Source organism: Rhizobium sp. NLR8a, assembly GCF_019685235.1.
Classification (GTDB): Bacteria; Pseudomonadota; Alphaproteobacteria; order Rhizobiales; family Rhizobiaceae; genus Rhizobium.
In genome coordinates, this window is the sequence record NZ_JABDWI010000007.1 from 1 (window position 1) to 221,281 (window position 221,281).

Here is a 221,281-nt window from a genome sequence, read left to right on the forward strand (position 1 = left end):
TGCAGATCGGCCATCTGCTCGACCGCAAGCCGAGCCAGCTGTCGGGCGGCCAGCGCCAGCGCGTCGCCATGGGCCGGGCGCTGGTGCGCGATCCCAAGCTCTTCCTGTTCGACGAACCGCTCTCCAATCTCGACGCCAAGCTGCGCGTCGACATGCGCATCGAGATCAAGCGACTGCATCAGGCGACCGGCAAGACCATCGTCTACGTCACCCACGACCAGATCGAGGCAATGACGCTGGCGACCCGCATCGCCGTGATGAAGGACGGCATCGTCCAGCAGTTCGGCACGCCGGCCGAGATCTACAACAATCCCGCCAACATGTTCGTCGCCGACTTCATGGGTTCACCAGCGATGAACCTGGTCAAGGCCTCGGTCGAAAACGGCGCCGGTGGGCTCGCCGTCTCGCTCGAGCGGCCGAACGCCGCTCCGCTCAGGCTTCCCGTCGCAACGACCGGCAACGGTCTTTCCTCCTATGCCGGCCGGCAGGTGATCTTCGGCATCCGCCCCGAGGCGCTGACCGACCCCGACGGCGCCGACCGCAATGCCCGCTCGCTCACCGAAGGCGACTGCCTGATCGAGGTCGTCGAACCCGCCGGCTCCGACACCTTCGCCGTCACCAAGCTCGGCGGCAAGGAAGTGGTCGCCCGACTGCGCGCCGATGCCGGCATCGCACCCGGCCAGCACACACGCCTCGCCTTCAATCTCGACAAGGCTGTGTTCTTCGACCCGGACAGTCAGGCCCGCATCGCGTGATTGGCAAGGTGTTGACATGAGCGGTTCACCAGACATCGTCATCATCGGCTCGGGCGTCGGCGGCGCCACCGTCGCTGCCGGCCTGGCTGTATCTGGTGCGCAGATATTGGTCCTCGAGGCCGGCGAGCATATCGCCGATCTTCCAGTCAATCGCGACCAGCGCGCCATCTTCCAGCGTGGGCATTTCCGGCCGAAGGAAACCTGGTACGAGGCGGACGGCAGGGGCTTCAACCCCGGCAACTATTACAATGTCGGCGGCAATTCGAAATTCTACGGCGCCGTCTTGTCGCGCTATCGCAAGGAAGATTTCGGGGTCATCGAACATCGGGAAGGCGTTTCGCCCGCCTGGCCCTTTCCCTATGAAGAGCTGGAGCCATGGTATTCGCAGGCGGAGCTGATGTATCAGGTCCGCGGCACTCTTGGCGAAGATCCGACCGAACCGCATCACTCGGTTGCCTACGGATTCCCGCCCGTGCCCGACGAGGCGCCGATCGCCGAAGTCAGGGCACGCCTCAAGGCGAAAGGCCTGCATCCGTTTTCGCTGCCGCTCGGTCTGGATCTCCAGGCCTGGCTCTCCAAGGCACGTACGCCCTGGGATGCACATCCGCATTCACGAGACGGCAAGATGGATGCCGAGACCGCAGCCCTCGCGGTGGCGCTGAAACACGAGAACGTGCGGCTTGAGACCAATGCGCGGGTGATACGGCTCGACACAGGGGCGGGGAACCGGATCGACCGGGTCACCTATGTCAAGGACGGACAGACGCTGACCGTCTCGCCCAGGATCGTCATCCTTTCCGCCGGTGCGGTGCAGTCATCCGTGCTTTTGCTGCGTTCGAAAAACGACCGCTTCCCGAGGGGGCTCGCCAATTCTTCCGATCAGGTGGGCCGCAACTTCATGAACCACAACGCCTCGGCTGTGATAGCAGTCTCGCCGCGCTTCAGGAACACCGCCGTCTACCAGAAGACCTTCGCCTTCAACGACTTCTATCTCTCGGACGGGGAGGGCGGACCGCCGCTCGGCAATGTGCAGTTGCTGGGGCGTATTTCCGAAAAGGTCCTTAAGGGCTCTTTGCCGCAGGCGCCGGAATGGCTTCTGCGTTTCATGACGGACCATGCCATCGACTTCTATGCGATGAGCGAGGACGTTCCGAATCCCGAAAGCCGCGTGATGGTCGATGGCGATCGGATCGTCCTCAAATGGCAGAGGACCAACTGGGACGCGCATCTTGCGCTGGTCGCCAAGCTGAAGGCGATCCTGCGGTCGATCGGTTTTCCGATCGTGTTGTCCAGACCCTTCGACAAACGCACGCCGTCCCATCAGTGCGGAACGATCCGCATCGGAAACGACCCGGCAACGGCGCCACTGGATCCATACTGCCGGTCCTACGATCACGGCAATCTTTTCGTCGTCGACGCCGGGTTTCTGCCCACATCGGCTGCGGTCAATCCGGCGCTCACCGTCGCCAGCCAAGCGCTCAGAGTTGCCCATCACATCGCGTCGACAGACTTGCAGACACAGGCAGATCCGTTGGCGCGCGCCGGCTTCAAATAGGACAGTAAAATGGGATTCGACTATATCATCACCGGTGCCGGCCCTGCGGGCTGTGTTCTTGCGAGCCGCCTCAGCGAAGATCCCGATGTCAAGGTACTGCTTCTGGAGGCGGGCGGAGGTGACTGGAATCCTCTTTTCCACATGCCCGCCGGCTTTGCCAAGATGACCAAGGGCGTCGCCAGCTGGGGATGGGAAACCGTTCCCCAGAAGCACATGAAGGGCAGGGTGCTCCGCTATACCCAGGCAAAGATCATCGGCGGCGGCTCGTCGATCAATGCGCAGCTCTACACCCGCGGAAACGCGGCCGATTATGATCTCTGGGCCAGTGAAGATGGCTGCGCGGGCTGGGACTACCGTTCGATCCTGCCCTATTTCAAACGTGCGGAGGACAATCAGCGTTTCGCCGACGATTACCACGCCTATGGCGGTCCGCTGGGTGTCTCGATGCCGGCTGCACCCTTGCCGATCTGCGACGCCTATATCCGCGCGGGACAGGAGCTTGGAATACCCTACAATCACGACTTCAACGGCCGCCAGCAGGCCGGCGTCGGATTTTACCAGCTCACCCAGCGCAATCGCCGCCGGTCGTCGGCGTCGTTTGCCTATCTCTCGCCGATCAGGAACCGGAAGAATCTGACGATCCGCACGGGCGCGCGTGTCGTCCGTATCCTGCTGGAGGCAGGCCGCGCGGTCGGCGTTGAGATCGCCACCGGACACGGCCTGGAGGTCGTGCGCGCTGAACGCGAAGTCCTGGTCTCGTCAGGCGCGATCGGATCGCCGAAGCTCCTGTTGCAGTCCGGCATAGGGCCGGCCGATCATTTGACTGCGGTGGGCGTCAAGCCCCTCCATGATCTGCCTGGCGTTGGCGGCAATCTTCAGGACCATCTCGATCTGTTCGTTATCGCCGAATGCACCGGCGATCACACCTATGACGGCGTCGCGAAGCTGCACCGTACGCTTTGGGCGGGGATACAATATGTCCTGTTCCGCACCGGTCCGGTCGCCTCGTCGCTCTTCGAGACCGGCGGCTTCTGGTATGCCGATCCTAACGCACGGTCTCCCGATATTCAGTTCCACCTCGGCCTGGGTTCCGGCATCGAAGCAGGCGTGGAGCGGCTCAAAAATGCCGGGGTCACGCTCAACTCGGCCTATCTGCATCCGCGCTCGCGAGGGACGGTGCGTCTCTCATCCGCCGATCCCGCTGTGGCTCCTTTGATCGATCCCAATTACTGGTCTGATCCCCATGACAGGAAGATGTCACTGGAGGGGCTCAAGATCGCCCGCGAAATCATGCAGCAGGCGGCGCTGAAACCCTATGTCATGGCCGAAAGGCTGCCGGGACCGAAGGTCATGACCGACGAGCAGCTTTTCGACTATGGCTGCGCCAGTGCCAAGACCGACCATCATCCGGTGGGCACCTGCAAGATGGGAACAGGGCCTGACGCTGTTGTCGGGCTCGATCTCAAGGTGCACGGCCTCGAAGGCCTGAGGGTCTGCGATTCCTCCGTCATGCCGCGCGTGCCGTCCTGCAACACCAACGCGCCGACGATCATGGTCGGCGAAAAGGGATCGGACCTCATCCGGGGCCTGCCTGCGCTGCCGTCGGCGATCTTTGCCTATGAACGCAATGATACCAGGCCGCGGGCCCGCGCCGAAATACGCTAAGGAGTAACGACAATGTCTGTAGTGAAAGTTGCAGTGCTTGGCGCCTCTGGCTGGATGGGGAAGGTCCACACGATGGCCTATCAGACCTTTCCGCATTTCTTCGGCGTGTCGGATGGAACGGCGCGGATCGTTGCGCTTGTCGACAGCAACCCTGACGTAGCGCAGGATATTGGCAACAGGGCGCCGGGGGCCAGGATCTACCAGGATTGGAAGCTGGCGGTTGCCGATCCCGAAGTCGATCTCGTCGATATCTGCCTGCCCGACCATCTGCACTATCCGGTGGCCAAGGCGGCCCTGCTGGCCGGCAAACATGTCTATTGCGAGAAGCCGCTGGCAAATACCGCTAACGAAGCGCTGGAGCTGGCCGAGATCGCCAGAGAAAAGGGTGTCATTACCCGTGTCGGACACGCCTTTCCCCGAAACCCCGTTCATGATCTGGCGAAAGAGATCATCGAATCCGGTGAAATCGGCGAGGTCAAGCTGTTTCGCGGCTGCCAGCACGTCGACATGTATGGGGATCCCACAGCACCGTTCATGTGGCGCGCCGATGGCAAGCTCGCGCCGACCGGGATCGTCGGCGATACCGGTTCGCACATCTTCAGCTTTATGGATTTCCTTGTCGGCCGCGTCAGCTCTCTGATCGCCGACAATCTCATCGTCACCCCGCGCCGGCCGATCGTCGAGGGGCTTGCCTATGGGGAGCAGGTGAAACTGTCGGGCAACGAGGCCTGGGCCGATATCACCAATCCCGACGCGACGAACCTGCTGTGCCGGTTCGAAAACGGCGCCGCCGGCATCGTCGACTTCAGCCGCGTCGCCACCGGCCGCAAATTCATGCAGACCTACGAAGTCTACGGAACGAAAGGCAGCATCGCCTATACCTATGACGAGATAAACCGGTTGCGTTTTTACTCCAACGACGACAGCACCGGACGCCGGGGCTTTCGCGAGATCGACGTCGGGCCTGAGAACCCCACCTTCAGGGCCTTCCTTCCGCTGCCGAATTTCGGCATAGGCTACAATGAAAGCAAGATCATCGAGGTGGCCGAAGTCATAAGATCGATCGTCGCAAACAAGCCGATGTGGCCGACATTCGATGCCGGCCACCACATCTGCCAGATTGTCGACGCCTGCATGGAGTCCTCCCGGCAGAGACGCTGGGTGGATATCCCGCTCAATTGATTGTGACGCGCCGATGACCATAGATGTTCCGCAGGAAATTCTTGACGCACTGACCGATGTCGATATGCCGCGGCTTCCGCCGGAGCCGCCTGCTTCCGGTCGAGCCCGCCTGGCTGGCATCGACGTACCGATCTACCGAGCCGGCTGCGTCGTCGTCGGATCTGGCGCTGCGGGTTTGCGTGCGGCGGTGGAAATGAAGCGGCGCGGCGTCGATGTCGTCATTATCAGCCAAAGCGCTTGGGGCGGAACCTCGGCCTGCTCTGGCTCCGACAAGCAAACCCTCCACACCGCGAACACGGCCGACCAGGGCGACAATTACCGGGCGATGGCCCGCGCCATCGGCAGCGGCGGCGCGATGGACGAGGACACGGCCTATGTCGAAGCGGTCGGCTCGTCACGGATGATGGCATCGCTGCAGTACTTGGGGCTGCCGCTGCCCCAGGATCCGCTCGGCGGAACGCTGAGATATCAGACCGACCATGACGAGGTCGGACGCGCCACCAGCTGCGGCCCGCGCACCTCGCGCTTGATGGTCAAGGTGCTGGCGGAGGAGGCGATCCGACTGGGCGTGCCGTTCTACAACCAGACCACCGCGGTCAAGATCCTCATGGAAGGCGAGGGGGCTGAGCGTAACGTCACCGGCACGCTCGTCATGCGCGCCGGGGACCGTAGGCAGGAAAACCCGCTCGGCATCGCTTTGTTCGTGAGTGACGTGATCGTGCTCGCAGCCGGCGGCCCAGGCGAACTTTATCGCGACAGCGTTTATCCCAACGGCTGCTTCGGCTCCCTCGGACTGGCGCTGGAAGCGGGCGTGGAACTCGTCAACCTGACCGAAAGCCAGTTCGGCATTGGAACGCGCAGGGAGGGATTCCCGTGGAATCTGTCCGGAACATATGTCCAGGCGATTCCGCACATTTATTCGGTCGACGGCGAAGGCGCCGAACACCATTTCCTGGCGGGATATTATCGAAGTACCCAGGAGCTGGCGTCAAACATCTTCCGTAAGGGCTATCAATGGCCGTTCCACGCGACCCGCCTGCTTGATTTCGGCTCGAGCCTGGTCGATCTCGCCATTTACCGTGAGACCGCAGCGGGTCGGCGCGTCTTTATGGATTTCAATCGTAATCCTCTGCCCGTTCCCGGCGACCTGCCATTCAGCCTGGAACGGCTGGACGAGGACGTCCGTCTCTATCTCGGCAAGGCTGGCGCCGATCAGGAAATGCCGATCGATCGGTTGAAGCACATGAACCCGCTCGCGATCGAGCTCTATCGCCGCTACAAGATCGATATTGCCGCAGAGCCGCTGGAGTTCGCGGTCAACAACCAGCACATGAACGGCGGGATCATGGTCGATAGCTGGGGCCGCACCAATCTTAGGGGCTGCTACGCGGTCGGGGAAGCGGCAGGGACACATGGGGTAACACGGCCCGGTGGAGCGGCGCTGAATGCCGGACAGGTCTTCGGCACCAGGGTGGCCGAACACATCGGCGCCGGCGGCGGGGCGAAGCGGGCTGCCGCAGGACCGGTACCGGAAGCCGCGGAGGCGGGCATCGCCGATCTCCTCTCCGCGCTGCGGACTGAAAGCCCGCTCACCGTCAAAGCGGTCCGCTCGGCGGTGCAGGCGCGCATGAGCGAGAAGGCGGGCATCATCTGCGATCAAAGGAGCGTCCGCCAGGCCTTGGTCGAAGCGCGGGCGCTGAACGCCAAAGTCCGCGCCAACGGCCTCGCCCACGACCGCGCGGCCGAAGCGGTCCGAGGTGTGCAATGGCGGCACATGGCGCTCGCCTCGGAAGCGGTGCTGAGCGCGCTCGACTTCTTCATTGGCAGGGGCGGCGGCAGTCGGGGTGCACGCGCGATCTGCGATGCGGAGGGCGAATTCCTTCCGCAGGCGAGCGCCGGTCCACTGGAGGACTATCGTTTCCGCAAGGAAAGCGAAGCGCATCGCCAGGAGCAGATCGTCGTTAGGCTCGACGGCGATGAGATCAGGCTTTCAACCCGTCCGAACCGCAATTTGGACGAAGGCGCCAGATCCTTTTTCGAACGCGACTGGCCCGCCTGGTTGACGGGCCGCATCTATGATCTGGACGGCGGCGAATGAGGCGATGCTGTAATCGTATCAATCAGGATTGGCGACCGCTGGCGGAACCCGGATGCGCTCCGTATCGTCGGAGTCTTCGGCAACGGCTTCCTCGCTTTTGCGCACATGCCGTGGTGGATCTTTTCCTTCGACCGGTTTCGGCGACAATTGATCGTCGGCCCGGATTTCATCGGTATTGAGATAGTTCTTGCTCTCGCCCATGACGATCACTTCCGGTTGGAGAATTGCGGGGCAGGAATGCGACCCTTCTGATCGACGCGGCTTGTCTCAGGGTCGGAGCCGGGGACGCCGTCGCCCGCCTCGCGGCTGATGCCCATGCTGACGGGAGGCTTGCGCTGGTCGTCGATATTGGCTTCGGGCAACTCGCCGTCCCGAGTATCCTCGTTCAACGATTTCGGCGGAAGCTTGACGGAATCGGAAATGGGCTTCGTGCGCATCGGACAATCTCCTTTGCAGGCAAACTCCGGCAGGCATCGCAGGTTCCCCGATATTCTGCGATCGATGGCATTGCCGCTCACCCGGCTTCAGCTGCGGCAATATCGAGCTCGATCATGACGGGTGCGTGGTCGCTCGTATGCTCCCACCCCCGCGGCTTGCGCCGGACGGTCGCAGATCGAAGCCACGGCGCCACCGTCGGGCTGAGCAGAAAGTGGTCGATCCGAAGCCCCGCGTCACGCTCAAAACTGTTCCGCCAGTATTTCCAGAAGGTGTAGATGCGCTCGTCCGGATGCAGATGCCTGATGGCATCCGTCCAACCCTGGGAGACGAGCCGGGCATAGGCTTTGCGGACTTCGGGCCTGAAAAGCGCATCGTCTCGCCAGCGCTCCGGCTTGTAGACGTCGATCTCCGTCGGCATGACGTTGAAATCGCCGGCAAGGATGGAAGGCACCTCGATTTCGAGCAGTTCGGCGGCATAGGCGTGCAGGCGACGGAACCAGCGAAGCTTGTATTCGAACTTGGCGCTCGGAAAGGGGTTGCCGTTCGGCAGATACAGGCATCCGATCAGCATGCCCTCGATGACGGCTTCGATATACCGGCTGTGGGTGTCATCAGGATCGCCCGGAAGACCGCGCCGTGTCAGGATCGGTGTCGTGTCCTTTGCCAGGATCGCGACACCGTTCCAGGATCGCTGCCCGTGCCAGACCGCGCCGTAGCCGGCCCGTTCGAGCTCTTTTCGCGGAAACCTGGCGTCGTCGGTTTTCAGTTCCTGAAGGCAGGCGACATCGGGACTATCCTCCTTCAGCCAGCGCAGCAGGTTGGTCAGTCGCCCGTTGATCCCGTTGACATTGTAGGTTGCGATTTTCATGAGAGCTCATGCGAAGCGGTGCTGGCAAGATCGGGAAGCTGGCGCAATCTAACAGGTTCACTTGTCGCGCGTCACCGGTCTACTTCAAACGCATGTCAGCGCTGCAAAGCCGCAGCATGATTTTGCGCGGCATGCTTCAGAAGCGCTCCTGAGTTTCCTCCTCCGGTAGTCCGCGCCCGCAGTTGGCCCAGTCAAGCCGGCTCTCCACGCCGTAATGACCTGCCGGGCGAATCCTGTCGGGGCGATCGAGCGAGCCGACCGTCACGCGGATCAGTTCGTCGCCGTCATACTGAAGGAAGAGCGGCGTTCCGCATTTGCCGCAAAAGCCGCGTGTCGCAATGGGTGAGGATCGGTATACGGCAGGGGAAGCTTTTATCCAGACGAGATCTTCAACCTTGGCCTGGACAAGAACCGCGAAAGGACCTCCGGTCGCTTTCTTGCACATGTCGCAATGGCAGTATCCCGAATGCGGCGGATCGCCGGCGAATTCGTAACGGCAGGATCCGCACAGGCAGCCGCCGGTCCATTGGCTCGCCATCGTGGTCCTCTCAGCGCGTCGCGCCGAAGACGAAGGCGATGCCGGCGACGATCGCTGCAGCCGTCAGGGGCTGCCGGCGGATCCGATCCTCGATGTCCTGGACGAAACTCCTAGCTTCCGCCTTTGCCAGACGGGCTGTTCCGGACGCCAGCTCCGAGGCGGACTCCGCCATCCGACCGGCTTCTTTCTGAAGCGCGCGCAGTTCCTCGCGGTCGGCATCGAATCTGTCCGAGGCGCGGGCAATTTGGCCGGTGGAGCGTAGGGCTTGATCGACCAGCGGATAGTCTTGGTCAAGCGCGGTCGGATCAGGCTCCCGCTTCACCCGCTCAGCCGCCTCGACATCGCTGCGACCGGCGGGGATGGAGGTATGAGTGGCGGAAACAGGATCAGACGCGGGAAACGTGTCTTCGATCGCTTTGTCCAGTTCACCCTTTCGGGACTGTTTTCGCTGCTCTGCCTGCTCTTTTCGCAGGGACTGGACGGCGGGTGAATCATTCGGGTTCGGCATCGCGGTGTCCTCTGTTGCACTTTGATAATCAAAGCGATGACGAGGAAAGAAGTTCCAGAAAAATGCGTCTGCGCCTCATCCAGCAACACCACGGCGACAATGTCGACAATATACGCGCCGAGTCAGTATTTGTGATGACATCGCTTGGGGGCGCATCCACTGCATGCCGGACCAAAGTCCTGCCTTTTCTTAGTACCTAGGTCCGGTTGCATTTAGGCTTCGGAAAAGCGAAAATCCTCAAGGCCTTCCATAAGCGTAGGAACGGCGAAAAACGGATGAACAAGGGAATGGCGTTGACTATCTCGAAACGGGATTTTCTGAGATTGGGCGGCAGCGCGGCTGTGGCCTTGGTAGTTGCCGCATCGCCTGTGACAATCAATCTCGATGGCTCGCTTCGCGTTCTGTCGGTGAAACACGCAGAGGCAAAAGACGGCAATAACGGGAACGGCAACGGCGGCGGAAGCGGCAACGGCGGAGGCAGTGGCAACGGGGGAGGCAGTGGCAACGGGGGAGGCAGTGGCAACGGGGGAGGCAGTGGCAATGGGGGCGGAAACGGCGGTTCCGGCAGCAGCGCAGGTGGAAGCTCCAACAGCAACGCCCGATCCTCTTCCTCATCAGCCTCGTCGCCGACAGGATCGAAGGCCAGAGCGACCGAAGGCACCGATGGGTCGATCAACGTTCGACACGCGAACGGCATCACCGAAAGCCTTCGCAGTGGCCGATATATCATGAAGGACTCGAAGGGCAGGACGATCATAAGCAGGCAGGCGACGGCTGGCGACGCAAACCGGCTGAGCAATTTCCTTCGCTGAGGCAGAATGCGGAAAACGGCGCGGTAGGGATCGCAGATCGACCAGGCGCTATCGCCGTTCGCGCCATTGCAGGGCCGCTTCGGTCCTGTTCGAAGCGCCGAGCTTGCTCAGGATCTGTGTCATATGGTGCTTCACGGTCTTTTCCTGCAGGTTGAGGCGCAGGCCGATATGCTTGTTTGACAGACCCTGGGCGACGAGATCCATCACCTCGCGCTCCCTTGGCGTCAGACTGTTCTTGTCGGAGTTTCCGTTTTGCAGCGAATTTTCCATCGCCTTCGCCGACATCGTCGGCGAGACATATCGCGATCCGCTGAGGACGGTTTTAATCGCTTCCGCGAGACCGCGGGAGCCGACACCTTTGAGAACGTAGCCCATCGCGCCCTGCTGCAGGGCTCCGAGCAGCGTGTCCACCTCCTCCGACACCGTCAACATCAGCACTTTCGTCGACGGGCTCAGCGCCAGGACATCGCCGATCGCAGCCAATCCGCCGCCGGGCATCGAAACATCTAGAAGCATCACATCGGGGCGGTTGTTCGAGGCGATCATGGCGGCGTCTTCGCTGCTGGCGCCTTCGCCAATGACCACGAAGTCGCTCATCTCCGACAAGCTGCGCGTTACGCCCTCGCGAAAAAGCGGGTGGTCGTCCACGACCCCGACGGTGATTGGTGTCATCTCTAGTCTCCAGCTTCCATAGGCTCGAAGGTCATGGTCACGGTCGTTCCCCCTTCGCCCGTCTCGATATCGAAAGATCCCCCCAGGCTGTCGATGCGTTCGCGCAGCCCCACCAGGCCGAGGCTTGTCGGCCTCACCTCCGTCGGGTCGAAACCATCGCCACGATCACTGACCGCCACACAAACATGACCATTGTGCGACACGGCTTTCACGGTCTGCTGAACGCCCCCGCCATGGCGATAGGCGTTGTTCAAGGCTTCCTGAACGAAGCGATAGATACAGATCTTTACGGCAGCGGCGAGTTCGGGTCCATCCTCGTCAATGATCGTTTCGACAACGGTTTCCGTCTTGTGCCGATGCGCTTCGACGACCCGCAGCACGATCTCGGTGATCGACGACTTTTCGATCTGCGGGAGCACCAGGCCACTGCAGATATTGCGGATTTCCGTCATGGCTTCGGCGAGGCTCGAGCGTATCCAGGCAAGTTCTTTTTCCCGTGCTTCGGGTTCGGTGGATGCGTTGATCAATAAGTCGCTGTCCAGCCGCAGTGAAGCATAGGCAATGTGCTGTGCCGGACCGTCGTGAAGATCGGCGCCGATGCTGCGCAGATATGTTTCGTTCAGCGCCGCCACGCGCTGCGAGGCGCGCTGCAGCCGCCGCTGCAACCCGCGATTTTCCGCCAGCAGCGCAGACAATTCCTTGACCCGTTCCTTGAGATCCCTGCGCTGTGCTTCTATCGTGCGGCTTCCCCGAAACACCAGGGCGGAGAGAACGAGGAAAAAGATGCCTGTGAGAGCGGCGACGGCCCCCCAACTCTGCAGCCTCGCGTGCGCCAGACTGTCGCCGAGGCCTTCTGCCGTCTCGTAGAATTCGAGCACAGCGACCGCCTGGCCGGACCACGGCTGGAGAACCGGATTGTAGATTTCCATCAGCGGCTTGCCGATCGCGCGCTCGGTACCGCTTTCCGGGTCATCGGCAATCTCGTAGCGCGCAACGAGCGAGCCGGCGAATGCCTTCTGCAGCTTGGCGTTCAGGGGAAACTTCTGGCCCACCAGTTCCTTGTTGTTCGAGTAGAGGATGGTGCCGTCGTTTCGCCACAGCCTGAAAGAGACAAGGCGCCTGCCAAGCGCCCCCTGGCCGAGCGTTTCGTCGAGAGCCTGAGCGCTGCCTTCGTCCAGCAGAGATTCCGTTTGCATGTCGGGAAGCAGCGGCGCCACCACACTGTCGACGTAAAGCGCCGTCGCCGCGCCGGAATTATGAATGACGGCTTCCTCGATCAGATGGGTAACAAGAATGCCCACCAGAAACATGGCGGCGACCGAGACCAAGCCACCCGCGATGAAAAATTGCGAGGCGAGTGAGCGGGCATTCCAGCGGCGAAGCCAATTCATTTTGATACCGGCATGAGACTTTGCCGACTAACCTACCGCGTCTTTAGAGTTTTTCCAGACGGGATCAGGGCAGATTCCTGGTATCGAAGATCTCTGCGCCTCTGATGCTCTCGGTCAATTGGAGGCTATCGCCTGACATAGCTGCGCCGAAGACATAGAGAAGGCCGGCCAGAACGATGACGAGGGCGATGACGGAGATGTTCCAAGCGTCATTGGCATGGGATCTGTTCCTCTGGGGCATGTGCGGATCTCCTTACGTATCGTTCAAACGACGCGGTCAGGCGGTCGTTCCTCTACGGGGACTTCGGTCGAAGGGGCCTGGGACCAAGGTCCGTCCCCGTGGACAACAGCGGGTTCAGCCATATTTCAGTTCTGATGGAGTTGGGTTTGGAGGCTTATGGTGACAACTTCTGCGAACATCGAAGGCGGCGCAGACGCCGCATTTGTCGCGTCACCCACACCGTTCGGGGCAGGCGTCGCCGACCTTTACCAGGCCCTTCTCGTACCGATTCTTTTCGAGCCCTACGCGTCGGAGATGGCAATCGTCGCCGAACGGTCGAAGCCGGTCAGCGTGCTCGAAGTCGCGGCGGGGACTGGCGCTTTGACCCGCGCTCTGCGGGCGAAGCTCGATCCGACGGCCGAGATCGTTGCCACCGATTTCAGCCAGGCGATGATCGATGTCGGCGCACCATCTCTGACGATGTCGCGAACGCATTGGATGCACGCGGATGCGCAGGATCTGCCGTTCGCCCATTTGATGTTCGATCTCGTCGCGTGCCAGTTCGGTGTCATGTTCTTTCCTGACAAGCCGAAGGCTTATCGCGAGGCGAAGAGAGTGTTGCGGAGCGGAGGCCATTTCCTGTTTTCGACGTGGGATTCGCTTGCTGCCAACGATTTCGCACGATGTGTGGACGAATGTCTGGCAGGCATCTTCCCGCCGGATCCTCCAGATTTCCTGAGGCGCCTGCCATATTCGTATTTCGACCCTGACTCGATCAAGGCTGAAGTGTCATCGGCGGGCTTCGAGGCCGTTTCCTGCGAACGGCTCGAACTGACCTCTGCCGCGGCCACAGCACATGATGTCGCGACCGCTTTCTGCCGGGGCACGCCGCTCAGCGGAGAAATTGAATCGCGGGCACCGGAGCGCATGTCGGAGATTGTTGATGAGGTGGCCGAGCGGGTGGCGTCCCGCCATGGCGCCCGTCCTTGCGGCAGCATGAGCGCCCTGGTCGTCTCCGGCCGGACCCCTTAACCCCTTCCGGCATCCTCTTGCGCGCGGATAGCCGGTGCCGGGGCTCATACGGACAAGCATTGCCCTGGCGCCTGGATTGAACTGACGGTCGCCGATTAGGGGATGAGGCTGTCGTTGGGGTGGGGAGGGGCATGGATCGCGCCGATGACGTGCTGTTCGATCTCGACACAGGTTTCGTCATATTCCCGCACCAGCTTCAAATTGAACCGTCGTCTTCTAAGCCGATCACGCGCTTCGACTGCCATCTGATAGGCCTCGAAAAGCTCGAGCTGCCACGGGTCCCGTGCCTGCATGATCAGCGTCCGCATTTGCGGCAGACGCATGGCCAGGCGCCTGCGTCCAGCTTCCCGGCGGTTGGATCGTGTCATCTCCTTCGGCCTCCTGCCCAAGCCGGCGATGCGATGGCGTTCGGCTCGAGAATAGCGCCGCCAACGAATATTGAAATCCAGACCAAGGGCCGGGATGCCTCAGACCGAGGTCCGGGGCGTGGAACGACCTCGTTGCCAGCAAGTTGGTTTGGCAGCGGCAAGCAGGCCGCATTGAAAGGCAAGGAGGAAAAGATGCTCTTCAAGCTTATTGCAGGCGCGGCAACAGCCATGACCCTGATGTCAGGTGTCGCATTCGCCCAGTCCTCGACCGTGAATGGTGCGGCTGGTGGCGCAATCACCGGAGCCATCGTCGGTGGTCCCGCCGGTGCTGCCATCGGCGGCGTTGCCGGCGCAGTCGTCGGCACGGCGATCGATCCGCCGCCTGAGAAGGTCGTCACCTATGTCCGCGAGGCTCCGGCACCGTCGGCACGCGTCGTTGTGAAGGAAAAGGTGGTCGTCGGCCAGCCACTACCGGAAACGGTCGTGGTGACCCCCGTTCCGGACGATCCGACATATGCCTACGCGGTGGTCAATGACGAGCGTGTCATTGTCGAACCCTCGTCCCGCAAGGTGATTCAGGTGATCAAGTGACGTGATTGTTCACGTGGCCCTGCCGCGTCTTCCTTTCGCACATCAGCTTTGAGGTTGGCCGCACGATGGACGGCAGCGTCGTCGTGCGGCCGCACAGATCGAGGAGAGGGAACATGATCTATTCCGAAGAGAAATCCGCTGGTCTCGCCGTGCCGCTGATCGCCATCCTCTTGGCGATCGCCGGCATTATCGCCGTGCTGGTCGCCACCGGCGGTCACAGCAGCGCCGGGCCGCGTGTCTGGGTCCCCCAGGCACAACAGCAGGGAGCGAGCTGATGAATGCCATTGCGACCGTCGCCTTCGGCATCGTCAGCTCGGTTGGCGCCTGCATGGCAGCGGCCTCCGTTGCCTCGCATGTGGTGGCGGATTCCGGACCGCCCGCGCTCACGGACCTTGCCGCCCCCGATCTATGGACGACGAGTCCGGTGAAGGTCGATCCACGTCGGCAGCATTATGAGCGAATTCCGCCGGTCTATTCCAGCTATGTCACCGAGGCTCCGGCGACCGTCGCGCCAAGTATGGCTTCGCAACCCGCTCGTCCGTCGACAGAACTGCAGGCACCGCAGCCAAAATTCGCCGCCGAGCACCTTGCCTGGTGCGCCAAGCGCTACCGTTCCTTCGATCCTGTGACCAACAGCTACCGATCCTATAAGGGCGAGATCCGCAAATGCTCCTCACCGTTCCAGCAGAATATCGCCGCAAGCCCTGAAGACGGCCGCACGAAAGTCAATGCGCAGGCGGCAGCCCGATGTGCCGCCCGATACAGATCGTATCGGCCGGAAGACAACACCTATCAGCCATGGGATGGTCCACGCCGCAATTGCGACATGTCGGATCTGGTCGCGACGAGCAATTAACCATGGAGGGGCAGCGCGTACAAAATGGAACCGTGCCGCCTAGCCAGACTAAAGTCCGTGTTGTAATCGCACCGGTTGTGATATCCGGTTGCATTTGAGGGGGCGGAGAGCGGGGATGGCGACGACGCTGATAGCAGAAATCCACCAAGCGCAGACAAGGCTTCCGTTCTTGAGCAGGGCGGAGCGCGGAGCCCTTATCGTTCGCATTCTTCGCGAGTTGAAGATACTTCGTCGCGATATTCTCGGAAATGTGCCGCCCGATCGCTGCGTTTGGATCGATAAACTGATCGCGTCGGTTTCTTCGACGGTATCGGAAATCGTCACGATGCCGGACGCCGAGTTCAACCGTGTCTTGAACGAGTTCGAAAAGCTCATGGCGACGCTGCATAACATTTCGCACCCGCAGAAGCCGTCGAAGACGGTTCACTAGCGTCGTTAAGGCGACGCACGGCCCGAGGAAACCGATCCTGGCGCGGGAGCGTTCTCCCCCTATGATCGAAACAAAATCGCCCGCTGACCGGGACGAGAAGTCGCTCGGTGACCATGAGCCGAAGCCAGGTGCAGAGGTTTCCTTTCCTTACGACAGAATAACGGTCGACCAGTTCCGGAACCGTTTCCCTCGTGCCCGCTGGAACGACGTGCGAAAAGCCTGGTTCGTTCCCGGCCGAACCGCGTCCCGTCGCATCGGTCGATGGCTTGCCGAGCTGGAGGCCGAAGCCGACGCGCATGCGGATGCGAAGGGGCGCGATGCCTTCGCCTTCGATCCCATCGACAGTCCATATCTGGAACTCGGCAAGGCCGGCTTTCGAATCCGCACGCCTTATTCAAAAACTGTCGTCGATGAGCTGCGCGAGGTGCCGTTCTCGTTATGGGACGGCGATCTTCGAATATGGCACGTGCCCTTTCGATCCTATGAGGAACTGCGACGCAGATGGCCCGACATCGAAGCGGCGGCTCGCAGAAACGAACCGGAGGAGAGGCGACGGCGTGCCGAGGAGCGGAAGGGAACCGAAGGGGAGGTGCGCAGCAGGCTTCGCGCAGCGGAACGCAAGCGACGCCGTTACCCCCTTGCGGCCGACGACCTGCCGCCGACAGGACGTCCGGTGGCGACCGCGTATGGGATCGTTGTTTTTACTTATATCACCGGCGAACTGGTCGATCCGGCTCTGGTCGCGGACTTCTATCCCGGTGTCACCGAGGATCATCTCTGGGGAGTTTGGCGGGTGCCGACATTCGACGAACTTGTCCGTACCTGGCCTGCGAAAACGTCTCCCCGTCGAAATGCCGAATGGTGGCGGCCGACGATCGAAGAACTGAGGCCCGCCCGGCACGCCGCAAGATCACGCGAAGCCAGGAAGCAAGCGAAGGCGCAGTGACCGGAGTCTCGCGGACTTGTAGATGCTGCGTCGACAACGCCGGCCCGACGTGGGAACAAATTCCCACGTCGGCCATTTGTTGTCCATGAAAACAGCCCTGCCGATGTCGCTGCTCGCTCTGGCCCTCTCCGTTGGCGGCGCCGTCGCGCGGGAGCTTCGTCCCGAAGCGATCAATGCCGCTTCCCTTGCCGACATCGGGAAAGGAAAGCTGTCGCCGTCAGATCCGGATCCGGCGATCGTCCGCCTCCAGGTCCTGCTCGACCGTGCCGGCTCCTCTCCCGGCGTGATCGATGGTCTCTCCGGCGAGAACGTCGACAAGGCTGTGGCCGGGTTCGAGGCGATGAACAAGCTTCCTGTCGACGGCAGGCCGGATCCGGATGTCGCCTCCCGCTTGGAAGACAATTCGGCCATCATCGAAAGCTATGTCGTCTCGCCGGAGGACGCCACGGGGCTCGTTGACAGAATTCCTGAGGATTACGGCGAGAAGGCAAAGATGCAGAGCCTCGGCTATACCAGCGTTGCGGAGAAGCTGTCCGAGCGCTTCCACATGGATCTCGATCTCTTGAACGCGCTCAACCCGGGTTCGCAGTTCGCGCCCGGCGACAAGGTGTGGGTCGTTAATCCGGGCCCTCCCAGGCAAGGCAAGGTCAAAAGCATCGAGGCTGACAAGAAGGCAGGGCAGGTGCTGGCCTATGGCGAGGATGGATCGCTGCTTGCCGTCTATCCCGCGACCATCGGCAGCGAGGACAATCCGGCGCCCTCAGGAAAGCACAAGGTCAAGGGTGTCGCGCGAATGCCAGTGTACCGATATGATCCGAAGCGCAACTTCAAGCAGGGGAAGAACGACAAGGTTCTAACAATCCCGAAGGGACCGAACGGTCCGGTCGGCAGCGTTTGGATCGATTTGACGGAGCCGACCTATGGCATACACGGGACGCCGGAGCCGAAGCTCATCGACAAGATCGGCTCGCATGGCTGCGTACGGCTGACGAATTGGGACGCCGAAGAGCTGGCCGGCATGGTCAAGCCGGGCGTCCGCGTCGAATTCGTCAATCGCAGCTCCGCCGATCCGAAGTGAAACGCAGGATCTGACGACTACTCACACGCTACCGCCGCGTCAGGATTACGAAGCCTTGGCTTCGAAAGCCGGGGCGAAATCTCCCAGCGATTTCGCCTTGAGGATCGCGCCGCCGATATCCTGCTCCACGATCGACTCGAGATCGGCAAAGCTGTCGATGACATAGTAGATCGGCTGGAGGATATCGATGCGGTAGGGCGTCCGGAGCACGCTCATCAAATCGAACGGCCGGAATTCGCACGCCGTGCCTTCCGTTGCCGCCTTCGCTTCGCTCGGCGAGGAGACGATACCGGCGCCGAAGCATCGGCGTCCTTGCGGTGTGTTGATCAGGCCGAATTCGACGGTGAACCAGAAAATCCGGAACAGATGCCATGAATAGCCCTTGCCGAGGTGCATGGCAGTTTCGCCAAAATGCCGGACGAAATTGGCATAGCTCTGGTTGGTCAGCAGCGGGCAATGGCCGAACACTTCGTGGAACAGATCCGGTTCCTCAATATAATCGATATGCTCGCGGCGGCGCAGGAAGGTCGCCAGCGGGAACTTGCCCTGCGACAGAAGTTCATAGAAGCGCGAAGGCGGAATGAGCGCCGGCACGCCTTCGACGCCGAAACCGGTGGTCTCATTCAGGCGTCTGTTCACATCGAGGAGCTGAGGCACTTTCTCCGGTCTGAGCCCCAGCAATTTGACGCCGTCCAGATATTCCTGGCAAGCCTTGTCGGCCAAGAGCTTCATCTGACGCCGGTAGAGTTCGCCCCAGATTGCATCTTCTTCGGGGGTGTAGTCATAGAGGCCGTCCGGGCCGGGCAGTTTGGCGGTGTAGCTGCTTTCCTTGGTCATTGGCTGATCCTCCCGGGAATGGCGATATTTCTGCCATTATGCTCCGTGTTTGACGGATTTTCTTTTCTTTCATGCCGGTTATCGCCATAGTGGTGGGCGATATTTTCGAATGCGACGGCTAAAATGAAAGAAACTGGGAATTTCCGCCGCAAGCTTCTGCAGCTGATCCAGGCCGACGGCACCCTGTCGCTGGCGGACCTGGCTGAAAAGGCCGGCATGTCGCAGAGTTCGGCCTGGCGGAAGATCCAGGAACTCGAAGCCGACGGCGTCATCCGTAAGCGCGTGACGTTGCTCGATCCCGGCAAACTCGATCTCAAGCTCTGCGTGATTGCCCACGTCACGCTGGAGGATCACCATGAGGAGGCGGTGGCTTCTTTCGCTTCAGTGGTGCTGGAGCGGCCGGAGATCATGGAGTGCTACGCCTTGTCGGGCGCCTTCGATTACATGCTGAAGATAAGGGCGAGGGACGTCGAAAGCTACGAAGCCTTCATGACCCGCTATCTCATGCGCAATCCGCATGTGCGAACCGTCGTATCGAGCTTCGTGTTGCGCGAGCTGAAATTCTCCACCGAACTGCCGCTCTGAGCACGGCGACGAAATCATCGCGCGCTGTCGCCATGCCGGCTGCCCGGCGTCATCACCGGATAGCCTTCGAACGTTTTCAGCGTGTCGAGCACGATTGAGGTTTTCACGTGCTGCACGGATTCGTGCGGCAGCAGAACGTCGTTGACGAACTTCGACAGATCGGCGAGCCCACGGGTCGCCACCTTGAGGTGATAGTCCATTTCGCCGGTCAGCGCATAGGCTTCGAGAACCTCGGGCAGGCCGTTGATCAGTTGCGAAAATCGGCGGGCATTGTCTCGGTTGTGGGTCGCAAGCGTGACGGAAATGACCACCAGCATATCGAGCCCCAGCTTCTCCCGATCGAGGTGGGCACGGTAGCTGCGAATATATCCCTCGGCTTCCAGTCTGGTGCGCCGGCGTGAGCATTGCGACGGTGAAAGCGCGATCCGCTCACCTAGCTCGTTATTCGTGAGCCTGCCATCCTTTTGAAGTTCCAAGAGGAGGCGCATATCCAATTTGTCGAGGGGCTCATCCATTGCGCAAAATCTCCATAATGCTCACAGGTCGTGCATAATTTGTTCCTCCTGCATCAAGAACGCAAGAACTTTGCGCGTGTTTTGAGCCATAGTTTGCATAGAAAATGCAGTCTCCTCTGGAGGAAAAGAAAATGGGTCCGTTCCCGCATGATGCACCTCCGTCGGAAATCACCGCCGACAATCCGGCCGGCACCGACGGCTTCGAATTTGTCGAATTCGCCCACCCCGAGCCTGAGAAGCTCAGCGAGCTCTTCACGCGCATGGGTTATGTAGCGGTTGCCAGGCATAAGACGAAAAACATTACCGTCTGGCGCCAGGGCGACATCAATTATGTCCTCAATGCCGAGCCCGGCAGCCATGCGGCCCGTTTCGTCGCAAAGCATGGTCCCTGCGCTCCATCGATGGCCTGGCGCGTGGTCGATGCCAGGCACGCCTTCGATCACGCCGTGTCGAATGGCGCCGTTCCCTATGAAGGAAATGACAAAGTGCTCGACGTTCCCGCGATTGTCGGCATTGGCGGCTCGCTGCTCTATTTCGTCGAGACCTATGGGGCAAAGGGATCGGCTTACGAGGCTGAGTTCGATTGGCTTGGCGAGCCCAATCCGAATCCCACCGGGATTGGCTTTTATTATCTCGACCATCTCACCCACAACGTCTTCCGCGGCAACATGGACAAGTGGTGGGATTTCTACCGCAATCTGTTCAACTTCAAGCAGATCCACTTCTTCGATATTGATGGGCGCATCACCGGCCTCGTCAGCCGCGCCATCACCTCGCCCTGCGGCAAGATCCGCATACCGTTGAATGAATCGAAGGACGACACCAGCCAGATCGAGGAATATCTGAAGAAGTACCGGGGCGAGGGCATTCAGCACATCGCCGTCGGAACGGAGGATATATACGAAGCGACCGACCGGCTTGCTGATAACGGCCTGCGCTTCATGCCGGGGCCTCCCGAGACCTATTACGATATGTCCTATGAGCGTGTGAACGGCCATAGGGAGCCGATCGACCGCATGAAGAAGCACGGCATTCTGATCGACGGCGAAGGCGTGGTGAACGGCGGCATGACGAAAATCCTGCTGCAGATCTTTTCCAAGACGGTGATCGGCCCGATCTTCTTCGAATTCATCCAGCGCAAGGGTGATGAGGGCTTCGGCGAAGGCAACTTCCGTGCGCTTTTCGAGTCGATCGAAGCCGATCAGATCAAGCGTGGTGTCATCGGCACGGCAGCGGAGTAAACTCTACGGCGCAGTAGAGTTTTCGGGGAGGAGTTGAGCATGGACCAGACATCGATCCAGGCCGCCGATGCGGAAGCGGCGACGGCAAACAGGCTGAAATATATGCCGGGTTTCGGCAACGACTTCGAGACGGAGTCGCTGCCCGGCGCTTTGCCGCAGGGCCAGAACAGCCCGCAGAAATGCAATTACGGCCTTTATGCCGAACAGCTTTCCGGCTCGCCCTTCACCGCGCCGCGCGGGACGAATGAACGGTCCTGGCTGTACCGCATTCGCCCGAGCGTGCGTCACAGCCGCCGCTTCTCGAACGCCTCCTATCCGCTCTGGAAAACCGCGCCTTGCCTGGACGAACATTCGCTGCCGCTCGGCCAGCTTCGCTGGGATCCCATCCCCGCGCCTGAGGAGAAGCTGACCTTTCTGGAGGGAGTGCGGACGATGACTACGGCAGGCGATGCCGTGACTCAGGTCGGCATGTCGGCGCATGCCTATGTTTTCAACGAAGACATGGTCGACGATTATTTCTTCAACGCTGACGGCGAACTGATGATCGTGCCGCAGCTCGGCGCCATCAGAGTGTTCACCGAAATGGGCATCATGGACGTCGAGCCGCTGGAGATATGCCTCGTCCCCCGCGGCATGATGTTCAAGGTCACGACAGTCGGCGAGCAGACGGTCTGGCGTGGCTATATCTGCGAGAACTACGGCGCGAAATTCACATTGCCGGACCGCGGGCCGATCGGCGCCAATTGTCTGGCAAACCCGCGCGACTTCAAGACGCCGGTCGCCGCCTTTGAGGACAAGGAAACACCCTGCCGCGTCCATGTGAAATGGTGCGGCAAATTCTATGTCACCGAGATCGGCCACTCGCCGCTTGATGTGGTCGCCTGGCACGGCAATTACGCACCTTACAAATATGACTTGCGAACGTTTTCGCCGGTGGGCGCGATCAGCTTCGATCATCCCGATCCGTCGATCTTTTCGGTGCTGACTGCGCCGACCGAAGATGCGGGTACGGCGAATGTCGATTTCGTGATATTTCCGCCGCGTTGGCTGGTCGCCGAGCACACCTTCCGGCCGCCCTGGTACCACCGCAACATCATGAGCGAGTTCATGGGCCTGATCCATGGTCAGTATGACGCCAAGGAGGAGGGCTTCGTGCCGGGCGGCATCAGCCTGCACAACATGATGCTGCCCCATGGGCCGGATGCGCTCGCCTTCGACAAGGCGTCCAACAGCGAACTCAAACCGGTGAAGCTCGATCACACAATGGCCTTCATGTTCGAGACCCGCTACCCGCAGCAGCTGACGAAATACGCAGCCGAGCTCGAAACGCTGCAGGAGGATTACCTCGAATGCTGGGATGGCCTGGAACGCAAGTTCGATGGGACCCCGGGCATCAAATGAAGATCCGCCCCTCCGGCACTGGAACTGCGACATGAAACTTGCGACCTTGAAGGACTCCACCAGGGACGGCCGCCTCGTCGTCGTTTCCCGCGATCTGACCCGCTGTTCAGAGGTCGGCCACATCGCCCGCACCCTGCAGGCGGCGCTCGACGACTGGGAGCATGTCGCTCCGAGACTTCGGCTGGTTGCCGAAGGCATCGAGACGGGGGCTCAGCCGACCATCCGCTTTCACGAACACGACGCCGCATCGCCTTTGCCGCGCGCCTATCAATGGGCCGACGGCTCGGCCTACGTCAACCACGTCGAACTGGTGCGCAAGGCGCGCGGCGCCGAAATGCCGGCAAGCTTCTGGACCGATCCGCTGATGTATCAAGGCGGCTCGGATGGTTTCCTCGCGCCGCGCGATCCGATCCTCGTGGCGGATGAGGCCTACGGGATCGACATGGAGGGCGAGGTTGCCGTTATCACCGGCGATGTTGCTATGGGAGCCAGCCCCGAGGCTGCGCGCGGCGCCATCCAGCTGCTGATGCTCGTCAACGACGTGTCGCTGCGCGGCCTGATCCCGGAGGAGCTTGCCAAGGGCTTCGGTTTCTTCCAGTCCAAGCCCGCTTCGGCATTTTCTCCGGTTGCGGTGACGCCGGACGAGCTTGGGGACGTCTGGGATGGCGGCAAGCTGCATCTGCCGCTGCTCGTAAGCTTGAATGGCAAGCCGTTCGGCAAGGCGAATGCCGGCGTCGACATGACATTCGACTTCGGCCAGCTGATTGCCCATGCCGCCAAAACCCGCCACCTCGTGGCCGGTACGATCATCGGCTCCGGCACGATCTCCAACAAGCTCGACGGCGGCCCCGGCAAGCCGGTGGGCGTGGGAGGAGATGGATACTCCTGCATTGCCGAATTGAGAATGATCGAGGCCATCGAGAGCGGATCGCCGAAGACCCCCTTCATGAGGTTCGGCGACCAGGTCCGCATCGAGATGAAGGATCATGCCGGCCATTCGATCTTCGGGGCAATCGAGCAGATGGTGGGAAGATACGAGCCCGGGGGATGAACGAGATCATTCTCTACGACTACTGGCGATCATCGGCGAGTTATCGCGTGCGGATCGCGCTCAATCTTCTGGGCCTCGACTATCAGACGGTGCCGATCAACTTGCTCGACGGTGCGCACAAGATGCCGGACTACCTCGCGCTCAACCCGCAGGGGCTCGTGCCGACACTGGTGATCGATGGGAAAACGCTGACACAGTCGCTGGCCATCATCGAATATCTGGCCGAGTCTCGGCCGGAATACGGATTGCTGCCATCGGATAGCTTCGATCGCCACAGAGTGCGCGCCCTCGCATATGCGATGGCCATGGACATCCATCCGATCTGCAACCTCCATGTCGTCTCGCATCTTCTGACGCTGACCGACAAGGCCGAGGCTCGCGAGGAATGGATGAAGCATTTCATCGGCGATGGACTTCGCAAGCTGGAGATCATGCTCGGCGAATCCGATGGCGCGTTCAGCTTTGGCGGCAGGCCGTCGATCGCCGATCTCTGCCTTGTTCCCCAAGTCTACAATGCCCGCCGCTGGGGCGTTGATATGACTGCTTTCAGACGCATCAGCGATATCGACGCCAGATGCGCTGAACTCCCCGCCTTTCAGGCAGCGCATCCGGACCGCGTGAAACCGTAGGAACTACGCGTCCCGCCACGATGAAAATATCGCAGCCTGGCCCAACCGCTTGCCCGTCTCATCGATAAGCTGCCAGACAGTGAAATTTTCGACCCAGAAACGGCGGCCCGATTTCGCGACCCTGAGGCCGCGGCCGTTATTGACGAAACCATCGCGCGTGACGGCATCGAGCAGCCGCTGGCGCTCGGCGCGATCAGGCTGCTCGGCCGATAGTCGCGACGGCAGCATGATGAATTCGTCCCAGTTATATTCGAAGCAGTTCTGCGCAGTCCTGTTTGCATAGATGAAGCGCGGGTCGGGCAGCGTATTATGCGCGAGGACCACGAAAGGCGCTTGGCTGTAAAGCCAGTCCGGCCCTTGCCCATCCTCCACAAGACGGCGGCCGACAATGCGCTGGTAGCTGCCGGCAAGAAGGGCGAAGAAATCGGGATCATTCCTCAGGTCAAGGGCGTGGTTGTCATAGGAAGAAGTCACGAACTGCCTCACTGGTCAAATGCCTCGGTCCAGGCGACATAGCCGATATCAATTGCACGCGTCTATGATGTCTGGTGAACTGCGATCCTTTTCGGCGAGGGCCGGCATTTACCTTGTCTCATCACTTCTGATTGTGACGCTTGCCAGAAGATCGCCCTTGTGCATTGATCTGAGCTGCTGGGGCAGCTGTCAACATTCTCTGCGAAGCTATTGTTCTTCGGACCGTTATTGGTTTTGGCCGGTCGCGGATGAGGCTGGGGTGGAGCAGGTAATTTTCATCGTCCGGCTATACAGACATGCGCAAGCCATGCTGCGAATGACGACAGGAGAAGTACGGGTGCTCGAGGGCTGGGGAAGAATGCGGAAATTCGTCTCGTTGATATCGATGCTGCTGGCGTTCGTCGCCATAGCCGGGGAGGGGCATGCGGCCATTTCCTACCAACGTCTGGAGACCGCGCCGGGAGAGCGCGCCCTGACGATAAAAGGCGTGTTCGAGGGTTCCGACGATGCGATGACGCTTGTCGACGAATATACGCAGTACCAGCCGAGCTATGTCACCTTTGACTCGCCCGGCGGAAACGTGGTCGCAGCGATCAGGTTCGGCCGGGCCCTCCGCCTCCTGAATGCAAAAACGATACAGATCAGAGCCGCCGAGTGCGCGTCGGCTTGCGCCTTCGCCTTCGTCGGTGGCGTTGAAAGATTTGCCGAGCCGGGCTCTATCGGCGTGCATCGGGTTTCCCTGTCCGACGATGTTGCCATCGACAACAAGTTGGCCGTCTCGACTGTTCAAGCACTGACCGGCGAGATCATCGGCTATCTCACCGAGATGGGGGTAAGCCCCAATCTGCTGCAGCTCAGCCTGTCGATCGACAGCACCGATATACGGTATCTCACCGCTGCGGAAATGCGGGACTGGAACATCAACACGCCCGAGGATATGCCCTCGGCACAGGAAAGCGCGCCGCCCCCGCCGGGCGCCGCACCGCAGGAGAGCGCAACACCCGCCGACATGCCGTCAGACCCGAGCGATTCCGAGGAAATGACCGCCTCCGAACCCGGCGACCTGACCACGGAGGCGGTTGATTTCGTCAACCGATACAATGACGAATGGTCGAAAGACAGTGCTTCGGCGTTGGCCTTTATGAAGGGCGTCTATGCCGACGAGGTTTCCTTCTTCGGAAACTCGGTCGACAAAGATGCCGTCCTGGAGGAGAAGGCAGCCTTCGCCCAACGCTGGCCGGAGCGCATCTACAGCGTCAAGCCGGGCTCCGTGACGGCCAGCTGTGCCGGAAAATGCGAAATGTCGGGAATTGTCGAGTGGTTTGCCGGAAACAGAGACACGGGTAAGACGTCCTCCGGAATGGCCGAATTCTCTTTCGTGTGGAACACTGCCTCTCTGCAGATCGAGGCCGAGACCGGAAAGGTGCTCGCCACGGACAAGGGGGCAAAGGCGCCGGATCGGTTGATCCATCAGTGGACAGGACTGGACGACATCTGCCGCACGAGTGTCGATCGCAAGGGACCCGATACGCTGCGGGCATGCAAACGGCGCGACGAACTCGGTTCGCTGCTCAATCGCGCCGACTGGTGCTATGGCTATAAGGATGAAGCCGAAATAAACTGGGAGTGGCACAAATGCGATGCCAACTCCCGGAGGTATACGAGTAAGTAGCGCGCAGGCCCAAAGACGAGCGACCGCTGGTTCGCCCGGAGGAGGAAATGTTGGGAAACTCAGATTCCTGAGTGAGGCTGAGCATGTCGGAAGACGCGCATGCCCCATCGAATGCCGTCTTGTCGGGATCCGTTGACCCCGAGAAGCCCGCTGAGCGTTATAAACTCGGCCTCTGCCTTTCGGGCGGCGGCTATCGGGCCGTGCTTTTCCATGCGGGTTCGCTTGCGAGGCTCAACGAGGCCGGTCTTCTGGCGAAGCTCGGTATGATCTCGTCGGTGTCGGGCGGATCCATCGCTTCCGGCCTGCTCGCCTACATCTGGCCCCGGCTGATCTTCGAGAACGACATCGCCGTCAACTTCAGGACCGAATATCTGGATCACGTTCTGGCCTTCAGTCAGCTATTCGCTGATGGGCCGAGCTTCCTGAAGGGCGTGTTCAATCCCTTTTCGAGCGCGGCGGACGAAGCCGCGAAACTCTACGAGCGACATCTGTTCCATGGAAAATCGCCAAGCCTGCGCGAGCTTCCAAGCTCGCCCTGGTTCGTATTTTGCGCCAGCAATCTCAGCACCGGTTCGCTTTTCCGGATGTCGAACCGCTATATCGCGGATTACAGGATCGGCTTGTCGTTCCACCCGACACTTTCGCTCGCAACCGCGGTTGCCGCTTCAGCTGCATTTCCGCCCGTGTTGTCACCGCTGCGATTGGACCTGTCGCAATTTTCATGGGAGAGGGAAAAACTCGACGACACCGTCGGCGAACCGGTTGCTCCGGGCCGGGCAATATTGAGCGACGGCGGCGTCTACGACAATCACGGCATCGAACCGGCGCTGAAACGCTGCGACTGCCTGCTTGTCAGCGACGCCGGTGCGCCTTGGCGTTCCTCGAGCCGCGGTTACTGGAACTATCTCTCCCAGCTGAAACGCGTTCTCGATACGACGGACAATCAGGTGAGGTCGTTGCGGCGACGAGACTTGATCGGCGGCTTCAAGGCTGCAACACAGGCCGATAGGCTTGGCCTCGATGATCTTGCGAAATCGGCGCTGCGTGCAAGAACCCATGGCGTTTATTGGTCGATCGACAGCAAGGACGCCGAACTCAAGCCATACGCCTCTTACACACTGCCGCCATCCTCGGTCGTTCCCTCCGAGGTTGGCACCTACCTCCATTTCCTCGGCGCCAGAGAGACGGAGCATCTGACGAATTGGGGGCACTACGTGTGTGACGCGATGCTCAACCGGTTCTACCAATCGCCACCGACTCCATCGTCCGGCCCTCCATTGGCAGCCGGGACCGTGACGCCGACTTGGGCGGCGAGGGCGAGCAAGCGCCTGTTCAACATTCTGCCCTTTTGACAATGGCCTGAGGTACCGGCCAAGGAGAGCCCGAAGGCGGAACTCTGACCGGGTGAGGGAAGCGGCTGCCCGGCGTGTAGCATCCGCCATATAGGGAAGAGATACCCGCAATGGATTACCTTGTGGAATCGATCCCAATTGGTTGACGAGAACGGCTTCTCCGGCCAGGTCGGCGCTGTCGAACCATTCTGCCGTGGACGGCCCGTTCGGACCGGCGCGGGCAGAATCGGAACCGTGCACCATGTCCACTAAATTCAAATCGGAAAGTGGCCTTGTTATCCCAAGGATCTCGGCGTTACGAACCGCTCGAGATAACCGGTGCCCGCCGCAATCTCGTCCCATCCGTCGAGATCGAGGTCAATGACGGCGAGTCCTGCCGTCGGGAACTTCTCCCGCATGCATCTCACGGCATCGGCATCGCCGTCCGGCGCGATCAGCGAGGCCGCATTCTCCATGCCGGGATTGTGGCCGACGATGAGCAGCGTGCGGATGCCAGGTTCGACGGCCCGGATCACATCGAGCATGCGCTCGGCCGGCACCTCGTAGATATCCGCCGCCTCGTGTTCGACCTTTTTCAAAATGGCCCCGCGGACGAGCTTCCAGGTTTCCTGCGCCCGGCGGGCCGGCGAGACGAGGGCGAGATCGGGGATCAGTTTTTCGCGCACCATATAGGCGCCGATGACGGATGCCGCCTTGCGCCCGCGATCCGCCAATGGCCGTTCACGGTCGGCCACACCGTCGGGCCAGGCGGATTTGGCATGGCGCAGAAGGATGAGGCGGTGTTTCGGCAGCATGGGGTTCAGCTTCATTTTATCGCGAGGCCGATGTCGTCGGTTAGAGCTTCGTTGCGTGTTGACTCCTGGAGCATGAAGGGCCTCCGATACAACAGGGAGGTCAGTCGTTTCGTCCCACCTTTGCGAAACTTGAGCATCCCGCGGGTTTCGGCGTGACGGTGTGCGATCGAGCCTGGAACGCGTCTTGTCCGAAATCGAATTAAGCTCGACCTCGCTGACGAAACTCTGGACGTCGCCCTGAGTTCCGATGCCAGGAGAACCGCAGCAGGTCTTCGAGCAGGCGTCAACCCTTTTCGAAACCCCAGATTGCAGGCTTATGCAGGCAGGCTATTTGCTGCGAATTCGCAAAACGGGCCACCGTCCGGGCACTTTAAGTGCCCAGACGGGCTGGCCATTGCTTCTGTCGGAAATGGCCAATTTCAGAGGCTTTTGGCCAGAACTAGCTTCGATTTCTCAACAGACACTTAAGAACTGCAAGCCTGCTCAGCTGCACCCGCTCGTCGCGCCGCACGTGTCGCACTTCTCGCACGTCCCATTCCGCACCATCGTGAAGTTCTGGCACTCCGAGCACATGTTGCCGGTATAGCCCTGCATAATTGAGCGCTGGCGGCGTTCGGCTTCCACCTTCTTGGCTTCGGTCTTCGCCGTCGCTGCGTCAGCTGCCGCCTTGTCGGAGAAGAGGGCGGTGGCGTCGCTGGTGATTTCCTCGCTTATCTCTTCGGCGATCTCCTCGGCCAATTCCTTGGCGCGTTCCTCGTAGTCGCGCTTGAAGGCGACGATTTCGGAGGTGGAGACGGCAACTGTCGGCTCCAGCTTGCGGGCCGCGGCACCTGCAAAGGCGGTCACGGTGCCGGTGGAGGCGGCGCGGGCAGGGGCTGCGGTGGCAGCACCCTTGGGTTCGCCCGCCTGGCGTTCGCCGCCGGTGCCGGAGACCAGCGTCGGCTTGTAGCCGCGGGTCCAGCCGGTGGAGAGCAGGTTGGTCTTGCCTTCCTGGATGCCCTTGCCAAGCGCCGTGTTCGAGAAGTCGGACGTGTCGACATGGGCGAGATCATGGCGGCCGAGATAGGAGACGGCGAGTTCGCGGAACACATAGTCGAGGATCGAGGTGGCGTTCTTGATCGCATCGTTACCGATGACCATCCCGGCCGGCTCGAACTTGGTGAAGGTGAAGGCCTCGACATATTCCTCGAGCGGCACGCCATATTGCAGACCGAGCGAGATGGCGATGGCGAAGTTGTTCATCATCGCACGGAAAGCAGCCCCTTCCTTGTGCATGTCGATGAAGATCTCGCCGAGGCGGCCGTCGCCGAATTCGCCGGTTCTGAGATAGACCTTGTGTCCGCCGACGGCGGCCTTCTGGGTATAGCCCTGGCGGCGGTTCGGCAGCTTCTCGCGTTCGCGCGAAACCCGTTCGATCACTCGCTCGATGATCTTCTCGGTGACCGTCACAGCCTGGGCGGCGACGGGCGCCTGCAGCAGTTCCTCCAGCGCATCCTCGTCGTCCTCGTCTTCGATCAGCGAGGCATTGAGCGGCTGCGACAGCTTGGAGCCGTCGCGATAGAGGGCGTTGGCCTTGAGGCCTAGCTTCCAGGACAGCATATAGGCGTTCTTGCAATCCTCGACGGTCGCCTCGTTCGGCATGTTGATCGTCTTGGAAATCGCGCCGGAGATGAAGGGCTGGGCAGCCGCCATCATACGGATATGGCTTTCGACGGAGAGATAGCGTTTGCCGATCTTGCCGCAGGGATTGGCGCAATCGAAGACCGGCAAATGCTCGGCCTTGAGGAAGGGCGCGCCTTCCAGCGTCATCGCGCCGCAGACATGGATGTTGGCGGCTTCGATGTCCTTCTTCGAGAAGCCCATATGGTCGAGCAGGTTGAAGCTCATGTCGGCGAGCTGCTCGTCGGAAACCTTCAATGTCTCCTTGAGGAAGTCGGCGCCGAGCGTCCACTGGTTGAAGACGAACTTGATGTCAAAGGCGCTCTTCAGCGCGGCATTGACGGCTTCCACCTTCTCGTCGGTCAGGCCCTTGGCCTTCAGCGTCGACGGGTTGATCGCCGGCGCCTGGTTCAGGTTGCCGTGGCCGACGGCATAGGCTTCGATCTCGGCGATCTGGCTTTCGGAATAACCGAGCGTGCGAAGCGCTTCCGGCACGGCGCGGTTGATGATCTTGAAGTAGCCGCCGCCGGCGAGCTTCTTGAACTTGACGAGGGCGAAGTCAGGCTCGATGCCGGTGGTGTCGCAATCCATGACGAGGCCGATCGTGCCTGTCGGCGCAATGACCGAGACCTGTGCATTGCGGTAGCCATGCTTTTCGCCGAGTTCGAGCGCCTTGTCCCAGGCCGATTTGGCATGGACTACAAGATCCTGGTCGGGGTTTTCCGAATGGATCAGCGCAACCGGATCGATCGATAGCGCCTCATAGCCGGAGGTTTCGCCATAAGCGGCGCGGCGATGATTGCGAATGACCCTGAGCATGCTCTCGCGGTTCGGCGCGAAATTCGGAAAGGGGCCGAGCTCGCCGGCGATTTCGGCCGAGGTCGCATAGCAGATGCCGGTCATGATTGCGGTCAGCGAACCGGCGATGGCACGGGCTTCAGCGGAGTCGTAGGGAATGCCCGACGACATCAGCAGGCCGCCGATATTGGCGTAGCCGAGGCCGAGCGTGCGGTATTCGTAGGAGAGTTCGGCAATGCGCTTCGACGGGAACTGCGCCATCATCACCGAGATTTCGAGCACGACGGTCCACAGGCGAACTGCATGTTCATAGTCGCCGATATTGATGCGCTTGGTGGCCTTGTCCTTGAACTGCAAGAGGTTCAGCGAGGCGAGGTTGCAGGCCGTGTCGTCGAGGAACATGTATTCCGAGCACGGGTTCGAGCCGCGGATCGGGCCGCCGGCCGGCGAGGTGTGCCAGTCGTTCATGGTCGTGTTAAAGTGGATGCCCGGATCGGCCGAAGCCCAGGCGGCATAGGAAATCGTTTCCCAGAGGTCGCGCGCCTTCAGCGTCTTCATCACCCGGCCGTCCTTACGGGCGGTCAGCTTCCATTCGCCGTCATCCTCGACCGCACGCAGGAAGTCGTCCTTGATCGAAACGGAGTTGTTGGAGTTCTGGCCGGATACCGTGAGGTAGGCTTCCGAATCCCAATCCGTGTCGTAGGTCTTGAATTCGAGATCCTTGTAGCCCTGGCGGGCGAACTGGATGACGCGCTGGACGTAGTTTTCCGGAACCTGGTCCTTCTTGGCGGCGCGGATTTCGCGCTTGAGGGCAGGGTTCTTGGCCGGATCGAAGCAATCGCCATTATCGCCGCCTTCGCAGTTGAAGCAGGCCTTCATGATCGCCTTCAGGTGCCTGGCGACGATCTTCGAGCCAGTGACGAGAGCGGCGACCTTCTGCTCTTCCTTGACCTTCCAGTTGATGTATTCCTCGATATCGGGATGGTCGATGTCGACGACCACCATCTTGGCGGCGCGGCGCGTCGTGCCGCCCGATTTGATGGCGCCGGCGGCGCGGTCGCCGATCTTCAGGAAGCTCATCAGGCCGGAGGAGCGGCCGCCGCCGGAAAGCTTTTCGCCTTCGCCGCGCAGCATCGAGAAGTTGGAGCCGGTGCCGGAGCCGTATTTGAAGAGGCGGGCTTCACGCACCCAAAGGTCCATGATGCCGCCTTCGTTGACGAGGTCGTCTTCGACCGACTGGATGAAGCAGGCATGCGGCTGCGGATGTTCGTAGGCCGACTTGGACTTGGTCAGCTTGCCGGTGAAGGGGTCGACGTAGAAGTGACCCTGGCCAGGGCCGTCGATGCCATAGGCCCAGTGCAGGCCGGTGTTGAACCACTGCGGCGAGTTCGGGGCGACGCGCTGGGTGGCGAGCATATAGGCGAGCTCGTCCTTGAAGGCGGCAGCATCTTCTTCCGAAGAGAAATAGCCGCCCTTCCAGCCCCAATAGGTCCAGGTGCCGGCGAGACGGTCGAAGACCTGGCGCGCATCGATTTCGGAACCGGTTTGCTCCTCCTTGGGCAGGGTCTTCAGCGCGGCATCATCGGGAACGGAGCGCCACAGGAAGGAAGGAACGTCGTTTTCCTCGACCTTCTTCAGACGAGTGGGAACGCCGGCCTTGCGGAAATATTTCTGCGCCAGAACATCGGTCGCGACCTGGGAGAACTGCGCGGGAACGTCGATATTCTCGAGGCGGAAGACGATCGACCCATCCGGGTTCTTGATCTCGCTCGTCGCCTTGCGGAATTCGATATCCGCATAGGCGCCTTGGCCGGCCTTCGTGAAACGACGTTCGATGCGCATAGTCTTGACCTCGCGTTGGCGCCCGTCCCCTGGGCGCAAATTTCCTATCCGGCGGCACATTGTCGTCGTGCAGCCAGTCTCGTTTCCGTATTGTCACAGGGGTGTCATCCGGAGATGGCTTTCCTGTATCTTGTGGTGATGGTGGCTGCAAACACTAAATATAGTATTAACAACTTATTATCGCCAGTCCCGATGTCACTTTTTTTGGAGGCTGAAAACTGCGCAGAGATTCCCTCGGGCCTGAACCGGTTCCGGCGCATGCCCTCAATCTGCGTCTTGTTTTTCAAAGGGAACCGGGCTCGTAACCTCCGGTCCTGTCGCCGCCGCAACATCACGAACAATAAAGTTTGAAACAGCTGATTCCGTCAAGGGCTGGTTTTTAATTGAATGGTAACCACAACATCTTGTGGATGCGCCTGTGGAGATTGGGGAAAGTCGGGGAGTGCTGAAAATACAAGGACTTGCGGGTGTCGCCGGCTAAGGAAAATCTCGTAGCGGCAAAAAAGCGTCCTGCGGCAAATCTTGTGATGGCATTTCCGGCACAAATGCGCATGCCGATTCGCTGAGCCGGCGAGCGCTGTCGAAGTGCGCCGAGAATGCCGGCGCACTCCGGATAGCGGCGGTTAGCGCGCGCCCTTGGCGATCGGTTCCTGATAAGTGAAGCCCATGTCCCAGGGGAAATAGATCCAGGTGTCCTGGCTGACCTCGGTGATGAAGGTGTCGACGGTCGGCACGCCCTTCGGCTTGGCATAGACGCAGGCGAAATGCGCCTTCGGCAGCATGGTGCGCACCTGTGCGGCTGTTTTGCCGGTATCCGTCAGATCGTCGACCACGAGCACGCCTTCGCCGCCGTTTTCGGTAAGCTCCGGCGCAATTCCCTTGAGGAGCACCATGTCGCCCTGGTTCACATAGTCGTGGTAGGAGGCGATGCAGACGGTCTCGATCAGCCGGATGTTCAGTTCGCGCGAGATGATTGCGGCCGGAACGAGGCCGCCGCGGGTGATGCAGACGATCGCCTTGAAGGCCTGATCGAGGCCGGCAAGCCGCCAGGCAAGTGCGCGCGCATCGCGGTGGAACTGATCCCAGGAAACGGGAAAGGCTTTATCGGGAAGGGACATAGGGCTGCTCCGCGGCATGATTGAGAGGACACGCCGTTTGTCGGCGACCGGACGGCTTCAGCGGCAAAACGCAAATCGCGCAGCCGGAACTGCGCGAGATCGCGAGCTGCCGCGCGAGATCGCACGTGCTACTGCGCGAGGCGTGGCCGGGGCTGGAAGCCTTCATCGGTGGCAGCAATTAGCGGGATTTGGCGGTAAAACGCAAGAGCAGCCGCTCATCGCGACAACAGCGTCAGCGCCGTCATCGATTGCAGCAGGCTCTTCGTCGTGCCGCCGAAGATCGCCTGCCAGAGCCGGGAATGGGTATATGCGCCCATGACGAGAAGGTCGATGCTGCTGTCCGACAGCCGGTTTTCGATGACATGCGAGGTATTCCTGTCGACGCTGTGGCCCGTCGCAAGCGTCGTCTTCACGCCATGGCGGGCAAGTGCAGCGGCGATCTCGGCGCCTGATGTGAGCGGCGACTGCAGGGCGGTATCGGCCGGGTCGACCGAAAAAATCTCCACCTCCTCCGCCGCTTTCAGGAAGGGCAGCGCATCGAAGGTCGCGCGCGCCGCCTCCTTCGAGCCATTCCAGGCGATCAGCACGCGCTTGATCGGCCTCGGCTGGCAGATAACGTAAGGGATCATCAGCACCGGTCGCCCGGTTTCGAAGAGGAAGCTGTCGACGTCGACATGGCTGTCGGAGGGATTGTCCGGGTCGGCCTGCGATGCGATCAGAAGATCGGCGCTGCGGGCGCTTTCGATCAGCGGTGCGGAACCGTAACCGGTGGAGGTGGCAAAGCTGCGCCATTCCGAGGAGGCGCCGGCGGCCTGCGCTTTCGCCTGAAAGATGCGCTCGACGGCGACCGTTTCACCATGCGCCATATCCTGCAGCGCCTGCACCGCGACGGGATCGGGAATTTCCATCGGCGCCACCAGCGGCACGGCCGAGATGGTTTCGGCATGCAGGCCGATCACGTGAGCACCGCTTTCTGCGGCAATCGCAAAGGCGAAATCGGCAACGACGGCGCTATTGTCTGCCGTATCGAGAATGGCGAGGATGGTTTTGTAGGACATATCAATTCTCCTTGCGCTGAAATGACGTGCGCGAGGGACGGAATGCACCGGACCGTTCTCCCGTTCCTTGACGGGAATCAAGTCCAGTCCCTCAAGCCTCGGCAGAATGGTTTTTTGCGATCGCCTTGTTCCGGCCGATGGCGTCGATCATCGCATGCACCTCGGCGCCGGCTGCATCGATTGCCGGTTGCGAGCGGCCGCGCACGACGATCTCGGTCGAGAATTTCTGGCCGAGATAACGTGGGTAGGAACCGATGCTGGTGTCCGGATGCGCTTTCTGGATCGCGGCAAGCGGGGTGCCGATATCACCCTCGCCGTAAGGGCAGGCGATGGCGAGCGAGAGCAGCGGCGTGCCGGTGCGAAGCGTCGGCAGCACATTGTCGACCATGGCCTGAAAGACCTGCGGCACGCCGGCCATGACATAGACATTGCCGATGATGAAGCCCGGCGCCGTCGACACCGGATTGGGGATATGAACGGCACCCCGCGGCATGCGCGCCATGCGCTGGCGCGCCTCGGTGAAGTCCATCTCGCGGCGACGGTACATATCGGCCAGCAGGGTCATTGCCGCTTCGTCATATTCGCAGGGCAGGCCGAAAGCCTTGGCGATTGCATCGGCGGTGATGTCGTCATGCGTCGGCCCGATCCCGCCCGAGGTGAAGACGTAATCATATCGAGGGCGAAGCGCATTCAGCGCCTCGACGATCGCCTCCTCGTCGTCGGCGACGATGCGCACTTCCTTGAGATCGATGCCTGACAGGGTGAGCAGATCGGCGAGGTGGCCGATATTCTTGTCCTTGGTGCGGCCGGAAAGGAGTTCGTCGCCGATGGCGAGCATGGCGGCGGTGACGACGGTGTCATGGCTCATGGGATGTTCCGTGATGTGAGGCTGGTCAATAGGTAGCGCCCTCGGGCCGCTTTGCAAACACTCGCGCGTGATGCGGAAAAGTGTGAGCGGTTTTCCGACGATATCATGCTCTTTGGCACCGACCGATGCGTCTCTTTCGCGCTGAAATGCCTGCTCATTCATTCCGGGGCGCTGCCGGCAGAGCTGATCTTATTTTTACGCCCCACGGCTCTTCCCATAGTCGGTGACGCGAGATATTGAAAACGCCGCAAGCGGGCGTGGCGAAACTGGTAGACGCAAGGGACTTAAAATCCCTCGGCCTTAGGCTATACGGGTTCGATCCCCGTCGCCCGCACCAGCCTACGCTCTGTGAGCTTCGGCTCGGCGAGCCGAAGAGAGCAGCCAAGCGAAGGCTGTCGCGCCGTAGTTCCGTCGGGAACGAAGGCGGACTGGTTCGATAATGCCCCGGTTCGCTGCAACAATCTTTATAATCCTGTTTGAATATGCCTGTATATTGCGCGCAAAAAAGCGCGTTGTTGCTTGACAATGACATTTTCGGTGCAAGGATTGCGCCGCGGCGAGTAAGTGTTGTCTTGTGGGAGTAAGACGATGGTTTACGATTGGAGCGGGACCAGGGTTCGGCGCGTCCGGATCTTCAAGACGAGCGTCGCATTTGTTCTTGCAACTGCTGTGGCTGCGATACCGCTGTTTTTCTGGGCAATGGATTTGCCGGGTTTCTGATTCGCAATAATCAGCGTTCTGTGAAAGGCAGGCCGCTTGGAGCTCTGCTCTCGCGCCATCTGTTGATCACCCAGCCGGCAACGAGGCCGAGGGCGGCGCCCATGGCCTTGATGCCGGCGTCATGCAGGCGCGGATGGCGGGTCGGCGCGAAATACTGCAGATATTCGATGGCGACCGCCCCAACGATCAGCAGCACGGCCACCAGTTTCCACTGCTTCGGATAGGCGAGAGCAAAGGAGAGGCCGAGCAGAACATAGGCGGTGCCGCGGTCCGCATCGACCGTCGTCACCGTATTCGGTCTCAGCCCGATCGGCGAAACCGTGACAAACAGGATGAGGGCGAGCAGCAGCCAGGCGAGCGGTCTTGCGAATTTGAAGATCATCATCGCTCCATATAAGTGGCAGGCCTTTTCATTGACAGTTAAAATCAGTTCATCTGCCGCCGATTTTGCGATTGGCTTAAGAAAGGCTCTATGGGCTGGGCCGGCCGATCAGTGAACCCTTTCCTTTGGCCGCCGGCCTGTGCCATAGCGGCGGTGACCAATCATGAGAACGGACCACGCCCGTGACGAGACTTGAAGTCGAAAGCGCCGAAGAGGCAATGCGCAGCCTCTTTCCGGCAACGCCGCTGCAGCTCAATGACCATCTCTCGGCCCGCTACGGCGCCGACATATGGCTGAAGCGCGAGGATCTGTCGCCGGTGCGCTCCTACAAGATCCGCGGCGCCTTCAACTTCTTCCGCAAGGCGATCGGGCAGGGGGCGGCCGGCAAGACCTTCGTCTGCGCCTCGGCCGGCAACCACGCCCAGGGCTTTGCCTATGTCTGCCGTCATTTCGGCGTGCCGGGCGTCGTCTTCATGCCGGTGACGACGCCGCAGCAGAAAATCGACAAGACTCGCATGTTCGGCGCTGAATTCATCACCATCCGGCTGTTCGGCGACTTTTTCGACCAGTGCTATCAGGCGGCGCGCGAGCATGTCGAGGCGGTCGGCGGCGTCATGGTGCCGCCCTTCGACCATGCCGATATCATCGAGGGGCAGGCGACGGTCGCTGCCGAGATCATGCAGCAGCTGCCCGAGGGAACGGTGCCTGACATGGTGATTCTGCCGGTCGGCGGCGGCGGACTGGCCGCCGGCATCACCGGTTATCTCGACGGCATCGTGCAGAAATCGGCCTTCGTCTTCGCCGAACCGGCCGGCGCGCCGAGCCTCAGGCGCAGCATTGAGGCAGGCAAGGTGACGACGCTTGCCAAGGTCGACAACTTTGTCGACGGCGCAGCGGTCGCCCGCATCGGCGACCTGAATTTCGCCGCCCTTCGTGATTTCCCGGCAAGCCAAGTGCAACTGATGTCGGAAAACGCCATCTGCGTCACCATCCAGGAGATGCTGAACGTGGAGGGCGTCGTACTGGAGCCGGCCGGCGCCCTGTCGCTGACGGCGGTCGCTGCGATGGACGCCCAGGCAATCCGCGGCAAGAGCATCGTCGCCGTTGTCTCCGGCGGCAATTTCGATTTCGAGCGCCTGCCTGACGTAAAGGAAAGAGCCATGCGTTACGCAGGGCTGAAGAAATACTTCATCCTGCGGCTCGCCCAGCGCCCCGGGGCGCTCAGGGATTTTCTCAATCTGCTCGGCCCCGACGACGATATCGCCCGCTTCGAATATCTGAAAAAATCGGCGCGCAACTTCGGCTCGATCCTGATCGGCATCGAAACCAAGGCGCCTGAGAACTTCGCCCGGCTGATTGCGAATTTCGAAGCTTCCGGCATGGGTTACGAGGATATCACCGAGAACGAGATCCTCGCTAACTTGATCATTTGACTTGGCGATCGCAAGGCCGCCGTGCTAGAGACGCGTCATGGCTTCATTCTTTTCAAATCTCTTTTCGATGTTCTCCGGCGGGGCTAAACCAGCCTCGCAGGCGGCAGGCCCGTCCGGCGAGCCGCAGCTTTACGGCGATTGCACGATTTATGCGGAGCCGCGCAAGGAAGGCAGCCAGTATCGTCTGGCCGGCCGCATCGAAAAGAAGGTCGGCGACGAGGTGCTGGTGCGCAATTTCATCCGTGCCGATATGTTTTCCTCCTCCGACGATGCGATCGAATGCACGGTGCGCAAGGCGCAGCAGATTATCGATCAGCATGGTTCGTCACTCTTCAGCGATGGCGAGAAGATCCGTCAGGTCTGAAACCCGAATCCCGGCCGGGGGAGTTTTCTTGCTTTTCAAGTTGTGGTTCTGATCCCGGTCATGTGATCTTGCACACGCAATCTTAAAGGATTGCGGCGAAAGCTATCGCTTGCAGGATTTGCAGGGCCGCTCTTGTGCTTCAATTTTTCAGACGATCGATCAAGGGATCCGCTGCCGTTATCGCAGCGCCCGCCCGGCCGCGAAGGCGCCTCCCGGACGCCGCGGTGCCGTGATGGAGACTATCAACCTCGCGCTCTTCGTCGTCGAAGCCATTGCCTATTTCGTGCTGATGGTGACGCTTCTGCATTTCCGCCATCGGCTCGGCCTCGGGGTTTTTTTGACGGCGCTCGGCGTCATGCATTTCATGGAGACCTACCTAGCGGCGGTCTTTTACGTCTCGCTGCCGTTCGGCGACGTGTCCCCGGGGTCTTCGGTCTTCTTCTCCGGCAAGCTGATGATGATCCTGATGCTGTATCTGTGGGAGGATGCCGCGACGGTGCGCCAGCCGATCTACGGCTTGTTTCTCGGCAATCTGCTGACCGTCGGCATCGCCTGGGTGCTGCAGTTGCACCAGCCGCTGCAGCTGTCGTCGAACCACACGCCCGATGTCGATTTCCTGAAGGAGATGGGTTGGCTGATGATCTGGGGCACGGCACTGCTCTACGTCGATTCGCTCGGCATCATTCTGCTCTATGAAAAACTCGGCGATTTCTTCCGCAGGCGTGTCGTTCTGCGTTTCATGATCTCCGGCTTTGTGCTGCTGACTTTCGACCAGGTTGGCTTCTTTGCCGCGCTTCACTATTTCCTCGACGTTCCGGTCGCCGTATTCTGGGGTGGCTGGAAGGCGAAAATGCTCTCCGTCTGCCTCTATGGGGCGATGTTTGCCGTCTATGAATATCGAATCCGCCGCCTTGGCGCCGACGCCGCCGCGCGCTCCATCAGCGACGTCTTTGGTGATCTCACCTTTCGCGAGCGCTATAACGATCTTCTGGAGCGCACCGGCCGCGATATGCTCACCGGCGTTTATGACCGCACGCGCATGGAACTCGAAGCGCCGCTGATGCTGCGGGAGGCCCTGAGGCAGGGGCTGTTTGCCACCGTCCTCATTATCGACGCCGATCACTTCAAGGATGTCAACGACGGTCATGGCCATCTTCAGGGCGACGAGGTGCTGAAGGCGATCGCCGCCCGGCTCGGCACGACACTGCGATCAAGCGACCGCATCTTCCGCTTCGGCGGCGAGGAATTCGTCGCCGTCTGCCCCGGCACAAGCCACGAAGAAGGGCTGCTCCTTGCCGACCGCCTGCGCTGGACGATCGAGACCAGCGTCAAAACACCGGATAACAAGCCGGTGACGGTCAGCATCGGCGTTGCCACAGCTGACGAGGACGGCATCAGCTTTACGACGGTGCTCACCGCCGCCGACGGCAGGCTCTACGCGGCAAAGAAAAGCGGCCGCAACTGCGTCGTCGGCCGCTCCGGTATGATGCAACCGAGTTAGAGCCTTTCCTGATTAGATTGAATCATTCTGTTGATCCAAACGGAGTGGGATGGTCGACCGGCCGGCGCGCGTCGTAGCCAGGCTCTACGGCCAGGCCGGCCGGTCGATCAGTTGGTCCGTTTCGGCCAACAATCCCGCAGATGCGCAGGGAGCGGGGGCTGGGCAGGTGTTGCCAACCCCCACTTCAGTCAGGCGGCGCGGAAGATCTTGGCCCCGGAGGGTGCGCTCGTCATGCCGCCGTCGACGGTGATCTCGATGCCGGTGACATTGGCGGAATCGTCCGATGCCAGATAGAGCGCCGCCTTGGCGATTTCGTCGGCTTCGCTCATGCGGCCGAGCGGGCTCAGGCCGCCCATGCGAGCCTCGAGCGCCGACATCGCATCTTCTGTGGGTGCCATCGGCGACCAGATCGGTGTCTTCGTGCCGCCAGGAGTCACCTGGTTGACACGGATGCCGCGCGGCGCGAGTTCCGACGCCATATTGCGCGTCATCGCGCGCACCGCAGCCTTGGTGGCCGCATAGGCCGACCAGCCGGGAGCGCCGAGCACGGCATGCACCGAGCCGTTGAGAATGACCGAGCCGCTGTCGTTGAGATGCGGCAGGGCCGATTGCACGGTGAAGAACACTGCCGTCAGATTGGTGCTGATGATCCGATTGAACTGCTCCGGCGAGGTGTCACCGAGCGGTGTTGCGCCGCCGATGCCGGCATTGGCGAAGACGATGTCGAACTTGCCGACCTTTGCGGCAGCCTCCGCAAAAGCCTTCTCGGTGGCGGCGGCATCGGTGACATCGACCTTCAGCGCCAGCACGCCGGCCCCAAGCGCCTTTTCGGCGGCGGCAAGCGTTTCCGGGTTGCGGCCGGTGATCACCACCTTGGCACCCTCATCGATGAACACCTTGGCGGTTGCAAGACCGATACCGCTGTTGCCCCCGGTGATGAGGGCGACCTTGTTTCTTAGACGCATGATGCATGCTCCTCTTGGAAATGACAACGATCTGGATTATGATCGTTAGCTACAAGGATTATGATTGTAATCCATGTAAGTCAAGACGTAATACGGGGAGAATCCGATGGGACGTTCGCAACTGGAAAAACAGAAGACGCACGAGAAGATCGTCGAGACCGCTTCGAAGCGGCTGCGCGAGGAGGGGCTTGACGGTATCGGCGTCGCCGACCTGATGAAGGAAGCCGGGCTGACTGTCGGCGGCTTCTACAAGCACTTCGCCTCCCGCGACGATCTCGTCGCCGAGGCAGTCCAGTTCGCCTTCGATTCATGGGGACGCGGGCTTGAGGCCGAAGGAGTGAACCCGGCAGAGATGACCGCGGCGGATATCGCCGATCGTTATGTCAGCGCCTATCATCGCGACAACCCCGGCGATGGCTGCCCTTTTGCCGCACTGACCTCGGATCTGTCCCGCAGCGGCGAGAAGGCGCGGCGCATTGCGACGGAGCGGCTCGAACGCAATTTCGAGGCTTTGGCGAGCAAGGCCACGGGAGCAAATGAAGCGGAAAGACGGCGAAAGGCAATCATGGCTTTCGCGATGATGGCAGGCGGCGTCGGCCTTGCCAGGGTTTCCTCGGATGAGGCTCTTTCGGGCGAAATCCTGGAGACGATCCGGGATTTCGTCGCCGATATCGACAAATGACGAACGGCCGGCAGGTGCCGGCCGTTCGATGGAGGCTTCGAAAGCCGATCATGCGGCGAGTGCGATTTCCTCGACGCGCGACTTGGCGGCGCCGATGGCCTTTTCAGCGGCTTCCGGGCCAAAAGCCAGGCCTTCGACATAGATGGTTTCGATATCGGTGATACCGAGGAAGCCGAGAACCGATTTCAGGTAAGGCACGGCATGGTTCAGGGGAGCAGCCGGTCCCTGCGAATAGACGCCGCCGGAAGCAAGTACCACATAGACCTTCTTACCGGTTACGAGGCCGACCGGGCCGCTTTCCGTATACTTGAAGGTCACGCCGGCGCGGGCGACATTGTCGATCCAGGTCTTCAGCGACGAATAGATGTTGAAGTTGATCAGGCCGGTGCTGATGACGATCGTGTCGGCGGCAAACAGTTCGGCGACCAGTTCGTCGGAGGTCTTGATGGCTGCGATCTCTTCGGCGGTGCGGGCTTCCGCCGGCTTGCGGATCGCGCCGGTGAAGAGGTCGTCGATATGCGGCAGCGGGGTGGCGGCAAGGTCGCGGCGGACGACGACGCTGCCCGGTTTCTGGTTTTTCAGCTTCTCGGCGAGATCGGCGGCGATCGGCGTCGAGAGCGATTCGGCACGCGGGCTGGACGTCAGAAGAAGAATGGACGACATGGATCATTTCCTTTCGAATTGAACGGAACGGCTCGTTGCTGGGAGGTGAGCCGCGGTGTCGAACAGGAAAATAAGTCTGGCCTGCTATCGAAAAAACGGAGATAATGTCGATCGAAACTATCGATGGAATGGATGGAAGATGCTTCCGAACCCGACTCTGGACCAATTGCAGGTGTTTCTGACCGTTGCCGAGACCGGCAGCTTTTCGGCCGCTTCGCGCGCGCTGAATCGCGCACAGTCGGTCGTCAGCTATACGATCGCCAATCTCGAGGCACAGCTCGAGATGCCGCTTTTCGAGCGCTCCGGGGCGCGCCAGCCGAAGCTGACGGAAGCGGGCAAGGCGATGCTGGAGGATGCGCGACGAATTCTCGGCGACCTGCAGGTCATGCGGGCGCGCGTCAAGAGCCTGAAGGAAGGACTCGAAGCGGAGGTATCCGTGGCCATCAGCGTCATGGTGCCGTCGAAGGCTGTGGTGGATGTCCTCCACGAATTCCGTGAGATGTTCCCGTCCGTTTCCATGAACCTCAACGTCGGCGAACTCGGAATGGTCATGGATCTCGTTCTGAGCGGCAAGGCGACGATCGGAATTGGCGGAGCAGTCCTGAAGCAGGACGATTCGGTCGTCACGGAGCGGATCGGTCACTCCTTCATGATGCCCGTCGCCGCGCGCAACCACCCGCTGGCCGAACTCGATCGGCCGCTGACCCTCGGTGATGTCCGCGAGGAGGTGCAACTCGTCGTCACCGATGCGTCGGGTCGGACGAAGGGGCGCGATTTCAACGTCCTGTCCTACAAGACATGGCGCGTCAGCGATATCGCCACGAAGCATCAGCTCATCAAGAGCGGCCTCGGCTGGGGCGGCCTTCCAGCGTCCCTGATCCATGACGATCTCCTGAGCGGCACGCTCGTCCATCTCGATCTGGATGCTTATGAGCAGGGGGAGTACGCCATCTATTCGATGCGCCGGCTCGCCAATCCGCCGGGGCCGGCGGCCACCTGGATGATCGATGCCTTCCGCTCGCGGCTTACGCGTTGCCCGAGCCAGGCGGACTTGCACGCCCGGATTGCCGAATTGCGGGAACCTGTCGTGCCGCTCGCGGCCGAATGAGGCAGGCGCGGTTCCCGCGCCTTCCTCCAGATTCTGCCCTTAGAGAACCAGCCGGAACTTCGAGAAGCCGTCGGCACCGTCGCCGGCATCCTCGATCTTGACGCTCTTGACCGCGGCTAGGAACTGTTTTGCCTTGGGACCGCTTTCGAAGGTGACGGTCGTTCCCGGTAGCGGCTTGAAGGTCCAGTTCGCATCGGCCGACGGATTGATCGTACCCTGGTCGTGGACATAGCGGACGATGACGTCGCGATTGGTATCAGGTGCCTGGAAGATCACCTTGTCCGCTGCAATCTCGGGGAAACTGCCGCCGCCGCCGGCGCGGTAATTGTTGGTGACGACGACGAACTTCTGAGCCGGATCGATCGGCTTGCCATCGAAGGCGAGATTCTGGATGCGATTGGAGTCCGGATTGATCGTCTTGCCGGATGAATCATACTTCGGCGGCTGCGACAGGTCGATCTGGTAGGTGACCCCGTCGATGACGTCGAAATTATAGGACGGGAAGTCGTTGTTGAGCAGAGCCGCATCCTTCGAGCCGGCTTCGATGTGATTGAACATGCCGGCAGACATTTCGAGCCAGTTCTTCACCTGCGCGCCGGTGATGGCGACAGCCTGCACCGTGTTCGGATAGAGGTAGAGGTCGGCGACGTTCTTGATGGCGATATCGCCGGCCGGAACGTCGGTATAATAATCCGCGCCGCCTCGACCGCCGGCCTTGAAGGGAGCCGCGGCCGAAAGCACCGGCAGATCCTTGAATTCAGTGTCGGCGAGCATCTGCTTGATGTACCAGGTCTGGGCCTGGCTGACGACCTGCACGGAAGGATCGTCGGCGACGAGCGCGAAATAGGAATAGAGCGGCGCGGAGGTCTTGCCGACGGGCGTGCGGACGTAGGCGAGCGTCGCCGCATGCTCTGATTTGGCCGCCTCGACCACCTCTTTCTTGTCGGCGTAATCGGCGACGACTTTCTTCTTGTCGTCGCGATGATAGATCGGCCGTGCTTCCGAGGTGAAATCGACGATCTTCCAGCTGTTGCCGTCCTTTTCGAGCAGCAGGTCGATAAGGCCGAGATGCGAGCCCCAGAAGCCTGCCATCACGGCGGGCTTGCCATGCAGTGTGCCCTTGACCGGGTCGGCATTGGCGACGCCGTCCCAGCTCTTCGGGCCGGGGAAGACGAGATGCTGGTGACCGGTGAAGATCGCGTCGATCCCGTCGACGGCGGCCAGATGCAGTGAGGCGTTTTCCATCTTTTCGGACGGCGCGCTGCCGTCGATGCCGGAATGGGAAAGCGCGATGACGATATCGGCGCCGGCTTCCTTCATCGCGGGGACCCAGGCCTTGGCGGCCTCGACGATGTCGCGCGTCTGCGCCTTGCCTTCAAGGTTCTTGATGTCCCAGAGCATGATCTGCGGCGGTACGAAACCGATGAAGCCGATCTTGACCGGGCTTTCCTTGCCGGCACCGTCCTTGATCTGCTTTTCCACGATGACGTAAGGCTTGAAGAAGAGGTCGTCCCGCTTGGGGTCCGAGGCGAGCTGGCCTTTGGTCAGGTTGGCGCAGACGAAGGGGAAGTTGGCGCCCGACAGCACCTTGAACATGAAGTCGAGGCCGTAGTTGAACTCGTGATTCCCGAGCGTGCCGACGGTATAGCCGAGCGTGTTCATCGCCTTGATCACGGGATGGACGTCGCCGTCCTTCATGCCGTGCTGATAGGCCATGTAGTCGCCCATCGGATTGCCCTGCAGCACATCGCCATTGTCGATCAGCAGCGAGTTGACGGCTTCCGCACGGATATTGTCGATGATCGTCCCGGTGCGCGCCAGACCCATCGTGTCGTTCGGCTTGTCGGCATAATAGTCATAGGGGAAGACGTTGACGTGAATGTCCGTCGTTTCCATCAGCCGGAGATGCGCCTGGTTGGCGCTGGCACGCGCACTGAATGGGTGCAGCAGCACCAGGGCGGAGGTGGCGGCAAGGCCGCCAAGCAGGGAACGGCGGCTCATCAGGCCGACATCGAAAATGGAAGACATGGAAGCTCTCCTTTAAAGATCATGCATCGTCCGGCCCCTCAGCATTAGGACGATTTGGCGAGGAGTACACTGCGAAAATGACAGGACGGAAACAATCCGTGGCAAAGGCGAAATGGTTTTAAAACGCAACCTATAGCGAGATCTTCCGACTGAAGCCCTCGGGCGCGGCGCGAGCAGCGTCGTCACTGCAAAGGGTCAAAGATTTCGGGCGCACCGCGGCCGGTGTGGTCGACAAAACGCAGGTGACTTACGGCGGCGATGTGCCTCGGCGCAAAGACGGTGCGGCCTTACGATTTCAGCGTCGACGTCGCCAAATGAGGTGGGCGGTCGCCGCTGGTCGCGGCTCTAAGCTGACGAACCGCCAGCACCGGCCGTATTTCCTTATGGAAAAAGCGGAAATAGGAAGAGACCTGTGCCCGCGAATTCGAATTCACATCGAACTGCACGCCGATGCGGCCATTGTGCTTCCAGCGGATGATGCCTTCGAGCAGTCCGATATTTTCGGCTTCGATGCGCACCTTGCTGCCGGAAGCGGCATGGAGTGGCGTCTTCGTCTCCAGGGCGGCGCCGGTCACCGACAGGTTGAGAATGCGGACATCCACTTCGCTGTTCAGATATTTGACGCTGCCGAAGACACGGCAGTTTTGCCGGTCCGCCTTTCGCGCGGTGATTTTCAAGTTTCGGGTCATGCTGTCTCCCTCGGATACAGTCGGAGAGCATAGCGCCCGAAAATTGAAATGGTTTTAGTGGCTTGGCTAAAATTGCAATGAAACGGTTGGCGTTACTGCAGGTCGCCAAGATGCGTGCAGCGATTCTGGAAAGCCAATGGTGTAAGACCCGCTAGCGCAGGTCGCCTGACTCCAATGCGACGCCGCGGGCGTTGGCCGTTCTGCGCGCCACCACATGTTCGCGCCAGACCGTGAAGATGCCGGCTCCAACCACGATTGCCGAGCCGACGATCGTGTTGAGACTGAGCGTCTCGCCATAGATCGTCACGCCGATGATCGAAGCGTAGACGAGGGACAGATAGGTCAGCGGCTGAACGGCGGCGGCATCGAGACTATCGTAGGCGCGGATCAGGAAATAATGGCTGGAAATGCTGGTCATACAGACCAGCGCCATCCAGCCCCAGTCGCCCGATGACATCCAGCTCCAGTAGAACGGCCCGATCAGCGTCATCGCGACGGCGCCGACGACACCGGTATAGAAAAAGCTGGTCGTCGAAGAATCGTCGCGGCTGACGAGGCGTGTGGCGATGACGTAGAAGGCGAAATTGAAACAGGAGGCGACGGCGAGAAGCAGCTTCACGTCGAAAAAATCGCCTTCCGGTTTCAGGATCAGCAGCACTCCAAAAAGCCCGGCGCCGATTGCCGCCCATCGCCGCCATCCGACTCGCTCGCCGAGGATCGGCATTGCCAGCAGTGCGATGAGGATCGGCGTCGCCGAAAAGATCGCCTGTGAACGGGCAAGGCCGATCACGGCAAAACAGGTGATGGCCAGAACCACCTGGACCGCGAGCAGCACACCGCGCGCCACCTGCAGGACGGGGCGTTTGGTACGGGCCGTCGCCTTGAGACCGCCGCGCATCTTCGAAGCGAGAATGACTGTGAAAAGCCCGAAGGCCCAGTAGCGGATCATCGTCACGAAGATCGGGGGATAGGTGGAAGCCAGGTGTTTGGAGATGGCGTCCTGCAGCGAAAAGATGGTCAGCGCCAGCAGGGCGAAAATGTAACCGTGTGTCTTCGATTTCATGACAGGGCCAATAAGCGGGAGACGCCCGCGCGTGGCGAAAGTCTGGTCAGGCATTCGGGAAATAAGCAAGGCCTCAAAACCCTACATTCGGCCTGTCGATGATTTCTCTGAGCGCGAAACTCGAATTGATCTTGACTACATGGGGGAGGGCCGACAGCCAGTCGCGATGGATACGCTCATAGTCTTCGAGGTCGCGGGCAGCGACCCTGAGGATGTAGTCATATTCGCCCGACATCAGGTAGCAGACGAGCACGTTGGGACAGAGCTTCACCGCCGACTCGAACTCCGCCAACGTCTTGGCGAACTGGCCTGAGAGTGAAATATGCACGATGGCGATCATCTTGTAGTCGAGCGCCTTGTGCGAAAGCCGCGCATGGTAGCCGTCAATGACGCCGCTTCTTTCAAGAATGTCGAGCCGGCGCGAACAGGCCGAGGGGGAAAGTCCGATCCGCTCGGCGAGCTCGGCATTGGTGATGCGGGCATTGGCCTGCAAAACCTTCAGAATCGCAAGATCGATGGTGTCAAGGTTGACCATTCGAAGAACCTTCGAAAATAAGAGTTAGTGACGCAATAATCACCGAAAAATCGCATCTGCGCAAACCGTCTTTGCAAGGACATTTCGCAGCCTTGATGGTTGGATCGGTCGCAGAGGAGATCCGCGACCGCGGAGACAGAAGGAGAGGAACGCGAAATGCGTGTCGGTTGCCCGAAGGAAATCAAGAATCATGAATATCGCGTCGGCCTGACGCCTGCTTCGGTGCGCGAATATGTGGCTCATGGCCACGAGGTCTGGGTGGAAACCAAGGCGGGTGCCGGCATCGGTGCAGATGATGCCGCCTATGCCGCGGCCGGCGCGAAGATTGCCGCCTCCGCCAAGGATATTTTCGAAAAGTGCGACATGATCGTCAAAGTCAAGGAGCCGCAGCCCTCGGAATGGGAGCAGCTTCGCGATGGTCAGTTGCTCTACACCTATCTGCATCTGGCGCCCGATCCCGATCAGACCAAAGGTCTTCTCGCCTCCGGCGTCACCGCCATCGCCTATGAGACGGTGACCGACGAGCGCGGCGGCCTGCCGCTGCTGGCGCCGATGTCCGAAGTCGCCGGGCGCCTGTCTATCCAGGCGGGAGCGACAGCCTTGCAGAAGGCCAATGGCGGTCTCGGTGTCCTGCTCGGCGGCGTGCCCGGCGTGCTGCCGGCCAAGGTCGCAGTCATCGGCGGCGGCGTAGTCGGCCTGCATGCCGCCAGAATGGCCGCCGGACTCGGCGCCGATGTCAGCATCCTCGATAAATCCCTGCCGCGCCTGCGTCAGCTCGATGACATTTTCGCCGGCCGTGTCCACACCCGTTATTCCAGCATTCAGGCGCTCGAGGAGGAGGTCTTCTCGGCCGATCTCATCATCGGCGCTGTGCTGATCCCGGGTGCTGCCGCTCCGAAGCTCGTTACCCGTGAGATGCTGTCCGGCATGAAGAAGGGCGCCGTCATTGTCGACGTCGCCATCGACCAGGGCGGCTGCTTCGAAACCTCGCATGCGACGACGCATTCCGATCCGACTTATGAGGTCGAGGGCGTGGTGCATTATTGCGTCGCCAACATGCCCGGCGCAGTACCGGTCACGTCGGCGCATGCGCTGAACAACGCCACGCTGGTCCACGGGCTTGCGCTTGCCGACCGCGGCCTGCGCGCCATCACCGAAGATAAGCACCTGAGGAACGGCCTCAACGTGCACAAGGGCCGCATCACCAACAAGCCGGTCGCGGAGGCGCTCGGTTACGAAGCCTTCGCGCCGGAAGGCGTGCTCAACGTCGCGTAAGCTGTCTGGCCCAAGGTCACGTAAAGGCGCCGGTCTCTATCAGGGCCGGCGCCTTTACCTTGTCGATCCGACACTGGAAGCAATTGTTTCGTGCCGAACGCACATGGACATAGGCTATGTCGGCTCGTGCCAGCAGTGTCTCGGCATAGGCCGGAATTTGGTCGAAATCGGTCACCGCGCCGGTGCCGTAGACGATGCGATCATTCGTACTGTAGCCGCGGACGATGAAATTGGGGCTCATCGTCAGCATCGGCGGTTGGACCTCCTCGGCGGCGTAGCGTCGGCAGACTTGTTTATGCAGGAAGACCGGCCCGGTTTCGGCATAGGGCTGCAGCGCCGGAAAGGGCCGGTAGGCGAAAACCAGCAGTTCCTCGCCTTCTTCGATATTCTGCAGGCAATGGCGGCAGGGGTTGCCGTCACCGTCTGATATCATCGTCTCGGGCAGGTTGTCATAGGCATCACGGCCACCGTTCCAGAGGGCATCGGCATCGGCGGTCGGCATAGCGGCAAAACGAATGACGGTCATGACAAATCTCCTTTGTGATTGCCATGAAATTGCACCTGGACGAGCGTGCAAACCACCCGTTTCTTGCACGCAGACAGCCCTTGGACGAGCAAATCAAACCTTCAGCTTTTCCGCGCAAGCTCCAGCAGTTCCTTGTCACTCAGCGGCCGCACAATGCCGGTGCCTGTGGACACAGGGGAGAAGCCGTACATCTGATAGAGCTGCAGTGCGCGCGGATGGTCGAGATTATTGGTGGTCGTGGTGACGCGCTTCGGATCGAGCGCCCAGATCGCATAGAGCGCCTGCAGCAGAAACCATTTGCCGATGCCAAGCCCGAGCGCATGTTCGATCAGGCCGAAATGGCTAAGTTCGATCGTCTCCTCGTCCTCGCAGAAATACTCGTAGAATCCAGCCGGCGCGCCATTCACGTAGAGGACGCTGATATTGTTGCGCTTGTCGTTCAGCGTTTCGGTGAGTTGCTCATCGCTCATGCGCAGCCGGTCCACCCATTGCCAGCGCGCCCCCACCTGTCGGTAGAGATAGCGGTAGAAGGGCAGTGGTATGCCTGGCGCACGCATGATCGCCGTCTGGATATTGACGGGCACCGGCATGCTGGCCTTCGGCGCCGCTGTCATTTCAAGACGGGTGATATGAGCTTTGAGCGAAGCGGGCGTCTTTCCCATGGCGGTTCAGGCTTTGACCGGCGTCGGTGGACCGGTGACAACAGGGGTATCGTCACGGCTGCCCCATTCGCTCCATGAACCATCATAAAGCTTATTGTCGTGATGGCCGAGGGATTCCAGCGCCAGCGTGATGATCGCGGCCGTTATTCCCGAGCCGCAGGAGGTGACGACCGGCTTAGAGAGATCAATCCCGGCCTTTTCGATCGTCTGCCTGAGTTCGGGTAGCGACTTGAACCGATCCTGGTTGGCGAAGACACCGGAGGGCAGGCTTCGGGCGCCGGGCATATGGCCGGAGCGCATGCCGGCACGCGGCTCGGGTTCGGTAGCGGCGAAGCGGCCGGCGCTACGGGCGTCGGCGATCTGCATCGCACCGCTCGAGACGATGTCACGCATGGTATCCAGCGTCACGACGCGGCTCTCGTCGAAGTCAGGCGTAAACGTCGTCGGGGCATAGCTGGGGGCCGCTGTTTCGAGCGGACGGCCCTCGGCCTTCCAGCCGTCGAGACCGCCGTCGAGGACGAAGACGTTCTTGGTGCCCATCACCCGGAACAGCCACCAGACGCGGGGCGAGGCAAACACGCCGATACCGTCATAGACGACGATGCGATGATTCTCGCTGATGCCGAGCTTGCCGACTTCGGCGGCGAAGTAATCGGGCGAGGGGATGGTGTGGGGCAAAGACGTCGAGTGGTCGGCGATCTTGTCCTGATCGAAGCGGATGGCCCCGGGAATATGGCCGGCCGCATATTCGGCATCGGCGTCGCGCTTCTGCGCCGGCAGGTAGAAGGAGGCGTCCAGCACGCGCAGATCCGGCTTGCCGAGCTCGGCCTGCAGCCAGTCGGCCGAGACGACGAAACGGCTCTTGCTCTCAGTCATTATGGTCTCCCCTTGTCAGGCTTCTTCGCCGGGCGTGCCGAATCGGATTCGGAAGCGGCGGTTCTCCTTGCCCTTCTTTTCGATCTTGGCGATATGGATCTGACCGACTTCCTGCGTCTCCGAGACATGTGTGCCGCCGCAGGGCTGGCTGTCAATCGAGGAGTTCTCGCCGATACAGACCAGACTGACCCGGCCGAGCCCCATCGGCGGGCGCACGTTCTTTGATTTGACGATGTCTGGGTTGGCCGCAAGCTCGTCGTCGGTAATCCATTGCAAGTAGACCGGATGGTTCTGGCCGACGAGTTCCATCAGCTTGGCCGTGACCTCGTCCTTGTCGATCGTCTCGCTCATGTCGAAGTCGACGCGGCTTTCTTCCTCGCCGACCGCGGCCCCGGTGATCGGATAGGAGCAGATGACCGACAGCAGGTGGCAGGCCGTGTGCATGCGCATCAGCCGGTAGCGGCGCGGCCAGTCGACATGCAGCACCAGCGTCTCGCCAACCTCCGGCCGCGGCTCGTTCTCGAGCGGCACGTGGATGATGACGTCCTTGCCGGCGCCGTGTTTCGTCTGGCCGAGTGCGATCTTGGTGCCGTCGGCGCGTTCAAGCTGGCCAGTGTCACCGGGCTGGCCACCCGAAGTGGCATAAAAGCAGGTCTGGTTGAGCTCGATGCCCCCGTCGTCGTGAACGGCGGTGACGACCGCCTCGCATGTCGAGAGATAGAAGTCGTCACGATAGAGGGCATTGACGGGCATCGGTCTCACACGGGTTCGTAGGGAACGTGTATGTCGGAAGACCGAGCCATCCAGCCCGGAACGGGCAGTCCTTTCGACCTCAGGAAATCCGGATTGAAAAGCTTCGACTGGTAGCGGTTGCCGTAGTCGCAGAGGATTGTCACCACCGTGTGACCGGGGCCGAGGTCCCGGGCGAGATTGACGGCGCCGGCAACATTGATCGCCGTCGAGCCGCCGAGGCACAGGCCCTCGTTTTCGACGAGATCGAAAAGATAGGGAAGTGCTTCGGCATCGGAGACCCGATAGGAAAAGTCCGGCATGAAGCCCTCGAGATTGGCGGTGATGCGGCCCTGGCCGATGCCCTCGGTGATCGATGAACCTTCGGATTTCAGCGTGCCGTTCTTGTAGAATTCGTAGAGAGCGGCGCCATCGGGATCGGCGATGCCGATCTTGACGTCGGCCTTGAAGGCCTTGAGGCCGGCAGCGACACCTGCCAGCGTGCCGCCGGAACCGACGGAGCAGATAAAGCCGTCGATTTTGCCGTCGGTATCCTTCCAGATTTCCGGCGCGGTCGTTTCGACATGCGCCTGCCGGTTGGCGACGTTGTCGAACTGGTTCGCCCAGATCGCGCCGTTCGGTTCGCTCTTTGCCATTTGCTCGGCAAGGCGCCCGGACACTCTCACGTAGTTGTTCGGGTTCTTGTAGGGAACGGCCGGCACTTCGACGAGTTCGGCGCCGAGCAGCTTCAGCGCGTCCTTCTTTTCCTGGCTCTGCGTTTCCGGGATGACGATGACGGTGCGGTAGCCGAGCGCCTTGGCGACCAGCGTCAGCCCGATGCCGGTATTGCCGGCCGTGCCTTCGACGATGACGCCGCCGGGCCGAAGCAGCCCCTTCCGCTCCGCATCGCGGATAATGTAGAGCGCGGCACGGTCCTTCACCGACTGGCCGGGGTTCAGGAACTCCGCCTTGCCGAGAATGGTGCAGCCGGTTGCCGCGGAGGCACCCTTGAGTTTGATCAGCGGCGTGCTGCCGATGGCTTCGAGGACGGAGGGATGGAAGGTCATGGAATCTGCCTCTTTCGAACTCTTACTTTAGGAACGGTCTTTTCCCTTCACAAGGCTGTGTTGGCAAGAAATGCTATTCCATGCCCCTGACGGCCACGATAAAATTTAGCTTTCTTGCCCGAAATGGCCCGCGAGCGCGATCCCACCGTGTCGCGGTGATCCGAAGATTGACTTTCCCCGTACGGATGAGGACAAAGCGACAACGGAACACGGGCAGCGGGGCGTGGCCGAAAACCGAATGGATTACAAGCAGATCGACACGATCGACGCATTGATGGCGCATTATGTCGCCGGCTCCTTGCCCGAGCCGGCACGCGTGCTCGTACACTCCCACCTGGAAATGAAACCTGACAATCGCAACTTGGTGAAGGCACTCGAGCTGCTGGCCGGAGAGGCGCTGGAAAACACGACGGAAGCCGCCATTGCCGACCGCAAGCAGCACCTTGCGGCAATCTTCTCCACCGCTTCTTCCGATTCTGAGCCAGAGGCAGCCAGGAGACCGGCAACTGCGCTGTTTCCCCGTGGGCTGCGCGACCTTGTCGGCTTCGAAGTCGAGGAGGTCGCCTGGCGCAGGCGGCTGCCCGGATTTAAAGAATACTCGCTCAACATGGACGGCTGCGAGGTCCGTCTGATGTGGATTCGCCCTGGACGCGCCTTTCCGGCGCACACGCATAAAGGCGTGGAACTGATCCTCGTTCTCGACGGGGCTTTCAACGATGAGCGCGGCCATTTCGGCCCCGGCGACATCTCGATTGCCGATGAAACTGTCGATCACCGGCCGGTTGCCGAAAGGGACAGGCCTTGCATTGCCTTGGCTGTTTCGGATGGACCGATCCGGCTGACCGGGTCCTTTCGTCAGATGATCGGCGACCTGATCGGCTGAAAGCAGCCACAATGGTGTGATAAAGCCGTAAATCCGGGAGGCGCAAAGAACTTCCGGGCCTGTTTTCGTGCTGGTCAGGCAGAGCCGGAGGAGCATGTCATGCGTGATTTCATCGCCCGTCCCGAACATGGAATCGTCTGGATCTCGGGCGCGAGCTCGGGTATCGGCCGGGCGCTTGCGCTGAAGCTTGCCGGCGAAGGATACAAGGTCGCGGTCACCGCCAGAAGCCACGAAAAGCTGGTCGAGCTGCAGGCCGAAGCCAGCGGCCTTTCCGGCAACATTATCGTCCTCGACGGTGATGTCACCGATGCTGAGGACATGGAACATGTCCTGGCCTCGATCGAATATGAGCATGGCACGCTGGCCATGGCCATCCTCAATGCCGGTATCCATCTGCCTGTTCACGCCGAAGACCTGAACCGCGCCGATTTCGAAATGAGCTTTGCGGTCAATCTTTCCGGCGTCGTCAACTGTCTGTTGCCGACGATCCGCCATATGAAAGCGAAAGGGCAGGGACAGATCGCCATCGTCTCTTCCGCCACAGGCTATGGGGGCCTGCCGACGGGGGCTGCCTATGGCGCCACCAAGGCGGCGTTGATCAACATGGCCGAAAGCCTGAAATTCGATCTCGACAAGATGGGCATCCGCATCCAGCTCATCAGCCCTGGCTTCGTTGACACGCCGTCAGTGGGGAAGAGCGCATTTCCCATGTCAGCGGCGCTGGTGTCGCCCGAGGAGGCTGCCCGCCAGATTGCTGCCGGGCTGAAATCGGAGGCTTTCGAGATCGCTTTCCCCAGGCGCTTCACGACGATGCTGAAGCTGGCGCGTCTGCTGCCTTATGGCGCTTATTTCCCGCTGATGAACCATCTGACTGGCTGGCGGCAGCGGCCACCGCTCGATGATCACCATCCGGTGATGCCGCACCCTGCGGAATGATCAATGGCGCAATAAGACGGGTGGTCGGAACGCGCGGATCAAAAGGTCTGATGCGGAAGAAGTCTTTATTCGCCGCGACATGAAAAGGCCGGCATAAACCGGCCTTTTCCGATGTGGTGGGCTTTTGCGCGACATGTTTCAAAACGGGCGATTGCCTGCTCAGTTGTCGTATTCGCGGCAGGCTTCGCTGATTGATGCGCCGCTCTCACCGCCGCGCGTATCGACACCGGTCCGCTGCTGCGGCATGCCGGCGCATTCCATCGCCTGCGGCGGTCGGATGCTCTGGGTCGTGGTCGGATCGACGGGCGCGACCTGGACAGGGTGCATGCCATTGTCGCTGTTGGTGTAATCGGACGAATAGTTACCCGAACCCGGATCGGTCGAGCCGCCATTTGTCGGTCCGATGGGATCCGGATTCGACTGAGCAAAGGCTGACGATGCCATGCCGATCGCGAGCAGCGAAGCGGCAATAAGGGATTTGGTCATGAGGATATCCTCCTTTGATTTTCATCACGGATGACCTCTGAGTAACCACCTGCAGGAGTCATTGTTCCGATCTTTTTGAAAAACCTGCACGCGGAGTTTGCATCGAGCGCAAACCTTAACGGCCCAAGTTGCTGGAAAGGCTCCAAACCACGCAGCGTCGCTGTCCTGCGCAGGCTTGCAAAACGCAGCGATTTGCCGTTTCATCGGCACCACCACCGTCCGACACTCCTCCTTATCGAGCTACGCCCTTGTACCCGCCGATGCCCCATGGCTTCGAAAAGCCTTATGCCGCCTTCCTCTTCGACATGGACGGCACCATCCTCAATTCGATCCTCGCGGCCGAGCGTGTTTGGAGCGACTGGGCAAGAGGCCATGGGCTCGATGTCGGCGCCTTCTTGCCGAAGATGCATGGATCGCGTGGCATTGACACAATCACCCGGCTTAACCTGCCGGGCGTCGATCCCGAACACGAGGCAAGGCTGGTGACCGAGGCTGAAATTGCCGATGTCGGCGATGTCGTTGCCATTTCCGGTGCCGCGGCGTTCCTCAGTTCGCTGCCGCTGGATCGCTGGGCGATCGTCACCTCTTCGCCCTCGCGTCTTGCCCACCGCCGGATGGAAGCGGCTGGCCTGCCTCTGCCGAAATTCATGGTGACGGCGGAGGATGTGACGGTCGGAAAGCCCGATCCGCAATGTTATATTCTCGGCGCCGAACGCCTCGGCGTCAGCACGCGGGATTGTCTGGTGTTTGAGGATGTTGCAGCTGGCATCAAGGCCGCCGAGGCGGCGGGCGCTGATGTCATGGTCGTTACGGCAACCCATCACCATAAGATGGAGACGCCGCATCCGACCATCTCTTCCTATGACGAGATCGCCGTCCGCATCTCAGCCGACCGTCAAATGCTTGTCGTTCCGAGCGCAACCTGACATCCGACGTCAGCATCCGCGGTTGCGCATTCACTCCGCCGCTGCGGCAAGACAGCGATCGATGATCCTGCCGATTTCGCTGCGGCAGGAGCCGCAATTGGTTCCGGCGCTCGTTTCCTTGCCCACCGCTTCGACGCTATGGCATCCGCCGCGCACCGCGGCAGCGATCTGGTTGACCCCGATACTGAAGCAGGAGCAGACGGTGGCACCGGGATCCGGTCGACCGGCCCCGGGGCGGCCTGCGACCAGCGCAAAGCGTTTCCTGAGGTCGCCATGCACGACGGAGAGTTGCGAGATTGCCCAGTTGCGTGCGACGGCAACCGGTTCGCGAGCGAGAAACAGAGCGGCAAGCAGGATCTCGCCATCGAAGAAGGCGAGCCTCAGGTCGCCGGATTGCCGATCGGCGTAACCCAGGGGTTCGATCTCGGCCGGAATGGCGAAGACCTTCCGGCACCAAGCCGTCCAGTCTTCGACAGCCTCGGTGAAGGCAAGCTCCAGCCGCCAGCCGCCGGCAGCCTTTGCCACCGCCCAATAGGCCGCGGCGGGTGTGTCCGGTTTGATGGCCGAGACCGCGAAACCGTAATGGGTGGCGCGGAAGGGCCGAACGGCAACGGCAACATTCTTCGACGCCGGTTGGCCGGAAAGAGGGTCGGTGATCGGCGCGACCACGGCGTCGATCCGCGCTTTTGCCGCGAACTGGTCGTTCCAGTGCATCGGTGCGAAAACGCCGCCGCGCGCTTGGCGGTCGGCCACCAGCGCCCGCACGATTGCTGTGCCCTGGGGGCTCTCGATTTCGACGAGGCCGGCGCTTGATATGCCGTTCTCGATCGCATCGCGCGGATGGATCTCGGCAAAGGGTTCGGCGATATGGGCGGAAAGCCGCGCGCTCTTTCCGGTTCGTGTCATCGTGTGCCACTGGTCGCGGATGCGGCCGGTGTTCAGGGTGAAGGGAAAATCGGCATTGGTACGATCGGTTGCCGGTGGTTTGACCGCAACGAAGCGCGCCTTGCCATCGGGATGGAAGAAGCCGCCCCCGGCGAAGAAGCGGGTGACGGCGGGAGCCGTCCCTGCCGGCTGCGGCCATTGAAAGGGCGACAGTTCGTCGAAGGCGCCACCGCTGATGTCGGCGTGGACGCCGATATCGAAGTCGCGGCTGCCGTTGTTTTCGAAGGCGGAAAGCGCGGCATGTTCCGCAAAGATTGCCGCCGGCGCGTCAAAGTTGAAGGCGGCGCCGAATCCCATGCGGCGTCCGACCTCCGCAAGCTGCCACCAGTCGGCCCTGGCGTCGCCCGGGACGTCGAGAAACGGCCGCTGCCTGGAAATGCGGCGTTCGGAATTGGTGACGGTACCATTCTTCTCGCCCCAGCCGAGCGAGGGCAAAAGCACATGGGCGTGGCGGGTCGTATCCGTCTCTTTCAGGATGTCCGACACGACGACGAAGGGACAGGCGGCGATCGCGCTTTCGACGCTGTCGGCATCCGGCATCGACACAACAGGATTGGTGGCCATCACCCAGAGCGCCTTGATGCGTCCGTCCGCCACTGCGCGGAACATGTCGACCGCTTTCAAACCGGGCTTTGCGGCAATGACGGGCGAATTCCAGAAGCGTCGCACGCGGTCCCGGTCATCCGCATTCTCGATCGCCATATGGGCCGCAAGCATATTGGCAAGGCCGCCGACCTCACGCCCGCCCATGGCGTTGGGCTGGCCGGTCAGCGAGAACGGCCCCATGCCGGGACGGCCGATGCGGCCGGTCGCGAGGTGGCAGTTGAGGATGGCATTGACCTTGTCGGTGCCGGAGGAGGATTGGTTGACGCCCTGGCTGTAGCAGGTGACAACCTTCTCAGTCGTCTCGAACAGGCGGAAGAACTCCCGGATCTGCATGGCCGGCAGGCCGGTCCGTTCCAGGAGCTCGTTGATATCAAGCGCGGCCGCTGCCGCAAAGGCGTCGCCGAAGCCTTCCGTATGGGCGGCGATATAGTTCTGGTCGATCGCCGGGCTCGTGGCGAGATGCGCAAGCAGTCCCGTGAACAGGGTGACGTCGCCGTCCGGGCGGATTGCGAGATGCAGGTCGGCGATATCGCATGTCATCGTCCGGCGCGGGTCGATGACAACGATGCGCATGTTGGGCCGCACCACCTTTGCGGCAGCGAGCCGCTGGTAGATGACAGGGTGGCACCAGGCGAGGTTGGAGCCGGTCAGGACCACCAGGTCGGCAAGCTCGATATCCTCATAGGTTCCGGGCACCGTATCGGCGCCGAAAGCACGACGATGGCCCGCGACGGACGAGGACATGCAGAGCCTGGAATTGGTGTCGATATTAGCTGAGCCGATGAAGCCCTTCATCAGCTTGTTGGCGATGTAATAATCTTCGGTCAGCAGTTGCCCCGAGACGTAGAAGGCAACCGAATCCGGCCCGTGTTCGGCGACGGTTTCGGAAAAGCGCCGGGCGACGAGATCGAGCGCCTCCTCCCAGCCGCTGCGTTCGCCCGAGATTTCGGGATAGAGAAGCCGGCCGTCGAGATCGATGGTTTCGGCAAGAGCCGAACCCTTTGAGCAGAGCCGGCCGAAATTCGACGGATGCTCGGGATCGCCCTTGACGCTGACCGCGCCAGCCTCGTCGACCGTGGCGACGACGCCGCAGCCGACGCCACAATAGGGACACGTGGTCTTGACCTCTGTCGTCATCTATTCCGCCGCCATCATCAGGCTTTCGAGCGCGATGAAGAGAGCGCCGTCCTCGTTACGGATCGGGATGATCCGCACCGCGCCCTCGTCGGCGCCGAGCGCCTTGCCGGTTTCGAGAGAGATCACCCAGTTGTGCAGAGGGCAGGTGACGGCTTTGGCGTGCACGATCCCTTGCGAGAGCGGACCGCCCTTGTGCGGGCAGTGGTCCTCGATGGCGAAAACCTCATTTTCGGCCGTGCGGAAGACGGCGATCTTGCCCTGCGGCGTCTTCACGCAGCGTGCACCACGCAAGGGGATATCGGAGATGTCACCGATCGGATGCCAGTTTTCATTGGGCCAGGTCATATCAATCTCCTTATTCAGCTGCCTGCGGGTAGCCGATCGTCGCCATCGGCTTGAACTCGTGCTTGTCCTTGCCGGAGACACGCTCCGACCACGGATCGACCTGGGCGAATTTCTGGGAGAAGACGAAGCGGTCGTAATAGGCTTTGCGCTTTTCGGCATCGCCCATGATCTGCCGGCGGATTTCCTCCAGGCCGATACGCTTGGCCCACTTGTAGATGCGCTCGAGGTACCGGGCCTGTTCGCGATACATCTGCGTCAGGGCCACGATATGCTCCAGCGCCTCGTCTTCGGTCTTCACCAGCCCGAGCACCTCGGTGCCCTTGATGTCGAGACCGGCCGCACCGGCGAAGTGGATCTCGAAACCGGAATCCACACAGATCACGCCGATATCCTTGCAGGTTGCTTCCGCGCAGTTGCGCGGGCAGCCGGACACCGCCATTTTCAGCTTGGCCGGCGTCCAGGAGCCCCACATGAACTTCTCGATGCGGATGCCGAGCCCGGTCGAATCCTGGGTGCCGAAACGGCACCAGTCCGATCCCACACAGGTCTTCACGGTACGCAGACCCTTGGCATAGGCCTGGCCCGAGACGAAGCCGGCCTTGCCGAGATCGGCCCAGACGGCGGGTAGATCTTCCTTCTCGATGCCGAGCAGGTCGATGCGCTGGCCGCCCGTCACCTTCACCATCGGGATCTCGAACTTGTCGACGACATCGGCGATAGCGCGCAGCTCGTTCGAATTGGTGACGCCGCCCCACATGCGCGGAACGACGGAATAGGTGCCGTCCTTCTGGATATTGGCGTGGACGCGCTCGTTGATGAAACGCGACTGATAGTCGTCGGCATATTCATCCGGCCAGTCGCAGACGAGGTAATAGTTGAGCGCCGGCCGACATTTGGCGCAGCCGCATGAAGTTTTCCATTCCAGCTCCTGCATGACGGCAGGGATGCTCTTCAGGCCCTTGGCCTTGATCAGCCGGCGAACGTCGTCATGGCCAAGCTCGGTGCAGGTGCACATCGGCTGCACGGCAGCCGGATTGTAGCTGTCGCCGAGCGTCAGCGCCATCAGTTGCTCGACGAGGCCGGTGCAGGAGCCGCACGAGGCGGATGCCTTCGTATGGGCGCGCACATCGTCGAGCGACGTCAGCCCCTTCGACTTGATCGTCGAGGTGATCTTGCCCTTGCATACGCCGTTGCAGCCACAGATTTCCGCGTCATCCGGCAAGGCTGCAACGGCCGCCATAGGGTCCAGCGGCGACCCTCCCTGATAGGCCTGACCGAAGATCAGCGTTTCGCGCATCTCCGAAATGTCGGTCGCCTTCTTCTTCAGGTCGTTGAACCACGCGCCGTCGGCGGTTTCGCCATAGAGCACGGTGCCGATGATCTTGTTGTCCTTCAGGACCAGGCGCTTGTAGACGCCGGCGCTGGCATCGCGCAGCACGATCTCCTCGCGATCGTCGCCGTCGGCAAAATCGCCGAGCGAATAGAGTTCGATGCCGGTGACCTTCAGCTTGGTCGGCGTGTCCGCGTGAACGAAGGCGGGGGACCGATCGCCCGAGAGATGGGCGGCGGCGATACGGGCCATTTCATAGAGCGGCGCGACGAGGCCGTAGACCATGCCGCCCACCTCGGCGCATTCGCCGAGCGCCAGGATATCGCCGTCAGAGGTCTGCATGCCGGCATCGACGACGATGCCGCGGTTGACCGCAAGACCGGCGTCCTTCGCCAGACCGACATTCGGCCGGATGCCGACGGCCATGACGACGAGGGTTGCCGGGATGATGCGGCCGTCATCGAGCTCGATGCCTTCGACCCTGCCGTTGCCGATGATTGCCTTGGTGTTAGCCTTGCAGATCACCTTGATGCCGCGTTCCTCGACCGCCTTCTGCAGGAGATAGCCGGCGGCAGGATCGAGCTGGCGCTCCATCAGCGTCGGCATGACGTGCAGGACGGTGACGTCCATGCCGCGCTGGGCAAGGCCGGCCGCCGCTTCCAGACCGAGCAGGCCGCCGCCGATGACGACGGCCTTTTCGCGCGACTGGGCGGCAAGCAGCATGGCCTGCACGTCGTCGAGATCGCGATAGGTGATGACGCCCGGCAGATCCTTGCCTGGAACCGGGATGATGAAGGGCACCGAACCGGTTGCGATCACCAGCTTGTCGTAGCTTTCGGTGACGCCGTGGTCTGACGTTACGGTCTTGGCTTCGCGATCGATGTTGACGATCTTGTGGCCCTTGTAGAGCATGATGCCGTGCTTGATATACCAGCCGTCACCGTGAATGATGATCTGCTCGTAGTCCTTTTCCCCGGAGAGAACCGGCGACAGCATGATGCGGTCGTAATTGACGCGCGGCTCGGCATTGAAGATCGTCACTTCATAGCGTCCGGGCGCCTGTTCGAAGAGGTGCTCCAGCATGCGCCCGGGCGCCATGCCATTGCCGATGATAACGAGTTTTTCAGTCATATCTACAGTCCTTAGATCAGGTTGCAGCCACGGGCGCGGAGTGCCCCTCGCGCGACAATTGCTTGACGGACAGGTGCATCCAGATGAGCGAGATCGCGACGATCGCGAAAAGCAGCAGGAAACAGCTGGACCAAAGGCCGGTCATATCCTTGAGGAGGCCAAAGGCGATCGGCAGGATGAAGCCGCCGAGCCCGCCCATCATGCCGACGATGCCGCCGACGGCGCCGACGCTGTCGGGGTAGTAGGCCGGAATGTGCTTGTAGACGGCGGCCTTGCCGAGGCTCATGAAGAAGCCGAGCGCGAAGATGACGACGATGAAGATGACCGGAGTGATCGCTGTGGCCGGCAGCGAAAGGATGAGGGTGGCCACAGCCGACACGGCAAACATCGCGTACATGACGCTGCGCGCGCCCTTCTTGTCCGACAGCACGCCGCCGAAGGCGCGGAAGATGCTGCCCGGGATGGAGTAGGCGGCCGCGATCATGCCGGCCGTTTCCAGGTTGAAGCCGTAGACGCCGACGAGATAGCGCGGCAGCCACAAGGAAAGGGCGACGAAGCCGCCGAAGGCGAAGAAATAATAGAGCGAGAAGCGCCAGACCTGAACGTTCTGCAGCGGCGCGAATTCCTCGGCCAGGCTCTTGGAGGCGACGCCGCGGTTGCGGCGCAGCCGGAAGGCCGGGTCATCTGATGTGGTGAACCAGAAGACGATTGCCATCAGCGCCAGGCCGACGGCCCAGATCTCGGCAACCGCCTGCCAGCCCCATGCGAGCAGAACGAAGGGGGCCGCGAATTTGGTGACGGCCGCGCCGACATTGCCGGCGCCGAAGATGCCGAGCGCCGTCCCCTGCTTCTCCGCCGGGAAGAAAGGCGAGACATAGGCGACGCCGACTGCGAAGGAGCCGCCGGCGAGACCGACACCGAGGCCGGCGATCAGCATCTGCGTGTAGGTGTGGGCGTAGGAAAGCAGGAACGTCGCCAATGCGGCGGCAAGCATCGTCAGCGTGTAAACGAGACGGCCGCCGTAACGCCCTGTCCAGATGCCGAGAACGATGCGGACGATCGAACCTGTGAGCACGGGCGTGCCGATCAGCAGGCCGAACTCGGCCTCGTTCAGCCCGAGTTCCTGTTTGATGCGGATGCCGATGATCGCGAAGATCGTCCACACGGCAAAACAGAGGGTGAAGGCCACAGTGGAGATCCACAGTGCTTTGGCTGGTTCGCCGGCTGACATGGGCTGCACTTTCTCAATGGCAGACATAGCTTCTCCGTGGCCCGACAAGGTCGTGCCGATCCATTGCTGGGGGTTAAAACAAAAAAGCCGCTGGTCAGGACGCGCTTGCACGAGGCGCGCGAATATCCTGATCAGCGGCTTTGCTGGCGGCGTCCGCCGTTGGACGCCCAATCATTGGCCTTCCGGCCTATCTACCTCAAAGCAACCCGAATACCGGGTTGCCGAAAATTTGATCGACTACCGTTTGCTTTGCATGTCGCAACGTAGCCCGTGTCTTGATGAGCGCCTGCGTGTGCCCTTGCCCCGATCGTCGTTGATCTGTGCAATACAAGCAATGCAAACCGCGTGCCAATTTTCTACGTGTTGCTCAAGTCTTTGAAATAAAAGCTCTTCGAGGGAGATTTTGGCCTTGCCTGTTTTTCGAGCAGCGGCAGAAGTGCAAATCTTTTGTGCGTTGCGATAGGGCGAGCGCCGATCCGTGCTGGCGTTTTGTGCAGGCAGGTCTGGCATCAGCTTTCGTCGTTGCCGGTGAAGAAGGGCAGGGTACTCCTGACGGCAAAGCCCGCGACATAATCCGGCAGCTCTGCGGGATCGAAGATCCGACCATCCATGAAGCGATCGTTCTCTTCGCCGCCTTCGATGCGAATATCGGCGTCAACAGGCGCGTTGTTGTCGCCTAGAGCTGCGCGATAGAGGTCCGGGCGGTAGGCGGAGGTGGCGGCCCGTGCCTTGTTGAGGCTGGTCTCGGCCTGCCCCCAGCGAATCATCTGGCTGTAAATCCAGAGGGCATGGCTCGGCCTCGGATAGTTGGCGAAACCGGAATGGAACTGGAAATAATCGGGGATGACGCGGCGGTTGCTCCTGGCATCGAGGTTGAATTCGCCGGCGAGAACGCTGCGGATGATGTTTACCGGGGCGGCGATGTAACGGGGATCGGCAAGGGCGGCCGCCAACGCGTCGTGATTGTCCGAGCGGTCGCACCAACGCGCTGCAGCGTCGAGCGCCACGATCAATCGGGAAACGGTTTCGGGATGGCTTTCGGCCCAATCCGGCCGCATGCCGATCACCTTTTCAGGAGCCGAGGGCCAAATATCCTGCTTGGCGGCGACGATACGGCCGAGCCCGCGCTCAGAGGCAACCATATTCCACGGGGCGCCTACACAGAACCCGTCGATCGCACCGGCCGCCAGCGCGTCGGACGTCATCGGCGGCGGCACGACGACGAGCTTGACGTCCTTGTCGGGATCGATGCCGCCCGCCGCCAGCCAGTAACGGAATTCGTAATTATGGGAAGAGAAGGGATAGGTAACGCCGAAGGTCGGCAGCGGCTCTTTGCGTGCCTTCATTGTCGCCAATGTCTTTGCCAAGGCGCAGGCATTGGCGAGCGCGCCTGCCGTTTCCGGCAAGCGGGCGTCCTCGCGCATCCTCTCGAAGAGCCGGGCCGACAGGGTGATGGCATTGCCGCCGCGCCCCAACGAAAAAGGCGTGATCGTCGGCGACGGGTTGGAACCGAGGCCGAGCATTGAAGCGACCGGCATCGGCGAAAGCATATGGGCGATGTCGAACTGGCGAAACGCCAGGCGGTCGCGAACATTCGCCCAGGAAACGTCCTTGACGAGATCGAGGGTCAGGCCTTCTTTCCGTGCAAAACCGAATTCTGTCGCCGCAATCAGCACTGATGCGTCGACAAGCGGAATGAACCCCGCCCGCAGCACCTTCGCGCCTTCGTTGTTCACACGTGCGGGCAAGGGCAGCCCGCCGGAATTGGCGGTCTTCGTCATCATATCCACTCCGGTGTCCTCCGGAAACTCGCAATATCGGCCATTACATCAAAAGCCCCGCGGCGGTGACGACGCTCTGAGCGATCTCCGACATCTTCTTCTTTTCGTTCATTGCCGTCTGGCGCAGCAGGGCGAAGGCCTCTTCCTCGGAGAGGCCGCGCATTTTCATGAGTATGCCCTTGGCGCGCTCGATGAGCTTGCGTTCTTCAAGCGCCGAGCGGGCATCGGCGAGTTCGCGCCGCAGCCGGCTGAAGGCATTGAAGCGGCTGACGGCCATGTCGAGGATCGGCTTGACTCGCTCCTTCTTCAATCCGTCGACGATATAGGCCGAGACGCCGGCGTCGACGGCGGCCTCGATCGACGCCGTATCGGAGCGATCGACAAACATGGCGATCGGGCGGCTGACCGTGCGCGTCAGCTGGAACAGATGTTCCATCATATCGCGGTTGGGATTTTCGATATCGATGATGATCACGTCAGGCATCAGCGTTTCGATCGTTCGCGCGATGCCGTTGACCTCATGCACCACGGTGACGCGCGCATGCCCTGCCTCGCGCAGTCCTTCCTCGATGATGGAGGCGCGTATGGCATTTTCGTCGATCACCAGAATTGTCAGATAGCGATGCGTCATTGGTACAATTTATGACGCGCTGCAGCAATTTTTGCAAGATGTACGCCCGAAAAATGTGCGCAAGAAAACGCTGCACAAATTATAATCATGTTGCGGTGCTTTCGCGCGGAATTAAGGCGTAGCCAAGATCAATCTGCTGCCGTTTGGATGTGACGGAGGAGGTGAGCGCGGTCAGCACCTTTTCAGCGGCCAGTTTTCCGGTTTCGAAGCGGCGGGTCAGGACCGAGGAGAGGGACGGTGCGGCGCAGGCGGCAAATTCGAGATCATGAAATCCCATGATCGCTATGTCGTCCGGCACCCGAATGCCGCGTTTGCGGCACTCCTGCATGGCGCCGAGCGCCAGATTGTCATCCGTGCAGAAGATCGCCTCCGGAACCTCGCCGCCGGCACACGTGATGGCGAAGAGATTGGAGCCGAGCGCGACGGAGCTGTAGCGCGGCTTCTCGGCGATGATCTGCATATTCGGCAAATCGGCCTGCTGCATCGCCGCTCGGTAGCCGTCGAAGCGCGACTGAGCACGGTGATCGAGATTGCCGGTGAGGAACGCGATCCGGCGTAGGCCGCGTTCGATCAGATGTTGCGTGGCGGTCTGCCCGGCTTGTTCCTGCGACATGCCGATATTGAGATCGATCGGATCCGCCGAAAGCTCGAAGGTCTCGACCACGGGAAGATGCGCTTGTGCCAGAAGCTGCCGCGATAGTGGCGTGTGATGAGTACCAGTGATGATGATCGCCTCTACCCCCTGGCCGAGAAGCGCCTTGATGGCGTTTTCCTCCTCGATCTCGGAATAGCGGCTATTGACGACGATTACCTGGAAGCCCGCGGCGACCAGGACGTCGTGCAGCGCAAACAGATATTCCGCGAAGATGACGTTGTAGAGGGTCGGAACAATGACGCCGATCGCATGCGTGCGCGCGGAGGCGAGGCGGCTTGCGGCTATATTGGGGACATAGCCGAGTTCCTTGATGGCGGCGTCGACGCGCAGCCGCAGGGCTGGCGAGACCGCATGAGGCTTGCGTAATACTCTCGAAACAGTAATCGGGCTGACACCCGCGAGATTGGCAACGTCATCAAGGGTTATCCGCCGCATGGAGTTCCGCCGCTCGTTTGAAAAATCAGATTTCATATTCTCTCATGGCAAACAACATTGCCACAACTATAGTTGATAGCGCTAACAAATGCGATTTGACAGCGCTGTCAGCTATGTTAATTTGAAATGTACCGGAAAAATAGGGATGGAATATTTCCGGGCCAAATATGCACATTTAGAAGCATAGAAGAGGCGGCTCAGTTCGCCGGAGGAGGAGAACATTCATGCGTAAGGTGAAGAAAGCAAAACTCGCCCGTATTGCCGCGTTTTCTGCGTCCGCATTTGCCTTGCTCTGTGGCGCGGCCAGCGCGGAGCCAAAGGTCGTATCCGGTCCCGCCGCCGACCCCGGATGCATGGTGCCCTGGGCAGCGGACACACAGTTCCTGCAGTATCCGAAGAAGGACGGCCCCTATCGTATCGCGCTGGCGAACGGCTATATCGCCAATACTTGGCGTATCCAGATGGTGCAGACGGCCAAGGCCTATGCCGCTCAACCGGATGTCGCGGCCAAGCTCAAGGAATTCAAGGTTGTTTCGACCGGCGAGGACGTGCCGGCACAGATCTCCGCGATCAACAACTTCATCGATGCCGGTTATGACGCCATCGTGGTGAACGCTCAAAATCCCACCGCCTTCGGCCCGGTGATCAAGCGCGCCAAACAGGCCGGTGTGATCCTCGTTGCCTTCGACAACATTCTTGACACCAAGGACGCGATCAACGTCAACGTCGATCAGAAGGGGCTCGGCGTCATCTGGGCAGACTGGCTGATCAAGCATCTGCCGAATGGCGGCAAGGTGCTGGAAGTGCGCGGCGTCGCCGGCACTTCGGTGGACACGGATCGTCACAATGGCATCCATGAGACCCTGGACGCCTCCGGCAAGAAATTCACCGTGACCGAAGTGGTCGGAAAATGGGATGACGGCGTTGCTCAGAAGGCGGCGGCCGATGCCATCGCCACCAACGGCCCGTTCGACGGTATCACTGCCCAGGGCGGTGATACCGGCGTCGTGCAGGCGATGATCGATGCCAAACATCCCTTTGTTCCTTTCGGCGGTGAGACGGAAAACGGTTTCCGCAAATTCTGCGCCGCCCATGCCGCCGACGGCTTGAAATGTTCGTCCGCCGGCACGGGACCGGCCCAGGTCGCCGTCGCCATCAAGACCGCGATCGCGGCACTTGAGGGCCAGGTCGTGCCACAGGCGATCAAGCTGCCGACAGCGCTGGTTTCTGACCCGGATTTCAAGGATGGTCAGGATTATTATCCAACTCAATCCGACAACTTCTTCGTCGGCAATTCCTTCCCGACCTGCGGCATCAATTTTACCGCCCAGGAAATCATGGGGCAGACCAAAGAGAACCAATAGCAGCCTTCCTCGGATATGATTGCGGGTGTTCGCACCCGCAATCTGGCCACGACAGAGCGAACGGAGGCTGGACGCATGACTTTGTCCGAACCGATTTTCCGCATGGAAGGCATATCGAAGCGTTATGGCGGAGCCGTCGCGCTTAAGGATGCCCATATCGCCATTCGGCCAGGGGCGATTCATGCCGTCCTTGGCGAGAACGGCGCCGGCAAGTCCACACTGATCAAGATCATGGCGGGCGTCGTGGCGCCGGACGAAGGACACATGCTGCTTGATGGCAAGGAGGTCACCTTTGCCTCGCCGGCGGCCGCCAACGCCGCGGGCATCGTGTGCGTTTTCCAAGAGCTTTCGCTCATTCCCGATCTCTCTGTCGCCGATAACATCGTCATCAGCCATCCGCCACAGAGGTTCGGCATGATAGACCGGCACAAGCAGCGCAAGATAGCCGAGGAAGCGCTGGCTCGCGCCGGCGCGTCCGATATCCATCCTTCAGTATTGGTCAAAGAGCTACCCTTGTCTCGACGGCAAATGGTGGAGATTGCCAAGGCACTTGCCCGCGAGCCGCGACTGATGATCCTCGATGAGGCTACGTCGGCGCTGACGCAGGCGGATGTCGAAAAGGTCTTCGCCGTACTGAAGCGCCTGCGCGCCGAAGGGATGGCGCTTATCTACATCTCTCACCGCATGCACGAAATCGCCCAGCTGGCCGATGACTGCACGGTGTTCCGCAACGGCCGCAGCATCGAATCCTACCCGGCGGGCACCAAGAGCGATCAGCAGGTAGTCGAACTGATGATCGGCCGTGAATACACCAATGTCTTCCCGCCGAAGCCCGCGCATCGACCGGAGAAAAAACCGATCCTTTCCTGCCGCGATCTTTCCTGGGGCGATCGGCTCTCCGGCATCACTTTCGACATCAGGCCCGGCGAGATCGTCGGCCTCGGCGGGCTGGACGGCCAGGGGCAGCGCGATTTGCTGCTGGCCTTCTTCGGCGTGCTGCGTGACCTGAAAGGGGAGATCGCGATCGACGGCATGCCGGTCAGACTGAAGAGTCCCCGTCATGCCAAGTCTGGCGGCATATCCATGGCGTTGATCCCCGAGGACAGGAAGACCGAAGGGTTGATGCTGCCAATGACCGTGCGCGAGAACCTCTCGATTGCAGCCCTCGACCGCGTTTCGCGTAATGGCGTCATTGATCGGACGGCAGAGCGTCGCGAAATCGACGAACTGTTCAAGCTTCTGGCAATCAAGGCTGCGACGATCGACATGCCCGTTGCAGGCCTCTCAGGCGGCAACCAGCAGAAGGTGGTCATCGCCAAATGGCTGATGAACCGGCCGCGCATCATCCTGCTCAACGATCCGACGCGCGGCATAGACGTCGGCACCAAGCAGGAAATCTATCTGCTGCTGCGCAAGCTTGCGGATGCCGGAGCGGCCATCATCTTCTACTCCACCGACTATGACGAACTGATCGGATGCTGCGACCGGGTACTCGTCATGTATGATGGAAGCATTGTCCGCGAGCTTGAAGGCGCCGATATCAACGAACATGAGTTGATCGGCGCCGCGCTCAATATCGGCGGCGACCACGCACAACAAAGGACAGCGCCATGACAAGACTGGCTTTCGGCGAACGACGGTTTTGGTATGCGCAACAGAAGGGGACGTTGTTTGCCGCACTGCTCTTCATCGCCATGTTCGCCCTCTACGTTTCGAACCACCCGGCGGGTTTCACCCCCAATGTCGTGCAGACGGCATCGAACAAGGCGACGCTGCTTGCCTTTGTAGCGATGGCCCAGTGCCTGGTCGTCATCACCGCCGGCATTGACCTTTCGGCCGGCATGGTTTTGGTCCTCTGCAATTGCATTGCCTCCTGGCTGGTCGTCGGAACGCCGCTGGAGACGGCGGCGGGCGTCGTCGTGGTGCTGTTTGCCGGACTCGGCTGCGGCATGCTGAACGGGCTCATCATTATCTTCGGCCGGCTGCAGCCGATTGTCACGACGATTGCGACCAGCGCGATTTTCTACGGCTTGGCGCTATTGCTGCGGCCGACTCCCGGAGGCTCGGTCAACGAGGATCTGGCCGATGCGTTCACCTCGAAGCTTTTCGGGATCGTTCCGGCAAGCCTCACCGTCCTTCTCGCAGTCATCATCGTCATCTGGATACCGTTCAGCCGCTCGACGATAGGCAGGGCAGCCTATGCCGTCGGGTCGGCCGAGAATGCCGCCTTCATGTCGGCGATGCCGGTCAAGCGGGCAAAACTTGCCGCCTATGCCTTGGCCGGGCTCCTTTCGGCGATCGGCGGACTCTATCTCACCTTCTTCTCCTATACCGGCGAAGCGGCCCTGGCGAGCGGCAACGCCTACACACTCTATTCGATCGCGGCGGTGGTGCTCGGCGGCGTTTCCCTCGCTGGCGGCAAGGGAAGTGCCGTCGGCGCCGTCTTCGGAGCCTTGGCATTCCGCACGATCGGCGACCTGCTGTTCGTCTTCGATTTCGATCCGCTTTGGCAGCCCCTTTTCCAGGGCGTCGTGTTGATGCTGGCGATCAGTATCGGCTGCGTCGGCCTTTCGAGGGTCCGCAATCGGCTGGAGTGGTTTCAATGAGCGAGGAAACTACTTTGCGGCAGCTTCGAATGCCTGCACGGCTGCGCGGCGTCGATCCGGCGGTCGCCACCGCTTTCGGATGCATCATCCTGCTGCTGCTCGCTGGCTCAATTTATTCGCGGAATTTCCTGTCGCCCGATTATCTTCTGCAGCAGTTGAAGGTGGCCTCCTTCCTCGGTGTCATCGCCACCGGCATGATGGCGGTTATCCTGCTCGGCCAAATCGACCTTTCTGTCCCGTGGGTCGTGACCACAGGCGCGATGATGGCCTGCGCCGCGACGGCTTACGGAACGACGGGTTCGATCCTGGCAATCCCCTTCGGCATTTTCTGCGGATGCGCGATCGGCCTCGTCAATGGCGTGGCGGTCGCTTACCTCCGAATTCCCTCGATGATCATCACTTTGGCCACCAACGCTGTCGCGCAAGGGCTGATGGTCGTTTACACCGGCGGCTTCTCTCCCCAGGATTCGGCCTCGCCGGCCATGCGATTTCTCGCGGCCGGATATACCGTTCCCGGGCTACCGAATGGCGTTCTCGTCTGGTTCCTGATCGGCCTGCTTGCGGTCTTCCTGCTGACGCGCACGACCTTCGGCCGATCGCTTTATGCCATCGGAAACCGTGAGCGCGCCGCCTATCTGTCCGGCATCGACACACGCCGCATTACGCTTCTTGCCTTCGTCATGTCAGGGGGGCTCAGCGCGCTCGGGGGCGTGTTGCTGGCGGGTTACGCGTCGAAGGCGTCGCAATCCATGGGCGACGCCTATCTGCTGCCCTCGATTGCCGCCGTCGTCCTCGGCGGCACTCACGTGCTCGGCGGCAAAGGGTCCTATCTCGGGACAGTTGCCGGCGTCATCCTGATTACGCTGCTGCAGTCGATCCTTTCTGTAATGCAGATCGAGGAAGCAGGCCGCCAACTCATTTATGGCGCTGTCATCATCAGCATGCTCCTGCTTTACGGCCGCCAGCGGCCGATCTGACGGGCAGGTCCGGACTGCAGACCTCGCCGATCCGGCGCTGCTACGGCTTCGGTTCTCCAGCGACCGATAGAAAGACGATCGGTCTTGTTCTCGCGACAGGGCCGGAAAAATAATACCGGGCGCCAGCCGCAAATCGGAAGAGAATGCCTTCGGTTCTCGTGGTATATGGCTTAAGGAAATGCGACGAAGATCTTGGGATGGGACGGTTTTCTGTCCGCAGCTGCTGCGATCCGTAAATTGCGGTCGACGAAACCTCCGGCAGCCAGCGTCAGTGACCGCCATTTGAGATAACGAAACCCGACAACGGCTTTGGAGGGCCGACCATGAGCTTACGTATCAACGACATCGCTCCCGATTTCACCGCCGACACGACACAGGGACCGATCAGCTTCCATGATTGGATCGGCAACGGCTGGGCCGTGCTGTTCTCGCACCCGAAGAATTTCACGCCTGTCTGCACGACGGAGCTCGGCGCCATGGCCGGCCTCGCTGACGAGTTTTCCAAGCGCGGCGTCAAGATCATCGGCATCTCCGTCGATCCGGTAGAAAGCCATGCCAAGTGGAAAGGTGATATCAAGACCGCAACCGGCTTCGACGTCGATTATCCCCTGATCGGCGATAAGGACCTGAAGGTCGCCAAACTCTATGACATGCTGCCGGCCGGCGCCGGCGACAGCTCCGAAGGCCGCACGCCTGCCGACAACGCGACGGTGCGTTCGGTCTTCGTCATCGGCCCGGATAAGAAGATCAAGCTGATCCTGACCTATCCGATGACGACGGGCCGCAATTTCAACGAGATCCTGCGCGCCATCGACTCCATCCAGCTGACGGCCAAGCACCAGGTGGCGACGCCGGCGAACTGGAATCAGGGCGAAGATGTCATCATCACCGCCGCCGTTTCCAACGACGACGCGATCGCGCGTTTCGGCTCCTTCGATACGGTTCTGCCCTATCTCAGGAAGACGAAGCAGCCATCGGCCTGAAACGGCTTTCAAATCCGTTCCCGGAGCCGCCGCGGCCATTGCCGGCGGCTTTTTCATGCCCGCATTGCGAAATGGGGAAGCTTCGCGCCTTGATCGATGTTATCTAACATGAGCGTCGCGATGGAAGTTAACCTGCTGAGATCCGATGATAGGGCGAAAGCGTCAGTCCGGCATTTTGAGGAGATCGGCGAAGGCCTTGCTTTCGCTCTGCTTTCTGTTTTCCGCCGTCGACACGCCGAAAGCTCAGCCGGAAGAGAGTGCTGCCGAGCCGGCCTGTCTCTATTCGGGACCCTCGGCCTCGGGATCGGGCGAGAGGCTCTGCATCCGCAAAGACAGTTTCAATCGTGACCTCTGCAATGCGATCGAGCATTTCGCCGAGGCCAGTCGGTTGCCGCCAGCTTATTTCGCTCGGCTCATCTGGCGCGAAAGCACGTTTCGCCCCGACGCGGTCAGCTTCAAGGGCGCGCAGGGCATTGCGCAGTTCATGCCTGGAACGGCGAAACTTCGCGGCCTCGAGGACAGCTATCAGGCGCTGGAAGCCTTGAGGAAATCGGCGCAATATCTCGACGAGTTGCGTAACCGTTTCGGCAATCTCGGCCTTGCCGCCGCCGCCTATAACGCCGGCGAAAATGGTCTTGCGACTTACCTTACATCAGGCAGGTTACCCTACGAGACGCGTAGCTACGTGATGGCGATCACCGCGCATACGGTCGAGGAGTGGAAGGACAATCCGCCTGAAGACGCGGCCGTCCCGCTGGACAGGAACAAGCCCTTCCTCGAAGGCTGCGTAGCGCTCGCCGAAAGCCGGATATTGAAGGACACGCCTTGGCGTCAGGAGGGCATTTGGGCACCCTGGGGCATCCAGCTGGCGGCGAATGCAGATATGGCGGTGGCGCGGCGCATGTTTCGCGATGCCGTGCAGGATCTGCCGGCGCCATTGAATGCGGAGCAGCCGTTGATCTTGCGCCAGCGCGATCGCAGCTTCGGGTTCCGCCCGCGTTACGCCGCCCGTATCGCCCGGCAGACACGTATGGAGGCCAACGACGTCTGCAGCCAGATCCGCAAGCATGGCGGCACCTGCCTCGTTTTCAGGAACCAATAGCAGGCCTGCCCCATTCGCGGCGAAAAGTCTGCTTGCGGGATCGCCGGACGGAGCAGCATAGTCGCAGCGGATCATGCCATCGGGAGGAAGACAATGCGTGTTTTGGTCATTGGGGCAACGGGCCACGTCGGAACCTATCTCATTCCCCGTCTAGTGGAGGCGGGTCACGACGTCGTCACCATCAGCCGCGGCGCGGCAAAGCCTTATACGGCAAACCGCGCCTGGGCCTCTGTCGATCAGCGACAGATGGACCGGGTAGAGATGGAGCGGAAGGGTGATTTCGGTCCGGCCGTGCGGGAAGCGAAAGCCGATATCGTCATCGATATGATCTGCTTCACGCTGGAAAGCGCCGAGCAGCTGGTGACGGCGCTGTCAGGGCATGTCGGCCACTTCCTGCATACCGGCACGATCTGGACACATGGATATCCGGTGGCCGTGCCGACACGGGAGGAAGCGCCGAAGTCTCCGTTCGGTGACTATGGCATCCAGAAGGCGGCGATCGAGACCTATCTGCTGCAGCAGGCAAGACTTCGGGGTTTTCCGGCGACCGTCATTCATCCCGGCCACATTGTCGGCCCCGGATGGGCGCCGCTCAATCCGGCCGGCAATTTTAATCTGCAGGTCTTTTCGACCCTGGCCCGCGGAGAGGATCTGGCGCTGCCCAATTTCGGCCTGGAGACCGTTCATCACGTCCATGCCGATGACGTGGCGGCGATGTTCATGGATGCGATCGCCAATCGGAACGCATCGATCGGCGAAAGTTTCCATGCGGTATCGGAGCAGGCCGTGACGCTTCGCGGTTACGCCGAATCCATCTCGCGATGGTTCGGGCGCGACCCGAAGCTCACCTTCGCGCCCTTCGACGTTTGGGCGAAAGGCCAGACGGCCGAGGACGCGGAGGCGACATGGGAGCACATCGCCCGCAGTCCGAACTGCTCGATTGCCAAAGCCCGGCGCCTGTTGGGCTATACCCCGAGATATACATCTCTGCAGGCGGTGCGGGAATCAGTCGGCTGGCTGGTCGGGCAGGGGCGGATCAAGACCTGATCGCCGGTTAATCGTTCATGGGCTCTAATGGATGAGGATCGCTCGGAAATCGTTGACGTTGGTTCCGGTCGGACCGGTCTCGAAGAGATCGTCGATCGCCTGGAACGCCGTGTAGCTGTCATTGCCGTCGAGCAGCCGGCGCGGATCGAGCCCGGCGGCTCGCAGACGCTTCACCGTGCCGCCATCGGCAAAGGCGCCGGCATTGTCTTCCGAGCCGTCAATCCCGTCCGTGTCGGCAGCGAGCACATCAATACCGTCTTGCCCATCGATCGCAAGCGCCATGGCAAGGGTGAATTCGCCATTGCGCCCGCCCTTGCCGCCCTTGGCTCTCAGCGTCACCGTCGTCTCGCCGCCGGACAGGAGGACGACCGGCTTCGAGAATGGCCTGTTCCGCCCGAGAACCTCGCGGGCGATGGCCGCATGCACCAGCGCCACGTCACGCGATTCGCCTTCGATGGCATCCGAGAGGATTGCCGGCGTGATCCCTTGCGATTCCGCCTTGGCGGCCGCCGCCGCCAGCGAAACGCCGGCAGAGGCGATGATGTGATGCTGGTGCCGCAGGAATACCGGATCGTCCGGCCGCGGTGCATCTGCCTTCGGCGAGTTCAGATGGTCGAGCGCGGCCTGCGGCAACTGCAATCCATATTGCCTGATAATCTCCAGCGCTTCGTGCCGTGTTGAACCGTCGGGCACCGTCGGCCCGGAGGCGACATGGGCCGGGTTGTCGCCAGGAATGTCGGAAACAATCAGGCTGACGAGTCTCGCTTTCGTCGCCGCCGCCAGTCTGCCGCCCTTGATGGTGGAGAGATGTTTGCGCACCACATTCATCGCCGAAATCGGCGCGCCCGAAGCAAGCAGCATTTCGTTGAGCGCAATCTCGTCTTCGAGCGTCAACCCCTCCGGCGGGGCGGGCAGCAGCGCCGAGCCGCCGCCGCAGATCAGCGCGATCACCAGATCGTCTTCCGTCAACCGGTTCACCGTTTCCATCAACCGCCTCGCGGCAGCGAATCCCGCAGCGTCGGGCACCGGGTGGGCTGCCTCGATGATCTCGATGAAGCGTGTTTCGCAGCCATAGCCGTATCGCGTGACCACCAACCCCTCGATCGGTCCGTCCCATGCGCTTTCGAGCGCCCGCGCCATCTGCGCCGCGCCCTTGCCGGCGCCAATCACGACGGTTCTTCCTTTCGGTTTCTCCGGCAGGTGCGATTTGATGCCGGTCAGCGGATCGGCGGCGAGAACCGCCGCGTCGAACAGGCTTTTCAGGAAATCACGGGGGGTGGTTATCGTCATCGGTGGTCTCTGCTGCCTCAAGGTTCGATCATGATGGGGACTGTCGGCGCATCGGCGTGGCGGCGTCAAGGCCGAAGATGCGATGATCTGACGGCAGGACGCAGAGTCTGGCCATTGAAAGAGGCGAACGAATAGAAAGCATTAACCATCGTCCCGTAGACAACATATAGGATCAAAGGAAACCTGTATTCGATGGCCACTGAAACGACCCGCCGCCCCGCCGCCTCTCACGAAGGCAAGGTTATTGCCTTTCCCTCCGCAACCGGAACCGCCAACGTCGAGCGTTGCGCTCGGGAACTCGGCCGCCGGCATGGTGCGGACGCGATCGAATTTTGGAAGGCCGAGTGCCGCAGGCTTGCCGATCAGCTTCTGGCCGCGGGAATGCCGGAGAGCGAAGTCCGCCAGCGGGTGATGGAATTTCAGCAAGATGTCCAGATCGAACTGGTCCTCACCCACCAGAAGCAGGCTGTTGCCAAATCGCGGAAACGCTGATGCGTGGCAGCTGGAAGTGGGCAGCAGTTCCAGCTGTAGTTATAACGTTATTGCGCGTCGCACCCATCAGGTTTAACCCTACGCATCTGACCTGCAATCTCTTGCATTGGTGCGCTGTCTGCCGTCTGGACCTCGCTCGACGGCATGAGGAACTTCCGCCCGGATCTGGAGTTGATGTTGTCGATTGACAGCATTGACGCTGCGGGAGCCTTCTTGAATGTCGAACAAATCCAACTTCTTCTCTTCCTTCGCAACCGCCGTCGCCGAGCTGTCGGGAAGGCCGTTCACCTTTGTCGCGGCACTGACGCTCGTCCTCGTCTGGGCAGTGTCCGGGCCGTATTTCGATTATTCCGAAACGTGGCAGCTTGTGATCAACACGACGACCACCATCATCACCTTTCTGATGGTGTTTGTGTTGCAGAACAGCCAGAACCGTGACGGAAAGGCTCTGCAGGCCAAGCTCGACGAGCTCATTTTGACCAGCCAGGCCGCCAACAAGTTCGTCGGCATCGAAAAGCTGGACGAGGGCGAGCTCAGGGAAATGAGCAAGACGCTTTCAGAAAAAGCTGAAAGCATGGAGGAGAAGGCGGAGGAGAAATCTGGCGCAGAGGCAACGTCTGACTAACTGCTTCGCACTTCAGGTTCGCCTCGCCGAAATCTGGTCTCGATGCTGCTGCCGCATGCCTTCAATGGCGTCGACATCTTTCTTCTCCGCCGCAATCCAATGGTTTCCTGCCTCACTCGATCGAATCAGTTCGTCAAGCTTGGTATGCAGCGCCTTCATGTCCCGATTTTGGGAGTGCTGCACCAGCAGCAAAATGAAGAATGTAATGAGTGTCCCCACCATGTTGGTCAGCAAGAACCACTGTCGGGGGAAGGAAAAGCTCAAACCGACCGCGGTCCATGTGGCTGTGAACGCGACCAGCGCGGCAGGAAGCACATGATGCCCTGCCCATGATACCGCGAGGTCGGAAATCTCTCGAAAGCGCCAGCGCATACGGCTCTCCACAGCCCGTATAAAGGAAGATGGAGCAGATCGGAGCCGTGTCCATCAACCAAAGCGCGTTGCATGTCGTTACCGCAAAACCCGGCCTGGTTTTTGCGCGACAATTGCCTGGATGGTCGCGGATAATCCAACCTCCGGAAAGCCGGGCCATCTGAGGGGGCGCAGCATTCAGCTTGCGCCCCATGGGTGCATCCATCAGAGCCGGGAAGTGACGACGAGATCTTCCTCTGCGTCGCGTTGCGATCCTCCCAGAGCCGCAGCCGCAGCGGCTATGAAAGCGCCGACCAGAAGCGACAAGGATCCAAGCAATGCCGTGGTCGAGGCGGCTTTTCGTGCCTCGTCGGCAGCCTTCTGGGTGGCGGCCTTGGCGTCGTCGATACGCTTCAGCACCGCATCCACGCGGGTGCGCGCATCGGCTTCGGAAAGACCGGTTCGCGCAGAGACGATAGTGGCGAGATAGGCCTTGTCCTCATCTGGAACTTGCCCTTCGGCAGCGCCATTGAGGAGGATGCGGGAGACTTCCGATGTTGCCGCAGCATCGTTGGATGTCGCTGCCGCGCGCGCCTGATCAGGGCGTAGCAACGCGTCGGTAAAATAGGCGGTGGAAAGATCCAGCGGCGAGGTTGACGAGGTTGCTGCAGCCGTACCGGCGACCGCAGCAGTCGAGCCAACGGCTTGCGCGGCCGATCCCACCGCCTGTGCTCCGGCACCGGCGAGCGATGTCAGCGACGATGCGAGGAATCCGGCGACAAAGATGGTCGCCAAAGCCCAGCTTAGGAAACCATGCGCGGTGTCGCGGAAGAAAACCTCATCGGTGTGGACGGCCGCCCATTTTGTGCGCAGGCGGCCGGTTACATAGCCTCCGAGTGCGGAGGAGAGCCATTGCACGACGACGAGCCAGATCGCAGCTGTGATGCCGAGCGTGCCGAGCGAACTGCTTTGCCCCGACCAGGGCGACACCATCGTCAGCCCAAGCCCGGATCCCAGAAGCAGGAGGATGAGGGTCACTCCGATGGCGGCGGCTGCGCCACCGAAAATGGGTCCCCATGTCATGGCGGATTTGGAGGATTCGACCGGAGTGGCAACCTCTCCGGAACCTGTCACTGAAACCGACATGATCCGTTCCTATCGCATAAACAGAGCCAGAAGAATGATGATAGGCAGTGGAACGCCAAGCAGCCAAAGTAGAATACCGCGACCCATGAGAGACCTCCTGTCCAAGGCGACGTTACGTGGTTGATGCCACACAACTTTTAACCACGGCGTTTGTTCCCGCCGGTGGAAGCGGTCGGTTTGAAGCGCGCTGGTTTCCTTTCAATCGCGCGGCAGCATTTGAAGGAGCAGCAGATTGCCGGAGCGGTTGCCGCATCCTTGGCATTGAAGGCGTTTGGCCAGACCGGCGAGAGTCAGGTTCTGGCCGCAGCGCCGGGCAACATCCCGCCGGTCGATAAACATCTGGCGGCGACATATGCGGCAATGGCCGTAAATGACAAACCACTCCGGTAACGTCGCCAATGTTGCCTCTTCGATTTCGACGGCGTGGCGATCAGGGGGCGCGAGGCCGATACCGCGCGACGATGTCTCATCGCCTTTCAAAACTCGTAGTCCGTTCACATGCCATGCCGCGGCTCAGGTCCTTATCTCTCAGGGCAAGCTGAAGTCTGAGATGATGGCAATCCAGCAGCAGCGTCGTAATGGCGGCACGGACGTCCCCTTGGTGAAAAGCGACAACTGCGTCGACTTCTCCTCTCAACGTTTCTTCTGCCAATTTCTCGGCGGCCTGCGGACGCACGACCTCGATCTCCTTCAGAGCTTCCAATCCGATTTTCATCTGCCGCCTCACCGATGTTCCTATTATGTTCCCATCGAGCTCCGAGTCAAGAATGAAGGCGTTTCCGCGGATCGTTCGGTCATCGACCGAGGCGGTGCGCGACGCAGCGACGTTCCTGTACGTTTTCGAACTGAAACAATCTCCAGAGGCTTTTGTTTGCTGCCTATCGGCAATGAAGCAGCGAGGAGGATATCCAATGCTTCTGAGAATGATGGCAGTAGCAGCAATTACGATCGGTCTGGCATCGTCGGCGATGGCGCAATCAGGTGGAGGCTCGGGATCGGGCAGCGGCAGCGGAGCTTCAGGTTCCGGCAGCGGCACCATGTCTGGTTCGGACGCCAGTGGTTCCGGCAACACCAACTCCAGCGATGCCGGCGCAAATACGACGATGGGCGCCGGTGCGACTGGTGCGAACGGATCCGGCGGCGATCCAAACGACTGTCAGCGCCAGCAGGCCGGCGGCACCGGCAACCCGGCTCCCACCTCCGGCAATAGCTCGACACAACCCGATGCGGCAAATGCATGCCAGTGAAGGCTCGAGCGGCTTCATCAATTTGCCCCGGAAATCAGTGTCGCTTCCGGGGCACATGCGGCGGGTGCTTGCTGGTAATGCCGCAGGCATAGCCGGCGATATCCGCTCATCCCGCGCGCAGAATTTATAAAGGTCGGCAAGATTTTCGCGGCTGGAACTTATGTCCGTCGAAGGGAGCGCCTATATCTTTAGACACAGAGTGACGTCGGGGGAGATGAACTCGGGAAATGCTCCCGTTATTCCCGAGGGAGGGGCTCTCGCTCATCGAGCGCAGCGGAAATGGGAGAAGAAGTATCCATGAACAGATTTCGCGCAACTTTAACAGCTGCGGCAATTATTCTGGCGGCCATTGCCTCGGCGTGCTCGACACCGCCAAATTCATATGGCTCAGCGTCGGGGTATCAGCCGGGCGATTCGATGAACCCGGCCTGCGCCGACGGCTTCCGACCTGGCGACGGGCGTTCGTGCAGCTATTAGGGCCTGCGCCGCTTCAAATCTGATGCGGGCATACTGAATCCCCTGTCGAGCCCTCCGCCGGCATGAGCGAGGGCCAATTCTGTCACTCGCTGCCCACATGAAGAATTTTGGTTCTGCAATGGTTGGCGGCATGCCGAAGCGGAACCCTTATCGCTCGTCTCCGTTCCTCTTTCCTAACGATAGGAGGAATAAGCCATGGATTGGAACCGCGTCGAAGGTAACTGGAAGCAGATGAAGGGCAAGGTCAAGGAGCAGTGGGGCAAGCTGACGGACGACGATCTTGACGTCATCAACGGTAAGCGCGATCAGCTCGAAGGCAAGATCCAGGAGCGCTACGGCTACGAGAAAGACCGTACCCGGCGAGACATTGACGATTGGTATAGTCGCCAGACCTGGTAAGTCGCTTTGTCGGCGAACGGACCGGTAACTCGGCACGCCCAATTTAATGGGCGTGTCATTTTCGCATCCTTATCCGACGGATGCGGGCGGCAAGGCAGCAGCGCCGCGCCGCGTCGATAGCCGGTCGCCGCCGGCTAGCTGCCCGTGGGCGCTTGCTCTGTCCCTGCGCACAGCATGAAATTAATGGCCGGCTCGAGCACCACCCGCGATCACACCAGCGGCGCGTCGGCTGGTGTTTTCTGTGGGCGGGCAGTCGTTCATCGAAGGTTAATGCTTGTTAACCCAGAATCGCAGCTTGAAAGGATGCGCCGATGAAGATGCTTTTTTCCACACTTGCAGCCATTGTCTTGTCTGCATCTTTCGCCCTGCCGCTAAACGCCACGCCTATCGTCGTGCCGACTGCAGTACATGTGCATTCTCCCGACGTCGAGCAGGTCAAACACCGTCACCATGGTAATGGACATGCGTATGGCCACTGGAAGAAACATCGGTACGTGTACCGCGACTGCCGGTATTATGGCTCGTGCTATCGTCCGCGGTATTACGGCTCCCGCGACTATTACGGCTATCGCGACGATTACCCCTATCGTCGTCGGTCGGGTATGACCGTGTATTTTGATTTTTAGTCGGTAGCACCAGGGACACCAGCCTTGGACCCCACAAGCGCGCCGTCGGTCTCACCAGCCGGCGGCTCTTTTGTTTGAGTGGGGTGACCTGCGCCGTTACCTGTCTGGATCTGATCAACTGCGATACGAGGAGATCAAGGCGTCGGACAGGAGAGGAAGCTACATCAGTAGCCACAGAACTGTCGCAAAAAAGAAGGGTCGGGGCGGTATGGACCGATCGCCAAAGTGGAGAGGGGAGTGGAGAAACAAGTGCCTGTTTTTGGACTTCTCAACAAAAACAGACACTTATTCTCTAAAATGGCTCCCCGGGCCGGATTCGAACCGGCGACCTGTCGATTAACAGTCGAATGCTCTACCGCTGAGCTACCAGGGATCACTGCTTGGCGCGGTGTGAGTGGGCTAATACAAATGCTTGCCCGATTTGCCAAGCGGTTTTTTCAAAAAAATGAAATGAACTTGTATTTGGACAGTCTGCGCCCATCTCTGGGAAATGACAAATAGGAATGATCGCCAAGAGACAACGGGCAACGAGAAGCGCAGAGGGCGGGCAGGGCGCTTCGGTATCGACCACGTAAACCACAGGCTTGTGCTCGGCTCTTTCAGCATCGGTATGCCACGCTCACGCATCGGGCGGATGGCAATCGGCACGGCCCTCGTTTTCTGTGGATTGCTGGGCTTCCTGCCGGTCCTCGGTTTCTGGATGCTGCCGCTCGGCCTCCTGGTGCTCTCGCATGATCTTTCCATCGCCCGTCGGCTTCGGCGCCGGCTGGCAGTTTGGTGGCACAGGCGGCGAAAGCCGGCCGGGTAGCGGCGGTCGCCGGAGACGTCCTGCGGAACTTCGATCGTTTTCTGAATTGGTGCTTTATGGCGCTGAAACGTGCCATGATGGTCCGGGTGAGGATATGAAGCCATTTTTTGTTGTAGTCTTCTGGGTGGCGGCGATCGTCTCAGCCACATCAGCCGAGGCGCAGGCCGTGGACAGCCGCGGTTTTGACGCGAGCGGTATCTGCCGCCGCCCCGAAGGCTGCGTCATCGATCAAGGCCAAGGCGGCTATAATGGGCCGCGCAACTATCGCAATTTTAACGGCCGTAACGAGCGCGACGGCAACAACGATCGCGGTCGGGACGATCGCCGCTTTCGTTCCCAGAACAGGACCTCGCTTGAGAGCGTCGGTATCATCGCTGGCTGATGACGCAAGCCCGGTTGTCGAGTTCGATCTGGATGTATCCGGGTGAATCGATTCTAATTCGATCTCAGTTCGCTTTCCTCGAAAATCCCGCCATGGCCCGGATCAAGCTCGGTTGCCATCAAGAGACTGCAGGCGGCAAGAAGCAGAACGAGCTTCAGCCCGTGGACTGCCATTGAGCCCGATTGTCGACGGGCCGGTGGGACGCGCGATGGCGCGATATAGTATCGGTAATAGAAGTGTGGATCGTTCGTCTCCAGAAGGTTCTGATAGACATGTGGCGGAATGTTCGCATGTCTCACCGGCGCGGAACCAGCGAACTTTACGTGGAGATCCCGGGTCTCGGCATCATATGCCGCACGTCCCTGCCTTTCTTTTAGGGCAGCCCATTCCATCGCAGCTCCTATCCCTCCCACGGCGATAAGATGGCGGGCAGGCGCTCTAAGTCAAGTTGGGAGTTGTTCAAATACCGCCGGTTCTTCGTGTCCCGAGTGGCAGGCAATTCACCAGGATCGGCCGGCGTCGAAATCTTCGCACTCGTCCTCAGTCATCTGGCGGTGAACAAACTGGCCGTCGACGACCTTGCGCATCACGTGGCCGGTGATCGGCATCCTCGTGTTGATGTCGGTGACGGGTTCGGTAACGAGGGCATAGCCCCACTCGTCTTCCTTGCCTCCGTTCACATAGGCCATCGAGCTTCGCCTGAGCGTCGCAAGTAGTGAAAAGAACATGTCTTTGGCGGTCTCGCCGAATGTCGCGTCGTTCATGATTTCTCCCCAGAAAATGGGGATCAACCAAATCGGTTCGCATTACAATCCTAACTATTTGGGGGGATGCGGGAGGGCCGGACTTTTATTGGTATTTAGTTAACCGGCTATCATCATCAGAGGGTGTAGCCGGTCCCGGAGGATTTCCGCAAACGCCTATTCCGAATGAAAAAAGGATCACATTCAGAATGAAAGGTCTTGCGCTCATTCTAGAGCTGGTCTAAATCGCGGCCACCACACGATATTTTTCGATGTCGGTCACAGGTGAGGCCTCGTGGCGGAGTGGTGACGCAGAGGACTGCAAATCCTTGTACCCCGGTTCAATTCCGGGCGAGGCCTCCAATTTCTCCTCATGTCTGCTAAAGAGTTGCGAAACCTCGCTGATTTTCAAAGTGGCGGCTCGGCCGCACGCTATTTTACAGGCAAGCGTACACGTCTTGCGTCGCCCGCCTTAGATTGTCGCAGGCTCAATGCCAGCTACGCGGCAGCGCGCTTCGGCGCTCGGCCTCCTCAGGTCGTTTCACCGTCCAGCAGCCCGCAGCAGAAGATACCGATGAGCGCTGCGAGGATGAAGAAATCGAACAGGGTCAAATATTCGAAAATCGCAGACATGGCCTGCTCCTCCCACTTCTATAAATCATAACATGACGCGGTTGGGCATTCCACGCAGGCGTTGCGCCTGTGGCGTGAAAGAGGCGCCTGGCGGATTCTTTTCGCCGACCGCTGCCAAGCCTTGAAAGCATCCGTGGCGGGGATTAAGAGACGAGGAACAGGAACCGCTTTTCAAGAGCGAGAGGACATGATGGATTTCGAAGCAGCGCGCGCAAAGATGGTCGACACCCAAATCCGCACCACGGATGTTACCTCGCATTCCGTGCTGACGGCATTTCTGACGGTGCCGCGCGAGGCTTTCGTGCCGGAGAAGTCAAAGCTGCTCGCCTATATCGACACTGACGTCGAAATATCAGCCGCCGCACCGGGCAAGCCGGCCCGTTTCCTGATGGAGGCCTCGCCGCTCGCCAAGCTGCTGCAGCTGGCCGCCATCGGCAAAGACGATTTCGTGCTCGAGGTCGGGTGCGGCACGGGATATACATCGGCGCTGTTGTCGATCATCGCCGGCTCGGTCATTGCCCTCGAATGCGACGAGGCACTGGCTACCGAAGCGAAGGCAAAGCTCGCCGGCTACGGCAAGGTCGAGGTTGTGACCGGCCCCCTCGAAAAGGGCTACGCCGCCGGCGCGCCCTATGATCTGATCTTCGTCAACGGCGCGGTCGAGGAGGTTCCGGCCGCTCTTCTCGGTCAGCTTCGCGATGGCGGCCGTCTGGTCACCGTCGAAGGCTATGGCAATGCCGCTCGTGCCAAGGTCTTCGTCGCCGAGCGCGGCGCCATTTCGGAGAACGTCTTCTTCAACGCTTCGGTCAAGCCGCTGCCGGGTTTCGCCAAGGCGCGCGAATTCGTTTTCTGACGCCGTTCTCCCTGTTGAATTCGAGCGACGGGCGCCATTGGCGCCCGTTTTTGTCAGTGCTGCGGAACAGCCTTCACAAACATCATTTTCTGACGCTGCCATCTCCGAATATCGGCGGCAAGCATTCGGTAACAAAACTGTGCATGGCTGCATTCATTTGATTCTCGATGATTTTTTTCGCGTCTGGGGTATTCTAAGGTCGTGGTGATTCGGATGAACGCTCCACACCGTCCGATCGTTGTGTTGGGATAACGGGGATAGATATGGCTCAGCCAAGTGTAGCGCGTGAACCGTCCATGGAAGAAATTCTGGCCTCCATCCGCCAGATCATCGAAAGCAATGAACCCGGCGCCGGCAAGGCGATTTCAGCTTCCGTGCCGCCGGTTTACGGCGCCGACGACGACGAAAACGGCTCCGAAATCCATCTGACGGTGGATGACACCTATGCCGGCGTGGAGTTTCCCGAACCGGCCATGCGCTCGTCCGATCCACGTTTCGTCGCCGCCAATTCGGCCGGCACCGCCCCTGAGACCGAAGCCCCGGCCCGCGCGCTGTCGCTTGCCGATGTCGCAGCCCGCGTGCGCGCCGCCTCCGAGCGCAGCGCCGTGCAGGCCGGTCAAGCCTTGCGCGAAATTCCGAGCGGCTTCCGCCAGCCGGAGCCGCAGCCGGCCGTGATGCCGGAGCCCCCGCGCGCTGCAAGTCCGCAGCCGCAGCCGACACGGCCCGCTTTTGCCGCTGCCGCAGCACCCGTTTCCTCTGTTCCCGTCCAACAGCCGCCAGAACCGACGCTTGCCGAAACACCGCGTGTCGCCGTCGCCGAGCAAGCCGCTGCTGCCGCCGAAACTGCGCCACCGGCTTTGGAGTCCGCTACTTCGTCGACCGAGCGTTTCCTCCCGAGCGTTGTCGACGAGACCCAGCCGTCACTGCTTTCGGAAGACGCCGGTCTGCAGATCAGCCGCTCCTTCGAGGAGCTTGCCGCGGCGATCGACGGCGCCGAGCGCCGCTCGCTGGACGAGATTGCCGAGGACATGCTGCGCCCGATGCTGCGTGAATGGCTTGATGACAATCTGCCAACTCTGGTCGAACGGCTGGTGCGCGAGGAAATCGAGCGCGTGGCGCGCGGCCCGCGCCGCTGATCGGATTGATTTTTCCTGGAAAAGCCGCTCCGGTCTCCGGGGCGGCTTTTTTATTGACTTGGTCGTGGCCATCCTATTTACAAACGCCCATCCTCGAACCTCGAAATTGGTCAAAAAATGCTCGACAAGACCTATGATTCCGCTGCCGTCGAACCGAAAATCGCCGCGAAATGGGATGAGGCGGATGCCTTCCGCGCCGGCGCGAACGCCAAACCGGGGGCCGAGACCTTCACCATCGTGATCCCGCCGCCGAATGTCACCGGCTCGCTTCATATGGGGCATGCGCTCAACAATACGCTGCAGGACATCATGGTGCGCTTCGAGCGCATGCGCGGCAAGGACGTGCTCTGGCAGCCGGGCATGGATCACGCCGGCATCGCCACCCAGATGGTCGTCGAACGCAAGCTGATGGAGCAGCAGCTGCCAGGCCGCCGCGAGATGGGCCGCGAGGCCTTCATCGACAAGATTTGGGAGTGGAAAGCAGAATCGGGCGGCCTGATCTTCAACCAGTTGAAGCGCCTCGGCGCCTCCTGCGACTGGTCACGCGAGCGCTTCACCATGGACGAAGGCCTGTCGCAGGCCGTTCTCGAGGTTTTCGTTACGCTCTATAAGGAAGGCCTGATTTACAAGGACAAGCGCCTTGTCAATTGGGACCCAAAACTCCTGACGGCGATTTCCGACATGGAGGTCGAGCAACACGAGGTGAAGGGCCATCTCTGGCATCTGCGCTATCCGCTCGAGCCGGGTGTCACCTATCAATATCCGATCGCCTTCGACGAGGAAGGCAAGCCGACTGCGTTCGAGACGCGGGACTATATCGTCGTCGCCACGACGCGGCCGGAGACGATGCTCGGCGATACCGGCGTTGCCGTGAACCCCGAAGACGAGCGTTACAAGCCGATCATCGGCAAGCATGTCATCCTGCCGATCGTCGGCCGCAGGATACCGATCGTCGCCGATTCCTATGCTGATCCGACAGCCGGCACAGGCGCGGTGAAGATTACGCCGGCCCATGATTTCAACGACTTCGAAGTCGGCAAGCGCGCGAAGCTGCGTGCGATCAACGTCATGAATATCGATGGCACCATTGCCATCAAGGATAATGAGGATTTCCTTGAAGGTCTCGACAATCCCGCGGCACTGCATGGCGCCTGGGACCGTCTGGAAGGGCAGGACCGGTTCCATGCGCGCAAGGTGATCGTCGAGATCTTCGAAGAGGCCGGCCTTGTCGACAAGATCGAACCGCACAAGCATATGGTCCCGCATGGCGACCGCGGCGGCGTGCCGATCGAGCCGCGGCTGACGGAACAATGGTTTGTCGACAACAAGACATTGGGGCAGCCTGCCCTGGAGTCCGTTCGCGAGGGAAGAACCAGGTTTATTCCCAGGAACTGGGAAAACACTTATTTCAATTGGCTGGAGAACATCGAACCGTGGTGTATCTCTCGCCAGCTCTGGTGGGGCCATCAGATTCCCGCTTGGTACGGTCCTGACGGCCAAGTCTTCGTCGAAAAGACCGAGGAGGAGGCGCTGCAGGCGGCGATCCAGCATTACCTCTCGCATGAAGGGCCGATGAAGGCCTATGTCGAGGACCTGCTCGAAAACTTCAAGCCTGGCGAAATCCTGACGCGGGACGAGGACGTGCTCGACACCTGGTTCTCTTCTGCGCTCTGGCCTTTCTCGACACTCGGCTGGCCCGACGAGACGCCGGAACTTGCGCGTTACTACCCGACGAATGTCCTCGTCACCGGTTTCGATATCATCCCGTTCTGGGTCGTTCGCATGATGCAGATGGGCCTGCATTTCATGAAGGACGAGAATGGCGATCCCGTCGAACCTTTTCATACGATCTATATTCACGCACTGGTGCGCGATAAGAACGGGCAGAAGATGTCGAAGTCGAAGGGCAACGTCATCGACCCCCTGGAACTGATCGACGAATACGGTGCCGACGCACTGCGCTTCACCCTGGCGATCATGGCCGCACAGGGCCGCGATGTGAAGCTCGATCCGGCCCGCATCGCCGGCTACCGCAATTTCGGCACCAAGCTCTGGAACGCCACGCGTTTTGCCGAGATGAACGGCGCCAAGAGCGATCCGCATTTCGTGCCGGAGGCGGCCGAGCTTACCATCAACCGCTGGATCCTTACGGAGCTTGCCCGTACGGAACGTGACGTTACGGAAGCGCTTGAAGCCTTCCGCTTCAACGATGCGGCCGGCGCGCTCTACCGTTTCGTCTGGAACGAAGTCTGCGACTGGTATCTCGAGCTTCTGAAGCCGGTCTTCAATGGCGATGACGAGGGCGCCAAGGCCGAAGCCCAGGCCTGCAGCGCCTATATTCTCGAAGAGATCTACAAGCTTTTGCACCCCTTCATGCCCTTCATGACCGAAGAGCTTTGGGCGCATACCGCAGGCGAAGGCAAGGAACGCGACACGCTGGTCTGCCATGCCGAATGGCCGGCGCCGTCCTATGCGGATGACGCGGCTGCCGACGAGATCAATTGGCTGATCGACCTCGTCTCCGGCATCCGCTCCGTGCGCGCCGAAATGAACGTGCCGCCGTCGGCGACCGCCCCGCTGGTCGTCGTCAAGGCCAACAATCTCACGCGCGAAAGGCTGTTCCGCCACGACGCCGCCATCAAGCGGCTTGCCCGCGTGGAAGCGATATCACTATCCGACGATGCGCCGAAGGGCGCGGCCCAGATTGTCGTCGCCGAAGCCACCGTCTGCCTGCCGCTCGGCAATCTGATCGACCTTGCTGCCGAAAGGGCCCGCCTGGAAAAGGCGATTGCCAAGATGGATGGAGAAATCGCCCGCATCAATGGCAAGCTTTCCAACGAGAAGTTCGTCGCCAACGCCAATCCCGAGGTGGTCGAGGCCGAGCGCGAGCGTCTCGATGAGTTGAAGGGGCAGATCGCCAGCTTGAATACCGCGCTTTCCAGGGTCAGCGAAGCCGGATAAGTTTCATTGTCGATTTTGGTAAGTTATTTCAAAGACGCGCCTGCTTCGGGGCGCGTCTTTCGTCGTTTGGGGAACGCCTGATTCGGTCCTGAGCGGGGCTGATTTGAGGCGCTGAGCCTGTGGATTTTGGCTTTAGGGGTATCCCTTTGGTGAAAACTGTCACTGTTGTCGGATTGATACAGCTTCTGCACTGTTTGGAATGAAAACCCAAAAGACCGTCTCAAAATCGATGGCTCTAGAATAGAATTTTATTAACCAGATTTTTTGACGTGTCCGTCAATTTCTTTACGTAAGTTAGCCACTGCAATGCCTGGGAGCGCCGCCGTGGGGCGCGTTGCCATGTCGAGCGAACGCTTACTAAAGTGGCGTACATCAATTGCTGGAGTGGGGGAGACACAATGGCATCGCGTATGTTTTCCAAGGGCGTAACGTCGCTCGTTCTTCTTTCGTCGCTTGCCTCGCCGTCCTTTGCCGGCGGCCTGGAGCGCGGCGGCTATAACATCGATCAGCTGTTCGATACGTCGCCTTTCTCATTTCAGTCGGGCGTGACTTACGTCACGCCGCAGCGCAAGCTGAAGGATGTCCGAGACACGAATACGTCGATACTGACAGGGGGCGGCAATCTGAACAGCCGTCCAGACACGGCTGACGATACCTCAAATTACACCATCCCCTATATTGGTTTTAAGGCTGGTTTTGGCGATGCGGTCGACTGCCTCGTTGACTATTCGGAGCCCTTCGGCGCACACACCGATCCCGGCATGAATTGGGCTGGCGCCAACGATAACATCGAGACAGAGATCAAAACCCGGAACTATGGCGGCACCTGCTCCTATCGTTTTGATGTCGGCCCTGGGCAGCTTCGCTTCATTGGCGGCGCTTTTTATCAGGAAGTCGAAGGCTTCAAGGAACGTCTGGTTTCAACGCTTCCGCTTCTGCTCGGGACTGGAACTGGCGTCGGTCGCCTGGATATCGACGATAGCGGTTGGGGCTGGCGCGCCGGTCTTGCTTACGAGATTCCGGAATATGCGATGCGTGCGAGCCTCGTCTATAACAGTCGCGTCAAGTACGATGACCTGTCCGGGACTGTTGATCTCCGTCAAGTTCCGGTTGTGCCGCTATATGGGGGCCTGGTCACACCAGTTTCCGGTTCCGCCGAAGCTCCGGATTCGCTGGAGCTGAAGCTGCAAAGCGGTATCGCTCCGGATTGGCTTGCATTCGGATCGGTTAAATGGACGAATTGGAGCGTCCTGCAGTCGGTAGCATTCTGCCCGACCAACGGCTTGCCTTGCCCCGCGGGTGGTCTAACCTCGCTCGACCTCCTTTATCGTGATGGTTGGACGATCTCCGGCGGTGTCGGCCACAAATTCAATGAACAATGGGCCGGTGCAGTCAGCCTGACATGGGACCGCGGCACCAGCCAGGGGTATGGCGCGCAGACAGACAGCTGGACGCTGGGGCTCGGTGCAGCCTACACACCGACCGAACATATCGAATGGCGCTTTGCCGGTGCCGTGGGCGTGTTGACGAGCGGTTCGTCTGGTGCTGTGACCCGGAATGGCGTCACATACGGAGATGATGTTTCCTACTCCTTCGATGACGATCTGGTCGCTGCACTGTCGACAAGCATAAAGATCAAGTTCTAAATTCCTGATTTGAAGAATTGAGAGCCCGGCACTGCCGGGCTTTTCTTTGTGCGCGGCCCGTTAATCATGTCATTTGCTGGTCTCGTTTTGTGACGATTCAGCAACAGTTTTTTACGATGAATGGCGTATGGTGGCGATGGGGCGAATTTGTCCATTTCCCGCCACAAAGAGAGCGCAGCGGTATTGCGGGCGAGGTGATGGCAGACTTACGGTGCGTGTAATCAGTAGCATGGGTCGATTTTTTTCCGGTAACACCAGATCGTACGGCGCAAGTGGCGACAGCCGCGTGATTGCGGCCGTTTCTCTTTCCGGGCAAGGCTATTGCGACCGTAAATTCGACCTCACGATCATGCCGTCGATCCATTCATTGCCGTCGTTATCTGTCCGTTCGCATAGTCAGGCGGGCTTAGCGGCAGATGTCGATACCGGTTTGGTCACATTTGCTATTTACGAATGCGATAAAGGCGGGAAGGCGGATGCCGCGCCCGCCGACGGGGTGCCAGGAAGATTACAGTCGGGCCATGCCGCGAGCCGGGTGGTCCTGAATGAGATGCTGAAAATTCGGCCTCTCGAAAGAGGCCAATGGGCTGGAAGCGACGCGGGCAAAGGGGCCATGGAGCTCGCCGCGGGATCGCTCGCCTCGAAAGAATACATCGGTGGTATGCCCGGCGTCAGCGCCGGCTGCGGGCGATGAGCGAAAGAAATCGGTTGAAATGGTAACGTCCGAGTTCAAATTGTTCAAAATCATGCTGATGGGCATGTGGGTGGCCATGGCGCTGTCCGGTCCGGTTCTCGCTTTCGACATCAAGAGCGACGTCAGCAAGGAATCCGGCCCTTTCGACCTCTTCAAGTTCGGCTTCAAGGCCTACAAAAACGGTCAGAAGGAGGAGGCGGTCGAGGCCTACAAATACGCCGCCGAAAAGGGCCATACCGGTTCGCGCTGGGCGCTCGCCAACATGTATGCCGACGGCGACGGCGTCACCCAGGACGATTTCGAAGCCTTCAAGATCTATAGTGAGATTGCCCAGCAGGGTGTCGAACCCGGCTCGGAAGACACGGGTTTCTTCGTCAACGCGCTTCTCTCGCTCGCCAACTACTACAAGCACGGTATTGCCGGCAGCCCGGTGAAGATCGATCTCACTCAGGCGCGCCAGCTCTATTTCCAGGTGGCCTCCACCTTCGGCGTTCCCGAGGCACAGTTCCAGCTGGCGCAGATGATGCTGGCCGGCGAGGGCGGTAGTGCCAGCCCGCAGCAGGCGAAAAAGTGGTTGAACCAGGCCCGTAAGAGTGGCCATCCCGGCGCCATGGCGGTTTTCGGAAACATCCTTTTCGACGAAGGCCAGACGGCCCGCGGTCTCGCGCTGATGACCGCCGCCCTCGACCGCTGCAAGCCGAAGGATTGCGGCTGGATGGAAGCGCTGCAGGAGCAGGCCTTCTCGGTTGCCAACGAGGCCGACCGTCGCACGGCTGTTTCGCTGTCGCACGCCATTTCGAGCGGTTCTGACTGAAACCTACCACTCAGCGCCACGCGGCATTCAGCCCGCGCATCCTCCACCGCGTCTCTGAAATGACGCTCTGCCAAGTGCTCGGATCTCAGGCCGCGAAATCGAAATAGGCGATCACCGGTACGTGGTCGGACGGCTTTTCCCACGCCCGCACATGTTTTTCGATAGTTGCCGACGTCATCCGGTCGGCTGCTTCGGGTGACAGCAGCAGATGGTCGATGCGGATGCCGTTGTTCTTCGGCCATGCACCCGCCTGATAGTCCCAGAAGGAATAGAGCCGCGTCGCATCCGTCGTCGCGCGCACCGCATCGGTCAAGCCGAGATTTTCAAGTCTGCGGAATGCCTGCCGCGTCTGCGGCAGGAACAGCGCATCGCTTTCCCAGACCCTGGGATCGAAGCAGTCGTGCGGTTCAGGAATGACGTTGTAATCGCCGGCAAGCACCAGCATCTCTTCATAGGCCAGCCGTTCGGCCGCAAAGCTCCTCAGGCGCTCCATCCAGGCGAGCTTGTAGGGGTATTTCTCGGTGTCGACGGGATTGCCGTTCGGGAGATAGATGCAGCAGACGCGCAGGATGCGCGTGTCGGGCAGCGTGAACACCGCTTCTAGGAAACGCGCCTGTTCGTCCAGCGGGTCGCCGGGCAGGCCGCGGTTGACCTCAAAAGGTGAAGTCTTGGAGAGGATCGCGACGCCGTTGAATCCCTTCTGGCCGTGCGTCTCGACATGATAGCCGAGCGCTTCGATCTCCAGCCGGGGGAAGCCTTCGTCGATCGTCTTGATCTCCTGCAGGCAGACGACATCGGGATCGGAATCCTTGAGCCATTGTGTGAGATTGTCGATGCGCGCCTTGACGCCGTTGATGTTCCAGGTCGCGATCTTCATGCTCTGTCCCGTTCGCTAGGGCATGTCGCGCAAAAGTGTGCGGCCGTTTTTGCGATTCACGACATGCGGAAAATCAAAGACCTAAAGCGTGGCAAGCGAGTCTGAAAGATTGCGACGCGCTTTAGTGCGCTCCTTTTATCGCGGTCTTTCGCCGCTGGACAAGCCAATAAACCGGCCGGAAGCAATTCCTCCGACCGTCGTTGGGGACAACGTTCTGCGCTCGGATATTCAGATCGAGAAGCTGGTGCCGCAGCCGCAACTTGCCACCGCGTTCGGGTTCTTGATCTGGAAGGATTGGCCAAGCAGATTGTCGACAAAGTCGATCTCGGAACCTGCCATATAGACGAGCGACAGGCTGTCGATCAGCACCTTCGCGTCGTTTTTTTCGACGACGATGTCGTCATCCCCAGCTCTGTCGGCAAGGTCAAACTTGTAGGAAAAGCCCGAACAGCCGCCGCCTTCAACGGAAACGCGCAGCGCGCTCTTGCCGGCCTCCGCACTGATGATGGCGGCGATACGCTTTGCCGCGGCATCCGAAAGAGTTACACTCGTATCCGTCATATTTCCTCCTGCCGGGGTCAAGATCCGGAGAGAATGGGTTTCGGCACTCAAATGTTCAAATGCCTGATATCAAAGGAACTTAGCATGATCTTCGCAAAAAGACCATGACGCGCCGAAGCGGTCGGGAGAGCGCCTCTTTGCCGTTTCCTCGGGCTATAGGTATGAAGAGGGCAAAGCGGCGTCAATGGGCAGATGCGGCAACAGGCAGAATGACGGTGAAGAATGACGATTGACAGGCGAGCTTTGGGTTTCGGCGGCAGCGAAAGGGCGGTCTATGCGGCAGACCCGTGGACGACGCGTGGGCGTCTCTATCCGGAAGACAGCAGCCCGACTCGCTCCGATTTCCAACGCGACCGCGACCGCATAGTCCATACCACCGCCTTCCGCCGGCTGAAGCACAAGACCCAGGTCTTCATCGCCCAGGACGGCGATCACTACCGCACCCGGCTGACGCATACGATCGAGGTGGCGCAGATTGCCCGTGCGCTTGCCCGCGCCCTGAAACTCGACGAGGATCTGTCCGAGGGCGTGGCGCTGGTGCACGATTTCGGCCACACGCCGTTCGGCCATACCGGCGAGGACGCGCTGCACGAGGTGCTGCTGCCCTATGGTGGCTTTGACCACAATGCCCAATCGCTGCGCATCGTGACCAAGCTCGAGCGGCGGTATGCCGAATTCGACGGCATCAATCTGACATGGGAAAGTCTCGAAGGTCTCGTCAAGCATAATGGTCCAATGCTGACGCCAGATGGTGTGGGCACGCACGGCCCGGTTCCGCAGCCGATCCTCGATTATTGCGAACTGCACGATCTCGAACTGGGCACCTATGCCAGCCTCGAGGCCCAGGTTGCGGCGATCGCCGACGACATCGCCTATAACACCCATGATATCGACGACGGCCTGCGCTCCGGCTATCTGAGTTTCGACATGCTGGAGGAAATTCCCTTTCTCGCCGAGTTGATGGCCGAGGTGAGGGGGCGCTATCCGCATCTGGAACCGAGCCGTTTCACCCACGAGATCATGCGCCGCCAGATCACCCGCATGGTCGAGGACGTTATCGGCGTCGCGCAGGAGCGCCTTTCACTTCTTCGTCCTGAGAGTGCAGCCGACATCCGCGGCGCCGACCGGGTTATTGCCACCTTTTCCGAAGAGATGGCCGAAACCGACAGGCAGATCAAGGCGATGCTCTTCAAGCGCATCTACCGCAATCCCGATATCATGCGGATCCGTGCCGGTGCTGCCCAGATCGTCACGGATCTCTTTGCCGCCTACATGGCCAGTCCCAAGGAGATGCAGAGCCATTACTGGGTCGATCATATCGCCGGGCTCGCCGATGCGCCGAAGGCTCGCCATGTCGGCGACTACCTCGCCGGCATGACCGACACCTATGCGATCAGTGCCCACAGGCGATTGTTTGACCACACTCCGGATTTGCGATAGGCAGCGGTCGCCCGCCGAAGGCCGATTTGCGCCTTTGGCACAGCCTATGCATGGAAGAGTGCGATGAACCTTTTTACCGACTTCGAAGCCAGGATCAAAACCGCCCTTGAACAGATTGATCTGGTCAGGGAAAAGCGATCTGAGCTCGATTTCGGCCGCATCACAGTCGAACCGCCGCGCGATGCGAGTCATGGCGATGTTGCGACCAATGCCGCGATGGTGCTGGCAAAGCCGCTCGGCACCAATCCTCGCGCCCTTGCGGACGTCATAATCGCCAAGCTCAAGGAGGATGCCGACGTCGCCGATGTCTCGGTCGCAGGTCCGGGTTTCATCAACATCCGTCTCGCCGTCCGCTATTGGCAACGGCTGCTCGCCTCGATGATCGGCGCCGGCACCGACTATGGCCGCTCGACCCTAGGCCAAGGTCGCAAGGTCAACGTCGAATATGTCTCGGCCAATCCGACCGGCCCGATGCATGTCGGGCATTGCCGCGGCGCCGTGGTCGGCGATGCGCTCGCCAACCTGCTCGCCTTTGCCGGTTACGGCGTCGAGAAGGAATATTATATCAACGACGCCGGCTCGCAGATCGACGTGCTCGCCCAGTCGGTCTTTCTGCGTTATCGCGAAGCGCTGGGTGAACGGATCGGCGAAATCCCGTCGGGCCTCTATCCGGGTGACTATCTCGTGCCCGTCGGCCAGTCGCTTGCCGCCGATTACGGCGTCCGGTTGCACAATATGCCGGAGGAGCAGTGGATGCCGATCGTCAAGGATCGCACCATAGACGCGATGATGGTCATGATCCGCGAAGATCTGGCGGCGCTGAACGTCCATCACGACATCTTCTTTTCCGAGCGGACCCTGCATGCCAATGGAGCGGCGGCGATCCGCACGGCGATCAACGACCTGACCTTCAAGGGTTACGTCTACAAGGGCACGCTGCCGCCGCCGAAGGGCCAGCTTCCGGAAGACTGGGAAGATCGCGAGCAGACACTGTTCCGCTCGACCGAGGTGGGCGACGACATGGACCGGCCGCTGATCAAGTCGGACGGCTCCTACACCTATTTCGCCGCCGACGTCGCCTACTTCAAGAACAAGTTCGATCGTGGTTTCGACGAGATGATCTATGTGCTTGGCGCCGACCATGGCGGCTACGTCAAGCGCCTGGAAGCGGTTGCGCGCGCCGTTTCGGAGGGCAAGGCGAAGCTGACGGTGCTGCTCTGTCAGCTCGTCAAGCTCTATCGCAATGGCGAGCCGGTGAAGATGTCGAAACGTTCGGGCGATTTCGTCACGCTTCGGGACGTCGTCGAGGAAGTCGGCCGTGATTCGGTCCGGTTCATGATGCTTTATCGCAAGAATTCCGAGCCGCTCGACTTCGATTTCGCCAAGGTGACGGAGCAGTCGAAGGATAATCCTGTTTTTTACGTGCAGTATGCGCATGCCCGCTGCATGTCGGTCTTCCGGCAGGCAAGAGAGGCTTTTCCCGGCCTCGATGCTTCGCCCGAGGATCTTGCGAAAGCCGTTGCTGGCGTTGGCGATCCGGCCGAATTGCAGCTCGTCGCCAAGCTTGCCGAATTCCCGCGTATTGTCGAGGCGGCCGCCCAGTCGCAGGAGCCGCATCGCATCGCATTTTACCTCTACGATCTCGCCAGTGCGTTCCACGCGCACTGGAACAAAGGTAAAGATCAGCCGGAATTACGATTTGTTAATGATAAAAACCGAGAATCAAGTATTGCCAGACTTGGGCTGGTGTACGCCGTCGCGTCGGTTTTAAAGTCGGGACTTGCTATTACAGGCACTGCCGCACCTGACGAAATGCGATAACGTCACCATTTACCCACAATGCGCTGGCATTTGAGCGTTGGCGTTTGCGAGTGGGATAGGCATGGCTGAGAAACAATTTGCGTATGATACGCGCGTAAAAGACGATCTGTTTGCGGACGACGATCCGTTGGCTGAACTTGCCCGGATTGTCGGTTTCGAGCCGCGTGTTGCAGCGAATACCGTAAGCGACGCCGCCCGGCGCGAACCTGCCTTCGATCTGGAGGATGAGCTCGGGCGAGAATTCGATCGATACGATTCACCACGTCCGCTGGCCGAACTCGATCGGCCGGCCGAGCCGATCTCCGATGGCATCACTTCCGAAGACTATGTCGAGCCCGTTCTCGATGCTTCTCCCGCTGCCGTAAGCGTGGATGTTCCGGAGCCCGTCTCCGTTGGTCCCGTCGCCGCAGAAGAAGCTGCCCGACCTCCGGCAAGAAACTGGGACGTAGCCGCTGCCGACCCGGCGGCCGGTCAGCCGCAGCTGTCCGCAGATCCTGTTTCCGAGGTGTCGGTCCATACCGCTTTCGGCGGCGCCCGCGACCTGATCGAGGAACTCGAACTGTCGATCGGTGCCGCGCCGATCTCTTCGCTGGCGCAGCCCGCCAAAACCCCGCAATGGTCGGCCGCCAGCATCAGGTTGCCGCTCGCCAATTTCCACGCCCCCAAACGTGAGGAGCCGGTGGCAGCGGTTGAGCCGGCCGCCGAAGCAGTTGCTGCGCCTGCGGCTGAACCAGTCGCTGAACCGGTGGCTGAAGCAGTCGTTGCCGATCTTGTCTCGGCGGAGCCGGAGCCCGTGATCGAGCAGCCGGCGCCCGCCGCCGCTGTCGAGCCTCTGGAGGAGTTCGAATCCGCGGCGCCGTCGTTCGGCTTTCCCGCTGAGCTCGATCGCCACGATGAGGCAATTGCGTCGCAAGAAACTGCTGGAGCCGAGGAATTCGTTGAAGTCGAGGATGATCTGGAAGAGTTCGGCTCCGATGCTGGTTTCGATCTCGCGGCCGCCATCGAGGGCGAGATCCAGGCCGATGCCGCGCTGACTGAGGTCGGACAGGAAGTTCCGCATATCGCCGGCACCTTCGATGTCGACGACCTGCTGGCCGACGTCTCGCGCTATCCCGTGCCCCGCCCGGTATTGCAGCGCGCTAATCTGGCGCCGGCTTCGCCGGAGCCCGCTCCCGTCGAAGTCGACCCGGTCGCTGCCGCACCGGTTCAGCCCGAGGCGATCGCGCCCCTACCGGTCCTCTCAGCTCCGATCGAAATGGCGCCTGCCTTTGCTGGCGAAGCCGCAAGACCTGTCGCGTCCCAACCTGTCTCAACGGCCTATTCACCGGCGCCGCAGCCCGCGCCGGAAGCCGATGATCCCTTCGCGGGCCACGATTTCGAACTGGACCTCGCCGGTATCGAGCTGGAACTTGCCGATCTCGATTTTTCCGAAGCAGCCGAGCCTGCGCCGCAGCCAAAGGCACAGCCGGCGCCCGCCGCGCCGGAGCAGGCAACGCCTGAGTACCCGCAGGCCGCTGTCCCGGCGCAGCCCGCGTCGGCCCTGGTTTCCGAGCAGCCGGTCCCAGCTCCGGCTCCGGTTTTCAACTGGGCACCTGCCGGAGAGGCGTCCGCCGCTGAATCGACCGAAGATCTGCCCTTCGATCCGGCGATGATCTCCGATCCGGAGGATCGTCCCGAGACGGTGGACGATATGCATGTGCCGACGCTGCCGCCGGTCGAGCAGCCCGCTCCGGTCGCGAAAACCGCGGATTTCGATTTCGATCTCGATGCAGAGATCGCGAGCTTTTTCGAGCCGGCCAAACCGCGCGAAACGGCGGCGTCCGCCCGTAATATGGCTGCCGCTGCGGCAACGCCGGTCAAGCCGACCATTGCCGACGGTCTCGACGATTTCGAACGGGCGCTGGAGGAAGATTTCCGCCGCAGCGTGCGCGAGCCGGTCGAGCGCCGGGAAACCTCCGAGGTCCACATCGAGTCGGCAAGCCAGGCCGCTGATTTCAGCCGCGCTCGGTCGATGCGCCGGCTGCTGGCCGGCGCCGTCATGCTGGTGGTCTTCGCTGGCGTCGGTTATGGCGTCTATTCCTCCGTCTGGAACGGCGAAGGGCTCGGCATTGTCGCGTCCGGCGAGCCGCGTGTGATCACGGCCGACAAGGAGCCCATCAAGGTCGTTCCGGAAAATCCCGGTGGCAAGACGGTTCCGAACCAGGATAAGGCCGTCTACGACCGCGTTGCGGGTTCTGCCGAGGAGCCGAAGCAGAAGGCGCTCGTCTCCTCGGACGAGGCCCCGGTCGATGTTGTCCAGCGCACCTTGACGCCGGAGGCATTGCCGGAGGATGACGAGAACGCCGGCGCTGACGATCGGGTCACGCCGACCGCGGTTGGTGAGACGGAGGATCCGCGTCTGTTGCCGAACCACGCCAACGCCGACGACGCTTCCGCCAGCGACGCCGACAAGACGCCATCCGTTTCGCCGCGCAAGGTCCGCACGATGATCGTCAAGCCTGACGGCACGCTGGTCGCCCGCGAGGAGTCCGCGCCGGTCGACCAGCCGGCCGCGCCTGCTCAGCCGATGCCGTCTGGCCAGCCGCCAGTAACGGCGCAGTCCGCCCCGTCTGCGCCATCGGCCCCGATCGCGCCGCCGGTGGCCGGAACGGCTGCGAGCTTCCCGGCAAGCGCCGAGATTGCTTCCGTCGATGCGCGTTCTGCAGCACCAGTTCAAACCGCGCCGACGCAGCCGTCGCCTGCCGCAACTGCCGATGAGCAGGCGGCAAATCCCGCACCGGTCGATGCGCCGGTACGGCCGGTCAAGACGGCAACGATCGCCGATACGGCCCCGGTTCCGATCGCCCGTCCGGCCGATCAGCCTGTCAACGTCGTTGGCACGGTTACCGATAAGGGCAATGTCCGCACCCCCGCGCAGCAGCCGAAGCCGACGCAGGTCGCCTCGGCAACGCCGGCCGCCGCCCAGCCGCAGCAAGCCGGTTCCGCCGGCGGCTACGGCCTCCAGATCGCTTCGCTGCCGTCGGAAGACGAGGCCAATAAATCTTACGCAAACCTGTCGAAGAAATTCGCCGGCGTGCTTGCTGGCCGCGCCCATGAGATCCGCAGGGCCGATATCGCCGGCAAGGGCACTTTCTACCGTGTCCGCATCCCGGTCGGCTCGAAGGATGAGGCAGCAGCCCTTTGCGAACAGTATCGCGCAGCCGGCGGAAGCTGCCTGATTTCCAAGTAACATCGGGTTATCAAATAGGGAGCGGCGAGCCGGATCGGCCCGCCGCTCTTTTTTGTGCATCGCGCCCGCAGTTACTCGCATTTGGCCCGCCGCCGTCTATGATTCGTCCATGACCGAATCAAAAGCGATGATCCTTGGCTGCAGCGGCCTTGCCCTCACATCCGAAGAAAAAGCCTTTTACCGGGACGAACGGCCCTGGGGCTTCATTCTCTTCGGGCGCAATATCTCCGAAGCAGCGCAGATCACTGATCTCGTCGCCGAACTGCGCGACAGCGTCGGCTGGCATGCGCCGGTGCTGATCGATCAGGAGGGCGGTCGCGTCCAGCGCATCCGTCCGCCGGTTCTGCCGCGTTATCCCGCAGGCCAGGCGCTTGGCGATGTCTATCGCAGCGATCCGGCGCTCGGGCTGCGCGCCGCTTGGCTGATGTCGCGCCTGCATGCCTTCGATCTTTCGAAGCTCGGCATCAATGTCGATTGCCTGCCGGTTCTCGACGTGCCGGTCGAAGGCAGCAGCAACGTCATCGGCGACCGCGCCTATGGCGGCGATCCCGAAACCGTCATCGCCATGGGACGGGTGGCTGGCGAGGGGCTGAAGGCCGGCGGCCTGCTGCCTGTCATGAAACATATGCCCGGCCACGGTCGCGGCTTTGCCGATTCACATCTGGAGCTGCCTGTCGTCACGGTCTCGCGCGATGAGCTGGAGGCCCGTGATTTCCCACCCTTCATCGCGATGAAGGACGAGCTGATGGCAATGACCTGCCATCTTGTCTTCACATCGATCGACCCGGACAATCCGGCGACGACCTCGCGCAAGGTGATCGACGGCGTCATCCGTCAGCATATCGGCTTTGACGGTCTGCTGCTTTCCGACGATAGCTCGATGAATGCGCTTTCCGGCACGATCGGCGAACGGGCGGCGAATATCATTGCAGGCGGATGCGATATCGTGCTGCATTGCAATGGCCATATGGACGAGATGCGGGAGGTCGTGGCAAATGTTCCGCCGCTCGCCGGTCTTTCGCTTGACCGCGCAAAAGCGGTAGAAGCAGGCTTTGCCGCGCCGGATGGTGCCGATGAGGCGGAATTGAGGGCGGAATTCGAGGCGATGTTTGTGTCGGTGTGATCGTAGGAGAGCAGGGTGGTCAGCACGGTCAAGGGCTCGGAACGTCCGCAGGCGGCAACGCCGATGGACAAGCTGTGGCAGGAGAACGGCGCCGAGCGCGCCAGCCACGAGCCGGCGCTGGTGATCGACGTCGCCGGATTCGAAGGCCCGCTCGACCTGCTGCTCTACCTCGCCCGCAACCAGAAGGTCGACCTGTCGCGAATTTCCGTGTTGGCGCTCGCCGAGCAATATCTGCAGTTCGTCGAAAGCGCCCGGCGCATCCGCATCGAGCTTGCCGCCGACTATCTCGTCATGGCGGCCTGGCTTGCCTATCTCAAATCGCGGCTGCTCATTCCCCAGCAGGTCAAGGATGACGGTCCCTCGGGCGAAGAAATGGCGGCAAGCCTTGCTTTCCGCCTGAAGCGTCTCGAGGCCATGCGTCAGGCGGCGGATGGCCTCGTCAACCGCAACCGCCTCGGCCGCGATATCTTCGCCCGCGGTGCACCCGAGCATATTCCCGACCGGCAGCAATCCGCTTATGCGGCAAGCCTCTACGATCTCCTGACCGCCTATGCGGCGCTGCGTCAGCGCCATGCCGTCACCCAGGTGACGATCGAGAGGCGTAATGTCTGGTCGCTGACCGATGCCCGCGAACTGCTGACCCAGATGATCGGCGAGGTCGGCGACTGGACGGCGATGGAACATTATCTGCTGCGTTATCTCGCAGCGCCCGAGGAGCGCGTCACGGCGATCGCCAGCGCCTTTGCCGCCTCGCTGGAGCTGGTGCGCGAGGGCAAGCTCGAAATCCGCCAGGACGGCGCCTTTCAGCCGATTTTCATGCGTCGCGGTCCCAAGCACGCTACGCTGCAGGTGGTGGAACAGGAGCGGCCGGCTTGATCGATCCCAGGAGCGACGAGGGGGAAGGCCGCGACTTGCGGGCCGAGATCGAGGCCGAGCGCACCGCCGAGGCGCTGGTCTTCGCCTCCTCGCAGCCCGTTTCCGAAGTTTTCCTGGCCGAGCGCCTGCCGAGGGGCGCTGACGTGCGCGCGATCATGCTGCGCCTGAAGGAGCAATATGCGCCACGGGGCGTCAATCTGGTCCAGGTCGAAGGCGCCTGGGCCTTCCGCACCGCCGCCGATCTCTCCTTCGTCATCCGCCGTGACGACAACGAGGTGAAGAAGCTTTCGCGCGCCGCGCTGGAAGTGCTGGCAATCATCGCCTATCACCAGCCGGTGACGCGCGCCGAGATCGAGGATATCCGCGGCGTTCAAACCTCGCGCGGCACGCTCGACGTGCTGATGGAAGCCGGCTGGGTGCGGTTTCGCGGCCGCCGGCGCACACCGGGCCGGCCGGTGACATTGGGTACGACGCGCGATTTCCTCGACCATTTCGGCCTCGAGGAACTGCGCGATCTGCCCGGTCTCGAAGAATTGAAGGGGGCGGGCCTGTTGTCGGGCCGTATCCCGGCGAATTTCAATATTCCGTCGCCGTCGATGAACGACGAATTGACCGAGGACGAAGATCCGATCACCCAGATGGATCTCGAAGAACTCGGGTTGCTCGCCCCCCGTTCTACCTCCGAAGATTGAAGGACTTCCTCTTGCTTTTGCCATGCAAGACGAAAACAATGGTGCTCACGATTTTTCGATGGGTCAGTGGCTTGTCATAAAGGGCGATACCGTGACATTAAGCGCAGTTCAAAGGGCTTAATGTTGGAAACGGTGTCAGAAATCCTTACATCGTGGGAACATCGAAACAGGGAGTTAGAGTGATGGGTTCTCTTAGCATGTGGCACTGGCTGATCGTTCTGGTCATCGTGCTGTTGTTGTTCGGTCGCGGCAAGATTCCGGAACTGATGGGCGATGTTGCCAAGGGCATCAAAAGCTTCAAGAAGGGCATGACGGACGAAGACGCGCCGGAAACGGCAAAGACCGTCGATCACAAGGCCGACGAAACGAAGTAATCAAGTCCGGGAAAAAGCGCAGCCCCCGCGCTTCCCGTCCAGGAGCCTTGCATGTTCGATATTGGCTGGACCGAGCTTTTGGTCATCGCGGTCGTGCTGATCGTCGTTGTCGGTCCGAAGGATTTGCCGCCGATGCTGCGCGCTTTCGGCAAGATGACGCAGCGCGCCCGCAAGGTTGCGGGTGAGTTTCGGGCGCAATTCGACGAAGCGTTGCGCGAAGCCGAGCTTGACGATGTCCGTCAGACGATCAGCGACGCCCAGAAGCTCAACCCGGTTAATAGCCTGCGCGAGGCGATGAACCCGCTTCGCCAGATGGGCAACGAGATCAAGGCCGACTTGCAGAAGACGACTGTGGCTCCGGAAAATAAGACCGAAGTGCCGCCGGCTGCCGTCTCGGCCCCGACGCCGACGATGAGCCTGCCGGAAACGCCGCCCCTGGTGCCGGCGCCTGCGCAGCCCGAGCCCGTCGCAGCAGCGACTGCCCAGGCCGATACGGTTGCCGGCAAGCCGAAGGCCGTGCGCAAGCCACGCGTCAAGGCCGCCGACAAGGTCGATGCCGCCGAAGTCGTTGCCGTACCTGTGGAAAAGCCGAAGCGGGCCGCGGCGGTCAGGAAGCCTGCAACGTCGAAGAAGCCGACGCAGACGAAGAAGAAGGACGAGGCATGAGCGGTGATATCGAAGACAAGCCGCAGCCGCTGATCGAGCACCTGATGGAGCTGCGCACACGGCTGATCTGGTCGATCGGCGCGTTTTTCGTGGCTTTCATCGCATGCTTCTTCTTTGCCAAGCATCTCTTCAACTACCTGGTCATTCCCTACAAGACGGCTGTGGAGTGGGCGCATCTCGACGTCGAGAAGGCCCAGCTGATTTATACGGCGCCCCAGGAGTTCTTCTTTACCCAGGTCAAGGTGGCGATGTTCGGCGGCCTGGTGGTCGCTTTCCCCATCATTGCCGCCCAAGTCTATAAGTTCGTGGCACCCGGCCTCTACAAGAACGAGCGCCAGGCCTTCCTGCCGTTCCTTATCGCGTCGCCGGTCCTGTTCCTGATGGGGGCTGCGCTCGTCTATTTCTTCTTTACGCCGATGGTCATGTGGTTCTTCCTGTCGATGCAGCAGGCGCCGGGTCATGACGAGGTGGCGATCTCGCTGATGCCGAAGGTCTCGGAATATCTGAGCCTCATCATGACGCTGGTCTTCTCCTTCGGCCTCGTCTTCCAACTGCCCGTCATCACGACTCTGCTTGCCCGCGTCGGTCTGCTGACGTCGCAATGGCTCGCCGAAAAGCGCAAGTTCGCCATCGTGCTCGCCTTCGTCGTCGCCGCCGTGCTGACGCCGCCGGATCCGATGTCCCAGATCGGTCTTGCGCTACCAACGATCCTTCTCTACGAGATTTCCATCTATGCGGCGCGACTCGTGGAGCGCCAGCGTGCCCGGCAGGCGCTCGAAAAGGAAAGCGGATCCGCGGACGTTGCCAAGACCGACAGCGTCTGAGGCGATCCGGAAATCCTTTTATGACGCCGTCTCATCCGGTCGAGGCCCGGTCAGGCTTTGGCCGGTCATTTCTGTTGCAACGACCTGGAACGACGATGCTCGATATCAAATGGATCCGTGAGAATCCCGAAGCGCTCGATGCCGCTCTTGCCAAGCGCGGCGCGGAGCCTCTGGCCCAAAGTCTCGTGGCCCTCGATGAAAAGCGCCGCTCCGCCGTGCAAAAGACGCAGGATCTGTTGTCCCGCCGCAACGCCGCATCCAAGGAGATCGGCGCAGCGATGGCCCAGAAGAACGGCGAGCTTGCCGAGAAGCTGAAGGCCGAGGTCGCCGAACTGAAGAACTTGCTGCCGGCGATCGAGGAAGAGGACCGTCAGCTGACGGCCGAACTCAACGACGCTCTCTCGCGCATCCCGAACGTGCCCTTCGACGACGTTCCTGTCGGCAAGGACGAGCACGACAATGTCGTCAGCCGCATCGTTGGCGAAAAGCCGCGTTGGAACCACACGCCGAAGGAGCATTTCGAAATCGGCGAGGCGCTCGGCTATATGGATTTCGACCGTGCTGCCAAGCTCTCCGGTTCGCGCTTCACGGTTCTGACCGGGCCGCTCGCGAGACTTGAACGGGCGCTCGGCCAGTTCATGATCGACCTTCACACCAGCGAGCACGGCTATACCGAAGTCAGCTCGCCGCTGATGGTGCGCGCCGAAGCGGTGTTCGGCACCGGCAGCCTGCCGAAGTTCGAAGAGGATCTGTTCAAGACGACGGACGGTCGCTACCTCATTCCGACGGCTGAGGTGACGCTGACCAATCTGGTGCGCGAGGAAATCCTCGACCAGGAAAAGCTGCCGCTGCGCTTCACCGCCTTGACCCCGTCCTTCCGCTCGGAAGCGGGCTCGGCCGGCCGCGACACGCGCGGCATGCTGCGCCAGCACCAGTTCTGGAAATGCGAGCTCGTTTCGATCACCGATGCCGAGAGCTCCATTGCCGAGCATGAAAGGATGACCGCCTGTGCGGAGGAGGTGCTGAAGCGCCTCGGTCTGCATTTCCGCACGGTGACGCTTTGCACCGGCGACATGGGCTTCGGCTCGCGCAAGACCTACGATCTCGAAGTCTGGCTGCCGGGGCAGAACACTTTCCGCGAGATCTCCTCCTGCTCGGTCTGCGGCGATTTCCAGGCCCGGCGCATGAACGCGCGCTACCGCGGCAAGGACGAGAAGAGCAACAAGTTCGTTCACACGCTGAACGGATCCGGCACTGCCGTCGGCCGCTGCCTGATCGCCGTCCTTGAAAATTATCTGAACGAAGACGGCTCCGTCACGATTCCGGGCGTTTTGCTGCCCTATATGGGCGGAATGACCAAGATCGAACGGGCGGCCTGAGGCGATGCGCATCCTGCTCACGAATGACGATGGCATCCATGCCGAAGGCCTTGCTGCGCTGGAGCGGATCGCCCGCACACTGTCCGACGACGTCTGGATCGTGGCGCCCGAGACCGACCAGAGCGGCCTGGCCCATTCGCTGAGCCTTTCCGAGCCGTTGCGGCTGCGCAAGATTTCCGACAAGCATTTCGCCTTGCGCGGCACGCCGACGGATTGCGTCATCATGGGCATCCGGCAGGTGATGGACATCAAGCCTGATCTCGTTCTCTCCGGCGTCAATTCGGGTTCGAACGTAGCAGACGACGTGACCTATTCCGGCACGATCGCGGGCGCCATCGAAGGCACGATGCAGGGCGTGCGCTCCTTTGCGCTGAGCCAAGCTTACCTTTACGAGAACGGCGCGCGCATCGTGCCTTGGGAGGTCTGCGAAGCGCATGCGCCGGCTCTTCTGGAAAAGCTGATGGTGCTCGACCTGCCGGAGGGCACGTTCCTCAATCTCAACTTCCCGAACTGCCGTCCCGACGAGGTCGATGGCGCCGAGGTCACCATGCAGGGCAAGCTTGCCTTCAACCTGCAGGTCGAGGCTCGCTCCGATGGCCGGGGTTTTCCCTATTACTGGCTGAAGTTCGGCGAACGTGCCGGTGCCTTCATCGAAGGTACCGATATTCACGCCTTGAAGCATAATAAGATTTCGGTAACGCCTTTGAAACTGGATCTGACCGATTATTCCGTGACGGACCGCGTGGCGCGGGCCCTGGGATACGGAGCACAAGTTTGACGGCAAGGCTGGCGGAGAAGGAGGGCTTCGCGGCGCTTGTCCTCAGACTGCGCGCCGAAGGCATATCCGATCTCGATCTGCTGACGGCGGTCGAGCAGACGCAGCGCTCGCTATTCGTGCCGCCGCAATTTTCCGACGACGCCTATTCGAGCCGGACGATACCGATCGAATGTGGCTCCTTCCTTGAAGGCATCGATTTTGTCGTCCGCATCCTGCATCACCTGAAGCTCAAACCGGGGCAGCGCGTCCTGGAAGTCGGCACCGGCAGCGGCTTCACCGCCGCTGTCATGGGCCGTCTGGCTGAGCGTGTTCTGTCGATCGACCGCTACAAGACGCTGACGACGGCCGCACAGCGGCGCATGGAATCGCTTGGTTTGCGCAACGTCGTCATCCGCCACGCCGACGGCAGCGCCGGCATGCAGGGAGAGGGCACTTTCGACCGTATCCTGGTCACCGCCGCATTCAATGCCATGCCGCGCTTTTATACCGACCAACTCGTTTCCGGTGGTTCGATGATTGCGCCGCTGATGATTTCGGAGAATGAGTGTCGCATGGTGCGGCTGACGAAAACCGGCAGCCGTTTCGAACGCGAGGAACTGTTCGAAGCGCCCTATCTGCCGATCGTTCCGCGTCTTGCCTCGCTGCTGTAGAGGCGGCGTCCGAAAGCCCGCGCAGTTTTCGGCATCACCTTCCAGACACTGCGATTTTTCACCCGTAAGCTATGGTTATCAACTTCTCAAAAATATCGCACTGATTCCAGCGTCTTAACCACGTGGTAATACTAACGCGTTTTAATAGACTCACAAATGGTTGCGTTCTCAGTGGGTCGAGTCAATGCGTTTCAGTCTTTCGCCGAAGTTCGGTAAGTCGGCCGGTAATCTCCTGGTTGTGGGCCTGCTGGCGAGTACCGCAACGGGCTGCAGTTCCGATGTGACACGGTTCGGCGGCCTGTTTTCCTCCTCAGGGCAGGATCAGATCACCACCAGTTCCATTCCGCGCGGCGGTCAGCAAGGTGATCCGGTGCCGCGCGCCGATCTCGGCGGTTCCGCCGTCGCCACCCAGTCGGGTTACGGTGGCAACAATACGCTGAATCAGCCCTATCCGGCGCGCCAGGGTTACGAGCCGGTGCGCACGTCGAGCGCACGCATGGCTTCCTCGCCGGTGTCGATACAGCGTTCCGAACTCCCTGCTCCGACGGCTGTTGCGCCCTCTCGCCAGCGGGAAAGGGAAGTTGCGCTTGCCCAGCCTTTCCCGGCTTCAACGCAGCCTGAAAAACCGCGGCTCGTAGCGCCGGCTGCCCCGAAGCCGACGCCCGATTCTTTGACGACGGGCACGACGCCGAAGGTTTCCGGCTGGTCCGCGACCAACGCGCCTTCTGTCACGCTGCGTCCGGGTGAGAGCATTGCGACGTTATCGCGGCGCTTTGGCGTTCCGGAAAAGGAAATCCTGCGCGTCAACAATCTGAAAATGGCCTCGGCCGCCAAGCCTGGCCAGGCAATTCTGATCCCGACTTTCAACGGCGGCAATGCCGCCAAGGCGGCCTCGCAAGCGACCGATCTTTCCAAGCCCGGCAATATGCCCGACCCGGCCAAGGCGCCGGAACAGAAGGTCGCTGTCGTCCCCGGCGCCAATTCCGCGCGGGACAAGGCCGTGGCGAGCGCCGATCCCACCGGCAAGGTTCCGGTTGGCGCCGGCAAGGACCCGAAGACGCCGGCCGGCAGCTATGTCGTGAAGCAGGGCGATTCTCTGGCGAAGATCGCGAAGGCCACCGGCACCAACATCGACGATCTCAAGGCCGCCAACAATCTTTCGGCGAATTCGCTGCGCGTCGGACAGGCCCTGAAGCTCCCGAACGGCGGTGCCGACACTGTCAAGACCGCCTCGATCCCGGCTGAGAAGGTCGATTCGAAGCCGGCTGATCCGGCGCCCGCTCAACAGACCGCGTCCGTTCAGCCTGCGCCCTACAAGGCGCCGGTCGCCACGCAGACCGTTGACGATGTCGAGAAGAAGTCCGACGTCAGCTCCGACGCGCCGGAATCGACCGGCATCGGCAAGTATCGCTGGCCGGTCCGCGGCCAGGTGATTGCCGCCTATGGCGCCAACGTCAACGGCAACCGCAATGACGGCATCGATATCTCGGTGCCGCAGGGCACGCCGATCAAGGCCGCGGAAAACGGCGTCGTCATTTACGCAGGCAACGGCCTGAAGGAGCTCGGCAACACGGTTCTCGTCCGTCACGACGACGGCACCGTCACCGTCTACGGCAACGCCGACACGCTGAGTGTCACTCGCGGTCAGAAGATTCAGCGCGGTCAGACCGTCGCCGTCTCCGGCATGAGCGGCGATGTCAAGCAGCCGCAGGTCCATTTCGAGGTGCGCAAGGACGCCTCACCGGTCAACCCGATGACTTTCCTGGAATAGGTATAGCGTACCAGGAGCGCAAAAGCCCGGCCACCAGCCGGGCTTTTGTCATTTTAAGATCTCGTCGCGTCGATTCCGTTTCGAGAGGCGCCTACGTCCGGTCGATATGAACGCGTGTGCGTCCGGCCAGATCCTGGATATATTGCCAAGCGACGCGGCCGGAGCGCGCGCCGCGCGTCGTTGCCCATTCCAGCGCCTCGGCATGCATTTTGTCACGGTCGAGTCCGAGCTTGAAGTGATCGGCATAGCCGTCGATCATGCCGAGATAGTCTTCCTGGCTGCATTTGTGAAAGCCGAGCCAAAGACCGAAGCGGTCGGACAGCGAGACCTTTTCCTCGACAGCCTCCGATGGATTGATCGCCGTCGACTGCTCGTTTTCCATCATGTGACGCGGCAGAAGATGGCGCCGATTTGACGTGGCGTAGAAGAGCACATTGTCGGGTCGCCCTTCGACGCCGCCATCGAGTGCCGCCTTCAGCGACTTGTAGGCGGTGTCGTCGTGATCGAAGGAAAGGTCGTCGCAGAAGACGATCACACGGTACGGCGTGTCTTTCAGGAGGTCGAGCAGGTTGGGCAGGCTGGCAATATCCTCCCGATGCACTTCAACCAGCTTCAGCGGCGCGCCGCTTTCCCGCCGGACATCCTCATGCACGGCCTTAACAAGCGAGGATTTGCCCATGCCGCGCGCGCCCCAGAGGAGCACGTTGTTGGCGGCATAACCCTCGGCAAACCGCACCGTATTCTCATGCAGGATATCGCGCACATGGTCGACGCCGCGGATGAGCTTCAGCGCCACCCGGTTCGGCTTCTTCACCGGCTGCAGATACTGACGCAACGGTGCCCAGACGAAACAGTCGGCCGCATTCCAATCGTTGGCGGCAGGTGCCGGCCCGGCCAGACGCTGCACGGCGTCAGCGAGCCTTTTTAGTTCGGCAAGCAGGGCGGTGTTGATTTCCTCGGTCATCATGGGCCTCCTGATTTCTCGCTGCGCCAAGCCGCTTTGATCTTTCGATGCCGCCTACCATGGCGTTTTGCCGGCGGAAAGGTTATGAGGCAGCGAAATCGGTACTGTTCCCGGCTGTTTCTGTTGCATTCATCCAAGCGGCAACTATAGTCCGGCAACCTGAAAAGCAGGCGGAGTTCCGCCACAGAAGCCTGAGGAGTTTAGCATGTTCATCACCCCGGCATTCGCCCAGACTGCGACCGATACCGCAACAGGATTCGGCGGTTCCGGTTTCGAAATGATCATCCTGTTCGTGCCGCTGATGGTCGTCTGGTATTTCCTGCTGATCCGGCCGCAGCGCGCGCAGGCCAAGAAGCGTGAGGAAACTCTCAAGGCGATCCGCCGTGGCGATCAGATCGTGACCGGCGGCGGTCTTGTCGGCAAGGTGACGAAGGTCGTCGATGATAAGGAAGTCGAGGTCGAGATTGCCGAAGGTGTTCGCGTGCGCATCGTCCGCAGCGGCATTTCGGACGTTCGCGTCAAGGGTGAGCCCGTCAAGGCCGACGCGGCGTAACAAGCGATAACGGCGGAACCGCCGGATCGGAAGATCGTCGAGAGAATGTTGCATTTTTCCCGCTTGAAAACACTTCTGATTTGGCTGGTTGCGTTTGCGGCCGTCGTCGTTGCTGCGCCCAATCTCCTGAGCGAGGCGCAGCGCTCGTCTCTGCCGACATGGTGGCAAAACGACCGCGTGACACTCGGTCTCGACCTGCAGGGCGGTTCCCATATCGTTCTGAAGGTCGAGCGTTCCGATATCGTCAAAGACCGCTTGGAAGAGACCGTCGCGAATGTGCGCAAGGCGCTGCGAGGTGCCGGCATCCGCTATACCGGCCTGACCGGCAACGGCCAGACAGTCACTGTCCGGATTACCGATCCGGCTGAGGCGAAAAAGGCAGTCGATCTCCTGAAGCCTCTGACGAACGGTGACGAACATTCAGGGCCTGGCCTTGCGCTTCGACAGGGCGAGGAAGGGCAGCTCTCACTGCAGATATCCGATGCCGGCATCACCGCCGACATCGCCTCGGCCCGCAGCCGGTCGCTCGACATCGTTGGCCGCCGCATCGCCGGCTTCGGCTATGAAGACTTTCAGGTTCGCCCCGATGGCGACGACCGGATCGTCGTGCAGGTGCTGGGATCCGTCGATGCGGAGCGGCTGAAGAATATTCTGAACCAGCCGGCAAAGCTTTCCTTTCATCTGCTCGACGAAAGCATGTCGGGACAGGAGGCGCTGAACGGCCGCTGGCCGGCCAGCTCGGAGGTGCTCTATTCGCTCGACGATCCGCCTGTTCCGTATCTCGTCGACCGCACGGCATTCGTCACCGGCAGCAACATGATCGATATCGAGCCTGTCGTCGATCCGCAGACGCAGGATACCTCGATTGACTATCGCCTCGATGCGGAGGGTACTCAGCGGCTGGCGCAGGCGACAGCGCAAAATATCGGCAGGCACCTTGCCATCGTCTTTGACGATCAGGTGATGTCTGCGCCGGTCATCGACGCGGCGATCATCGGCGGCGAGGGCCGGATTTCGGCGAATTTCTCCGAGGATGGCGTTCGCGACCTTGCGGTGATGCTGCGCGCCGGCGCCATGCCGGCGACGCTGACGAGCGTCGAGGAGCGCAGCGTCAGCCCGAGCTTCGGCGCCGACTCCATCTTCTCCGGCCTGGTTGCCGGTCTCGTCGCCGTCGTGCTGGTCGCAGCGCTGATGATCGCGCTCTACCGTATTCTCGGCGCCATCGCCGTCGTCTCGCTGTTCGTCAATCTGATCTTCATCGTCGCTGCGCTCAGCCTTGCCGGCGCCACGCTGACTTTGCCCGGTATTGCCGGCATCGTGCTTATCGTCGGCATGGCGGTCGATTCCAACGTGCTGATCTATGAGCGCATCCGCGAAGAGGAAAGAGCCAGTTCCTCCTTTGCGCAGGCCGTCGGCCGCGGCTTCTCGCGCGCCTTCGCAACGATCGTCGACGCGAATGTCACGATCTTCATCGCCGCCATCATTCTCCTGTTTCTCGGCAGCGAGTCCATTCGCGGGTTCGCGGTGACGCTGGCGGTCGGCATTCTGACGACTGTCATCACGGCTTTCACGCTGACGCACTCGATCGTCGCCGCCTGGCTGAAAGCGCGCCATCCCAGGCATCTGCCGAAGAGCGTTCTCGCGCATCTTTTCGAGCACGCCAATGTGCGTTTCATGGGAATCCGCCGTTATGTCTTCACGGCGTCGGCAGTGATCTCGCTGACCGCGATGGCGGCCTTTGCCACCGTTGGCCTGCAGCTCGGCATCGATTTCACCGGCGGCTCGCTCATCGAGGTGACGGCGAAACAGGGCAATGCCGACATCGCTGATCTCAAATCACGCCTCGACGATCTCAATCTTGGCGAGGTCAGCGTCGAGCGTACGGGCGGCCTTTCGAATGCGCGGATCCGCATCGCGTCCCAGGGCGGCGGCGAGAATGCCGAGCAATCGGCGGCGACGCTGGTGCGCGGCGAACTCGAGGCCGATTACGATTTCCGCCGCGTCGAGGTCGTCGGGCCCGCCATCTCGGGCGAATTGACGATGATGGCTACGCTCGGTGTCGCAGCCGCACTCGCGGCGATCCTGATCTATATCTGGATCCGTTTCGAATGGCAGTTCGCCGTCGGCGCCATCATTGCCACACTGCACGACGTCATCATCATGCTCGGTCTCTTCGTGCTGACCGGCATCGAGTTCAACCTGACGAGCATCGCCGCCGTGCTGACCATCGTCGGTTATTCCCTGAACGACACGGTCGTCGTCTATGACCGCATGCGCGAGAATCTTGAACGATACAGGAAGATGCCGCTGCCGATCCTGATCGATGCCTCGATCAACCAGACATTGTCACGCACCGTCCTGACGGCGGCGACGACATTGCTCGCCTTGCTGGCGCTCTATCTGTTCGGCGGTGACGTCATCCGCTCCTTCTCCTTTACGATGCTCTTCGGAGTAGCTCTCGGCACTTTCTCTTCGATCTATATCGCTGCTCCCGTGTTGATCGTCTTCCGGCTGCGGCCGGAGGCTTCCGACGGAGAAGAGAGCAACAAGACAGATGCTGGTCGAAAATCCGGCACGGTGGTTTGAAAACATGGCAAAAGGCATAGAAATCCGCGCGGCGCATTTTCCCGGCCGGGCTCCGATCGACACCTACGGCAATGGCGGTTTCCGTTTTGCCGACATGTCGCATCGCGGCTCGATCCTTTGCCTGCCCTCCGGCATTTACGGCTGGGACATGGACATGTCGAAGCCGCTGTCGCCTGAAAATTTCCGCCGTGTGCTTGATGAGGCTGATGATATCGAGGTTCTGCTCGTCGGCACCGGAACCGAGCTTCGCCGTCTGCCCGACGAATTGAAACAGGCGCTGAAGGCGCGGGGCATTTCTTCCGATCCGATGAGCACGGGTGCCGCGGTACGCACCTTCAACATCATGCTGTCGGAGCAGCGCGCCGTCGCGGCGGCGTTGATTGCGGTCTGACGATGGCTGATGCGAAGATAGCGACCAACCAGGACGTCTGCCTGGCGATGCTGCGCGACAATGATCGCGACCGATATCTCGCCTGTCTTCTGTCGCCGGAGGAGAAACGCGGCGCGCTAGCGGCCCTTTACGCGTTCAATGCGGAGCTTGCCCGCATCCGCGACCTTGTGCACGAGCCGCTGCCTGGCGAAGTGCGCATGCAATACTGGCGTGACCTGCTAGAAGGCGGCGCGCATGGCTCGACGGCCGCCAATCCCGTCGCCGCCGCACTTCTGACCGCGATCGAAACCCATCGCCTGCCGCGCAGGACGCTGCTCAATATGATCGACGCCCGCACCTTCGACCTCTACGACGATCCAATGGAGACGCGGGTCTCGCTCGAAGGTTATGCCGGAGAAACGGCCTCCGCGCTGATCCAGCTGGCAAGCCTCGTGCTTTCGCCGGAGGCCGCCCCGCGCTCGGCGGATGCCGCCGGCTATGCCGGCGTCGCACAGGCGATTGCCGGGCTGTTGCTGCTGATGCCGCTGCATCGCCGCCGCGGCCAGATCTATATTCCGCTGCAGATCCTTGCGGCCACCGGCCTCGATCGCGACGCCTTCCTCGCCGGCGAAGACCGGCCGCGCATCTCGGCCGCCATCGAGGCCTTCGCCGGCCTCGGCCTTGAGCATCTGGCAAAGGCGAGAGGGGCAGGGGCGATTGCACCAGCCGTGTTCCCGGCCTTCCTGCCCGCAACGCTGGCCGAACCGGTGCTGCTCAAGGCGCAGAGGCGGGGTGTTCTCCTGTTCGACCGGCCGCTGCAATCGCCGCAATGGCGCCGCCAGCTCAGAATGGCGCTGGCAGCGGGCCGCCGAAAAATCTGATATCGGTCAAATTCGCGCAAGTCTCGCGCACTACAAGGTCCTTACCACTATGCTTTGAACGGAGATTCGGCGTGGGCATTATCGTCTGGTGCGTCCTTTTCGCCATCGTCATCTTCTTTGCTTTCGTGGCCACACGCATGGCCGCGCAAAACAAGGAGGACAGTCTGCACGACACCGGTCTGGCCATCATCGAGTTCGGCCGCGCCTTTCCCAACGAGGCGATCCGCCAGCTGCAGGCGACGGAAAACGGTCAGGCGATCTTCGTGCGCCTGCACGACAACAAGGCCGGCCTCATGCGCAACATGGCACGCCATTTCTCTTGCCATCTGATCGAGCCCGGCCGCGTGCGTGCCGTAAGCACCGAGACGGGCAGGGGGTTGGCGATCGAATTTCTCGATGCGCCCAGCCACAATGGCAGATTCGAGTTTGCTTCGCCGAAGGAGGCTTCCGAAGTTGCGCTCTGGCTGCTCGGCAATTACATCGCCGAGCCGGATAAGGATCTGCCATCCGACAGTATTTCCGCGGCCAACAAGCAGTAGAACAGCTGCTTAGGCACTTTCGGCCAAGGTCGGTGTCTGACCGAGCCAGGCGGCGCAGTCTGCAAGCGCGCGACGTGCAATCAACTGCCGTTTCATGATCGTTTTGTCCTTGCCGCGAAAGCGCTTGAGGCCCTCGGGCTTGACGATCGAGCCGGGCTCGAGCTCCGGAAACAGCCCGAAATTGATGTTCATCGGCTGGAACGATCGCTTGCCCGGCTCCTCGTCGGTCACAATGTGCCCGCCGGTGATATGACCGAGCAGCGAACCGAGCGCCGTCGTCGCCGGCGGCAGCGAGATCGCCTCGCCCTTGCGTTCGGCAGCGGCGAAACGCCCGGCCATCAGACCCACGCTGGCGCTTTCCACATATCCCTCGCAGCCGGTGATCTGGCCCGCAAAACGCAGGCCCGGCCGTGATTTCAGCGTCAGCGACGGGTCGAGCAGAGTGGGGGAATTGATGTAGGTGTTGCGGTGCAGGCCGCCGAGTCGGGCAAAATCCGCGTTTTGAAGACCGGGAATCATCCGGAAGATTTCCGCCTGCGCGCCATATTTCAATTTCGTCTGGAAACCGACCATGTTGTAGAGGGTGCCGAGCGCGTTGTCCTGACGTAGCTGCACGACCGCATAGGCCTTGACGCTGGGGTTATGCGCATTCGTCAGCCCCATCGGCTTCATCGGCCCGTGGCGCAGCGTCTCGCGGCCGCGTTCGGCCATGACCTCGATCGGCAGGCAGCCGTCGAAATAGGGGGTGCCTTCCCATTCCTTGAAGCCGACCGTGTCGCCTGCGATCAACGCGTCGACGAAGGCGTTGTATTGCGCTTCGTCCATCGGGCAGTTGATGTAATCCTTGCCGGTGCCGCCGGGGCCGACCTTGTCGTAGCGCGACTGATACCAGCAGATATCCATGTCGATGCTCTCTCGGTAGACGATCGGAGCGATGGCGTCGAAAAAGGCGAGCGAATCCTCACCGGTCTCCGCCTGGATGGCGCTGGCGAGCGACGGCGCCGTCAGCGGTCCGGTGGCGACGATGGCAAGATCCCAGTCGCTTGGCGGCAGGCCGGTGACCTCTTCGCGCACGATGGTGATGAGCGGGTGGTCGTGGATGGCGCGGGTCACGGCATCCGAAAAGCCGTCGCGATCGACGGCGAGCGCGCCGCCGGCCGGTACCTGATGGCGGTCGGCAGCGGCCATGATCAGCGAGCCCGCCATGCGCATTTCCGCATGGATGACGCCGACGGCATTGCTTGTCGCATCGTCGGAACGGAAGGAATTGGAGCAGACGAGTTCGGCGAGATCGTCGGTCTTGTGCGCATCCGTGCCGCGCACGCCGCGCATCTCATGCAGGATGACGGGAACGCCCACACTGGCGATCTGCCACGCGGCTTCCGAACCGGCAAGCCCGCCGCCGACGACGTGGATAGGGGAGTAGGAAGAGATCGTGTTCATTCCGGGCTGATATCATGTCGGCAGGTGCGATCCAACACCCCGGAAGCAAAAACGGCGCCGATGATGGCGCCGTCTTGAAACATCGTGCCCGTTGCCAGAACCGCGATTAGCGGAAAGACCGGGATGCGATGTTGCGGATGTCGTAGCGGCTGACGCCGATATCGGACAGGGTCTGGTTCGACAGGCTGCCGAGTTCATTGAGTGTACGACGATAGCTGAGCCAGCTTTTTGCGATGCGGATCGGGTTCATTGTCTTCTTCCTCGAACAAATGTCCGCGGGACGGCGGGATCGCCTGTCTCTCTGCGGTTGATGTTTATATAGGCGATATCGGTCGCATTGTGCAGTGCAAATAAAAGGCGTCTGCCATGCAATTGTGCACGATGATGCTCTCAATTTGAGCGGTGAATAATTTTTAAGCGGGCGAAAGAGCTGGGAAGGTCGCAACCGGAGCGGCGGCGGATTGCGTGCAAATGAAAACGCCCGCTGCGGTGCAGCGGGCGTTTCAATCATTGGCGGATCTGCTCGGGAGGAAGCAGCGATCGACTTGAATTAGCGAGAAGAAGCCTCGCGGGCAACGCGGTGAATGTCCGAACGGTCGATGCCGAGGTCATGCAATTCGCGGTTGGTCATGCGGCCGAGTTCCGTGACCGTCTGACGATACTTGCGCCAGTTGTTGAAAGAGCGAGTGATGTTCATGTTGGGCCCCTTTCCGAGGGTTTGATCTGCCAGCAGCCACCGATCGGCGCTGAGCTCTATTTGATGGCTGGAATATATGTTGCGACGCGAAGAACGAAAACAGCCAAGTTTTCAAGTCACCCATGCGATCTGTGCAATGCTTTACACAATCTTACCGCAGTCTGGTCAACGAATAGGCAAAATAATCCCTGGAGAATTCTGCCTGTTCTCCCGCTCGCTCGGTCTTGCGATGAAGCAAAGCTGCCCCTCTCGCGATCGGCCCGACCGCGTTTTGCGCTGAGGCGCCAAGCTGTTCATTCATCCCAATGCCGGTGGCAAAGCAATGGGCTCGCGATGCGGTCCCATCAGTTCATGAGGCGGAGCTTCTAGTGCCAAGCTTTGCCGCCAGGGCTGTAATGCGAATGCCGATAAGTGGTTGAATTACAGGCTGTGTTGTCGTCAAAATAAAACGCCCGCCGGGGGAGGATCCGGCGGGCGCATTATATTGACTGGCAACTGGGAGGAGGAGTGTTGCCAGTCTATCGCAACGCGCTTGGGAGGAGGAGTGCGCGGCTGCGAATCTCGTCACGAACAAAACATCCGCGGGCTTCCGGGGAAACCGGGCCGGGGCGCCATCCCCGTGCTTGGTTGAATCGACAAATAGTATGACTAATTGATATTTTGCAGTGCAATAAATACATGAGGGGTATGCGAAAACCGCATACCTTTCCTTCATGCACTCATATTAGCAGTTCCGACGTTACCGGCCGGTTAATATCTGACCCAAATTAGACCAGTGAGGAATTTGCATGTTTGTCGCCGGGCGGGCGTTTGCGAAGCCGCCCGCTGCGGCTATAACGATGGAAGCCGTAGCGCCGGCGTGCGTCACGGAAATGAGGGATGAGGCATGTATCGCGGCAGATTGGAGCGGGATCTCTCGCTCTGGGTGGGCAAGGGTCTGATTGGAGAGGAAGCGGCGGCCAAGCTTCTCGCCGAATATGACAGCCGCCCGGCAAGCTTTAGCCTAGGCCGGGTGTTGATGGCGCTGGCGGCGGTGTTGCTTGCCGCCGCCGTCCTGCTGGTCGTCGCGTCCAACTGGGAGGCCATTCCGCGGCTCGTCCGCGTCGGCGCCATTCTCGCCCTGATTTGGGCTGTGCACATTGCAGCCGCCTCCATGTTTGCCCGGGGTGCGACAGCAGCAGCAAGCGGGCTGCTGGTCATCGGCGCGATGAGCTTCGGTGGCGCGATTTCGCTGGTCGGGCAGATGTATCATCTCTCCGGCGACGAGCAGACGGTGATGTATCTCTGGTTCGCGATTGCGACGATCTCGGCGATCCTGTTCCGTTCGGGCGCGGTCGTCGTCGTCGCAGGCTTTCTCTCCTGGGCGTCCTTTGCCGTCTATCTCGAGAGCAACGACACGCATTGGATCGGATTTGATCCCTGGATGGCGCCGGTCATGGCGGTGATCACAGTCGCTCTGGTGCGTTACACCGGTGCCGAGCGCGCCCGTCATCTCGCTTATCTGCTGCTGATCGGCTGGCTCGCCTGGCTCTACGCTCTTTATGAGGAGATTGCGGTGGCGCTCGCCTTCGCGATCGGCGGAATGGCGGTGTTCGCGCTGACGGCGTTGCCGCACCCCCGCATCGCTTCGCTCGTCAGGAGTGCCGGCGCAGCGCCGGCATTCTACAGCTTTCTCGTCGCCGTAGTCGGCTTGCTGCTGCTGCATATCGAGATTGAACAAGGCTGGCGGCTGGTGGTGCTCGGGGTGGCGACGCTCGCTGCCGCCGTGCTGGCTATTGCCCTGCACGGCAGGGATAATGGCGCGGTGCGTTATCTCGCCTACACGACCTTTGCCGCGGAGATGCTCTATCTCGCCTCCGTTACCGTCGGCTCGATCCTCGGCACGTCGAGCCTCTTCCTGTTCTCCGGTCTCGTAGTGGCGCTCGTCGCCTGGATCGTCATCCGTCTCGAACGGCGCTTTTCGCGGGAGGCGCGCGCATGAGCTCGTTGATGGCTAGGCTGCAGTCCGGCAAAGGATATCTTATTTCGGCGATCATCGTCGCCGGCTTGCAGACTTTAATCCTCGGCACGATCATTCAGAGCCGTGCGTCGATCCTCAGCAGCGGCGCTGAGGTCCTGCTGAAGACCGCCCCGGTCGATCCTCGCGATTTCCTGCGCGGTGATTATGTCGTCTTGAATTACGACATTTCCACCGTGCCGGTACAGACGATCTCCGGTGGCGTTCCCGCAGAACCCGGCGAACGCACGCTGTGGGTCCGGTTGAGGAAGCAGGCGGACGGTTTCTGGACGGTGAGCGAATCGTCTTTCCAGGCGCTGCCGCCGCAGCCGGAGACGGTGATCCTGCGCAGCAAGCCTTTCTACAGCGGCGGGCTGGCCGCGGGCGACAGCATGCGGGTCGAATACGGCATCGAGCGCTATTATGTTCCGGAAGGTCAGGGCAAACCGATCGAGGAGGCCCGCAACGATGGCAACGTCGCCATAGCGGTGAGGGTCTCGCCGGATGGAAGCGCGCAGATTCGCAGCCTGATCGTCGACGGCAAGGCGGTTTACGACGAACCGCTTTTCTGATCTCCGGCGCCTTCGGGGCAGCGCGGTTTTCGGGCCTTGAACAGCCCGTCATTGGACGTTCATTTTTCCTTTGCCTCGACCAAATCGGGTGATATAGAGACGCCGCGCTCCGGAAGGCCTCATGCGCAGGCATAGGCATGCGGTTCTGTGAACGCGGGTATGGTGAAATTGGTAGACACGCCAGATTTAGGTTCTGGTGCCGCAAGGCGTGGGAGTTCAAGTCTCTCTACCCGCACCAGGCTGTTTGCAGGGGGAGACTAAGAAGTTAGTTATCCCCGATACCCGGGAAGCGAGTGCCGTTCCCCCTTGGGTGGAATGATGCAGGAATTGGGAAAAGCCACGCGCGGCACGCTGCCGGCGTCGTGCTCATAGAAACGAACGGCGTCTGGGCACGGCCGCCACGACATGAAGGTAGGAAGACATGCAGGTTATCGAAACGCTCGCTGAAGGGCTGAAGCGCGAAATCAAGGTCGTTATCCCGGCCAAGGACATGGAAGACAAGATGAATGAGCGTCTTGCCGACGTAAAGGACAAGGTCCGCATCAACGGCTTCCGTCCGGGCAAGGTTCCCGCTGCTCACCTGAAGAAGGTTTACGGCAAGTCGATCATGGCCGACCTCGTCAACGAGATCGTCCGCGAACAGCCGGCCGCCATTCTGTCCAGCCGCGGCGAAAAGTCGGCCACCCAGCCGGAAATCGCCATGACTGAGGACAAGGACGAGGCCGACAAAATCCTTTCCGCCCAGCAGGATTTCGAATTCACGCTCTCCTATGAAGTGCTGCCGCCTATCGAGCTGAAGTCCGTCAAGGGCATCAAGGTTACGCGCGAAGTCATCGACATCTCGGATGAGGAAGTCAACGAACAGGTTCTGAAGGTCGCCGAAAGCGCCCGTTCCTACGAGAGCAAGACCGGCAAGGCTGCCAACGGCGACCGCATCACCATGGATTATGTCGGCAAGGTCGACGGTGAGGCCTTCGAAGGCGGCACCGATCAGGGCGCCGAACTGGTGATCGGCTCCGGCCGCTTCATCCCGGGCTTCGAAGACCAGCTCGTCGGCGTCAAGGCTGGCGAAGACAAGACCATCACCGTGACCTTCCCGGCCGACTATCCGGCCAAGAACCTTGCCGGCAAGGAAGCGACCTTCGACATCACGGTCAAGGACGTCGCAGCCCCCGGCGCCGTCGAAATCAACGACGAACTCGCCTCCAAGCTTGGCATCGAATCCGCCGATCGCCTGAAGGAAATCGTCCGTGGCCAGATCGAATCGCAGTACGGCTCGCTGACCCGCCAGAAGCTGAAGCGTCAGATCCTCGACCAGCTCGACGAGATGTACAAGTTCGAGACCCCGGCTTCGCTCGTCGATGCCGAGTACAACGGCATCTGGAGCCAGGTGAACAACGATCTCGCTCAGTCAGGCAAGACCTTCGAGGACGAAGACACGACCGAAGAGAAGGCGCGTGAGGAATACAAGACGCTCGCCGAGCGTCGCGTCCGCCTCGGCCTCGTTCTCTCCGAAATCGGCGAAAAGGCCGGCGTCGAAGTCACCGAAGACGAGATGCAGCGCGCGATCTACGATCAGCTGCGCCAGTATCCCGGCCAGGAAAAGCAGATCCTCGAATTCTTCCGCAGCCAGCCGGGTGCCGCCGCTTCGATCCGCGCGCCGATCTTCGAAGAGAAGGTCATCGATCACCTGCTGACCGAAATCGACGTCACCGACAAGAAGGTGACGAAGGAAGAACTGCTCGCCGAGGAGGAAGGCGAGACGAAGGCCGAGACCAAGAAGGCCGCGCCGAAGAAGAAGGCTGCCGCCAAGGCCGAAGCTGCCGACGGCGGTGAAGGCGAAGAAGCCGCACCGAAGAAGAAGGCTGCACCGAAGAAGAAGGCGGCTGACGAAAGCGCCGAATAATCGCTTTTCAGTTCTGAAACTTGTGAAGGCCCCGCCGTCGTGCGGGGCTTTTTCTTTTCGGGTCATCCGGACGGGGTACTCGACGCCCTCTCCGTCCTGGTGTTATCTTCGCTGGCAACAACAAATAGTTGAGCAAACTGCAAGCATGTCGCCCGGGATGACGACATGCATAAAAAACAAGAGCGTTGGGTAATGGAGGACCTGAAAATGACCGCAAAGAATGACATGAAGACGCTGGTAGAGGAAATCTATTCTGTGCGTGGTCGTGGCGACATCGAGGGTACGCTTGCGCTGTTCGGCGAGGGTTGTACCTTTCGCATGGTCGGCAATGCACGGCTGGCGCCTTTGACGACCGAATCGAGCGGGCATGACTTTCGCCAAACGATAACGCAGCTTATCGCGGCATGGGATCTATCCAAGGTCAGGACGACCGGCATCTATGTGGATGAGGATGAGCAGATGGTCTTTGCCCATCGTGAAGGCGAGGTCAGACACATCCCATCGGGCGTAACCTTCTCTACGGAATTCGTCGACAAGATCCATTTCCAGGATGGCAAACCGGTCAAGATCGTCGAATTCGTCGACACGCTACAAGTGGCCGAGACGAGCCGGATGATCCAAATCGCATAGAGCGTGGCGCGTCTCTGGAAGATCGCGACGCGCTTAGCCGAATCAAAGTCGGAGGCTCCAAGCTTCGCCTTGATGTCGCCTGTGCTCTCCGGCCGGCGGGGAGTCGGCCGCTATTGCAAGAATTTCCGCTTAATGCCCCGTCAGTTGCGCGACTTTCCTGACATGGCTGACGGCTGCGGCGCCGCCGGCGGTCTGGGTGAAGAGGTGGAGCGTTTCTTCTTCGTCGTCGGCGACGGGCGTCAGAGCCTGATCCATATAGGTCTTCGACTTGGCATCCCGTGAAATCAGGAAGGCCGAAATCGTCAGTCCGATAATCGTGCCCGCGAGCGAGGCATGTTTGCGGACGGTGTCCCAGGCAAAACGGGGCCAGAAGACCAGCGGATGTTCGCGCGGCAGTTCCGGGCGCCGCTCCGACGGCGTCTTCAAGCGCAAGAGGCCGCTCTGCAACGGATGCACGTTTTCCAGTGGCACCGTGGTTGCGAAGGAGACGAGTACCTTGACGAGCCTTGCGAGCGGAACCCCGGTCGCCACGGCGCGGCGCAGCAGCGTCTTCATGTGATCAGGTGAATAATAGAGCGACCAGGCCTCATGGTAGATCTCTTCCCATTCCTGCTTGCTCATCTTGGGATGGGCGGTGCAGACATGCTCGACATCGTAGATATTGAGGTCGCCATTCATTTCCACGCCCTTCTTCCAGAGAACCTGATGGTCCTCGGAGCCGGGCAGCGGCGTCAGGATGAAGAATTCGATGACGTCGAGCGGCAGCTCTTCCTGGATGATGGCGATGTCACGGCGGATCGAGTCCGGCGTGTCGGCGGGGAAGCCCAGGATGTAGCCGGCAAGCGTCATGATGCCCTGTGCTTTCCAGGCGAGCAGCATCTTGCGGTACTCGGTGATCTTGTTCTGGTTCTTCTTGGCGGCCGTCAGATTATCCGGATTGACGTTTTCGAGGCCGATGAAGACACGGGTGACGCCGGCGCGCTTGGATTTCTCGATGAAATTGGGGATCTTATGGCAGAGCGTATCCACCTGGATCATCAGGCCGAGCGGAATGCCGTCCCGCTCCTTGAGTTCGATCAGCCGGTCGAAAATCGCCTCCCAATCCCTGTTGCGGGCGAAATTGTCGTCGGTGATGAAGAACTTGTGAATGCCCTGCGCCCAGTTCATCCGCACCAGCTTCTCGACATCGTCGGCCGAGCGGAAACGCGATTTTCGCCCCTGCACGTTGATGATGGTGCAGAAGGAGCACTGGTAGGGACAGCCGCGTCCGGCATCGAAGCTGGTGCTGAGGCCGAGCGTGCGCTGGATATTGTCCTTCGGCAGGAAAGGAACGGGGGTGCCGCCGATGCCGGGAAGGTCGTTCATGAAATTATAAAGCGGCTTCAGCTCGCCGGCGGCAGCATCGCGCAGCACCATGTCCAGCCGCCCCTCGGCCTCGCCGGCGAACATCGAGATGCCCATATCGCGGCAGGCATCGAGCCCGACCGCTTTGCCGTCGAGCATCGACAGGCAACCGGACACATGGAAGCCGCCCATCGAGACCGGCAGGCCGGCATTGCGGAAGGGGCGGGCGATGTCGAGTGCGCGCGGATATTGGTTGGACTGGACGCCGACCAGCGCGACCATGCCGAAATTGCCGTGGCGCCTGAACTGGGCGAGCAGCCCGGGAAAATCGATCCGCGTATTGGTTTCATCGATTACGGTAATGTCGATCGCGGTATCGGGTCCGAGCACCTTGCGCTCGGCGCATTCGGCGGCGATGCCGTAGAGGGCCGCAAGCGAATTGGACGGGATCATCGCCCGCCACCAGCGGATGACGTAGCCATCGTCGTCATAATGCGACGGCTTAATCAGGATCAGCTGAAAACGTCGGCGCGCGGCTTCCGGGACATGGGACAAGAGTATCTATCTTTCTTAGAAGCTTTTGCGAGGAGACAAAATGGCATTGAAGGCAAATATCAGGCACGGCGTAAGGATACGAACCATCGGGCTTCAAACTCGGCCATACAAATCAGCACCGGCGCGATACTCCACGCGGGTTCTCAACCATCAATATACTACATGATGTCAAGCAGCAATGCGCGGTGGTCGGATACCTCCGGCGCCTCGACCACCTCGAATTTGGCGATATTCACCCCCGGTGTCACAAGCATGTAGTCGGCATATCGACCCTCTTTGAGATAGTAGGAGGTTCGCGTGTCTACAAGGCCGTTTCCGGTGACGAGATCGGAAAGCCCAAGTCCGGCGAGAATCGCAAAGGTTGTGCTGTCAGGCAAAACGTTAAAGTCGCCGCAGACGACGAGCCCCTCGTCGCCGGGCCAGACGCGCTCGATGAGCCGGACCAGCGCTGTAGCCTGCTCCTGACGCGCGGCCGTATCGCCCTTGCCGGCGGGATCGCGCAGGCCGTGCATGTGGACGATGGTGACGGTCGAAGCGTGCTCGTGGCTGAACAGACGGATGCAATGGGCGTTGCGCGGTCTGGGATGTTCACCCCAGCCATCGGCGGAAAAACCGCCATGCACGAAGTCCAGCGCCTGGGCGATGACGGAATGTGATTTGCGGACGAAGGTCGCCAGCCCGAATTCAGCGACAATGACGGCGTCGCCGTCGAAGAGCTCGCCTCTCGATGTCGGGCAGAAGAAGCCGTCGTGGCCGGGCAGGGCGGCGCCGATCTCATCGAAGAGGTTGGCGCGCTGCGGCAGTTCCAACCCCGCATCCCGGTATATCGACCATCCGTGGTCGGCATTCGGCGTCCGCAGCACCTCCTGCAGGCACAGCACATCAGGGTTGGCATGCCTGATATAGGCGATCAGGGCCCCGTGCAGTCGGCCGCCCCATGCATTCAGCGAAATGATGCGCAAGCTCTCGGCTCCATCTTAGCTGGCGGAATCAGATGGTGGCGCCGCCTTCAGAGTTCCGACTTGATGTCGCCCATCCGGTTCCAGGCGTCGAGGCCGGCGATCTTGTAGGCTTCGGCGAGCGTCGGATAGTTGAAGGTGTTTTCGACGAAATATTCGACCGTGCCTTTCAGATTGAGCACCGCCTGGCCGATATGCACCAGCTCGGTGGCGCCCTCGCCGACGATATGCACGCCGAGCAGTCGGCGGGTCTTCAGCGAGAAGATCAGCTTCAGAAGCCCGGTATCGAGGCCCATGATGTGGCCGCGCGAGGTTTCGCGGAAGCGGGCAATGCCGCATTCATAGGCGATGCCGCGCTCCTTCATCTCCTCTTCGGTCAAACCGCAGGTCGAGATTTCCGGCACCGCATAGATGCCGTAGGGGAAATATTTCTGCGGCTCCTTGGCGACCGCGCCGATCGCCACGCGCGCGGCGATGCGGCCCTGTTCCATCGAGGTCGAGGCAAGGCTTGGAAAGCCGACCACGTCGCCGGCGGCATAGATGTTTGCAACCGATGTCTGGAAGGTCTCCGGATTGACCTTGAGACGGCCGCGGCTGTCGGCCCCCAGTCCAATGGCCGGAAGGTTCAGCGCGTCGGTGGCTCCCATACGTCCGGCGGCAAAGAGCACCATGTCGGTCACAAGATGGCGGCCGTTGTCGAGCGTCAGCTGGACCTTGCCGCTATCGAGCCGCTCGACCTTCTCGGCCTTCGTGCCGAGCAGCAGCTTCATATTGCGGTCGCGCAGCTGATAGGTGAAATCCTCGACGATTTCCTTATCGATAAAGTCGAGCATGGTCGACTTTGGATCGATCACGGTCACGGCAGTATCAAGCGCCGAGAAGATCGTCGCATATTCGATGCCGATAACGCCGGCGCCGATGACGACCATGGTGCGCGGCAATTCTTCGATATCAAGCAACTCGTCGCTGTCGAGCACGGTCTTGCCATCGAACGGCATATAGTCCGGCCGGAAAGGCTTCGTGCCCACGGCAAGCAGGATACTGGCGCCGCTGACCGTCAGCGCTTCGCCATCATCCTTGATGACCTGCAAGGTGGTGGAATCGATGAAACTCGCTTTGCCGCGCATGTGGTGGACACGGTTTCGGGCGAACTGATGCTCGAGCACCTCCACTTCATGGTTGAGCGTAATCAAGAGGCGACGACGCAGGTCTTCCGCACTGATCTCCTGCTTGACGCGGTAGGATCGCCCATAGAAGCCGCGCTCGCGCCAGCCGGAGAGATTAAGCGCGGTCTCGCGCAGCGTCTTCGAAGGGATGGTGCCGGTATGGACGGACACGCCGCCGACGCGCTTGCCCTGTTCGATGACAAGCACTTTCTTGCCGAGTTTCGCAGCCTGGATCGCGCCGCGGCGCCCTGCGGGACCGCTACCCACCACAACGAGATCGTACTGAAACATCCTCTAGCCTCGGATTGGAAATGGAATCATTTGCGACAAAAATGTCGCTCCTCTATCGGTAGCCGGTCAATGTTACAGATTGTTTTACGGCTGCCGATTCAGCCGGACCTGTGCTTTTCAGATCAGGTCCAGCCCTTTCAAGCTCACATGGCCGTCCTTGCCGATGATGATGTGGTCGTCGACAGTGATATCAAGTGCCTTCGCCGCGTCGGTGATCACCTTCGTCATATCGATGTCAGCGCGCGACGGTTGTTTATGCGCGAGTGATGTAATCCGTGGAAATATCGCTCACTCCAGTGACCCCGAGCAGCGCCATATTGCTATGCAGTTCCGTTTTCAGGATATCCGCCGCTCTGAGCACGCCCGGTAGCCCCGCGACGGCTGCAGCATAAAGGAACGGCCTGCCCACAAACACGAAACAGGCGCCAAGCGCGAGGGCCTTCATGATATCCGTTCCACGCCGGATGCCGCCGTCGATCATGACGGCAATGCTGTCTCCAACGCGTGCTGCAATCTCCGGAAGGACCTGAAGGGGGGATGCGGTGCCGTCGAGCTGGCGGCCGCCATGATTGGAGACGATCACTCCATCCGCGCCGGCATCTGCAGCCCGTGCCGCGTCTTCAGGATGCATGATCCCCTTGACCACGAGTTTGCCGGACCACCGCTTGCGTATCCGCTCCAGGTGGCTCCAATTGAGATGGTCACGCTTGCCGAAATCGCGCGTGACGTTCGAGGAGATGATCGGCGCGCCTCTTGTGGCGTAGGAATTTTCAAAATGCGGAATGCCGTGCCGGACGATCGTGCGCAGGAATGTACCGGTTGTCCAGCGTGGATGCGAGATGCCCTGCCATGCCAAGCGGAGCCCGGGACGCAAAGGCGTCGAAAACCCCGCCCTTACATTATTTTCGCGATTGGGCAGCGTGGCGGTATCCACGGTCAGCAGAAGGGTGGCGAGGCCGGCCGCGGCGACCCGATCGATGAGAGCGTCGATGCGGTCGGGTTCGCCGGGGAGATAGGCCTGAAACCATGCTTGTGGCGAAACCGCCGCGATCTCTTCCAGCGGGATGAGTGACGAACCGCTTATAATCATCGGGATTCCCGATTGGTCCGCTCCTTGCGCGAGCACAATGTCCCCCCGGTAGGCCATCAGCGCGCTGATCCCCATCGGCGCAATGCCGAACGGTGCGGCATAGTTTTTGCCGAAGAGGCTCGTCTCAGTGCTGCGCCTCGAGACGTCCCGAAGTACACGAGGCCGAAAGGCATAGGCCTTGAAGGCCTCTGCGTTATGCCGCAGCGACGCGTTGGTCTCGGTCGCGCCGGCGATATAACCGAACAGAGGCTTCGGCAGATGCCGCCGTGCCCTCATTTCAAAGTCATCGAGGCAGAGCGCATCGCGGCAGAGCCGGGTCGATCGATCAGTGTTACCGCTGGAGATCGTCATGAAGCTTTATCTTCTTGGTATTTCGGGCGGGTATTGTTCAGCGAGTGGCGGCGCAGGATTGCATAGAATCCCGCGCCGGCGACCTCTGTCAACTGAAGCTTTCCGCAGTGTTCGCTTGCCTCGGATGCTTGCCTGCGACCTCCGGTCGAACGGCAGAATGAGCGTCGGCAGCTGCCGCCGGGAAGAACAGCAGAGCGCCGCTGATCGGACCGCCGGTCCAGCGCGCGCTCGGCCGCGACCTTTCCGTGCAGGAATGTCGCTAATTATCCGTCAATAGAGTAAACCGACGTCTGTCGCTCCGCTCGCGCGCCAACTGCCCCGCCGCTGCGCAGAGATCGGGCGCATAGAGCTGGCAAGTTTTTCGCTTTTCGATTCCCCTATCAATCAGATCCAGAAGTCGTGCAGGTGCGATGTCGGGCGGCGCGGCAATGCGACCGGTGACGACGTGTTTCTCCATTTTCTCATGATCGGCGTGATCGATGTCGGGGTTGCGCCAGCAATTTGCGCACATGATCCTAAAGTTTTCGGTGTGTGAATAGATAATGGCGTCCTCGTCCAATTCCCCGCTTAGATCGATCAGTTGCCCTGCTGTCTCTTGCGTGCCCGCGAAAGCAAAAAACTGGTAGTTCCGGCGCACAAGCGTTGCCAGATGCGGGAAGACCGGGACCTCTTGTTCACCGTAGGTATGATACGTAATCGGAGCGCCGTCCATGAGGACGACATCGCCATAGTCGACGCCGAGACTGCCGAACAGTACGCTGCGAATAATGCCATGACATGGACTTAAACGCTCGATCCATACGGTCTCCTCCTCCCCTGGATCATCCGAGTCCGCCGTCCGCTCAGCAAGAGGCCGCTGGGCAAGTCTCACCTTGCAGGCCGCATACCCGCCTTCCGGTAACCCGAACCGCCCAAGCTCGATCTTCTGACCCATCCGCTTCCACACGTCCAAAGCGGTCTCGGCGTCCCCTGCGCCCGTGGCGCAGATTCCAAGGTTCCACTCGGTGCTGTCGATAACCTCCCGCTGCAAGCTTGCAGCAGCCAGGCCCGCCGCTACGCCTTCTGCGAATCTGCCCCGCGTCTTGTAGAAAAGGCCCAAATTGTATTGATGCGCGCTGTTCCGTGGATCGATTTCCGTCAGTTTCCGGAGACTGTTCTCGGCGATTGCATCCATTTGGCGTGCCATCATTCGCGCCGACGTGGCGAGCCCGCGCAGTATCTGCTCCTGTTCAGGCCGCCCGTCATGAAGCTTGGCTAAGCGGTCCAGCGTCGCGACCATCGACTGAAATATCGGGTGTTCCGGCGGTGGCGCGTTCAGATCATCGATGTCGCGGACGGATTCCAGGCATAGTCCGATCGCCGAAAGGAGATCGATATTGTCTTCGTGGGCATCTGCGATCTCGGAAAGAACGTCTGTTGCGTCTTCTCTTGCGAGGCTTTGTTGGTCAACTATCCATAACAATGCCATCGCGGCCTCAGTCTGGCGACGCTGGGCTTTTCGAAATGGTTGGATCTTCTGCCATGCCGCCGACGTGCGGCCCGCCTGTCCTTCTGCAACGACGTCACGCGCTATCGCGTCGATCTCATCGGAAGTGAGAACAGCATTGGGACCATTCGACATGTCGTCTCCGTGGAGGGCTTCGGGGCGGACGATAGTTATGTAGTCGCGTCTCAGCGTAGGGGGATTACATCAACTTCAGCCCCTTCAGGCTGACATGGCCGTCCTTGCCGATGATGATGTGGTCGTGGACGGCGATATCGAGCGCCTTGGCCGCCTCGACGATCACCTTCGTCATGTCGATGTCGGCGCGCGAGGGCGTCGGATCGCCGGAGGGATGATTGTGGACGAGGATGATCGCCGTTGCCGACAGTTCGAGCGCGCGTTTGACCACCTCGCGGGGATAGACCGGCGTATGGTCGACCGTGCCGCGGCCCTGCACCTCGTCGGCGATCAGCACGTTGCGCTTGTCGAGGAACAGGATGCGGAATTGTTCTCGTGTCTCGTGCGCCATGGCGGCGTGGCAATACTGGATGACCGAGGTCCAGGAGGAGAGAACCTGCTTGCTTCTGATCTCGCTCTTCAGGGTCCGGTGAGTGACGGTGGCGATCAGTTTCAAATCGAGGGCGACATTCTCGCCGACGCCCTTCACCTCCGTCAGGAGACCAGCCGGCGCGCCAAAGACGCCGGAAAGCGAGCCGAATCGTTCGATGAGCGCCTTGGCGATCGGCTTGGTGTCACGTCGCGGGATCAGCCGAAAAAGCAGGAGTTCGAGGATTTCGTAATCGGCGAGCGCCGTATCGCCCAGCTCCCGGAAGCGGTCACGCAGCCGCTCGCGATGGCCGTGATAATGTTCCGGCCCGGAAAGCGAGGCGGGTAGGGAGGTCAGTGCGTTCGGCGCGGCTGGTTTTTGCGGCCGGCCGCCGAAGAACGAGCGTTCGTCGGCAACAGGCTCTTCAGTCTCGAAAGGCAGCGTGTCGTCGGAAGATGTCGCAACAGGCCGCTTCGCCATCAGATCGTCACCTGGCAAGCGGCGGCAATCCGGGCCGGTCGAGGCCACCCGGTGACAGCGTGAAGATTTCGCAGCCCTCGGCGGTGACGCCGACCGTGTGTTCATACTGGGCTGAAAGCGAACGGTCGCGGGTCACGGCCGTCCAGCCGTCGGCGAGCACCTTTACATGCGGCCGGCCGAGATTGATCATCGGCTCGATGGTGAAGATCATGCCTTCGCGCAGCTCCGGCCCTTCATTGGCGCGGCCATAATGCAGGATGTTCGGCGAATCGTGGAACAGCCGGCCGACGCCGTGGCCGCAGAAATCGCGCACCACCGAACAGCGCTCGGCTTCCGCATAGGTCTGGATCGCCTCGCCGATCGCGCCGGTGCGGGCGCCTGGCCTGACGGCTGATATGCCGCGCATCAGGGATTCATAGGTGACTTCCAGCAACCGTTCGGCGGCGCGCTTGATCGTGCCGACCGGATACATGCGGCTCGAATCGCCATGCCAGCCGTCGAGCACGAAGGTAACGTCGATATTGACGATGTCGCCCTCGCGCAGCGGCTTGTCGTTCGGAATGCCGTGGCAGACGACGTGATTGATCGAGGTGCAGGTGGATTTGGTGTAGCCGCGATAATTCAGCGTCGCCGGATACGCGCCGTGATCCATGCCGAAATCGAATACGAATCGGTCGATCTCGTCGGTGAGCAGGCCGGGCCTGACGATATCGGCGAGTGCATCGAGGCAGCGCGCGGTCAGCTGGCACGCCTTGCGCATGCCTTCGAACGCCTGCGCATCGTAAAGCCGGATGGCGCCCGTATTCTTCGGCGGCGCGGAGGAGGCTTCGATATAATTCACCATTGCAGGGCCTTAGCGGGGATTGTTAGATTTGTTCATAATGCAGCTATGCCGGGTTCGTCCATCGCGATCAACCGTCGGGACGAGATTTCTGAAGGGTTTCGTGCCGCCTTTCGCGCCCATGCGACGCCGGATTCTGAGTGCTGGAGGAAATATCCACAGTCTTCCCAAGGGGATAGGATTGATCGGATAAGGTCTCCCCGCTACTCACCGATTGGTGACAGTGGGGAACGGTCGGTGATGCTGAATGAAGCTGAAAATCTTGATAATTCGATGGAGGTCGGCGCGGAGCCGGAACGGCGCGTGCGCGATCGCGGCGCCACCGAGCGCGCCATCCTTGCCGCCGCCAAGGGCCTGCTGGCGCAGGAGGGCTTCCAGAATTTCGGCATCAATGCGGTCGCCCGCCGCGCCGGCTGCGACAAGCAGCTGATCTACCGCTACTATGGCGGCCTTGACGGTTTGGTCGAGGCGATCGGCGCGGATCTCGGCACATGGGTGAGGGATCGCATTCCGGAAGATGCCGGCGGCATGTTCATGCTCACCTATGGCGATCTGATGGAGCGACTGGCGCTTCTGCTGCTCGACGCCTTGAGAAATGATCCGCTGATGCGCCGCATCCTCGCCTGGGAAGTATCGGAAAACACCGAGCAGGTGAGGCGGTTGTCCGAGGCCCGTTCGAAGGCTCTCGCCCTTTGGCTGGATCGCATGCGCGGTTCGCTGGCGCCGCCAAAGGGCATGGATGCGGCAGCCGTCAATGCCGTCGTCATCGCGGCAATCCAGCACCTCGTGCTTTCCGGCGCAGCCGGCGGCCAGTGCGCGGGCCTGTCGCTGAAGACGTCGAAGGACTGGGAGAAGGCCGCGACGGCACTGAAGCGTCTCGTGCGCGGCGTCTACGGCTGACCCCCTTTCATCCACGGGCCCCATTCATCCACAGGGAGGAGGCGCGGCGTTAACCTTAACGAATGGTTTACGTTGCGTGGGGCTGGTTAACCCGACAGTGTGGCGGGGAGCAGAGATGATACGAGTGAGAACCTGCGAGTTGACGCCCATGGGAAGCAAGATCGCCAAAGCCGCAATTCTGGTGACGGCAATGATGTTCTTCGCAGTCCTGGCGCTGGATATCGCAATTCCGACGCTGGTGCTTTGCATCATGGCATTGTCGACCTGGCTGGTTTCCCTCGGTCTGCCCGTCGCCCGCAAGCAGGGAGGAGAAGCCGCATGAGGTGGTTTCTGATCTTCTGGGCCGGTCCCATCGTCTTTCTGGGCGCATGGTACTGGCTCTCCTATTACGACATGAATTTCGGCATCTTCATGCTGACGCGGCAGGTCCATGACCTGACCTTCGCGATCTATGGCGAAGCCCTCGGTGTGCCGCCGGAGACCATCCCGCCGCTCGTTGCCCGCGCCATTGCGGTGGATAGCCTCGTCGTCTTCGCCATCATGGGCTTCAGAAAGCGCAAGTTGATCGCCGCCTGGTGGAAGGCGCGTCAGGCGCTGAATTCGTCTCCCGCAGACCTTGCGAGCGAGGACAGCCTGTCGAGGGCGCCCTGAAGGATGAAGCTTGCCGCGGCCGAATCGATCCGTTCGGCCCGCTTGGCGCGCGAAACGTCCATTTCTATGAGCGTCCGTTCGGCCGCGACCGTCGAAAGCCGTTCGTCCCAATAGACGAAGGGCAGCACCGTTTTCTGCTCCATGTTGCGCACGAAGGCGCGCGTCGCCTGCACGCGCGGCCCCGCCGATCCGTCCATATTCATCGGCAGGCCGATGATGAAGCCGGCAACCTTTTCCGCCATCGCGAAGTCCAGCAGCGCCTGCGCGTCGATCGTGAACTTGACGCGGCGGATCACCGGACGTGGCGTGGCGAAACGCCGGCCGAGATCCGACATCGAAATCCCGATCGTCTTGGTGCCGAGATCGAGCCCGGCGATCGCCTGCCCGGGAGCAAGGATTTCGGCCATTTCCTCGATCGTCAGCACCGTCATTGCCGTTTCATCCCGTCAAAAAGAAATTGAAGCCGCCGCCGCTTTCCTTTGCCGGCGCATGAGATATGTCCTTACCATCGAAATCCAGTTTTGCATCACGTGAGGATAGATTTCATGAAGATCACCTGGCTTGGCCATTCCGCCTTCCGCATCGAGACATCAAAGGCGAAGATCCTGCTCGATCCCTTCCTCAGCCATAACGCCTCCTTTTCCGGCCAGGACATCAAGGATGTGTCGGCAGGCATCACCCATATCCTGCTGACCCACGGCCATGGCGACCATGTCGGCGACACCGTGGCGCTTGCCAGGGAGACGGGTGCGGTCGTTCTTGCCAATGCCGATCTCGCCGCTTGGCTCGGCTCCAAGGGCGTCGACAGGATCGAGATGGGCAACACCGGCGGTACGGTCACGTTCGGCGGCTTCTCCGCGACGTTCACCAATGCGCTGCATTCCTCGGCCCAGATCACCGAGGACGGCGTCTCGCATGCGCTCGGCAACGCCAATGGTCTGATGCTGCATTTCGACGACGAAGCCTCGATCTTCGCCATGGGCGACACCGACATCTTCTCCGACATGGCGCTGATCAACGAGTTGCACCAGCCCGATATCGGCTTCGTGCCGATCGGCGACCGCTTCACCATGGGCGGCGCGGTGGCGGCACTCGCCTGCCAGCGCTATTTCAGCTTCAAGACCGCGATCCCCTGCCATTACGGCACCTTCCCGATCATCGACCAGACGGCCGACAAATTCGTTGCCGGCATGGAGGGGTCGAAGACTGAGGCGAGGGCGCTGAAGCCTGCCGAGAGCCTGTCGATCTGACGAAACCCCGTTGCACCGGGCGGACATGGCCTTTATAGCGGGTAGGAAAAATCCTATCCGGAGAATGCCATGTCCGTCGATCTTGCCACCGTGAAGCGCGTCGCCAAACTTGCTCGTATTGCCGTCTCCGAGGATGAGGCAAATCGCATGGTCGGCGAGCTGAACGGCATCCTCGGCTTCGTCGAGCAGCTCTCCGAAGTCAACGTCGATGGCGTCGAGGCGATGACGTCGGTGACCCCGATGGCGATGAAGAAGCGGACCGACGAGGTGACCGATGGCAACAAGGCCGCCGATATCGTCGCCAATGCGCCCGTCACCGACCATAATTTCTTCCTGGTGCCGAAAGTCGTCGAATAAGGCTTCGAAGGCCTCTTTCCGCCCCTGTTGCCATTTTCAAGACCGAAGCGAAAACACGATGAGCGAACTCACCAGCCTGACCATTGCCGAAGCCCGCGAGAAGCTCCGCGCCAAGGAAATCACCGCAATCGAACTGACTGAAGCCTATATTTCGGCGATCGATGCGGCCAATGACCGGCTGAATGCCTACGTAAAAACAACGCCGGATCTCGCCCGCGTCATGGCCAGGAAGTCCGACGAGCGGATTGCAGCTGGCTCGGCGGGCGAGCTCGAAGGCATCCCGCTCGGCATCAAGGATCTCTTCGCCACCGTCGGCGTCCACACCCAGGCCTGCAGCCATATTCTCGATGGTTTCGAGCCGCGTTACGAGTCGACCGTGACGCAGAACCTCTGGGATGATGGCGCCGTCATGCTCGGCAAGCTGAACATGGACGAATTCGCCATGGGCTCGTCCAACGAGACGTCCTATTACGGCCCGGTGATCAATCCCTGGCGGGCAGAGGGCTCCAACCAGCAACTCGTCCCGGGCGGCTCCTCCGGCGGCTCGGCCGCTGCTGTTGCCGCCCATCTTTGCGCCGGCGCCACCGCGACCGATACCGGCGGCTCGATCCGCCAGCCGGCCGCCTTCACCGGCACCGTCGGCATCAAGCCGACCTATGGCCGCTGCTCGCGCTGGGGCACCGTCGCCTTTGCTTCCTCGCTCGACCAGGCAGGCCCGATCGCCCGTGATGTGCGCGACGCCGCGATCCTGCTGAAGTCGATGGCAAGCGTCGACGCGAAGGACACCACATCCGTCGATCTGCCGGTGCCCGATTATGAGGCCGTCCTCGGTCAGTCGCTGAAGGGCATGAAGATCGGCATTCCGAACGAATACCGCGTCGACGGCATGCCTGAGGAGATCGAGACCCTGTGGCGCCAGGGCATTGCCTGGCTGAAGGATGCCGGCGCCGAGATCGTCGATATCTCCCTGCCGCACACCAAATACGCGCTTCCGGCCTATTACATCGTCGCGCCCGCCGAGGCGTCCTCGAACCTCGCGCGGTACGACGGCGTGCGCTACGGCCTGCGCGTCGACGGCAAGGATATCGTCGACATGTACGAAAAGACGCGCGCCGCCGGTTTCGGCAAGGAAGTCAAGCGCCGCATCATGATCGGCACCTACGTGCTGTCGGCCGGCTACTACGACGCCTATTACATCCGCGCCCAGAAGGTCCGCACGCTGATCAAGCGCGATTTCGAATTGGCCTTCGATGCCGGCGTCGACGCCATCCTGACGCCGGCGACGCCGTCCTCCGCCTTCGGCGTTGCTGACGAAAACCTCGCCGCCGATCCGGTGAAGATGTATCTGAACGACATCTTCACGGTGACGGTCAACATGGCGGGCCTGCCCGGCATCGCCGTTCCCGCCGGCCTCGACCAGAAGGGCCTGCCGCTCGGCCTGCAGCTGATCGGCAAGGCCTTCGACGAGGAAACCCTCTTCAAGACCGCCTACGTCATCGAGCAGGCTGCCGGCAAGTTTACGCCGGCCAAGTGGTGGTAACGGGTCTCACGATCCGAAAGATAGCCTTTGCCGACCACGAAACGGTCGGCGCCGTCGGCTTTGCCTCATGGGCCGCAGCCGATGCCTTCGACCACAGTTATCGCGACCCCGATGTGATTGCCAGAGTCAGGCAAGAGTTCACAGTGTTTCCGCGAGAGACAAAAGGTGAGATCTTCGTTGCCGAACTCGACGCGGAGATCGTCGGCTGGGGCGCACGTGAAGGCCAACCCAACTATGTGTCCGATCTCTGGGTGCATCCCAATCATCAGGGCAAGGGGTTGGGCGGGGCTCTGCTGTTGCATCTGTGCGAGCTGATGACGGCCGAAGGACTGACGACCGCCCGGATCGACACGCATGCCAGGAACATAGGCGCGATCCGGCTTTACAAACGCTGCGGTTTCACCATCATCTGGCACGGTATCGAATTCTCCAGGAGCATGGGCGTCCCGCTCGAAAAGGTGCATCTGGAGAAGCAGGTAGGCTGAGCAACAGCCGAAACTGGGAGGGCTTCATGGCAGGCAATGATCTTATGCGCCTGATCGATGCAATCGATCGCCTTGCTGCCGGCGGCTTCGCCATGGGCGCTGATTGGCAGGCGGTTCACGATATCTGTCAGCGCCACGAAGGCGAACAGCCGTTCGACTGGGGCCACGCCCTCTGCCATCGCATCGAGGGCGATGACTGGAATGCCGACTACTGGTATCGCCGCGCCGGCAAGACCCGCGGCACGGGCACGATCGCCGACGAATGGGCGGCGATGCGGGCGGAATTGTCTGCAAAGGCTTGAGCTTTGCCCTGACCGTGCCGGTTTAAGGCGCGGCCAGAGTGAGTTGGTCGCCGACCTATCTATTGTCCAGCTGCGACCTGACAGACCCCCGGCCGCGATGGGCTCCTTGTCTCCCGCGTCAAAGGATGCGCTGCAGCCGACAGTCTTCAACCTGCCAAGGCTGTTGTGCAAATTCTTTTGAGAAGTACGGTTTGGCCAGAAATGCTGGATTGATGAACGTGATCAACAGCATCTCAACTGCATATGCTGGAGCAAAGCAACGTGGGCCGATCTGTTGAAACAAGTTGGCTATCCGGGGTACTAAAATGGCGATGCTGAGAATCGGCGATATTATCGAGATCAACACCGCGAAAGGACTAGCTTATGCGCATTACGCGCACAAGCATAAGCAATATGGTGCGTTGCTTCGGGTGTTTAGGAAATTTTTTGATACACGGCCGGACAGTTTTGCCGATTTAGTAAACAGCCGGCCATTGTTTATGTGTTTCTTTCCGCTAAGCGCAGCGGTTGATCGAGGTATTGTGTCAATTGTTGGCAATGTGCCGCTGCCATCTGACGCCACGAAATTCCCGACGTTCCGTGCCGGTGTTGTAGACCCGGCTACGCGGAAGGTGGGCGTGTGGTGGCTGTGGGATGGTGAAAAGGAATGGCGGATCGGGCAGTTATCTGCTGAACAGCATCAGCTGTCGATTCGTGGGGTGTGGAACGATACGTTGTTGGTCGAGCGAATTGAATCTGGTTGGACGCCGGAAATAGATTCGGCGTGACATAGAGCTTTCATCCGGGGCGCGACTCTTTCGGAAACATTGTCGGTTTCGAGGTGAAAACATCAATGTCTGATACGGTGAAGCTTGATCGTAGCTAAGGTTCTGAAAAATATTTCTGTAATGCAATTTGGTGGCGCTTCGAAATTCGGCCCAGTTAACAGTGTTGCTTACAAAACCATGTGTGATGGCTGTGCTCCAGTCGATGCGCCAAGCGCCGTTCTTCGTCCTTTCTTATCTGAGAGCAAGATACTGTTCGACGAGATTGTGAAGTGATGGGAGCGGCGCCTAAATGTTTCTAGAAGAAATCACATCTGCGCTAGATGAAAAAATGGGGCAGATAGGCTTCATTAAAGTATCAAAATTCTTATACTGCCGTAGCAATGATGGCGAGACGGAGAGTTTTGTCGAATGGAATTTATTTGGGCGACCCGTCAACAATCTAGCATGTGATTTTGGACTGCGGAACATTGCCGCGTTTAGTTTTGCAGAAAAGTGCTTGAAACACTACGGCGGGAGAAACAGTAGGGTGGAAGGCCGGTTTAATCAGCGGTGCCAATTGGGGCAATACTACTCATGGGGAGAACGGTCATCGCTGCGGTTGAGTGACCATGCCGGGAATTTGGAGTTAGTGCTTGAGAAGGCTCAAGCCGACATTCACCGCTTCGACCGAGAGCTGGGAGGGTTTTTGATCTCGAAGGACAAACTTTGCGATCTTCTGATAAGTGATTACAAATGGATGCCGTGGGACTGGTGTAATGGCGCGGCAAGGGCTGCGGAATATGCCTATCTCGCTTCAAGCATCGGCGGCACAAGCCCAGGTGTAATACGTGCTGCTCTTAGGCCGTACGAGAATGTAAACATCAGATCCGGCCTAGATCGCTCTGTTGAAGTTCGCGAGTATTTGGATAACGTGTTCCGGGATCTAGGCGCGATATCAACGTGATTAATGGTATCGCGAAGTCTAATCGTGAATATACTTGAGCCCAGCGCATCCCCATTGGGATCAGACTTATTGCCGGGATCGTTTTCGGAGTAGCTGTATCGGTTCGTCCCGACGCTCTCCTCGGTATCGGATCCCAATCATCCGGGGAGATTAACCGGCCGAAGGCTGGATCGTAGTATCTGGCATTGAGATACATCAGGCCGGTTTCGGGATCGAAGCGTTCGCCGATATAGCTCTTCTTGGTCTGGAAGCTGGTGTTGGTGGCTTCGCCATAGGCGGCGTAGCCGGTCTGTTCGATACGGTAGCCGCTTTCGTTGGTCACCTGCCGCACCGAGGCGTAATAATCCGAGCGTGAGACGTGCTTTGACGAGATTGAGCGAATGACAGCAAGGTTGGGACGTGTGAATGAGGTGGTTTACCTGGTTCACGTTTTCGAAGGGAAATGGAATATGCACAATCCTCAAGCGATCTATCTGGAACTAAGTTCTGGAATATCCTTCACCCTTCGTTGCGGAGCCGATGGAGAATCATTGCAAATCGCTCACGGCAAGGTCGCTATGGCGGAGAGAGACATGGGCGAACTTGGCCAGGAAAGGCTAGTTAACGCAACAAGAAGGGGTGGTTGGGAAAATATCTCCGGCCAAGACATTGATTTCCTAGGGGTGATCAAAGGTCAATATGCTATCGAAGGTATCGTGTTTCAGAGCTCCCAATCTGAGCTGTTTGTTATGAATAGGGGGGACGAGCTTGTGATCTATAATCAAGCGCCCCAAAATATTCTCAGTGAAGAAGGTTTGACAGTATCTCCGTTGGATGGAGCGAGTAGCTCGCCGGATTAGGTTCAGGACAGGGTGAATCTAATCATTTGCGGGCAGCGAGGAAGGAGTCTTAAGTCGGACTTGTAGTATTTCGCGGCTTACCGCCTTCGGCCGGCTTTTTGCCAACGGCAACATGGTCTCGGATGGTGCCCGCACGCTGACCTGGGACGGCGCCAACCGGCTGGCGAGCGTCACCCAGGACGGCGCCACGGTGAGCTTCGCCTATGGACCGGACGGCGCCCGGGTGAAGAAGAGCTGGGGCTTCGGCACGACGCTCTATCCCGACGCCAATGTCGAGATCGACCGCTCGACGCCCGGCACCGACATCTACACGCTCTATCCGCATCCCGACGCCAAGATCGCCGTCACATCAGGCAGCACCGAGCAGGACAAGTTCTTCCTGCACCGCGATCATCTCGCCTCGGTTCGGCAGGTGACCAACGAAAGCGGCTATCGTATCGAACAGACCGGCTATGCCGCCTATGGCGAAGCCACCAACACCAGCTTCCAGACCAAGAAGAGCTACATCGGCGAACGCTTCGATGCCGAAACCGGGCTGATGTATCTCAATGCCAGGTATTACGATCCGGCGTTCGGGCGGTTCATCTCGCCGGATGATTGGGATCCGACCAAGGAGGGCGTCGGCACCAACCGCTACAGCTACTCCGAAAATGATCCCGTCAATAAGTCCGATCCGAATGGGCACCAATGGGGCCAGCTCAGCGGAACTAGCACAACAGGCTTCTTTAGCGATTTTATCGGCAGCCTTTATGGTCAAAATCCTCACAGCCGGCAAAGTGACCAAGTGCTAGCTGACCGGGCCGGGAAAGACGTGCAGGCCGCAACCGTGACAGTCGCGAAGACAGCTGCAGATCAAACAGGTCTACCGGATATTTATGATGGAATACGCAATAGGAGTGCTTGGCGGATAGGTGTCGGTGTTCTCACAGCCGCTTCACTTGTTGGGGGACCAGAAGGCAAGGTGATCGAGAAGCTGGGTGCGGAGGCAGCGAAGAAACTCTCATCCAGGATATTGACCGTTGAAGAGGCAGGCGCAAATCTCGCGCAGCGGATCGGAAAAAACCGCGTTTCCGTTATGACGCCCTCCGGCCGATGGCATATTGATCTGGCTGGAAAGCCGCACTTTGAGAAATCACTAGGTCAGGAAATCCCAGCTCCACATGTGAAATTCCAAAAGCTACATGAGGCACCGGATGGTAGGACGAGCCTCAGCCCTGGCACTACAAGGGCGGCGACGTGGGATGACATCAGAACAGCGCTAAAGATCATTGAAAGGTGGGGTAACTAATGGATACCGTTTCAAGACTCTGTGCCTGGTTTGAGCGCCAATGCGTAGACGAATGGCACGAGGATCGCGGGGTTAAAATTGACACCATAGACAACCCTGGTTGGTCGATGAAAGTTGACCTCAAGGGAACTGCCCTCCAAGATAGGGACTTCGAAGAGGTGCGAGTTGAAAGATCAGATCGTAATTGGTTTGTTGCTCGCAGAAATGATCAAAGCTTCGAGGCATTTGGCGGTCCACTCAATCTTAACGAGATGATTGAAAGTTTTCTCACTTGGGCCGAATAGTTCGACGACCGACAATGCCGGCGACAAGACCCTCGACGAGATCTACAGCTATTCGCCGAGCGGCAGCCTGCTGTCGCGCACGCGGATCGGCGCCTATATCCATCCGAATCCAGCGGCGATCCGTCCGTATGCGGCAACCCAGATCCGCGCCAAGACCATCGACCATGCGACTATGACGCCAACGGCAACATAGTCTCGACGGCAGCCGCGCACTGACCTGGGACAGCAGATTTGGGAGGATAGAATGAGCGATATTTGGGCCATTCGCGACGCTCGCCTGCTTGAAGAGGAACAACCTGTGGTGAAAGACCTGCGCGAGGCAGGCGCGAACATCACCTCGGTTTGGGACCTGGTTAACAGCAGAAGTGGATATCCGAATTTGGTACCGATCTTGATGAAGCATTTGCAATTGCCTTACTCTGATCGAACACGAAGCGGGATTGCTAGAGCTCTAGCGGTTCCCGCGGGCGGCGAATATTGGGACTTCCTTGTTCAGCAATACATCAACGCGAAGCAAGGCAAAGGCCCTGTTTTCCCCGATGAGGAAACGGAATTTGTCTTGGGGTTCAAGGAAGGTTTGGCTTGCGCGCTTTCCGGATCAGTAACTGAAGAGAGGCTTCATGACCTTATTCGATTGGCAAAAGATCCCTCCAATGGAGAAAGCCGCCTCTTGCTGATTGGACCCTTGAGGCGCTCGAAAGGCGCTATCAGCAAAGATGCGGTCGAGGAACTACGACACGATCCGCAGCTCGCTAAAGAAATCAACTCTTGGCGCAAGAAGTAGCGGACGTCGCATCAGGCCAGGAACCACTCGCGTGTGACACACGTCAGCTTGCTCTGAGGCGGAAGTGAACCGCGCCCCGATTAGGGCGCGATCAGAGTGAGTGAGTTAGTTACTTGACCTATCTATTGTCCAGCTGCGACCTCACCAGCCTCAACCCTCGTTCATTAATCCGGTAAGGTTGACCGCCTGAGGACTTGATCGCCTTCAGCCGCTTCAGCCTGCGGAAAAGGTCGAGGTCGACGCCGGGATAGAGCCAGCCGTCGCGGGTGAAGCAACTGACGTTCTCGATTTTTCTGTTGTCGTCGCGGGTAATTTCGATACGGCCGCCTTGGGCCATGAGATGCAGGATGCGCTGCTCCGTGCGGGAAATGTCCATGTTGTGAGATCCGGTATCGCGCCGTAGGGGCGCACAAAAACGATCTGGCGCTCATTCGAACGTCAGGGCTTCGTTTTTTCGGGCCCATGCGCGCAAGAAAACTTGCGGGCAGGGCCTTTACCGGCTCTCAGACTGGCTCAACATAAAATATCTATTATTCAGCCCCGAAAAAGCGGTCAAGCGCATCCCTGTCGGTGAAATCCGGTCGAAAACGCTGGTTTCGCTTGATCATCCCTTTGCAGCTACTGGTAAATTCCGCGACTCAGTGCTCTAGTTGGAGGGGTAACGCGGAGGTGTCGTTGATCCACATTCGCAATGCCCGCGACGGGGAAGCGGAGCTATTGAGCGAGATCGGGCTCAGGGCCTGGCAAAAGGCGATGGCGTCGATTGGCGAATCGGATGCGATGATCGACGCGGCGCGCAACGCCTTTCGCAACTTCGTGGAGAATGATTGGCTGACAATCACCGTCATCGAGCAGAACGGCCAGGTCGCAGGCTGGGCTGCACGCGAGGGATTGGACGAAACCATCTCGGATTTCTGGATCGATCCCGTCTTCACCCGGCAGGGACTCGGCTCAGCCCTTCTCGAACGCATCGAGAAGGATATCGCCGGCCGAGGCTTCGAGACGGCGGCGGTGCAGACCCATTCCAGCAATAGCGAGGCAATCGGCTTTTTTCGGAAGCACGGTTACGGTATCCACTGGCTGTCGGTCGCCTATAATCCGAAGCTTGACCGAGACGTGCCCTCTGTCGGGCTGACGAAGCCGCTGGTTTCGGAAAGCCAAGGCGGATATGGGCAGGAATTCTGAAGTTTAAAAATCCAGATGAAGGCGAGGGGCCCATAGTGTCGCGAGGGCCAGCATCGTGGCCAAGGCGCCGTGAAGGATCAGGATCGCCGCCAGGATCGACCGGAACGGTTCCTTTTTCGTCTTGTGGCGCAGGATCTGTTGTGCCGCCAGCGCACCGAGGCTGCCGCCGATCAGCGCAAGAGTCAGAAGCGAGCGCTCGCTGATGCGCCATCCGCCCTGGCGCGCCGCCTGCTTGTCGAGGAAATAGATCGAAAAGACGATCAGGTTCAGCGCCAGCAACAGTGCGATCAATTTGGTGATGTCGGTCATCGTCATGCGGCTACACTGCCATGCCCCGGTTAACCAGCGGCAAATGTCGCCCCGTCAAACCGCGATCCGCAATGGGGAAAGCCTTGCACCGGAATGCCATTTCCTTTACCTCACCAGTGGAAAAGAACAGCCTGCAAAGAGCATCAGATGACCATTGTCGACGTCCGCACGCCTGATCCGAAACGCTTCATCCCCGGCGCCACCGGCGACTGGGAAGTCATCGTCGGCATGGAAGTCCATGCCCAGGTGCTGTCCAATTCGAAGCTCTTCTCCGGCGCTTCGACGGAATTCGGCAAGCCGCAGAATTCGAATGTTTCGCTGGTCGATGCCGCCATGCCCGGCATGCTGCCCGTCATCAACGAGGAATGCGTCAAGCAGGCCGTGCGCACCGGTCTCGGCCTCAAAGCTGAGATCAACAAGCGTTCGGTCTTCGACCGCAAGAACTACTTCTACCCCGACCTGCCTCAGGGCTATCAGATTTCTCAGTACAAGGATCCGATCGTCGGCGAGGGCAAGATCGTCATTTCGCTCGGGCCGGACCGCCAGGGCCAGTTCGAGGATATCGAGATCGGCATCGAACGCCTGCACCTGGAACAGGATGCCGGCAAGTCGATGCACGACCAGCACGCGACCATGTCCTATGTCGACCTCAACCGGTCCGGCGTGGCGCTGATGGAGATCGTCTCCAAGCCCGACATGCGCTCGTCCGACGAGGCCAAGGCCTATATGACCAAGCTGCGTTCGATCGTGCGTTACCTCGGTACTTGCGACGGCAACATGGATGAAGGCTCGATGCGCGCCGACGTCAACGTCTCCGTGCGCCGTCCGGGCGAGGCTTTCGGCACGCGCTGCGAAATCAAGAACGTCAACTCGATCCGCTTCATCGGCCAGGCGATCGAATACGAAGCGCGCCGCCAGATCGGCATTCTGGAAGACGGTGGCACGATCGATCAGGAGACGCGCCTCTTCGACCCGAACAAGGGCGAGACGCGCTCCATGCGCTCGAAGGAAGACGCGCATGATTATCGCTACTTCCCCGATCCGGATCTGCTGCCGCTCGAATTCGACGACGCCTTCATCAAGGCGCTCGAAGCCGATCTGCCGGAACTGCCCGACGACAAGAAGGAGCGCTTCGTGCGTGAACTCGGCCTGTCGGTCTACGATGCCTCGGTGCTGGTTTCCGAAAAGGCAATCGCCGATTATTTCGAGGCCGTGGCCGCCGGCCGCGACGGCAAGACGGCGGCAAACTGGGTGATCAACGACCTGCTCGGCGCGCTCAACCGTACCGGCAAGGACATCGAACAGACGCCGGTGTCGCCGGCACAGCTCGGCGCGATCATCGACCTCATCAAATCAGGGACCATCTCCGGCAAGATCGCCAAGGATCTCTTCGAGATCGTGCTGACCGAGGGCGGCGATCCCGCCGAGATCGTCGAATCGCGCGGGATGAAGCAGGTGACGGATACCGGCGCCATCGAGAAGGCCGTGGACGAGATCATCGCCGCCAATCCCGAACAGGTCGAAAAGGTCAAGGCGAAGCCGACCATGGCGGCATGGTTCGTCGGTCAGGTGATGAAGGCGACCGGCGGCAAGGCCAATCCGCAGGCGGTCCAGGCGCTCGTCAAGGCGAAGCTCGGCATCGAGGAATAGCCCGTGTATTTCGTCCGCACCGCCGGAGAGCGCGACCTCGAGAAGGTGCGCGTCCTTCTGGCGGAGAGCTTTCACGCCACCTATGACGAGCTCCACGGCACAACAAAGGTGGACGATCTGATCGCCCATCTCTTTACGCCGGCAGCGCTGAAGGCGCGGCTGGTGCGCAGGGACGCCGAGTTCCTCGTCGCCGATAACGGCCGCAACATCGGCGGCGTGGGTTATGCGGCGATGTCGCACGCGCTGACGAAGACGGTCATGCTGCATCTCCTCTATGTCAGTCCGTCGCTGCAGCGCCAGGGCATCGGCCGCGATGTCTTCGCCGAGCTCGAAACCTGCTTTCCGGATGCTGAGATCATGCGCCTGGAAGTCGAGCCGCAGAATGCGGCGGCGATCGCCTTCTACCGGGCGCATGGCTTCACCGAAGTCGGCCGCAATGAGAACAGCGGGCCCGGACAATCCGGCATTCCCTCGCTGATTTTCGAAAAACCGCTGGAAGGGCATTGATCCCGTGGCGGTCAAGTTGTCCGATATTCTCATTCGCGAAGCGCACAGGGATGATCTGCCGGCGCTTGTGGCGCTGTTTGCCGCCGATGCTCTCGGCGGTCACGGCGATACGACGGTTGCCGGGGCTTTTGCCGATTATGCCAGGGCCTTCGCCGTCATTGAGGCTTCGCCCGACCAGACGCTTTATGTCGCAGAGTGCGGCCGCGAAGTCGTCGGCACGTTCCAGATGATGCTCACGACCTCGCTGACAGGCCGTGGTTCTTCGACGATGATCATCGAGGCGGTGCAGACGCGGGCTGACATGCGCGGGCAGGGCATCGGCACCGGAATGATCGAATTCGCCATATCAGAGGCAAAAGGCCGCGGCGTGCGGCTGGTACAGCCGACGTCGAATGCCATACGCAGGGATGCCCATCGTTTCTACGAAAGGCTTGGCTTCAAGCCTTCGCATCTCGGCTTCAAGATGGCCTTGAAATGACCCCTGCCTCTCGTGGAATCGCTGGACAATTCGGCTTGGCGACGGCATAAGCGAGGAGCTAAATTCTGGTTTGGCCCGCACTGGCGGGCACAAGGAAAAGACATGCGGAATCTTCTGGTTCAAATCTTCACCTGGTGGAACAGTCAGACGATAGGCACGCGTTTTGCGACCTGGCGTTTTGGCAAGCGCGTCGGCGAGGATGAATTCGGCAACGTCTATTATGAAGGCGGCATGTCTTCCTATGGTCTGCCGAAGCGCTGGGTGATCTACAAGGGCTATGCCGAAGCCTCCGCCATTCCGCCGGGCTGGCATGGTTGGATGCATCATCGCACCGATGTTCCGCCGTCCAAGGAAAACTACGTCGCCAGGGAATGGCAGAAGGCGCATCGTCCGAACCTCACCGGTTCGCCGCAGGCTTACCGTCCGCCGGGCTCGCTCGCGGTTCCCGGCGAGCGGCCGCGCGTCACCGGCGATTACGACGCCTGGACGCCCGGCAACTGAGACGGCCCGACCGGGCGATCGCAAGCCCGGCTTTTGGCCACAATTGACCTTTACCCGCAGGTTGGCCGCGCTAGACCGCGGCCGTGAACCGAAAATATCTGGAGACGGGTGCATATGAAGCTCTTCACGCGGAACATGGTCCTGCGTGGCGCCGGATCGCTGCTGGCGCTCTCGGCTCTGCTTCCACCGGTTGCGGCGCATGCCGCACGCATCGACAATCCGGTTGCCGTCTTCTCCGGCCTCGACAAGATCACCGGCCGCATCACGACGTTCGATGTCTATGTCAATGAGACGGTACAGTTCGGCGCGCTGCAGGTGACGCCGAAGGCCTGCTATTCGCGCGACCAGGCGGAAGCACAGAAGATCGACGGCTTTGTCGAAGTCGACGAAATCACCCTTGACCGCAAGATCCGCCGCATCTTTACCGGCTGGATGTTTGCCGACAGCCCCGGCCTCAATGCGGTCGAGCATCCGATCTACGACGTCTGGCTGAAGGACTGCAAGACAAGCTCGGACGTCCCGGCTCCGGACAAGGCGACAGCCCGCTGATTGATATCAGCTGGGACAGGCTCCGAAAAATCTTCACAATTTCCGCGCCGTCTCCTGGTTAAGCCGCGAGCCTATGCCGTGGGTGTCTTGTTTCGGGTGAAAAGACCTTTGGCAAACCGAAGCGCACCGCCAAGCACGACGACAATAAGGATGCCGGCCTTTTTCAGGAAGGCGGCGGCAAGCGCCAGGAGCCCTACCTTTGCGGCGATCTTGGCGCCAGCACCCGCGGCGATCATCCCGGCCATTCCGTAGGCTGCGATCTTGTCGCCTTCGACGAAGTCGGTATAGGCCATTCCCTTGTCGAACTGCACGAGCGTCGTCACGGTCGGAATGACCTGCTCGATCTCCTTCAACTGGTTCAGGCCGGCAACGAAATCGAACTCGAATACGCCCTGGCGACCAAGAACGCGTACGGAATAGTTAAGCGTATGCGGGGCTTGCGCATCATCGCCGAACAGCAGATCGCGCGCCCAATGCATCGCATGCGCAGATTTGTCGTAATGCGGCGTCGAGGCCCAGCCGACAAGCGTGATCTTTTGAAAACCCTGCTTCTCGCGCTCGACGTTGTTTTCGCGGATGGAATCCTTGATGTTCTGCAGCAGTTCATCGTAATCGGTCGTGGCGGCGTCGGCGTCTGAGACATAACCGTCGGCGCTGTATTCGACGATGGAACCCCAGGCCTCGATATCGGTCGGCGCGTATTTCGCCGGGAAGATCATCCCCATCGTTCCCTCCGCCGCTTGCGGCGGATTTCCCCAGATATCGACCAGCACCTTCTTCGTATCCGCGGAATTGAGATAGTAGAAGCCTTCGGGGATGTTCAGCGTTGCCTGTGCAGCAGGCAGCTTGATCGCGCCCTGCTGAAAGTCGAGCTTTTGCAGCAATGGTTTTTCTGCGTCCGAAAAAGCCCTGGCAGGGAACATCTCCTGGTAAGGGCGTGCCTCGGCTTGACCCGTGAATAAGGCGAAAAGGATTGCGGCCGCAAAATATCGTTTCAAAATTCTATCCGCCGTTGCAAGGCCAAACCTACTCAATTCGGCTCGAAAAGCAACGCAGGGATGAAACGATCACGCTCAAAACTCCAGGTGTGGCGATTCCATCGCGATGGCAAGCAGCAACGCATATTCAGCCTTCGGCACGTCGATCGCTCCGAACGTCTTCAGGTGCTCGGTGGTGAACTGCGTGTCGAGCAGCGTGAAGCCCTTTTCCCTCAGCCGGTCGACCAGGTGTACAAGGCAGATTTTCGAGGCGTCCGTCCGGCGTGAAAACATGCTTTCGCCGAAGAAGGCCGAGCCAAGCGAGACGCCGTAGAGACCGCCGACCAGTTGATCGCCGTCCCAGGCTTCAACGGTATGGGCATGACCGATTTCGAACAGCGTGGAATATAGCGACCGGATCGTCTGGTTGATCCAGGTGCTCGGGCGCCCCGATGTTTCCTCGGCGCAAGCCGCGATCACCTGGTCGAACGCGTGATCGAATCGGATGTCGAAGGGTTTCCTGCGCACCGTCTTGGCGAGACTTTTCGAGATATGGAAATTATCGAGCGGCAGAACGCCGCGCAATTCCGGTTCGACCCAGAAGATCTCCGGGTCGTCGGCGGACTCGGCCATCGGAAACAGGCCGATGGAATAGGCGCGCAGGAGGATATCAGGGGTTATGCCTGGTGACTTCCTGCGCGATCCTGCCATTCCTGTCCTATGCCGCCGGCGTGTTGGCGAGGTAATGTTCCAGCCAGTGGATGTCATAGTCGCCGTTGGCGATATCCTGGTTGGAGACGAGATCCTGGAACAACGGCAGCGTCGTCTTGATCCCGTCGACGACGAATTCATCGAGGGCGCGGCGCAGGCGCATCATGCATTCGACACGGGTGCGGCCGTGCACGATCAGCTTGCCGATGAGGCTGTCGTAATAAGGCGGGATCTTGTAACCCTGATAGGCGCCGGAATCGATGCGCACGCCAAGGCCACCCGGCGCATGGAAATGGGTGATCGTTCCGGGCGAGGGCACGAAAGTGCGCGCGTCCTCGGCATTGATCCGGCATTCGATGGCATGGCCGGAGAAGTGCACCTCGTCCTGCGTCACCGAGAGACCGCCGCCGGAGGCGACGCGGATCTGCTCGTGCACCAGGTCGATGCCGGTGATCGCTTCGGTGATCGGATGCTCCACCTGCAAACGGGTGTTCATTTCGATGAAATAGAACTCGCCGTTCTCGTAGAGGAATTCGATCGTGCCGGCGCCGCGATATTTCAGCTTCTTCATGGCATCGGCGCAGATCTGGCCGATCTTCATGCGCTGCTCGACATTGAGCGCAGGCGAATTCGCTTCTTCCCAGACCTTCTGGTGGCGGCGCTGCAGCGAGCAGTCGCGTTCGCCGAGATGAATGGCGTTGCCTTCACCGTCACCGAACACCTGGATTTCGATGTGGCGCGGCTTGCCGAGATATTTTTCCATGTAGACGGCATCGTTGCCGAAGGCGGCTGCCGCCTCAGTGCGCGCCGTCGACCAGGCTTCGATCAGATCGGCCTCGCTCTTGGCGACCTTCATGCCGCGCCCGCCGCCGCCGGCCGTTGCCTTGATCAGCACGGGATAGCCGATTTCGGCGGCCGTCCGCAGCGCGTCCTCTTCGGTCTTCACCTCGCCGTCCGAGCCGGGAACGACGGGAATGCCAAGCTCCAGCGCCGTCGTCTTGGCGGTGATCTTGTCGCCCATGATACGAATATGATCCGCCGTCGGCCCGATGAAGGTGATGCCGTGCGCTTCGAGGATATCGGCGAACTTGGCATTCTCGGACAGGAAGCCGTAGCCCGGATGCACGGCGTCGGCGCCGGTGATCTCGCAGGCCGCGACGATCTGATGGATGTTGAGATAGCTCTCGCGCGAGGAGGGCGGACCGATGCACACGCTTTCGTCGGCAAGACGCACATGCATGGCATCGGCGTCGGCGGTGGAATGCACCGCGACGCATGCGATGCCGAGCTCCTTGCAGGCCCGAAGCACGCGAAGGGCGATTTCCCCGCGATTGGCGATGAGGATTTTCGAAATCATGGGCTTGGGCCTATTCGATGACGACGAGGGCTTGGCCGTATTCGACGGGATGTCCGTCGTCGACGAGGATCTCGGTCACCTTGCCTGACTTGGGCGAAGGAATCTGGTTCATCGTCTTCATCGCTTCGATGATGATGAGCGTCTGGCCTTCCTTGACGGTGGCGCCGATTTCGATGAAGGGACGTGCGCCCGGAGCCGGTGCCATATAGACGGTGCCGACCATCGGCGCATTGACGACATTCGCCGGGTTGCGGCCGGGTGCTGCGGCGGGTGCGGCAGCGGCCGCTGCCGGAGCGGTGGCTGCTGCCGGAGCGGCAAAGGCCGGTGCAGCGATCGGCGCCTGGACGTATTGCGGCGTGCCGCCGCGCGAAACGCGGATGCGCAAATCGTCCTGCTCGACCTCGATCTCCGTCAGATCCGTCTCGTTGAGAATATTGGCGAGATCGCGGATCAGTGCCTGATCGATACCCGATTTCTTTTCAGCCATGGTGTTGCCCTGTCTTCTTCTTATGCCGTGATGTTCTTCAGCGCATGGAGCGCCAGGATGTAGCTGTGAGGCCCGAAGCCGCAAATCACGCCCTTGCATGCCGGCGCGATCATCGACTCGTGGCGAAATTCTTCCCGTGCATGGACGTTGGATATGTGAAGTTCGATGACGGGAATTGAAATAGCGCGGATCGCGTCGTGCAGCGCGACTGAAGTATGCGTGTAGGCGCCTGCATTGATGGCGACGCCAGCGGCCGTTTCGTCGGCCTCGTGGAACCAGTCCACGAGCGTGCCTTCATGGTTGCTCTGACGGAAGTCGATATCAAAGCCGAGCTCGCGCCCTGCTGCCTTGCAGTCTGCCTCGATGTCCTTGAGCGTCTTGCCGCCATAAATCGCGGGCTCTCGTTTGCCCAGCATGTTCAGGTTTGGCCCGTTCAGGACAAAAATCGTTTGCGTCATCGAATGTTCCGTAAATGCACGACGGCAACCTATAGACTCCGCGAGGGCTGAATGAAAGCCCTTACGGGTTGGCCGGCAGGAATCGCGCCACATTTGTCCACATGGCTGCAACGCTTCGATTCTGGCGGTTTGATGAGCGGCCGGTCGGCTGTCTGATTCCTCAGCAGGCGGTCTTGCCGCAGCTGCGCATGTTCTTGACCTTGGCTTCGAGATCGTCGAGCCCGACGGCGCCCGGGACCAGCTCGTTGCCGATGACATAAGAGGGCGTGCCGCTGATGCCGAGACTGGAGGCAAGCTGATAGGTCGCCTGAACGATCCCATCGTTCGGGCTCTTCGCCATCTCGGCACGAATCTTGTCTTCGCTGATGCCGAGAGAGCCTGCGACGGCGATCGCGCTTTCTTCCGAGGCGCGGCCTTCGCTGCTGAGAAGGGCGATATGGAAATCGGCATATTTCGCAGGCGCCAGCCTGCGGAAAGCGTCGGCCACTTTGTGGGCGGCAACCGAATCCGGCCCGAGGATCGGGAATTCCTTGAGCACGAAGCGGACGTTCGTGTCCTTCTTCAGCATCGCCTGCATATCGGGAAGCGCGTGACGGCAGTAGGTGCAATTATAATCGAAGAATTCGACGACGGTCACATCGCCCTTGGGATTGCCGAGCGTGACGTCATCCTTTGAATTGAAGATGTTCGCGGTGTTCTCCTCGATCGCCATATTGGCCTTCACCAGCCGCGCGGCTTCCTGCTTCTTCTGCAGCGCCTCCTGGACGTCGAGCATGATCTCCGGATTTTCGATCAGATATTGCTTGATGAATTCGCCGAACTCCTTCTTCTGCTGATCGTCGAGCGCTGCGGCCGGAAACGGGATCGCGATCGATGCGGCAAGCGCCAGTGCGGTGAAGTTTTTCGGGAAGAAGGCCATGATATCCTCGTCATCGGCGATGTGGTCTTGGTCGAGAAAACCGTCGCCGGGTTATGGACTTGAACGCGTCGCGTCAAGGTACGGTGCGTCGAGTTCTGTTCAAACAGGAATTTTCATCCCTGCACCGCCCTCGCGGGATTGTGATGAGCCGATTAATGCGGCAATTGTCTGGCCAACAGCGAAGAAGCCAAGCGAGAAGCGATCTTGTTTTCCATATCGAAACGCAGCGAAGTCGAGCCTTTTCATGCCATGGATGTGTTGGCGGAGGCGACGAAGCGGCGGGCAGCGGGTCACGCCGTTATCTCGATGGCGGTCGGCCAGCCCTCGCATCCCGCGCCTCGAGCTGCGCTCGAAGCGGCACGCGCCGTCCTTGTCGAAGGCCGGATCGGTTATACGGATGCGCTGGGGACGGCGCGGCTGAAATCCGCACTTGCCTGGCACTACAGGGACCGTCACGGCCTGGAGATCGATCCCAAGCGCATCGCGATAACCACAGGTTCCTCGGCAGGGTTCAATCTTGCCTTTCTGTCGCTTTTCGATGCCGGCGATGCCGTGGCGATCGCGAGACCGGGTTATCCCGCTTATCGCAACATTCTCGGCGCGCTTGGGCTGAAGGTTCTCGAAGTGCCGGTGACGGCCGAGACCCACTTCACCCTGACACCTGAGAGCCTCGAGGCGGCGCAGCAGCAAAGCGGCGTCAGGCTCAAAGGCGTGCTGCTCGCAAGCCCCGCCAACCCGACCGGCACGGTGACCGGCCGTGACGGGTTGAAGGCGCTTGCGGATTACTGCGCGGCCCAATCCATCGCCTTCATCTCGGATGAAATCTATCATGGGCTGACTTTCGCTGGGGAGGAGGCGAGCGCGCTTGAGCTGACCGACGAGGCGGTCGTCATCAACTCCTTCTCCAAATATTGCTGCATGACTGGCTGGCGAATCGGCTGGATGGTGCTGCCGGAGCGCCTGGTGCGGCCGATCGAGCGGGTGGCGCAGAGCCTCTATATCTCGCCGCCCGAGCTCTCCCAGATTGCAGCGGTGGCCGCGCTTGGCGCAAGCGAAGAGCTTGATCATGTCAAGGCGAGCTACGCCGCAAACCGCGCGCTGCTGCTCGACCGCCTGCCCAGGATCGGCCTTGCGCCCGCTTCGCCGATGGACGGCGCCTTCTACGCCTATATCGATGTTTCGCGCTTCACCAATGACAGCATGGGTTTTGCCAAACGCATGCTCGCAGAAATCAACGTCGCGGCGACGCCGGGCCTGGATTTCGATCCGCTGGAGGGACATCGAACATTGCGTCTCTCCTATGCGGGTTCGCAAGGCGAGATCGCCGAGGCGGTGGAGCGGATAGCAGTCTGGCTGAAGTAGGGCTGCGGGGGCAAGCGGCTGCTTGCCCACCTGCTCCCAGAGCTTCTCCGGGTTAGATTGAAGCATTCTGCCGGAGCAGGTTTTCGTCAGGGCAAAGGCGATTGGCGACGGGCATACCCCAGGTACGTCCGAGCCGATCGCCTTTGATCATGGCGGAAGCATGCCCGGCCCTTCGGGTTGGCTGAAACGGGCCGGCTGATCGACCGGCCGGCTTGGCCGTAGAACTGGGCTACGACGCGCGCCGGCCGGTCGACCATCCGACTCCGTTTGAGCCAACAGAATGATTCAATCTAACCCGGAAAAGCTCTAAACTAGCTGCGCGACGAAAACAGCGAGGCGAGCGTCGAGGCGGGCTTGTTGTTCAGCCGCGGCACCACCACGAGCTGCTTGATCTCGCCGCGTTTGTAAGCGGCCAGAAAGCGCTTGTAATCCTTGAAGGAAACGCAGCCGTTGGAATCGCCGTTCTTGCCGAGCATATAGGTGTGGGCGAGCAGGCCGACGCGGTCGAAGATGGCGTCCGAGCCTTCCACCGGTGTCAAACGCAGCGCTTCGACACCGTGAAAGAGGGCCTCGCGCATCGTGAGGACATAGGTGTGCGGCGGCGTCGGTCCGCGCATCTTCTTATCCACGTAGCGCGGGTTGTCGCGCATCTTTCCGAGACCGGAATGAGCCTCCAGCCGTTCGCCGTTCGGCAGGTAGACGGTGCTGTTTTCGATGTCGTAGATCGCGACGCCTGCCCGCAGTTTCGGCGAGAAGACCGGCTTGTCGTAGCGCGGCACGGCATCGTCCTCATCGTCCACGATCGGCGAGTTCGGCTGGGCATAGGCCAGGGCCGGCCCAGCTGAGCGCTGCGCACCCTTGGCGGCAGGCGCCGGTTTGCCGATGAGTCCGTCCGGACGCGCCATCGGCAACGGCACGGAACCTGCGTCGGGCGACAGGACGAGATCGAAGGGTTGATCCTCTGCCGTTGCGACCACCACCGGTGCTGATTCCGTTGCAGGAACTGAGGCGGTCCTGACAGGAGACGCGATCGGCTCGATCGGGGCCGGCGCGATCTGCCGGGGGTCTGCATCGGCAAGCACCAGCATCGCCTGGAGTTGGGCTGCGGCGACGGCCTCCTTCGACGGGACGATGATCCGGTTGCTGTCGTCTTCTTCAATCTCTGCCGAGGCGAGTTCGACCGGCGGCAGCGCGATCGCATCATCCTTGCGGAACTTGGCACTGTCGGAAATCGCGGCGACGACCGGTTGCTCGGCGGCCGTGACGAGCCGATTGCTTTTCGCAAGAGCTGCCAATGCCGTTGCGGCGGCGGCAGTCTTTTCGGCGTGAGACTGGATGAGGCTTGCCGTCAGCGGCATCTTCGGCTTTGCGTCGAAGGCTGTCAGCCGGTCACCCTTGCCGACATGGATCAACCGCTCAAGGCGAGCTGACGGCGCCACCTTTGGGGCGGCCCCGATCTGTGCCAGCCGATCGGGTGGAGAAAAGGGCGTGGCCACCGAATGCATCGTTGCCAAGGTCGCGATCAGCCATGTTGAGGTTAAAAGCCCGGCGCCGACGACACCGTAAAGAAAACCGCGAGATCTGCGCGAACGCAAAGCAGATCCGCCAAGAGGGGCGACGTTATCCAACGTCCCTACCGCAAACGCCATACTACACTCGTCTTTCAAACTCGCTACGCAGGCCGGCGGCACTGACTGACTAAAACTTCGCCGGGGCCGGTAAGGGCGCAAAGGGGCCGAATTTAGGCCGCCCGCGACTTCCGACTGTTTCGCGAGGATGACGAATTATGGTTTCTAATTTGTTTACGCGATATCGCTGTTTCTTGGGATGTCCCAAAAAGAGATGCCTGCCGGCGTCTCAGGTGCGTTCCATCACATAACTTCCCGGTGCTTCTTCGATCGCGTTCAGCGCATCGCCGCCGGGTTTGCGCGCCGCAACGCGTCTGCCGTCCTGCGTCTCGATCCACGCCTGCCAATGCGGCCACCACGATCCCGGCGTCTCGGTGGCCCGCTCGAGCCAGGTCTCATAGTCGCCCTTGGCCGGGCCGCCCGTCCAGAACTGGTATTTCTTCTTGTCGGGCGGGTTCACGACACCGGCAATATGTCCCGAGCCGGTGACGACGAATTCCACCTTGCCGCCGAAGAACTGGCTGCCGAGGAAGACCGATTTTGCGGGCGCGATGTGGTCCTCGCGTGTGGCGAGATTATAGATTGGGATCTTCACATCCTTCAGCGATACGCGCTTGCCGTCGAGGATCATCTCGTTCTGCGTCAACGCATTGCGCAGATAGCAGTTTCGCAGGTAGAAGGCGTGGTTTGCCGCCGCCATGCGCGTCGAATCGGCGTTCCAGAACAAGAGGTCGAAGGGCAAGGGCTCCTGGCCCTTGAGATAGCTGTTGACGAAATAAGGCCAGATCAGCTCGGAAGCGCGCAGCATGTTGAAGGCCATCGACATCTTCGTGCCGTCGAGATAGCCGGTCGCCTTCATATGCTCTTCGAGCGCGGCAAGCTGCTCCTCGTCGACGAAGACCTTGAGATCGCCGGCATGGGTGAAATCAACCTGAGTGGTGAAGAGCGTCGCGGTCTTGATGCGCCGGTTTTTCTCCTTGGCGTGCAGCGCCAGTGTCGCGGCCAAAAGCGTGCCGCCGACGCAGTAGCCGACGGCATTGACGTCCTTCTCGCCGGTCGCCTTCTCGATCGTCTCGAGCGCGAAATCGACGCCCTCGCGGGCATAGGCCCCCCAGTCCTTCTCGGCGTGACGCGCATCCGGATTAACCCAGGATATGACGAAAACGGTCTGGCCCTGGTCTACGCACCATTTGATGAAGGATTTCTGCGGGTTGAGGTCGAGAATATAGAACTTGTTGATCCAGGGCGGGCAGATCAGGAGTGGCCGCTTCAGCACGGTTTCGGTCGAGGCTTCGTACTGGATGATCTGGCAGATATCGTTCTGGGCGATGACTTTTCCCGGGGTCAGCGCCATGTCGCGGCCAACGGCGAATTTCGTCATGTCGGTCTGTCGAAGGCGAAGCTCGCCGTTCCCGGCAGCGATGTCCTCGGCGAGCATCTTCATGCCGCGCACCAGGTTTTCGCCGTTGCTTGCGATCGTCTCGCGGTAAAGCTGCGGGTTGGTAGCGATGAAGTTGCTCGGCGAAAGCGCTGCCGTGATCTGCTTCACGTAGAATCCGGCCTTGTGCTTGGTGTGCTCGTCGAGGCCGTCGGTCTCCGACACCAGCTTGTCAACCCAATCGCTCGTGACGAAATAGACCTGGCGGAGGAAATCGAAGAACGGATTTTTCTGCCAATCCTCGTCGGAAAAGCGTTTGTCCTTGCGGGTGTCGGGCTCGGGCGGCAGGGGCTCGCCCTGCATCCCGCGCGTGCCCTGCACGCGCTGCATCGAGCGCATCAAGATGCCGAAGAAGGACGACATCAGCTGAGTCTGCGCCTCGAAGGTGCGGCGGGGATCGGAAATCCAGTATTCGGTGACCTTGGAAAGCGTCTTGACCATATCGGTCATGGGATCGATGGCGGTTTCGGTGATCTCGCCGCGTTCGCGCGGCGCAAGCCAGGCCGAGGCGGCCTGACCGAGATTTTCGAGCGCCCGGGCGAAATTCATCGCCATGGTCTCGGGATCCTTCAGCAGATAGGGTTCGAGATCGGTCGCGTCGAAACCGGTCTTGTCGCCATTCTTCTGGCCGCCACGCTCCTGCTTGCTGTCGGTCACCATTTCCTCCGGCGGCAGCACTCTTTTTATCCGTTTGTTGTACATCGTGACCGAACGAGAAAACAAGTTCCACCCGCATCGGCTCGTGCTATTGCTTTGTGGCTGCGACAAATTTAACAGTCGAGGCAATCAGAACTGGATTTTGAGGCATGATCAAGAACGGCATTCGGCGCATCGCAACCTTCAACCGCATCGCATTGATCTGCGCCGCGGCGGCGATGACCCTTGCCGGATGCAATCTGACGGCGGAGGAAAAAGCCGCAGCCGCCGCCAAGCGAGCGGCGCCGACCGCCGTCGTCATGCCGGCAACCAAGGGCGAGGCGGTCGAGGGCGGTCTGACGAAATCACCGGACGGCTATCCGAATTTCGGCGCGCCGCTGACGGCGGCCAATGTCCAGATGAGCGACGAGCAGGCGGCCGAACTGCAGCATCAGTTGACCGCGCTTACCGCCCGGCGCAAGGCCGGCACGATCTCGGAAGCCGAATATCAGGCCAAGGTCGCTGAAATGCGCCGCCTGGCTGCCGAGCACGGCGCGCAGACGCTCTCCGAAATCTCCAAATAAATCTTGCCTTTCAGGCAATTTGGACGCAAAGCCTTCCGGATGGATCGGAAGATGCGATTTTCCCGATAATGCGTGGTTGTGCGGCCTTTCCGTCAAAGATTTGCCGCTTGGCTTGGGTCTGATGAATACGGCGCTGCGATTGTGAAGTTCGTGTCGCAGCCGCCGGAAGACGGAACGAACTTCGACCGCGGCTTAAAATGCCGCCTTTCCATGGGGAATGAAATGGAAGAGTTTCACAAAGTCCGGCGTTTGCCGCCTTATGTTTTCGAACAGGTCAACCGTTTGAAAGCAAGCGCGCGAGCGGGCGGCGCCGATATCATCGATCTCGGCATGGGAAACCCTGACCTTCCGACTCCCCAGGCGATCGTCGACAAGCTGTGCGAGGTCGTACAGGATCCGCGCACGCACCGTTACTCCTCGTCCAAGGGCATACCGGGCCTGCGCCGTGCCCAGGCCGCCTATTATGCCCGCCGTTTCGGGGTCAAGCTCAACCCGGATACCCAGGTGGTCGCCACCCTCGGCTCCAAGGAAGGCTTCGCCAATATGGCGCAGGCGATCACCGCGCCCGGCGATGTCATCCTTTGCCCGAATCCCACCTATCCGATCCACGCCTTCGGCTTCCTGATGGCCGGTGGCGTGATCCGCTCGATGTCGGTTGAGCCGGACGAGACCTTCTTTCCGCCGCTTGAGCGCGCTGTCCGGCATTCGATCCCGAAGCCCCTGGCGCTGATCCTCAACTATCCCTCGAACCCGACGGCCTTTGTCGCGACGCTCGATTTCTACAAGGACGTCGTCGCCTTCGCCAAGAAGCACGACATCATCGTGCTGTCCGACCTTGCCTATTCGGAGATTTATTTCGACGACACGCCGCCGCCGTCGGTTCTCGAAGTGCCGGGCGCAATGGATGTGACGGTCGAATTCACCTCGATGTCGAAGACGTTTTCCATGCCCGGCTGGCGCATGGGCTTTGCCGTCGGCAACGAGCGGCTGATCGCTGCGCTCACCCGCGTCAAATCCTACCTCGATTACGGCGCCTTCACGCCGATTCAGGTGGCGGCGACGCATGCCCTGAACGGCGACGGCTCCGACATTGCCGAAGTTCGCAACGTCTATAAGCGCCGCCGCGACGTCATGGTCGAAAGCTTCGGCAAGGCCGGCTTCGAAGTGCCGCCCCCGGCAGCCACCATGTTCGCCTGGGCGAAGATCCCGGAAAAGTTCCGTCATCTCGGTTCGCTTGAGTTCTCCAAGCTGCTGGTCGAGAAGGCCGACGTCGCCGTTGCTCCGGGCATCGGCTTTGGCGAGATGGGCGACGACTATGTCCGTCTGGCGCTTGTCGAGAATGAACACCGCATCCGTCAGGCTGCGCGCAACATCAAGAAGTTCATGTCGACGGCAGACGAGACGATGCATAACGTCATCTCGCTCAACGCCCACCGTTAATTCCAACTCTTGGGCAGCCGCGTTCGGCGGCTGCCGCCACAAGACATTTCAGGATCGATCCATGGCAGATGCCCTCAAAATCGGCATTGCGGGCTTAGGCACCGTTGGCGCCTCGCTTGTCCGCATCATTCAGCAGAAGAGCAATGAGCTTGCCGTCACCTGCGGGCGTCCGATTACGATCACCGCAGTTTCCGCGCGCGACAAGACGCGGGATCGAGGCGTCGATCTTTGCGGCGTCACCTGGTTCGATCGGCCCGAGGATCTGGCCGAAAAGGGTGATATCGACGTCTTCGTCGAGCTGATGGGCGGCGCCGAAGGGGCTGCCAACGTCTCGGTGCGCGCCGCACTTCAGCGTGGTCTCCATGTGGTGACAGCCAACAAGGCGCTGCTCGCCTATCACGGCGTCGAGCTTGCGACGATCGCGGAAGAGAAGGGCTCGCTGTTGAATTTCGAGGCGGCGGTCGCCGGTGGCATCCCCGTCATCAAGGCGCTGCGCGAATCGCTGACGGGCAACGCCGTCTCGCGCATCTACGGCATCATGAACGGCACCTGCAATTACATCCTGACCAAGATGGAGAAGGAGGGGCTTTCCTTCGCCGAATGCCTCAAGGAGGCGCAGCGGCTGGGTTATGCCGAAGCCGACCCCGCCTTCGACATCGAGGGCAACGATACCGCCCACAAGCTCGCTATTCTGACGACGCTTGCCTTCGGCAATCGCATCGCGGCCGACGACATCTATCTCGAAGGCATCACCAATATCTCGATCGAGGACATCCACGCCGCCGCCGAGCTCGGTTATCGCATCAAGCTGCTCGGCGTCGCCCAGCGCACGGAGACCGGCATCGAGCAGCGTGTGCATCCAACCATGGTGCCGGTCGATTCGGTCATCGCCCAGGTCGACGGCGTCACCAATGCGGTGGCAATTGAATCCGACGTACTCGGCGAACTGCTGATGGTCGGCCCTGGCGCTGGCGGCAAAGCGACGGCTTCGTCCGTGCTCGGCGATATCGCCGATATCGCCAAGAGCCAGCCGGGCGCTCAGCGCGTGCCGGTGCTTGGCCATCCCGCAAAGGCGCTGGAGCCTTACCGCAAGGCACAGATGCAGAGCCACGAGGGCGGATATTTCATCCGCCTGACTGTGCTCGACCGCACCGGCGTCTTTGCAAGCGTCGCCACCCGCATGGCGGAAAACCACATCTCGCTCGAATCGATCGTCCAGCGCTCCACGCAGCACCTGGCCCCATCGCATCACCAGACGATCATCCTCGTCACCCATGCGACGATGGAGGAATCCGTGCGCAAGGCGGTCGCCTCGATAAAGTCGGAAGGTTATCTCTTCGGCGAGCCGCAGGTGATTCGCATCGAACGGCCGAAAGAAGAAGCTTAAGCATTTCTGCTGGGCACATGAGCCGCTCTGTCTCTGGCAGGGCGGCTTTTCGATTCGTTCAGTCTCCTTGGCGGAAGTTATATTACCAAATGCCGAAATATTGATATAAATAAAACCATAGATGGTGAGTCGTCGGCGTGGAGTATTTCATGAGCAAGGACAGCCACGCCGGAAAAGAGCATGGCAGCCCGAGCAAGGTGCCGCCAGCCCGCCCTGATATGTTTGCGGACATCCTCAAGCCGGTGATCCCTGACATTCGTGACGAGAGCCATGACGAGGCCCTTGACGATGAACACACGGAAGGCCGCAACTGGGCTATCCTGCTGACGCTGTTTTCGGTTCTGCTGGTGCAGATCGGCGGCATCGCCGTGATCGTCTGGCTGATCTTCTGGTAAAAATCCGTGTCTGCAAATCCATCGCTATGTTATCTCCGCTGCTCCTGTAGAAAGAACAGATGAAGTCAGCGGAGTTGGGCATGGCAGATCTCGTCGATCCGGTACAGCGCGCGTTTCTCGGCGTGGAGAAATCCGCGCTCGACAATCGCTGGGTTGCAAGACTCGATCAGGCAGGCCAGAACCGGGCGCTGGCCATGGCGCAGGTTCATGGGCTGCCGGATCTGATCGCCCGTGTTCTCGCAGGACGCGGCGTTCCGGTGGACGAAGCGATCGAATTCCTCGATCCGACGATCCGCAGCCTGATGCCTGATCCTCACACGCTGACCGATTGCGAGAAGGCGGCAACCCGCCTCGTGCGTGCGATCGAGCGCGGCGAGAGCGTGGCGATTTTCGGCGACTACGACGTCGACGGCGCCGCGTCCTCGGCGCTGATGTTCCGCTTTCTCAATCATTTCGGCGTCAAGGCAAACATTTACATTCCCGACCGCATCTTTGAAGGTTACGGCCCCAATCCGGCGGCGATCAACCAGCTGATCGACAACGGCGCCCGACTGATCGTCACCGTCGATTGCGGCTCCACCAGTCACGAGGCGCTTGCGGCCGCCGCCGCGCGCAACATCGACGTCGTCGTCATCGATCACCACCAGGTGACACATGAACTGCCGCCCTGCCATGCACTCGTCAATCCGAACCGTGAAGACGATCTGTCGGGGCAGGGGCATCTTTGCGCAGCCGGCGTCGTCTTCATGGTGCTGGTCGCGACATTGCGGCTGCTGCGCGCGGCCGGCAACAAACGCATCCTGGCGCTCGACCTGCTGCAATGGCTTGATATCGTGGCGTTGGCGACGGTCTGCGATGTCGTGCCGCTGAAGGGCCTCAACCGCGCCTATGTGGTGAAGGGGCTGGTCGCTGCCCGGCACCAGAGCAATGCCGGGCTTGCCGCGCTCTTCCGCAAGGCGGGGCTCGCGGGCCCCGTGACGCCTTATCATTTCGGCTTTCTGATCGGCCCGCGTATCAACGCCGGCGGACGGATTGGTGACGCCGCACTCGGAAGCCGCCTGCTGACGCTCGATGATGCCGGTGAGGCGGAAATGATCGCGCAGCGCCTCGATGAGCTCAATCGCGAACGCCAGGCGATGGAGGCGATGATGCTGCAGGAGGCGGAAGCCGAGGCGCTTGCCGAATATGGCGACGGCGAGGGCGCCTCCGTCATCGTCACCGCCCATGAGAAGTGGCATCCGGGCATCGTCGGGCTTATCGCCGCGCGGCTGAAGGAGAAATTCAAGCGGCCCGCCTTCGCGATCGCTTTCGATCCTTCCGGCCGCGGCACCGGCTCGGGCCGCTCCATCAATGGTTTCGACATGGGCAGGATGGTGCGGGCTGCGGTCGAGGAGGGCATCCTCGTCAAGGGCGGCGGCCATGCCATGGCGGCTGGCCTGACGGTCGAGCGCGCCGATCTCGGCAGGTTGAGGACCTTCTTCACCGAGAAGGCCGCAAGGACGGTGGCGAGTCTCGTCGCCAACGAGACGCTGAAGATAGACGGTGCGATCGGCGCGAGCGGCGCCACGCTTGAACTCATCGACCGTCTGGAAGCCGCTGGCCCCTATGGCTCCGGCCACGCCCAGCCGCTCTTTGCCGTACCGGCGCATCGGGTGCGAGACGCGCGCCTTGTCGGCGAGAAACATGTGAAGGTGACGCTGGAGGCGATGGACGGTTCGCGGCTCGATGGAATCGCCTTTCGCGCCGCCGACACCGGCCTCGGCGATCTTCTCATCAATTCACGCGGCGCGAACCTCCATGTCGCAGGCTCGCTCGGCGCCGAACATTACCAAGGCGCACGCCGCATTCAGCTGCGCATCTGCGACGCGGCGCCGGCAAGATAGAATGGTTGAGAAAAAACGCTGTCGGATGAGCGAATATAAGGAAGTAGAGTGGCACGCCCTAGGGGAGTCGAACCCCTCTTCCCAGAATGAAAATCTGGTGTCCTAACCGATAGACGAAGGGCGCTTCCTTCGTGGTGGCGCCCTTATAGTCAGCAGCTTCGAAAGCCGCAAGCGCCAAGGCGCGAAAAAATCACAGTTTTCGCCGATTTTTTTGGGCTGTGGAAAACCGTGGCGCTGCGAGGCCTGATAGCTGGAAATATCGATCCGACGGGTGGTGGCGACAATCACAAGCTCAATGGTACGCCCTAGGGGAGTCGAACCCCTCTTTACAGAATGAGAATCTGTCGTCCTAACCGATAGACGAAGGGCGCAGGCCAGCCTCGTTAAAATAGGCGTGTGCGCCGGCTTCTGCAAGCGGATGCGATGGCTTCTATATGGAGAGAAAGTGGCACGCCCTAGGGGAGTCGAACCCCTCTTCCCAGAATGAAAATCTGGTGTCCTAACCGATAGACGAAGGGCGCTTCCTTCGTGGTGGCGCCCTTATAATCAGCACCTTCGTATGCCGCAAGCGGCAAATTCGATTTTCTTCAAAAAAATGACAGATATTTTCGCGGCGGAGTCATTTGAGATTACCTGTGTCGAATCAACGGCTTGCGCAGCTTGCCAGAAGCGCATGAAACTCAGTTGACGTAAGGTCAGGGGGTAGGCTTGCGATATCAGATCGCCCTTGCTGTGGTCACCGGTGCCCGTTTGCCACCGCAGCCCCAGTTCCAGTCGCGGGTCTTGCCGGTGTCGAGGTGGACCGAGTCGGTGTGGCAATAGGTGCCAACGCCGCCGCGATCGGGCAAGGAGCGGATATAAGTGGCGATATCCCATTTGGATACGCCGTCGATCTGAATGTCCGCCGCCTCACAGCTCTTGTGCATCGATTCGTCGGCGCCGCCAACGAGGCGGTTATGTTCTTCGTCGCGATAGCCGGATGTGACGATGACAGGCCGGCCGAAATGGTTCTCGACCGTCTTGATCACTTTCAGCAGGTTCGGCTTGAAGCAGCCGACCGCGACATGATCGTTCTGGACGTGCAGCCCGTTCGGCGCAACGCGCGTCATGCCGGGCAGGGCGGCTTTGTGCAGGAGGCCGGAAAGACTGCCGAGCAGGTTCTGCTTCGGTGCGCTGTAAAGCGCGTTTGTCGTCGAGGCCGGGATAGCGCCTGTCGCCAGCGAGGATGTTTGTACGGGTGCAGGCTTCGTGTCGGAATTTTCCGACGATTGCTGCGGCAGCACCGGTGCTGCCGGCTGTGAGGGGATGATCGGCTGGCTGTAGACGCTGCTTTTTGCGGGCGCCACTCCGTCCGTCGGCGCATAGGCTTGCGGCTGAATGACGGTGGACGTGCTGTTGTTTTGCGGCGGCGGCTGGTGATCCGAAAAGATGCTCATCGCCTGCGCGTTGATTCGTGTCGACTGCATGACGAGCCCGCCTATATTGGCAGGCGCCGCCATTGCCGGATCGGCCGGCGGGACGGCGGCACTCGCATCCCCTGCCACGACCTGTGGCGCGGCCTGGGCGCCGGAGACATTGACGAGCCGGGGGTCGGAATTGACTGAGCGCGGGGCAGATTTCACGGGCGCCGTTGCGCCAAGCTGTGGCGCTGCGGCCGCCGTCGCCGGAACCGCCGGAACGGCCGCGGCGGAATCGAGCGCCTTCTTGCTCGATACGCAGCCCGAGAGCGCCAGCATCGAGGTGGCGATCAGCAATGCGCCGGTAATGGGCATCCGCGTCTCAATATTACGCAAGCAATCAGTCTCCGGTTGATGCGGAAAACGGCGAAATATCGCCATCCTCCGCTTCGAGTCATCGGGAGATTGCCTAAGGGGCCGGGTCGCGGCAAGCGCCAAGGCGCCGGTCGGACCCGAAATCGCAAAAGCCGCAAGCTTCGCAAAAGCCTTGGGGCCAAAACCCTTACCAGGCGCCGGTATTGCCCATCGAAGCCCAGGGTTCGGCGGCCGGAAGCGGGCTTCCCTTCTGCAGAATTTCGATCGAAATGCCGTCGGGCGAGCGCACGAAGGCCATGTTGCCGTCGCGCGGCGGCCGGTTGATGGTAATGCCGTTATCCATCAGCTTTTGGCAGATCGCGTAAATATCATCCACCTCATAGGCGAGGTGGCCGAAATTGCGTCCTCCGCTATAATCCTCCGTATCCCAGTTGTAGGTAAGCTCGAGGCAGGGGGCTTTTTCGCTGCGCGCACGGTCGAGATCGTCGCGAGCGGCCAGGAAAACCAGGGTAAAGCGGCCCTTCTCGTTTTCGTGACGGCGAATCTCCTCCAGTCCGAACAGCGTGGTATAGAAGGCGAGCGAAGCGTCCAGATCTTTGACGCGAACCATCGTATGAAGATAACGCATTCTATCTACTCCTTTATAGGGGCTGGCCTTTTTGGCGAGCCGAGGTCAGCTTCGGGCAAGTCATCTTTATAAAATGTGCAGCTGGGAATAACCGAAAACTAGGACTTGCGCTTATCCGTTACCAAGATGTTAATCTTGATTTCAAGAATCAGTTAACCGTAACAGTGTGACGCGTATTCGAGGGGCTGGCGATAATGGCTGATAGGATTTCATCGAACGCATACACCGATGTCGACGAGCTGTCGTCAGAAGCGGTCGATCTTGTCGAAATCACCGGTGTCGTCAAGTGGTTCGACGTCGCCAAGGGCTTCGGCTTCATCGTGCCTGATAACGGCATGCAGGATGTTCTCCTGCACGTGACCTGCCTGCGCCGCGACGGCTACCAGACGATCCTCGAGGGAACGCGCATCGTCGCCCTTATCCAGCGTCGCGAGCGCGGCTACCAGGCCTTCAAGATCCTTTCGATGGATCAGTCGACCGCCATTCATCCCTCGCAGCTGCCGCCGGTGCGCACCCACGTACAGGTCACCGCGACGAGCGGGCTCGAGCGCGCGCTCGTCAAGTGGTTCAATCGCACCAAGGGCTTCGGCTTCCTCACGCGCGGTGAGGGCACCGAAGACATTTTTGTGCACATGGAAACGCTGCGCCGCTTTGGACTGACGGAGTTGCGCCCTGGCCAGGTCGTCCTCGTCCGCTTCGGCGACGGCGAAAAGGGCCTGATGGCCGCAGAGATCCATCCCGACGTTCCGAGCCCGGCAAGCCGGTCGCACTGAAATGCGCGGCATCGTCCTGTTTCATGCGATCAGAAGCGCCGTCATGGCGCTTTTTTTCTTGGTCGCCCTGCCGGCTTTGGCCGACGAGGAGATGCGGTTCGACAAGGAGCCGCTGCTCATCCAGACAGCCGCGGGCAAGATGCTGCATTTCACCGTCGAGGTCGCCGCCACTGGCGATCAGCGCGCCCGCGGGCTGATGTTTCGCAAGTCAATGGCCGATGACGCCGGCATGATTTTCGACTTCGGTCAAACCCGGCGCGTCGCCATGTGGATGGAGAACACCATCCTGCCGCTCGACATGCTCTTTGCCGACGACACCGGCACGATCCGTCACATCAAGGAAAACGCAAAACCCTATTCACGCGACATCATCGATTCGATGGGCCCGGTGAAATACGTCGTCGAACTCAATGCCGGCATCGTCGGCAAATTCGGAATCAAGCCAGGCGACAGAATCGTGAGCGCCACGACGACGAAGGCGAAGTGACGGGCGCGTAGTCGCGAGCGCACCAGCTACGATGCGCCTATCAAGGAATTCGCTGGGATATTGAATGGTCGGAGTGGAGAGATTCGAACTCCCGACCCTCTGGTCCCAAACCAGATGCGCTACCAGACTGCGCTACACTCCGTGCCGTGATTGGCAGCGGGAATACACGGTTCACTTCACCGTCGCAACCCATAAATCCAGTCGTGGCCTGAGATTTCTCACCAGGCCTGTGGACGCAAGAGAAAATCTCGTTCGGGCGTCAATTTATCTGTTGAGCGAATTGGACTCAGAGCGACCGGCCTCAACCGCGGGCGATCAGGCCGATATATTGGGCATAGCTGATCACGACATAGAAGAAAGCGGTGATGACAGCTCCTATCATAATGGCATTGAACTCTGCCGAACGTCTCATGATGCGTGCAATCCACTGAAACCGATTGAGCCGCAACCTAGTGCCGGTGGCTGGCTGCGGCAATCAGGTTGTGATCACAACATGAGACAATTGGTAATATTGCGCAACTGCCCGGAATTCCTGTAGTTTTGACTGGGATGGCAAAGCGACATGAGGGAAGAATGTGCTGAGCCGCCTTCCCCAACACATTGGCGCATCGTCGGTGTGGCTGTGGCTACGGCGTCGCGATCCGCTTTTTTCTTGAAAAAACGGGGATTCGCGGATAAGCAAAATTCATCTCTTCGCGTTGTCGCTGACGACGAAGCAAAGGCCCGGCAACGGGATTGAGACCATGAAAGGCGGGGCGCGCTATCCCCCGCATATTCGGAGATGCCGCAGTCATGTCTGCCAAGATCTATCGTCCTGCTAAGACCGCCATGCAGTCCGGCAAGGCCAAGACCCACCTCTGGGTGCTTGAATTCGATCAGGAGTCGCCGCGCAAGATCGATCCGATCATGGGCTACACGTCCTCGGGCGATATGCGCCAGCAGGTAAAACTCACCTTCGAAACGCAGGCGCTCGCCGAAGCCTACGCCCAGCGCAACGGCATCGAATACCGAGTCATCGCGCCGAAGGACCCGGCCCGTCAGGTGGTGGCCTATCCGGATAATTTCCGCTATACCCGCACGCAACCCTGGACGCATTGAGAATTCTCGTCCACATATGCTGCATTCGGCCGCGCCTCTTGGGCGCGGCCGGCAGTGGGCCCCTTAGCTCAGCTGGATAGAGCACCTGCCTTCTAAGCAGGTTGTCGCAGGTTCGATTCCTGCAGGGGTCGCCACCTACTTCGTAAGTGTCTGTTTTTACACTTGAATCTGGCGAAAAACCCCTCATTGAGTTTAGATTGAGGGGTTAGGCTGTTCTCATTCAGTTTCGCAGCGCCCGAAATAGCTAACCTCTTTTTATCGGCCTTGCGCGTGTAGTGGTTGGCCATGGCATCGCTTCGCCAGCCAAATCGCGCCTCAGTTCGCTGTTGCTATTGCCGCTTTCTGCCAGCAGCTGGGCAAGCGTTTTCCTAGGCCGTGCGCCCGGCCTTCCACTTCTGCCTCGGCGCACATGTCCCCGAACCAGTTCCCAAATGCGGCCGCGCTCCTGAACGGCCGGCCGTGAACTGGCGTGACCAGGTAAGCGAGGTGATCAGTTTTCGTCACCTCGAGCACCGCCTTCAGATCCGGGTGCATCGGGATATAAACCCACTCGTCGTTCTTGCCGACGCGATACTCGATCACGTCGCCCTTGATGTGTTGCGGGCCGATTCGGAAGATGTCCGACCGACGAGGGCCGGTGAAAAGCAGCATGTCCCTGGCGAGCCGCGCCTGCGAGCCTTCGGGGTGGGTCGCATAGAACTTTTCGACGTCGGCTGCTTCCCAAGGCTTGAAGCCATCGGTTTTCGCCTTCGGCATCTTCACGTCGCGGCTGGGTTATGCTTCAAAATGCCAGCATCAACGGCAGAGCAAAAAGATAGCCCATGATCTTGAGGTATGAGATCGCCGCAAAAGGGGTATCGGCCCGGCGGTCGCGGCCGGCTGCGATTGTGGCTCTGTCGATCTTTGACAGGATCATCTTGCCGCCTGTCTTGCAAACTGCCTTCAGCACGTTGGCGCGGGCGCGCTGCGTTGACGGCTTTAATCCCTTCAATGCTGCGCTTTCCTGATATTTGTCGACGAGCCACTGCAGGGTGTGCCGGCTAGGCTCCGGCTCGGTGTCTTCCTGGGCCATGCACCGCTTGTAGTCGGCGACGAATTCTTTCGAGCCCCAGTCACCCCTCAGGCGCGTTCTCTTCCCTTGCCGACACGGAAATACCAACGGACATTGCCGATCGGCGGGCTGATGGAATGGCTACGGCTACCGTGAAACGTCGATGGGGAATTTGGAGTAGTTACAATTGTTCAACGAATAGAAGGACACGTCGTCGTCTAATTTGTTGGCCGAAAGTTCCCATTCAAAGGTATCTTGGCCGCCCAGACCAGCTATCAAAGCCATCGTGCCAAGCTCCCGCAATCGATCCGGAGGGGGGTACGGAAAGCCATACAATGTCGCCTTCTTGCCGGTGAACGTGCCTTTGATGACCCTCTTAATCTCCAGATCGATCCGTATCATTCGGTCCGGAAAATCCGGACCGAGCAGCAGGCCGGACGCTCCGATCCAGAACGATGTCACGCGTGCCTCAACCACGAGCTTGGCCTTCGCAAACGTATCGTCACGACATGGAGGTGTAGCGGCGGCCACGCCTGGAAAGGAAAGCATTAGGGTCAGAATTATCTGTATGCACAGTCGCAGAGATGAGTTTGCAAGCATCTGCGGAATCGGTATCCCTATGGTTTAGCCGATGCTATTTCAGAAGGATTGTGTGAGGCTTAATAGCACCACCGTAAGCGGTGTTCTCGGGTCACGGTTTGATGGTGGCTTGGGTCTGACCGATACCAGCCGATTCATCGGCCCGTAACGCTTTCTTGATCTCGATAGCAGCATCAACGAAACTGTCGAACTCCTCTGCATCGAAAGGGTAATATTGATAGTTGCCCGATGCTTTAGAGGCTAACACCACATAGACGCCGCCGCTTCCGCTATCGCGTTTAATACGCAAGGACATAATGCAACTGCCGTTCATAATTTGAACGTCTGATTGTCGGATTATCTTTCCAGTCAGCACTCTCTTCAATGATTTAAACAGTCCCGCCACCTAACCCTTAGAACTCCAATAGCAACATCGTTTCTCATTGGTATCATCGTGTACAGCGGAACGAAAGCTTAGCGGTTTGTCGCGAGGGGCTTGGCAAAATTGCATAATGGAATCAAAGGCGCTCATTCGCCCATCAAAATAAGGAGATTTCATTGAAATCATTAATTTTCGACAATTCGCATTCCTGCAGGTCGCCACAAATTCAATGACTTGAATCTGTCCCATCACCAGCCTGAAGGAGCTTGGTCATTGGACCCTTGCATTTGGACGGTCGTCCGGCCAATCCGGCGTACGGCCGCCCCCCGGCCAACTGTCTCTGGAAGCAGAGGACAACACGCTAGACCGGCGCGGAACTCTGATTTCGCAAAACTTCGAAGAGGCGCCACCTGATCACCAGCAATCTTCCGTTCGACGAATGGACAGAGCCCAGAGCGCCGAATGGGCGCTCTGCTGATCCGCATCACCCGCCAAGTCAACGTCCTCGAGATGAACGGCGACCGCTTTCGCCACGTGCAAAGCTGCACCGGAAAGGCGGGCTGACACCTGTAAAAAAAAATGCAGCGCGTGGATGGGATCGCCGCTCGGGCTCCGCCCTCCCGGCTTGCTCATCCACGCGCTGAAGTAGCCGAAGCTTGCGCGCCGCGTGGCGGGTTTTTACTCCGCCGTCGACATACTTCCGATTGTCAGCCCGATTGTTGCGGCGATCGAACGACCGCCACAACGAGTATTAGTTACAGGAGAAAATCGCTTGCCCCCACCTGTACGTGGCCCTGCAGCTGAATCTCGAAGTCATGAACGCCGTCGCCGTTCAAGTCGGCCTGAATAACGGTATGGTCGTCCTCGTAGTGCCAGGCGAGCGCGCCAGCCTTCTTGTCAAACAAGGCATTCTCCTGCGCCTGGAAATGGAAGGCTGCATCGCCAAGCGCAGAGCCATTCGCATCTATCGCTGAGAGGTCGATCTTATCGACGCCGTGCTGGAAGTCGGTGATGACGTCGCGGTCCCAGCCCGACCCGGTTTCCGTCGCTGTTTTGAAGACAAACGTATCCGAGCTGGTGCCACCGGTCATCATGTCCTTCCCGGCACCGCCGATGATGACGTCCCCGCCGGCGCCGCCGTTCAGCTTGTCCGCGCCGGCCCCGCCATTGAGAACGTTGCCGCCGTTATTGCCGCCGGTCAGCACGTCGTCATGGCTTGAGCCGATCAGGTTTTCGATGCTGACGAGCTTGTCACCGGTGGCGTGCCCGCCCGATGCGGTCCAAGTCGCCAAGCTGACGTGGACCCCGGCGTCGGAGCCCGCGTAACTGGCCGTGTCATTGCCGCTACCGCCGTCGAGCACGTCCGCGCCGGCGCCGCCCTTCAACAGGTCATTGCCGGCGAGCCCCTTGAAGGTTTCGTTGCCGCCGTTGGACTGACCGGTGTGTGGCATGATGTCGTTGCCGTTGGTACCGGTGTATAGCTTCGTCGTCGTGGTCGGCGTTCCCGTGGTTGGGGTCTCCGTAGTCGGCGTGGTCGGCGTTCCCGTCGTCGGCGTCCCGGTGGTCGGCGTTCCCGTGGTGGGCGTTTCCGTCGTTGGCGTCCCGGTAGTCGGCGTACCGGTGGTAGGCGTTGTTGGTTGCGTCGGTGCGGTCGGCGCGGTTGGCGTTCCCGATACCGGGGCAGAGCCGGATTCGTAGGCACCCATATCGACAGTTCCGACTACGCGCGCGTCGCCGTCGAGATCGACTGAGCTGACCCCGTACTTGCTGGTTCCGCTGTCAACCGCCGCCGAGCCGGAGCCGAGGTGGAAGTCGTCGCTCGAGGCCCCAAGGAACTTCGGGTCGACGCCGAGCTTGTTGCCGTCCGCCGAGCTGGGCATTGCGTTGCCGCCATCGGTTTTGACCGAGGCCTGTCCGGCCGTGCCGTTGTAGGTGATGTTGTTGGCCCAGACGACGTTCTTGTTGGTGTAGGCGTCGGTGGACGTATTATCGATCGCAGTATTGTTCTTGTTCAGCGATGGGTCGGCTACGGCGATGTTGTTGACCCAGGTGTTGTTGCTCGACGCCGAGTTGCTGAGCTCGCCCCGCCAGGTGCCGGTGTTCGCCGGGTCTTGATTGTTGTGGTACGCGGTGTTGTTCTTCACGGTGACGGAGTCGCTCCAGGTAACCTGGATACCTTTGCCGCCGTTCCCGTAGACGAGGTTGTTGTCGACCAGCGTCTTGAATGTGTAGTTCGGATTACCGCTCGCCTGCGTGCTCTGGAAATCGTCAATGATGATGCCGTTGCCATCGGTGTGCTCACCCGACTTCGTGATGTTGTCGTGCGAGATGTTGTTCCGCACGATCGTCCGGTAGCCGTCAGTCGAGGTGTCGCCGGTGATGTTCCGGTTCTGGTAGATCGAGATGCCCGAGAACCAGCCTGTGGAAGCGTTATTGTAAGTCTCGTTGCCTTCAATGCGGATGAAGTCCGACTGGTTGAACTGGATGCCCGACTCCCCGCTGCCGTGGACCTTATTATTGAGAATCTGGACGTGGTGGACATTGTTTGCTTCGATCCCGTCGCCGTTGGCGCCGGCGATGTCAAAACCGTCGATGACCACGTGGTTGGCGTTGACGCTGATCGCGTTCCACGAGCCCGCGGGCGGCCGGATCAGCGCCCCGCCCGGCACTTCCGAGCGCAGCGTGATGTCGCCTGCCGCCGAGCCGTCCTTGTCGATGTTGATGGCCTCATTGTAAGTCCCCGCCTTCACCACGACCTCGTCGCCAGGCTTAAGGTTCGAAGCCATCGCCTCACTGATCGTGCGAAAAGGAGAGGAGGCACTGCCGTTACCGCCGCCGCTGCTGCTCGAAGCTACGTAGTATGTTGTCATGGTTTTGTTCCTCAACTTCAGCGTTGTCTAATATTTCGTAGTTAATCATGTGTTGCGGCGGGGTTTATAGGGCGAGGTTTTGAATGGTGCAACAGCACCGAAACAGTAAGTACTTGAGAATCATAGCCATATTGCTGCCACAATATCCGGATCACTCCCAAGTTACATTTTGAAATATTTGCGGAAATTCGATTCGCCCAAATTGGGACAAAATATATGTCTCGCTTTCCGCGAATTATTCTTTCTGCAACCACAGCGACATCCGCTTATTGAAAAGATTAGGAAAATCTGATGGATGTGACCGGAATCCTGCCGCCGACGCGGGATCCAACATTTTTTCTGAATTTTTCAATTTTTGGCAGTTTCGCCTTCACGATTGGGGCCAATTGAGATGGCCGTGGCGAGGCCGGCCCCCTCACCAGGGTGCTCGATTCGATCATGAGTCGCTTTCAAGACTGATTAGATAATGGGCACACCGCTCCTCCGCCGACACATGCTAGCAGGTGAAATTCGCCTTCGAAGCGCAGGCTCTGGCGGAAGCCCATACTCAGCGCAACGGCATCAAATGCGTGTGATCGCGCCGACAGAACACCCTTCAGGTGGTGGCGTATCCTGATCAATCCTGAACTCGAACCCCGCCAATTTAGAGGGCGTGGGCAGGGCAATTCATCCGCGGCTCGGGTTCCAATCGCCAGATTATAAGGGAAATTTGCTCGGACCCATCATCTGGCATGGAGGCGGCTGATCCCAATTGCGCCGCGGGTCCGTCGGCGTCACATCGAGCGCCACGGCGAATGTTCAGACGCTCTCGGCCTCGCAGTTCTTCCATAGGAGAGAGAAATATTGATCTTCTTCGTGGCTGGTCTTTCCGATACCGGAGCCATGACGATTTCGGTTGGCTGTCATGTCGTCATGCAGGCGGCAAGCAGTTCCATGGAGATCATCTTTGATACATCGCGGACGCGAATAATATTGTCCAAGACTGTCCAGTAATCGTCGCAAGAGGTTTATTTCGTGTGGTGCGACGCAGCCAATACAAAGACAGAAATTCTGAGGATGTCGCCGAAAAGTTGAAATGTCGTAGGATTACATATGTTCAACCTGCGCTATACTGTTTCATAGCTACAATAGGTAGGATTTGGCTGCTGTAGAGGGCGTGTACCCTCCCTGGCAATTCTTAGTGGGAGAGTATGAGAGCGATCTTCCCGAGCATAAGCGCTGCTGCATTTCTATATGCAATGAATGCCTACGCCGTTGATCTTCCTGCGGGGGCAAAAAAGGCCACAATGGACGAGTTCAAAGCTTTCGCTGACGGCAAGCAGGTGGAAGTAGAAATTCTCGATCTGAAAAAACCTGTAACCGCCGAACTCGTTTGGAGTTGGAAGAAGGGGACTACGACCGGCAGGGCCGATGTCGCCGGCAAAATGATCGACGTGAAAACGAAACTCACCTTCAAAGGCGATAAGGCCTGTTCAGCCGGCAAAGGCGAAAAGCCAAGCTGCCATTTTATCTATATCGACGGCGACAAGTTCTACGAAGTTCGAGATGACATGAAGTACAGGCGGTGTCGACCGTCGGTTGAGGTCCGCGTTGCCCTGAAAGCAGCGCTGCAGCTTCCGTCATCCCTGTGGTAATTGCCGGACGGCAACGGCCGGCCATCCGACAGCCGCCAAAAGCTGATATGCGGCCGCCGCCGTCGACAAGCCACGCCAATACAGCCGTGCTTATGTTCCTGGCTTTTGAAGTTCTATGGCAGACTACATCCGTTCGGTTCTTCTCAGCGATCCAAAAAATGATCGAAATAAATCTTGGGGATGGGGTAAGCGTAGACGCCTCTATCGACAATGCCGCGCCTGTAGAGGCAATTTCTGAGCGCCGCGTTATAATGCAGGCTCTGCGGATCCGGCGACCCGCGTCGCCATGAGCCCGCCTCCGGCACGCACCACCTAAGAGCTATGTCGTATCGAGAGAGGAGGGCAGGGTCTGTGTCGACCCGAATGCCGCTGTAGGATTGATAGTTTGAAGGAGATTCTGCGGCCGAAATACAGCCCAGGCTAAGTGCAACGCCAACGACTGCCATCAATCTCATTGGGTTTAGTTCTCCTATGGTTGATCATCGAAGTAATCGAGCGGGAGGTTATTTGTTTCAACGCCTGCGGGCAAGAGGGATGGGCTGTCAGAGCAATTCTAGAAAAAGCGGGAAACGGCTTTCCGTCAGGAATTGCGTAAAAACAAGAACTTAAGCAGTTCTGCGCTTCCATGAAAAAGCTGAACCGCTCTAGGCATGGCCGGGACCACCGAGCGTGGCGGCGGGCATCCATTCTCTTAATGACTCAATCCAGGAAATCGGGCGGCACCTTCCGCTGAGCGGCGGCGATTCCGTCCTACCCGCATCTGCAGTCTGTTGCAGGCGACCGCCGCCCGCTGAACATGAAAGACCCGCCGAACCCGAAGGGGGTGCGGCGGGTCTTTCATGTTCAGCGTTCGGGGGTCAGTGCAGGATCTGGCTGAGGAACAGCTTGGTGCGCTCGTGCTGCGGATTGTCGAAGAATTCGGCCGGCGAGTTCTGCTCGACGATCTGGCCCTGATCCATGAAGATGACGCGGTTGGCGACCTGGCGGGCAAAACCCATTTCGTGGGTGACGCAGAGCATGGTCATCCCTTCTTCCGCGAGGCCGACCATGGTGTCCAGCACTTCCTTGATCATTTCGGGATCGAGCGCCGAAGTCGGCTCGTCGAACAGCATGATCTTGGGGTTCATGCACAGCGACCGGGCGATCGCCACGCGCTGCTGCTGCCCGCCGGAAAGCTGGCCCGGATATTTATTGGCCTGCTCCGGGATCTTGACCCGCTTCAGGAAATGCATGGCGATTTCTTCCGCCTGCTTCTTCGGCATCTTGCGCACCCAGATCGGAGCCAGTGTGCAATTTTCGAGGATCGTCAGGTGCGGGAAGAGGTTGAAGTGCTGGAACACCATGCCGACCTCGCGCCGCACTTCGTCGATCTTCTTCAAATCGTTGGTGAGCTCGGTGCCATCGACGATGATCTGGCCTTTCTGGTGCTCTTCGAGACGGTTGATGCAGCGGATCATCGTCGACTTGCCCGAGCCGGACGGCCCGGCGATGACGATGCGTTCGCCGCGCATGACCTTCAGGTTGATGTCGCGCAGCACGTGGAAATCGCCGTACCACTTGTTCATGTTGATGATTTCGATCGCCACTTCCGTTGCGGAAACGGTGAGCTTTTTCGCTGGAGCTTCAGCCATGATTATTTTCCCTCATTTTTATCGTTTGTGGCCGGTGTCGAGGTGACGTTCGATGAATGCTGAATAGCGCGACATGCCGAAGCAGAAAAGCCAGAAGGCGAATCCGGCGAATATCAACCCCGTGAGCGGCGTTACTGCGGTTGCCCAATTCGGATCGACGAAGTTGAGGCGAACGATGCCGAGAAGGTCGAACATGCTGATGATCGACACCAGCGATGTGTCCTTGAACATGCCGATGAAGGTGTTGACGATGCCAGGGATCACCAGCTTGATTGCCTGCGGCATGATGACCAACCGCATCTTCTGCCAGTAGCCCAACCCGAGCGAATCCGCCCCCTCGAACTGGCCCTTGGGAATAGCCTGCAGGCCGCCGCGGATGACTTCCGCCATATAGGCGGAGGCGAAGATCGATACCCCGATGATCGCGCGCAACAGCTTGTCCACGGTCCAGCCGGCCGGCAGGAAAAGCGGCAGCATGACGCTCGCCATGAACAGGACCGTTATCAGCGGCACGCCGCGGACGACTTCGATGAAAACGACGCAGAACGTCCGGATGACCGGCATCTGCGAGCGCCTTCCCAGCGCCAGGATGATGCCGAGCGGGAAGGAGACGGCGATGCCGACAAAAGAGAGCACCAGCGTCACCAGCAGCCCGCCCCAGAGTGGGGTCTCGACGATTTCCAGACCAAATCCGCCGTAAAGCAGAAAGAAGGAAACGATCGGAAGAACGCCGAAGAGCAGGAGGGCGTTGACGCCCTTGCGCGGCGCCGAGGGGATGAGCATCGGCACCAACAGGAGTACGAAAAGAATACCGACCAGCGTCGGGCGCCAGCGCTCGTCGAGCGGATAGCGTCCAAAGATGAACTGGTCGAATTTGGCGTTGACGAAGGCCCAGCATGCACCGCTCCAGCCATCCGGCTGGATGCCACCCTGTACGGCAGTGGCGCAGAAGGTGCGGTCCGGACCGCTCCAAACCGCCTGCACGAAGAGCCAGTCGAGCGCGTGCAGGAGGGCCCAAACGACGAAGACCAGCGCCAGGATGGTAAGGACGATGTCCTTGGGCGTCGCAAGCAGGTTGCGGCGAATCCAAGCGACCGGGCCTTTCTCTGCTGAGGGCGGCGGCTCCGGCGCCAGTATGGCGGTTCTGACGAAAGCGTTGCTCATCTTACCTCTCCACCAGCGCCATCTTGGCATTGAACCAGTTCATTAACAGCGAAGTGACGACACTGAGGCTGAGGTAAATGACCATCCAGATGAGGATCACCTCGACAGCCTGACCTGTCTGGTTCAGCGTCGTGCTACCGACGGCGACCAGATCGGCAAAACCGATGGCGATCGCCAGCGACGAGTTCTTGGTCAGATTGAGATACTGGCTGCTCAGCGGCGGAATGATGATGCGGAAGGCCTGCGGAATGACGACCAGCCGGGTGATCGACGAGGGGTGAAGCCCGAGTGCGCCTGCAGCTTCCGTCTGTCCCTTCGGCACGCCGCGAATGCCTGCGCGCACGATTTCAGCGATGAAGGCAGCGGTGTAGAAGGAAAGTGCAAGGAAGAGCGACATGAATTCCGGCCCGACGACGGAGCCGCCGGTGAGGTTGAACTTGCCCGCGATCGGATAGTCGAAGGAAAGCGGCGCGCCTGCGACCAGGAAGACGATAAGCGGCAGGCCGACCAGCAGCCCGAGCGAAGCCCAGATCGTATGGAACGGCTGACCTGTCGCCGCCTGCCGGCGATGCGCCCATCGGGCCGTGACGATAACGGCGATGATCGCGACGACGAAGGCGACGCCGACGAGCCAGAAAGTCTCGCCGAAAATCGGTTTGGGAAAGGAAAGGCCACGGTTGTTCAAATACGCTCCGAGCGGCAGATGCAGCGACTCGCGCGCATTCGGCAGAACCGCCAGAACGCCCGAATACCAGAAGAAGATGACAAGCAGCGGCGGGATGTTGCGGAAGACTTCGACATAAACCGTGCACAGCTTGGCAATCAGCCAGTTCCTCGACAGGCGGCCGATGCCAATGATGAAGCCGATGATGGTGGCGGTGATGATGCCGGTAACGGCGATCAGGATTGTATTCAGAAGGCCGACGACCAGCGCGCGGCCGTAGGTCGAATCACTCGAATAGGCGATCAGCGACTGACCGACCTCGAAGCCGGCACGGCCGTTCAGAAAGCCGAAGCCCGACGCGATGTTGGCGCGCGCCAGATTGACGGCAGTGTTGTGCGCAACCCACCAGACGAAGACGACCAGCAGGACGATGGTGAGAACCTGGAAGAAAATGCCCCGAATTGTCGGGTCGTAGAGCGCGGACTGAAAGCTCCAGCCGCCTCTGGATAAACGTGTTGAATCCAAAGCCTGGTGCGTCATGCTTGGCCAATTCCCCATTATGCTCCTTTTCGGAGCTTTTTTATTGGAGGAGGAAAGGCGGTCGCCCGCCTTTCCGTCGTCATACGTGACGCGCTCAGCGAACCGGCGGAGCGTACTGAATGCCGCCCTTGTTCCACAGGGCGTTGAGACCGCGCGCGATCTTGAGCGGGCTGCCCTGGCCGATGTTGCGCTCGAAGACTTCGCCGTAATTGCCGACGTTCTTTACGATGTTGTAAGCCCAGTCGTTGGTCAGGCCGAGATCGGTGCCGATCTTGGTATCCGCCTCGACGCCGAGGAAGCGCTTGATGTCAGGGTTCGGCGAGTTCTTCATGTCGTCGACATTGGCCTGGGTGATGCCGAATTCTTCAGCATTGATCATGGCATAGCCGACCCAGCTGACGATATCGAACCACTGGTCGTCACCTTGACGAACGGCCGGGGCGAGCGGTTCCTTGGAGATGATTTCCGGCAGGATCGCGTGTTCGTCCGGATTCTTCAGCGTCAGGCGCAGCGAATAGAGACCGGACTGGTCGGTGGTGTAGACGTCGCAACGGCCGGCATCATAGGCGGCGTTGACCTCGTCCAGCTTTTCGAAGACGACCGGATTGTACTGAAGGTTGTTCGCCTTGAAATAGTCGGCGAGGTTGAGCTCGGTGGTCGTGCCCGACTGGACGCACACGGACGCGCCGGAGAGTTCCAATGCCGACTTCACGTTGAGGCTCTTGCGGACCATGAAGCCCTGGCCGTCATAATAGTTGACGAAACGGAAGTTCAGGCCGAGTGCCGTATCGCGGTTGATCGACCAGGTCGTATTTCGGGCGAGCACGTCGATTTCGCCCGACTGCAGGGCAGGGAAGCGATTGGCGGCGCTGAGCGGGGTGAACTTCACCTTGGTAGGGTCGCCGAACACGGCCGAAGCGACAGCCTTGCAGAAGTCGACGTCGAAGCCCGCCCAGTTGCCGGAAGCGTCAGGCGCGGCGAAGCCGGCGAGGCCGGTGTTGACGCCGCACTGAATGAAACCCTTGGCCTTTACATCACCGAGAGTCGTGGCCGAAGCAGCCGAGGCGCCAAGAGCGAAAACTGCTGCGCCGATCGCGGCGGACAGAAGCTTGTTCTTCATTTTTTTCCCAACCTTTTCCGTTGTATTATATTTTCTTGTGGGGCGTTCCGGCGGAAAACTCTGCCACCCCCATCGTCTCGACACCCTCCCGGCGCGAGTACCCTATCACAGTCGCAAATGTCACCATGGTCAAGTGTCGCGATCAATAATTGCGGCAAAATTCAGCATTTTGCCGGATTGCGCCACATTCGAAGGCGGTTGGCTAGGAAATGAGCGCCCTATTGCGGAAAAATAACGCGAATTTAGAAAAACCCAGCGACAGCTGTCCCCCTCTTCGAGGGGTTGACCAGGCCGGTCGAGGGGTCCAAAAGTCTGATTTTGCGCCCCCCGCCAAAGGCTTTTTCCGACATGAAAGACAAAGACAGCTTGCTGCAGACCGCCGGCATCAATACCCGCCTGACCCATATCGGCAACGACCCCTTCGACTATCACGGCTTCGTCAATCCGCCGGTCGTGCATGCCTCGACGGTCCTGTTTCCGAATGCGGCGACGATGGACACGCGCTCGCAGAAATATACCTATGGAACGCGCGGTACGCCGACGACGGACGCGCTCTGCGAAGCGATCGACGCGCTCGAAGGTTCGGCCGGCACGATCCTCGTTCCCTCGGGGCTGGCAGCGGTCACCATTCCGTTCCTCGGGTTCAGCGCCGCCGGCGATCACGCGCTGGTCGTCGATTCGGTTTATGGCCCGACCCGCCATTTCTGCGATACGATGCTGAAGCGGCTCGGCGTCGAGGTGGAATATTATGATCCCGCGATCGGCGCCGGCATCGAGGCGCTGTTCCGGCCGAACACCAAGATCGTCCATACCGAGGCTCCCGGCTCCAATACCTTCGAAATGCAGGATATCCCGGCAATCGCGGCCGTCGCGCATCGTCTCGGCGCCGTCGTCATGATGGACAATACCTGGGCAACGCCGCTCTATTTCAGGCCGCTCGATCACGGCGTCGATATCTCCATCCACGCGGCGACGAAATATCCGTCCGGCCATTCCGATATCCTGCTCGGAACGGTATCGGCCAATGGCAAGCACTGGGAGCGTCTCAAGGAGACGAACGGCGCCCTCGGCATCTGCGGCGCGCCCGACGATGCCTATCAGATCCTGCGCGGATTGCGCAGCATGGGCCTGCGCCTCGAGCGCCATTATGAAAGCGCCCTTGATATCGCCGAATGGCTGGAGGGCAGGGAGGATGTCGCCCGCGTGCTGCATCCGGCGCTGCCGAGCTTTCCCTCTCATACTATCTGGAAGCGCGATTTCAAGGGCGCCAGCGGTATCTTTTCCTTCGTGCTTGCCGCTGAGAGCCCCGAGAAATTCAAGGCGAAGGCCCATGCCTTCCTCGACGCGCTGAGGATTTTCGGTCTCGGCTATTCCTGGGGCGGCTTTGAAAGCCTCGCGCTGCACGCCAATCTGAACGACCGCAAGATCGCGAAGGCCCCGAAGGAGGGGCCCGTCATCCGGCTGCAGATCGGCCTTGAAGACGTGGCCGACCTGAAGGCCGATATCGAACGGGGTTTTGCGGCGGCAAGCGCCGTCTGAGCCATTGCGGCGTAAAACAAACACCTAAAGCGCAAGGAGCGGATCTGAAAGATCGCGACGCGCGCTTTAGGCGCTGCGGCCGCTTGCGGCGCCAGACAGCGTGCTATGAGCCCGGTAGCCATAGATCCAATCGAGATCGGCCGCCAGGCTTTGCGGCGACTTCAGGCCGAGCACCAGGTCGCGGCCGATCCGGATCGGCCCCTTCGCATGATAGGCAAATTTGTTGAAGGCGCCGCGCTGGCGAAGCTTTGCAATGCGCGGCATACGATGCCTCTCAAAGAGGCCCAGGGCCTCCGCCGCCGGGCGGTTCGAGAGAAAAGTGGCAAGTTCGTAGGCGTCTTCGATCGCCATGGCCGCTCCCTGAGCGGCAAAGGGCATCATCGCATGCGCGGCGTCGCCGATCAGAACCGTCCTTCGGCCGTCCTGCCACGCGCCCGATGTGGTTTCGAAGAGCGGCCAGAACGTCAGCTTCGGCTGTTTTTCGAGCAGCGACACGATCGCGGTGTTCCAGCCGGAAAGCTGCGCCCGGAGCCGCGCGCACTGCTCTGCCGTCGGCTCGTTTCGCCAGGCCTGTGGCGCGGTATTGCCCGCGGTGATCGCCACCATGTTGATGCTGCCCGTCTCCTTCAGCGGATAGCAGACGAGATGCGCCGATCCGCCAAGGAAAGCCGAAACGCTTGTCCGGTCGAGAAAGCCCGGCGCCTCGCCTTCGGCAAGAGTGAAGCGGTAGGCGATGTTGCCGGAAAAACGCGGCAAGGGGCTGCCGGGTACGGATTGCCGGAGCTTCGACCAGACGCCGTCCGCGCCGATGACGACATCGGCGGCCCGCTCGACGGGCGGCGAATTCGAATCCATTCGCACACCAAGATGAAGCCGGCAGAGCGGATCGGCCTCGACCGCGGTGAGGAGCGCATTCTGCAATGTGGCGCGGTGCAGCACGCCATAGGGTGCCCCCCAGCGCTGCCGCGCGAATTTGCCGGCCGGTACAGCCGCAAGTTGGCGCAGCGAAGCGCCTGACATCAGCCGGATCGTCTCCGGTTCGAGCCAGACTTTTGAAAGTCCCTCGAGGACACCGAGTTCTGCCAGGATGCGGGAGGCGTTCGGCGAAACCTGCAAGCCGGCGCCGACTTCGACAAGCTCATCCGCCTGCTCGAAAATCTCCGAGCTGATGCCCCGCCGCGAAAGCGCAAGCGCAGCGGTCAGCCCGGCAATGCCGGCGCCGATGATGGCGGCATGTTCGACCGGCATTATCAGTCCGATCCGAATTCTGGACGGTTACGCCGCCTTCACGTGGAAAACGCAGCCGGCCGGATTGGTCTGGCTCGGTTTGAGAGAAGAATTATAACGGTAAAGCGTCGAGCAATAGGAACAGACCTTTTCATTGTCGTCGCCCATGTCGATGAAGATATGCGGATGGTCGAAAGGCACCGAAGCGCCGGTGCACATGAATTCCTTGACGCCGACTTCGATGACGCGGTGACCGCCGTCGTTCTGGAAGTGGGGAATGTTGTGGCCGGCCATGTCGCTCTCCGAATGCTTTGAAAGTGCGCGAACCTTATAAGCCTTCGCCGCAAATGTGTAGAGCCAAAGCGCTGCGCCGGGCACAGTTTTTACCCACATTCTGGCTTCCCGCCGAGAGGCGGCTCGACTATGGTCGCGCCAGAAGGAAGGCCCGATGAACCTGAATATACCTGCATTTTCAAGCTTCACCCATGACGGATTGAACATCGCTTTTTTCGACGAGGGCGATCCTTCCGGCTCGCCTGTCTTGCTGATCCATGGCTTTGCCTCGACGGCCAACGTCAACTGGGTGCATCCGGGCTGGCTGAAGACGTTAGGCGATGCCGGCTACCGGGTCGTCGCCATCGACAATCGCGGCCATGGCGCAAGCGACAAGCCGCACGACGCCGAAGCCTATCGCCCCTGGGTCATGGCCGGCGATGCGATCGCCTTGCTTGACCATCTCGGTATTCCCGAGGCCAATCTCATGGGCTATTCGATGGGCGCGCGCATCTCCGTCTTTGCGGCACTCGCCAATCCCCATCGCATCCGCTCGCTGGTGCTCGGCGGTCTCGGCATCGGCATGACCGATGGGGTCGGCGACTGGGACCCGATCGCCGATGCGTTGCTGGCTCCGTCGCTGGAGGTCGTGACGCATGACCGCGGCCGCATGTTCCGCGCCTTCGCCGAGCAGACGAAGAGCGACCGTACTGCGCTCGCCGCCTGCATACGCGGCTCGCGCGACCTTGTCGCTCGCTCCGATATGGGCAAGCTCGACATGCCAACCCTGATCGGTGTCGGCACCAAGGACGATATTGCCGGCTCTCCGCAGGAGTTGGCTGCCCTGATGCCCGAGGCCGAAGCGCTCGATATTCCCGGCCGTGATCACATGCTCGCCGTCGGCGACAAGGTTTTCAAGCAGGCGGTGCTGGCCTTCTACGCAAGGGTCGCTGAGGGGTGACATCATCGTGATGCCGAAAAACCATGCTAAAAAACCATGGTGACGGCACCCATTTATGTTATGGGCGTTTTCCACTATATATGGGCATTCCGAAAACGGCATTCCGGCTGGCAACGAGGAGAGCGGCGATGGTCGCCAAGACAGATATTCGTGCTTTTGAGACAGGCCATCCGCTGAAGGTGATGGATCCCATCTGGGACAGCCTGCGCGAGGAAGCTCGGATCGCGGCCGAAAAAGACCCGGTTCTTGCCGCCTTTCTCTACTCGACGGTCATCAATTACCATTCGCTTGAGGAATGCGTCATCCACCGCATCTGCGAACGTCTCGACCATCCAGATATGCAGGCGAACCTGCTGCGTCAGACCTTCGAGGAAATGCTGCTCGACTGGCCGGAGTGGAGCTCCATTCTTCGCGTCGACATCCAGGCCATCTACGACCGCGATCCCGCCTGCCTGCGCTTCATGGAGGCGGTGCTTTATTTCAAAGGTTTCCATGCGCTGCAGACCCATCGTCTGGCCCACTGGCTGCTGAACCGCGGTCGGCGTGATTTTGCGCTCTATCTGCAGAGCCGTTCCTCCAGCGTCTTCCAGACCGACATCAATCCGGCCGCGCGTATCGGCAAGGGCATCTTCCTTGACCACGCCACCGGCCTCGTCGTCGGCGAGACGGCCGTCATCGGCGACAATGTTTCGATCCTGCATGGTGTGACGCTCGGCGGCACCGGCAAAGAGGGCGCCGATCGCCACCCAAAGATCGGCAGCGGCGTCATGATCGGCGCCGGCGCGAAGATCCTCGGCAATATCGAGATCGGTTACTGCTCGCGCGTTGCCGCAGGTTCCGTGGTGCTGAAAGCAGTGCCGCCGAAGAAGACGGTCGCAGGCGTTCCGGCCAAGGTCGTCGGCGAGGCCGGTTGTTCCGAGCCGTCGCGCAATATGGATCAGGTGATTGGCGCCGATATCTGAGCGCTAGATAAAGGGATGAGGGAAGGTCGGCGGGCACCGGGCGGGGACAGTCGTCGCCAAGTGGCAACCTTGCCTTTACACCGCTGCTTTTCGTGTGCAAGAAGCGGCCAATCAAGACCGCTTACGGAGATGACAGAGTGAAGCCAGAAGAAATCAAGAAGCTCGACGCCTACTTCAAACGTACGCTCAACCCGCAGATCGTCGTCAAGGCGCGTCCGCGCAAGAATGATTCTGCGGAAGTCTATCTGGGCGAAGAATTTCTGGGCGTCGTCTATGTCGATGACGAAGACGGCGACCGCTCTTACAACTTTTCGATGGCGATCCTCGACGTCGATCTTTAATCGCGCGTGAGAGCTTGAAGTGGACCGGGCGGCGCCATCCGCCCGGTCTTTTTTTGTTTTTTTGCTGTCGAATCAAAATTTCTTTAAAACGCATGGTTGTAGCATTGTGCTATATATTAGCAAAAACCGTTAAAGACGTACGTTCACCGGCGCGCTTGCTTTGTTTTGTCTCCGTAGCGCAACCTATAGATGTTTTGCGTCGCACAAGACTACTTGACTATTTGTGCGTTGCAGCTACCCTGCCGGCACTAACAGCCCAAACGGAGGATGGCTCATGTTCAACTTTGACGATGCAAACAGGAAGAGCAAGGAAGCCGTCGACACGGCGCTGAGAACTTATTCCGACACGGCCAAGGGCTTTCAGGCGATCGCTGCCGAAGCCGCTGAATATTCGAAGAAATCCTTTCAGGATGCGGTGACACACTTCGAAACCCTCGCCGGCGCCAAGAGCTTCGAGGCCGTCTTCGAGCTGCAGACCAGCTATGTCAAATCTGCCTATGAGAGCTTCGTCTCCGAAACGACCAAGCTCGGCGAAATGTACGCCGACCTCGCCAAGTCGGCCTACAAGCCCTACGAGGCTCCGATTGCCGCTGCCGTCGTCAAGACCACCAAGTCGGCGCAGCCGGCTGCGCCTGCCGCTGCGTGAACTGATCTTAACGGCGCAACCTGCGCTGCATATTGAAAATCGAGGACCGGCTACACATTTGTGGCCGGTCTTTTTGTTTCCTCTTTCGCTGCAACCTTCACATTCGACAGGCCGGGGACTTTTTTGGTCTTTCCCGTGCATGCCGGCATTTCTTGATTGCAGTGTCTGACAGGGGGCTTAAAATCGGCCTATTATGAACTAAGTTAGTGTTTCAGATATTCGGCGGGAAAAGCGCCCTCCCATGCTCCGCCGGATTGATCGAGGAATGAATGACAATGATCGCAAAGCCGATCCGGATGCAGAACGACAGCGAAAGGAACGGGGATAACGGAAATCGCGGAACCTCGGTCATCACGCGCACCAAGCCGAAGACCAAGAAGCCCAACCTCTATCGCGTGCTGCTTTTGAATGACGATTATACGCCAATGGAATTCGTCATTCATATTCTGGAGCGTTTTTTTCAGAAGGACCGTGAAAGTGCCACCCGCATCATGCTCCATGTCCACAATCACGGCGTCGGCGAGTGCGGAATATTCACATACGAGGTGGCGGAAACGAAGGTCAGCCAGGTGATGGACTTCGCCCGGCAGCACCAGCATCCGCTGCAATGCGTCATGGAAAAGAAGTGAGGATCTCAACGTGCCAACATTTTCGCCTAGCTTAGAGAAGGCGCTCCATCAGGCACTGACCTTTGCCAACGAGCGGCATCATGAATATGCGACGCTCGAGCATCTGCTGCTCGCACTGATCGATGATGCCGATGCGGCCGCGGTCATGGGCGCGTGCAATGTCGATCTCGACGCGCTGCGCAAGACGCTCGTCGAATATGTCGATAACGAACTGTCCAATCTGATCACGGGTTACGACGAGGATTCGAAGCCGACCTCCGGCTTCCAACGTGTCATCCAGCGGGCCGTCATCCATGTACAATCGTCCGGTCGCGAGGAAGTGACCGGCGCCAACGTGCTCGTTGCGATCTTCGCCGAGCGCGAAAGCCATGCCGCCTATTTCCTGCAGGAACAGGAGATGACCCGCTACGATGCCGTCAACTACATCTCCCACGGCATCGGCAAGCGGCCAGGCGCGTCGGAGACCCGCACTCCGCGCGGCGCCGAGGAGGAGGCCGAGAGCAAGCCGACGGCGCGCGGCGGCGAGGAAGAGGGCGGTCCCAAAAAGCAGCAGGATGCGCTCAAGGCCTACTGCGTCAATCTCAACGAGAAGGCCAAGGGCGGCAAGATCGATCCGCTGATCGGCCGTCATGCCGAGGTCAACCGCACCATCCAGATCCTGTGCCGTCGTTCGAAGAACAACCCGCTCTATGTCGGTGATCCCGGCGTCGGCAAGACGGCGATAGCCGAAGGTCTTGCCAAGCGCATCGTCGAAGGGAAGGTTCCCGAGGCGCTCGCCGATGCGACGATCTTCTCGCTCGATATGGGCACGCTGCTTGCCGGCACACGCTACCGTGGCGACTTCGAGGAACGTCTGAAGCAGGTCGTCAAGGAGCTGGAAGAATATCCGGGCGCCGTCCTCTTCATCGACGAAATCCATACGGTGATCGGCGCCGGCGCCACCTCAGGCGGGGCGATGGATGCATCGAACTTGCTGAAGCCCGCGCTGTCATCCGGCGCCATCCGCTGCATCGGTTCGACCACCTACAAGGAATATCGCCAGTTCTTCGAGAAGGACCGGGCGCTGGTCCGTCGTTTCCAGAAGATCGACGTCAGCGAACCGTCGATCGATGACGCGATCGAGATCATGAAGGGCCTGAAGCCCTATTTCGAAGAGTATCATCATCTGCGTTATTCGAACGACGCCATCAAGTCGGCCGTCGAACTGTCGGCCCGCTACATCTCCGACCGCAAGTTGCCCGATAAGGCGATCGACGTGATCGACGAAACGGGTGCGGCCCAAATGCTGCTGCCGCCGTCAAAGCGCCGCAAGCTGATCACCGAGAAGGAGATCGAGGCGACCGTCGCCACGATGGCGCGCATTCCGCCGAAGACTGTCTCCAAGGACGACGAGGCGGTGCTTGCCAATCTCGAGCAGGAACTGCGTTCGGTGGTCTACGGACAGGACATCGCGATCGAAGCTCTTTCGACCTCGATCAAGCTGGCGCGTGCCGGCCTTCGCGAGCCGAACAAGCCGATCGGCGCCTATGTCTTCTCCGGTCCGACCGGCGTCGGCAAGACCGAGGTGGCAAAGCAGCTGGCAGCGTCGCTCGGCGTCGAGCTCCTGCGCTTCGACATGTCGGAATATATGGAGCGGCACACGGTTTCGCGTCTGCTCGGCGCACCTCCCGGCTATGTCGGCTTCGACCAGGGTGGCCTCTTGACCGATGGCGTCGACCAGCATCCGCATTGCGTGGTCCTGCTCGACGAAATCGAGAAGGCGCATCCGGATATCTACAACATCCTGCTGCAGGTCATGGACCATGGCACGCTGACCGACCATAATGGCAAGAAGATCGACTTCCGCAACGTCATCCTGATCATGACGACGAATGCGGGCGCCTCCGAAATGGCCAAGGCGGCGATCGGCTTCGGTTCGTCCAAGCGCACTGGCGAGGACGAGGAGGCGCTGACCCGTCTCTTCACGCCGGAATTCCGCAACCGTCTCGACGCGATCATTCCCTTCGCGGCGCTGCCGACGGCTGTCATTCACAAGGTCGTTCAGAAGTTCATCATGCAGCTGGAGGCCCAGCTTTCCGAAAGGAACGTCACCTTCGACCTGCATGAGGATGCGATCGCCTGGCTTGCAGAAAAGGGTTACGACGAGAAGATGGGCGCCCGCCCGCTGGCCCGGGTGATCCAGGACACGATCAAGAAGCCGCTCGCCAACGAAATCCTCTTCGGCAAGCTGAAGAAGGGCGGCGTCGTCAACGTCACCGTCGGCCCGAAGGAAGATGGCAAGCCCGGCATTCTGCTGGAAGCCATTCCGGATACGGCGCCGATCAAGCCGAAACCCGAGGCCGAGGTCGTGCATCCCGAAGCTGACGACGAGGATGATGGCGAGCTGAAGACGAAGACGGCCCGCAAGACCCGCGCCAAGACGGTCCCGCAGGCCGAGCCCGAAGTCCGCGACGCACCGAAGAAGGGAAGCACGGTTCCCAAGGTTCCGCGCAAGAAGTGAGGGCTCGTCATCGAATTGGAAAAGGCCGCGTCACCCGCGGCCTTTTTTGTTTCCCTCGTTGGCAGAGATCCGCGTTACGCCAGGGCCGCCCGGATTTTTTCGGCATTGGCGGCGAGTACCGCGCCGTCTTCCATCTTGCCGGAATGCGGCTTGAGCGCCACGCCCTCATGGCGGGGGATGATGTGGAAATGCAGATGGAACACCGTTTGTCCAGCCGCCGGTTCGTTGAACTGGGCGATGAACACGCCATCGGCGTCGAAAACTTCCTGAACCGCCTGGGCGACCTTTTGAACGACGGTAATGGCATGGACGAGGGTGGCGGGATCGGCATCGAGGATATTGCGCGAAGGCGCCTTCGGAACGACGAGCACGTGGCCCGGCGCCTGCGGCATCACATCCATGAAGGCGAGCGTATGCTGGTCCTCGTAGATTCGGTGCGAGGGAATTTCGCCGCGCAAGATCTTGGCGAAGATATTGTTGTCGTCATAAGCGCTGGTCATCGCGAAATCTCCTCACGTTCCATTGATCGGGTAGCGCGCTCGGCGGGGCGGCGTCAATCCTCCTGCTGACGCTCACCCTTGCGGAAGGGGCTGTGTTCGGCCAGCACCTCGCTCATATGTTCGACATCGGCACGCTCGCGCGCGAGATAATCGCCGATCGCGCGGCGCAGTCCGGCATGAGCGACATAATGAGCGGAGTGCGTCGTCACCGGCAGGTAGCCGCGGGCGAGCTTATGTTCGCCCTGCGCCCCGGCCTCGACCCGTTTCAACCCTTTCGCCAGGGCGAAGTCGATCGCCTGGTGATAGCAGACCTCGAAATGCAGGAAGGGGTGGTCCTCAATGCAGCCCCAGTGACGGCCGTAGAGCGTATCGCCGCCGATGAAATTGATCGCGCCGGCAATATAGCGCCCGTCGCGCTTGGCCATGACGAGCAAGATATCGTCGGCCATGCGCTCGCCGATCAGCGAGTAGAATTTGCGGGTGAGATAGGGCCGGCCCCATTTGCGGCCGCCGGTATCCATGTAGAATTTGAAGAACTGGTCCCAGATCCGCTCCGTCAGATCGCGGCCGGTCAGCCAATCGACGCTGATCCCGTTCTCGAGCGCGGCGCGGCGCTCCTTGCGCAATGCTTTGCGTTTGCGCGAAGCGAGCGTTTCGAGAAACTCGTCGTGATTGGCGTAGCCGTCATTGATGAAATGGAACTGCTGGTCGGTGCGGTGCAGATAGCCATCCATCTCGAAGACGCCGATCTCTTCATCAGGGACGAAGGTAATATGGGCCGAGGAAACACCGAGCCGGCGCACGACCTCTTTCAGGCTTTCGGCGATCGCGCTCTGGATCGGCAATCGCTGCAGCCCTTCGGCGACGAGAAGACGCGGCCCCGTCGCCGGCGTGAACGGGATCGAGCACTGCAGCTTGGGATAATAGCGCCCGCCGGCCCGCTCGAAGGCGTCGGCCCAGCCATGGTCGAAGACATATTCCCCTTGGCTGTGGCTTTTGAGATAGCCGGGCAGGGCGCCGATCAGCTCGCCGCGATCGGTTTCGAGCAGCAGGTGATGGCCGAGCCAGCCGGTTTCGGCGGCGGCCGAGCCGGATTCCTCCAGCGACGATAAAAAAGCGTGCGAGACGAAGGGATTGTAGGCAAGCGTGCTGCAAGTCTTCGACGCCCCGGAAAGCCTGGACCAGCTCTCCGGGGAAATCGCGGTGAAGGAGCGTTCTACGCGAATGGATAGTTCATCGGTCATGGGGCAAATGCGAAGCCTGTGGGGAGGGGACGGTTCGGCTCTACCTCAGTCTGCGCATGATCTTGGCCAAAAAGCGAGCATCAAACGGCCTCGCGCGGATCGAAGCCTTCGAAGGTCATCTGGTCGGCGTTTTGGAATGTACGCCGGCATGCCTCTTCGTCACGCACCGTCCAGGTGATTACAGGCAAGCCCTTTTCGCGTTCGCCTGTGATGAAGGCATTCGGCAGATCGCCATAATAATAGGAGATGAAATCCAAACCGATCTCCATCGCCTGCGCATGTGTTCTGAACTGCTCCGGCGTATTGCCGTCGGCCGTCAATCCGAGCGGGTAGGGTGCATCAAGCGCCTTCAGATCGCGCAGCAGCCAATGGTCGAAGCTCATCAGCGCCACCTTGCCTTCATAGCCTTCGAGTACTTCGAGCACGGATTCGGCAAAACCCTCGTCGTCGGCCTCACGGCCCTTCAGCTCCAGCACCAGCGGCACCTTGCCCTTGACGAGGTCTAGGAGCTGGCGGAGCGTCGGCACCTTGTCGCCCGTGCCGCCGACGGCGATCAGCCCGAGTTCCCTGGAGGTGCGCTCGCGGACGTCGCCGTTCAGATTGCACAGACGCTGAAGATCCTCGTCATGAAAGATGATCGGTACGCCGTCGGAGGCGTAATGCAGGTCGCATTCGATCGCAAAGCCGGCTTCGACCGCGCGCGAGAAGGCCGAAAGCGTATTTTCCCAGACAAGCTTATTCAGGTCGTGATAGCCGCGATGGGCGACCGGCACGTCCTTGATCCAGTCCGCATTGGTCATTCTGCGATTTCCATGATAGCGTCGATCTCGACGGCGGCGTTGAGCGGCAGAGCGGCCATGCCGACGGCGGCGCGCGCATGTTTGCCGGCCTCGCCGAGCACACCGGCAATCAGGTTCGAGGCGCCGTTGATGACGAGATGCTGCTCGATGAAGTCGGGCGCCGAGGCGACGAATCCGTTCAGCTTGATGACGCGCCGGATGCGGCCGAGGTCGCCGCCGAGCGCAGCTTTGGCCTGGGCGAGGATGTTGATGGCGCAGAGCTCGGCCCCACGCTGGCCGCTCGCAACGTCGACCGTTTTGCCGAGATGGCCGGATACCGCGACCTTGCCCCCTTCGAGCGGCAGCTGTCCGGAGATGTAGAGAAGATTGCCGCTGATCACATACGGAACGTAGTTTGCGGCAGGTGCCGCAGCTTCAGGCAGGGTTATCCCCATCTCGCTCAGGCGCGCAGCAATTTCATTGGACATTTTCGTCTCCGCTTTTGTTGTCAATGTTTCAAAAATTATGCATCAAGACTAGAATCTTTAATATGACAGCTTCGAGCCTCGATTTGGCCGAAAGCTTTCTTATAACATCGCGGCCGAGTCCAACAGGAGTGAATGAATGTTCCGATCGAGTCTAGCCGCTCTGCTTCTCGCCGGCCTTTCCGCCCATGCATGGGCGGCTGCGCCTGCGGCAAGTGCTGCGATCGCGACCGGCCTCGTCGCCCATCGCGCGGTCTACGATCTGGAATTGAAGGACGCGTCGGACCGCTCCGGCATCGCCTCCATGTACGGCCGCATGGTCTATGAATTCGACGGCAGCTATTGCCAGGGCTTCACTACAAATTTCCGCTTCGTGACGCAGATCGATACCGGCGACAGCGTGCGCGTCAGCGATCAGCAGACAAAGACCTTCGAGAACCTGAAGGACCGCAAGTTTACCTTCGACACCAAATCCTTCACCGACGACCAACTCGACAAGGAGGTCAACGGCGCGGCCGAAAATCAGGCCGATGGCGTCAAGGTCGATCTCAAGCAGCCCGCGAGCCGCGAGCTGCAGCTTGGCGAAAGCCGCTTTCCGACAGAGCATATGCTCGATGTGATCCAGAACGCCAAGGAGGGAAAACGTTTCTTCGAAGCCCGCGTTTTCGACGGTTCCGATGACGGCGACAAGTCGCTGGTGACGACGACGATCGTCGGCAAGCAGGAAACGCCCGCTGCCGAGGAAGCCGACGCCGGCAATGCCGGCGCCTTCTCGAAGACAGCCTTCTGGCCGGTGACCATTGCCTATTTCAACGAGAATGCAAAATCGGATTCGGTGCCGGTCTATCGCATGTCGTTCAAGCTCTACGAGAACGGCATCACCCGCGACCTGACGATGGATTATGGCGATTTCGTCCTGACCGGGAAGCTTGCCAAGCTCGAGCTGCTCGATCACAAGGCTGAGGTCTGCAAGTAGGCCGCAGCTCCAGCGATCGAAAAACGCCGGGCTCGCCGATCAGCAACGGTCAAAGTGCCGTCAGCAAGCTGATCTTCCGCTGCGATGACGTCAATTGTTGTCCTGCATAGGGCGTTGGATCGGTTTTTCCAGCATGGGCCTTGCTTTCGTGCCAATTCGAATGTATGGGCACCGGCATTCCACACGTAAGGCATGGGATCGCCCGGGAGAAATCCGGGCTGTTCCGCCGGTGGCATTCTCGAAGAGGGTGCTGTTCGTCTTGCGGAGGTTCAACCGGAAAAGGAGTAACAAGGCATGGCATTGCCTGATTTTTCTATGCGTCAGCTTCTTGAAGCAGGCGTCCACTTCGGCCACCAGACCCATCGCTGGAACCCGAAGATGAAGCCGTATATCTTCGGCGATCGCAACAACATCCACATCATCGACCTGGCCCAGACCGTTCCGATGCTGTCGCGCGCCCTCCAGGTCGTCAGCGACACCGTCGCCCGCGGCGGCCGCGTTCTCTTCGTCGGCACCAAGCGCCAGGCGTCCGAGATCATCGCCGACAGCGCCAAGCGCTCGGCCCAGTACTACGTCAACTCGCGCTGGCTCGGCGGCATGATGACGAACTGGAAGACGATCTCCAACTCGATCCAGCGCCTGCGCAAGCTCGACGAGATCCTCAATGGCGAAGCGCAGGGCTTCACCAAGAAGGAACGCCTGAACCTCGAGCGCGAGCGTGAAAAGCTCGACAAGGCTCTCGGCGGTATCCGCGATATGGGCGGCACGCCCGACCTGATGTTCATCATCGACACCAACAAGGAAAAGATCGCGATCGACGAAGCCAAGCGCCTCGGCATCCCGGTCGTCGCCATCATCGATTCGAACTGCGATCCGGACCTGATCGACTATCCGATCCCGGGCAACGACGACGCATCGCGCGCCATCGCCCTGTATTGCGAGCTGATCTCCCGCGCTGCCATCGACGGCATTGCGCGCCAGCAGAGCTCTTCCGGCCGTGATCTCGGCGCATCCTCCGAAGTTCCGGTCGAGCCGGCTCTCGAGGAAGCAGCCGAAGGCTGATGAAGGCGGGCGGAGACAAAACTCCGTCAAAGCTTGCAGACTGGGAAGGCCGCTCGCGACTCATCGAAGTTCGGCGGCCTTACCTGTTTCAAGGCGGAGGCGTCAGGCGCTCCGTCAGTAAAGTTTCGTTATGGCGCGTCTTCATCACGCTGTCATACATACAGGTACATTTCGTGCCTCAATCCGGTGCCGCGCCGCTTTGCGGTCCACCGTTTGAACCGACAAGAGGAAGATAATGAGCGAGATTACGGCTGCAATGGTGAAGGAACTGCGCGAAAAGACCGGCGCAGGCATGATGGACTGCAAGAAGGCTCTTGCTGAAACCGGCGGCGACATGGAAGCGGCGATCGACTGGCTGCGCGCCAAGGGCATCGCCAAGGCTGACAAGAAGTCCGGCCGTACCGCCGCCGAAGGCCTCGTCGGCGTTTCGAGCGAAGGCACGAAGGCCGTCGTCGTCGAAGTCAACTCCGAAACCGACTTCGTCGCCCGTAATGATGCCTTCCAGGATCTCGTCCGCGGCATCGCCAAGGTCGCCGTCTCGACGAACGGCACTGTCGAGGCCGTCGGCGCTGCGACGTACCCGGCATCCGGCAAGTCCGTTTCCGACACGATCAAGGATGCGATCGCAACGATCGGCGAGAACATGAACCTGCGCCGTTCGATCGCTCTCTCCGTCGAGGACGGCGTCGTCGCCACCTATATCCACAATGCGGTTTCCGACGGCCTTGGCAAGCTCGGCGTTCTCGTGGCGCTGAAGTCGACCGGTGACAAGGAAGCCCTGAACGCAATCGGCCGCCAGGTCGCCATGCACATTGCTGCGACCGCGCCGCTGGCGATCCGCCCGGAGGAGGTCGATGCCGCCGTCGCCGAACGCGAGCGCAACGTCTTCATCGAGCAGTCGCGCGCTTCGGGCAAACCCGACAACATCATCGAAAAGATGGTCGAAGGCCGCATGCGCAAGTTCTTCGAGGAAGTCGCTCTTCTCTCGCAGTCTTTCGTCATCAATCCCGATCTCACCGTCGCAGCCGCCATCAAGGAAGCTGAAAAGGCCGTCGGCGCCCCGATCGAAGTTGCCGGCATGGCACGTCTCCTGCTCGGCGAAGGCGTCGAGAAGGAAGAGACCGATTTCGCGGCTGAGGTCGCGGCTGCCGTCAAGGGTTGATCTTTCAGCCATAATTGGGAAAACGCCAGGGCATCGCGTGACAACGCGGTGCCCTTCGTGTATCGGGCATTCACGGCAATTTACGAGGAGCCAAGATGTCTTTAGAGCCTGTCTATAAACGCGTTCTGCTCAAGGCTTCCGGCGAAGCGCTCATGGGTGGCCAGGGTTTCGGGATCGATGTCGCGGTGGCGGACCGCATTGCATCCGATATCGCCGAGGCAAGGCATATGGGCGTGGAAGTCGGCGTCGTCGTCGGTGGCGGCAATATCTTCCGCGGTGTCGCAGTCGCATCCAAAGGCGGCGACCGGGTGACCGGCGACCATATGGGCATGCTCGGCACCATCATCAACGCGCTCGCGCTGGCAACCTCGCTGCGCAAGCTGAACATCGATACGGTGGTGCTTTCGGCCATCTCCATGCCGGAGATCTGCGAGAGCTTCTCGCAGCGAGCGACCCTTTATCATCTGTCGATGGGACGCGTGGTGATCTTTGCCGGCGGCACCGGCAATCCCTTCTTCACCACCGATTCCGCCGCCGCACTGCGCGCCGCCGAAATGGGCGCGCAAGCGATCTTCAAGGGTACGCAGGTGGACGGCATCTACACCGCCGACCCGAAGAAATATCCCGATGCGACCCGCTTCGATCGCCTGACCCACCAGGAGGTGCTGGACAGGGGGCTTGCGGTGATGGACGTTGCCGCCGTGGCGCTTGCCAGGGAAAATTCCATTCCGATCATCGTCTTCTCGATCCACGAGAAGGGTGGTTTTGCTGAAATCTTGACGGGCGGTGGCCTCAAGACCATCGTCTCCGACAACTGATACAAGCCGCGCCGCGGTTTCGGCGCAGCCCTCGCTAGAACATGGTTGAGCTTTAGGTCCGGTTGGCCTGAAAACTGAAACATGTTCTACATTAAAGAATTAGAGCATGAGACGTCCCGAAAACCGCTGACTTTTCGGCATCGCTCTAAACGGGAGCATCGACATGAGTGAAGGTATCGATATCAAGGAACTGAAGCGCCGGATGGACGGCGCGGTCTCTGCATTCAAGAGCGACATCGCATCGTTGCGCACCGGCCGTGCTTCGGCCAACATCCTCGATCCGGTGACGATCGAGGCCTATGGTTCGCGCGTGCCCTTGAACCAGGTCGCCAACATCACCGTGCCCGAGCCGCGCATGCTGACGGTTTCCGTCTGGGACAAGTCGATGGTCAGCGCCGTCGAACGTGGCATCCGCGAATCCAATCTGGGCCTCAACCCGATCGTCGACGGCCAGAGCCTGCGCATTCCGTTGCCGGAGCTGAACGAGGAGCGCCGCAAGTCGCTCGTCAAGGTGGCGCACGACTATGCCGAAAAGAGCAAGGTCGCGATTCGCCATGTCCGCCGCGACGGCATGGACGGACTCAAGAAAGCCGAAAAGGACGGTGCAATCGGCCAGGACGAGAGCCGTGCGCAGTCCGAACGCGTACAGAAGATGACGGACGAGACGATTTCCGAAATCGACCGCTTGCTTGGCGAGAAGGAAAAGGAAATCATGCAGGTCTAGTGGACCTGTGCCTTTGCCTGGAAAGACCGGACGGGAAATGTCGGAATCTGTATTTGTGACTGTGCCAGAGCATGTTGCCATCATCATGGACGGCAATGGCCGTTGGGCCAAGCAGCGCGGCTTGCCGCGCACGATGGGCCATCGCAAGGGTGTCGAGGCCGTACGCGAGACAGTCCGCGCCGCCGGTGCGGCCGGCATAAAATATCTCACCCTCTTCGCCTTCTCCTCGGAGAATTGGCGCCGGCCCGAAGCCGAGGTTTCCGATCTGCTCGGTCTGCTCAAGGCTTTCATTCGTCGCGACCTGGCCGAGCTTCATCGTCAGAATGTGCGCATCAAGGTGATCGGCGACCGCCACAGCCTGCGCAGCGACATTCTCGGCCTGCTGCTGGAGGCGGAGGAGACCACCAGGGACAACACGGCGCTGACGCTGGTCATCGCCTTCAATTACGGCTCGCGCGATGAAATCTCGCGCGCCGTGGTGAGCCTGGCGAAGGACGTCGAGTCCGGCCGCCTGCGGGCACAGGACATCACCCCCGCGCTGATCAACGCCCGTCTCGACACGGCGGGCATCCCCGATCCGGATCTCATCATCCGCACCAGCGGCGAGGAACGGCTTTCCAACTTCCTGCTTTGGCAGGCCGCCTATTCGGAATTCATCTTCGTCCCGGAATACTGGCCCGATTTCAGCCCGGAGATTTTCCGCTCGGCGCTGGAAAAATTCGCCTCCCGCGACCGGCGCTTCGGCGGCCTGTCATCGCAGGCAGCTGCGGTCGGCACCTGATGCAGAGGGAATTGAAGCTCCGCATCGTTTCAGGATTGATTCTCGCGGTCATCGTTCTCGTCGCCACCTGGTATGGCGGCCCTGCCTTTCGCACCCTGGCGACGGTGATTGGCCTGCTGATCTATTATGAATGGTCTAAGATAACCGGCATTGCGCGGGATTGGGTCGCCAATGTGGTCGGCTGGATCGGCGAAGCGGCGGTCGCCTTCCTCGTGCTTGTCGGCAATTTCGAATTCGCCGCCGGCATGCTGGCCGGGGTCACCGCCGTCGGCATAGCCCTGATCATTCTGCACGGCACGAGTCGCTGGCTGCCTGTCGGCCTCTTCTATGCCGGCGCCACGGGCCTGGCACTCGCCGCGATCAGAAGCGACGACCAGCCCGGTCTTTACGCCATGCTTTTCGTCTTTGCTGTCGTCTGGGCGACCGATATCCTTGCCTATTTCGTCGGCAGGAGGCTCCGCGGACCGAAGCTTGCCCCATCGATCTCCCCGGGAAAGACATGGTCTGGTGCAATCGGGGGCGCCGTTTCTGCGGTCGCAGCGGGCATCCTTCTCGCCTATTTCCTCTTTCCGGGCGCCGAGGTCGCCGCCGCCGGCGTGGCGCTCATCCTGTCGATCTGCAGCCAGTCGGGCGATCTTTTCGAATCCTTCATCAAGCGAAAATTCGGCGTCAAGGATTCGAGCCGTCTTATTCCGGGCCATGGCGGCGTCATGGACCGCGTCGACGGGCTGATTTTCGCCTGTTTTGCGGCGTTCTTGCTTGCTACACTGTTTTCCCTGATAAAGGGGGCTGGCATGACGTCGCTCGGAGCGGCATTGTTCGGCCTCTGATGACGCGGCAGCCTGACGGAAGGAACCCATGGACGCGATGACCGGCATATACGCATTTGTGATGGGGAACATCGTCACCTTCATCCTGGTGCTCTCGCTGCTCGTCTTCGTGCATGAGATGGGCCATTACCTTGTCGGGCGCTGGAGCGGCATTCGTATCCTTGCCTTTTCGGTCGGGTTCGGTCCCGAGCTGTTCGGCTTCACCGACCGTCATGGAACACGCTGGAAGATCTCCGTGATCCCGCTTGGCGGTTACGTCCGCTTCTTCGGCGACGAGGATGCGTCGAGCAAACCGGACAGCGACAAGCTTGCCGCCATGTCCGAGGAGGAGAGGGCGCGCTCCTTTGCCGGCGCCAAGCTGTGGAAACGTGCCGCGACTGTCGCAGCCGGTCCGATCGCCAATTTTCTGCTGGCGATCGCCATCTTCACTGTTCTCTTCACCGTCTATGGCCGCATGATCGCCGACCCGGTCGTTGCCGAGGTCAAGCCGGAGAGCTCGGCGGCCGCGGCCGGCATCCTTCCCGGCGACCTCCTGGTTGCCCTCGATGGCGGCAAGGTCGAGACGTTTGAAGATGTGCGCCGCTATGTCGGCATGCGCCCCGGCCAGAGGATTGTCGTCACAGTCGAGCGCGGCGGCCAGAAGCTCGATGTGCCGATGGTGCCGCAGCGCGTCGACCAGACCGATCAGTTCGGCAACAAGATGGAAGTCGGTCAGATCGGCATCGCTACCGACAAGAACTCCGGCAATTTCCGGCTGCAGACCTACACGCCGCTCCAGGCGCTGCGTGAGGGCGTGATCGCCAGCGGGCAAATCGTCACGGACACCTTCAAATATATCGGCAACATCTTCAGCGGATCAATGCGGGCTGATCAACTGGGCGGGCCGATCCGTGTGGCGCAGGCTACCGGCCAGATGGCGAAGCTTGGCCTGGGGGCAGTGTTGCAGCTTGCTGCGGTGCTGTCGGTTTCGATAGGATTGCTTAACCTGATGCCGGTTCCGGTACTTGATGGTGGCCACCTGATGTTCTATGCGGTGGAAGCGGTCAGAGGAAAACCGCTGGGTGCCAAGGCCCAGGAAATTGCATTTCGTATAGGCCTGGCAATGATATTGACATTGATGGTTTTCACGACCTGGAACGACATCACCCTGAGCTGAGGGTAAACGCGTAAGGCAAGGGAATTACTATTTATTTACGATGTTTCAAGGCTGTAGTGGCGAATGGGTCACGCTTGGAAATGAAGTAAACAGAAATTAACGCCCTCCCTTGCTTGTATGTCAAAAGCGGGTAAAACGACACACGTGACCGGAATCGGGTTCTCCCGGGGACGGGGACGAGGGAAAAAAGGTAATAGGTGAAATGAAGGCTGGTTCAAAGTTTTTGAACGCAGTATCGGCGGTTGCGCTGTCTGCTAGTGTTGTTGCTTCGGGCGCAGGTGCTTTGACGTTCGTTTCCGCTACGGCCGCTGAGGCCGCGGTCATCCAGCGCATCGATGTGCGTGGCGCAAGCCGCGTCGGCGCGGAAGCTGTCCGGTCGAACCTCACCATCACGCCGGGCAAGAGTTTCTCGAACACTGATATCGATAACTCGGTCAAACAGCTTTACGGCACGGGCTACTTCTCCGATGTGAAGATTTCGGTTTCCGGCGGCACGCTCGTCGTCAACGTCCAGGAGGCCCAGCTCGTCAATCAGGTCGTCTTCAACGGCAACCGCAAGATCAAGGACGACAAGCTCGCGACGATCGTCCAGACGCATGCTGCCGGTCCTTACAGCGACACGCAGATCCAGTCCGACATCCAGGCGATCAAGGATGCCTATGCCGCCACCGGCCGCAGCGAAGTCGAAGTGACGACGCAGGTGGTGCCGCTCGGCGAGGGCCGCGTCAATCTCGCCTTTGTCATCAACGAGGGCGATCGCACCAAGATCGATTCGATCAATTTCGTCGGCAACAATGCCTACAGCGCCGGTCGTCTGGCTGCCGTCATCAATACCAAGCGTTCGAACTTCCTTTCGTTCCTGACCCGCAAGGACGTCTACAACGAAGACAAGCTTCACGCCGACGAGGAAGCGCTGCGCCAGTTCTATTACAATCGCGGCTATGCCGACATGCGCATCGTCTCTTCCGATGCCAGCTTCGACGAGGCGACCAACAAATACACGCTCACCTTCAACATCGAGGAAGGTCAGCGCTACGACTTCGGACCGGTGACCGTCCAGTCGACCGTCGAAGGTGTTGGCTCCGATCAGCTGCTGCCGCTGGTGCGCACGAAGGAAGGTCACGTCTATAGCGCCAAGGAAGTGCAGAAGTCGATCGAAGCGATCTCTGATCAGGTTGCGTCGGCCGGTTATCCCTTTGCGCGCGTCACACCGCGCGGTAACCGCGACCTCAACAACAACACGATCGGCGTCGAATATCTCGTCGACCAGGGCGAGCGCGCCTATGTGGAGCGCATCGAGATCCGCGGCAACAGCCGTACGCGCGACTACGTCATCCGCCGCGAATTTGACATGAGCGAAGGTGACGCCTTCAATCAGCAGATGATCACCAAGGCCAAGCGTCGTCTGGAGGCGCTCGGTTACTTCTCTTCCGTCAATATCTCCACGCAGCCGGGCAGCTCCCCCGATCGTGTCGTGGTGGTGGTCGACGTGCAGGATCAGTCGACCGGTTCGTTCGGTGTCGGCGCGGGTTATGCCGCCGGCGGCGACGGTCTGCTGCTCGAAGCATCGATCGAAGAAAAGAACTTCCTTGGCCGCGGTCAGTACATCCGCATCTCGGCCGGCGGCGGTCAGGAAGGCTCGCGCGCCTACGGCGTCAGCTTCACCGAACCCTATTTCCTCGGCTACCGCCTGGCGGCGGGCTTCGACGTCAACCACAGTGAAACGTCGAGCAACGACAATTACGACTACCAGGAAACCAGCGTCGTTCTGCGCGTCACAGCGCCGATCACCGAAGATCTGGCGACGACTTTCCGCTATAACTACAAGCAGATGAAGTACGACGCTGACAACAGCGATCTTTCAGATCTGTCCGCTCCGTATCAGCACCTCGTTGAGGACAGCCCGTGGACACGTTCCTCCGTCTCGCAGACGCTGACCTACAACACGCTCGATGACACTGTTCTGCCGCGCGAAGGCATCTACGCGACGGCGACGCAGGAAATTGCCGGCCTCGGTGGCGACTCGCAGTTCTATAAGATCTACGGCAAGGCCCGCTACTACCACCTGCTTGCTGATGATGCCGATATCATCGGCTCGGTTTCGGCCTCGGCGGGTTATGTCGTCGGCTTCGGTGAGCACCTGAATGTCTTCGACCAGTTCACGCTGACCAATGGCGACATTCGCGGTTTCGAGAACAAGGGTATCGGCCCACGCGTCAGGGGTGACAACGACGATCCGCTGGGCGGCACAACGTACTTCACCGCATCGGCCGAAGCGACGTTCCCAATGCCGGGCTTCCCGCGCGACTTCAACCTGCGCGGCGCGGTCTTCGCCGATGCCGGCACGTTGTTCGGCAACGACGTTGACCTGAGGGGCGACGGCATTGAGGGCGAAGACGCCTCGCTGCGCGCTTCCGTCGGTGTCGGCGTCGTCTGGCAGTCTCCTTTCGGTGCATTGCGTCTGGATTACGCAATCCCGGTTCTCAAGGAAGACTTCGACAAGACGCAGAACTTCAAGTTTGGCATCAACAACCAATTCTGATATCGGCAGTCCGGAACTGTAAGACTCAATTCCGTTCTGGAGCATTGCCGATGGAGCAAAACGGTTTTTTTCTGCCCCATGAAGGTCTGAGGCTCGCTGAGCTGGCAGAGTTTCTTGGGGCAGAACTCGCCAATTCCGATCATGCCGATGTTATCGTCAAGTCTGTCGCCCCCATCAGCCGGGCGCGGGCTGGCGATGTCTGTTATATCCTGTCGCGCCGTAACCGGGAGGAGTTTGCGACATGCGAGGCCTCGGCGGTGATCTGCGACAAAGCGCTTGCCGATCTCGTTCCTCCGCATCTTCCGGTTATCTTTTCGTCCAATCCGCATGCTGCCTTCGCAATGGCGGGAGGCTTGTTCTACCCCGCAGCATTGCGTCCGGTCGCTCTTTCGGGTGAAAGCGAGATTGCTCCGAGCGCGATCATCGATCAGAGCGCCAAACTTGAAAAGGGCGTGATCGTCGAACCGTTGGCCGTGATTGGTGCGCATGCCGAGATCGGGACGGGAACGCGCATCGGCGCGAACAGCGTCATTGGCCCGAATGTCAAGATCGGCCGGGATTGTTCGATTGCGGCTGGAGCGAGCATTCTTTGCGCGCTGATCGGCAATGGCGTCATCCTCCACAATGGCGTTCGGATCGGCCAGGATGGTTTTGGTTATGCACCGGGGCCGCGCGGCATGATCAAGATCGTTCAGATCGGCCGGGTGATTATCCAGGACAATGTCGAGATCGGCGCCAACACCACCGTCGACCGCGGCGCCATGGACGACACTGTGATCGGCGAGGGGACAAAAATCGACAATCAGGTCCAGATTGGCCACAACGTCCAGATCGGCCGCCATTGCGCCATCGTTTCGCAGGTCGGCATCGCCGGCAGCACGAAGATCGGCAATGGCGTGCAGATCGGCGGCCAGGTGGGAATCAAGGGGCATGTGACGATCGGTGACGGCGTGCAGATCGCTGCCAAAAGCGGTATCATGACCGACCTTGCCGCCGGCGGACAATATGGCGGTGTCCCTGCACGTCCGCTAAAAGACTATCTGAGAGAGGCCGCGCAACAGGTGTCGAAGTCCAAGTTGCGCGGGAGGAACCCTGGAGGCAAGCAAGATGACTGAGGAAGCCACGACGACGCTTTCTTCGGCTGATATTTCCGAAATCATGAAGCTGCTGCCGCATCGCTATCCGTTTCTCATGGTCGACAAGATCATCGAGATCGACGGCGACAACGCGGCGATCGGCATCAAGAACGTCACGGTGAACGAGCCGCATTTCACCGGCCATTTTCCCGAAGCGCCGATCATGCCCGGGGTTTTGCTGATCGAGGGCATGGCGCAGACGGCGGGCGCCATCTGCGCCAAGAAGGAAGGGCAGACCGGCAACCTCGTCTACTTCATGACCATCGAGAATGCGCGCTTCCGCAAGCCGGTCGTGCCCGGCGACCGCGTCGAATTCCACGTGAAGAAGCACAAGCAGCGTGGCAATATCTGGAAATTCCATTGCGACGCCAAGGTCGACGGCGCACTTGTCGCCGAAGCCGATATCGGCGCGATGATCGTTCGTAAGGATCAGGCATGAGCAATATCGCCGAAAGCGCCCGTATTCATCCGATGGCTGTCGTCGAAGACGGAGCTACCATCGGCGAGGGCGTCAAAATCGGTCCTTTCTGCCATGTCGGGCCGCATGTTGTCCTGCATGCGAATGTCGAGCTCCTGGCGCATGCGGTCGTCAACGGCCGCACCGTGATCGGCAAAGGCACGCGCATCTTTCCGATGGCCGTGGTCGGCGGTGATCCGCAGAGCGTGCACCACGGCGGCGAGGAAACGACGCTGACGGTCGGCGCCAATTGCACGATCCGCGAAGGTGTGACGATGAACACCGGCACGGCCGATTTCGGCGGCCAGACGATCGTTGGCGACAACAACCTTTTCCTTGCCAATTCCCACGTCGCGCACGACTGCCGGGTCGGCAACCATGTGATCATGTCGAACAACGTCATGCTCGCCGGCCATGTCGTCATCGAGGATCGCGTTATCCTGGGCGGCGGCTCGGCTGTTCACCAGTTCACCCGCGTCGGCCGCCACGCCTTCGTCGGCGGCCTGTCGGCGGTGAGTTACGATGTCATTCCCTATGGCATGCTGAACGGTAATCCAGGTCTGCTGGGCGGCCTCAACGTCGTCGGCATGACGCGGGCCGGCATCGACCGCGCTGTCATCCACCGGGTGCGCCGCGCCTACAAGGCGATCTTCGAAGGAACGGGCTCCGTGCGCGAAAACGCCGCCGCGATCCGTGAGGAATATGCCGATTGCGAGCAGGTGGTGCAGATCCTCGACTTCATTGCAGCCGACAGCGACCGCGCACTGTCCTCGCCGACCCGGGGGCAGAAGGGCTAGTCCGTGGCTTTAACAGGCGACACCGCTGCGGGCCGGTTGGCGATCATCGCCGGCGGTGGCCTTCTGCCTTGCTATGTCGCCGAAGCCGCGCGCGCGGCTGGCGAAAATCCCGTTATCGTCGCGCTGAAGGACGAAAGTGATCCACGTTGGGAAGGCTATGATCACGCCGTTATCGGCATCGGCGATTTCGCCGCCCTTGAGGGCCTCTTCAACCGATATGGCGTCGGACGTGTGGTGATGTCGGGAAGTGTGCGCCGCCGGCCGGAATGGCGCGAGGTGCGCCCGACGTTGCGCATTCTGATGAAGGTCCCGGCCGCCATTCGCACATTGCTCTCAGGCGGCGACGATACGGTTCTGCAGATGGTGATCCGGTTGATCGAGGGGAACGGGCGGCGGGTCGTCGGCGCCCACGAGATCGCCCCCGACCTGCTCGCTTCCGTTGGCCCGCTTGGTGCCGCCGCCCCCGGCGAGGAAGACCGGCGAGATATCAGCCGAGCCGCCGATGCCGCCGAGACGCTTGGCCGGCTGGATGTCGGGCAGGGTGCAGTCAGCATCGGCGGGCGCGTTGTCGCGCTGGAAGGACTTGAGGGCACAGATGAGATGCTGGACCGTGTTGCCGGCCTCAGGACCGCCGGACGGATTTCGCCGCGCCGCCGCGGCGTGCTCGTCAAGCTCTGCAAGCCGCAACAGGACATTCGCGCTGACCTGCCGGCGATCGGCGTTGCCACAATCCTGAACGCTGCGAAAGCCGGCCTTGCCGGCATCGCAATCGAGGCCGGTCGCTCGCTGGTGCTTGATCGGACCGCGGTCATCAGCGCCGCCGACGAGGCTGGGTTGTTCGTCTGCGGCATCGATCGTGGTCTGCCGGCATGGGGGCTCGAATGAACGGAGCGCCGCTGAAGATCGCCGTCATTGCCGGGGAAGTGTCGGGCGATCTGCTTGGCGCCGATCTCATCGCGGCGCTGAAGCGGATTTACAGCGGGCCGGTGGAACTTGTCGGCGTTGGCGGCGAGGGGCTGCAGGCGGAGGGGTTGAAATCCCTGTTCGATTTTTCCGAGCTGTCGATCATGGGCATCACCCAGGTGCTGAGCCGGCTGCCAAGGCTGTTTGGCCTGATCCGTCAAACCACGGCTGAGATCGTCGCCGCAAAGCCGGATATCCTTGTCATCATCGACAGTCCCGATTTCACCCATCGCGTCGCCAAGCGCGTGCGCACCGCGTTGCCCGATCTGCCGGTCGTCAATTACGTCTGTCCGAGCGTCTGGGCCTGGAAGGAATATCGCGCCACGCGCATGCTCGCCTATGTCGATCACGTGCTTGCCGTCCTGCCCTTTGAACCGGCAGCCATGCAGCGCCTCAATGGGCCGGCGACGACCTACGTCGGGCATCGTCTGGTCGCCGACCCAGCGCTGCTGGAGACACGTCGCCTGCGCCTGGGAAGGCAGCCAGGTAACGGTCCGATCCTGCTTCTTCCTGGCTCGCGCTCCTCCGAGATCCAGAAGCTTCTGCCTTACTTCGAGATCGCCGCGAATGAACTCGTCGCCCGCAATGGGCCGACACGCTTCATTCTGCCGACGGTGACGCACAGGCAAGCGCTTGTCCACGAAATCACGGCGGCGTGGGCGGTAAAGCCGGAAATCGTCGTCGGCGCGCAAGCAAAATGGAAGGCCTTTGCCGAGGCCGATGCGGCCATGGCGGCGTCCGGAACCGTTATTCTCGAACTCGCCCTTGCCGACGTTCCCGTCGTCTCCGCCTACAAGGTCGACTGGATCATGCGCATGCTGACATCGGGCATCAAGACCTGGACCGGTGCGCTGCCGAACCTGATCGCCGATTACCCGGTCGTGCCGGAATATCTGAACGATGTCGTTCGCGGTGCAAGCCTTGCGCGCTGGATGGAAAGGCTGTCGGCCGACACCTATCAGCTTAAGGCGATGAAGGAAGGCTACGAGCTCATCTGGCAGCGCATGCAGACGGAAAAGCCGCCCGGCGAACAGGCCGCCGAAATCCTTCTCGACGTTTTGAACAAGAAAAAACCCGGCCATTCCTGACCGGGTTTCTTTTGAGCTCTGAAGCGATCAGCGCTTCGAAACCGGGATGTAGTCGCGCTTCGGTTCGCCGACATAGAGCTGGCGCGGACGGCCGATGCGCTGTTCCGGATCCTCGATCATCTCGTTCCACTGGGCGATCCAGCCGACGGTGCGGGCAAGCGCGAAGAGCACGGTGAACATGGTGGTGGGGAAGCCCAGCGCCTTCAGCGTGATGCCGGAATAGAAGTCGATATTGGGATAGAGCTTCTTCTCGATGAAATATTCGTCGGTGAGCGCAATGCGCTCCAGCTCCATCGCAACTTCCAGCAACGGATCGTCCTTGATGCCAAGTTCGCCAAGCACTTCATGCGTCGTCTTCTGCATGATCTTGGCGCGCGGATCATAGTTCTTATAGACGCGGTGGCCGAAGCCCATCAGCCGGAACGGATCGTTCTTGTCCTTGGCGCGGGCGACATATTCCGGAATGCGGTCAACGGTGCCGATTTCTGTCAGCATGTTGAGAGCCGCTTCGTTGGCGCCGCCATGGGCGGGGCCCCAGAGGCAAGCGATGCCGGCAGCGATGCAGGCGAACGGATTGGCGCCCGACGAACCGGCGAGACGGACGGTCGAGGTCGAAGCGTTCTGCTCGTGATCGGCATGCAGGATGAAGATGCGGTCCATGGCGCGGGCAAGCACCGGATTGACCACATATTCCTCGCAGGGGACGGCAAAGCACATGCGCAGGAAGTTCGACGCATAGTCGAGGTCGTTCTTCGGGTAAACGAAGGGCTGGCCGATATGATACTTGTAGGCCATAGCGGCAAGCGTCGGCATCTTGGCGATCATGCGCAGGCTGGCGACCATGCGCTGGTGCGGATCGGTGATGTCTGTGGAGTCGTGATAGAAGGCCGACAGGGCGCCGACACAGCCGCACATCACAGCCATCGGATGCGCATCACGGCGGAAGCCGGTGAAGAAGCGGCTCATCTGCTCATGCACCATCGTGTGGTGCGTGACGCGATAGTCGAAGTCCTTCTTCTGCGCGGCCGTCGGCAGTTCGCCGTAGAGCAGGAGGTAGCAGACCTCGAGGAAGTCGCCGTGCTCGGCAAGCTGCTCGATTGGATAGCCGCGGTGCAGCAGCACACCTTCGTCACCGTCGATATAGGTGATTTTGGATTCACAGGATGCGGTCGAGGTGAAGCCCGGATCGTAAGTGAAGGAAGCGGTGTTTTTGTAGAGGGCACCGATGTCGATGACGCTCGGGCCGATCGTGCCGCTTTTAACGGCGAGGTCGACTGATTTGTCACCGATTTTTATTGTAGCGCTTTGATCCGTCATGCTGATCCTCCGAAATGTCGGTGGCGCCACAAAAGCGCCATAGGGGTTAAGCGTCCTTTCCGATAGCTATATGATCGTGACGCTAATGCCAAGTTACCGTGATGGCATTTTGTGCATTGCGGCATCACCTTTTAGGCACCGCAGCGATGAGCCGCACGCATAACGGAAGCCGATGATTCGACTTGCCTTTTGCTCCTTTGGGTTTTCCTTCGTATTTCAACCGATTATTCTTGCCGGATTTGCGTGAAGGTTGCATTCTGGCGACTTCGCGGGGCATTTTGGGCGGCGCATGCAGGAACAGACGACAGCCGAATTGCGGCCGCAAGTGGGCGCCGGCCTTGCCGATCCGCCGAATTTTCCTGCGCCTGCGGTGGTGACTCAATCGGTAAGGACGCAGTCGCAGACCCCGTTGCGTCATCGGCTGCTGGCCGCCGCCCGGCAATCGCTGCCTGCCGGAGCCTACATGCTGGGCGAAGAGGCCGATTATGGCCGAATGCTGCTGTTCTCGCCGGTCTTCCTCGGAGCCGGCTCGGCCTTCTGGTTTCTTGCGGCATCGGATTTGCCCCTCGTTCCATCGCTGCTCTGCTTGCTGGTGTCGGCGGCCGCGGTTTTCCTCACCGGTCCCAGCCGGCCGGCCTTGCGCGCAAGTTTGATGGCGCTGGCACTTTTCGCCGGCGGCATGCTCTCGGCTCAGTTTGAGAGCTGGCGGGCTTCGACGGTGATCCTCGATTCATCCGTGACGACGACGGTGACCGGCCGTGTCGAACGGCGGGAAGGGGACGGCCGCGGGCGCTGGCGCTACATTCTTGCCGTCACAGGCACCGAGGCTCCGGAGCTGAAACGGCCGCCGAGACGCATCACCGCGATCGTCCGGGGCGCCGATGCGCCTTTCGAAATCGGCGACATCATCACCGGCAAGGCACGGCTGACACCGCCGGCGGGCCCCGCACTTCCCGCGCTCAACGATTTCTCCTTCGGTGCCTATTTCGACGGCATCGGTGCCAACGGTTTCTTCTATGGTGCGCCGGAGAAACTCGACTTGGAGGCAGGCCCGCAGGCGGCCAGCTCGACGTCGGACGCTCTGCTCGAATGGCTCTACCGGCTGCGCAGCAGCATCGGCGACCGCATAAGATCGATCCTGCCCGGCGATACCGGCGCTTTTGCCGCTGCTCTGGTGACGGATGAACGGCGCGCCATCTCGAAGACGACGACGGAGGCGCTGCGCCAGTCCGGCCTTGCCCATATCGTCGCGATCTCGGGCCTCAACATGGCGCTGTCGGCCGGCATCTTCTTCGTCGGCTTCCGCATGCTGCTCTGCCTCTTTCCCGGCGTCGCCCAAGCCTATCCGACAAAGAAGATCGCCGCCGCCGGTGCGCTCATGGCCGTCACCGCCTATTACCTGATCTCCGGTTTCGGGGTTTCGGCCGAGCGCGCTTTTATCATGATGACCATCATGCTGATTGCCGTCTTCTTCGATCGGCCGTCGATCAGCCTGCGCAATGTCGTTCTCTCTGCGCTCATCATCATCGCCATTTCACCTTCGGAAGTATTGGGACCGAGCTTTCAGATGTCCTTTGCCGCGACATTGGCTTTGGTATCGGGCTATCAGCTGTGGAAGGACAGGCGTGTCCGTGAAAACGCTTTCCTGAAATTGCCGATCATCAGGCCGGTGGTTGTCGTCGCCGGTTTCTTCGGCGGCGTCTTCCTGACCTCGCTGATCGGCGGTTTTTCCACCGCCCTGTTTTCGATCGAGCATTTTCATCGCCTGACGGCTTACGGCCTGCCGGCAAACCTTGCGACGATGCCGATCATCTCCTTCATCGTCATGCCGGCCGGGCTGCTGGCGATGCTGCTCATGCCCTTCGGGCTGGATGCTCCGCTCTGGACGGTGGTCGGATTCGGCCTCGATCTGGTGATTGCGGTTGCCAAGACGGTGTCCGGCTGGGGCGGCGATATCGGCATCGGCCGCTTGCCCGCCTGGTATTTCGCAGTGGCGGTGGCAGGCTTTCTGCTGCTGACGCTGCTGCGCACCCGGCTGCGCCATGTCGGCACATCCATCATCGCCGTCTCGACACTCACCGTACTGCTGCTGCCGGCTCCCCGCCCGCCGGATCTGGTGATTTCGGAGGATGGTGGTCTGGTTGCGGTCGTTGCGGCTGAGGCAATCGCGTCCAACCGTGAAAACCCGCCGGATTTCATCTTCGACCAGTGGCAGCGAGCGCTGGTCCTGCCGACACATGTTCCACCGAAGATGCTGGATGGTCCGGCTATCCCGCCGGAAGGAGAAGACCGCCGAGTCAGGCTTTCCCGCGATCAGCAGAACGAAGCGAGCGCAGCGATGCGGGCAGCCGCAGCAGGCGGTGAAGCAAACCGGTTTTCCTGCGTCAAGAAGGCGTGGTGCACATCACGACTCGGCAATGGCCATATCGTCACCGTCATCGACAATGCCGCCTATCTCGGCCCGGCCTGCGATACGGCCGATATCGTCGTGACCTCGGTCCGCCTGCGTTTCAACAGCTGCCGTTCAGGCGGGACGCTCTTCACCGGCGAGACGCTCCGCAGGACCGGTTCCGTCGAATTGCGCTTCGCCGATGCCGGCCTGCAGGTCGCAACCGCATTCGAGGCGCTATCGCGGCCATGGATGCGCCATCGCGCCTATGATTGGCGCAAAGACAGTTTTACCGAATCCGGTCCGGCTGCTGTCAGTGATAACGGCGAATGAGGCCGACGAGCTTGCCCTGCACCTTGACGCGGTCCGGCCCGAAAATCCGGGTCTCGTAAGCCGGGTTGGCGGCTTCCAACGCGATCGAGGCGCCCTTCCGGCGGAAGCGTTTCAGCGTTGCTTCCTCGTCGTCGACGAGGGCAACGACGATGTCGCCGGGACTTGCGGTGCTGCCGTTGCGGATGATCACGGTGTCGCCGTCGAAGATGCCGGCGTCGATCATCGAATCGCCCTTGACCTCCAGCGCGTAGTGCTCACCGGAGCCAAGCATGTCCGCGGGAATGACGATGTCATGCGTGTTGTTCTGGATCGCCGAGATCGGAACGCCGGCGGCGATTCTTCCCATGACCGGCACGGAGACAGAGTTGCCGTTGTCGGCGACCGGCTTTGCGGCAGCGGGGGCGGCGACCGGCTGGGGTTTGCCGAGGCTGCCCTCGATGACGCTCGGCGAAAAACCGCGGCGCTGTTGCAGGCTGGGGTTATAGGCCTCCGGAAGCTTGATCACTTCAAGCGCCCGGGCGCGATTCGGTAGGCGGCGAATGAAGCCGCGCTCCTCGAGCGCCGTGATCAGGCGGTGAATGCCGGATTTCGAGGCGAGATCCAGGGCATCCTTCATTTCGTCGAAGGAGGGAGGGACGCCGGATTCCTTCATGCGCTCATGAATGAAAAGGAGAAGCTCCTGTTGTTTGCGCGTGAGCATCGACGTCAGACCCCTGATTGAAACAAATCCAGAACAGACACTATATGTTCCATATGTGTTCCGCAAGTAGCTAAATTTCCGTAAAACTTCGGGCCAACTCGTCGAGATTTTTAATTTCATTCGACGGGATTGGCGCACATCGCTTGCATTCGGGGAGGGGCTGTCGCACATCTTTGCCCCTTTCAGGAGGATATCATGAACGCGCATTCCGCCAAGTCGCATCCGCTGGATCACGTCGTGCTGCCGGTGGTCAATATCGATCTGGCGCGTGAGAGGCTCGGCAAGCTCGGTTTCACCGTCGCCGCCGATGGGCGCCATCCCTTCGGAACGGAGAATGCCTGCGTCTTTTTCGCCGACAAGACCTATCTGGAGCCGCTTGGCGTGGCGAGCGTCGAGGAGAGCGAGGCAGCGGCCCGCCACGGCAATGTCTTCATCGCCCGCAATCGCGCCTTCCGCTTCCGCTGCGGCGAGGAGGGATTGTCTGCGCTGGCCTTCCTCAGCGAGGATGCCGGCCTCGATCATAAGCGCTTCGTCAGCAACGGCGCGAGCGCCGGCGAGATGTTGCAATTCAGCCGGCCGATGCGGATGCCGGATGGTTCGGAGACCGTCGGCAGCTTCAAGCTGGCCTTTGCAGCTGATCTGCGCGCACCCGATTTCTTTCTCTTTACCTGCCAGCGCATCAATTCCTTCCCGACAGATCGCGCCGCGCTGGAGACGCATGCCAATGGCGTGATCGGCATTGCCGAGATCGCGCTTTGTGCGCCGGACCCGGCGGCATTCGCCGCCTTCGTCGGGCTTGCGATAGGGCAGGCGGCGGCGGAGAAAACCGGTTTCGGCGTGAATATCGCGGCATCAAATGCGAAGATCAGCCTGATGACGCCCGAAGGGCTGGAGGCCTATTTCGAGCTTGCCGTCTCATCCGCCGATCGTGGTCTGCGCGGCCGGGTAATCCTCTTCACCGTCGCCGATCTTGCCGTGACAGAAGCGCATTTGGGTGCTAACGGGATCACATTCACGCGCAAGAACAATCGCATTCTGGTGAAGTCTACGCCCGGGCAGGGTGCGCTCTTCGCCTTCGAGGAAACACGATGAGCACCGACACGAATTCCGAAGTCAGGATCGGCGAAGGCGAAGGTCAGGTCACCTTTTCCAATACCGCCCGCCTGTCGCTGATTGCCGGCCCCTGTCAGATGGAGAACCGGGACCACGCCTTCATGGTCGCCGGCACGCTGAAGGAGCTTTGCGCAAAGCTTGGCATGGGTCTTGTCTACAAAAGCTCCTTCGACAAGGCCAACCGCACCTCGCTCTCGGCCGAGCGCGGCATCGGCCTGGAAAAGGGCATGGAGGTCTTTGCCGACCTCAAGAAGGAATTCGGCTTTCCGGTCATAACCGACGTCCATACGGCCGAGCAATGCGCCGAGGTGGCCAAGGTGGTCGATGTCCTGCAGATCCCGGCCTTCCTCTGCCGTCAGACCGACCTACTGATCGCCGCCGCAAGGACCGGCCGTGCCGTCAATGTCAAGAAGGGCCAGTTCCTCGCCCCCTGGGACATGAAGAACGTCCTGAAGAAGCTCAACGCCAGCGGCAATCCGAATGTGCTCTTGTGCGAGCGTGGCGCTTCCTTCGGCTACAATACGCTGGTCTCCGACATGCGCTCGCTGCCGATTATGGCGGCGATGGGCGCTCCCGTCATCTTCGACGCGACGCATTCCGTCGCTCAGCCGGGCGGGCAGGGCGATTCCTCCGGCGGCCAGCGCGAGTTCGTGGAAACGCTGGCGCGCGCGGCAGTGGCGACGGGAATTGCCGGCGTCTTCCTCGAAACCCATCAGGACCCCGACAACGCGCCGTCCGATGGCCCGAATATGGTTTATCTCAAGGACATGCCGCGACTGCTCGAGAAGCTGCTTGCCTTCGATGCGATCGCCAAGTCCTGACGTTCAACAAGCTGACATGTTCGTGGTTTAGGCCACGACGGAATGCTGGTTCGGAGGCCGGAAATTGCGGCATTGTAATTTGCACGCCTTCGATTATGACAGGCTTCGAACGACTTATCACCCACCGAGCAGGAAGAACCCATGACTGCAATCACCGATATCATCGCCCGCGAGATCCTCGATAGCCGTGGCAACCCCACCGTCGAAGTCGACGTCTATCTCGAAGACGGCAGCATGGGCCGCGCGGCCGTTCCCTCGGGCGCCTCGACGGGCGCGCATGAGGCGGTCGAGCTGCGCGACGGCGGCAAGCGCTATCTCGGCAAGGGCGTCGAAAAGGCGGTCGAGGCCGCCAACACCGAGATCTTCGACGCGATCGGCGGCATCGACGCCGAAAACCAGATTCAGATCGACAACATCATGATCGAGCTCGACGGCACGCCGAACAAGTCGCGCCTCGGCGCCAACGCCATCCTCGGCGTCTCGCTCGCCGTCGCCAAGGCTGCCGCCCAGGCATCCGGCCTGCCGCTTTACCGCTACGTCGGCGGCGCTTCCGCCAGCCTCCTGCCGGTGCCGATGATGAACATCATCAACGGCGGCGCCCATGCCGACAATCCGATCGACTTCCAGGAATTCATGATCCTGCCGGTCGGCGCCGATTCGATCGCCGACGCCGTGCGTATGGGGTCGGAAGTCTTCCATACGCTTCGAAAGGAGCTTGCCGCGCAGGGCCACAACACCAATGTCGGTGACGAAGGCGGCTTCGCCCCCGGCCTGAAGAGCGCGCCCGAAGCCCTGGATTTCATCATGAAGTCGATCGAGAAAGCCGGCTACAAGCCGGGCGACGACATGTGCCTCGGCCTCGACTGCGCCTCGACGGAATTCTTCAAGGACGGCAAGTATGTTCTCGAAGGGGAAGGCCGTACGCTCGAATCGGGCGCCATGGCCGAATATCTCGCCGAGCTCGCCGGCAAATACCCGATCATCTCGATCGAGGACGGCATGGCCGAGGACGACTGGGACGGCTGGAAGGCGCTGACCGATCTGATCGGCAAGAAGACCCAGCTCGTCGGCGACGATCTCTTCGTCACCAACTCCGCCCGCCTTCGCGACGGCATCCGCATGGGCGTCGCCAACTCGATCCTCGTCAAGGTCAACCAGATCGGCTCGCTGACGGAAACCCTCGACGCCGTCAACACGGCGCATAAGGCGGCCTATACCGCGGTCATGTCGCACCGCTCCGGCGAAACCGAAGATTCGACCATCGCCGATCTTGCCGTTGCCACCAACTGCGGCCAGATCAAGACCGGTTCGCTGTCGCGTTCCGACCGTCTCGCCAAGTACAATCAGCTGATCCGCATCGAGGAAGGCCTCGGCCCCCAGGCCCAGTATGCCGGCCGCTCGATCATCAAAGGCTGATCGTTCCGATTTTCAACGGCTCGACCCGCGCCACCCGGCGCGGGTTTTTTCGTGCGCGCTTTCTACGGTCAATGAACGGTTAATCTCTGCGCGTTATGCTGAGCGAATTGGTAATGCGTTCAAGAGCATGCGTGTATGTGGACAAAGCATCATAAGAAGAGAAAGCTCGGCCGCTTCGTCATTCCGGCCATGACGGTCGCCTTCCTTTCCTATTTCGGTTATCATTGCATCCATGGCGATTATGGCCTGCGGGCGACGGAGACGTTCGAGCGTCAGCGCGTCGCGCGCGAAAGGGAGCTTGCCGTCCTTAAGGCGAAGCGCGAACATCTGGAAAGCCAGGTCGCGCTGCTGAGTGATGGCTCGCTCGACAAGGATATGTTGGACGAAAAGGCGCGATATCAGCTGAATATGTCGCGCGCGGACGAGATCGTCATTTTCAACCATTATTCCAATTAACCGAAATCGGGTTAATTGGAATTCCCGATTTGTTTTCAATGATTTAGCGACGAATACGAGCCATGCAATTATGGCATTGCTGTGGTCATATTTCTTCCCTATGGTACGCGCCACCGAGAAACGACAAACCCATAGGGAGGGTTGAATGGCGCCGCGAAAGACCGCGACCGTTTCCAGCCGCAAAACTGCAGCAAAACCAGCAGCCAAAGCATCGAATGGAGGCCCGGTAGCCGACTTCGATCGGGATGAGGAACTCAAGGCCTATCGCGAGATGCTACTGATCCGCCGCTTCGAGGAGAAGGCCGGTCAGCTTTACGGCATGGGCTTCATCGGCGGCTTTTGTCATCTCTATATCGGTCAGGAAGCCGTCGTTGTCGGCATGCAGATGGCACAGAAGGAAGGCGATCAGGTCATCACCGCCTATCGCGACCACGGCCATATGCTGGCAACCGGCATGGAGGCGCGCGGCGTCATGGCGGAGCTGACCGGGCGCCGCAGCGGCTATTCCCACGGGAAGGGCGGCTCGATGCACATGTTCTCGAAAGAGAAGCATTTCTACGGCGGTCACGGCATCGTCGGCGCCCAGGTTTCGCTCGGAACGGGGCTTGCTTTTGCAAACCACTACCGCGGCAACGGCAATGTCGCCATCGCCTATTTTGGCGACGGCGCTGCCAACCAGGGCCAGGTCTACGAGAGCTTCAACATGGCGGCGCTCTGGAAGCTGCCGATCGTCTATATCGTCGAAAACAACCGTTACGCCATGGGCACCTCGACCGCCCGTGCCACCGCCCAGTCGAACTATTCGCTGCGCGGCTCCGGTTTCGGCATTCCCGGCATTCAGGTCGACGGCATGGACGTTCGCGCCGTCAAGGCGGCGGCCGACGAGGCGCTAGAACATTGCCGCTCCGGCAAGGGGCCGATCATTCTCGAAATGCTGACCTATCGTTATCGCGGCCACTCCATGTCCGATCCGGCGAAATATCGCACGAAGGAAGAAGTGCAGAAGATGCGCTCCGAGCAGGACCCAATCGAGCAGGTGAAGGCGCGCCTCATTGAAAAGGGCTGGGCTTCCGAAGACGATCTGAAGGCGATCGACAAGGATGTCCGCGACATCGTCGCCGACAGCGCCGACTTCGCCCAGGCCGATCCGGAGCCGGATGCATCCGAGCTCTATACCGACATTCTGCTTTAATCGGGGAGGGAACCCATGCCTATCGATATCCTCATGCCCGCCCTCTCTCCGACCATGGAAGAAGGCACGCTGTCCAAATGGCTGAAGCAGGAAGGTGACAAGGTCACTTCAGGCGACGTCATTGCCGAAATCGAGACCGACAAGGCGACGATGGAAGTCGAAGCCGTTGACGAAGGCATCATCGGCAAGCTGCTGGTCGACGCCGGCACCGAAGGCGTCAAGGTCAACACCAAAATTGCCGTGCTGCTGCAGGACGGCGAATCCGCTTCGGATATTTCCGCCAAGCCGGCCGCCGCCGCTCCGCAGGTGGCCCAGGAAGAAAAGCCGACCAACACCGGTTCGGCCTCAGCGCCGCTTCCGGCCGAGCCGAAGGCTGTCGTTCCGAATGACCCGGAAATTCCAGCTGGCACCGAAATGGTGTCAATGACCGTGCGTGAAGCGCTGCGCGACGCCATGGCCGAAGAAATGCGCGCCAGCGACGACGTCTTCGTCATGGGCGAGGAAGTCGCCGAATATCAGGGCGCCTACAAGGTCACGCAGGGCCTGCTGCAGGAATTCGGCCCCCGCCGCGTCATCGATACGCCGATCACCGAGCACGGCTTTGCCGGAGTCGGCGTCGGTGCCGCCATGGCCGGCCTTCGCCCGATCGTCGAATTCATGACCTTCAACTTCGCCATGCAGGCGATCGACCATATCATCAACTCGGCCGCCAAGACGCTGTATATGTCTGGCGGCCAGATGGGCGCTCCGATCGTCTTCCGCGGCCCGAACGGTGCCGCCGCACGCGTCGGCGCCCAGCACAGCCAGGACTATGCCGCCTGGTACAGCGCCATCCCCGGCCTGAAAGTCGTCATGCCCTACACGGCATCCGACGCCAAGGGCCTGCTGAAGGCGGCAATCCGCGACCCGAACCCGATCATCTTCCTCGAAAACGAAATTCTCTACGGCCAGCACTTCGACGTGCCGAAGCTCGATAATTTCGTGCTGCCGATCGGCAAAGCGCGCATCCATCGCCCGGGCAAGGACGTCACGGTCGTGTCCTTCGGCATCGGCATGACTTATGCGACGAAGGCGGCCGCCGAGCTCGAACAGCTCGGCATCGATGTCGAACTGATCGATCTTCGCACCATCCGCCCGATGGATCTGCCGACCGTTATCGAATCGGTAAAGAAAACCGGCCGCCTCGTCACCGTCGAGGAAGGTTATCCGCAATCATCCGTCGGCACCGAAATAGCCACCCGCGTCATGCAGCAGGCCTTCGACTATCTCGATGCGCCAATCCTGACGATCGCCGGTAAGGACGTGCCGATGCCTTACGCCGCCAATCTCGAAAAGCTGGCCCTTCCGAATGTCGGCGAAGTCGTCGATGCGGTGAAGGCCGTTTGCTACAAATAAGGGGAGGGTATTTCGATGCCGATCAATATCACGATGCCCGCCCTCTCTCCGACCATGGAAGAAGGCAATCTTTCCAAGTGGCTGGTCAAGGAAGGCGACACGGTCAGGTCTGGCGATGTCATCGCCGAGATCGAGACCGACAAGGCGACGATGGAAGTCGAAGCCGTCGATGAAGGCACGGTTGCCAAGCTGGTCGTTCCGGCCGGCACCGAAGGCGTCAAGGTCAACGCGCTGATTGCGGTTCTCGCCGCTGACGGTGAGGATGTCGCCGCCGCCGCAAGCGGTGCCGGCTCCGCCGCGCCGGCCAAGGCTGAAGCCGCCCCCGCTCCGAAGGCAGAGGCTGCACCGGCGAAGGCTGAGTCCGCTCCGGCTGCCGCCGCTGCACCGGCATCGGTTTCGGCAGGCGGTAACCGCACCTTCTCTTCGCCGCTCGCCCGCCGTCTCGCCAAGGAAGCCGGTATCGATCTTTCCGCTGTCGCAGGCTCCGGCCCGCATGGGCGCGTCATCAAGAGCGATGTCGAAGCCGCCGTTGCCGGCGGTGGAGCCAAGGCTGCGCCGGCTCCGGCCGCTGCTGCTTCCGCTCCGCAGGCCGCTCCGGCCCCGGCCGCTGCAGCGCCGAAGGGCGCTTCCGAGGAAGCCGTGCTCAAGCTCTTCGAACCGGGTTCTTATGAGCTCGTGCCGCATGACGGCATGCGCAAGACGATCGCCCGGCGCCTGGTCGAATCCAAGCAGACGATCCCGCATTTCTACGTCAGCGTCGATTGCGAGCTCGATGCTCTGATGGCGCTGCGCGCTCAGCTGAACGATGCGGCCCCGCGCAAGGACAATGCCCCGGCCTACAAGCTCTCGGTCAACGACATGGTCATCAAGGCCATGGCGCTGGCGCTGCGCGATGTTCCGGATGCAAACGTCTCCTGGACCGACAGCAACATGGTCAAGCACAAGCACGCCGATGTCGGCGTCGCCGTCTCGATCCCCGGCGGCCTGATCACGCCGATCATCCGCAAGGCCGAGCAGAAGACGCTGTCCGTCATCTCTAACGAGATGCGCGATCTCGGCAAGCGGGCCAAGGACCGCAAGCTGAAGCCCGAGGAATACCAGGGCGGCACCAGCTCGGTCTCGAATATGGGCATGATGGGCGTCAAGAACTTCGCAGCCGTCGTCAACCCGCCGCACGCGACGATCCTCGCGGTCGGCGCCGGCGAGCAGCGGGTCGTCGTCAAGAACGGCGAAATGGCGATCGCCACGGTCATGAGCGTTACGCTGTCGACCGACCATCGCTGCGTCGACGGTGCGCTCGGCGCCGAGCTGCTCCAGGCCTTCAAGGGCTACATCGAAAACCCGATGGGCATGCTTGTCTGATAGCGAAGCGGAGGCGGAAATGACCAAGACCGTTCTTTGCTATGGCGACTCGCTGACCTGGGGTTATGACGCCGAGACGATCGGCCGTCATGAGTACAAGAATCGCTGGCCGAGCGTGCTTCAGGCAGCGCTCGGCAGCGAGGCGCGCGTCATCGCCGAAGGCCTGAACGGTCGCACGACCGCTTTCGACGATCACCTCGCCGATTGCGACCGCAACGGTGCGCGGGTTCTGCCGACGATCCTGCAGACACATGCGCCGCTCGATCTCGTCATCCTGCTGCTCGGCACCAACGACATGAAGCCGGTTGTTGCCGGTTCGGCCTTCGCCGCATGCCAAGGCATCAGCCGCCTCGTGCGGCTGATCCGCAATCATGCCTGGCCCTTCGAATTCGACGGGCCGGAGATCCTGATCGTGGCGCCGCCGGCGATCTGCGCGACGGGCAATGTGCCTTTCGCCGCCTCCTTTCCCGGCGGCATCGAGGAATCTGCCAAGCTCGCGACACTCTACCGTGACCTTGCCGACGAACTCGGCTGCGGCTTTTTCGACGGCAACTCCGTCGCCAAGACCACGCCGATCGACGGCATTCATCTCGATGCGGAGAACACGCGTGCGCTCGGGCGCGGCCTGGAATCGATCGTGCGGATGATGCTGGGGATCTGAGGATATGACCGCCTTCATCGCCCTGCGGCAGGCCTCACGGCGCGATGCCTCGGAGCTGGCGATCCTGGCGGATATCGCATCGCATGGGTTTGCCTCCTGGCTCTGGTTTGCCGATGTGGCGAATGGCGTCAGCGACACGCCGTTAGAGCGGGGGCGGCTGAAAATGAGTGAGGAGCAGGCTGTCGGCGGCTGGCGGGATGCTGTGATCGCCGAGGCTTATGGCGAGGTCGCCGGTGTGGCGATCGGCCATGCGCTCGATGAAGGCATAGGCGATATCGAGGCGACGATCCCGGCGACAGAGCCGATGCTCGCCTTGCAGAAGACGGTGGTGGGAAGCTGGTTCATCGGCAGTCTCGGCGTCTATCGCCATCTGCGCGGCATCGGCATCGGGCGCAGGCTGCTGGACGATCAGATCGAAAGGGCGGATTACCGCCCGGTCAGTCTCATCACCGCAAGTGATAACGAGGCGGCTCTGTCGCTTTATGGAAGAAACGGATTTCTGGAGGCTGCGCGTGCCGATGCCGTGCCGCTCTTCGAAAACAGCAAGAGACACGCGTGGGTGCTCATGACCCGCAGCGCAGCGTAACAAAAGGGCAGGAAACACATGGCTGAATCCTACGACGTCATCATCATTGGCTCCGGTCCGGGCGGCTATGTCGCCGCCATCCGCGCCAGCCAGCTCGGCCTCAAGACCGCGATCGTCGAGCGCGAGCATATGGGCGGCATCTGCCTGAACTGGGGCTGCATTCCGACAAAGGCGTTGCTGCGTTCGGCCGAGGTGCTCGATCATGCCAATCACTTCAAGGATTTCGGCCTCGTTCTCGAAGGCACGGTCAAGCCGGACGCCAAGGCCGTCGTCGGCCGCTCGCGCGCCGTTTCCGCCCGTCTGAATGCCGGCGTCGGCTTCCTGATGAAGAAGAACAAGATCGACATCATCTGGGGCGAAGCGAAGTTGACGAAGCCCGGCGAGATCGTCGTCGGCAAGTCGTCGAAGCCTGTTGTCGAGCCGCAGCATCCGCTGCCGAAGAACGTCAAGGGCGAGGGCACCTATACCGCCAAGCACATCATCATCGCGACCGGCGCCCGCCCGCGCGCGCTGCCCGGCATCGAGCCGGATGGCAAGCTGATCTGGACCTATTTCGAAGCGCTGAAGCCGGACGCGCTGCCGAAGTCGCTGATCGTCATGGGCTCGGGTGCGATCGGCATCGAATTCGCCAGCTTCTACCGCTCGATGGGCGTCGACGTCACGGTCGTCGAAGTCATGCCGACCATCATGCCGGTCGAGGATGCCGAAATCACCGCTATCGCCCGCAAGCAGCTGGAAAAGCGCGGCCTCAAGATCTTCACCAGTGCCAAGGTGACCAAGGTCGAGAAGGGTGCGGGAAGCATCACGGCGCATGTCGAGACGTCGGACGGCAAGGTGCAGCAGATCACCGCGGACCGGATGATTTCGGCTGTCGGCGTTCAGGGCAACATCGAGAACCTCGGCCTCGAGGCACTCGGCATCAAGACCGACCGCGGCTGCGTCGTCGCGGACGGTTACGGCAAGACCAATGTCGCCGGCATCTATGCGATCGGCGACGTCGCCGGCCCGCCGATGCTGGCGCACAAGGCCGAGCATGAAGGCGTCGTCTGCGTCGAAAAGATCGCCGGGCTGCCGAATGTTCATCCCACAGACAAGGGCAAGGTTCCCGGCTGCACCTATTGCAACCCGCAGGTCGCTTCCGTCGGTTTCACCGAAGCCAAGGCCAAGGAACTGGGCCGCGACATTCGCGTCGGCCGCTTCTCCTTCGCGGCGAACGGCAAGGCGATCGCGCTCGGCGAAGACCAGGGCATGGTGAAGGTGATCTTCGACAAGAAGACCGGCGAGCTGCTCGGCGCCCACATGGTCGGCGCCGAAGTTACCGAGCTCATCCAGGGCTTCGTCGTCGCCATGAACCTCGAAACGACCGAGGAAGAGCTGATGCATACGATCTTCCCGCATCCCACGGTTTCGGAAACCATGAAGGAAGCGGTGCTCGATGCCTATGGCCGTGTGCTGAACGCTTGAGAATTTCGGGGCCGCCCTTTTTTGCCGGAGCGGGAAGTCGCTCCGGTCGGGTGGAAAAAGCGAAAGGAAATCATCATGTCTATGGAGACGCAGGCGTTGCTGGTGTTTTTGCTGATCGGTCTGGTTGCGGGCTTCCTGGCAAGTCTGGTCGTCGGTGGCGGCGGCCTGATCAGATGCCTGCTGAGCGGCATCATCGGCGCCTTCGTCGGCGGTTATCTGTTCAGCGCGCTCGGCATTTCGCTGGGCATTGAAAACGCGCTGGTCGTGCAGATCATCCACGCCACGGTCGGCGCCATCATCGTGGTGCTGGTCGCAAGGGCGGTCGCGTAGCGCAGTTTGAGGTCAGGACAGGCATAGAAGGCGTGGGCTGGATTTCGGCAATCATCATCGGCGGACTTGCAGGCTGGCTCGCCGGCAAGCTGATGGATGCCCGATACGGGATTTTCCTGAACATTGTGCTCGGCATCGTCGGCTCGGTCGTCGCCACCGCCATCCTCGCCCAGTTTCACGTTCAGCTGGCCGGCGGACGGCTCGGCTATTTCGT

General features: G+C 60.5%; 227 protein-coding genes, 9 tRNA genes and 1 pseudogene (1 of these 237 cut by a window edge). 142 read left to right on the plus strand and 95 right to left on the minus strand.

Annotated features, from left to right (window positions below):
* The 5 genes from HJC04_RS14220 to HJC04_RS14240 form a co-directional block, all read left to right on the plus strand.
* Nucleotides 1-755: ABC transporter ATP-binding protein (locus tag HJC04_RS14220; RefSeq protein ID WP_221146507.1), on the plus strand; the 755-nt coding region annotated here is incomplete at its 5' end.
* A 16-nt stretch (nucleotides 756-771) separates the two neighbouring features.
* On the plus strand, nucleotides 772-2,310 hold the full coding sequence (locus HJC04_RS14225; protein ID WP_210628218.1) for a GMC oxidoreductase: 1,539 nt from the start codon (nucleotides 772-774) through the stop codon (nucleotides 2,308-2,310).
* 9 nt (nucleotides 2,311-2,319) lie between these two features.
* Complete coding sequence (locus HJC04_RS14230; protein WP_221146508.1) at nucleotides 2,320-3,975, plus strand: GMC family oxidoreductase; 1,656 nt, start codon at nucleotides 2,320-2,322, stop codon at nucleotides 3,973-3,975.
* Nucleotides 3,976-3,987: 12 nt separating this feature from the next.
* A complete protein-coding gene (locus tag HJC04_RS14235; RefSeq protein ID WP_210628216.1) occupies nucleotides 3,988-5,157 on the plus strand; it encodes a Gfo/Idh/MocA family protein in 1,170 nt (389 codons plus the stop codon).
* Nucleotides 5,158-5,170: 13 nt separating this feature from the next.
* Nucleotides 5,171-7,255 carry an FAD-binding protein gene (locus tag HJC04_RS14240; RefSeq protein ID WP_221146509.1) on the plus strand — a complete coding sequence of 695 codons (2,085 nt, stop codon included), beginning with the start codon at nucleotides 5,171-5,173 and terminating at the stop codon, nucleotides 7,253-7,255.
* An 18-nt stretch (nucleotides 7,256-7,273) separates the two neighbouring features.
* Here the strand turns inward: HJC04_RS14240 and HJC04_RS14245 are convergent, their stop codons facing one another.
* The 5 genes from HJC04_RS14245 to HJC04_RS14265 all read right to left on the minus strand — a co-directional run bounded on the left by HJC04_RS14245 (nucleotide 7,274) and on the right by HJC04_RS14265 (nucleotide 9,607).
* Nucleotides 7,274-7,456 carry a hypothetical protein gene (locus HJC04_RS14245; protein ID WP_210628214.1) on the minus strand — a complete coding sequence of 61 codons (183 nt, stop codon included), beginning with the start codon at nucleotides 7,454-7,456 and terminating at the stop codon, nucleotides 7,274-7,276.
* Between the two features lie 5 nt (nucleotides 7,457-7,461).
* Nucleotides 7,462-7,692, minus strand: a complete 231-nt coding sequence (locus HJC04_RS14250; RefSeq protein WP_210628213.1) for a hypothetical protein — start codon at nucleotides 7,690-7,692, stop codon at nucleotides 7,462-7,464.
* 77 nt (nucleotides 7,693-7,769) lie between these two features.
* Nucleotides 7,770-8,561, minus strand: coding sequence for an exodeoxyribonuclease III (xth, locus tag HJC04_RS14255; RefSeq protein WP_221146510.1), 792 nt, complete (start codon nucleotides 8,559-8,561; stop codon nucleotides 7,770-7,772).
* Between the two features lie 136 nt (nucleotides 8,562-8,697).
* Entirely contained in the window at nucleotides 8,698-9,099 is a 402-nt protein-coding gene (locus HJC04_RS14260; protein ID WP_210628211.1) for a GFA family protein, read from the minus strand.
* A 10-nt stretch (nucleotides 9,100-9,109) separates the two neighbouring features.
* A complete protein-coding gene (locus HJC04_RS14265; protein ID WP_210628210.1) occupies nucleotides 9,110-9,607 on the minus strand; it encodes a hypothetical protein in 498 nt (165 codons plus the stop codon).
* Nucleotides 9,608-9,900: 293 nt separating this feature from the next.
* Here HJC04_RS14265 and HJC04_RS14270 point away from each other — a divergent pair, with 293 nt between their 5' ends.
* Complete coding sequence (locus tag HJC04_RS14270; protein WP_210631644.1) at nucleotides 9,901-10,419, plus strand: hypothetical protein; 519 nt, start codon at nucleotides 9,901-9,903, stop codon at nucleotides 10,417-10,419.
* Between the two features lie 48 nt (nucleotides 10,420-10,467).
* On the opposite strand, the gene HJC04_RS14275 is transcribed toward HJC04_RS14270, so the two are convergent.
* The 3 genes from HJC04_RS14275 to HJC04_RS14285 all read right to left on the minus strand — a co-directional run bounded on the left by HJC04_RS14275 (nucleotide 10,468) and on the right by HJC04_RS14285 (nucleotide 12,723).
* Nucleotides 10,468-11,091, minus strand: a complete 624-nt coding sequence (locus HJC04_RS14275; protein WP_210628209.1) for a response regulator transcription factor — start codon at nucleotides 11,089-11,091, stop codon at nucleotides 10,468-10,470.
* A 2-nt stretch (nucleotides 11,092-11,093) separates the two neighbouring features.
* On the minus strand, nucleotides 11,094-12,482 hold the full coding sequence (locus HJC04_RS14280) for a sensor histidine kinase (RefSeq protein ID WP_210628208.1): 1,389 nt from the start codon (nucleotides 12,480-12,482) through the stop codon (nucleotides 11,094-11,096).
* A 64-nt stretch (nucleotides 12,483-12,546) separates the two neighbouring features.
* Nucleotides 12,547-12,723, minus strand: a complete 177-nt coding sequence (locus HJC04_RS14285; RefSeq protein WP_221146511.1) for a hypothetical protein — start codon at nucleotides 12,721-12,723, stop codon at nucleotides 12,547-12,549.
* A gap of 156 nt (nucleotides 12,724-12,879) precedes the next feature.
* Here HJC04_RS14285 and HJC04_RS14290 point away from each other — a divergent pair, with 156 nt between their 5' ends.
* Complete coding sequence (locus tag HJC04_RS14290; RefSeq protein ID WP_221146512.1) at nucleotides 12,880-13,734, plus strand: methyltransferase domain-containing protein; 855 nt, start codon at nucleotides 12,880-12,882, stop codon at nucleotides 13,732-13,734.
* Between the two features lie 95 nt (nucleotides 13,735-13,829).
* On the opposite strand, the gene HJC04_RS14295 is transcribed toward HJC04_RS14290, so the two are convergent.
* Nucleotides 13,830-14,102, minus strand: a complete 273-nt coding sequence (locus tag HJC04_RS14295; RefSeq protein WP_210628205.1) for a hypothetical protein — start codon at nucleotides 14,100-14,102, stop codon at nucleotides 13,830-13,832.
* 192 nt (nucleotides 14,103-14,294) lie between these two features.
* Here HJC04_RS14295 and HJC04_RS14300 point away from each other — a divergent pair, with 192 nt between their 5' ends.
* The 6 genes from HJC04_RS14300 (at nucleotide 14,295) to HJC04_RS14325 (ending at nucleotide 18,003) form a co-directional block, all read left to right on the plus strand.
* A complete protein-coding gene (locus HJC04_RS14300; RefSeq protein WP_210628204.1) occupies nucleotides 14,295-14,693 on the plus strand; it encodes a DUF1236 domain-containing protein in 399 nt (132 codons plus the stop codon).
* Nucleotides 14,694-14,806: 113 nt separating this feature from the next.
* Nucleotides 14,807-14,968: a hypothetical protein gene (locus HJC04_RS14305; RefSeq protein WP_210628203.1), complete on the plus strand. Its 162-nt coding sequence runs from the start codon at nucleotides 14,807-14,809 to the stop codon at nucleotides 14,966-14,968.
* Nucleotides 14,968-15,549 carry a BA14K family protein gene (locus HJC04_RS14310; protein WP_221146513.1) on the plus strand — a complete coding sequence of 194 codons (582 nt, stop codon included), beginning with the start codon at nucleotides 14,968-14,970 and terminating at the stop codon, nucleotides 15,547-15,549. Before HJC04_RS14305 ends, HJC04_RS14310 begins: the two co-directional genes overlap by 1 nt.
* 115 nt (nucleotides 15,550-15,664) lie before the next feature.
* The gene (locus tag HJC04_RS14315; RefSeq protein WP_221146514.1) at nucleotides 15,665-15,979 is read left to right on the plus strand and encodes a hypothetical protein; all 315 of its coding nucleotides are present in this window, start codon (nucleotides 15,665-15,667) and stop codon (nucleotides 15,977-15,979) included.
* Nucleotides 15,980-16,040: 61 nt separating this feature from the next.
* The gene (locus HJC04_RS14320; RefSeq protein WP_221122762.1) at nucleotides 16,041-16,925 is read left to right on the plus strand and encodes a hypothetical protein; all 885 of its coding nucleotides are present in this window, start codon (nucleotides 16,041-16,043) and stop codon (nucleotides 16,923-16,925) included.
* An 85-nt stretch (nucleotides 16,926-17,010) separates the two neighbouring features.
* Nucleotides 17,011-18,003 carry a L,D-transpeptidase gene (locus HJC04_RS14325; protein ID WP_210628199.1) on the plus strand — a complete coding sequence of 331 codons (993 nt, stop codon included), beginning with the start codon at nucleotides 17,011-17,013 and terminating at the stop codon, nucleotides 18,001-18,003.
* A gap of 45 nt (nucleotides 18,004-18,048) precedes the next feature.
* Here HJC04_RS14325 and HJC04_RS14330 read toward each other — a convergent pair whose 3' ends face one another.
* A complete protein-coding gene (locus tag HJC04_RS14330; protein ID WP_210628198.1) occupies nucleotides 18,049-18,840 on the minus strand; it encodes a phenylalanine 4-monooxygenase in 792 nt (263 codons plus the stop codon).
* A 123-nt stretch (nucleotides 18,841-18,963) separates the two neighbouring features.
* Between HJC04_RS14330 and HJC04_RS14335 the strand changes: the two genes are divergently transcribed.
* Nucleotides 18,964-19,425, plus strand: coding sequence for an Lrp/AsnC family transcriptional regulator (locus HJC04_RS14335; protein WP_064801990.1), 462 nt, complete (start codon nucleotides 18,964-18,966; stop codon nucleotides 19,423-19,425).
* 14 nt (nucleotides 19,426-19,439) lie between these two features.
* On the opposite strand, the gene HJC04_RS14340 is transcribed toward HJC04_RS14335, so the two are convergent.
* Complete coding sequence (locus HJC04_RS14340; RefSeq protein WP_210628196.1) at nucleotides 19,440-19,940, minus strand: Lrp/AsnC family transcriptional regulator; 501 nt, start codon at nucleotides 19,938-19,940, stop codon at nucleotides 19,440-19,442.
* A gap of 131 nt (nucleotides 19,941-20,071) precedes the next feature.
* Here HJC04_RS14340 and hppD point away from each other — a divergent pair, with 131 nt between their 5' ends.
* The 4 genes from hppD to maiA are packed head-to-tail and all read left to right on the plus strand — an operon-like array spanning nucleotide 20,072 to nucleotide 24,262.
* The gene (gene hppD / locus HJC04_RS14345) at nucleotides 20,072-21,181 is read left to right on the plus strand and encodes a 4-hydroxyphenylpyruvate dioxygenase (RefSeq protein ID WP_210628195.1); all 1,110 of its coding nucleotides are present in this window, start codon (nucleotides 20,072-20,074) and stop codon (nucleotides 21,179-21,181) included.
* Nucleotides 21,182-21,220: 39 nt separating this feature from the next.
* Nucleotides 21,221-22,582 carry a homogentisate 1,2-dioxygenase gene (gene hmgA / locus HJC04_RS14350; RefSeq protein WP_210628194.1) on the plus strand — a complete coding sequence of 454 codons (1,362 nt, stop codon included), beginning with the start codon at nucleotides 21,221-21,223 and terminating at the stop codon, nucleotides 22,580-22,582.
* Between the two features lie 31 nt (nucleotides 22,583-22,613).
* Nucleotides 22,614-23,633: a fumarylacetoacetate hydrolase family protein gene (locus HJC04_RS14355; RefSeq protein WP_221146515.1), complete on the plus strand. Its 1,020-nt coding sequence runs from the start codon at nucleotides 22,614-22,616 to the stop codon at nucleotides 23,631-23,633.
* Entirely contained in the window at nucleotides 23,630-24,262 is a 633-nt protein-coding gene (maiA, locus tag HJC04_RS14360; protein WP_221146516.1) for a maleylacetoacetate isomerase, read from the plus strand. Before HJC04_RS14355 ends, maiA begins: the two co-directional genes overlap by 4 nt.
* Before the next feature lie 3 nt (nucleotides 24,263-24,265).
* On the opposite strand, the gene HJC04_RS14365 is transcribed toward maiA, so the two are convergent.
* Nucleotides 24,266-24,736 (minus strand): MEKHLA domain-containing protein, encoded by a 471-nt coding sequence (locus HJC04_RS14365; RefSeq protein WP_221146517.1) that lies wholly within the window; start codon nucleotides 24,734-24,736, stop codon nucleotides 24,266-24,268.
* Between the two features lie 337 nt (nucleotides 24,737-25,073).
* Between HJC04_RS14365 and HJC04_RS14370 the strand changes: the two genes are divergently transcribed.
* Both HJC04_RS14370 and HJC04_RS14375 read left to right on the plus strand, forming a co-directional pair.
* Nucleotides 25,074-26,408: a hypothetical protein gene (locus HJC04_RS14370; RefSeq protein ID WP_221146625.1), complete on the plus strand. Its 1,335-nt coding sequence runs from the start codon at nucleotides 25,074-25,076 to the stop codon at nucleotides 26,406-26,408.
* Between the two features lie 83 nt (nucleotides 26,409-26,491).
* Entirely contained in the window at nucleotides 26,492-27,760 is a 1,269-nt protein-coding gene (locus HJC04_RS14375) for a patatin-like phospholipase family protein (RefSeq protein ID WP_221146518.1), read from the plus strand.
* A gap of 275 nt (nucleotides 27,761-28,035) precedes the next feature.
* On the opposite strand, the gene HJC04_RS14380 is transcribed toward HJC04_RS14375, so the two are convergent.
* From HJC04_RS14380 to HJC04_RS14400, 5 genes are all read right to left on the minus strand, one after another.
* Nucleotides 28,036-28,569, minus strand: coding sequence for a histidine phosphatase family protein (locus HJC04_RS14380; protein ID WP_210628189.1), 534 nt, complete (start codon nucleotides 28,567-28,569; stop codon nucleotides 28,036-28,038).
* A gap of 468 nt (nucleotides 28,570-29,037) precedes the next feature.
* The gene (locus HJC04_RS14385) at nucleotides 29,038-32,853 is read right to left on the minus strand and encodes a vitamin B12-dependent ribonucleotide reductase (RefSeq protein WP_210628188.1); all 3,816 of its coding nucleotides are present in this window, start codon (nucleotides 32,851-32,853) and stop codon (nucleotides 29,038-29,040) included.
* A 623-nt stretch (nucleotides 32,854-33,476) separates the two neighbouring features.
* On the minus strand, nucleotides 33,477-33,971 hold the full coding sequence (gene gpt, locus HJC04_RS14390) for a xanthine phosphoribosyltransferase (protein ID WP_210628187.1): 495 nt from the start codon (nucleotides 33,969-33,971) through the stop codon (nucleotides 33,477-33,479).
* Between the two features lie 215 nt (nucleotides 33,972-34,186).
* Nucleotides 34,187-35,029 (minus strand): universal stress protein, encoded by an 843-nt coding sequence (locus tag HJC04_RS14395; RefSeq protein ID WP_221146519.1) that lies wholly within the window; start codon nucleotides 35,027-35,029, stop codon nucleotides 34,187-34,189.
* Between the two features lie 91 nt (nucleotides 35,030-35,120).
* The gene (locus HJC04_RS14400; RefSeq protein WP_210628185.1) at nucleotides 35,121-35,897 is read right to left on the minus strand and encodes a competence/damage-inducible protein A; all 777 of its coding nucleotides are present in this window, start codon (nucleotides 35,895-35,897) and stop codon (nucleotides 35,121-35,123) included.
* A 251-nt stretch (nucleotides 35,898-36,148) separates the two neighbouring features.
* On the opposite strand from HJC04_RS14400, the gene HJC04_RS14405 reads away from it, so the two are divergent.
* Nucleotides 36,149-36,234: transfer RNA gene (locus HJC04_RS14405), tRNA-Leu, on the plus strand.
* A 393-nt stretch (nucleotides 36,235-36,627) separates the two neighbouring features.
* Here the strand turns inward: HJC04_RS14405 and HJC04_RS14410 are convergent.
* Entirely contained in the window at nucleotides 36,628-37,002 is a 375-nt protein-coding gene (locus HJC04_RS14410; protein ID WP_210628184.1) for a VanZ family protein, read from the minus strand.
* Nucleotides 37,003-37,181: 179 nt separating this feature from the next.
* On the opposite strand from HJC04_RS14410, the gene ilvA reads away from it, so the two are divergent.
* The 3 genes from ilvA to HJC04_RS14425 all read left to right on the plus strand — a co-directional run bounded on the left by ilvA (nucleotide 37,182) and on the right by HJC04_RS14425 (nucleotide 40,297).
* A complete protein-coding gene (ilvA, locus tag HJC04_RS14415; protein ID WP_210628183.1) occupies nucleotides 37,182-38,432 on the plus strand; it encodes a threonine ammonia-lyase in 1,251 nt (416 codons plus the stop codon).
* A gap of 37 nt (nucleotides 38,433-38,469) precedes the next feature.
* A complete protein-coding gene (locus tag HJC04_RS14420) occupies nucleotides 38,470-38,796 on the plus strand; it encodes an HlyU family transcriptional regulator (protein ID WP_210628182.1) in 327 nt (108 codons plus the stop codon).
* Between the two features lie 229 nt (nucleotides 38,797-39,025).
* Entirely contained in the window at nucleotides 39,026-40,297 is a 1,272-nt protein-coding gene (locus HJC04_RS14425; RefSeq protein WP_210628181.1) for a diguanylate cyclase, read from the plus strand.
* Between the two features lie 188 nt (nucleotides 40,298-40,485).
* On the opposite strand, the gene HJC04_RS14430 is transcribed toward HJC04_RS14425, so the two are convergent.
* Nucleotides 40,486-41,262: an SDR family oxidoreductase gene (locus tag HJC04_RS14430; RefSeq protein WP_210628180.1), complete on the minus strand. Its 777-nt coding sequence runs from the start codon at nucleotides 41,260-41,262 to the stop codon at nucleotides 40,486-40,488.
* A 106-nt stretch (nucleotides 41,263-41,368) separates the two neighbouring features.
* On the opposite strand from HJC04_RS14430, the gene HJC04_RS14435 reads away from it, so the two are divergent.
* Nucleotides 41,369-41,944, plus strand: coding sequence for a TetR/AcrR family transcriptional regulator (locus tag HJC04_RS14435; protein WP_210628179.1), 576 nt, complete (start codon nucleotides 41,369-41,371; stop codon nucleotides 41,942-41,944).
* A gap of 48 nt (nucleotides 41,945-41,992) precedes the next feature.
* Here the strand turns inward: HJC04_RS14435 and HJC04_RS14440 are convergent, their stop codons facing one another.
* Nucleotides 41,993-42,607 carry an FMN-dependent NADH-azoreductase gene (locus tag HJC04_RS14440; RefSeq protein ID WP_064802027.1) on the minus strand — a complete coding sequence of 205 codons (615 nt, stop codon included), beginning with the start codon at nucleotides 42,605-42,607 and terminating at the stop codon, nucleotides 41,993-41,995.
* Between the two features lie 139 nt (nucleotides 42,608-42,746).
* Here HJC04_RS14440 and HJC04_RS14445 point away from each other — a divergent pair, with 139 nt between their 5' ends.
* Nucleotides 42,747-43,715 carry a LysR family transcriptional regulator gene (locus tag HJC04_RS14445; protein ID WP_210628178.1) on the plus strand — a complete coding sequence of 323 codons (969 nt, stop codon included), beginning with the start codon at nucleotides 42,747-42,749 and terminating at the stop codon, nucleotides 43,713-43,715.
* Between the two features lie 39 nt (nucleotides 43,716-43,754).
* On the opposite strand, the gene HJC04_RS14450 is transcribed toward HJC04_RS14445, so the two are convergent.
* From HJC04_RS14450 to HJC04_RS14465, 4 genes are all read right to left on the minus strand, one after another.
* Nucleotides 43,755-45,743 (minus strand): bifunctional 2',3'-cyclic-nucleotide 2'-phosphodiesterase/3'-nucleotidase, encoded by a 1,989-nt coding sequence (locus tag HJC04_RS14450; RefSeq protein ID WP_221146520.1) that lies wholly within the window; start codon nucleotides 45,741-45,743, stop codon nucleotides 43,755-43,757.
* Nucleotides 45,744-46,030: 287 nt separating this feature from the next.
* Nucleotides 46,031-46,432 (minus strand): PilZ domain-containing protein, encoded by a 402-nt coding sequence (locus HJC04_RS14455; RefSeq protein ID WP_221122766.1) that lies wholly within the window; start codon nucleotides 46,430-46,432, stop codon nucleotides 46,031-46,033.
* Nucleotides 46,433-46,583: 151 nt separating this feature from the next.
* Nucleotides 46,584-47,495: a DMT family transporter gene (locus HJC04_RS14460; protein WP_221146521.1), complete on the minus strand. Its 912-nt coding sequence runs from the start codon at nucleotides 47,493-47,495 to the stop codon at nucleotides 46,584-46,586.
* Between the two features lie 73 nt (nucleotides 47,496-47,568).
* Nucleotides 47,569-48,030: an Lrp/AsnC family transcriptional regulator gene (locus HJC04_RS14465; RefSeq protein WP_210628174.1), complete on the minus strand. Its 462-nt coding sequence runs from the start codon at nucleotides 48,028-48,030 to the stop codon at nucleotides 47,569-47,571.
* A 156-nt stretch (nucleotides 48,031-48,186) separates the two neighbouring features.
* On the opposite strand from HJC04_RS14465, the gene ald reads away from it, so the two are divergent.
* Nucleotides 48,187-49,305: an alanine dehydrogenase gene (gene ald / locus HJC04_RS14470; RefSeq protein WP_221146522.1), complete on the plus strand. Its 1,119-nt coding sequence runs from the start codon at nucleotides 48,187-48,189 to the stop codon at nucleotides 49,303-49,305.
* Nucleotides 49,306-49,321: 16 nt separating this feature from the next.
* Here ald and HJC04_RS14475 read toward each other — a convergent pair whose 3' ends face one another.
* The 5 genes from HJC04_RS14475 to HJC04_RS14495 all read right to left on the minus strand — a co-directional run bounded on the left by HJC04_RS14475 (nucleotide 49,322) and on the right by HJC04_RS14495 (nucleotide 53,165).
* Entirely contained in the window at nucleotides 49,322-49,831 is a 510-nt protein-coding gene (locus tag HJC04_RS14475) for a DUF1203 domain-containing protein (protein WP_210628172.1), read from the minus strand.
* A gap of 101 nt (nucleotides 49,832-49,932) precedes the next feature.
* Nucleotides 49,933-50,493 (minus strand): GNAT family N-acetyltransferase, encoded by a 561-nt coding sequence (locus tag HJC04_RS14480; protein ID WP_210628171.1) that lies wholly within the window; start codon nucleotides 50,491-50,493, stop codon nucleotides 49,933-49,935.
* A gap of 6 nt (nucleotides 50,494-50,499) precedes the next feature.
* Nucleotides 50,500-51,369 (minus strand): 3-mercaptopyruvate sulfurtransferase, encoded by an 870-nt coding sequence (gene sseA / locus HJC04_RS14485; RefSeq protein WP_221146523.1) that lies wholly within the window; start codon nucleotides 51,367-51,369, stop codon nucleotides 50,500-50,502.
* Between the two features lie 15 nt (nucleotides 51,370-51,384).
* On the minus strand, nucleotides 51,385-52,122 hold the full coding sequence (locus tag HJC04_RS14490) for an alanyl-tRNA editing protein (protein WP_138396748.1): 738 nt from the start codon (nucleotides 52,120-52,122) through the stop codon (nucleotides 51,385-51,387).
* 5 nt (nucleotides 52,123-52,127) lie between these two features.
* Nucleotides 52,128-53,165: a cysteine synthase A gene (locus HJC04_RS14495; RefSeq protein WP_210628169.1), complete on the minus strand. Its 1,038-nt coding sequence runs from the start codon at nucleotides 53,163-53,165 to the stop codon at nucleotides 52,128-52,130.
* A gap of 238 nt (nucleotides 53,166-53,403) precedes the next feature.
* Here HJC04_RS14495 and HJC04_RS14500 point away from each other — a divergent pair, with 238 nt between their 5' ends.
* Complete coding sequence (locus HJC04_RS14500) at nucleotides 53,404-54,048, plus strand: ChrR family anti-sigma-E factor (protein ID WP_221122769.1); 645 nt, start codon at nucleotides 53,404-53,406, stop codon at nucleotides 54,046-54,048.
* Nucleotides 54,049-54,147: 99 nt separating this feature from the next.
* Nucleotides 54,148-54,984, plus strand: coding sequence for an SDR family oxidoreductase (locus HJC04_RS14505; RefSeq protein ID WP_221122770.1), 837 nt, complete (start codon nucleotides 54,148-54,150; stop codon nucleotides 54,982-54,984).
* Nucleotides 54,985-55,143: 159 nt separating this feature from the next.
* Here the strand turns inward: HJC04_RS14505 and HJC04_RS14510 are convergent, their stop codons facing one another.
* The gene (locus tag HJC04_RS14510) at nucleotides 55,144-55,470 is read right to left on the minus strand and encodes a hypothetical protein (RefSeq protein WP_221146524.1); all 327 of its coding nucleotides are present in this window, start codon (nucleotides 55,468-55,470) and stop codon (nucleotides 55,144-55,146) included.
* A gap of 260 nt (nucleotides 55,471-55,730) precedes the next feature.
* Here HJC04_RS14510 and HJC04_RS14515 point away from each other — a divergent pair, with 260 nt between their 5' ends.
* Nucleotides 55,731-56,396, plus strand: a complete 666-nt coding sequence (locus HJC04_RS14515; protein ID WP_405047658.1) for an HAD-IA family hydrolase — start codon at nucleotides 55,731-55,733, stop codon at nucleotides 56,394-56,396.
* Nucleotides 56,397-56,426: 30 nt separating this feature from the next.
* On the opposite strand, the gene HJC04_RS14520 is transcribed toward HJC04_RS14515, so the two are convergent.
* The 7 genes from HJC04_RS14520 to HJC04_RS14550 all read right to left on the minus strand — a co-directional run bounded on the left by HJC04_RS14520 (nucleotide 56,427) and on the right by HJC04_RS14550 (nucleotide 66,623).
* The gene (locus tag HJC04_RS14520; protein ID WP_221146525.1) at nucleotides 56,427-59,084 is read right to left on the minus strand and encodes a nitrate reductase; all 2,658 of its coding nucleotides are present in this window, start codon (nucleotides 59,082-59,084) and stop codon (nucleotides 56,427-56,429) included.
* A complete protein-coding gene (nirD, locus tag HJC04_RS14525; protein ID WP_210628163.1) occupies nucleotides 59,085-59,429 on the minus strand; it encodes a nitrite reductase small subunit NirD in 345 nt (114 codons plus the stop codon).
* Nucleotides 59,430-59,439: 10 nt separating this feature from the next.
* On the minus strand, nucleotides 59,440-61,890 hold the full coding sequence (nirB, locus tag HJC04_RS14530) for a nitrite reductase large subunit NirB (RefSeq protein ID WP_210628162.1): 2,451 nt from the start codon (nucleotides 61,888-61,890) through the stop codon (nucleotides 59,440-59,442).
* Nucleotides 61,891-61,906: 16 nt separating this feature from the next.
* On the minus strand, nucleotides 61,907-63,148 hold the full coding sequence (locus HJC04_RS14535) for a nitrate/nitrite transporter (protein ID WP_210628161.1): 1,242 nt from the start codon (nucleotides 63,146-63,148) through the stop codon (nucleotides 61,907-61,909).
* A gap of 482 nt (nucleotides 63,149-63,630) precedes the next feature.
* The gene (locus tag HJC04_RS14540; RefSeq protein ID WP_221146526.1) at nucleotides 63,631-64,911 is read right to left on the minus strand and encodes a CmpA/NrtA family ABC transporter substrate-binding protein; all 1,281 of its coding nucleotides are present in this window, start codon (nucleotides 64,909-64,911) and stop codon (nucleotides 63,631-63,633) included.
* A gap of 34 nt (nucleotides 64,912-64,945) precedes the next feature.
* Nucleotides 64,946-65,533: an ANTAR domain-containing response regulator gene (locus HJC04_RS14545; protein WP_221146527.1), complete on the minus strand. Its 588-nt coding sequence runs from the start codon at nucleotides 65,531-65,533 to the stop codon at nucleotides 64,946-64,948.
* Nucleotides 65,534-65,618: 85 nt separating this feature from the next.
* Nucleotides 65,619-66,623 carry a LacI family DNA-binding transcriptional regulator gene (locus tag HJC04_RS14550; RefSeq protein WP_221146528.1) on the minus strand — a complete coding sequence of 335 codons (1,005 nt, stop codon included), beginning with the start codon at nucleotides 66,621-66,623 and terminating at the stop codon, nucleotides 65,619-65,621.
* A gap of 224 nt (nucleotides 66,624-66,847) precedes the next feature.
* On the opposite strand from HJC04_RS14550, the gene HJC04_RS14555 reads away from it, so the two are divergent.
* The 7 genes from HJC04_RS14555 to HJC04_RS14585 all read left to right on the plus strand — a co-directional run bounded on the left by HJC04_RS14555 (nucleotide 66,848) and on the right by HJC04_RS14585 (nucleotide 74,702).
* Nucleotides 66,848-67,987 carry a sugar ABC transporter substrate-binding protein gene (locus tag HJC04_RS14555; protein WP_210628158.1) on the plus strand — a complete coding sequence of 380 codons (1,140 nt, stop codon included), beginning with the start codon at nucleotides 66,848-66,850 and terminating at the stop codon, nucleotides 67,985-67,987.
* A gap of 75 nt (nucleotides 67,988-68,062) precedes the next feature.
* The gene (locus tag HJC04_RS14560) at nucleotides 68,063-69,601 is read left to right on the plus strand and encodes a sugar ABC transporter ATP-binding protein (RefSeq protein ID WP_221122775.1); all 1,539 of its coding nucleotides are present in this window, start codon (nucleotides 68,063-68,065) and stop codon (nucleotides 69,599-69,601) included.
* Nucleotides 69,598-70,593 carry an ABC transporter permease gene (locus HJC04_RS14565; RefSeq protein WP_210628156.1) on the plus strand — a complete coding sequence of 332 codons (996 nt, stop codon included), beginning with the start codon at nucleotides 69,598-69,600 and terminating at the stop codon, nucleotides 70,591-70,593. Before HJC04_RS14560 ends, HJC04_RS14565 begins: the two co-directional genes overlap by 4 nt.
* Complete coding sequence (locus tag HJC04_RS14570; RefSeq protein WP_210628155.1) at nucleotides 70,590-71,570, plus strand: ABC transporter permease; 981 nt, start codon at nucleotides 70,590-70,592, stop codon at nucleotides 71,568-71,570. The genes HJC04_RS14565 and HJC04_RS14570 overlap by 4 nt, the downstream gene beginning before the upstream one ends.
* Nucleotides 71,571-71,893: 323 nt before the next feature.
* A complete protein-coding gene (locus HJC04_RS14575; RefSeq protein ID WP_221122776.1) occupies nucleotides 71,894-72,553 on the plus strand; it encodes a peroxiredoxin in 660 nt (219 codons plus the stop codon).
* A 145-nt stretch (nucleotides 72,554-72,698) separates the two neighbouring features.
* Nucleotides 72,699-73,655 carry a lytic transglycosylase domain-containing protein gene (locus HJC04_RS14580; RefSeq protein WP_221146529.1) on the plus strand — a complete coding sequence of 319 codons (957 nt, stop codon included), beginning with the start codon at nucleotides 72,699-72,701 and terminating at the stop codon, nucleotides 73,653-73,655.
* Between the two features lie 93 nt (nucleotides 73,656-73,748).
* Nucleotides 73,749-74,702, plus strand: a complete 954-nt coding sequence (locus tag HJC04_RS14585; RefSeq protein ID WP_221146530.1) for an NAD(P)-dependent oxidoreductase — start codon at nucleotides 73,749-73,751, stop codon at nucleotides 74,700-74,702.
* 24 nt (nucleotides 74,703-74,726) lie between these two features.
* Here HJC04_RS14585 and HJC04_RS14590 read toward each other — a convergent pair whose 3' ends face one another.
* Entirely contained in the window at nucleotides 74,727-75,992 is a 1,266-nt protein-coding gene (locus HJC04_RS14590; RefSeq protein ID WP_221146531.1) for a glycerate kinase, read from the minus strand.
* A gap of 192 nt (nucleotides 75,993-76,184) precedes the next feature.
* Here HJC04_RS14590 and HJC04_RS14595 point away from each other — a divergent pair, with 192 nt between their 5' ends.
* Both HJC04_RS14595 and HJC04_RS14600 read left to right on the plus strand, forming a co-directional pair.
* Nucleotides 76,185-76,484, plus strand: a complete 300-nt coding sequence (locus tag HJC04_RS14595) for a DUF6074 family protein (RefSeq protein WP_210628150.1) — start codon at nucleotides 76,185-76,187, stop codon at nucleotides 76,482-76,484.
* 217 nt (nucleotides 76,485-76,701) lie between these two features.
* Complete coding sequence (locus HJC04_RS14600) at nucleotides 76,702-77,109, plus strand: low affinity iron permease family protein (RefSeq protein ID WP_210628149.1); 408 nt, start codon at nucleotides 76,702-76,704, stop codon at nucleotides 77,107-77,109.
* Nucleotides 77,110-77,121: 12 nt separating this feature from the next.
* On the opposite strand, the gene HJC04_RS14605 is transcribed toward HJC04_RS14600, so the two are convergent.
* Nucleotides 77,122-77,481: a low affinity iron permease family protein gene (locus HJC04_RS14605; protein ID WP_210628148.1), complete on the minus strand. Its 360-nt coding sequence runs from the start codon at nucleotides 77,479-77,481 to the stop codon at nucleotides 77,122-77,124.
* A gap of 204 nt (nucleotides 77,482-77,685) precedes the next feature.
* Nucleotides 77,686-78,606 (minus strand): hypothetical protein, encoded by a 921-nt coding sequence (locus tag HJC04_RS14610; RefSeq protein WP_210628147.1) that lies wholly within the window; start codon nucleotides 78,604-78,606, stop codon nucleotides 77,686-77,688.
* A gap of 177 nt (nucleotides 78,607-78,783) precedes the next feature.
* On the opposite strand from HJC04_RS14610, the gene HJC04_RS32110 reads away from it, so the two are divergent.
* A complete protein-coding gene (locus HJC04_RS32110) occupies nucleotides 78,784-78,996 on the plus strand; it encodes a hypothetical protein (RefSeq protein ID WP_210628146.1) in 213 nt (70 codons plus the stop codon).
* Between the two features lie 76 nt (nucleotides 78,997-79,072).
* Here the strand turns inward: HJC04_RS32110 and HJC04_RS14620 are convergent, their stop codons facing one another.
* Nucleotides 79,073-79,321, minus strand: coding sequence for a hypothetical protein (locus HJC04_RS14620; protein ID WP_405047657.1), 249 nt, complete (start codon nucleotides 79,319-79,321; stop codon nucleotides 79,073-79,075).
* Between the two features lie 52 nt (nucleotides 79,322-79,373).
* On the opposite strand from HJC04_RS14620, the gene HJC04_RS14625 reads away from it, so the two are divergent.
* The 4 genes from HJC04_RS14625 to HJC04_RS14635 all read left to right on the plus strand — a co-directional run bounded on the left by HJC04_RS14625 (nucleotide 79,374) and on the right by HJC04_RS14635 (nucleotide 81,355).
* Nucleotides 79,374-79,853, plus strand: coding sequence for a hypothetical protein (locus HJC04_RS14625; protein ID WP_247241661.1), 480 nt, complete (start codon nucleotides 79,374-79,376; stop codon nucleotides 79,851-79,853).
* 297 nt (nucleotides 79,854-80,150) lie between these two features.
* Nucleotides 80,151-80,330 carry a hypothetical protein gene (locus tag HJC04_RS31735; RefSeq protein WP_247241660.1) on the plus strand — a complete coding sequence of 60 codons (180 nt, stop codon included), beginning with the start codon at nucleotides 80,151-80,153 and terminating at the stop codon, nucleotides 80,328-80,330.
* Between the two features lie 195 nt (nucleotides 80,331-80,525).
* Nucleotides 80,526-80,729, plus strand: coding sequence for a CsbD family protein (locus HJC04_RS14630; protein ID WP_221146532.1), 204 nt, complete (start codon nucleotides 80,526-80,528; stop codon nucleotides 80,727-80,729).
* A gap of 311 nt (nucleotides 80,730-81,040) precedes the next feature.
* A complete protein-coding gene (locus HJC04_RS14635; RefSeq protein ID WP_221146533.1) occupies nucleotides 81,041-81,355 on the plus strand; it encodes a hypothetical protein in 315 nt (104 codons plus the stop codon).
* A 298-nt stretch (nucleotides 81,356-81,653) separates the two neighbouring features.
* On the opposite strand, the gene HJC04_RS14640 is transcribed toward HJC04_RS14635, so the two are convergent.
* Nucleotides 81,654-81,728 (minus strand) — tRNA-Asn (locus HJC04_RS14640).
* A gap of 117 nt (nucleotides 81,729-81,845) precedes the next feature.
* On the opposite strand from HJC04_RS14640, the gene HJC04_RS31740 reads away from it, so the two are divergent.
* Together HJC04_RS31740 and HJC04_RS14645 are read left to right on the plus strand one after the other, a co-directional pair.
* A complete protein-coding gene (locus tag HJC04_RS31740) occupies nucleotides 81,846-82,163 on the plus strand; it encodes a hypothetical protein (RefSeq protein WP_210628143.1) in 318 nt (105 codons plus the stop codon).
* A 94-nt stretch (nucleotides 82,164-82,257) separates the two neighbouring features.
* A complete protein-coding gene (locus tag HJC04_RS14645) occupies nucleotides 82,258-82,545 on the plus strand; it encodes a hypothetical protein (RefSeq protein WP_210628142.1) in 288 nt (95 codons plus the stop codon).
* A 53-nt stretch (nucleotides 82,546-82,598) separates the two neighbouring features.
* On the opposite strand, the gene HJC04_RS14650 is transcribed toward HJC04_RS14645, so the two are convergent.
* Nucleotides 82,599-82,937 (minus strand): KTSC domain-containing protein, encoded by a 339-nt coding sequence (locus tag HJC04_RS14650; protein ID WP_210628141.1) that lies wholly within the window; start codon nucleotides 82,935-82,937, stop codon nucleotides 82,599-82,601.
* A 108-nt stretch (nucleotides 82,938-83,045) separates the two neighbouring features.
* Nucleotides 83,046-83,309, minus strand: coding sequence for a hypothetical protein (locus HJC04_RS14655; RefSeq protein ID WP_221146534.1), 264 nt, complete (start codon nucleotides 83,307-83,309; stop codon nucleotides 83,046-83,048).
* A gap of 268 nt (nucleotides 83,310-83,577) precedes the next feature.
* Between HJC04_RS14655 and HJC04_RS14660 the strand changes: the two genes are divergently transcribed.
* The 7 genes from HJC04_RS14660 (at nucleotide 83,578) to exoR (ending at nucleotide 92,025) form a co-directional block, all read left to right on the plus strand.
* Nucleotides 83,578-83,651: transfer RNA gene (locus HJC04_RS14660), tRNA-Cys, on the plus strand.
* Between the two features lie 457 nt (nucleotides 83,652-84,108).
* Nucleotides 84,109-84,774 carry a protein-L-isoaspartate O-methyltransferase gene (locus HJC04_RS14665; protein WP_210628139.1) on the plus strand — a complete coding sequence of 222 codons (666 nt, stop codon included), beginning with the start codon at nucleotides 84,109-84,111 and terminating at the stop codon, nucleotides 84,772-84,774.
* Between the two features lie 263 nt (nucleotides 84,775-85,037).
* Complete coding sequence (locus HJC04_RS14670) at nucleotides 85,038-85,910, plus strand: PopZ family protein (protein ID WP_221146535.1); 873 nt, start codon at nucleotides 85,038-85,040, stop codon at nucleotides 85,908-85,910.
* A gap of 117 nt (nucleotides 85,911-86,027) precedes the next feature.
* Nucleotides 86,028-88,871, plus strand: a complete 2,844-nt coding sequence (locus tag HJC04_RS14675; RefSeq protein ID WP_210628137.1) for a valine--tRNA ligase — start codon at nucleotides 86,028-86,030, stop codon at nucleotides 88,869-88,871.
* Nucleotides 88,872-89,269: 398 nt separating this feature from the next.
* Entirely contained in the window at nucleotides 89,270-90,517 is a 1,248-nt protein-coding gene (locus HJC04_RS14680; protein WP_210628136.1) for an OmpP1/FadL family transporter, read from the plus strand.
* A gap of 229 nt (nucleotides 90,518-90,746) precedes the next feature.
* Nucleotides 90,747-91,211, plus strand: coding sequence for a hypothetical protein (locus HJC04_RS14685; protein ID WP_210631640.1), 465 nt, complete (start codon nucleotides 90,747-90,749; stop codon nucleotides 91,209-91,211).
* A 19-nt stretch (nucleotides 91,212-91,230) separates the two neighbouring features.
* Entirely contained in the window at nucleotides 91,231-92,025 is a 795-nt protein-coding gene (gene exoR, locus HJC04_RS14690) for an exopolysaccharide production regulator ExoR (RefSeq protein ID WP_210628135.1), read from the plus strand.
* 85 nt (nucleotides 92,026-92,110) lie between these two features.
* Here exoR and xth (HJC04_RS14695) read toward each other — a convergent pair whose 3' ends face one another.
* A complete protein-coding gene (gene xth / locus HJC04_RS14695; RefSeq protein WP_210628134.1) occupies nucleotides 92,111-92,902 on the minus strand; it encodes an exodeoxyribonuclease III in 792 nt (263 codons plus the stop codon).
* 228 nt (nucleotides 92,903-93,130) lie between these two features.
* Nucleotides 93,131-93,463 (minus strand): iron-sulfur cluster insertion protein ErpA, encoded by a 333-nt coding sequence (erpA, locus tag HJC04_RS14700; RefSeq protein WP_221146536.1) that lies wholly within the window; start codon nucleotides 93,461-93,463, stop codon nucleotides 93,131-93,133.
* Nucleotides 93,464-93,685: 222 nt separating this feature from the next.
* Here erpA and HJC04_RS14705 point away from each other — a divergent pair, with 222 nt between their 5' ends.
* The 13 genes from HJC04_RS14705 to HJC04_RS14765 all read left to right on the plus strand — a co-directional run bounded on the left by HJC04_RS14705 (nucleotide 93,686) and on the right by HJC04_RS14765 (nucleotide 109,086).
* Nucleotides 93,686-94,903, plus strand: coding sequence for a deoxyguanosinetriphosphate triphosphohydrolase (locus HJC04_RS14705; RefSeq protein WP_221122830.1), 1,218 nt, complete (start codon nucleotides 93,686-93,688; stop codon nucleotides 94,901-94,903).
* 63 nt (nucleotides 94,904-94,966) lie between these two features.
* Complete coding sequence (gene argS / locus HJC04_RS14710; protein ID WP_221146537.1) at nucleotides 94,967-96,724, plus strand: arginine--tRNA ligase; 1,758 nt, start codon at nucleotides 94,967-94,969, stop codon at nucleotides 96,722-96,724.
* A gap of 61 nt (nucleotides 96,725-96,785) precedes the next feature.
* Nucleotides 96,786-99,953 (plus strand): SPOR domain-containing protein, encoded by a 3,168-nt coding sequence (locus HJC04_RS14715; RefSeq protein ID WP_221146538.1) that lies wholly within the window; start codon nucleotides 96,786-96,788, stop codon nucleotides 99,951-99,953.
* Between the two features lie 109 nt (nucleotides 99,954-100,062).
* Nucleotides 100,063-101,076: a beta-N-acetylhexosaminidase gene (nagZ, locus tag HJC04_RS14720; RefSeq protein WP_221146539.1), complete on the plus strand. Its 1,014-nt coding sequence runs from the start codon at nucleotides 100,063-100,065 to the stop codon at nucleotides 101,074-101,076.
* 63 nt (nucleotides 101,077-101,139) lie between these two features.
* The gene (locus HJC04_RS14725; RefSeq protein ID WP_221146626.1) at nucleotides 101,140-101,952 is read left to right on the plus strand and encodes a ScpA family protein; all 813 of its coding nucleotides are present in this window, start codon (nucleotides 101,140-101,142) and stop codon (nucleotides 101,950-101,952) included.
* On the plus strand, nucleotides 101,949-102,644 hold the full coding sequence (gene scpB, locus HJC04_RS14730; RefSeq protein ID WP_210628128.1) for an SMC-Scp complex subunit ScpB: 696 nt from the start codon (nucleotides 101,949-101,951) through the stop codon (nucleotides 102,642-102,644). The genes HJC04_RS14725 and scpB overlap by 4 nt, the downstream gene beginning before the upstream one ends.
* Before the next feature lie 182 nt (nucleotides 102,645-102,826).
* Nucleotides 102,827-103,018 (plus strand): twin-arginine translocase TatA/TatE family subunit, encoded by a 192-nt coding sequence (locus HJC04_RS14735; RefSeq protein ID WP_011425113.1) that lies wholly within the window; start codon nucleotides 102,827-102,829, stop codon nucleotides 103,016-103,018.
* Nucleotides 103,019-103,069: 51 nt separating this feature from the next.
* Complete coding sequence (gene tatB, locus HJC04_RS14740) at nucleotides 103,070-103,684, plus strand: Sec-independent protein translocase protein TatB (RefSeq protein ID WP_210628127.1); 615 nt, start codon at nucleotides 103,070-103,072, stop codon at nucleotides 103,682-103,684.
* On the plus strand, nucleotides 103,681-104,508 hold the full coding sequence (gene tatC, locus HJC04_RS14745; RefSeq protein ID WP_210628126.1) for a twin-arginine translocase subunit TatC: 828 nt from the start codon (nucleotides 103,681-103,683) through the stop codon (nucleotides 104,506-104,508). The genes tatB and tatC overlap by 4 nt, the downstream gene beginning before the upstream one ends.
* Before the next feature lie 95 nt (nucleotides 104,509-104,603).
* On the plus strand, nucleotides 104,604-105,887 hold the full coding sequence (gene serS, locus HJC04_RS14750; protein WP_210628125.1) for a serine--tRNA ligase: 1,284 nt from the start codon (nucleotides 104,604-104,606) through the stop codon (nucleotides 105,885-105,887).
* Between the two features lie 4 nt (nucleotides 105,888-105,891).
* Nucleotides 105,892-106,665 (plus strand): 5'/3'-nucleotidase SurE, encoded by a 774-nt coding sequence (gene surE / locus HJC04_RS14755; protein ID WP_210628124.1) that lies wholly within the window; start codon nucleotides 105,892-105,894, stop codon nucleotides 106,663-106,665.
* A complete protein-coding gene (locus HJC04_RS14760) occupies nucleotides 106,662-107,315 on the plus strand; it encodes a protein-L-isoaspartate(D-aspartate) O-methyltransferase (protein ID WP_210628123.1) in 654 nt (217 codons plus the stop codon). Before surE ends, HJC04_RS14760 begins: the two co-directional genes overlap by 4 nt.
* 184 nt (nucleotides 107,316-107,499) lie before the next feature.
* Nucleotides 107,500-109,086, plus strand: a complete 1,587-nt coding sequence (locus tag HJC04_RS14765) for a peptidoglycan DD-metalloendopeptidase family protein (RefSeq protein WP_221146540.1) — start codon at nucleotides 107,500-107,502, stop codon at nucleotides 109,084-109,086.
* A gap of 91 nt (nucleotides 109,087-109,177) precedes the next feature.
* Here HJC04_RS14765 and HJC04_RS14770 read toward each other — a convergent pair whose 3' ends face one another.
* Complete coding sequence (locus HJC04_RS14770; RefSeq protein ID WP_210628121.1) at nucleotides 109,178-110,050, minus strand: ATP-binding protein; 873 nt, start codon at nucleotides 110,048-110,050, stop codon at nucleotides 109,178-109,180.
* Between the two features lie 205 nt (nucleotides 110,051-110,255).
* Between HJC04_RS14770 and yajC the strand changes: the two genes are divergently transcribed.
* The 5 genes from yajC to HJC04_RS14795 all read left to right on the plus strand — a co-directional run bounded on the left by yajC (nucleotide 110,256) and on the right by HJC04_RS14795 (nucleotide 114,979).
* Nucleotides 110,256-110,603, plus strand: a complete 348-nt coding sequence (gene yajC / locus HJC04_RS14775; RefSeq protein ID WP_064696006.1) for a preprotein translocase subunit YajC — start codon at nucleotides 110,256-110,258, stop codon at nucleotides 110,601-110,603.
* Nucleotides 110,604-110,648: 45 nt separating this feature from the next.
* The gene (gene secDF / locus HJC04_RS14780) at nucleotides 110,649-113,189 is read left to right on the plus strand and encodes a protein translocase subunit SecDF (RefSeq protein ID WP_221146541.1); all 2,541 of its coding nucleotides are present in this window, start codon (nucleotides 110,649-110,651) and stop codon (nucleotides 113,187-113,189) included.
* Between the two features lie 4 nt (nucleotides 113,190-113,193).
* Nucleotides 113,194-113,580 carry an Mth938-like domain-containing protein gene (locus HJC04_RS14785; RefSeq protein WP_184452546.1) on the plus strand — a complete coding sequence of 129 codons (387 nt, stop codon included), beginning with the start codon at nucleotides 113,194-113,196 and terminating at the stop codon, nucleotides 113,578-113,580.
* Between the two features lie 2 nt (nucleotides 113,581-113,582).
* Nucleotides 113,583-114,440, plus strand: a complete 858-nt coding sequence (locus tag HJC04_RS14790) for a phytoene/squalene synthase family protein (RefSeq protein ID WP_221146542.1) — start codon at nucleotides 113,583-113,585, stop codon at nucleotides 114,438-114,440.
* A gap of 71 nt (nucleotides 114,441-114,511) precedes the next feature.
* Complete coding sequence (locus HJC04_RS14795) at nucleotides 114,512-114,979, plus strand: hypothetical protein (RefSeq protein ID WP_210628117.1); 468 nt, start codon at nucleotides 114,512-114,514, stop codon at nucleotides 114,977-114,979.
* A 9-nt stretch (nucleotides 114,980-114,988) separates the two neighbouring features.
* Here the strand turns inward: HJC04_RS14795 and trmFO are convergent, their stop codons facing one another.
* The 3 genes from trmFO to HJC04_RS14810 all read right to left on the minus strand — a co-directional run bounded on the left by trmFO (nucleotide 114,989) and on the right by HJC04_RS14810 (nucleotide 117,119).
* Nucleotides 114,989-116,422, minus strand: coding sequence for a methylenetetrahydrofolate--tRNA-(uracil(54)-C(5))-methyltransferase (FADH(2)-oxidizing) TrmFO (gene trmFO / locus HJC04_RS14800; protein ID WP_221146543.1), 1,434 nt, complete (start codon nucleotides 116,420-116,422; stop codon nucleotides 114,989-114,991).
* Between the two features lie 106 nt (nucleotides 116,423-116,528).
* The gene (locus HJC04_RS32225) at nucleotides 116,529-116,672 is read right to left on the minus strand and encodes a DUF1127 domain-containing protein (RefSeq protein ID WP_004678841.1); all 144 of its coding nucleotides are present in this window, start codon (nucleotides 116,670-116,672) and stop codon (nucleotides 116,529-116,531) included.
* Between the two features lie 300 nt (nucleotides 116,673-116,972).
* A complete protein-coding gene (locus HJC04_RS14810) occupies nucleotides 116,973-117,119 on the minus strand; it encodes a DUF1127 domain-containing protein (protein ID WP_004678838.1) in 147 nt (48 codons plus the stop codon).
* Nucleotides 117,120-118,005: 886 nt separating this feature from the next.
* Here HJC04_RS14810 and HJC04_RS14815 point away from each other — a divergent pair.
* The 5 genes from HJC04_RS14815 (at nucleotide 118,006) to HJC04_RS14835 (ending at nucleotide 122,223) form a co-directional block, all read left to right on the plus strand.
* Nucleotides 118,006-119,100 (plus strand): DUF2157 domain-containing protein, encoded by a 1,095-nt coding sequence (locus HJC04_RS14815; protein WP_221146544.1) that lies wholly within the window; start codon nucleotides 118,006-118,008, stop codon nucleotides 119,098-119,100.
* On the plus strand, nucleotides 119,097-119,687 hold the full coding sequence (locus HJC04_RS14820) for a GDYXXLXY domain-containing protein (RefSeq protein WP_210628114.1): 591 nt from the start codon (nucleotides 119,097-119,099) through the stop codon (nucleotides 119,685-119,687). Before HJC04_RS14815 ends, HJC04_RS14820 begins: the two co-directional genes overlap by 4 nt.
* 153 nt (nucleotides 119,688-119,840) lie before the next feature.
* Nucleotides 119,841-119,925, plus strand: a tRNA-Leu gene (locus HJC04_RS14825).
* Nucleotides 119,926-120,108: 183 nt separating this feature from the next.
* Nucleotides 120,109-121,593: a trigger factor gene (gene tig, locus HJC04_RS14830; protein WP_221146545.1), complete on the plus strand. Its 1,485-nt coding sequence runs from the start codon at nucleotides 120,109-120,111 to the stop codon at nucleotides 121,591-121,593.
* A 207-nt stretch (nucleotides 121,594-121,800) separates the two neighbouring features.
* Nucleotides 121,801-122,223 (plus strand): nuclear transport factor 2 family protein, encoded by a 423-nt coding sequence (locus HJC04_RS14835; protein WP_210628112.1) that lies wholly within the window; start codon nucleotides 121,801-121,803, stop codon nucleotides 122,221-122,223.
* Nucleotides 122,224-122,352: 129 nt separating this feature from the next.
* Here the strand turns inward: HJC04_RS14835 and HJC04_RS14840 are convergent, their stop codons facing one another.
* From HJC04_RS14840 to map, 8 genes and pseudogenes are all read right to left on the minus strand, one after another.
* Nucleotides 122,353-124,122 carry a radical SAM protein gene (locus HJC04_RS14840; RefSeq protein WP_210628111.1) on the minus strand — a complete coding sequence of 590 codons (1,770 nt, stop codon included), beginning with the start codon at nucleotides 124,120-124,122 and terminating at the stop codon, nucleotides 122,353-122,355.
* Between the two features lie 158 nt (nucleotides 124,123-124,280).
* Nucleotides 124,281-125,084, minus strand: coding sequence for an endonuclease/exonuclease/phosphatase family protein (locus tag HJC04_RS14845; protein ID WP_210628110.1), 804 nt, complete (start codon nucleotides 125,082-125,084; stop codon nucleotides 124,281-124,283).
* 47 nt (nucleotides 125,085-125,131) lie between these two features.
* A complete protein-coding gene (gene sthA, locus HJC04_RS14850) occupies nucleotides 125,132-126,538 on the minus strand; it encodes a Si-specific NAD(P)(+) transhydrogenase (RefSeq protein WP_210628109.1) in 1,407 nt (468 codons plus the stop codon).
* 117 nt (nucleotides 126,539-126,655) lie between these two features.
* Nucleotides 126,656-126,787 (minus strand): annotated as a pseudogene (locus HJC04_RS14855) (JAB domain-containing protein); the annotation flags it as partial.
* A gap of 4 nt (nucleotides 126,788-126,791) precedes the next feature.
* Nucleotides 126,792-127,979 (minus strand): alpha-hydroxy acid oxidase, encoded by a 1,188-nt coding sequence (locus tag HJC04_RS14860; RefSeq protein WP_210628108.1) that lies wholly within the window; start codon nucleotides 127,977-127,979, stop codon nucleotides 126,792-126,794.
* A gap of 259 nt (nucleotides 127,980-128,238) precedes the next feature.
* The gene (locus HJC04_RS14865; protein ID WP_210628107.1) at nucleotides 128,239-129,600 is read right to left on the minus strand and encodes a prenyltransferase; all 1,362 of its coding nucleotides are present in this window, start codon (nucleotides 129,598-129,600) and stop codon (nucleotides 128,239-128,241) included.
* A gap of 64 nt (nucleotides 129,601-129,664) precedes the next feature.
* Nucleotides 129,665-130,489 carry a RadC family protein gene (gene radC, locus HJC04_RS14870; protein WP_210628106.1) on the minus strand — a complete coding sequence of 275 codons (825 nt, stop codon included), beginning with the start codon at nucleotides 130,487-130,489 and terminating at the stop codon, nucleotides 129,665-129,667.
* A 7-nt stretch (nucleotides 130,490-130,496) separates the two neighbouring features.
* Nucleotides 130,497-131,333, minus strand: a complete 837-nt coding sequence (map, locus tag HJC04_RS14875) for a type I methionyl aminopeptidase (RefSeq protein ID WP_210628105.1) — start codon at nucleotides 131,331-131,333, stop codon at nucleotides 130,497-130,499.
* A 237-nt stretch (nucleotides 131,334-131,570) separates the two neighbouring features.
* Between map and HJC04_RS14880 the strand changes: the two genes are divergently transcribed.
* From HJC04_RS14880 to HJC04_RS14890, 3 genes are all read left to right on the plus strand, one after another.
* Nucleotides 131,571-132,230, plus strand: coding sequence for a TetR/AcrR family transcriptional regulator (locus HJC04_RS14880; RefSeq protein ID WP_210628104.1), 660 nt, complete (start codon nucleotides 131,571-131,573; stop codon nucleotides 132,228-132,230).
* Nucleotides 132,231-132,345: 115 nt separating this feature from the next.
* Nucleotides 132,346-132,552 (plus strand): hypothetical protein, encoded by a 207-nt coding sequence (locus HJC04_RS14885; RefSeq protein ID WP_221146628.1) that lies wholly within the window; start codon nucleotides 132,346-132,348, stop codon nucleotides 132,550-132,552.
* A complete protein-coding gene (locus HJC04_RS14890) occupies nucleotides 132,549-132,881 on the plus strand; it encodes a DUF6105 family protein (RefSeq protein WP_210628102.1) in 333 nt (110 codons plus the stop codon). The genes HJC04_RS14885 and HJC04_RS14890 overlap by 4 nt, the downstream gene beginning before the upstream one ends.
* Here HJC04_RS14890 and ruvX read toward each other — a convergent pair.
* On the minus strand, nucleotides 132,818-133,312 hold the full coding sequence (gene ruvX, locus HJC04_RS14895; protein WP_210628101.1) for a Holliday junction resolvase RuvX: 495 nt from the start codon (nucleotides 133,310-133,312) through the stop codon (nucleotides 132,818-132,820). The two genes, HJC04_RS14890 and ruvX, sit on opposite strands and share 64 nt — an antisense overlap.
* Before the next feature lie 114 nt (nucleotides 133,313-133,426).
* On the opposite strand from ruvX, the gene HJC04_RS14900 reads away from it, so the two are divergent.
* The 5 genes from HJC04_RS14900 (at nucleotide 133,427) to HJC04_RS14920 (ending at nucleotide 136,815) form a co-directional block, all read left to right on the plus strand.
* Complete coding sequence (locus HJC04_RS14900; RefSeq protein WP_210628100.1) at nucleotides 133,427-134,131, plus strand: metal-dependent hydrolase; 705 nt, start codon at nucleotides 133,427-133,429, stop codon at nucleotides 134,129-134,131.
* A 69-nt stretch (nucleotides 134,132-134,200) separates the two neighbouring features.
* Nucleotides 134,201-134,488, plus strand: a complete 288-nt coding sequence (gene gatC / locus HJC04_RS14905; protein ID WP_009992749.1) for an Asp-tRNA(Asn)/Glu-tRNA(Gln) amidotransferase subunit GatC — start codon at nucleotides 134,201-134,203, stop codon at nucleotides 134,486-134,488.
* Nucleotides 134,489-134,546: 58 nt separating this feature from the next.
* Entirely contained in the window at nucleotides 134,547-136,028 is a 1,482-nt protein-coding gene (gatA, locus tag HJC04_RS14910) for an Asp-tRNA(Asn)/Glu-tRNA(Gln) amidotransferase subunit GatA (protein ID WP_210628099.1), read from the plus strand.
* Entirely contained in the window at nucleotides 136,019-136,513 is a 495-nt protein-coding gene (locus tag HJC04_RS14915) for a GNAT family N-acetyltransferase (RefSeq protein WP_210628098.1), read from the plus strand. The genes gatA and HJC04_RS14915 overlap by 10 nt, the downstream gene beginning before the upstream one ends.
* 26 nt (nucleotides 136,514-136,539) lie before the next feature.
* The gene (locus tag HJC04_RS14920) at nucleotides 136,540-136,815 is read left to right on the plus strand and encodes a hypothetical protein (protein ID WP_210628097.1); all 276 of its coding nucleotides are present in this window, start codon (nucleotides 136,540-136,542) and stop codon (nucleotides 136,813-136,815) included.
* A 118-nt stretch (nucleotides 136,816-136,933) separates the two neighbouring features.
* Here HJC04_RS14920 and HJC04_RS14925 read toward each other — a convergent pair whose 3' ends face one another.
* Nucleotides 136,934-137,098: a hypothetical protein gene (locus HJC04_RS14925; RefSeq protein ID WP_221122832.1), complete on the minus strand. Its 165-nt coding sequence runs from the start codon at nucleotides 137,096-137,098 to the stop codon at nucleotides 136,934-136,936.
* Nucleotides 137,099-137,120: 22 nt separating this feature from the next.
* On the opposite strand from HJC04_RS14925, the gene HJC04_RS14930 reads away from it, so the two are divergent.
* Nucleotides 137,121-137,582, plus strand: a complete 462-nt coding sequence (locus tag HJC04_RS14930) for a hypothetical protein (protein WP_221122833.1) — start codon at nucleotides 137,121-137,123, stop codon at nucleotides 137,580-137,582.
* A gap of 289 nt (nucleotides 137,583-137,871) precedes the next feature.
* Nucleotides 137,872-138,525 (plus strand): hypothetical protein, encoded by a 654-nt coding sequence (locus tag HJC04_RS14935; RefSeq protein ID WP_221122876.1) that lies wholly within the window; start codon nucleotides 137,872-137,874, stop codon nucleotides 138,523-138,525.
* Here the strand turns inward: HJC04_RS14935 and HJC04_RS32230 are convergent.
* Nucleotides 138,443-138,856, minus strand: a complete 414-nt coding sequence (locus tag HJC04_RS32230) for an RHS repeat-associated core domain-containing protein (RefSeq protein ID WP_405048884.1) — start codon at nucleotides 138,854-138,856, stop codon at nucleotides 138,443-138,445. The two genes, HJC04_RS14935 and HJC04_RS32230, sit on opposite strands and share 83 nt — an antisense overlap.
* A gap of 49 nt (nucleotides 138,857-138,905) precedes the next feature.
* On the opposite strand from HJC04_RS32230, the gene HJC04_RS14945 reads away from it, so the two are divergent.
* The 5 genes from HJC04_RS14945 (at nucleotide 138,906) to HJC04_RS14965 (ending at nucleotide 141,720) form a co-directional block, all read left to right on the plus strand.
* On the plus strand, nucleotides 138,906-139,364 hold the full coding sequence (locus tag HJC04_RS14945) for a hypothetical protein (protein WP_221122835.1): 459 nt from the start codon (nucleotides 138,906-138,908) through the stop codon (nucleotides 139,362-139,364).
* Nucleotides 139,365-139,476: 112 nt separating this feature from the next.
* Entirely contained in the window at nucleotides 139,477-140,652 is a 1,176-nt protein-coding gene (locus HJC04_RS14950; RefSeq protein WP_221146546.1) for an RHS repeat-associated core domain-containing protein, read from the plus strand.
* Nucleotides 140,652-140,936 carry an immunity 53 family protein gene (locus tag HJC04_RS32235; protein ID WP_221122837.1) on the plus strand — a complete coding sequence of 95 codons (285 nt, stop codon included), beginning with the start codon at nucleotides 140,652-140,654 and terminating at the stop codon, nucleotides 140,934-140,936. Before HJC04_RS14950 ends, HJC04_RS32235 begins: the two co-directional genes overlap by 1 nt.
* Nucleotides 140,908-141,129, plus strand: a complete 222-nt coding sequence (locus HJC04_RS14960) for a hypothetical protein (protein ID WP_221122838.1) — start codon at nucleotides 140,908-140,910, stop codon at nucleotides 141,127-141,129. Before HJC04_RS32235 ends, HJC04_RS14960 begins: the two co-directional genes overlap by 29 nt.
* 51 nt (nucleotides 141,130-141,180) lie before the next feature.
* Complete coding sequence (locus HJC04_RS14965; RefSeq protein ID WP_221122839.1) at nucleotides 141,181-141,720, plus strand: hypothetical protein; 540 nt, start codon at nucleotides 141,181-141,183, stop codon at nucleotides 141,718-141,720.
* A gap of 118 nt (nucleotides 141,721-141,838) precedes the next feature.
* On the opposite strand, the gene HJC04_RS14970 is transcribed toward HJC04_RS14965, so the two are convergent.
* Nucleotides 141,839-142,096 (minus strand): YjhX family toxin, encoded by a 258-nt coding sequence (locus tag HJC04_RS14970; protein ID WP_221146547.1) that lies wholly within the window; start codon nucleotides 142,094-142,096, stop codon nucleotides 141,839-141,841.
* Nucleotides 142,097-142,395: 299 nt separating this feature from the next.
* Here HJC04_RS14970 and HJC04_RS14975 point away from each other — a divergent pair, with 299 nt between their 5' ends.
* On the plus strand, nucleotides 142,396-142,905 hold the full coding sequence (locus HJC04_RS14975) for a GNAT family N-acetyltransferase (protein WP_221122841.1): 510 nt from the start codon (nucleotides 142,396-142,398) through the stop codon (nucleotides 142,903-142,905).
* 3 nt (nucleotides 142,906-142,908) lie between these two features.
* On the opposite strand, the gene HJC04_RS14980 is transcribed toward HJC04_RS14975, so the two are convergent.
* Nucleotides 142,909-143,220 carry a DUF1294 domain-containing protein gene (locus tag HJC04_RS14980; protein ID WP_221146548.1) on the minus strand — a complete coding sequence of 104 codons (312 nt, stop codon included), beginning with the start codon at nucleotides 143,218-143,220 and terminating at the stop codon, nucleotides 142,909-142,911.
* Between the two features lie 141 nt (nucleotides 143,221-143,361).
* Between HJC04_RS14980 and gatB the strand changes: the two genes are divergently transcribed.
* From gatB to HJC04_RS15005, 5 genes are all read left to right on the plus strand, one after another.
* Nucleotides 143,362-144,864, plus strand: a complete 1,503-nt coding sequence (gene gatB / locus HJC04_RS14985) for an Asp-tRNA(Asn)/Glu-tRNA(Gln) amidotransferase subunit GatB (RefSeq protein ID WP_210631552.1) — start codon at nucleotides 143,362-143,364, stop codon at nucleotides 144,862-144,864.
* A 3-nt stretch (nucleotides 144,865-144,867) separates the two neighbouring features.
* Complete coding sequence (locus HJC04_RS14990; protein WP_221146549.1) at nucleotides 144,868-145,371, plus strand: GNAT family N-acetyltransferase; 504 nt, start codon at nucleotides 144,868-144,870, stop codon at nucleotides 145,369-145,371.
* 4 nt (nucleotides 145,372-145,375) lie between these two features.
* Nucleotides 145,376-145,849 carry a GNAT family N-acetyltransferase gene (locus tag HJC04_RS14995; protein ID WP_221146550.1) on the plus strand — a complete coding sequence of 158 codons (474 nt, stop codon included), beginning with the start codon at nucleotides 145,376-145,378 and terminating at the stop codon, nucleotides 145,847-145,849.
* 102 nt (nucleotides 145,850-145,951) lie between these two features.
* Nucleotides 145,952-146,350 carry an NADH:ubiquinone oxidoreductase subunit NDUFA12 gene (locus HJC04_RS15000; protein WP_064712858.1) on the plus strand — a complete coding sequence of 133 codons (399 nt, stop codon included), beginning with the start codon at nucleotides 145,952-145,954 and terminating at the stop codon, nucleotides 146,348-146,350.
* A gap of 114 nt (nucleotides 146,351-146,464) precedes the next feature.
* A complete protein-coding gene (locus HJC04_RS15005; RefSeq protein WP_210631549.1) occupies nucleotides 146,465-146,899 on the plus strand; it encodes a DUF2155 domain-containing protein in 435 nt (144 codons plus the stop codon).
* 71 nt (nucleotides 146,900-146,970) lie between these two features.
* On the opposite strand, the gene HJC04_RS15010 is transcribed toward HJC04_RS15005, so the two are convergent.
* From HJC04_RS15010 to HJC04_RS15035, 6 genes are all read right to left on the minus strand, one after another.
* Nucleotides 146,971-147,897 carry a DUF2167 domain-containing protein gene (locus HJC04_RS15010; protein WP_221146551.1) on the minus strand — a complete coding sequence of 309 codons (927 nt, stop codon included), beginning with the start codon at nucleotides 147,895-147,897 and terminating at the stop codon, nucleotides 146,971-146,973.
* 75 nt (nucleotides 147,898-147,972) lie between these two features.
* A complete protein-coding gene (gene aat, locus HJC04_RS15015; RefSeq protein ID WP_221146552.1) occupies nucleotides 147,973-148,587 on the minus strand; it encodes a leucyl/phenylalanyl-tRNA--protein transferase in 615 nt (204 codons plus the stop codon).
* A gap of 7 nt (nucleotides 148,588-148,594) precedes the next feature.
* A complete protein-coding gene (gene accC / locus HJC04_RS15020; protein WP_210631546.1) occupies nucleotides 148,595-149,944 on the minus strand; it encodes an acetyl-CoA carboxylase biotin carboxylase subunit in 1,350 nt (449 codons plus the stop codon).
* A 10-nt stretch (nucleotides 149,945-149,954) separates the two neighbouring features.
* Nucleotides 149,955-150,431 carry an acetyl-CoA carboxylase biotin carboxyl carrier protein gene (gene accB, locus HJC04_RS15025; RefSeq protein WP_210631545.1) on the minus strand — a complete coding sequence of 159 codons (477 nt, stop codon included), beginning with the start codon at nucleotides 150,429-150,431 and terminating at the stop codon, nucleotides 149,955-149,957.
* A 20-nt stretch (nucleotides 150,432-150,451) separates the two neighbouring features.
* Nucleotides 150,452-150,889, minus strand: coding sequence for a type II 3-dehydroquinate dehydratase (gene aroQ / locus HJC04_RS15030; RefSeq protein WP_221146553.1), 438 nt, complete (start codon nucleotides 150,887-150,889; stop codon nucleotides 150,452-150,454).
* A gap of 160 nt (nucleotides 150,890-151,049) precedes the next feature.
* Nucleotides 151,050-151,808, minus strand: a complete 759-nt coding sequence (locus tag HJC04_RS15035; protein ID WP_210631543.1) for a DsbA family protein — start codon at nucleotides 151,806-151,808, stop codon at nucleotides 151,050-151,052.
* 204 nt (nucleotides 151,809-152,012) lie between these two features.
* Here HJC04_RS15035 and HJC04_RS15040 point away from each other — a divergent pair, with 204 nt between their 5' ends.
* On the plus strand, nucleotides 152,013-153,170 hold the full coding sequence (locus HJC04_RS15040; RefSeq protein WP_221146554.1) for a pyridoxal phosphate-dependent aminotransferase: 1,158 nt from the start codon (nucleotides 152,013-152,015) through the stop codon (nucleotides 153,168-153,170).
* A gap of 311 nt (nucleotides 153,171-153,481) precedes the next feature.
* On the opposite strand, the gene HJC04_RS15045 is transcribed toward HJC04_RS15040, so the two are convergent.
* Together HJC04_RS15045 and HJC04_RS15050 are read right to left on the minus strand one after the other, a co-directional pair.
* Complete coding sequence (locus HJC04_RS15045) at nucleotides 153,482-154,819, minus strand: DUF2778 domain-containing protein (RefSeq protein ID WP_210631541.1); 1,338 nt, start codon at nucleotides 154,817-154,819, stop codon at nucleotides 153,482-153,484.
* 208 nt (nucleotides 154,820-155,027) lie between these two features.
* Nucleotides 155,028-156,938, minus strand: a complete 1,911-nt coding sequence (locus HJC04_RS15050; RefSeq protein ID WP_409078115.1) for a PHA/PHB synthase family protein — start codon at nucleotides 156,936-156,938, stop codon at nucleotides 155,028-155,030.
* A 104-nt stretch (nucleotides 156,939-157,042) separates the two neighbouring features.
* On the opposite strand from HJC04_RS15050, the gene HJC04_RS15055 reads away from it, so the two are divergent.
* From HJC04_RS15055 to recJ, 5 genes are all read left to right on the plus strand, one after another.
* Nucleotides 157,043-157,456: a hypothetical protein gene (locus HJC04_RS15055; protein WP_210631540.1), complete on the plus strand. Its 414-nt coding sequence runs from the start codon at nucleotides 157,043-157,045 to the stop codon at nucleotides 157,454-157,456.
* Between the two features lie 222 nt (nucleotides 157,457-157,678).
* A complete protein-coding gene (locus HJC04_RS15060; RefSeq protein WP_210631539.1) occupies nucleotides 157,679-158,896 on the plus strand; it encodes an LL-diaminopimelate aminotransferase in 1,218 nt (405 codons plus the stop codon).
* Between the two features lie 61 nt (nucleotides 158,897-158,957).
* A complete protein-coding gene (locus HJC04_RS15065) occupies nucleotides 158,958-160,283 on the plus strand; it encodes a homoserine dehydrogenase (RefSeq protein WP_210631538.1) in 1,326 nt (441 codons plus the stop codon).
* A 149-nt stretch (nucleotides 160,284-160,432) separates the two neighbouring features.
* Nucleotides 160,433-160,678, plus strand: coding sequence for a hypothetical protein (locus HJC04_RS15070; RefSeq protein WP_210631537.1), 246 nt, complete (start codon nucleotides 160,433-160,435; stop codon nucleotides 160,676-160,678).
* Between the two features lie 80 nt (nucleotides 160,679-160,758).
* Complete coding sequence (gene recJ, locus HJC04_RS15075; RefSeq protein ID WP_221146555.1) at nucleotides 160,759-162,561, plus strand: single-stranded-DNA-specific exonuclease RecJ; 1,803 nt, start codon at nucleotides 160,759-160,761, stop codon at nucleotides 162,559-162,561.
* 49 nt (nucleotides 162,562-162,610) lie between these two features.
* Here recJ and HJC04_RS15080 read toward each other — a convergent pair.
* The 5 genes from HJC04_RS15080 to gloA form a co-directional block, all read right to left on the minus strand.
* Nucleotides 162,611-162,685: transfer RNA gene (locus tag HJC04_RS15080), tRNA-Glu, on the minus strand.
* Between the two features lie 172 nt (nucleotides 162,686-162,857).
* Nucleotides 162,858-162,932 (minus strand) — tRNA-Glu (locus tag HJC04_RS15085).
* Nucleotides 162,933-163,007: 75 nt separating this feature from the next.
* Nucleotides 163,008-163,082, minus strand: a tRNA-Glu gene (locus HJC04_RS15090).
* Nucleotides 163,083-163,277: 195 nt separating this feature from the next.
* The gene (locus tag HJC04_RS15095) at nucleotides 163,278-164,333 is read right to left on the minus strand and encodes a YcbK family protein (protein ID WP_405047656.1); all 1,056 of its coding nucleotides are present in this window, start codon (nucleotides 164,331-164,333) and stop codon (nucleotides 163,278-163,280) included.
* A 187-nt stretch (nucleotides 164,334-164,520) separates the two neighbouring features.
* The gene (gloA, locus tag HJC04_RS15100; protein ID WP_085778026.1) at nucleotides 164,521-164,961 is read right to left on the minus strand and encodes a lactoylglutathione lyase; all 441 of its coding nucleotides are present in this window, start codon (nucleotides 164,959-164,961) and stop codon (nucleotides 164,521-164,523) included.
* Nucleotides 164,962-165,155: 194 nt separating this feature from the next.
* Here gloA and HJC04_RS15105 point away from each other — a divergent pair, with 194 nt between their 5' ends.
* Both HJC04_RS15105 and HJC04_RS15110 read left to right on the plus strand, forming a co-directional pair.
* A complete protein-coding gene (locus HJC04_RS15105) occupies nucleotides 165,156-165,734 on the plus strand; it encodes a cold-shock protein (protein ID WP_210631534.1) in 579 nt (192 codons plus the stop codon).
* Between the two features lies 1 nt (nucleotide 165,735).
* Nucleotides 165,736-166,221: a DUF192 domain-containing protein gene (locus tag HJC04_RS15110; protein WP_210631533.1), complete on the plus strand. Its 486-nt coding sequence runs from the start codon at nucleotides 165,736-165,738 to the stop codon at nucleotides 166,219-166,221.
* A gap of 65 nt (nucleotides 166,222-166,286) precedes the next feature.
* On the opposite strand, the gene HJC04_RS15115 is transcribed toward HJC04_RS15110, so the two are convergent.
* Nucleotides 166,287-166,363: transfer RNA gene (locus HJC04_RS15115), tRNA-Pro, on the minus strand.
* A 650-nt stretch (nucleotides 166,364-167,013) separates the two neighbouring features.
* Between HJC04_RS15115 and HJC04_RS15120 the strand changes: the two genes are divergently transcribed.
* Entirely contained in the window at nucleotides 167,014-167,319 is a 306-nt protein-coding gene (locus HJC04_RS15120; protein WP_008526983.1) for an ETC complex I subunit, read from the plus strand.
* Nucleotides 167,320-167,376: 57 nt separating this feature from the next.
* Nucleotides 167,377-167,453, plus strand: a tRNA-Arg gene (locus HJC04_RS15125).
* A 181-nt stretch (nucleotides 167,454-167,634) separates the two neighbouring features.
* On the opposite strand, the gene HJC04_RS15130 is transcribed toward HJC04_RS15125, so the two are convergent.
* The 5 genes from HJC04_RS15130 to HJC04_RS15155 form a co-directional block, all read right to left on the minus strand.
* Entirely contained in the window at nucleotides 167,635-168,075 is a 441-nt protein-coding gene (locus HJC04_RS15130; RefSeq protein ID WP_221146556.1) for a hypothetical protein, read from the minus strand.
* A 25-nt stretch (nucleotides 168,076-168,100) separates the two neighbouring features.
* On the minus strand, nucleotides 168,101-168,391 hold the full coding sequence (locus HJC04_RS15135; RefSeq protein ID WP_221146557.1) for a hypothetical protein: 291 nt from the start codon (nucleotides 168,389-168,391) through the stop codon (nucleotides 168,101-168,103).
* A gap of 126 nt (nucleotides 168,392-168,517) precedes the next feature.
* The gene (locus tag HJC04_RS15140; protein ID WP_311043569.1) at nucleotides 168,518-168,832 is read right to left on the minus strand and encodes a hypothetical protein; all 315 of its coding nucleotides are present in this window, start codon (nucleotides 168,830-168,832) and stop codon (nucleotides 168,518-168,520) included.
* A gap of 229 nt (nucleotides 168,833-169,061) precedes the next feature.
* Nucleotides 169,062-169,355: a hypothetical protein gene (locus HJC04_RS15145; RefSeq protein ID WP_221146558.1), complete on the minus strand. Its 294-nt coding sequence runs from the start codon at nucleotides 169,353-169,355 to the stop codon at nucleotides 169,062-169,064.
* A 731-nt stretch (nucleotides 169,356-170,086) separates the two neighbouring features.
* A complete protein-coding gene (locus HJC04_RS15155) occupies nucleotides 170,087-172,201 on the minus strand; it encodes a choice-of-anchor Q domain-containing protein (protein ID WP_210631529.1) in 2,115 nt (704 codons plus the stop codon).
* Nucleotides 172,202-173,391: 1,190 nt separating this feature from the next.
* On the opposite strand from HJC04_RS15155, the gene HJC04_RS15160 reads away from it, so the two are divergent.
* Nucleotides 173,392-173,835, plus strand: a complete 444-nt coding sequence (locus HJC04_RS15160; protein WP_259668876.1) for a hypothetical protein — start codon at nucleotides 173,392-173,394, stop codon at nucleotides 173,833-173,835.
* A gap of 143 nt (nucleotides 173,836-173,978) precedes the next feature.
* Here the strand turns inward: HJC04_RS15160 and HJC04_RS15165 are convergent, their stop codons facing one another.
* From HJC04_RS15165 to HJC04_RS15185, 5 genes are all read right to left on the minus strand, one after another.
* On the minus strand, nucleotides 173,979-174,290 hold the full coding sequence (locus HJC04_RS15165; RefSeq protein WP_221146559.1) for a hypothetical protein: 312 nt from the start codon (nucleotides 174,288-174,290) through the stop codon (nucleotides 173,979-173,981).
* Nucleotides 174,291-174,692: 402 nt separating this feature from the next.
* Entirely contained in the window at nucleotides 174,693-175,466 is a 774-nt protein-coding gene (locus HJC04_RS15170) for an amino acid ABC transporter ATP-binding protein (RefSeq protein ID WP_038688615.1), read from the minus strand.
* 18 nt (nucleotides 175,467-175,484) lie between these two features.
* Nucleotides 175,485-176,630: an amino acid ABC transporter permease gene (locus HJC04_RS15175; protein ID WP_210631527.1), complete on the minus strand. Its 1,146-nt coding sequence runs from the start codon at nucleotides 176,628-176,630 to the stop codon at nucleotides 175,485-175,487.
* Between the two features lies 1 nt (nucleotide 176,631).
* A complete protein-coding gene (locus HJC04_RS15180) occupies nucleotides 176,632-177,834 on the minus strand; it encodes an amino acid ABC transporter permease (RefSeq protein ID WP_210631526.1) in 1,203 nt (400 codons plus the stop codon).
* 94 nt (nucleotides 177,835-177,928) lie between these two features.
* Entirely contained in the window at nucleotides 177,929-178,954 is a 1,026-nt protein-coding gene (locus HJC04_RS15185) for an amino acid ABC transporter substrate-binding protein (protein ID WP_064802245.1), read from the minus strand.
* A gap of 348 nt (nucleotides 178,955-179,302) precedes the next feature.
* Between HJC04_RS15185 and HJC04_RS15190 the strand changes: the two genes are divergently transcribed.
* Nucleotides 179,303-180,493, plus strand: a complete 1,191-nt coding sequence (locus tag HJC04_RS15190) for a cystathionine beta-lyase (RefSeq protein WP_221146560.1) — start codon at nucleotides 179,303-179,305, stop codon at nucleotides 180,491-180,493.
* Nucleotides 180,494-180,559: 66 nt separating this feature from the next.
* Here the strand turns inward: HJC04_RS15190 and HJC04_RS15195 are convergent, their stop codons facing one another.
* Both HJC04_RS15195 and HJC04_RS15200 read right to left on the minus strand, forming a co-directional pair.
* Complete coding sequence (locus tag HJC04_RS15195) at nucleotides 180,560-181,741, minus strand: FAD-dependent monooxygenase (RefSeq protein ID WP_221146561.1); 1,182 nt, start codon at nucleotides 181,739-181,741, stop codon at nucleotides 180,560-180,562.
* Nucleotides 181,742-181,768: 27 nt separating this feature from the next.
* Entirely contained in the window at nucleotides 181,769-182,014 is a 246-nt protein-coding gene (locus tag HJC04_RS15200) for a zinc-finger domain-containing protein (protein WP_092748325.1), read from the minus strand.
* 154 nt (nucleotides 182,015-182,168) lie between these two features.
* Here HJC04_RS15200 and HJC04_RS15205 point away from each other — a divergent pair, with 154 nt between their 5' ends.
* The 6 genes from HJC04_RS15205 to clpA all read left to right on the plus strand — a co-directional run bounded on the left by HJC04_RS15205 (nucleotide 182,169) and on the right by clpA (nucleotide 188,032).
* Nucleotides 182,169-182,954 (plus strand): alpha/beta fold hydrolase, encoded by a 786-nt coding sequence (locus HJC04_RS15205; protein ID WP_221146562.1) that lies wholly within the window; start codon nucleotides 182,169-182,171, stop codon nucleotides 182,952-182,954.
* A 128-nt stretch (nucleotides 182,955-183,082) separates the two neighbouring features.
* The gene (gene cysE / locus HJC04_RS15210) at nucleotides 183,083-183,916 is read left to right on the plus strand and encodes a serine O-acetyltransferase (RefSeq protein ID WP_064709189.1); all 834 of its coding nucleotides are present in this window, start codon (nucleotides 183,083-183,085) and stop codon (nucleotides 183,914-183,916) included.
* Nucleotides 183,917-184,053: 137 nt separating this feature from the next.
* Complete coding sequence (locus tag HJC04_RS15215) at nucleotides 184,054-184,257, plus strand: DUF3126 family protein (protein WP_008526943.1); 204 nt, start codon at nucleotides 184,054-184,056, stop codon at nucleotides 184,255-184,257.
* A 274-nt stretch (nucleotides 184,258-184,531) separates the two neighbouring features.
* On the plus strand, nucleotides 184,532-184,903 hold the full coding sequence (locus HJC04_RS15220) for a phasin family protein (protein WP_210631522.1): 372 nt from the start codon (nucleotides 184,532-184,534) through the stop codon (nucleotides 184,901-184,903).
* Between the two features lie 275 nt (nucleotides 184,904-185,178).
* On the plus strand, nucleotides 185,179-185,532 hold the full coding sequence (gene clpS, locus HJC04_RS15225) for an ATP-dependent Clp protease adapter ClpS (protein WP_008526939.1): 354 nt from the start codon (nucleotides 185,179-185,181) through the stop codon (nucleotides 185,530-185,532).
* 10 nt (nucleotides 185,533-185,542) lie between these two features.
* The gene (gene clpA / locus HJC04_RS15230) at nucleotides 185,543-188,032 is read left to right on the plus strand and encodes an ATP-dependent Clp protease ATP-binding subunit ClpA (RefSeq protein ID WP_210631521.1); all 2,490 of its coding nucleotides are present in this window, start codon (nucleotides 185,543-185,545) and stop codon (nucleotides 188,030-188,032) included.
* 74 nt (nucleotides 188,033-188,106) lie between these two features.
* Here clpA and HJC04_RS15235 read toward each other — a convergent pair whose 3' ends face one another.
* The 4 genes from HJC04_RS15235 to HJC04_RS15250 all read right to left on the minus strand — a co-directional run bounded on the left by HJC04_RS15235 (nucleotide 188,107) and on the right by HJC04_RS15250 (nucleotide 191,043).
* Nucleotides 188,107-188,532 carry an HIT family protein gene (locus HJC04_RS15235; protein ID WP_210631520.1) on the minus strand — a complete coding sequence of 142 codons (426 nt, stop codon included), beginning with the start codon at nucleotides 188,530-188,532 and terminating at the stop codon, nucleotides 188,107-188,109.
* Between the two features lie 53 nt (nucleotides 188,533-188,585).
* Nucleotides 188,586-189,776, minus strand: coding sequence for a GNAT family N-acetyltransferase (locus HJC04_RS15240; protein ID WP_210631519.1), 1,191 nt, complete (start codon nucleotides 189,774-189,776; stop codon nucleotides 188,586-188,588).
* An 80-nt stretch (nucleotides 189,777-189,856) separates the two neighbouring features.
* Nucleotides 189,857-190,576: a glycerophosphodiester phosphodiesterase gene (locus tag HJC04_RS15245; RefSeq protein ID WP_210631518.1), complete on the minus strand. Its 720-nt coding sequence runs from the start codon at nucleotides 190,574-190,576 to the stop codon at nucleotides 189,857-189,859.
* Entirely contained in the window at nucleotides 190,573-191,043 is a 471-nt protein-coding gene (locus HJC04_RS15250) for a RidA family protein (RefSeq protein WP_210631517.1), read from the minus strand. Before HJC04_RS15250 ends, HJC04_RS15245 begins: the two co-directional genes overlap by 4 nt.
* 136 nt (nucleotides 191,044-191,179) lie before the next feature.
* Here HJC04_RS15250 and HJC04_RS15255 point away from each other — a divergent pair, with 136 nt between their 5' ends.
* The 14 genes from HJC04_RS15255 (at nucleotide 191,180) to lpxB (ending at nucleotide 205,532) form a co-directional block, all read left to right on the plus strand.
* Nucleotides 191,180-192,016 carry a cell envelope integrity EipB family protein gene (locus tag HJC04_RS15255; protein WP_210631516.1) on the plus strand — a complete coding sequence of 279 codons (837 nt, stop codon included), beginning with the start codon at nucleotides 191,180-191,182 and terminating at the stop codon, nucleotides 192,014-192,016.
* Between the two features lie 294 nt (nucleotides 192,017-192,310).
* Nucleotides 192,311-193,078 carry a 30S ribosomal protein S2 gene (rpsB, locus tag HJC04_RS15260; protein ID WP_003573382.1) on the plus strand — a complete coding sequence of 256 codons (768 nt, stop codon included), beginning with the start codon at nucleotides 192,311-192,313 and terminating at the stop codon, nucleotides 193,076-193,078.
* 235 nt (nucleotides 193,079-193,313) lie between these two features.
* On the plus strand, nucleotides 193,314-194,240 hold the full coding sequence (tsf, locus tag HJC04_RS15265; RefSeq protein ID WP_210631515.1) for a translation elongation factor Ts: 927 nt from the start codon (nucleotides 193,314-193,316) through the stop codon (nucleotides 194,238-194,240).
* Nucleotides 194,241-194,335: 95 nt separating this feature from the next.
* A complete protein-coding gene (gene pyrH, locus HJC04_RS15270) occupies nucleotides 194,336-195,058 on the plus strand; it encodes a UMP kinase (RefSeq protein ID WP_064691480.1) in 723 nt (240 codons plus the stop codon).
* A gap of 163 nt (nucleotides 195,059-195,221) precedes the next feature.
* The gene (gene frr / locus HJC04_RS15275) at nucleotides 195,222-195,782 is read left to right on the plus strand and encodes a ribosome recycling factor (RefSeq protein ID WP_039619546.1); all 561 of its coding nucleotides are present in this window, start codon (nucleotides 195,222-195,224) and stop codon (nucleotides 195,780-195,782) included.
* A 37-nt stretch (nucleotides 195,783-195,819) separates the two neighbouring features.
* Nucleotides 195,820-196,563: an isoprenyl transferase gene (locus tag HJC04_RS15280; protein WP_210631514.1), complete on the plus strand. Its 744-nt coding sequence runs from the start codon at nucleotides 195,820-195,822 to the stop codon at nucleotides 196,561-196,563.
* Nucleotides 196,563-197,393, plus strand: a complete 831-nt coding sequence (locus HJC04_RS15285; protein WP_210631513.1) for a phosphatidate cytidylyltransferase — start codon at nucleotides 196,563-196,565, stop codon at nucleotides 197,391-197,393. Before HJC04_RS15280 ends, HJC04_RS15285 begins: the two co-directional genes overlap by 1 nt.
* Nucleotides 197,394-197,421: 28 nt before the next feature.
* Nucleotides 197,422-198,549 (plus strand): RIP metalloprotease RseP, encoded by a 1,128-nt coding sequence (gene rseP / locus HJC04_RS15290; RefSeq protein WP_221124080.1) that lies wholly within the window; start codon nucleotides 197,422-197,424, stop codon nucleotides 198,547-198,549.
* Between the two features lie 202 nt (nucleotides 198,550-198,751).
* The gene (bamA, locus tag HJC04_RS15295; protein WP_210631511.1) at nucleotides 198,752-201,091 is read left to right on the plus strand and encodes an outer membrane protein assembly factor BamA; all 2,340 of its coding nucleotides are present in this window, start codon (nucleotides 198,752-198,754) and stop codon (nucleotides 201,089-201,091) included.
* Nucleotides 201,092-201,141: 50 nt separating this feature from the next.
* Nucleotides 201,142-202,206: a UDP-3-O-(3-hydroxymyristoyl)glucosamine N-acyltransferase gene (gene lpxD / locus HJC04_RS15300; protein ID WP_210631510.1), complete on the plus strand. Its 1,065-nt coding sequence runs from the start codon at nucleotides 201,142-201,144 to the stop codon at nucleotides 202,204-202,206.
* Nucleotides 202,199-202,666, plus strand: coding sequence for a 3-hydroxyacyl-ACP dehydratase FabZ (fabZ, locus tag HJC04_RS15305; RefSeq protein WP_210631509.1), 468 nt, complete (start codon nucleotides 202,199-202,201; stop codon nucleotides 202,664-202,666). Before lpxD ends, fabZ begins: the two co-directional genes overlap by 8 nt.
* Entirely contained in the window at nucleotides 202,663-203,481 is an 819-nt protein-coding gene (gene lpxA / locus HJC04_RS15310; RefSeq protein WP_210631508.1) for an acyl-ACP--UDP-N-acetylglucosamine O-acyltransferase, read from the plus strand. Before fabZ ends, lpxA begins: the two co-directional genes overlap by 4 nt.
* A gap of 3 nt (nucleotides 203,482-203,484) precedes the next feature.
* Nucleotides 203,485-204,366: an LpxI family protein gene (locus HJC04_RS15315; RefSeq protein ID WP_210631507.1), complete on the plus strand. Its 882-nt coding sequence runs from the start codon at nucleotides 203,485-203,487 to the stop codon at nucleotides 204,364-204,366.
* Nucleotides 204,363-205,532 (plus strand): lipid-A-disaccharide synthase, encoded by a 1,170-nt coding sequence (lpxB, locus tag HJC04_RS15320; RefSeq protein WP_221146563.1) that lies wholly within the window; start codon nucleotides 204,363-204,365, stop codon nucleotides 205,530-205,532. Before HJC04_RS15315 ends, lpxB begins: the two co-directional genes overlap by 4 nt.
* Nucleotides 205,533-205,559: 27 nt before the next feature.
* On the opposite strand, the gene gltA is transcribed toward lpxB, so the two are convergent.
* Complete coding sequence (gene gltA, locus HJC04_RS15325) at nucleotides 205,560-206,849, minus strand: citrate synthase (protein WP_126921050.1); 1,290 nt, start codon at nucleotides 206,847-206,849, stop codon at nucleotides 205,560-205,562.
* 289 nt (nucleotides 206,850-207,138) lie between these two features.
* Between gltA and HJC04_RS15330 the strand changes: the two genes are divergently transcribed.
* On the plus strand, nucleotides 207,139-209,571 hold the full coding sequence (locus HJC04_RS15330; protein WP_221146564.1) for a ComEC/Rec2 family competence protein: 2,433 nt from the start codon (nucleotides 207,139-207,141) through the stop codon (nucleotides 209,569-209,571).
* Here the strand turns inward: HJC04_RS15330 and lexA are convergent.
* Nucleotides 209,552-210,271, minus strand: coding sequence for a transcriptional repressor LexA (gene lexA, locus HJC04_RS15335; protein WP_210631504.1), 720 nt, complete (start codon nucleotides 210,269-210,271; stop codon nucleotides 209,552-209,554). The genes HJC04_RS15330 and lexA overlap by 20 nt on opposite strands.
* 195 nt (nucleotides 210,272-210,466) lie before the next feature.
* Between lexA and HJC04_RS15340 the strand changes: the two genes are divergently transcribed.
* The 12 genes from HJC04_RS15340 to HJC04_RS15395 all read left to right on the plus strand — a co-directional run.
* Entirely contained in the window at nucleotides 210,467-211,363 is an 897-nt protein-coding gene (locus tag HJC04_RS15340) for a VOC family protein (protein ID WP_210631503.1), read from the plus strand.
* Nucleotides 211,360-212,205 carry a 3-deoxy-8-phosphooctulonate synthase gene (gene kdsA, locus HJC04_RS15345; RefSeq protein WP_210631502.1) on the plus strand — a complete coding sequence of 282 codons (846 nt, stop codon included), beginning with the start codon at nucleotides 211,360-211,362 and terminating at the stop codon, nucleotides 212,203-212,205. Before HJC04_RS15340 ends, kdsA begins: the two co-directional genes overlap by 4 nt.
* A gap of 141 nt (nucleotides 212,206-212,346) precedes the next feature.
* Nucleotides 212,347-213,621: a phosphopyruvate hydratase gene (eno, locus tag HJC04_RS15350; protein WP_210631501.1), complete on the plus strand. Its 1,275-nt coding sequence runs from the start codon at nucleotides 212,347-212,349 to the stop codon at nucleotides 213,619-213,621.
* A 135-nt stretch (nucleotides 213,622-213,756) separates the two neighbouring features.
* The gene (locus tag HJC04_RS15355) at nucleotides 213,757-214,077 is read left to right on the plus strand and encodes a septum formation initiator family protein (protein ID WP_064802306.1); all 321 of its coding nucleotides are present in this window, start codon (nucleotides 213,757-213,759) and stop codon (nucleotides 214,075-214,077) included.
* A gap of 145 nt (nucleotides 214,078-214,222) precedes the next feature.
* Nucleotides 214,223-215,269 (plus strand): pyruvate dehydrogenase (acetyl-transferring) E1 component subunit alpha, encoded by a 1,047-nt coding sequence (gene pdhA / locus HJC04_RS15360; protein WP_011425209.1) that lies wholly within the window; start codon nucleotides 214,223-214,225, stop codon nucleotides 215,267-215,269.
* 15 nt (nucleotides 215,270-215,284) lie between these two features.
* Nucleotides 215,285-216,664, plus strand: coding sequence for a pyruvate dehydrogenase complex E1 component subunit beta (locus HJC04_RS15365; protein WP_210631500.1), 1,380 nt, complete (start codon nucleotides 215,285-215,287; stop codon nucleotides 216,662-216,664).
* Nucleotides 216,665-216,679: 15 nt separating this feature from the next.
* Nucleotides 216,680-218,026 (plus strand): pyruvate dehydrogenase complex dihydrolipoamide acetyltransferase, encoded by a 1,347-nt coding sequence (locus HJC04_RS15370; RefSeq protein ID WP_210631499.1) that lies wholly within the window; start codon nucleotides 216,680-216,682, stop codon nucleotides 218,024-218,026.
* Nucleotides 218,027-218,045: 19 nt separating this feature from the next.
* Nucleotides 218,046-218,687, plus strand: coding sequence for an SGNH/GDSL hydrolase family protein (locus HJC04_RS15375; protein WP_012483686.1), 642 nt, complete (start codon nucleotides 218,046-218,048; stop codon nucleotides 218,685-218,687).
* A gap of 4 nt (nucleotides 218,688-218,691) precedes the next feature.
* Nucleotides 218,692-219,273, plus strand: coding sequence for a GNAT family N-acetyltransferase (locus HJC04_RS15380; RefSeq protein WP_210631498.1), 582 nt, complete (start codon nucleotides 218,692-218,694; stop codon nucleotides 219,271-219,273).
* A gap of 18 nt (nucleotides 219,274-219,291) precedes the next feature.
* Nucleotides 219,292-220,737, plus strand: coding sequence for a dihydrolipoyl dehydrogenase (gene lpdA, locus HJC04_RS15385; protein WP_210631497.1), 1,446 nt, complete (start codon nucleotides 219,292-219,294; stop codon nucleotides 220,735-220,737).
* Between the two features lie 75 nt (nucleotides 220,738-220,812).
* Complete coding sequence (locus HJC04_RS15390; protein ID WP_011425215.1) at nucleotides 220,813-221,067, plus strand: GlsB/YeaQ/YmgE family stress response membrane protein; 255 nt, start codon at nucleotides 220,813-220,815, stop codon at nucleotides 221,065-221,067.
* A 23-nt stretch (nucleotides 221,068-221,090) separates the two neighbouring features.
* On the plus strand, nucleotides 221,091-221,281 hold the 5' portion of the coding sequence (locus HJC04_RS15395) for a GlsB/YeaQ/YmgE family stress response membrane protein (RefSeq protein ID WP_088683956.1). Its footprint extends 58 nt past the window's final position; the window shows 191 of its 249 coding nt (coding positions 1-191); its start codon is at nucleotides 221,091-221,093; its stop codon lies beyond the right edge, outside the window.

Excerpts from the sequence above, each read along its gene's own strand:
- HJC04_RS14265 (WP_210628210.1), bottom strand. The coding sequence starts at position 9,607 with ATGCCGAACCCGAATGATTCACCCGCCGTCCAGTCCCTGCGAAAAGAG.
- HJC04_RS15240 (WP_210631519.1), bottom strand. The coding sequence starts at position 189,776 with ATGACCGATGAACTATCCATTCGCGTAGAACGCTCCTTCACCGCGATT.
- HJC04_RS14235 (WP_210628216.1), top strand. The coding sequence starts at position 3,988 with ATGTCTGTAGTGAAAGTTGCAGTGCTTGGCGCCTCTGGCTGGATGGGG.
- kdsA (WP_210631502.1), top strand. The coding sequence starts at position 211,360 with ATGAGCACCGACACGAATTCCGAAGTCAGGATCGGCGAAGGCGAAGGT.
- HJC04_RS15070 (WP_210631537.1), top strand. The coding sequence starts at position 160,433 with ATGAGCAAGGACAGCCACGCCGGAAAAGAGCATGGCAGCCCGAGCAAG.
- HJC04_RS14475 (WP_210628172.1), bottom strand. The coding sequence starts at position 49,831 with ATGACCGTCATTCGTTTTGCCGCTATGCCGACCGCCGATGCCGATGCC.
- HJC04_RS14655 (WP_221146534.1), bottom strand. The coding sequence starts at position 83,309 with ATGAACGACGCGACATTCGGCGAGACCGCCAAAGACATGTTCTTTTCA.
- argS (WP_221146537.1), top strand. The coding sequence starts at position 94,967 with ATGAACCTTTTTACCGACTTCGAAGCCAGGATCAAAACCGCCCTTGAA.
- HJC04_RS15155 (WP_210631529.1), bottom strand. The coding sequence starts at position 172,201 with ATGACAACATACTACGTAGCTTCGAGCAGCAGCGGCGGCGGTAACGGC.
- HJC04_RS14860 (WP_210628108.1), bottom strand. The coding sequence starts at position 127,979 with ATGACGATCTCCAGCGGTAACACTGATCGATCGACCCGGCTCTGCCGC.
- HJC04_RS31740 (WP_210628143.1), top strand. The coding sequence starts at position 81,846 with ATGACAAATAGGAATGATCGCCAAGAGACAACGGGCAACGAGAAGCGC.
- ruvX (WP_210628101.1), bottom strand. The coding sequence starts at position 133,312 with ATGACGGTGCTGACGATCGAGGAAATGGCCGAAATCCTTGCTCCCGGG.
- nagZ (WP_221146539.1), top strand. The coding sequence starts at position 100,063 with ATGACCGAATCAAAAGCGATGATCCTTGGCTGCAGCGGCCTTGCCCTC.
- HJC04_RS15245 (WP_210631518.1), bottom strand. The coding sequence starts at position 190,576 with ATGACCAATGCGGACTGGATCAAGGACGTGCCGGTCGCCCATCGCGGC.
- bamA (WP_210631511.1), top strand. The coding sequence starts at position 198,752 with ATGAAGGCTGGTTCAAAGTTTTTGAACGCAGTATCGGCGGTTGCGCTG.
- rseP (WP_221124080.1), top strand. The coding sequence starts at position 197,422 with ATGGACGCGATGACCGGCATATACGCATTTGTGATGGGGAACATCGTC.
- HJC04_RS14705 (WP_221122830.1), top strand. The coding sequence starts at position 93,686 with ATGACGATTGACAGGCGAGCTTTGGGTTTCGGCGGCAGCGAAAGGGCG.
- lpxA (WP_210631508.1), top strand. The coding sequence starts at position 202,663 with ATGAGCAATATCGCCGAAAGCGCCCGTATTCATCCGATGGCTGTCGTC.
- HJC04_RS14300 (WP_210628204.1), top strand. The coding sequence starts at position 14,295 with ATGCTCTTCAAGCTTATTGCAGGCGCGGCAACAGCCATGACCCTGATG.
- HJC04_RS14565 (WP_210628156.1), top strand. The coding sequence starts at position 69,598 with ATGACAAGACTGGCTTTCGGCGAACGACGGTTTTGGTATGCGCAACAG.
- HJC04_RS15130 (WP_221146556.1), bottom strand. The coding sequence starts at position 168,075 with ATGCCGAAGGCGAAAACCGATGGCTTCAAGCCTTGGGAAGCAGCCGAC.
- HJC04_RS14355 (WP_221146515.1), top strand. The coding sequence starts at position 22,614 with ATGAAACTTGCGACCTTGAAGGACTCCACCAGGGACGGCCGCCTCGTC.
- serS (WP_210628125.1), top strand. The coding sequence starts at position 104,604 with ATGCTCGATATCAAATGGATCCGTGAGAATCCCGAAGCGCTCGATGCC.
- HJC04_RS14835 (WP_210628112.1), top strand. The coding sequence starts at position 121,801 with ATGACCGCAAAGAATGACATGAAGACGCTGGTAGAGGAAATCTATTCT.
- HJC04_RS14395 (WP_221146519.1), bottom strand. The coding sequence starts at position 35,029 with ATGTCCTACAAAACCATCCTCGCCATTCTCGATACGGCAGACAATAGC.
- HJC04_RS14950 (WP_221146546.1), top strand. The coding sequence starts at position 139,477 with ATGGTCTCGGATGGTGCCCGCACGCTGACCTGGGACGGCGCCAACCGG.
- HJC04_RS14420 (WP_210628182.1), top strand. The coding sequence starts at position 38,470 with ATGGCTTCATTCTTTTCAAATCTCTTTTCGATGTTCTCCGGCGGGGCT.
- HJC04_RS15390 (WP_011425215.1), top strand. The coding sequence starts at position 220,813 with ATGTCTATGGAGACGCAGGCGTTGCTGGTGTTTTTGCTGATCGGTCTG.
- HJC04_RS15120 (WP_008526983.1), top strand. The coding sequence starts at position 167,014 with ATGTCTGCCAAGATCTATCGTCCTGCTAAGACCGCCATGCAGTCCGGC.
- lpxB (WP_221146563.1), top strand. The coding sequence starts at position 204,363 with ATGAACGGAGCGCCGCTGAAGATCGCCGTCATTGCCGGGGAAGTGTCG.
- HJC04_RS14820 (WP_210628114.1), top strand. The coding sequence starts at position 119,097 with ATGAGCTCGTTGATGGCTAGGCTGCAGTCCGGCAAAGGATATCTTATT.
- HJC04_RS14320 (WP_221122762.1), top strand. The coding sequence starts at position 16,041 with ATGATCGAAACAAAATCGCCCGCTGACCGGGACGAGAAGTCGCTCGGT.
- HJC04_RS14865 (WP_210628107.1), bottom strand. The coding sequence starts at position 129,600 with ATGTCGAATGGTCCCAATGCTGTTCTCACTTCCGATGAGATCGACGCG.
- HJC04_RS14490 (WP_138396748.1), bottom strand. The coding sequence starts at position 52,122 with ATGCCCGTCAATGCCCTCTATCGTGACGACTTCTATCTCTCGACATGC.
- HJC04_RS14605 (WP_210628148.1), bottom strand. The coding sequence starts at position 77,481 with ATGCGCTGGCGCTTTCGAGAGATTTCCGACCTCGCGGTATCATGGGCA.
- HJC04_RS14935 (WP_221122876.1), top strand. The coding sequence starts at position 137,872 with ATGTTTCTAGAAGAAATCACATCTGCGCTAGATGAAAAAATGGGGCAG.
- HJC04_RS15050 (WP_409078115.1), bottom strand. The coding sequence starts at position 156,938 with ATGTACAACAAACGGATAAAAAGAGTGCTGCCGCCGGAGGAAATGGTG.
- rpsB (WP_003573382.1), top strand. The coding sequence starts at position 192,311 with ATGGCATTGCCTGATTTTTCTATGCGTCAGCTTCTTGAAGCAGGCGTC.
- HJC04_RS14460 (WP_221146521.1), bottom strand. The coding sequence starts at position 47,495 with ATGAAATCGAAGACACACGGTTACATTTTCGCCCTGCTGGCGCTGACC.
- xth (WP_210628134.1), bottom strand. The coding sequence starts at position 92,902 with ATGAAGATCGCGACCTGGAACATCAACGGCGTCAAGGCGCGCATCGAC.
- HJC04_RS14725 (WP_221146626.1), top strand. The coding sequence starts at position 101,140 with ATGGACAAGCTGTGGCAGGAGAACGGCGCCGAGCGCGCCAGCCACGAG.
- hppD (WP_210628195.1), top strand. The coding sequence starts at position 20,072 with ATGGGTCCGTTCCCGCATGATGCACCTCCGTCGGAAATCACCGCCGAC.
- HJC04_RS14495 (WP_210628169.1), bottom strand. The coding sequence starts at position 53,165 with ATGACCTTCCATCCCTCCGTCCTCGAAGCCATCGGCAGCACGCCGCTG.
- HJC04_RS15180 (WP_210631526.1), bottom strand. The coding sequence starts at position 177,834 with ATGACGCACCAGGCTTTGGATTCAACACGTTTATCCAGAGGCGGCTGG.
- HJC04_RS14340 (WP_210628196.1), bottom strand. The coding sequence starts at position 19,940 with ATGGATGAGCCCCTCGACAAATTGGATATGCGCCTCCTCTTGGAACTT.
- HJC04_RS14335 (WP_064801990.1), top strand. The coding sequence starts at position 18,964 with ATGAAAGAAACTGGGAATTTCCGCCGCAAGCTTCTGCAGCTGATCCAG.
- HJC04_RS14715 (WP_221146538.1), top strand. The coding sequence starts at position 96,786 with ATGGCTGAGAAACAATTTGCGTATGATACGCGCGTAAAAGACGATCTG.
- HJC04_RS14240 (WP_221146509.1), top strand. The coding sequence starts at position 5,171 with ATGACCATAGATGTTCCGCAGGAAATTCTTGACGCACTGACCGATGTC.
- frr (WP_039619546.1), top strand. The coding sequence starts at position 195,222 with ATGAGTGAAGGTATCGATATCAAGGAACTGAAGCGCCGGATGGACGGC.
- HJC04_RS14590 (WP_221146531.1), bottom strand. The coding sequence starts at position 75,992 with ATGACGATAACCACCCCCCGTGATTTCCTGAAAAGCCTGTTCGACGCG.
- gatA (WP_210628099.1), top strand. The coding sequence starts at position 134,547 with ATGAGCGAACTCACCAGCCTGACCATTGCCGAAGCCCGCGAGAAGCTC.
- HJC04_RS14645 (WP_210628142.1), top strand. The coding sequence starts at position 82,258 with ATGAAGCCATTTTTTGTTGTAGTCTTCTGGGTGGCGGCGATCGTCTCA.
- HJC04_RS14225 (WP_210628218.1), top strand. The coding sequence starts at position 772 with ATGAGCGGTTCACCAGACATCGTCATCATCGGCTCGGGCGTCGGCGGC.
- gpt (WP_210628187.1), bottom strand. The coding sequence starts at position 33,971 with ATGTCCCTTCCCGATAAAGCCTTTCCCGTTTCCTGGGATCAGTTCCAC.
- ald (WP_221146522.1), top strand. The coding sequence starts at position 48,187 with ATGCGTGTCGGTTGCCCGAAGGAAATCAAGAATCATGAATATCGCGTC.
- HJC04_RS14790 (WP_221146542.1), top strand. The coding sequence starts at position 113,583 with ATGGCTGATGCGAAGATAGCGACCAACCAGGACGTCTGCCTGGCGATG.
- tig (WP_221146545.1), top strand. The coding sequence starts at position 120,109 with ATGCAGGTTATCGAAACGCTCGCTGAAGGGCTGAAGCGCGAAATCAAG.
- HJC04_RS14285 (WP_221146511.1), bottom strand. The coding sequence starts at position 12,723 with ATGCCCCAGAGGAACAGATCCCATGCCAATGACGCTTGGAACATCTCC.
- gltA (WP_126921050.1), bottom strand. The coding sequence starts at position 206,849 with ATGACGGATCAAAGCGCTACAATAAAAATCGGTGACAAATCAGTCGAC.
- HJC04_RS14380 (WP_210628189.1), bottom strand. The coding sequence starts at position 28,569 with ATGAAGCTGAACCCCATGCTGCCGAAACACCGCCTCATCCTTCTGCGC.
- HJC04_RS14410 (WP_210628184.1), bottom strand. The coding sequence starts at position 37,002 with ATGATGATCTTCAAATTCGCAAGACCGCTCGCCTGGCTGCTGCTCGCC.
- HJC04_RS15255 (WP_210631516.1), top strand. The coding sequence starts at position 191,180 with ATGTTCCGATCGAGTCTAGCCGCTCTGCTTCTCGCCGGCCTTTCCGCC.
- HJC04_RS14965 (WP_221122839.1), top strand. The coding sequence starts at position 141,181 with ATGAGCGATATTTGGGCCATTCGCGACGCTCGCCTGCTTGAAGAGGAA.
- HJC04_RS14400 (WP_210628185.1), bottom strand. The coding sequence starts at position 35,897 with ATGAGCCATGACACCGTCGTCACCGCCGCCATGCTCGCCATCGGCGAC.
- HJC04_RS14560 (WP_221122775.1), top strand. The coding sequence starts at position 68,063 with ATGACTTTGTCCGAACCGATTTTCCGCATGGAAGGCATATCGAAGCGT.
- HJC04_RS15355 (WP_064802306.1), top strand. The coding sequence starts at position 213,757 with ATGTGGACAAAGCATCATAAGAAGAGAAAGCTCGGCCGCTTCGTCATT.
- HJC04_RS14455 (WP_221122766.1), bottom strand. The coding sequence starts at position 46,432 with ATGACCCGAAACTTGAAAATCACCGCGCGAAAGGCGGACCGGCAAAAC.
- HJC04_RS14510 (WP_221146524.1), bottom strand. The coding sequence starts at position 55,470 with ATGACCAAATCCCTTATTGCCGCTTCGCTGCTCGCGATCGGCATGGCA.
- eno (WP_210631501.1), top strand. The coding sequence starts at position 212,347 with ATGACTGCAATCACCGATATCATCGCCCGCGAGATCCTCGATAGCCGT.
- gloA (WP_085778026.1), bottom strand. The coding sequence starts at position 164,961 with ATGCGTTATCTTCATACGATGGTTCGCGTCAAAGATCTGGACGCTTCG.
- HJC04_RS15170 (WP_038688615.1), bottom strand. The coding sequence starts at position 175,466 with ATGGCTGAAGCTCCAGCGAAAAAGCTCACCGTTTCCGCAACGGAAGTG.
- HJC04_RS14545 (WP_221146527.1), bottom strand. The coding sequence starts at position 65,533 with ATGACGCATCGCTATCTGACAATTCTGGTGATCGACGAAAATGCCATA.
- aroQ (WP_221146553.1), bottom strand. The coding sequence starts at position 150,889 with ATGACGCAAACGATTTTTGTCCTGAACGGGCCAAACCTGAACATGCTG.
- HJC04_RS15380 (WP_210631498.1), top strand. The coding sequence starts at position 218,692 with ATGACCGCCTTCATCGCCCTGCGGCAGGCCTCACGGCGCGATGCCTCG.
- accC (WP_210631546.1), bottom strand. The coding sequence starts at position 149,944 with ATGATTTCGAAAATCCTCATCGCCAATCGCGGGGAAATCGCCCTTCGC.
- HJC04_RS15235 (WP_210631520.1), bottom strand. The coding sequence starts at position 188,532 with ATGACCAGCGCTTATGACGACAACAATATCTTCGCCAAGATCTTGCGC.
- HJC04_RS14230 (WP_221146508.1), top strand. The coding sequence starts at position 2,320 with ATGGGATTCGACTATATCATCACCGGTGCCGGCCCTGCGGGCTGTGTT.
- HJC04_RS15160 (WP_259668876.1), top strand. The coding sequence starts at position 173,392 with ATGAGAGCGATCTTCCCGAGCATAAGCGCTGCTGCATTTCTATATGCA.
- HJC04_RS14505 (WP_221122770.1), top strand. The coding sequence starts at position 54,148 with ATGCGTGATTTCATCGCCCGTCCCGAACATGGAATCGTCTGGATCTCG.
- HJC04_RS14735 (WP_011425113.1), top strand. The coding sequence starts at position 102,827 with ATGGGTTCTCTTAGCATGTGGCACTGGCTGATCGTTCTGGTCATCGTG.
- pdhA (WP_011425209.1), top strand. The coding sequence starts at position 214,223 with ATGGCGCCGCGAAAGACCGCGACCGTTTCCAGCCGCAAAACTGCAGCA.
- xth (WP_221146510.1), bottom strand. The coding sequence starts at position 8,561 with ATGAAAATCGCAACCTACAATGTCAACGGGATCAACGGGCGACTGACC.
- HJC04_RS14520 (WP_221146525.1), bottom strand. The coding sequence starts at position 59,084 with ATGACGACAGAGGTCAAGACCACGTGTCCCTATTGTGGCGTCGGCTGC.
- gatB (WP_210631552.1), top strand. The coding sequence starts at position 143,362 with ATGACCATTGTCGACGTCCGCACGCCTGATCCGAAACGCTTCATCCCC.
- HJC04_RS14275 (WP_210628209.1), bottom strand. The coding sequence starts at position 11,091 with ATGACACCAATCACCGTCGGGGTCGTGGACGACCACCCGCTTTTTCGC.
- HJC04_RS15220 (WP_210631522.1), top strand. The coding sequence starts at position 184,532 with ATGTTCAACTTTGACGATGCAAACAGGAAGAGCAAGGAAGCCGTCGAC.
- HJC04_RS14555 (WP_210628158.1), top strand. The coding sequence starts at position 66,848 with ATGCGTAAGGTGAAGAAAGCAAAACTCGCCCGTATTGCCGCGTTTTCT.
- HJC04_RS14610 (WP_210628147.1), bottom strand. The coding sequence starts at position 78,606 with ATGTCGGTTTCAGTGACAGGTTCCGGAGAGGTTGCCACTCCGGTCGAA.
- HJC04_RS14535 (WP_210628161.1), bottom strand. The coding sequence starts at position 63,148 with ATGTCTGCCATTGAGAAAGTGCAGCCCATGTCAGCCGGCGAACCAGCC.
- HJC04_RS15250 (WP_210631517.1), bottom strand. The coding sequence starts at position 191,043 with ATGTCCAATGAAATTGCTGCGCGCCTGAGCGAGATGGGGATAACCCTG.
- HJC04_RS14650 (WP_210628141.1), bottom strand. The coding sequence starts at position 82,937 with ATGGAATGGGCTGCCCTAAAAGAAAGGCAGGGACGTGCGGCATATGAT.
- HJC04_RS15190 (WP_221146560.1), top strand. The coding sequence starts at position 179,303 with ATGAAAGACAAAGACAGCTTGCTGCAGACCGCCGGCATCAATACCCGC.
- trmFO (WP_221146543.1), bottom strand. The coding sequence starts at position 116,422 with ATGAACACGATCTCTTCCTACTCCCCTATCCACGTCGTCGGCGGCGGG.
- HJC04_RS14450 (WP_221146520.1), bottom strand. The coding sequence starts at position 45,743 with ATGTCTTCCATTTTCGATGTCGGCCTGATGAGCCGCCGTTCCCTGCTT.
- HJC04_RS14665 (WP_210628139.1), top strand. The coding sequence starts at position 84,109 with ATGATGGATTTCGAAGCAGCGCGCGCAAAGATGGTCGACACCCAAATC.
- HJC04_RS14375 (WP_221146518.1), top strand. The coding sequence starts at position 26,492 with ATGTCGGAAGACGCGCATGCCCCATCGAATGCCGTCTTGTCGGGATCC.
- HJC04_RS14260 (WP_210628211.1), bottom strand. The coding sequence starts at position 9,099 with ATGGCGAGCCAATGGACCGGCGGCTGCCTGTGCGGATCCTGCCGTTAC.
- recJ (WP_221146555.1), top strand. The coding sequence starts at position 160,759 with ATGGCAGATCTCGTCGATCCGGTACAGCGCGCGTTTCTCGGCGTGGAG.
- lpdA (WP_210631497.1), top strand. The coding sequence starts at position 219,292 with ATGGCTGAATCCTACGACGTCATCATCATTGGCTCCGGTCCGGGCGGC.
- HJC04_RS32235 (WP_221122837.1), top strand. The coding sequence starts at position 140,652 with ATGGATACCGTTTCAAGACTCTGTGCCTGGTTTGAGCGCCAATGCGTA.
- HJC04_RS14630 (WP_221146532.1), top strand. The coding sequence starts at position 80,526 with ATGGATTGGAACCGCGTCGAAGGTAACTGGAAGCAGATGAAGGGCAAG.
- HJC04_RS14625 (WP_247241661.1), top strand. The coding sequence starts at position 79,374 with ATGAAGGCGTTTCCGCGGATCGTTCGGTCATCGACCGAGGCGGTGCGC.
- HJC04_RS15185 (WP_064802245.1), bottom strand. The coding sequence starts at position 178,954 with ATGAAGAACAAGCTTCTGTCCGCCGCGATCGGCGCAGCAGTTTTCGCT.
- HJC04_RS14435 (WP_210628179.1), top strand. The coding sequence starts at position 41,369 with ATGGGACGTTCGCAACTGGAAAAACAGAAGACGCACGAGAAGATCGTC.
- HJC04_RS15205 (WP_221146562.1), top strand. The coding sequence starts at position 182,169 with ATGAACCTGAATATACCTGCATTTTCAAGCTTCACCCATGACGGATTG.
- HJC04_RS15135 (WP_221146557.1), bottom strand. The coding sequence starts at position 168,391 with ATGGCCCAGGAAGACACCGAGCCGGAGCCTAGCCGGCACACCCTGCAG.
- HJC04_RS14465 (WP_210628174.1), bottom strand. The coding sequence starts at position 48,030 with ATGGTCAACCTTGACACCATCGATCTTGCGATTCTGAAGGTTTTGCAG.
- tsf (WP_210631515.1), top strand. The coding sequence starts at position 193,314 with ATGAGCGAGATTACGGCTGCAATGGTGAAGGAACTGCGCGAAAAGACC.
- HJC04_RS14595 (WP_210628150.1), top strand. The coding sequence starts at position 76,185 with ATGGCCACTGAAACGACCCGCCGCCCCGCCGCCTCTCACGAAGGCAAG.
- secDF (WP_221146541.1), top strand. The coding sequence starts at position 110,649 with ATGTTGCATTTTTCCCGCTTGAAAACACTTCTGATTTGGCTGGTTGCG.
- HJC04_RS14770 (WP_210628121.1), bottom strand. The coding sequence starts at position 110,050 with ATGACCGAGGAAATCAACACCGCCCTGCTTGCCGAACTAAAAAGGCTC.
- maiA (WP_221146516.1), top strand. The coding sequence starts at position 23,630 with ATGAACGAGATCATTCTCTACGACTACTGGCGATCATCGGCGAGTTAT.
- yajC (WP_064696006.1), top strand. The coding sequence starts at position 110,256 with ATGTTCATCACCCCGGCATTCGCCCAGACTGCGACCGATACCGCAACA.
- HJC04_RS15000 (WP_064712858.1), top strand. The coding sequence starts at position 145,952 with ATGCGGAATCTTCTGGTTCAAATCTTCACCTGGTGGAACAGTCAGACG.
- HJC04_RS14325 (WP_210628199.1), top strand. The coding sequence starts at position 17,011 with ATGAAAACAGCCCTGCCGATGTCGCTGCTCGCTCTGGCCCTCTCCGTT.
- HJC04_RS14575 (WP_221122776.1), top strand. The coding sequence starts at position 71,894 with ATGAGCTTACGTATCAACGACATCGCTCCCGATTTCACCGCCGACACG.
- HJC04_RS14885 (WP_221146628.1), top strand. The coding sequence starts at position 132,346 with ATGATACGAGTGAGAACCTGCGAGTTGACGCCCATGGGAAGCAAGATC.
- HJC04_RS15165 (WP_221146559.1), bottom strand. The coding sequence starts at position 174,290 with ATGAGATTGATGGCAGTCGTTGGCGTTGCACTTAGCCTGGGCTGTATT.
- HJC04_RS14600 (WP_210628149.1), top strand. The coding sequence starts at position 76,702 with ATGTCGAACAAATCCAACTTCTTCTCTTCCTTCGCAACCGCCGTCGCC.
- lpxD (WP_210631510.1), top strand. The coding sequence starts at position 201,142 with ATGGAGCAAAACGGTTTTTTTCTGCCCCATGAAGGTCTGAGGCTCGCT.
- HJC04_RS15060 (WP_210631539.1), top strand. The coding sequence starts at position 157,679 with ATGGAAGAGTTTCACAAAGTCCGGCGTTTGCCGCCTTATGTTTTCGAA.
- nirD (WP_210628163.1), bottom strand. The coding sequence starts at position 59,429 with ATGACCTGGCCCAATGAAAACTGGCATCCGATCGGTGACATCTCCGAT.
- HJC04_RS15330 (WP_221146564.1), top strand. The coding sequence starts at position 207,139 with ATGCAGGAACAGACGACAGCCGAATTGCGGCCGCAAGTGGGCGCCGGC.
- HJC04_RS14765 (WP_221146540.1), top strand. The coding sequence starts at position 107,500 with ATGCGTTTCAGTCTTTCGCCGAAGTTCGGTAAGTCGGCCGGTAATCTC.
- HJC04_RS14440 (WP_064802027.1), bottom strand. The coding sequence starts at position 42,607 with ATGTCGTCCATTCTTCTTCTGACGTCCAGCCCGCGTGCCGAATCGCTC.
- HJC04_RS14280 (WP_210628208.1), bottom strand. The coding sequence starts at position 12,482 with ATGAATTGGCTTCGCCGCTGGAATGCCCGCTCACTCGCCTCGCAATTT.
- sthA (WP_210628109.1), bottom strand. The coding sequence starts at position 126,538 with ATGTTTCAGTACGATCTCGTTGTGGTGGGTAGCGGTCCCGCAGGGCGC.
- HJC04_RS14480 (WP_210628171.1), bottom strand. The coding sequence starts at position 50,493 with ATGGGAAAGACGCCCGCTTCGCTCAAAGCTCATATCACCCGTCTTGAA.
- HJC04_RS15280 (WP_210631514.1), top strand. The coding sequence starts at position 195,820 with ATGTCGGAATCTGTATTTGTGACTGTGCCAGAGCATGTTGCCATCATC.
- HJC04_RS15065 (WP_210631538.1), top strand. The coding sequence starts at position 158,958 with ATGGCAGATGCCCTCAAAATCGGCATTGCGGGCTTAGGCACCGTTGGC.
- HJC04_RS14930 (WP_221122833.1), top strand. The coding sequence starts at position 137,121 with ATGGCGATGCTGAGAATCGGCGATATTATCGAGATCAACACCGCGAAA.
- HJC04_RS14305 (WP_210628203.1), top strand. The coding sequence starts at position 14,807 with ATGATCTATTCCGAAGAGAAATCCGCTGGTCTCGCCGTGCCGCTGATC.
- HJC04_RS14980 (WP_221146548.1), bottom strand. The coding sequence starts at position 143,220 with ATGACGATGACCGACATCACCAAATTGATCGCACTGTTGCTGGCGCTG.
- HJC04_RS14815 (WP_221146544.1), top strand. The coding sequence starts at position 118,006 with ATGTATCGCGGCAGATTGGAGCGGGATCTCTCGCTCTGGGTGGGCAAG.
- HJC04_RS14245 (WP_210628214.1), bottom strand. The coding sequence starts at position 7,456 with ATGGGCGAGAGCAAGAACTATCTCAATACCGATGAAATCCGGGCCGAC.
- HJC04_RS31735 (WP_247241660.1), top strand. The coding sequence starts at position 80,151 with ATGAACAGATTTCGCGCAACTTTAACAGCTGCGGCAATTATTCTGGCG.
- HJC04_RS14250 (WP_210628213.1), bottom strand. The coding sequence starts at position 7,692 with ATGCGCACGAAGCCCATTTCCGATTCCGTCAAGCTTCCGCCGAAATCG.
- HJC04_RS15095 (WP_405047656.1), bottom strand. The coding sequence starts at position 164,333 with ATGCCCATTACCGGCGCATTGCTGATCGCCACCTCGATGCTGGCGCTC.
- HJC04_RS14970 (WP_221146547.1), bottom strand. The coding sequence starts at position 142,096 with ATGGACATTTCCCGCACGGAGCAGCGCATCCTGCATCTCATGGCCCAA.
- HJC04_RS14635 (WP_221146533.1), top strand. The coding sequence starts at position 81,041 with ATGAAGATGCTTTTTTCCACACTTGCAGCCATTGTCTTGTCTGCATCT.
- erpA (WP_221146536.1), bottom strand. The coding sequence starts at position 93,463 with ATGACGGATACGAGTGTAACTCTTTCGGATGCCGCGGCAAAGCGTATC.
- HJC04_RS15110 (WP_210631533.1), top strand. The coding sequence starts at position 165,736 with ATGCGCGGCATCGTCCTGTTTCATGCGATCAGAAGCGCCGTCATGGCG.
- HJC04_RS14890 (WP_210628102.1), top strand. The coding sequence starts at position 132,549 with ATGAGGTGGTTTCTGATCTTCTGGGCCGGTCCCATCGTCTTTCTGGGC.
- sseA (WP_221146523.1), bottom strand. The coding sequence starts at position 51,369 with ATGACTGAGAGCAAGAGCCGTTTCGTCGTCTCGGCCGACTGGCTGCAG.
- HJC04_RS15365 (WP_210631500.1), top strand. The coding sequence starts at position 215,285 with ATGCCTATCGATATCCTCATGCCCGCCCTCTCTCCGACCATGGAAGAA.
- HJC04_RS14880 (WP_210628104.1), top strand. The coding sequence starts at position 131,571 with ATGCTGAATGAAGCTGAAAATCTTGATAATTCGATGGAGGTCGGCGCG.
- cysE (WP_064709189.1), top strand. The coding sequence starts at position 183,083 with ATGGTCGCCAAGACAGATATTCGTGCTTTTGAGACAGGCCATCCGCTG.
- HJC04_RS14585 (WP_221146530.1), top strand. The coding sequence starts at position 73,749 with ATGCGTGTTTTGGTCATTGGGGCAACGGGCCACGTCGGAACCTATCTC.
- HJC04_RS14445 (WP_210628178.1), top strand. The coding sequence starts at position 42,747 with ATGCTTCCGAACCCGACTCTGGACCAATTGCAGGTGTTTCTGACCGTT.
- HJC04_RS15370 (WP_210631499.1), top strand. The coding sequence starts at position 216,680 with ATGCCGATCAATATCACGATGCCCGCCCTCTCTCCGACCATGGAAGAA.
- HJC04_RS14620 (WP_405047657.1), bottom strand. The coding sequence starts at position 79,321 with ATGAAAATCGGATTGGAAGCTCTGAAGGAGATCGAGGTCGTGCGTCCG.
- gatC (WP_009992749.1), top strand. The coding sequence starts at position 134,201 with ATGTCCGTCGATCTTGCCACCGTGAAGCGCGTCGCCAAACTTGCTCGT.
- HJC04_RS14385 (WP_210628188.1), bottom strand. The coding sequence starts at position 32,853 with ATGCGCATCGAACGTCGTTTCACGAAGGCCGGCCAAGGCGCCTATGCG.
- HJC04_RS14515 (WP_405047658.1), top strand. The coding sequence starts at position 55,731 with ATGCCCCATGGCTTCGAAAAGCCTTATGCCGCCTTCCTCTTCGACATG.
- HJC04_RS14945 (WP_221122835.1), top strand. The coding sequence starts at position 138,906 with ATGACAGCAAGGTTGGGACGTGTGAATGAGGTGGTTTACCTGGTTCAC.
- HJC04_RS14295 (WP_210628205.1), bottom strand. The coding sequence starts at position 14,102 with ATGACACGATCCAACCGCCGGGAAGCTGGACGCAGGCGCCTGGCCATG.
- radC (WP_210628106.1), bottom strand. The coding sequence starts at position 130,489 with ATGGCGAAGCGGCCTGTTGCGACATCTTCCGACGACACGCTGCCTTTC.
- HJC04_RS14810 (WP_004678838.1), bottom strand. The coding sequence starts at position 117,119 with ATGAACATCACTCGCTCTTTCAACAACTGGCGCAAGTATCGTCAGACG.
- HJC04_RS15375 (WP_012483686.1), top strand. The coding sequence starts at position 218,046 with ATGACCAAGACCGTTCTTTGCTATGGCGACTCGCTGACCTGGGGTTAT.
- HJC04_RS14330 (WP_210628198.1), bottom strand. The coding sequence starts at position 18,840 with ATGACCAAGGAAAGCAGCTACACCGCCAAACTGCCCGGCCCGGACGGC.
- HJC04_RS14290 (WP_221146512.1), top strand. The coding sequence starts at position 12,880 with ATGGTGACAACTTCTGCGAACATCGAAGGCGGCGCAGACGCCGCATTT.
- accB (WP_210631545.1), bottom strand. The coding sequence starts at position 150,431 with ATGGCTGAAAAGAAATCGGGTATCGATCAGGCACTGATCCGCGATCTC.
- HJC04_RS15005 (WP_210631549.1), top strand. The coding sequence starts at position 146,465 with ATGAAGCTCTTCACGCGGAACATGGTCCTGCGTGGCGCCGGATCGCTG.
- nirB (WP_210628162.1), bottom strand. The coding sequence starts at position 61,890 with ATGACTGAAAAACTCGTTATCATCGGCAATGGCATGGCGCCCGGGCGC.
- HJC04_RS14675 (WP_210628137.1), top strand. The coding sequence starts at position 86,028 with ATGCTCGACAAGACCTATGATTCCGCTGCCGTCGAACCGAAAATCGCC.
- aat (WP_221146552.1), bottom strand. The coding sequence starts at position 148,587 with ATGGCAGGATCGCGCAGGAAGTCACCAGGCATAACCCCTGATATCCTC.
- pyrH (WP_064691480.1), top strand. The coding sequence starts at position 194,336 with ATGTCTTTAGAGCCTGTCTATAAACGCGTTCTGCTCAAGGCTTCCGGC.
- HJC04_RS15200 (WP_092748325.1), bottom strand. The coding sequence starts at position 182,014 with ATGGCCGGCCACAACATTCCCCACTTCCAGAACGACGGCGGTCACCGC.
- HJC04_RS14310 (WP_221146513.1), top strand. The coding sequence starts at position 14,968 with ATGAATGCCATTGCGACCGTCGCCTTCGGCATCGTCAGCTCGGTTGGC.
- HJC04_RS15340 (WP_210631503.1), top strand. The coding sequence starts at position 210,467 with ATGAACGCGCATTCCGCCAAGTCGCATCCGCTGGATCACGTCGTGCTG.
- surE (WP_210628124.1), top strand. The coding sequence starts at position 105,892 with ATGCGCATCCTGCTCACGAATGACGATGGCATCCATGCCGAAGGCCTT.
- HJC04_RS14580 (WP_221146529.1), top strand. The coding sequence starts at position 72,699 with ATGATAGGGCGAAAGCGTCAGTCCGGCATTTTGAGGAGATCGGCGAAG.
- HJC04_RS15195 (WP_221146561.1), bottom strand. The coding sequence starts at position 181,741 with ATGCCGGTCGAACATGCCGCCATCATCGGCGCCGGCATTGCCGGGCTG.
- hmgA (WP_210628194.1), top strand. The coding sequence starts at position 21,221 with ATGGACCAGACATCGATCCAGGCCGCCGATGCGGAAGCGGCGACGGCA.
- HJC04_RS14920 (WP_210628097.1), top strand. The coding sequence starts at position 136,540 with ATGGCAGGCAATGATCTTATGCGCCTGATCGATGCAATCGATCGCCTT.
- clpS (WP_008526939.1), top strand. The coding sequence starts at position 185,179 with ATGATCGCAAAGCCGATCCGGATGCAGAACGACAGCGAAAGGAACGGG.
- HJC04_RS14500 (WP_221122769.1), top strand. The coding sequence starts at position 53,404 with ATGGATTACAAGCAGATCGACACGATCGACGCATTGATGGCGCATTAT.
- HJC04_RS14900 (WP_210628100.1), top strand. The coding sequence starts at position 133,427 with ATGAAGATCACCTGGCTTGGCCATTCCGCCTTCCGCATCGAGACATCA.
- HJC04_RS15105 (WP_210631534.1), top strand. The coding sequence starts at position 165,156 with ATGGCTGATAGGATTTCATCGAACGCATACACCGATGTCGACGAGCTG.
- exoR (WP_210628135.1), top strand. The coding sequence starts at position 91,231 with ATGGTAACGTCCGAGTTCAAATTGTTCAAAATCATGCTGATGGGCATG.
- HJC04_RS15055 (WP_210631540.1), top strand. The coding sequence starts at position 157,043 with ATGATCAAGAACGGCATTCGGCGCATCGCAACCTTCAACCGCATCGCA.
- tatB (WP_210628127.1), top strand. The coding sequence starts at position 103,070 with ATGTTCGATATTGGCTGGACCGAGCTTTTGGTCATCGCGGTCGTGCTG.
- map (WP_210628105.1), bottom strand. The coding sequence starts at position 131,333 with ATGGTGAATTATATCGAAGCCTCCTCCGCGCCGCCGAAGAATACGGGC.
- tatC (WP_210628126.1), top strand. The coding sequence starts at position 103,681 with ATGAGCGGTGATATCGAAGACAAGCCGCAGCCGCTGATCGAGCACCTG.
- lexA (WP_210631504.1), bottom strand. The coding sequence starts at position 210,271 with ATGCTCACGCGCAAACAACAGGAGCTTCTCCTTTTCATTCATGAGCGC.
- fabZ (WP_210631509.1), top strand. The coding sequence starts at position 202,199 with ATGACTGAGGAAGCCACGACGACGCTTTCTTCGGCTGATATTTCCGAA.
- HJC04_RS14315 (WP_221146514.1), top strand. The coding sequence starts at position 15,665 with ATGGCGACGACGCTGATAGCAGAAATCCACCAAGCGCAGACAAGGCTT.
- HJC04_RS14680 (WP_210628136.1), top strand. The coding sequence starts at position 89,270 with ATGGCATCGCGTATGTTTTCCAAGGGCGTAACGTCGCTCGTTCTTCTT.
- HJC04_RS15035 (WP_210631543.1), bottom strand. The coding sequence starts at position 151,808 with ATGGCCTTCTTCCCGAAAAACTTCACCGCACTGGCGCTTGCCGCATCG.
- HJC04_RS14570 (WP_210628155.1), top strand. The coding sequence starts at position 70,590 with ATGAGCGAGGAAACTACTTTGCGGCAGCTTCGAATGCCTGCACGGCTG.
- HJC04_RS14685 (WP_210631640.1), top strand. The coding sequence starts at position 90,747 with ATGGGTCGATTTTTTTCCGGTAACACCAGATCGTACGGCGCAAGTGGC.
- HJC04_RS15045 (WP_210631541.1), bottom strand. The coding sequence starts at position 154,819 with ATGGCGTTTGCGGTAGGGACGTTGGATAACGTCGCCCCTCTTGGCGGA.
- HJC04_RS14430 (WP_210628180.1), bottom strand. The coding sequence starts at position 41,262 with ATGCGTCTAAGAAACAAGGTCGCCCTCATCACCGGGGGCAACAGCGGT.
- HJC04_RS15175 (WP_210631527.1), bottom strand. The coding sequence starts at position 176,630 with ATGAGCAACGCTTTCGTCAGAACCGCCATACTGGCGCCGGAGCCGCCG.
- HJC04_RS15285 (WP_210631513.1), top strand. The coding sequence starts at position 196,563 with ATGCAGAGGGAATTGAAGCTCCGCATCGTTTCAGGATTGATTCTCGCG.
- HJC04_RS14670 (WP_221146535.1), top strand. The coding sequence starts at position 85,038 with ATGGCTCAGCCAAGTGTAGCGCGTGAACCGTCCATGGAAGAAATTCTG.
- HJC04_RS14785 (WP_184452546.1), top strand. The coding sequence starts at position 113,194 with ATGGCAAAAGGCATAGAAATCCGCGCGGCGCATTTTCCCGGCCGGGCT.
- HJC04_RS14550 (WP_221146528.1), bottom strand. The coding sequence starts at position 66,623 with ATGCGGCGGATAACCCTTGATGACGTTGCCAATCTCGCGGGTGTCAGC.
- HJC04_RS32225 (WP_004678841.1), bottom strand. The coding sequence starts at position 116,672 with ATGAACCCGATCCGCATCGCAAAAAGCTGGCTCAGCTATCGTCGTACA.